208 protein-coding genes, 1 tRNA gene and 1 pseudogene (1 of these 210 cut by a window edge) are annotated in these 230686 nt (G+C 47.7%); 126 read left to right on the top strand and 84 right to left on the bottom strand.

Features of this window, described 5'->3' with window-relative positions; translation table 11 throughout:
• Positions 1-792, bottom strand: the 5' portion of a protein-coding gene (locus tag OEZ43_13605; GenBank protein MDH5546625.1) for a hypothetical protein. Its footprint begins 444 nt before the window's first position; only the first 792 of its 1236 coding nucleotides appear in the window; its start codon is at positions 790-792; the stop codon falls past the left edge of the window.
• A gap of 204 nt (positions 793-996) precedes the next feature.
• Between OEZ43_13605 and OEZ43_13600 the strand changes: the two genes are divergently transcribed.
• Positions 997-1830 (top strand): phosphate ABC transporter substrate-binding protein, encoded by an 834-nt coding sequence (locus OEZ43_13600; protein ID MDH5546624.1) that lies wholly within the window; start codon positions 997-999, stop codon positions 1828-1830.
• Positions 1831-1833: 3 nt separating this feature from the next.
• Complete coding sequence (locus tag OEZ43_13595; GenBank protein MDH5546623.1) at positions 1834-3855, top strand: ATP-binding protein; 2022 nt, start codon at positions 1834-1836, stop codon at positions 3853-3855.
• A gap of 9 nt (positions 3856-3864) precedes the next feature.
• Here the strand turns inward: OEZ43_13595 and OEZ43_13590 are convergent, their stop codons facing one another.
• Complete coding sequence (locus OEZ43_13590) at positions 3865-5370, bottom strand: methyl-accepting chemotaxis protein (GenBank protein MDH5546622.1); 1506 nt, start codon at positions 5368-5370, stop codon at positions 3865-3867.
• Between the two features lie 133 nt (positions 5371-5503).
• On the bottom strand, positions 5504-6040 hold the full coding sequence (locus tag OEZ43_13585; GenBank protein ID MDH5546621.1) for a PadR family transcriptional regulator: 537 nt from the start codon (positions 6038-6040) through the stop codon (positions 5504-5506).
• A 238-nt stretch (positions 6041-6278) separates the two neighbouring features.
• Here OEZ43_13585 and OEZ43_13580 point away from each other — a divergent pair, with 238 nt between their 5' ends.
• The 3 genes from OEZ43_13580 to OEZ43_13570 are packed head-to-tail and all read left to right on the top strand — an operon-like array spanning position 6279 to position 9776.
• On the top strand, positions 6279-6989 hold the full coding sequence (locus OEZ43_13580; GenBank protein MDH5546620.1) for an ABC transporter ATP-binding protein: 711 nt from the start codon (positions 6279-6281) through the stop codon (positions 6987-6989).
• A complete protein-coding gene (locus OEZ43_13575) occupies positions 6989-9352 on the top strand; it encodes an ABC transporter permease (GenBank protein MDH5546619.1) in 2364 nt (787 codons plus the stop codon). The genes OEZ43_13580 and OEZ43_13575 overlap by 1 nt, the downstream gene beginning before the upstream one ends.
• Positions 9345-9776 (top strand): DUF2141 domain-containing protein, encoded by a 432-nt coding sequence (locus tag OEZ43_13570; GenBank protein ID MDH5546618.1) that lies wholly within the window; start codon positions 9345-9347, stop codon positions 9774-9776. Before OEZ43_13575 ends, OEZ43_13570 begins: the two co-directional genes overlap by 8 nt.
• Positions 9777-9893: 117 nt before the next feature.
• Here the strand turns inward: OEZ43_13570 and OEZ43_13565 are convergent, their stop codons facing one another.
• Positions 9894-10346, bottom strand: coding sequence for a thioesterase family protein (locus OEZ43_13565; GenBank protein ID MDH5546617.1), 453 nt, complete (start codon positions 10344-10346; stop codon positions 9894-9896).
• Positions 10347-10601: 255 nt separating this feature from the next.
• Between OEZ43_13565 and OEZ43_13560 the strand changes: the two genes are divergently transcribed.
• Positions 10602-11342 carry a response regulator gene (locus tag OEZ43_13560; GenBank protein MDH5546616.1) on the top strand — a complete coding sequence of 247 codons (741 nt, stop codon included), beginning with the start codon at positions 10602-10604 and terminating at the stop codon, positions 11340-11342.
• Positions 11343-11353: 11 nt separating this feature from the next.
• Here OEZ43_13560 and OEZ43_13555 read toward each other — a convergent pair whose 3' ends face one another.
• Positions 11354-11752 carry a hypothetical protein gene (locus tag OEZ43_13555; GenBank protein ID MDH5546615.1) on the bottom strand — a complete coding sequence of 133 codons (399 nt, stop codon included), beginning with the start codon at positions 11750-11752 and terminating at the stop codon, positions 11354-11356.
• A 138-nt stretch (positions 11753-11890) separates the two neighbouring features.
• Positions 11891-13309 (bottom strand): pectinacetylesterase family protein, encoded by a 1419-nt coding sequence (locus OEZ43_13550; GenBank protein ID MDH5546614.1) that lies wholly within the window; start codon positions 13307-13309, stop codon positions 11891-11893.
• Between the two features lie 834 nt (positions 13310-14143).
• Here OEZ43_13550 and OEZ43_13545 point away from each other — a divergent pair.
• Positions 14144-16063, top strand: coding sequence for a response regulator (locus OEZ43_13545; protein MDH5546613.1), 1920 nt, complete (start codon positions 14144-14146; stop codon positions 16061-16063).
• 4 nt (positions 16064-16067) lie between these two features.
• Here OEZ43_13545 and hypE read toward each other — a convergent pair whose 3' ends face one another.
• From hypE to OEZ43_13520, 5 genes are read right to left on the bottom strand one after another with little or no spacing between them, the layout of a single operon-like run.
• The gene (gene hypE, locus OEZ43_13540) at positions 16068-17054 is read right to left on the bottom strand and encodes a hydrogenase expression/formation protein HypE (GenBank protein MDH5546612.1); all 987 of its coding nucleotides are present in this window, start codon (positions 17052-17054) and stop codon (positions 16068-16070) included.
• The gene (gene hypF / locus OEZ43_13535; GenBank protein MDH5546611.1) at positions 17044-19347 is read right to left on the bottom strand and encodes a carbamoyltransferase HypF; all 2304 of its coding nucleotides are present in this window, start codon (positions 19345-19347) and stop codon (positions 17044-17046) included. Before hypF ends, hypE begins: the two co-directional genes overlap by 11 nt.
• Positions 19344-20468 (bottom strand): hydrogenase formation protein HypD, encoded by a 1125-nt coding sequence (gene hypD / locus OEZ43_13530; GenBank protein ID MDH5546610.1) that lies wholly within the window; start codon positions 20466-20468, stop codon positions 19344-19346. Before hypD ends, hypF begins: the two co-directional genes overlap by 4 nt.
• Positions 20461-20802: a hydrogenase maturation nickel metallochaperone HypA gene (locus OEZ43_13525; GenBank protein ID MDH5546609.1), complete on the bottom strand. Its 342-nt coding sequence runs from the start codon at positions 20800-20802 to the stop codon at positions 20461-20463. Before OEZ43_13525 ends, hypD begins: the two co-directional genes overlap by 8 nt.
• Positions 20795-21034, bottom strand: a complete 240-nt coding sequence (locus tag OEZ43_13520; protein MDH5546608.1) for a HypC/HybG/HupF family hydrogenase formation chaperone — start codon at positions 21032-21034, stop codon at positions 20795-20797. The genes OEZ43_13525 and OEZ43_13520 overlap by 8 nt, the downstream gene beginning before the upstream one ends.
• 179 nt (positions 21035-21213) lie before the next feature.
• Between OEZ43_13520 and OEZ43_13515 the strand changes: the two genes are divergently transcribed.
• From OEZ43_13515 to OEZ43_13445, 15 genes and pseudogenes are all read left to right on the top strand, one after another.
• Positions 21214-22320, top strand: coding sequence for a 4Fe-4S dicluster domain-containing protein (locus OEZ43_13515; protein MDH5546607.1), 1107 nt, complete (start codon positions 21214-21216; stop codon positions 22318-22320).
• A 12-nt stretch (positions 22321-22332) separates the two neighbouring features.
• Positions 22333-23169 carry an FAD/NAD(P)-binding protein gene (locus OEZ43_13510; GenBank protein ID MDH5546606.1) on the top strand — a complete coding sequence of 279 codons (837 nt, stop codon included), beginning with the start codon at positions 22333-22335 and terminating at the stop codon, positions 23167-23169.
• A gap of 14 nt (positions 23170-23183) precedes the next feature.
• Positions 23184-25139: a peptidoglycan DD-metalloendopeptidase family protein gene (locus OEZ43_13505; GenBank protein ID MDH5546605.1), complete on the top strand. Its 1956-nt coding sequence runs from the start codon at positions 23184-23186 to the stop codon at positions 25137-25139.
• A gap of 618 nt (positions 25140-25757) precedes the next feature.
• The gene (locus OEZ43_13500; protein ID MDH5546604.1) at positions 25758-27152 is read left to right on the top strand and encodes a hypothetical protein; all 1395 of its coding nucleotides are present in this window, start codon (positions 25758-25760) and stop codon (positions 27150-27152) included.
• Complete coding sequence (locus OEZ43_13495) at positions 27118-27675, top strand: hypothetical protein (GenBank protein MDH5546603.1); 558 nt, start codon at positions 27118-27120, stop codon at positions 27673-27675. Before OEZ43_13500 ends, OEZ43_13495 begins: the two co-directional genes overlap by 35 nt.
• A gap of 96 nt (positions 27676-27771) precedes the next feature.
• Positions 27772-28203: an RHS repeat-associated core domain-containing protein gene (locus OEZ43_13490; protein MDH5546602.1), complete on the top strand. Its 432-nt coding sequence runs from the start codon at positions 27772-27774 to the stop codon at positions 28201-28203.
• 4 nt (positions 28204-28207) lie between these two features.
• Positions 28208-29248, top strand: coding sequence for a hypothetical protein (locus OEZ43_13485; GenBank protein MDH5546601.1), 1041 nt, complete (start codon positions 28208-28210; stop codon positions 29246-29248).
• 117 nt (positions 29249-29365) lie between these two features.
• The gene (locus tag OEZ43_13480) at positions 29366-29593 is read left to right on the top strand and encodes a hypothetical protein (protein MDH5546600.1); all 228 of its coding nucleotides are present in this window, start codon (positions 29366-29368) and stop codon (positions 29591-29593) included.
• 15 nt (positions 29594-29608) lie between these two features.
• Positions 29609-30133 (top strand): annotated as a pseudogene (locus tag OEZ43_13475) (hypothetical protein).
• A gap of 773 nt (positions 30134-30906) precedes the next feature.
• Positions 30907-31134, top strand: coding sequence for a hypothetical protein (locus OEZ43_13470; protein ID MDH5546599.1), 228 nt, complete (start codon positions 30907-30909; stop codon positions 31132-31134).
• Positions 31124-31894 carry a nucleotidyl transferase AbiEii/AbiGii toxin family protein gene (locus tag OEZ43_13465; GenBank protein ID MDH5546598.1) on the top strand — a complete coding sequence of 257 codons (771 nt, stop codon included), beginning with the start codon at positions 31124-31126 and terminating at the stop codon, positions 31892-31894. The genes OEZ43_13470 and OEZ43_13465 overlap by 11 nt, the downstream gene beginning before the upstream one ends.
• A gap of 81 nt (positions 31895-31975) precedes the next feature.
• Positions 31976-32170, top strand: a complete 195-nt coding sequence (locus tag OEZ43_13460) for a hypothetical protein (GenBank protein MDH5546597.1) — start codon at positions 31976-31978, stop codon at positions 32168-32170.
• 416 nt (positions 32171-32586) lie between these two features.
• Entirely contained in the window at positions 32587-33372 is a 786-nt protein-coding gene (locus tag OEZ43_13455) for a sulfhydrogenase subunit delta (GenBank protein ID MDH5546596.1), read from the top strand.
• Positions 33369-34661 (top strand): Ni/Fe hydrogenase subunit alpha, encoded by a 1293-nt coding sequence (locus OEZ43_13450; protein ID MDH5546595.1) that lies wholly within the window; start codon positions 33369-33371, stop codon positions 34659-34661. The genes OEZ43_13455 and OEZ43_13450 overlap by 4 nt, the downstream gene beginning before the upstream one ends.
• A complete protein-coding gene (locus OEZ43_13445; protein ID MDH5546594.1) occupies positions 34661-35131 on the top strand; it encodes a hydrogenase maturation protease in 471 nt (156 codons plus the stop codon). Before OEZ43_13450 ends, OEZ43_13445 begins: the two co-directional genes overlap by 1 nt.
• 43 nt (positions 35132-35174) lie before the next feature.
• Here OEZ43_13445 and OEZ43_13440 read toward each other — a convergent pair whose 3' ends face one another.
• On the bottom strand, positions 35175-37196 hold the full coding sequence (locus OEZ43_13440) for a diguanylate cyclase (protein MDH5546593.1): 2022 nt from the start codon (positions 37194-37196) through the stop codon (positions 35175-35177).
• Positions 37197-37425: 229 nt separating this feature from the next.
• Between OEZ43_13440 and OEZ43_13435 the strand changes: the two genes are divergently transcribed.
• Positions 37426-37932: a peptidylprolyl isomerase gene (locus tag OEZ43_13435; GenBank protein MDH5546592.1), complete on the top strand. Its 507-nt coding sequence runs from the start codon at positions 37426-37428 to the stop codon at positions 37930-37932.
• Between the two features lie 198 nt (positions 37933-38130).
• The gene (locus OEZ43_13430) at positions 38131-38574 is read left to right on the top strand and encodes a DUF2147 domain-containing protein (GenBank protein MDH5546591.1); all 444 of its coding nucleotides are present in this window, start codon (positions 38131-38133) and stop codon (positions 38572-38574) included.
• Between the two features lie 9 nt (positions 38575-38583).
• Here the strand turns inward: OEZ43_13430 and OEZ43_13425 are convergent, their stop codons facing one another.
• The gene (locus OEZ43_13425; protein MDH5546590.1) at positions 38584-39183 is read right to left on the bottom strand and encodes a histidine phosphatase family protein; all 600 of its coding nucleotides are present in this window, start codon (positions 39181-39183) and stop codon (positions 38584-38586) included.
• A gap of 33 nt (positions 39184-39216) precedes the next feature.
• Between OEZ43_13425 and OEZ43_13420 the strand changes: the two genes are divergently transcribed.
• Positions 39217-40275, top strand: coding sequence for a quinone-dependent dihydroorotate dehydrogenase (locus OEZ43_13420; protein ID MDH5546589.1), 1059 nt, complete (start codon positions 39217-39219; stop codon positions 40273-40275).
• Positions 40276-40286: 11 nt separating this feature from the next.
• Positions 40287-41453 carry an alkaline phosphatase family protein gene (locus OEZ43_13415; protein ID MDH5546588.1) on the top strand — a complete coding sequence of 389 codons (1167 nt, stop codon included), beginning with the start codon at positions 40287-40289 and terminating at the stop codon, positions 41451-41453.
• A gap of 30 nt (positions 41454-41483) precedes the next feature.
• Here the strand turns inward: OEZ43_13415 and OEZ43_13410 are convergent, their stop codons facing one another.
• The 4 genes from OEZ43_13410 to OEZ43_13395 form a co-directional block, all read right to left on the bottom strand.
• Positions 41484-42173, bottom strand: a complete 690-nt coding sequence (locus OEZ43_13410; protein ID MDH5546587.1) for a zinc metallopeptidase — start codon at positions 42171-42173, stop codon at positions 41484-41486.
• A 48-nt stretch (positions 42174-42221) separates the two neighbouring features.
• Positions 42222-42962, bottom strand: a complete 741-nt coding sequence (locus OEZ43_13405) for a MarC family protein (GenBank protein ID MDH5546586.1) — start codon at positions 42960-42962, stop codon at positions 42222-42224.
• Positions 42914-43552, bottom strand: coding sequence for a spondin domain-containing protein (locus tag OEZ43_13400; GenBank protein ID MDH5546585.1), 639 nt, complete (start codon positions 43550-43552; stop codon positions 42914-42916). Before OEZ43_13400 ends, OEZ43_13405 begins: the two co-directional genes overlap by 49 nt.
• A 105-nt stretch (positions 43553-43657) precedes the next feature.
• Positions 43658-43957, bottom strand: coding sequence for a hypothetical protein (locus OEZ43_13395; protein ID MDH5546584.1), 300 nt, complete (start codon positions 43955-43957; stop codon positions 43658-43660).
• Between the two features lie 203 nt (positions 43958-44160).
• Here OEZ43_13395 and OEZ43_13390 point away from each other — a divergent pair, with 203 nt between their 5' ends.
• Positions 44161-46602: a PAS domain S-box protein gene (locus tag OEZ43_13390; GenBank protein ID MDH5546583.1), complete on the top strand. Its 2442-nt coding sequence runs from the start codon at positions 44161-44163 to the stop codon at positions 46600-46602.
• A 663-nt stretch (positions 46603-47265) separates the two neighbouring features.
• Here the strand turns inward: OEZ43_13390 and OEZ43_13385 are convergent.
• From OEZ43_13385 to OEZ43_13375, 3 genes are read right to left on the bottom strand one after another with little or no spacing between them, the layout of a single operon-like run.
• Positions 47266-48744 (bottom strand): HAMP domain-containing histidine kinase, encoded by a 1479-nt coding sequence (locus OEZ43_13385; GenBank protein ID MDH5546582.1) that lies wholly within the window; start codon positions 48742-48744, stop codon positions 47266-47268.
• On the bottom strand, positions 48741-49454 hold the full coding sequence (locus OEZ43_13380; protein MDH5546581.1) for a response regulator transcription factor: 714 nt from the start codon (positions 49452-49454) through the stop codon (positions 48741-48743). The genes OEZ43_13385 and OEZ43_13380 overlap by 4 nt, the downstream gene beginning before the upstream one ends.
• Positions 49455-49509: 55 nt before the next feature.
• Positions 49510-50892 carry a neutral/alkaline non-lysosomal ceramidase N-terminal domain-containing protein gene (locus OEZ43_13375; protein MDH5546580.1) on the bottom strand — a complete coding sequence of 461 codons (1383 nt, stop codon included), beginning with the start codon at positions 50890-50892 and terminating at the stop codon, positions 49510-49512.
• Between the two features lie 99 nt (positions 50893-50991).
• Between OEZ43_13375 and cobU the strand changes: the two genes are divergently transcribed.
• Positions 50992-51504: a bifunctional adenosylcobinamide kinase/adenosylcobinamide-phosphate guanylyltransferase gene (cobU, locus tag OEZ43_13370; protein ID MDH5546579.1), complete on the top strand. Its 513-nt coding sequence runs from the start codon at positions 50992-50994 to the stop codon at positions 51502-51504.
• An 8-nt stretch (positions 51505-51512) separates the two neighbouring features.
• A complete protein-coding gene (locus OEZ43_13365; GenBank protein MDH5546578.1) occupies positions 51513-52148 on the top strand; it encodes an HAD hydrolase-like protein in 636 nt (211 codons plus the stop codon).
• 2 nt (positions 52149-52150) lie between these two features.
• Here the strand turns inward: OEZ43_13365 and OEZ43_13360 are convergent, their stop codons facing one another.
• Positions 52151-52384, bottom strand: a complete 234-nt coding sequence (locus OEZ43_13360) for a DUF2892 domain-containing protein (GenBank protein ID MDH5546577.1) — start codon at positions 52382-52384, stop codon at positions 52151-52153.
• A 429-nt stretch (positions 52385-52813) separates the two neighbouring features.
• On the opposite strand from OEZ43_13360, the gene OEZ43_13355 reads away from it, so the two are divergent.
• Both OEZ43_13355 and OEZ43_13350 read left to right on the top strand, forming a co-directional pair.
• Positions 52814-54343 (top strand): SulP family inorganic anion transporter, encoded by a 1530-nt coding sequence (locus OEZ43_13355; GenBank protein ID MDH5546576.1) that lies wholly within the window; start codon positions 52814-52816, stop codon positions 54341-54343.
• Between the two features lie 304 nt (positions 54344-54647).
• The gene (locus tag OEZ43_13350) at positions 54648-55373 is read left to right on the top strand and encodes a CPBP family intramembrane metalloprotease (protein MDH5546575.1); all 726 of its coding nucleotides are present in this window, start codon (positions 54648-54650) and stop codon (positions 55371-55373) included.
• Here OEZ43_13350 and rlmKL read toward each other — a convergent pair.
• Positions 55351-57525, bottom strand: coding sequence for a bifunctional 23S rRNA (guanine(2069)-N(7))-methyltransferase RlmK/23S rRNA (guanine(2445)-N(2))-methyltransferase RlmL (rlmKL, locus tag OEZ43_13345; GenBank protein MDH5546574.1), 2175 nt, complete (start codon positions 57523-57525; stop codon positions 55351-55353). The genes OEZ43_13350 and rlmKL overlap by 23 nt on opposite strands.
• 139 nt (positions 57526-57664) lie before the next feature.
• On the opposite strand from rlmKL, the gene OEZ43_13340 reads away from it, so the two are divergent.
• The gene (locus tag OEZ43_13340) at positions 57665-59314 is read left to right on the top strand and encodes a Na/Pi symporter (protein ID MDH5546573.1); all 1650 of its coding nucleotides are present in this window, start codon (positions 57665-57667) and stop codon (positions 59312-59314) included.
• Positions 59315-59331: 17 nt separating this feature from the next.
• Positions 59332-60870 carry a gamma-glutamyltransferase gene (gene ggt, locus OEZ43_13335; GenBank protein MDH5546572.1) on the top strand — a complete coding sequence of 513 codons (1539 nt, stop codon included), beginning with the start codon at positions 59332-59334 and terminating at the stop codon, positions 60868-60870.
• Between the two features lie 10 nt (positions 60871-60880).
• Here the strand turns inward: ggt and OEZ43_13330 are convergent, their stop codons facing one another.
• From OEZ43_13330 to OEZ43_13320, 3 genes are all read right to left on the bottom strand, one after another.
• Complete coding sequence (locus tag OEZ43_13330) at positions 60881-61957, bottom strand: 3-deoxy-7-phosphoheptulonate synthase (protein MDH5546571.1); 1077 nt, start codon at positions 61955-61957, stop codon at positions 60881-60883.
• 296 nt (positions 61958-62253) lie between these two features.
• Complete coding sequence (locus tag OEZ43_13325; protein MDH5546570.1) at positions 62254-62613, bottom strand: hypothetical protein; 360 nt, start codon at positions 62611-62613, stop codon at positions 62254-62256.
• A gap of 140 nt (positions 62614-62753) precedes the next feature.
• The gene (locus OEZ43_13320) at positions 62754-63035 is read right to left on the bottom strand and encodes a hypothetical protein (protein ID MDH5546569.1); all 282 of its coding nucleotides are present in this window, start codon (positions 63033-63035) and stop codon (positions 62754-62756) included.
• A gap of 128 nt (positions 63036-63163) precedes the next feature.
• Here OEZ43_13320 and OEZ43_13315 point away from each other — a divergent pair, with 128 nt between their 5' ends.
• Positions 63164-63658: a DUF615 domain-containing protein gene (locus OEZ43_13315; GenBank protein ID MDH5546568.1), complete on the top strand. Its 495-nt coding sequence runs from the start codon at positions 63164-63166 to the stop codon at positions 63656-63658.
• Positions 63659-63664: 6 nt separating this feature from the next.
• A complete protein-coding gene (pepN, locus tag OEZ43_13310) occupies positions 63665-66319 on the top strand; it encodes an aminopeptidase N (protein MDH5546567.1) in 2655 nt (884 codons plus the stop codon).
• 23 nt (positions 66320-66342) lie between these two features.
• On the opposite strand, the gene OEZ43_13305 is transcribed toward pepN, so the two are convergent.
• Positions 66343-68826 carry an ATP-binding protein gene (locus OEZ43_13305; protein MDH5546566.1) on the bottom strand — a complete coding sequence of 828 codons (2484 nt, stop codon included), beginning with the start codon at positions 68824-68826 and terminating at the stop codon, positions 66343-66345.
• Between the two features lie 219 nt (positions 68827-69045).
• On the opposite strand from OEZ43_13305, the gene OEZ43_13300 reads away from it, so the two are divergent.
• From OEZ43_13300 to OEZ43_13250, 11 genes are all read left to right on the top strand, one after another.
• The gene (locus OEZ43_13300; GenBank protein MDH5546565.1) at positions 69046-69678 is read left to right on the top strand and encodes a uracil-DNA glycosylase; all 633 of its coding nucleotides are present in this window, start codon (positions 69046-69048) and stop codon (positions 69676-69678) included.
• An 8-nt stretch (positions 69679-69686) separates the two neighbouring features.
• On the top strand, positions 69687-71522 hold the full coding sequence (gene uvrC, locus OEZ43_13295) for an excinuclease ABC subunit UvrC (GenBank protein ID MDH5546564.1): 1836 nt from the start codon (positions 69687-69689) through the stop codon (positions 71520-71522).
• 6 nt (positions 71523-71528) lie between these two features.
• A complete protein-coding gene (gene pgsA, locus OEZ43_13290) occupies positions 71529-72083 on the top strand; it encodes a CDP-diacylglycerol--glycerol-3-phosphate 3-phosphatidyltransferase (GenBank protein MDH5546563.1) in 555 nt (184 codons plus the stop codon).
• An 8-nt stretch (positions 72084-72091) separates the two neighbouring features.
• Positions 72092-73177, top strand: coding sequence for a glycine oxidase ThiO (thiO, locus tag OEZ43_13285; GenBank protein MDH5546562.1), 1086 nt, complete (start codon positions 72092-72094; stop codon positions 73175-73177).
• A gap of 182 nt (positions 73178-73359) precedes the next feature.
• Positions 73360-73776 (top strand): transcriptional repressor, encoded by a 417-nt coding sequence (locus OEZ43_13280; GenBank protein MDH5546561.1) that lies wholly within the window; start codon positions 73360-73362, stop codon positions 73774-73776.
• 86 nt (positions 73777-73862) lie between these two features.
• Positions 73863-74234 carry a hypothetical protein gene (locus tag OEZ43_13275; protein ID MDH5546560.1) on the top strand — a complete coding sequence of 124 codons (372 nt, stop codon included), beginning with the start codon at positions 73863-73865 and terminating at the stop codon, positions 74232-74234.
• A gap of 451 nt (positions 74235-74685) precedes the next feature.
• The gene (locus OEZ43_13270) at positions 74686-75522 is read left to right on the top strand and encodes a hypothetical protein (protein ID MDH5546559.1); all 837 of its coding nucleotides are present in this window, start codon (positions 74686-74688) and stop codon (positions 75520-75522) included.
• Between the two features lie 201 nt (positions 75523-75723).
• Positions 75724-76275: a hypothetical protein gene (locus OEZ43_13265; GenBank protein ID MDH5546558.1), complete on the top strand. Its 552-nt coding sequence runs from the start codon at positions 75724-75726 to the stop codon at positions 76273-76275.
• A gap of 221 nt (positions 76276-76496) precedes the next feature.
• Entirely contained in the window at positions 76497-78485 is a 1989-nt protein-coding gene (locus OEZ43_13260) for a response regulator (protein ID MDH5546557.1), read from the top strand.
• Between the two features lie 16 nt (positions 78486-78501).
• Positions 78502-79668 (top strand): response regulator, encoded by a 1167-nt coding sequence (locus OEZ43_13255; GenBank protein ID MDH5546556.1) that lies wholly within the window; start codon positions 78502-78504, stop codon positions 79666-79668.
• 24 nt (positions 79669-79692) lie between these two features.
• Positions 79693-80058, top strand: a complete 366-nt coding sequence (locus OEZ43_13250) for a response regulator (protein ID MDH5546555.1) — start codon at positions 79693-79695, stop codon at positions 80056-80058.
• An 8-nt stretch (positions 80059-80066) separates the two neighbouring features.
• Here OEZ43_13250 and OEZ43_13245 read toward each other — a convergent pair whose 3' ends face one another.
• The 3 genes from OEZ43_13245 to OEZ43_13235 form a co-directional block, all read right to left on the bottom strand.
• Entirely contained in the window at positions 80067-81029 is a 963-nt protein-coding gene (locus OEZ43_13245; protein ID MDH5546554.1) for a hypothetical protein, read from the bottom strand.
• Between the two features lie 136 nt (positions 81030-81165).
• The gene (locus tag OEZ43_13240) at positions 81166-81708 is read right to left on the bottom strand and encodes a DUF1566 domain-containing protein (GenBank protein MDH5546553.1); all 543 of its coding nucleotides are present in this window, start codon (positions 81706-81708) and stop codon (positions 81166-81168) included.
• A 10-nt stretch (positions 81709-81718) separates the two neighbouring features.
• Complete coding sequence (locus tag OEZ43_13235) at positions 81719-83308, bottom strand: DUF1566 domain-containing protein (protein ID MDH5546552.1); 1590 nt, start codon at positions 83306-83308, stop codon at positions 81719-81721.
• Between the two features lie 436 nt (positions 83309-83744).
• Here OEZ43_13235 and OEZ43_13230 point away from each other — a divergent pair, with 436 nt between their 5' ends.
• The 4 genes from OEZ43_13230 (at position 83745) to OEZ43_13215 (ending at position 90222) form a co-directional block, all read left to right on the top strand.
• Positions 83745-84614, top strand: coding sequence for a hypothetical protein (locus OEZ43_13230; protein MDH5546551.1), 870 nt, complete (start codon positions 83745-83747; stop codon positions 84612-84614).
• Between the two features lie 92 nt (positions 84615-84706).
• Complete coding sequence (locus OEZ43_13225) at positions 84707-86794, top strand: S8 family serine peptidase (protein MDH5546550.1); 2088 nt, start codon at positions 84707-84709, stop codon at positions 86792-86794.
• A gap of 67 nt (positions 86795-86861) precedes the next feature.
• Positions 86862-89297, top strand: a complete 2436-nt coding sequence (locus tag OEZ43_13220; GenBank protein MDH5546549.1) for a S8 family serine peptidase — start codon at positions 86862-86864, stop codon at positions 89295-89297.
• 436 nt (positions 89298-89733) lie between these two features.
• A complete protein-coding gene (locus OEZ43_13215; protein ID MDH5546548.1) occupies positions 89734-90222 on the top strand; it encodes a hypothetical protein in 489 nt (162 codons plus the stop codon).
• Positions 90223-90286: 64 nt separating this feature from the next.
• On the opposite strand, the gene moeA is transcribed toward OEZ43_13215, so the two are convergent.
• The 5 genes from moeA to OEZ43_13190 form a co-directional block, all read right to left on the bottom strand.
• Positions 90287-91540: a molybdopterin molybdotransferase MoeA gene (moeA, locus tag OEZ43_13210; GenBank protein ID MDH5546547.1), complete on the bottom strand. Its 1254-nt coding sequence runs from the start codon at positions 91538-91540 to the stop codon at positions 90287-90289.
• On the bottom strand, positions 91540-92076 hold the full coding sequence (gene mobB, locus OEZ43_13205; GenBank protein MDH5546546.1) for a molybdopterin-guanine dinucleotide biosynthesis protein B: 537 nt from the start codon (positions 92074-92076) through the stop codon (positions 91540-91542). Before mobB ends, moeA begins: the two co-directional genes overlap by 1 nt.
• Entirely contained in the window at positions 92069-92722 is a 654-nt protein-coding gene (gene mobA, locus OEZ43_13200) for a molybdenum cofactor guanylyltransferase (protein ID MDH5546545.1), read from the bottom strand. Before mobA ends, mobB begins: the two co-directional genes overlap by 8 nt.
• The gene (locus OEZ43_13195; GenBank protein MDH5546544.1) at positions 92668-93147 is read right to left on the bottom strand and encodes a nucleoside deaminase; all 480 of its coding nucleotides are present in this window, start codon (positions 93145-93147) and stop codon (positions 92668-92670) included. The genes mobA and OEZ43_13195 overlap by 55 nt, the downstream gene beginning before the upstream one ends.
• Positions 93148-93210: 63 nt before the next feature.
• Complete coding sequence (locus tag OEZ43_13190; GenBank protein MDH5546543.1) at positions 93211-94509, bottom strand: MFS transporter; 1299 nt, start codon at positions 94507-94509, stop codon at positions 93211-93213.
• 216 nt (positions 94510-94725) lie between these two features.
• Here OEZ43_13190 and OEZ43_13185 point away from each other — a divergent pair, with 216 nt between their 5' ends.
• Positions 94726-95553, top strand: coding sequence for a sel1 repeat family protein (locus tag OEZ43_13185; GenBank protein ID MDH5546542.1), 828 nt, complete (start codon positions 94726-94728; stop codon positions 95551-95553).
• 100 nt (positions 95554-95653) lie between these two features.
• Here the strand turns inward: OEZ43_13185 and OEZ43_13180 are convergent, their stop codons facing one another.
• The 3 genes from OEZ43_13180 to OEZ43_13170 all read right to left on the bottom strand — a co-directional run bounded on the left by OEZ43_13180 (position 95654) and on the right by OEZ43_13170 (position 99281).
• Positions 95654-96523: a hypothetical protein gene (locus tag OEZ43_13180; GenBank protein MDH5546541.1), complete on the bottom strand. Its 870-nt coding sequence runs from the start codon at positions 96521-96523 to the stop codon at positions 95654-95656.
• Positions 96524-96594: 71 nt separating this feature from the next.
• Positions 96595-98736, bottom strand: coding sequence for an EAL domain-containing protein (locus tag OEZ43_13175; GenBank protein MDH5546540.1), 2142 nt, complete (start codon positions 98734-98736; stop codon positions 96595-96597).
• A 62-nt stretch (positions 98737-98798) separates the two neighbouring features.
• Positions 98799-99281: a YajQ family cyclic di-GMP-binding protein gene (locus OEZ43_13170; GenBank protein MDH5546539.1), complete on the bottom strand. Its 483-nt coding sequence runs from the start codon at positions 99279-99281 to the stop codon at positions 98799-98801.
• A 479-nt stretch (positions 99282-99760) separates the two neighbouring features.
• On the opposite strand from OEZ43_13170, the gene OEZ43_13165 reads away from it, so the two are divergent.
• Positions 99761-100150, top strand: a complete 390-nt coding sequence (locus OEZ43_13165) for a hypothetical protein (GenBank protein ID MDH5546538.1) — start codon at positions 99761-99763, stop codon at positions 100148-100150.
• A 50-nt stretch (positions 100151-100200) separates the two neighbouring features.
• Here the strand turns inward: OEZ43_13165 and OEZ43_13160 are convergent, their stop codons facing one another.
• The gene (locus OEZ43_13160) at positions 100201-100581 is read right to left on the bottom strand and encodes a thioredoxin family protein (GenBank protein ID MDH5546537.1); all 381 of its coding nucleotides are present in this window, start codon (positions 100579-100581) and stop codon (positions 100201-100203) included.
• Positions 100582-100707: 126 nt separating this feature from the next.
• Here OEZ43_13160 and OEZ43_13155 point away from each other — a divergent pair, with 126 nt between their 5' ends.
• The 3 genes from OEZ43_13155 to OEZ43_13145 all read left to right on the top strand — a co-directional run bounded on the left by OEZ43_13155 (position 100708) and on the right by OEZ43_13145 (position 103802).
• Positions 100708-101673 carry a TIM44-like domain-containing protein gene (locus OEZ43_13155; protein ID MDH5546536.1) on the top strand — a complete coding sequence of 322 codons (966 nt, stop codon included), beginning with the start codon at positions 100708-100710 and terminating at the stop codon, positions 101671-101673.
• Positions 101674-101747: 74 nt separating this feature from the next.
• A complete protein-coding gene (locus OEZ43_13150) occupies positions 101748-102608 on the top strand; it encodes a hemolysin III family protein (protein MDH5546535.1) in 861 nt (286 codons plus the stop codon).
• A 558-nt stretch (positions 102609-103166) separates the two neighbouring features.
• Positions 103167-103802: a PEP-CTERM sorting domain-containing protein gene (locus OEZ43_13145; protein ID MDH5546534.1), complete on the top strand. Its 636-nt coding sequence runs from the start codon at positions 103167-103169 to the stop codon at positions 103800-103802.
• 189 nt (positions 103803-103991) lie between these two features.
• On the opposite strand, the gene OEZ43_13140 is transcribed toward OEZ43_13145, so the two are convergent.
• Complete coding sequence (locus OEZ43_13140; protein ID MDH5546533.1) at positions 103992-105410, bottom strand: PLP-dependent aminotransferase family protein; 1419 nt, start codon at positions 105408-105410, stop codon at positions 103992-103994.
• A 143-nt stretch (positions 105411-105553) separates the two neighbouring features.
• On the opposite strand from OEZ43_13140, the gene OEZ43_13135 reads away from it, so the two are divergent.
• The 5 genes from OEZ43_13135 (at position 105554) to OEZ43_13115 (ending at position 110085) form a co-directional block, all read left to right on the top strand.
• The gene (locus OEZ43_13135; protein ID MDH5546532.1) at positions 105554-106339 is read left to right on the top strand and encodes a PhzF family phenazine biosynthesis protein; all 786 of its coding nucleotides are present in this window, start codon (positions 105554-105556) and stop codon (positions 106337-106339) included.
• Positions 106340-106344: 5 nt separating this feature from the next.
• Complete coding sequence (gene ilvE, locus OEZ43_13130) at positions 106345-107217, top strand: branched-chain-amino-acid transaminase (GenBank protein ID MDH5546531.1); 873 nt, start codon at positions 106345-106347, stop codon at positions 107215-107217.
• Positions 107218-107282: 65 nt separating this feature from the next.
• The gene (locus OEZ43_13125) at positions 107283-107912 is read left to right on the top strand and encodes a hypothetical protein (protein ID MDH5546530.1); all 630 of its coding nucleotides are present in this window, start codon (positions 107283-107285) and stop codon (positions 107910-107912) included.
• Positions 107913-107933: 21 nt separating this feature from the next.
• Positions 107934-109613 carry an AarF/UbiB family protein gene (locus OEZ43_13120; GenBank protein MDH5546529.1) on the top strand — a complete coding sequence of 560 codons (1680 nt, stop codon included), beginning with the start codon at positions 107934-107936 and terminating at the stop codon, positions 109611-109613.
• A 64-nt stretch (positions 109614-109677) separates the two neighbouring features.
• On the top strand, positions 109678-110085 hold the full coding sequence (locus OEZ43_13115; GenBank protein MDH5546528.1) for a hypothetical protein: 408 nt from the start codon (positions 109678-109680) through the stop codon (positions 110083-110085).
• Between the two features lie 109 nt (positions 110086-110194).
• Here the strand turns inward: OEZ43_13115 and OEZ43_13110 are convergent, their stop codons facing one another.
• Complete coding sequence (locus OEZ43_13110; protein MDH5546527.1) at positions 110195-111289, bottom strand: lipoate--protein ligase family protein; 1095 nt, start codon at positions 111287-111289, stop codon at positions 110195-110197.
• A gap of 129 nt (positions 111290-111418) precedes the next feature.
• Between OEZ43_13110 and OEZ43_13105 the strand changes: the two genes are divergently transcribed.
• The 3 genes from OEZ43_13105 (at position 111419) to OEZ43_13095 (ending at position 115475) form a co-directional block, all read left to right on the top strand.
• Positions 111419-112345 (top strand): multicopper oxidase domain-containing protein, encoded by a 927-nt coding sequence (locus OEZ43_13105; protein ID MDH5546526.1) that lies wholly within the window; start codon positions 111419-111421, stop codon positions 112343-112345.
• Positions 112346-112349: 4 nt separating this feature from the next.
• Positions 112350-113498 carry a multicopper oxidase domain-containing protein gene (locus OEZ43_13100; GenBank protein ID MDH5546525.1) on the top strand — a complete coding sequence of 383 codons (1149 nt, stop codon included), beginning with the start codon at positions 112350-112352 and terminating at the stop codon, positions 113496-113498.
• 72 nt (positions 113499-113570) lie between these two features.
• The gene (locus tag OEZ43_13095; GenBank protein MDH5546524.1) at positions 113571-115475 is read left to right on the top strand and encodes an ATP-binding cassette domain-containing protein; all 1905 of its coding nucleotides are present in this window, start codon (positions 113571-113573) and stop codon (positions 115473-115475) included.
• Between the two features lie 106 nt (positions 115476-115581).
• On the opposite strand, the gene OEZ43_13090 is transcribed toward OEZ43_13095, so the two are convergent.
• Positions 115582-116232: a hypothetical protein gene (locus tag OEZ43_13090; protein ID MDH5546523.1), complete on the bottom strand. Its 651-nt coding sequence runs from the start codon at positions 116230-116232 to the stop codon at positions 115582-115584.
• A gap of 467 nt (positions 116233-116699) precedes the next feature.
• On the opposite strand from OEZ43_13090, the gene OEZ43_13085 reads away from it, so the two are divergent.
• Together OEZ43_13085 and OEZ43_13080 are read left to right on the top strand one after the other, a co-directional pair.
• Complete coding sequence (locus OEZ43_13085) at positions 116700-117206, top strand: cell wall hydrolase (protein MDH5546522.1); 507 nt, start codon at positions 116700-116702, stop codon at positions 117204-117206.
• Between the two features lie 287 nt (positions 117207-117493).
• Positions 117494-118087 carry an HNH endonuclease gene (locus tag OEZ43_13080; GenBank protein MDH5546521.1) on the top strand — a complete coding sequence of 198 codons (594 nt, stop codon included), beginning with the start codon at positions 117494-117496 and terminating at the stop codon, positions 118085-118087.
• On the opposite strand, the gene OEZ43_13075 is transcribed toward OEZ43_13080, so the two are convergent.
• Positions 118084-118539, bottom strand: coding sequence for an NUDIX hydrolase (locus OEZ43_13075; protein MDH5546520.1), 456 nt, complete (start codon positions 118537-118539; stop codon positions 118084-118086). The genes OEZ43_13080 and OEZ43_13075 overlap by 4 nt on opposite strands.
• 158 nt (positions 118540-118697) lie before the next feature.
• Here OEZ43_13075 and OEZ43_13070 point away from each other — a divergent pair, with 158 nt between their 5' ends.
• Genes OEZ43_13070 through OEZ43_13060 form a run of 3 tightly spaced genes read left to right on the top strand, consistent with a single transcriptional unit; the run spans position 118698 to position 123257 of the window.
• Positions 118698-119768, top strand: a complete 1071-nt coding sequence (locus tag OEZ43_13070) for an efflux RND transporter periplasmic adaptor subunit (GenBank protein ID MDH5546519.1) — start codon at positions 118698-118700, stop codon at positions 119766-119768.
• A complete protein-coding gene (locus OEZ43_13065; protein ID MDH5546518.1) occupies positions 119765-122821 on the top strand; it encodes an efflux RND transporter permease subunit in 3057 nt (1018 codons plus the stop codon). The genes OEZ43_13070 and OEZ43_13065 overlap by 4 nt, the downstream gene beginning before the upstream one ends.
• A 16-nt stretch (positions 122822-122837) precedes the next feature.
• Complete coding sequence (locus OEZ43_13060) at positions 122838-123257, top strand: acyl-CoA thioesterase (GenBank protein MDH5546517.1); 420 nt, start codon at positions 122838-122840, stop codon at positions 123255-123257.
• On the opposite strand, the gene OEZ43_13055 is transcribed toward OEZ43_13060, so the two are convergent.
• Positions 123226-123876, bottom strand: a complete 651-nt coding sequence (locus OEZ43_13055) for a 2OG-Fe(II) oxygenase (GenBank protein MDH5546516.1) — start codon at positions 123874-123876, stop codon at positions 123226-123228. The two genes, OEZ43_13060 and OEZ43_13055, sit on opposite strands and share 32 nt — an antisense overlap.
• A gap of 181 nt (positions 123877-124057) precedes the next feature.
• On the opposite strand from OEZ43_13055, the gene OEZ43_13050 reads away from it, so the two are divergent.
• From OEZ43_13050 to OEZ43_13035, 4 genes are all read left to right on the top strand, one after another.
• Positions 124058-125158: a GNAT family N-acetyltransferase/peptidase C39 family protein gene (locus OEZ43_13050; protein MDH5546515.1), complete on the top strand. Its 1101-nt coding sequence runs from the start codon at positions 124058-124060 to the stop codon at positions 125156-125158.
• 10 nt (positions 125159-125168) lie between these two features.
• Positions 125169-126668, top strand: coding sequence for a RimK family protein (locus tag OEZ43_13045; protein MDH5546514.1), 1500 nt, complete (start codon positions 125169-125171; stop codon positions 126666-126668).
• Between the two features lie 233 nt (positions 126669-126901).
• Positions 126902-127570, top strand: coding sequence for a Crp/Fnr family transcriptional regulator (locus OEZ43_13040; GenBank protein ID MDH5546513.1), 669 nt, complete (start codon positions 126902-126904; stop codon positions 127568-127570).
• Positions 127571-127653: 83 nt separating this feature from the next.
• Complete coding sequence (locus tag OEZ43_13035; protein ID MDH5546512.1) at positions 127654-128013, top strand: DUF2892 domain-containing protein; 360 nt, start codon at positions 127654-127656, stop codon at positions 128011-128013.
• A 42-nt stretch (positions 128014-128055) separates the two neighbouring features.
• Here the strand turns inward: OEZ43_13035 and OEZ43_13030 are convergent, their stop codons facing one another.
• Entirely contained in the window at positions 128056-129912 is a 1857-nt protein-coding gene (locus OEZ43_13030) for a protein adenylyltransferase SelO family protein (protein ID MDH5546511.1), read from the bottom strand.
• A 190-nt stretch (positions 129913-130102) separates the two neighbouring features.
• Between OEZ43_13030 and OEZ43_13025 the strand changes: the two genes are divergently transcribed.
• Entirely contained in the window at positions 130103-130723 is a 621-nt protein-coding gene (locus tag OEZ43_13025) for a PilZ domain-containing protein (protein MDH5546510.1), read from the top strand.
• A gap of 238 nt (positions 130724-130961) precedes the next feature.
• On the opposite strand, the gene OEZ43_13020 is transcribed toward OEZ43_13025, so the two are convergent.
• On the bottom strand, positions 130962-133973 hold the full coding sequence (locus OEZ43_13020) for a response regulator (protein ID MDH5546509.1): 3012 nt from the start codon (positions 133971-133973) through the stop codon (positions 130962-130964).
• Between the two features lie 330 nt (positions 133974-134303).
• Here OEZ43_13020 and OEZ43_13015 point away from each other — a divergent pair, with 330 nt between their 5' ends.
• Both OEZ43_13015 and OEZ43_13010 read left to right on the top strand, forming a co-directional pair.
• Positions 134304-135722 (top strand): hypothetical protein, encoded by a 1419-nt coding sequence (locus tag OEZ43_13015; protein ID MDH5546508.1) that lies wholly within the window; start codon positions 134304-134306, stop codon positions 135720-135722.
• Positions 135723-135808: 86 nt separating this feature from the next.
• Positions 135809-136180 (top strand): SirB2 family protein, encoded by a 372-nt coding sequence (locus OEZ43_13010; protein MDH5546507.1) that lies wholly within the window; start codon positions 135809-135811, stop codon positions 136178-136180.
• Between the two features lie 20 nt (positions 136181-136200).
• On the opposite strand, the gene OEZ43_13005 is transcribed toward OEZ43_13010, so the two are convergent.
• The 3 genes from OEZ43_13005 to OEZ43_12995 are packed head-to-tail and all read right to left on the bottom strand — an operon-like array spanning position 136201 to position 141934.
• Complete coding sequence (locus OEZ43_13005; protein MDH5546506.1) at positions 136201-137637, bottom strand: efflux transporter outer membrane subunit; 1437 nt, start codon at positions 137635-137637, stop codon at positions 136201-136203.
• Positions 137627-140812, bottom strand: a complete 3186-nt coding sequence (locus OEZ43_13000; GenBank protein MDH5546505.1) for an efflux RND transporter permease subunit — start codon at positions 140810-140812, stop codon at positions 137627-137629. Before OEZ43_13000 ends, OEZ43_13005 begins: the two co-directional genes overlap by 11 nt.
• A gap of 30 nt (positions 140813-140842) precedes the next feature.
• On the bottom strand, positions 140843-141934 hold the full coding sequence (locus OEZ43_12995; protein ID MDH5546504.1) for an efflux RND transporter periplasmic adaptor subunit: 1092 nt from the start codon (positions 141932-141934) through the stop codon (positions 140843-140845).
• 898 nt (positions 141935-142832) lie between these two features.
• On the opposite strand from OEZ43_12995, the gene OEZ43_12990 reads away from it, so the two are divergent.
• The gene (locus OEZ43_12990) at positions 142833-144290 is read left to right on the top strand and encodes an AAA family ATPase (protein MDH5546503.1); all 1458 of its coding nucleotides are present in this window, start codon (positions 142833-142835) and stop codon (positions 144288-144290) included.
• Positions 144291-144501: 211 nt separating this feature from the next.
• On the opposite strand, the gene OEZ43_12985 is transcribed toward OEZ43_12990, so the two are convergent.
• Positions 144502-144578 (bottom strand) — tRNA-Arg (locus tag OEZ43_12985).
• Between the two features lie 217 nt (positions 144579-144795).
• Here OEZ43_12985 and OEZ43_12980 point away from each other — a divergent pair.
• The 22 genes from OEZ43_12980 to OEZ43_12875 all read left to right on the top strand — a co-directional run bounded on the left by OEZ43_12980 (position 144796) and on the right by OEZ43_12875 (position 165910).
• Positions 144796-146232 (top strand): hypothetical protein, encoded by a 1437-nt coding sequence (locus OEZ43_12980; protein ID MDH5546502.1) that lies wholly within the window; start codon positions 144796-144798, stop codon positions 146230-146232.
• 117 nt (positions 146233-146349) lie between these two features.
• The gene (locus tag OEZ43_12975; protein ID MDH5546501.1) at positions 146350-147417 is read left to right on the top strand and encodes a response regulator; all 1068 of its coding nucleotides are present in this window, start codon (positions 146350-146352) and stop codon (positions 147415-147417) included.
• 216 nt (positions 147418-147633) lie between these two features.
• Positions 147634-148143 (top strand): flagellar basal body-associated FliL family protein, encoded by a 510-nt coding sequence (locus tag OEZ43_12970; GenBank protein ID MDH5546500.1) that lies wholly within the window; start codon positions 147634-147636, stop codon positions 148141-148143.
• 7 nt (positions 148144-148150) lie between these two features.
• Positions 148151-149149 (top strand): flagellar motor switch protein FliM, encoded by a 999-nt coding sequence (fliM, locus tag OEZ43_12965; GenBank protein MDH5546499.1) that lies wholly within the window; start codon positions 148151-148153, stop codon positions 149147-149149.
• 9 nt (positions 149150-149158) lie between these two features.
• On the top strand, positions 149159-149575 hold the full coding sequence (gene fliN / locus OEZ43_12960) for a flagellar motor switch protein FliN (protein ID MDH5546498.1): 417 nt from the start codon (positions 149159-149161) through the stop codon (positions 149573-149575).
• Positions 149576-149577: 2 nt separating this feature from the next.
• Positions 149578-150027, top strand: coding sequence for a flagellar biosynthetic protein FliO (gene fliO / locus OEZ43_12955; protein MDH5546497.1), 450 nt, complete (start codon positions 149578-149580; stop codon positions 150025-150027).
• A complete protein-coding gene (gene fliP, locus OEZ43_12950) occupies positions 150027-150764 on the top strand; it encodes a flagellar type III secretion system pore protein FliP (protein MDH5546496.1) in 738 nt (245 codons plus the stop codon). The genes fliO and fliP overlap by 1 nt, the downstream gene beginning before the upstream one ends.
• 12 nt (positions 150765-150776) lie before the next feature.
• Positions 150777-151046, top strand: a complete 270-nt coding sequence (gene fliQ, locus OEZ43_12945; protein ID MDH5546495.1) for a flagellar biosynthesis protein FliQ — start codon at positions 150777-150779, stop codon at positions 151044-151046.
• 3 nt (positions 151047-151049) lie between these two features.
• Entirely contained in the window at positions 151050-151826 is a 777-nt protein-coding gene (fliR, locus tag OEZ43_12940; protein ID MDH5546494.1) for a flagellar biosynthetic protein FliR, read from the top strand.
• Between the two features lie 23 nt (positions 151827-151849).
• Positions 151850-152986, top strand: a complete 1137-nt coding sequence (flhB, locus tag OEZ43_12935) for a flagellar biosynthesis protein FlhB (protein ID MDH5546493.1) — start codon at positions 151850-151852, stop codon at positions 152984-152986.
• Positions 152987-153053: 67 nt separating this feature from the next.
• Positions 153054-155108: a flagellar biosynthesis protein FlhA gene (gene flhA / locus OEZ43_12930; GenBank protein MDH5546492.1), complete on the top strand. Its 2055-nt coding sequence runs from the start codon at positions 153054-153056 to the stop codon at positions 155106-155108.
• A 38-nt stretch (positions 155109-155146) separates the two neighbouring features.
• A complete protein-coding gene (gene flhF / locus OEZ43_12925; GenBank protein MDH5546491.1) occupies positions 155147-156583 on the top strand; it encodes a flagellar biosynthesis protein FlhF in 1437 nt (478 codons plus the stop codon).
• A gap of 22 nt (positions 156584-156605) precedes the next feature.
• Positions 156606-157454 (top strand): MinD/ParA family protein, encoded by an 849-nt coding sequence (locus tag OEZ43_12920; protein MDH5546490.1) that lies wholly within the window; start codon positions 156606-156608, stop codon positions 157452-157454.
• Positions 157451-158185, top strand: coding sequence for an RNA polymerase sigma factor FliA (locus tag OEZ43_12915; GenBank protein ID MDH5546489.1), 735 nt, complete (start codon positions 157451-157453; stop codon positions 158183-158185). The genes OEZ43_12920 and OEZ43_12915 overlap by 4 nt, the downstream gene beginning before the upstream one ends.
• Positions 158186-158381: 196 nt before the next feature.
• Positions 158382-158786: a chemotaxis response regulator CheY gene (gene cheY, locus OEZ43_12910; GenBank protein ID MDH5546488.1), complete on the top strand. Its 405-nt coding sequence runs from the start codon at positions 158382-158384 to the stop codon at positions 158784-158786.
• A gap of 17 nt (positions 158787-158803) precedes the next feature.
• On the top strand, positions 158804-159538 hold the full coding sequence (locus OEZ43_12905) for a protein phosphatase CheZ (protein ID MDH5546487.1): 735 nt from the start codon (positions 158804-158806) through the stop codon (positions 159536-159538).
• Between the two features lie 9 nt (positions 159539-159547).
• Positions 159548-161761 (top strand): chemotaxis protein CheA, encoded by a 2214-nt coding sequence (locus tag OEZ43_12900; protein ID MDH5546486.1) that lies wholly within the window; start codon positions 159548-159550, stop codon positions 161759-161761.
• A 10-nt stretch (positions 161762-161771) separates the two neighbouring features.
• Positions 161772-162899, top strand: coding sequence for a chemotaxis response regulator protein-glutamate methylesterase (locus OEZ43_12895; GenBank protein MDH5546485.1), 1128 nt, complete (start codon positions 161772-161774; stop codon positions 162897-162899).
• A gap of 155 nt (positions 162900-163054) precedes the next feature.
• A complete protein-coding gene (locus tag OEZ43_12890) occupies positions 163055-163849 on the top strand; it encodes a ParA family protein (protein MDH5546484.1) in 795 nt (264 codons plus the stop codon).
• Positions 163846-164868, top strand: coding sequence for a chemotaxis protein CheW (locus tag OEZ43_12885; GenBank protein ID MDH5546483.1), 1023 nt, complete (start codon positions 163846-163848; stop codon positions 164866-164868). The genes OEZ43_12890 and OEZ43_12885 overlap by 4 nt, the downstream gene beginning before the upstream one ends.
• 85 nt (positions 164869-164953) lie before the next feature.
• Positions 164954-165430 carry a chemotaxis protein CheW gene (locus OEZ43_12880; protein MDH5546482.1) on the top strand — a complete coding sequence of 159 codons (477 nt, stop codon included), beginning with the start codon at positions 164954-164956 and terminating at the stop codon, positions 165428-165430.
• Between the two features lie 54 nt (positions 165431-165484).
• Positions 165485-165910 (top strand): DUF2802 domain-containing protein, encoded by a 426-nt coding sequence (locus OEZ43_12875; GenBank protein MDH5546481.1) that lies wholly within the window; start codon positions 165485-165487, stop codon positions 165908-165910.
• A 31-nt stretch (positions 165911-165941) separates the two neighbouring features.
• On the opposite strand, the gene OEZ43_12870 is transcribed toward OEZ43_12875, so the two are convergent.
• From OEZ43_12870 to OEZ43_12825, 10 genes are all read right to left on the bottom strand, one after another.
• A complete protein-coding gene (locus tag OEZ43_12870; GenBank protein MDH5546480.1) occupies positions 165942-166394 on the bottom strand; it encodes a CBS domain-containing protein in 453 nt (150 codons plus the stop codon).
• A 113-nt stretch (positions 166395-166507) separates the two neighbouring features.
• On the bottom strand, positions 166508-166768 hold the full coding sequence (locus OEZ43_12865; protein ID MDH5546479.1) for a hypothetical protein: 261 nt from the start codon (positions 166766-166768) through the stop codon (positions 166508-166510).
• A gap of 157 nt (positions 166769-166925) precedes the next feature.
• Positions 166926-168938 carry an asparagine synthase (glutamine-hydrolyzing) gene (asnB, locus tag OEZ43_12860; GenBank protein MDH5546478.1) on the bottom strand — a complete coding sequence of 671 codons (2013 nt, stop codon included), beginning with the start codon at positions 168936-168938 and terminating at the stop codon, positions 166926-166928.
• A gap of 16 nt (positions 168939-168954) precedes the next feature.
• Positions 168955-170010, bottom strand: a complete 1056-nt coding sequence (locus OEZ43_12855; protein MDH5546477.1) for an aspartate carbamoyltransferase — start codon at positions 170008-170010, stop codon at positions 168955-168957.
• A 112-nt stretch (positions 170011-170122) separates the two neighbouring features.
• Positions 170123-171565, bottom strand: coding sequence for a sodium:solute symporter family protein (locus tag OEZ43_12850; GenBank protein ID MDH5546476.1), 1443 nt, complete (start codon positions 171563-171565; stop codon positions 170123-170125).
• Positions 171562-172287 carry a cysteine hydrolase gene (locus OEZ43_12845; protein ID MDH5546475.1) on the bottom strand — a complete coding sequence of 242 codons (726 nt, stop codon included), beginning with the start codon at positions 172285-172287 and terminating at the stop codon, positions 171562-171564. Before OEZ43_12845 ends, OEZ43_12850 begins: the two co-directional genes overlap by 4 nt.
• Positions 172288-172290: 3 nt before the next feature.
• Positions 172291-173526, bottom strand: a complete 1236-nt coding sequence (locus OEZ43_12840; protein ID MDH5546474.1) for a Zn-dependent hydrolase — start codon at positions 173524-173526, stop codon at positions 172291-172293.
• Between the two features lie 11 nt (positions 173527-173537).
• Complete coding sequence (locus OEZ43_12835; GenBank protein ID MDH5546473.1) at positions 173538-174002, bottom strand: hypothetical protein; 465 nt, start codon at positions 174000-174002, stop codon at positions 173538-173540.
• 78 nt (positions 174003-174080) lie between these two features.
• Positions 174081-175313 (bottom strand): sodium:proton antiporter, encoded by a 1233-nt coding sequence (locus tag OEZ43_12830; protein ID MDH5546472.1) that lies wholly within the window; start codon positions 175311-175313, stop codon positions 174081-174083.
• A gap of 127 nt (positions 175314-175440) precedes the next feature.
• Positions 175441-176637, bottom strand: coding sequence for an ammonium transporter (locus OEZ43_12825; protein ID MDH5546471.1), 1197 nt, complete (start codon positions 176635-176637; stop codon positions 175441-175443).
• 237 nt (positions 176638-176874) lie between these two features.
• Between OEZ43_12825 and OEZ43_12820 the strand changes: the two genes are divergently transcribed.
• The 8 genes from OEZ43_12820 (at position 176875) to OEZ43_12785 (ending at position 187782) form a co-directional block, all read left to right on the top strand.
• Positions 176875-178197 (top strand): hypothetical protein, encoded by a 1323-nt coding sequence (locus tag OEZ43_12820; GenBank protein ID MDH5546470.1) that lies wholly within the window; start codon positions 176875-176877, stop codon positions 178195-178197.
• A 228-nt stretch (positions 178198-178425) separates the two neighbouring features.
• On the top strand, positions 178426-179460 hold the full coding sequence (locus tag OEZ43_12815) for a caspase family protein (GenBank protein ID MDH5546469.1): 1035 nt from the start codon (positions 178426-178428) through the stop codon (positions 179458-179460).
• A gap of 71 nt (positions 179461-179531) precedes the next feature.
• Positions 179532-180227: a hypothetical protein gene (locus OEZ43_12810; GenBank protein ID MDH5546468.1), complete on the top strand. Its 696-nt coding sequence runs from the start codon at positions 179532-179534 to the stop codon at positions 180225-180227.
• A 27-nt stretch (positions 180228-180254) separates the two neighbouring features.
• The gene (locus OEZ43_12805) at positions 180255-182810 is read left to right on the top strand and encodes an HYR domain-containing protein (protein ID MDH5546467.1); all 2556 of its coding nucleotides are present in this window, start codon (positions 180255-180257) and stop codon (positions 182808-182810) included.
• A 347-nt stretch (positions 182811-183157) separates the two neighbouring features.
• A complete protein-coding gene (locus tag OEZ43_12800) occupies positions 183158-184018 on the top strand; it encodes an OmpA family protein (GenBank protein ID MDH5546466.1) in 861 nt (286 codons plus the stop codon).
• Between the two features lie 26 nt (positions 184019-184044).
• Positions 184045-185856, top strand: coding sequence for a caspase family protein (locus tag OEZ43_12795; protein MDH5546465.1), 1812 nt, complete (start codon positions 184045-184047; stop codon positions 185854-185856).
• A 62-nt stretch (positions 185857-185918) separates the two neighbouring features.
• Positions 185919-186797: a hypothetical protein gene (locus OEZ43_12790; GenBank protein ID MDH5546464.1), complete on the top strand. Its 879-nt coding sequence runs from the start codon at positions 185919-185921 to the stop codon at positions 186795-186797.
• 91 nt (positions 186798-186888) lie between these two features.
• On the top strand, positions 186889-187782 hold the full coding sequence (locus tag OEZ43_12785) for a hypothetical protein (protein MDH5546463.1): 894 nt from the start codon (positions 186889-186891) through the stop codon (positions 187780-187782).
• An 8-nt stretch (positions 187783-187790) separates the two neighbouring features.
• On the opposite strand, the gene OEZ43_12780 is transcribed toward OEZ43_12785, so the two are convergent.
• Together OEZ43_12780 and OEZ43_12775 are read right to left on the bottom strand one after the other, a co-directional pair.
• The gene (locus tag OEZ43_12780) at positions 187791-188711 is read right to left on the bottom strand and encodes a peptidoglycan-binding protein (GenBank protein MDH5546462.1); all 921 of its coding nucleotides are present in this window, start codon (positions 188709-188711) and stop codon (positions 187791-187793) included.
• A gap of 62 nt (positions 188712-188773) precedes the next feature.
• Positions 188774-190036, bottom strand: a complete 1263-nt coding sequence (locus tag OEZ43_12775) for a YncE family protein (protein ID MDH5546461.1) — start codon at positions 190034-190036, stop codon at positions 188774-188776.
• Positions 190037-190111: 75 nt separating this feature from the next.
• Here OEZ43_12775 and OEZ43_12770 point away from each other — a divergent pair, with 75 nt between their 5' ends.
• The 3 genes from OEZ43_12770 to OEZ43_12760 all read left to right on the top strand — a co-directional run bounded on the left by OEZ43_12770 (position 190112) and on the right by OEZ43_12760 (position 194991).
• A complete protein-coding gene (locus OEZ43_12770; GenBank protein ID MDH5546460.1) occupies positions 190112-192991 on the top strand; it encodes a hypothetical protein in 2880 nt (959 codons plus the stop codon).
• Positions 192991-193605 (top strand): CBS domain-containing protein, encoded by a 615-nt coding sequence (locus OEZ43_12765; protein MDH5546459.1) that lies wholly within the window; start codon positions 192991-192993, stop codon positions 193603-193605. The genes OEZ43_12770 and OEZ43_12765 overlap by 1 nt, the downstream gene beginning before the upstream one ends.
• 171 nt (positions 193606-193776) lie before the next feature.
• A complete protein-coding gene (locus OEZ43_12760; protein MDH5546458.1) occupies positions 193777-194991 on the top strand; it encodes a hypothetical protein in 1215 nt (404 codons plus the stop codon).
• A 55-nt stretch (positions 194992-195046) separates the two neighbouring features.
• Here the strand turns inward: OEZ43_12760 and OEZ43_12755 are convergent, their stop codons facing one another.
• Positions 195047-195439: a hypothetical protein gene (locus OEZ43_12755; protein MDH5546457.1), complete on the bottom strand. Its 393-nt coding sequence runs from the start codon at positions 195437-195439 to the stop codon at positions 195047-195049.
• Between the two features lie 359 nt (positions 195440-195798).
• On the opposite strand from OEZ43_12755, the gene OEZ43_12750 reads away from it, so the two are divergent.
• The gene (locus OEZ43_12750) at positions 195799-196140 is read left to right on the top strand and encodes a hypothetical protein (protein MDH5546456.1); all 342 of its coding nucleotides are present in this window, start codon (positions 195799-195801) and stop codon (positions 196138-196140) included.
• On the opposite strand, the gene OEZ43_12745 is transcribed toward OEZ43_12750, so the two are convergent.
• Positions 196137-196859 (bottom strand): hypothetical protein, encoded by a 723-nt coding sequence (locus OEZ43_12745; protein MDH5546455.1) that lies wholly within the window; start codon positions 196857-196859, stop codon positions 196137-196139. The two genes, OEZ43_12750 and OEZ43_12745, sit on opposite strands and share 4 nt — an antisense overlap.
• A 185-nt stretch (positions 196860-197044) precedes the next feature.
• Between OEZ43_12745 and OEZ43_12740 the strand changes: the two genes are divergently transcribed.
• The gene (locus tag OEZ43_12740) at positions 197045-198016 is read left to right on the top strand and encodes a glutathione S-transferase family protein (protein ID MDH5546454.1); all 972 of its coding nucleotides are present in this window, start codon (positions 197045-197047) and stop codon (positions 198014-198016) included.
• Between the two features lie 75 nt (positions 198017-198091).
• Here OEZ43_12740 and OEZ43_12735 read toward each other — a convergent pair whose 3' ends face one another.
• The 3 genes from OEZ43_12735 to OEZ43_12725 all read right to left on the bottom strand — a co-directional run bounded on the left by OEZ43_12735 (position 198092) and on the right by OEZ43_12725 (position 200285).
• On the bottom strand, positions 198092-198691 hold the full coding sequence (locus tag OEZ43_12735; GenBank protein ID MDH5546453.1) for a CBS domain-containing protein: 600 nt from the start codon (positions 198689-198691) through the stop codon (positions 198092-198094).
• A 146-nt stretch (positions 198692-198837) separates the two neighbouring features.
• Positions 198838-199752, bottom strand: a complete 915-nt coding sequence (locus tag OEZ43_12730) for a hypothetical protein (protein ID MDH5546452.1) — start codon at positions 199750-199752, stop codon at positions 198838-198840.
• 119 nt (positions 199753-199871) lie between these two features.
• Positions 199872-200285: a DUF3592 domain-containing protein gene (locus OEZ43_12725; protein MDH5546451.1), complete on the bottom strand. Its 414-nt coding sequence runs from the start codon at positions 200283-200285 to the stop codon at positions 199872-199874.
• 86 nt (positions 200286-200371) lie between these two features.
• Here OEZ43_12725 and OEZ43_12720 point away from each other — a divergent pair, with 86 nt between their 5' ends.
• On the top strand, positions 200372-200932 hold the full coding sequence (locus OEZ43_12720) for a YecA family protein (GenBank protein MDH5546450.1): 561 nt from the start codon (positions 200372-200374) through the stop codon (positions 200930-200932).
• On the opposite strand, the gene OEZ43_12715 is transcribed toward OEZ43_12720, so the two are convergent.
• The 3 genes from OEZ43_12715 to OEZ43_12705 all read right to left on the bottom strand — a co-directional run bounded on the left by OEZ43_12715 (position 200929) and on the right by OEZ43_12705 (position 205378).
• The gene (locus OEZ43_12715) at positions 200929-201708 is read right to left on the bottom strand and encodes an RNA methyltransferase (GenBank protein ID MDH5546449.1); all 780 of its coding nucleotides are present in this window, start codon (positions 201706-201708) and stop codon (positions 200929-200931) included. The genes OEZ43_12720 and OEZ43_12715 overlap by 4 nt on opposite strands.
• Before the next feature lie 42 nt (positions 201709-201750).
• On the bottom strand, positions 201751-203475 hold the full coding sequence (locus OEZ43_12710; GenBank protein ID MDH5546448.1) for a methyl-accepting chemotaxis protein: 1725 nt from the start codon (positions 203473-203475) through the stop codon (positions 201751-201753).
• A gap of 106 nt (positions 203476-203581) precedes the next feature.
• Entirely contained in the window at positions 203582-205378 is a 1797-nt protein-coding gene (locus OEZ43_12705) for an ABC transporter ATP-binding protein/permease (protein MDH5546447.1), read from the bottom strand.
• A gap of 110 nt (positions 205379-205488) precedes the next feature.
• Here OEZ43_12705 and OEZ43_12700 point away from each other — a divergent pair, with 110 nt between their 5' ends.
• The gene (locus tag OEZ43_12700; GenBank protein ID MDH5546446.1) at positions 205489-205776 is read left to right on the top strand and encodes a DUF3817 domain-containing protein; all 288 of its coding nucleotides are present in this window, start codon (positions 205489-205491) and stop codon (positions 205774-205776) included.
• Positions 205777-205795: 19 nt separating this feature from the next.
• Positions 205796-206629 carry a 23S rRNA (adenine(2030)-N(6))-methyltransferase RlmJ gene (gene rlmJ / locus OEZ43_12695; protein MDH5546445.1) on the top strand — a complete coding sequence of 278 codons (834 nt, stop codon included), beginning with the start codon at positions 205796-205798 and terminating at the stop codon, positions 206627-206629.
• Between the two features lie 63 nt (positions 206630-206692).
• Here rlmJ and OEZ43_12690 read toward each other — a convergent pair whose 3' ends face one another.
• Complete coding sequence (locus tag OEZ43_12690) at positions 206693-206986, bottom strand: TusE/DsrC/DsvC family sulfur relay protein (GenBank protein MDH5546444.1); 294 nt, start codon at positions 206984-206986, stop codon at positions 206693-206695.
• A 124-nt stretch (positions 206987-207110) separates the two neighbouring features.
• Here OEZ43_12690 and OEZ43_12685 point away from each other — a divergent pair, with 124 nt between their 5' ends.
• Positions 207111-207851, top strand: a complete 741-nt coding sequence (locus tag OEZ43_12685; GenBank protein MDH5546443.1) for an LEA type 2 family protein — start codon at positions 207111-207113, stop codon at positions 207849-207851.
• Here OEZ43_12685 and OEZ43_12680 read toward each other — a convergent pair.
• Entirely contained in the window at positions 207848-208129 is a 282-nt protein-coding gene (locus OEZ43_12680; protein ID MDH5546442.1) for a hypothetical protein, read from the bottom strand. The two genes, OEZ43_12685 and OEZ43_12680, sit on opposite strands and share 4 nt — an antisense overlap.
• Positions 208130-208288: 159 nt before the next feature.
• Positions 208289-208423, bottom strand: coding sequence for a hypothetical protein (locus OEZ43_12675; protein MDH5546441.1), 135 nt, complete (start codon positions 208421-208423; stop codon positions 208289-208291).
• A gap of 852 nt (positions 208424-209275) precedes the next feature.
• Here OEZ43_12675 and OEZ43_12670 point away from each other — a divergent pair.
• Both OEZ43_12670 and OEZ43_12665 read left to right on the top strand, forming a co-directional pair.
• Positions 209276-209827: a DUF2799 domain-containing protein gene (locus OEZ43_12670; GenBank protein ID MDH5546440.1), complete on the top strand. Its 552-nt coding sequence runs from the start codon at positions 209276-209278 to the stop codon at positions 209825-209827.
• A 68-nt stretch (positions 209828-209895) separates the two neighbouring features.
• A complete protein-coding gene (locus tag OEZ43_12665; protein ID MDH5546439.1) occupies positions 209896-210132 on the top strand; it encodes a DUF1059 domain-containing protein in 237 nt (78 codons plus the stop codon).
• A gap of 22 nt (positions 210133-210154) precedes the next feature.
• On the opposite strand, the gene OEZ43_12660 is transcribed toward OEZ43_12665, so the two are convergent.
• The 7 genes from OEZ43_12660 to OEZ43_12630 form a co-directional block, all read right to left on the bottom strand.
• Complete coding sequence (locus tag OEZ43_12660; protein ID MDH5546438.1) at positions 210155-210901, bottom strand: ceramidase; 747 nt, start codon at positions 210899-210901, stop codon at positions 210155-210157.
• Positions 210902-211022: 121 nt separating this feature from the next.
• Entirely contained in the window at positions 211023-212231 is a 1209-nt protein-coding gene (locus tag OEZ43_12655; protein ID MDH5546437.1) for a hypothetical protein, read from the bottom strand.
• 99 nt (positions 212232-212330) lie between these two features.
• Positions 212331-212681 (bottom strand): hypothetical protein, encoded by a 351-nt coding sequence (locus OEZ43_12650; GenBank protein ID MDH5546436.1) that lies wholly within the window; start codon positions 212679-212681, stop codon positions 212331-212333.
• Positions 212682-212866: 185 nt separating this feature from the next.
• Positions 212867-213325 carry an isoprenylcysteine carboxylmethyltransferase family protein gene (locus tag OEZ43_12645; protein MDH5546435.1) on the bottom strand — a complete coding sequence of 153 codons (459 nt, stop codon included), beginning with the start codon at positions 213323-213325 and terminating at the stop codon, positions 212867-212869.
• A 141-nt stretch (positions 213326-213466) separates the two neighbouring features.
• Complete coding sequence (locus tag OEZ43_12640; GenBank protein ID MDH5546434.1) at positions 213467-214246, bottom strand: NnrU family protein; 780 nt, start codon at positions 214244-214246, stop codon at positions 213467-213469.
• Between the two features lie 39 nt (positions 214247-214285).
• On the bottom strand, positions 214286-214705 hold the full coding sequence (locus tag OEZ43_12635) for a hypothetical protein (protein MDH5546433.1): 420 nt from the start codon (positions 214703-214705) through the stop codon (positions 214286-214288).
• Complete coding sequence (locus tag OEZ43_12630; protein MDH5546432.1) at positions 214686-214862, bottom strand: hypothetical protein; 177 nt, start codon at positions 214860-214862, stop codon at positions 214686-214688. The genes OEZ43_12635 and OEZ43_12630 overlap by 20 nt, the downstream gene beginning before the upstream one ends.
• Before the next feature lie 155 nt (positions 214863-215017).
• Here OEZ43_12630 and OEZ43_12625 point away from each other — a divergent pair, with 155 nt between their 5' ends.
• Positions 215018-215704 (top strand): helix-turn-helix transcriptional regulator, encoded by a 687-nt coding sequence (locus tag OEZ43_12625; GenBank protein MDH5546431.1) that lies wholly within the window; start codon positions 215018-215020, stop codon positions 215702-215704.
• A 205-nt stretch (positions 215705-215909) separates the two neighbouring features.
• Here the strand turns inward: OEZ43_12625 and OEZ43_12620 are convergent, their stop codons facing one another.
• Positions 215910-217721, bottom strand: a complete 1812-nt coding sequence (locus OEZ43_12620; protein MDH5546430.1) for a PAS domain-containing sensor histidine kinase — start codon at positions 217719-217721, stop codon at positions 215910-215912.
• A gap of 236 nt (positions 217722-217957) precedes the next feature.
• Between OEZ43_12620 and OEZ43_12615 the strand changes: the two genes are divergently transcribed.
• Positions 217958-219472, top strand: coding sequence for an ethylbenzene dehydrogenase-related protein (locus OEZ43_12615; protein MDH5546429.1), 1515 nt, complete (start codon positions 217958-217960; stop codon positions 219470-219472).
• A gap of 123 nt (positions 219473-219595) precedes the next feature.
• Positions 219596-220510, top strand: coding sequence for a hypothetical protein (locus tag OEZ43_12610; protein MDH5546428.1), 915 nt, complete (start codon positions 219596-219598; stop codon positions 220508-220510).
• Between the two features lie 164 nt (positions 220511-220674).
• On the opposite strand, the gene OEZ43_12605 is transcribed toward OEZ43_12610, so the two are convergent.
• Positions 220675-220947: a DUF1971 domain-containing protein gene (locus OEZ43_12605; protein ID MDH5546427.1), complete on the bottom strand. Its 273-nt coding sequence runs from the start codon at positions 220945-220947 to the stop codon at positions 220675-220677.
• A 15-nt stretch (positions 220948-220962) separates the two neighbouring features.
• Positions 220963-221403, bottom strand: coding sequence for a hypothetical protein (locus OEZ43_12600; GenBank protein ID MDH5546426.1), 441 nt, complete (start codon positions 221401-221403; stop codon positions 220963-220965).
• Positions 221404-221496: 93 nt separating this feature from the next.
• Between OEZ43_12600 and OEZ43_12595 the strand changes: the two genes are divergently transcribed.
• From OEZ43_12595 to OEZ43_12580, 4 genes are all read left to right on the top strand, one after another.
• Complete coding sequence (locus OEZ43_12595; protein ID MDH5546425.1) at positions 221497-222396, top strand: LysR family transcriptional regulator; 900 nt, start codon at positions 221497-221499, stop codon at positions 222394-222396.
• A gap of 148 nt (positions 222397-222544) precedes the next feature.
• On the top strand, positions 222545-222676 hold the full coding sequence (locus tag OEZ43_12590; GenBank protein MDH5546424.1) for a hypothetical protein: 132 nt from the start codon (positions 222545-222547) through the stop codon (positions 222674-222676).
• A 15-nt stretch (positions 222677-222691) separates the two neighbouring features.
• Complete coding sequence (locus tag OEZ43_12585) at positions 222692-222913, top strand: hypothetical protein (protein ID MDH5546423.1); 222 nt, start codon at positions 222692-222694, stop codon at positions 222911-222913.
• A gap of 342 nt (positions 222914-223255) precedes the next feature.
• Positions 223256-224119, top strand: coding sequence for a hypothetical protein (locus OEZ43_12580; protein MDH5546422.1), 864 nt, complete (start codon positions 223256-223258; stop codon positions 224117-224119).
• Between the two features lie 105 nt (positions 224120-224224).
• Here OEZ43_12580 and OEZ43_12575 read toward each other — a convergent pair whose 3' ends face one another.
• On the bottom strand, positions 224225-224590 hold the full coding sequence (locus tag OEZ43_12575) for a YajD family HNH nuclease (GenBank protein ID MDH5546421.1): 366 nt from the start codon (positions 224588-224590) through the stop codon (positions 224225-224227).
• Between the two features lie 315 nt (positions 224591-224905).
• Between OEZ43_12575 and OEZ43_12570 the strand changes: the two genes are divergently transcribed.
• Complete coding sequence (locus OEZ43_12570) at positions 224906-226081, top strand: SAM-dependent methyltransferase (GenBank protein ID MDH5546420.1); 1176 nt, start codon at positions 224906-224908, stop codon at positions 226079-226081.
• 480 nt (positions 226082-226561) lie between these two features.
• Positions 226562-227602 carry a GGDEF domain-containing protein gene (locus tag OEZ43_12565; protein MDH5546419.1) on the top strand — a complete coding sequence of 347 codons (1041 nt, stop codon included), beginning with the start codon at positions 226562-226564 and terminating at the stop codon, positions 227600-227602.
• Positions 227603-227713: 111 nt separating this feature from the next.
• On the opposite strand, the gene OEZ43_12560 is transcribed toward OEZ43_12565, so the two are convergent.
• Positions 227714-230599, bottom strand: a complete 2886-nt coding sequence (locus OEZ43_12560) for a right-handed parallel beta-helix repeat-containing protein (protein MDH5546418.1) — start codon at positions 230597-230599, stop codon at positions 227714-227716.
• Positions 230600-230686 lie beyond the last annotated feature (87 nt).

Here is a 230686-nt window from a genome sequence, read left to right as displayed (position 1 = left end):
CATGGCAAAGCTGCCAACGGTATTGTCATCAAGCGTACTCCAATCCATGTCGGTACCGGCGTCGACGAATTCCATCCAACGCATATCGCCATCGGCATCAATCATTTCCATTTCCGCCGAGCCGATTTCATCATCGGCGCTAAACCAGGTGGTGTCTGCGCCAGCGCTGTTAAATTGCGCCATAGCGACAACGGCACCTGTGGCGTCTAAGAGGTCCGCCATATAGTATCGAACGTCGTCATCTTCGGTAAACCAGAGAGTATCCACGCCAGGGCCACTATAACGCGCCATGTGTACGTTAATAGCGTTTATAGTGGCGTTGTAAACAACATACTCCTTGATGTCATCGTCTTCGTTAAACCAGATTGTGTCCACGCCTGGCCCGCTGTATTGAATGCGTTTGCTACGCATGCCAGTTGTCAGATCATACTCATACAGGTTGTAGCGGGCAATGGAGCCAGCGGTATAGTAGATTCGTTGTGTTAATAGCGATACTCCCGAAGTAAGCGTTGTGACTCGACCTTGTACGCGCGCGCGTTTATTGATGCGTGCGACATTGAGATCGTATTCACCTTTAGGATCGTTGAATACCACGCCTTTAGTACCGCTAATCGGTATGACATCCTGACGTTGATCATCTGTCAGCTCATTCAACCGAACCACCAACGGCGTCATTGGCGTGCGTACAAAACTTGCCTGCAAGGATGAATGAATTGAGTAAATAGGAAGAGGCTCACCACATGCAAACAGAATAGCGGCCACGGCAAAGCCTGCGAAAGTGCGTCCTTTCATATGTTCCCCACATTAGATCATTGTTATACCGGCGCTGCGTTGGCCTTATAACAAAAATGTAGTCGAGCAATGGTGTGAACGCAAACCAGTGAACTGCGCTGGCATAGAACTCAATCGCCTTATTCATACAAACAATATGAGATATGTAAGGTAAAACTTTGTTCGATAAGTGCCGATAGTGATTCTAAGAAATAATTTTATCGTATGATGATCATTCGCAAAAAGACCACTATTACCCTAATGTTCTGGCTAATATTTTCCATCACTTCGTTTGGGGGGGTGACGGCAAATGCCGGAGATCGCCGCATATCAGGGTCGAGCACTGTGTTGCCAATGATACAGGCGGCAGCGCGTGTCTTCGAGCAGGAAACGGGAATCGATTTTCATGTCGTTGGCGGGGGCAGTGGAAAAGGTATTCGTGACACTATTGCAGGCGAATCAAATATTGGAATGGTCTCGAGGGCGTTAACCGCGAAAGAAGAAGGGGAGTTAACGGCTTTTACTCTGGGTTATGATGGGGTGGCTGTCGTTATACATGCCAATAATCCGGTTACGCAGATTTCACGGCAAAATATAAAGGCAATTTTTACTGGAGACGCTATCGATTGGTCGCTCTTTGGTGGTCCAGTACAAAAAAGCATAGTACTTATCTCCAAGGAAAAAGGTCGATCGACGCGGGAGATATTTGATAACGCTTTTTCGATAAACTCGCTCGCGGAATCGGCGACACTGGTAGGCGCAAACGCAGAAGTACTGGCGCTGGTCGGAATTGAACCTGATGCCATTGGTTATGCGTCTATAGGAGCGATTGAGCGGGCGCAAAATGTGGGCTTGAAAGTTAAGGCCCTACCCGTCGATGGTATTGCCGCAACTTCTGAAAACGTCAAGCTACGTAAGTTTCCAGTTCTACGACAGTTAAATCTGGTGGTGAAAAAGAATCATGTCGAGGATAAAGCGGTAACACAATTTATTCGATTTATGCTGTCGCCGCGTGCACGAGATATTATCCTCAATAAAAACTATATTCCGGTGGAGTAGTCCATGCTGCCTTTTAGAGACTACAGTATCAAAACCGTCATCGATGTATCCTTTCTGTTTTTGCTATCGTATATCGCCGCTATGGGCGTCTTAGACTGGTACTCCTCGCAAGAGTTGGATTTGGCGATAGCCAATACGTTGGAAAAATCCGCGCGTGCCCAGCAAAATGTATTTGATGTTCGTGAGACAGTTAACGCAACCCAGCGCCACGCTCTGCAGGCGGCTGTGTTACGAGACGAAAATCTTTTGCTACTGGCGGCGGCCGAAGGAAATAAGTTCTATGAACTAAGTGACGAACTATTTTCTTTAATGGATGATCGCCGCGCAATCATGTTGACTACTGGAAGCGACGACGAAGGTAGTAGTCGAGCCGAAAAGAATATACGCGACATTCTATTGTTGATTCGTAATGACTACAGGGTGTATCTGAAGGAAAATCTGGCGATTGCGGCTCGCCTGTCAGAAGGCGCTAATGTAAGTGATTCAGACTTGCATCGACTCAAGTTGGGGCAGCAGGAGTTTAATGATAAGTTCGATGATCTCGTCTCTCAAATTGGTTTAGCCTATATACAGGAAGCGGAACAAATAAAGAAAAGTATCAGCGCGCCTCTATTTTTTCATTTTGCTTCATTTCTGAGTATCTTGCTTTCTACGCTAATATTAAAACGTATTTTGGATAAAAAAGTATTTAAACCGCTTTCTCGTGTACTTGCGTTTTTAGGTGGCATGGACGAGCAGGCATTTAACCGAAACAGCCGTATGGAGGAAAACCGAAAAGACGAATTCGGTAAACTGGCTTTTGCCATCAATAATATGTTGGACAACATACATAATGTTACGCTATCCAAAATTTTGATGGAACGCGCCAAAAACCGCGCGGAAGAATCAGAGAAAGCCAAATCAGTATTTCTTTCAAACATGAGTCATGAACTACGCACGCCGCTTAACGCCATATTGGGATTGAGTGAAATACTGGAAGAGGATAGTGGTCTTAGCACTGATCAACGCCAAGGTGTAAAGGATATACATCGCGCGGGACATTATCTCTTGTCGCTGATAAATGACATTTTGGATTTGTCGCGGATCGAAAACGGGCAGTTGAAAATAAAACTGCGGTCTGTTTGCGTAGATCGCGTTGTGCAGGAGAGTATCAAGCTTACCCAGGCTACGGCAAAGAAACACGGTATTACGGTGGTTAATGAGATAGCTGAACGCGATGTCTGCGTGGAAGCGGATGAGTTGAGATTAAAACAAGTGATCGTCAATCTCCTGAATAATGCCATTCGTTATAACCAGGTGGATGGGCGCGTGTACATACGTCTTACGACCAGGACAACGGGAACTGTTTCTATCGAGGTTGTTGATACTGGCGTGGGTATAGACGCGTCGTTTTTGGAAGAGATATTTAAGCCATTTGTTCAAGGTAAGAATGTGACTGACGGTGAAGGTGTGGGAATAGGCTTAAGTATTACCAGGAGTCTGGTGACGCTCATGCAGGGTGAAATCTCGGTATCCAGTGAACCCGGTAGAGGCAGTATATTCACAGTGTCTTTAAGGCGTAATGGTAGCGGTTGCGCGACTGAGGAAGGGGTAAAACCAATGAATTCGGAAAGTGAGTCTCCAGGAAAACTAGCCGGAAGAGAATGCAAGGTTCTTTACGTTGAGGACAATGCTGTCAACACCCTTATTGTTAAGAAAGCGCTATCTATTTTTAGTGGCATATCGTTTCACTCAGTGATGAGCCCCAGTCAGGCCGCTGCGTGGCTGGAGAACAATTCCGTCGATCTGTTGTTATTGGATCTCAATTTGCCTGAGATGAGTGGATACGAGTTACACGAAATGCTTATAGAAAAGGGCTTGCTCTCGGATAAAGTTCCGGTGATTGCAGTTAGCGCCAATGCCCTGCCATCCGATGTAGAAAAAAGCCGGCAGGCCGGGTTCTATTTACACATCAGTAAGCCACTTCAAATCAAGGAATTCCGCGAAACCATTGCTTCGGTGCTTGCTCTCGATTCAAACCGCTAGCAAGCCATCCTAATTGCTCAGACGGAAGTACGAAAGAATGGTGGATAGTTCGATTGCCTGTGAATTTAACATACCTGAGCTAGCTGCCAATTGTTCTGATGCGCTTGCTGTCGCCTGTGCGACTTTGTCGAGATCTGTTATTACATCTGAGACCTGATTGACACCGGAAGATTGCTCTTTAGAAGAAGCGGTTATCTCGCGCACAAGCGTGGCAGTTTCTTCTATGGCGGGGACGATTTTCGCGAGCAGTGTTCCTGCTTCGGATGCAATTTGCACGCTGCTTACCGTCAGTTCCGTTATTTCTTGCGCTGCATGTTGGCTGCGTTCGGCGAGTTTGCGTACTTCATCAGCGACCACGGCGAAACCCTTACCATGGTCACCTGCGCGAGCGGCTTCTATGGCGGCGTTCAAGGCAAGCAAATTGGTTTTGTAAGCGATGTCTTGAATGAGGTCGATTTTTTCAGCTATAACGTTCATCGCCTCTGATGTTCTAGCAACAGCATCCCCACCTGCTTTGGCCTCGGTTGCCACGGTAGAGGCGACTTCATCCGTGCGTTTGGCGTTATCCGAGTTGGCATTGATAGATGCTGCCATTTGTGTGAGCGTCGCACCGGTTTCCTCCAGGCTGGCGGCCTGACGTGAAGCGGCAGAGCTCAGTTCTCCAGAGGTATCTTTACCCTGGGCGGCGCAGTCGGCAATTCTTTCAGCCGTCTCATTTACGCGCAGCATGACGTCTTGTATTTTTTCGATGAATCCGTTCATTGCGACAGAAACATCGCCGAGTTCGTTTTTCCCAAAGTCTGGTAGTCGCCGCGTTAAATCACCATCGCCTTCACGCAGCTCAATCGTCGCGTCGAGCATGGTTTTTAAAGGTGTCGTAACGCTACGGGTAATCACGCCAGCAATTACAAGGCAAAACAACACGGCGAAGGTACCGAGTAAATATTGTAGTGTTTCGAGTCTGTTTGCGGAGGATAAAGAATCTTCCAGTACCCCGTGGGCGGCCTGCATTTGTGCTGATTTGAGAGTTATGGCTTTTTCTGTCAGGCGCTCGGAAGTCACGTCAAAATCTTCCATTACCACATTGCCGGCTTCTATACCTTTAGTCAAATATGCTTCGGCCATGCGTATACCCGTTTTATAAAAGGCATCAAAGGCCGTATCTAGTTGATTAAGATTTTCCAACGCGACTTTATCTTTGTGCGATTCAAACAGCGCACGAAATTTTTCAATTCCCTTTTTAACGTTGTCCGCGGCTTCTTCGGCGTCCTTATATCCGTCGGGATTGTGTGTAGCGGACACGTCCGTCAGCCACTGCTGGACTTGAACAATATTTATCGCGATATCATCGGCGACCAAGGCATAGGGAAACTGTTCAGTTATGATCTGCTCGACGGAATCTGTTACGTGGTTGCTCGCTTGGAGTGTAATACCGATAGAAATGATAAAGATTAGGGCGAGAACACTAAACCCTATCATCAAGCGCTTGCCCACCGTTAAGTTTGACATATTCATGGTGTTATTCCCGACTAAAACATTTGTTTTGTACGTCTATATATAGAAGGGATAGCGAGATGCGGTGTGGAAACTTTAGTGAGTTCGGGCGTTGGGTGTAATAAATATGGGAATCAGTCGCAACAATTTACAATTAGCGCGTATTTTTATGTGAATAGTCCTCAACTGCTTCATCAATCCATTGTTTTAGCGCACCGATTGTCATGGTGTATTGTTTTACGATTTGTCTTGGTCCAAACGGCAGAAAACTTCTGACTTCTTCGTCGTGTTTGCTAACCCAGAGATATGCCTCGTGTAGTTGTTCCTGAAGTGTTCGTAAGGAATTGAGCGCATCTTCTTCTTTTAACTGATCGATATTCCACAATACCGTATTAAAGTCGAGATAAAAGGGTTTGAAGTTCGCAGCGAAATGCTTCATCAGTTCGGAAAAATATTGCTCCCCCTTGGCATTAACCGCATAAACCACCTTATCGGGCACGCCTTCGCTACGAATGGTCTGACCATCCAGGTATCCGCCCTCAGCCAGACGTCGGCAACTTTTGAAGACCGCCGGTTCGCTTATTTTGAGTACGCGATGCACCTCTTTTTCACGGATGAAGCGCACCACTTCATAGGCGTTTTGCGCTTCTCTGAGCAAAATGCCCAGCACAATCAAATCAATAGTAGACATAAGTAGTTGTTTATCCGCGTGTTATATCAGCTGTCTAAATTTGTCGCATGGCCGTTGTCGGGACAGAACCCGGAGCATTATAGGCATGCTACATAAAATTTTCCCCTCAAGGTTTACTAACTATACGCGATAACACTATACTGTATAGCAGCTATACGGTATAGCGGAGGCCTGCTCTGGATCTGTAGGCTCTGCCCACCATAACGACTGAAACGATATCCCTATCCAGGAGGCAGCAATGAAAAAACTGATTCAACTACAACAGGTATCCCGTTGGTATGACGCCGCTGCGGGACGATTTCATGCCTTGCGGGAGATCTCGCTGGAGATCGGCGCAGGTGAATTTGTAGCCATCGTTGGGCGCTCTGGGAGCGGCAAATCGACGCTGTTGAACATGTTTACTGGTATTGATCATCCGTCCGAGGGCGTGGTGAAGGTCAATAGCGGTGATATACACCGCATGAATGAGAGCCAACTGGCGGCCTGGCGGGGGAGTAATATTGGGATCGTGTTTCAATTCTTCCAACTCATTCCTACCCTGACGATTGCCGAGAATCTGGCCCTGGCAATGGAGTTTGTTAATGTGATTCCAAAAAGCCAACGTGCAGCGCGTATCACGCAATTATTGACGCGGGTTGGGATTGCGCAGCACGCACAAAAGCTTCCGGCAGCATTGTCTGGTGGTGAGCAGCAACGTGCGGCAATAGCTCGCGCACTCGCCAATAATTCTCCTGTTCTCGTCGCCGACGAACCGACGGGCAATCTCGACAGTACGACGGCGAATGACATTATGTCGTTATTTGAAACGCTGGTGAATGAGGGCAAGACCGTCATTGTGGTAACCCATGAACAGTCGTCGCTGGACAGGTTTTCGCGTGTTGTTCGCCTACACGATGGTCAGGTGACGGAAGACCTGAAGCAGGAGTATGGCTTAAAGGAGGTCGGCTAATGAATATGTTATTAAAAAAAGCGATTAGCGATATTCGTTATGAGCCTGGGCGATTCGCACTGGTGGTATTTGCACTGGTGATCGGAATTTGGGGCGTAGGTGCAATTCTGGTTTCCTATACGGTGCTATCGCAGGACATGCCGAAAAATTTCCTGGAGACGGCACCGCCACATGTTGTTCTCGTTTCAGATGATTTCGTAGCGGGTGACGCGTCGTGGGTGAATGCGCTTTCCTATGTTGACGCCGCCGAGTTTCGCGAATACTCAGTGCACCGCATTGAGATACAACCGGATTTATGGGTGCCGCTGAGACTATATGGACTGTATGACTTTTCTCATACCGCTCTTGCCCATGTTTACCACCAGGAAGGCGAGCAAATACCCGCAGCGGGAAGCATGTTGATCGAACGCAATGGCCGGCTGATTTCCAATATCAAAGTGGGGTCTGCGCCGAGAGTACGAATGAATAACTCGACGCATGAGATTGCCGTCAGCGGCATCGCCTTCGATCCCGCTCAGCCACCTGCTACGCAGGATCATTTTATCTTTGGCTATATGCATAGCGACACCTATCGTCAGTTTACCGGAGAGTCGCCATATCAACGTATGATAGTGCGCTTTCGTAATGTTGGTTCGAAAGACGATGTCGCAGTTGCCGTAACGCAGTTGCGCGAAGCAATGGCGCGACAGGGCAAGAAGTTACGCATCGTATCAACGCCAAATTTCAATGCCCACCCACATCAATGGCAGCTCGATAGTTTGTTGTTGTTACAGGGCAGTATCGGTTTTCTGGCCTTTGTGATGGCGGCGGTGTTGGTGTCGCAATTGATGGCCTCGCTATTGTCTAAGCAATTGCGACAGATTGCAGTGTTAAAGGCGATCGGTGGCCGACGTTCTCAGGTGTTTGTGATTTATCTGTTAATGGTTGTGTCATTAGGTGTGTTGTCTGGCGCTATCGGCATTCCACTGGCGATTGCGTCAGGATATGGTCTGGCCTATGGCACGGCGTTGCAATTGAATTTCGAGATACTGACAACCCAATTACCGTTTGAGGTCTATCTGGTTTTGATCGCTGCGGCTCTGTTATTGCCGCTGCTCTTTTCTCTATCGACGATTATTCGTGGTACTGCGATGTCAGTGAAGCAAGGTATCGGAGAATATGGTCTGGATGCTTCCATGCAAAAAATCAGAAGTGCGTCGTCTATCACATCGTACTTACCTGGTAGCATCGTGTTTGCGGTTCGCAATAGCATGCGCAGAAAGAGCCGATTAATTGTCACCTTAGTGAGCATGGCGTTTGGCGTGGCGATGTTTGATGCCGGGTTCAATGTTCGACATTCGCTATTTGAAATGTTGCAACAGACTAGCGATAGCATGCGCTACGACGTCAAACTGGTACTCAAGGCACCGGTAAGTCGCGAAAAATTATTGCCGCTGTTTGAAGATGTTGAAGGCGTCAAACGTATCGAAGCCTGGAGTGGCGGAAAGGGCGTTTTGCAGTCCGAGATATTCACGGCCGGAAATGGCATTGGTATTACCGCATTGCCGTTTGATACTCAATTGCGCCGACCGGATATGCTACAGGGTAGATGGTTGAGCGGCGCTGCGCAGGAACTGGTGATGAATACCCAGGCATGGAAGGATTACGGTTTCCCGGACATGGACACGCAGTTGAGTCTTGGTATTGGCGGAAAAACGATTTCGCTGACCTTAGTCGGTCTGGTAGAAGAATTCGATACCACCAAGTTTTATATAGACCAACAACAATACGATGCGATGTTCAATCCTGAGCATCTCGTCAATAGCTTGATGTTTGCCGCGCAAGATCGTCGCTATGCGAGCGTGATACAGCTCAAGACTGCGATAGAAAAAATCGTTGCCGACTCTGCACTGCCGGTGCTCGATGTGGAGTCGCAGCAGCAACGGGTCAAGATACTCTACGATCACCTCAATATTATATTGATGAGCTTTGTAGTGTTCGCCTTAATGGTGTTGAGCGTAAGTGCCTTAGGCATGGCATCGGTAATGGGGATTAACGTGCTGGAACGCACCCGTGAGATAGGTGTGTTACGCGCCATCGGCGCAACACCTGGACATATTTATCGACTCTTTGTAAGCGAAGGTATGTTGCTGGGAATGATTGGAGTGGCTTTGGGATTGATATTGTCCTGGCCCCTGAGTCAATTGGGTGCGCGATTCTGGGGTGATCTCATCATGGGCGGCGCAGACCTTCCCTTGAGTATCAGTCCTGCCGGGGTAGCGATAACCGTCGTGACGACGGTGTTTTTCTGCTGGTTCGCCAGTCATCTGCCATCACGTAACGCGATTCGCATTTCTACACGTGAGGCCCTGGCATATGAATAAATTACTCGCTTGGTGTTTTCTGTTACTGGTGTCGTCCAATATTTCCGCGGCGGAAATACGCATTCGTGTTTCCGGCATCGACGGAGAGCAAGGAAAGGTGAGAGTGGCCTTGTTTCACGAAGCTGAAAAAACACACTTTCCCAAGCAAATCGACAAGATCAGTATTCGGACGGAGGCGTCTATACAGGAGAATCATGCGGATCTGCTGCTAACAGATATTCCGCCGGGAAGATACGCAGCGTTTGTCTTTCATGATCGTAACAATAACGAAATTATGGATCACAGCTGGATCGGTTTTCCCGAGGAGAGTTTTGGTTTTATACGCAACTACCAGGTCAGGATAATACCACCGGATTTTGAAGACGTGATGTTTACCCTTGGTGAAGAGACAGTTCAGTTTGACGTGATGCTGCAATCGTTTTAAATACAAAGTTATGGCGTTCAATAATTAGAAAGCGCCTATGGCGATATTGCCATGGGCACTTAGATCTTTGTGTTGTTTACTTATGCAGACAATTTGGTGCCTGACGTACGGCAAAGGTCAAGGTTTCTTTTCATCTTCTTCATAGGCGAAATCGCCGGTTTTGGGTAGGTCTTTCAACGCGGCAAGAAATTCCTCGGGAAGGCCGACGATTTTGCGTTTTTGAATGTCGATCCAGGCGCCGTCTACGCTGATTGTTGCGGCCAAATTGCCGTCTTCGCGCGTAATCTCATGCACAAATGTCCACCGTGAACCGTCGTGGCGAGAGCGCTTGAGCATGACATTGACCGAGATTTTTTCACTCATGCCGAGTTCGCGTTTGAACACGGCTTCCTCGCGAAAAAGAATGGGGCCGATATGAAGCTTTGACAAAGTATCGACATCCATACCTATTGCTTCCAGGATCTGTACACGCAAATGTGCGGCGTAATCGTAATAAGCCGAATGACGCATATGTCGATTGGCGTCAATGTCGGCCCAACGTACTTCAAAAGTTGTTTTAAACTCTTGCATATACTGACCTCGCTGGTGAAAGAAAAGATTTAAATTAACATATCGGCGTATGCAATCACAGTTAGCGAACGGATAGTCGCTATTTTGAGGCATGTTAAGCCTGTGAGTGTCAACCGACTCATAGACAAAAATAGTGCAAGTCTCATCACAGTTCCTTTTTGGTGCTATAGCCAAAAAGAACTAATTCCGCAACAATAACAATCTAATTAGCTCAGAAATATAAGATTAATTCCAGAGTGGGATCGAGAGGCTACTATGTACGATACGATGACAGCACTTGTGGTGGATGATGCTGGTGCTATACGAAAATATATCGCGAAACTTCTAAATACCCAAATGGGGTTTTCGAATGTATTGCAAGAAGGGTCGGCAGCCGCGGCGCTTAACGTTTTGCAAAACCGTCAGAAAGTGGATTTGATATTGTGCGATTGGGAAATGCCGTCTGTTTCGGGTTTTGCCTTTTTGACGCAGCTTAAACAGCATGAACAATTCAAAGACATCCCCTTTATTATGGTGACGACGCGTAATGACAAACAGTCGATTATGATGGCGATACAGGCGGGGGTTAGTGAGTATCTGATCAAACCCTTTAACGGCCAGACGCTGGAGACCAAGCTATCAAAGATTTTTACCAATGTCGAAAGGCGTGGCGCTGAACGCCTGGTGGTTACGGAAAAGACTGAGGTTATGATTAACTTTAAAGGTATTAGTTATACCGGCGAATTTATGGATATCTCTGAAAATGGCTGCCAGTTGAAAAGTAATGTGTTTAAAAATGGCGGCACAATATATGATCAGGCCAGCATATCATTCAGTATGGATAACCAAAAAATTGTATTGCGTGGAAAACTTATTCGGCAAGAAGTACACAGAGATGGCACTTCGATAAAAGCGGCCTTTCTCTTTCAACCGGTAGAGCATCAAGTAAAGGTTCTGCTAAAGCAGTTTATTGAGCGTTTTAAGATTGAGCAACCAGACAATAGCCAGTGGCACTGACCGACGTTATGTCAAACAGTCGTTTCGTCAAACGCAATCTGTTGTTGTAGCCAGGCGGCTGCGGCGACAAATTCTCTGAAGACGCCGATTTTTAGCCCTCTTCCATCGCATAATGTGGAAAACATACGTGACTGGCCGAATTCGGTATCTTGTGGTGCTACAATGGCGATTGTGTGTGGTCCTCGTTGTTGTTTGTGGTCGCGCACATACTCGAAGAGTCTGAAAATATCGTCCTGGAAATATTCAGACTCGATATCTACAAACTCCCAGGCGACATGGGATAACTGACGATACCTCTCATCTGTCCATAGTTCCTTTAGCATCGACGTCAAGTCGTCTGGCTGAATTGTTCCACTGATACTCAACAGACTAAAAGAAAAGTTTGGAACCGTTTCCAAAACGTAGCGCATTCCGGGATGTCCCATTTTGCCATGTGAAGCGCAAGCATAACACAGCGGCTAAGTCTTGCCGCACGAGTACACAAATGTTTACGAGTGAAAAAAGCCCTCAACAGGTGTTGAGGGCTGGTCGTGTAAAATCAGAAGCGACTAGCTGCCAAAGGATTTGACCAGGCAGGCGTTTACCATGTCCTGGTCTACTCGAATATTACCAGTCTCGTCGATGTAAACTGGCGGTTTGCAGTCGGCACCATCACAAGATTCAGACTGCCAGGCGTTGCCGCGATTACTGATCATGTTTTTGATCCAGTCATTGAGTGGAGTAAGTCCGGTAGTCTGGCTATAAAACTCATCTGTGAAGCGTAGCGCGGTGTGTACGCAGCCGGGCGTGATGTGAAAGCGATAGTTTGCTGCCGCGGATGTGGCGCCTGCGCCCGCTTGCATACGTAGATTCCACTCACCAGCAGTTTGCGCATTGACATTGAACCAGCCATAGAACCCATTATTGGGAACCGTGTATTCACTCTTCATGATGTTGTAGAACAGGATCTGTACGGCATCCCAGGCAGTGGTGAATTGCGCGAACCGGTCTCGTGGATACTGCATCGCTATAGCGGTGTTGATAGTGACGATAAATAAGTCTGGGTCACCAAACGTTGCCGCCTCAAAAGCAGGTAGCCAATTGGGAAAGTTGGCGCGTGCCTGCCATGGGGAGATATCGCTTTGAAAGACATCCTGGATGAATTTGTCGAGTATGACGCCATTGCCACCATCAGACAAAAGATGGGCACGCGAATTTGGCAGTAATTGCTTCAGATACGGAAATGCCAACAGCGCACCGTAGGCGCCTGCGCTTGAACCGGCTACGGTAAGCTTAACGGATTCATCAAGTGAATTTAGCAGGCTTGTTTTCATCCATTCTCTGACGGCGAGAAAGTTATCAAAGCCACGATGTTCGATTACCATGTCTCCAATAGGAAGAGTAACAGGCGTTCCGTCTGCTTGTAGCAGCGTGAGACTGGTGTTTTTATATATTGCGGTATTTGATCCCCAGAAAATGTCCCCCGTGCAAAACGGAACGAATATGATGCTATGATTTTTGAAGGGATTGTCGTTACGAGAAAAATCAAAAATACCACCAAGGTTTTCAGGACTGCTAGATTCCACCAGCTTGCCTAAAAAAGAAGAAGGGACTTTTCCACCAGTCAGGCCGGGTAGCAGAGAACTGGCACAGGTTTCTTCGTTCCAGCATGCACCGCCGCCATCGAAATATACCAAGGTTTCTTCAGAACTTCCCGGACGATAATAAAATGCGTAGGTTTTGTCGGATGGTGTAATGATCGGACCACTGGGCCCGAAACCAGTGACTTCAAGCGCGCCGGAACAGCTGGGCGTAATCAGTCGTTCATTTCCGTTACCGTCAACAACGTGCATTTCAGTGTCGGGAATAATTTTTTGCCATTGACCGAGTTGCGCAGGTCCAGAATTTTGGTGCCGATCAGCATGCGCCAGTATAGGCGCGGCAAAAAAAACAAGAAGTAGTGTTGCAAAAAAACGACGAAAATACATATTTTCTCCTTTTTAAAACGTTGGTCCATCATGAAGCGTAGCGCGATCACAATAGCATTTTGTCGCAGTGGAGAGAAGATAAAATCATTTACTGACATAAGAAATGTCGTAAGGTGGTATTACCAGGATCGGATAGTGAACAAAAAAAATTTTATTAAGCGTAGATATGGATTTATCTATAGATAGGAAAGTGGTTTTTTATATGGTGTTGTCAAGTAGACGGATAGTCGAAAAGGCGAGCAATTGATCTTATGTAAAAATTGAATAAAGGAAAAATTACGCATGTACTGTTGCGGCGATATCTCTATTTGTCACAGGAATTGATTTTCGATGGAAAATGAAATTCCAGGCTCAACTGTGATCGTTTATCTTGCTCTCATGTATCGTGTCTATGGTTGGTTTTCGCGCAGCGAAATTGATGGCGTCAAGTCGCTACGGAATTACATGCCGTTATCTGTTAATGCTTCTGGTAGGAAATGCTGATATGGAATGTTGCAGAAAAATATCGAAGATAAGAACAGATGACTATTTTTTTACTCTGTTACACGAAAAGAAGAGGAGGCCAGTGCTACCCGGTGTTCGGTATCCATTATTCTTGTCTGGAATACAATTTCAAAGAAACTGTCTATCGAATTGTAAAAATATATAGACTAGTTGTTTCCCGTTAGTGGCAATGCCGTAAAGATGTGCGCAATGCGTACAGTTTTCACCAGAATTCCACAGATTGGAAGCATCTTAAGTAGAAAATCAACTCAACTATTTGGATAGTTGTCTCGTTATATATAGAAGCGCGAATATCATGAATTTGCGGAAACAAATTATGGGTAATCTTGATTGAAAACACTGATAGTCGATAGGGTAAAACTGTTTCAGGAAATCATAGCCGGTGTGCTGAGCGATTCCGGAATTGAACACCAGTTTGCCTCTACGGGAAAGGCCGCATTGTCTATGTTGGATAAGGAGGAGTATCAGTGTATTTGCGTGTCTTTGTATCTCGACGATTTTAATGGCATAGAATTATGTAAAATGATACGTCTGAATAAGACTTATCGTTATACCCCTATTGTGCTGCTGACTACAGAGTCTCATCCCAGTATCATAGCCGAAGCGATCAAGTCTGGTATAACAGACATTTTCTCCAAAGATAATATTCACCAACTGGTCAATTTTATCGATCGATTCACACAGTACAATAAGCCTTTGGACGGAAGAGTACTGTATGTGGAAGACCAGAGGTCTTTAAGAGAATTTGTAACCAATATATTTCAGCAAAGAGCGTTGCAGGTCGATGCCTTTGACAATGCAGACGATGCCTGGGAAGCCTTTTTAAAAAATCATTATCATCTGGTGGTGTCAGATCTTGTTCTGGAAGGCGAAACCAGCGGCGTGTTGCTAATAAACAAAATACGTCGTCTGGACGGTGCAAAAGGCGACACGCCTATACTGGCGATGACAGGTTTCGATGAAAGCTCTAGACGCATCAGTCTTTACCATATGGGAATTACTGACTATGTTGCAAAACCCATAATCGAAGAAGAACTCATCATACGCGTGAAAAATCTAATTACGAATCAAAAAGCCTTGGAGCAGGAAATGGAATACCGGGAGGTGATGTCTTCTCAGGACTCCATGCGTCGGGCGATGAAGATGGAAGCGCTGGGGAAAATGACCGGTGGGATTGCCCATGACTATAATAACGTTTTGGGTATTATTTCCGGCTTTGCTGAATTGCTTTCATATGAATTGCAGGACCAGCCGGAGTTGTTGAGTAATGTACAACAAATTCAAAGTGCCAGCAGAAACGCCGCGGCCTTGACCAACAAATTGCTTGCGTTTACTCGTCGTGACAGAGCAGGCGATTCTATACTCAATTTGAATTCTATTATTTCAGATATATTGCCGATGCTGCAGAAGACGCTCACCGCCAGTATACAATTGCAGACGACTCTGGACGCCACCTTGTGGACGGTTGCCGCCGACCACTATGAACTGGAAAATGCCATCATCAATATGTGTATCAATGCCAAACACGCCATGGAATCCAACGGCACATTGACGCTTGCAACGCATAATCTCGATTTGAATCTTGAGGCATCGGAGAAAGTAGGATTGCCGCCAGGACAATATGTTCGTCTAACTGTCAGGGATACCGGTATAGGCATGGATGAGGATACCTTGAAACATGTATTCGATCCGTTCTTTTCTACCAAGGGAGAATCCGGAACCGGTCTCGGTTTGACACAGGTTTACGGTTTCGTACAGCGTTCTAATGGGGCGATTTCCGCAAAAAGTAAACGGGGAAAAGGCACGATCATTGATCTTTATTTCCCACGCTGTGATGCACTGGCAGAGGGTGCAGGAAAAGACAGCAACGAAGAGCAAATCCACGATGGACATGGCAGGAGCGTGTTAGTCGTCGATGATGAGAGCGCCTTGCGCATGCTTACCCAGCAGATTCTTATACAAGGTGGTTACAAGGCGGAGGCGGTATCTAATGCCGAAGAAGCGCTGGCCTTACTGGAGAAGAAACCCTTCGATGTGATGGTGAGCGATATCATTATGCCTGGCATGAATGGGTTTGATCTTGCCGATGCCGCACGTCAAAAATACCCCAAGATGCAAATCATTTTGGCAAGCGGTTACGATAGGGAAGTCAAGAATGTGGAAAAACGCCGTGAATCCTATCAGTATCGACTGCAAAAACCAGTGAGCAAGGCCAAACTATTGTCGACGATACAAACGGCCTTAAAATAAGGGCTCAGCAAATTCTCGGCAAAGGCTCTCCTTCCAATTCCGGTACGATGCGTTGTCCCCCCAGTGATGTCTCGAGTAATACCTGAGACGACCGATCCTCAATCACACCTATTTCGCAAATGTCTTCGCTGATCTGTTTCAATTGCGCGAGGTCCGTCTCCGGCCCACACACAAACAATACCCGTCCCTCGCAGGCAAGTTGATACGGGTCATAACCGAGTATCTCGCACATAGTTCTAACCTGGTCCTGCACTGGAATCGCGTTTTCTTTCAGGCGTACGCCAAGGCCAGTGGAGTTTACAATTTCATGACACACGCCAGCGAGACCACCGCGTGTTGGATCGCGCATAAACTTCAATGTTTCGATACTCAACAGTTTTTCAACCAGTGGTTTTACGCAGCTGCAATCCGACTCAAGGTCACCGTGTAAACCAAACTCCTGGCGCGCAAGCATAACCGCTGTTCCATGATCCCCAACAGTCCCGGAAATAAAAACGCTGTCTCCTGTCCGTATGCGTTGCAAGGAAAGATCGGCGCGTTGCATAACGCCTATACCGGTGGTGGCAATGTAAATCCCTGCAGCATTTCCTCTAGGTAATACTTTGGTGTCACCGGCAACAATACGTACCTGATTGTCGCGAGCGGTTTGTCCCATGCTGGTGGCGATACTGGTGAGTGAACTGATCGGATAGCCTTCTTCGATAAAAAAATTCACCGTGAGATAAGCGGGTATAGCGCCGCTGACCAGCAAATCGTTCAAGGTTCCACACACCGCCAGCTTGCCGATATCTCCACCTGGAAAAAAAATCGGATCAACGGTAAAGCCATCGGTACTGATGACGGCGTGTCCTCGCAAATCCAGGGCGACGGCGTCTTTTGTGGTATCGAGGGTTTTGACGCCAAACGCGGGTGCAAAAACGTTCTGTATAAGTTCCTGCATTAAACGCCCGCCATTTCCGTGGGCAAGGCTAATTGTGTTGTTATTCGTCATTTGTCCGTCCTTTGAGTTTTGCCTGATACTGCGCGGCATATTCCGTTACTTGTCCTAATGAAAGACCGGCGTCATTTGCCGGAATGTGTCGAGAGGTATAGACCTCAAGATTGAGATCCAGCAAACGGTTGCTGACATTCTCACGTAGTATGCGATTTTGAAAAACACCGCCGGTCAGGCCGACGCTTTCAAACACAAAATTCTGTGCCAGTCGTCGCGTGACTTCGGCAATACTCGCCGCCAGAGAGTTATGAAACACGCTGGCGCGATAATAGGGATTTTCTTCTTGATCGAGTAACAATGGCACCAATGGGCGCCAGTCGATTTCAAGTATCTGGTCTTGTGTAACAACAAGCGGTAACCGCAAGGCGTCCGTAATCGAGGGGTTACTCATGGCCTCAAGCATCATCGGCGCCTGGCCGTCGTAACTGCTGGAACTCAAAAGATCGAGCGCCGCAGCCGCGCCATCGAACAGCCTGCCCATGGAAGACGTCGTTGGACTGTTGATACGTTGCGTCCACATGCGACGAACGATATCGCGGGTATCATTGTTTGGGGAGTAGGTGATATCGCTATGCCAGGCCATGCTTGCCGCGCAACGCCAGACATCTTTGATGGCCTGTTGACCACCGGGCAAGCGCAATGGTTTTATGCGGCAAACGCGCTTCCAGTTTCCCGCTTTTCCATAAAAGGCTTCACCGCCCCAAAGCTCACCGTTTTCACCGTAGCCGGTACCGTCCCAGGTAAATACCAGCAGGGGTTCCTGAATCTTGTGTTCAAGCGTCAGTGCCGACGCATGGGCGTGGTGGTGCAACACGGTTTCAAAGGGCAGGCCTTTTTTCTTGAGCCACTGATGCGCAGTGTAAAGAGGATGCGCATCGCACAGGAAAAGTCGCGCGCTGACGCCGTACAATCGTTGCAAACGTGTCGCGCAATGCAAGGCATTACGCCAACCGTCCAGGTCTGACATGCCACCGAGGTGTTGACTGTTGACGGCGTGATTGTCCCAGGCCAGGGTAATGGTGTTTTTACTTTCACCCCCTAGTGCGATTACGGGTACCGGCAGGCGATGCGGGAGCGTGTAGTGTGTGGGGCTGGTCGCGCGACCGCGGCGTATGAAAAAACGGGTGAAGACATTGCCGACCAGAATACTGTCGTCGAGACCGTGTTGCAGCGTCAAATCATGATGAATAAACGCATCAGTCACAGTGCTGAGTCGCTGTTTTGCCAATTCTTCGTCGGCGATGATGGGTTCACCGCGACGGTTGCCCGAGGTTGCAACAATTGGTCGACCAAAAGTGCGTAGCAATAAATGTTCGAATGCGGTTGACGGCAGAAATATGCCCAGATGGCGCATGCCCGGCGCAATATTGTTCGCCAGTTTGCTATTCGGTTTGCGCGCGAGCAAAACCGCTGGTCGTGCATTAGTCATGAGTAAATGGCTGTCTTCTTCATCCGCCCACACATGATGATGCACTGTCTTTAGCTCATGGTCTTGCGGCAACATCAAGGCAAAGGGTTTGTGTGGTCGATTTTTAAAACGCCTGAGGCGTTCGATTGCGCCAGTATTTTCCGCATCACAACACAGGCGATAACCGCCCATTCCCTTGATCGCAATAATTCCACCCTGGATCAATATGCGATTGCAGGTGGCAACGATGTCGTCAACAGATTCGGCCAACAGGATGCTATGTGACAAGGTAATATGTGGACCGCATTTAGGACAGGCAATATTTTGTGCATGAAAACGCCGGCTCTTAGGGTCGTGATATTCCTGCTCGCATTGTTCGCAGGGTTGAAAATGTCGGTAACTGGTATTGGCGCGATCAATGGGAAAGCGCTCCAGTATGGCGTAACGCGGACCACATTCGGTGCAACTGATGAGGGGGTAGCGATAACGTCTGTCGTCAGGATCATTGAACTCATCCAGACATGCAGTGCAGACTGCGTAGTCCTGAATATCGGCGTCTATATTGATGCTGTTACGGCTGGCGCTAATACAAAAGTTTTGGTAGTGAACGGGCCGTTTTTCTTCGAGATGTTCTATGCGCGAAATCTTCGCCAAAGCCGGTAGACGTTTTTTCAACTCGGCGATAAATAGCGGTAATTTTTCCGGAGCGCATTGCAAAAGTATGCGCACAGCCGAACCGTGGTTATAGACTTCGCCCTGTAATCCCATCTCCATGGCAACGCGTGCAACAAAGGGACGAAACCCCACGCCTTGTACGCGGCCGTGAATTTTGATGACGTAGGTCAGATGTAACTCTGTTGCAAAATCGGCAACGCTGCTCATGACAGTCCAACCTCAAGGGGACGGTGTTGCGCTGCCTGCCACCAGATGTGACAGGCGCCCTCGCTGGATACCATGCATGGACCCGCAGGAGATTCCGGCGTACACGTCGCACCATAGAGTTTGCACTGATGGGGAAGTATCGATCCCATGACCACTTTGCCGCATGCGCAGGCGCGCGGCATGTCGTGCTTACCCGTTTCCTCCAGCGCCTGTGCGTACACCGATGCATAATAGTCATGCGTGTCGAGATTTTTGAATTCGGGTTTTAAACGGAAACCGGAATTTTCCACCCGGCCGATGCCGCGCCAGCGTGATCCGTCGATGTCAAAAAAGCGCTCGATGGTTGCTATAGCAAAAGGATTACCTTCAGCTCTGGCTACGCCACGGTAACAATTTTCGACATGAAAATCTGCGCTGTGGTGTTGCTGCGTAATGGCGTTTATTGCGCTGAGCACACTGAGCTGGTCGAAGCCAGCCACAGCGCATGGTTTTCGGTACTGTTCGCTGACAAAACGCCATTCATCCGTACCCATAATCGTCGCCACGTGACCGGGCGCAATCAAGGCGTCTATGTTATTGGTCGTGGATTGCAATAGATGTTGCACTATCGGCGCGGTTCTTTTTGCTGACACTAAAAGACGGACGTTCGCGGGCAGACCCTGCGCCAGCATGGCGGCCACTGGCGCCAGCGTGGTTTCAAAGCCGACAACGAAGAATACAATATTCTGCTCTGGGTGTTGTTCTGCCAGGGATAACACATCCAGCGGCGAAGCGATGGGTATAACCCGTCCTCCGTGTTGACGCGCTGATTCGAGGCTATAGATCTCGTCGGTTGAGCCGTTCATCGAGCGTAGTGGTACACGCAACATATCGCCAAAACTGGTAACGATCGTATCTTTCAGAAAGGAAAGTTGAACGGCAAAACGGATGTCTTCTTCCGGGCAAACACATACCGGGCAACCGGGACCGGGAATCAGTTGCACATGCGCAGGCAGCAGATAGCGCAGCCCGGCAAGGCTGATGCTGCGTTCATGCCCACCGCAGACGTTCATAATGCGTAGCGGCGGAATATTACTGGCGCGTATCTGTCTCAGATAATCGCGCGGGCCAGGTTTATTCAAATTCCAGTTCCTTGAGTGTCATATCCGTTCCACTTTCCAGGACGGTCCGCGAACTCCCGCAGTGTGGACAACTCAGTTCAGTATCTGTAACGGTGATGTACTGTTGGCAGTCCGCGCAACGAAACCCCGTGGGCACTCGTGTAATGTGTAAACCAACGCCTTCATAAGGCGTACCCTGCGTTGCGAGAGGGAAAAGTTCCTGTAGCTCGTCGACATCGATACGAGCCAGGTCACCAACCTCCAGGGTAATGCGTGTCAGTCGTTTGTCTTTATGATGCGTCGTGATTTTGCTGACTTCGCGCAGAATACGTCGACACGTCGACATCTCATGCATGTTTATTCTTCTCCAGTCGTTCCATCGCCTGAAAAATCTCCAGCCGGGCGCTTGCATCCTCGTGGGAGATTTTTTGTATGGCGTAACCGACGTGGACCAATACATAGTCGCCGATAGCGAGTGTCTGCCCCTGTAATAAGAATACGTCAACATTTCGCGAAATGCCGCCGCGTTCGCAGCGCGCGGTGTGTTCGCATAACGAGACTATTCGCATGGGTATGCCGAGGCACATGTTAAACGGACTCGCCGGTTAGTGAGTACACAAGCCTACCCAGTGACAATACAGAACTCAAGCGGTCTTTTTGACAAAAAACGCTACCGAAATAGCGCAGCGACATTGCACTTGTTTTATTAAAGTGTCTACTCAGCATACAATGGCCCTACACCGCCATAGGGAAGCGAGTCACTACCATGGACTTTCGCTATCTGCCTCGTCAGGATTTGCAATTACTCATCGACGCGCTGCGACAACAGGCGTACCGCTTGCTTGGGCCTGTGGTACGACAAAACGCCATCGTGTATGACGTGATTGAATCCGTCGCTGAATTGCCGGTGGGTATTCAGGACGAGCAGTCGCCCGGTAGTTATCGCTTACACCAAGTCGATTCTCCACGTAACTTTGCCTGGGCTAATAGCCCGCAGGCCTTAAAGCCCTTGAGCTTTGCGCCGCGTGAATCGCTGTGGTCAGCAAGACGAGACGAGCACGGCGTATTGTCTTTTGAGCCCTGTCTGCCCGAACCAGAACAAATTGCTGTTATTGGCATACGCGCCTGTGATCTCGCCGCCCTCGATTTGCAAGACCGACATTTTCTGCAACAAAACGCTGATCCTGCCTATGAACGTCGTCGAGAATCTCTGTTTTTGATTGCGGTGAATTGCAGTCATCCGGCGGCTACGTGTTTTTGCAGCCATAGCGGCGACGGCCCAAGTGTAAAAACTGGCTATGACCTGGTCATGACCGAGCTCGACGATGGTTATTTAATCGCCAGCGGCAGTCTGCGCGGCAAACTGTTGCTGGAAGAGTTTTCCTGGGCCGTGGCAAGTGCAGAACAACGACGCGAAGCGGAACTCCAAGCGCAGGCTTCAATTGAACAAATGCAGGCCCAAGCAGCGCCGGATTTGTCTGCCACTGATGTCCTGACGTCACGCCTTGAACACCCTCGCTGGGAGGAGGTCGCCGCCCGTTGTCTGGCCTGCGGCAATTGCACGGCGGTGTGTCCCAGTTGTTTTTGTCATCGCGAGATCGACGAAACCGAATTAGGCAGTCCAACCACTACTCACCTGCGCGAATGGGACAGTTGTTTTGGTCAAGGGCATAGTTATATCCACGGCCTGACGGTGCGTAGCGAAACCCGCTTGCGTTATCGACAATGGTTGACGCACAAATTTGCCACCTGGAAAGAACAGTATGGGCGCATCGGTTGTACCGGTTGCGGGCGTTGCATTAGCTGGTGTCCGGTCGGAATCGATGTGCGTGAGGAACTCGCGGCTTTGTGTGAGGACGCTGCCCATGTATAAGAGGTGGCCGTGATGCACAACCCCTACCTGCCACAAACGGTAAGCGTCGTCGAACGCGTCCAGGAAACCCCGACGATCTTTACCTTGCGCCTGCGTTTTGAAGACAAGAATCGACAACGGGATTATCGTTTCGAGCCGGGGCAATTCAATATGCTGTATTTGCATGGCGTAGGCGAAGTGGCGACATCGATAGTTTCCGATCCAGCAGAGGAAGAAACCGTCGACCACACCATACGTGCTGTTGGACGCGTAACCAAGGGGCTGGCGAAACTAAAACCGGGCGATCAAATTGGCCTGCGCGGTCCGTATGGCAGAGGTTGGCCCTTGCGTGAAGCGCTAGGTAAAGACGTGATTCTGGTGACGGGCGGTTTGGGATGCGCACCAGTGGTTTCGGTGATACGTTACGTCACCCGTCGCCGCGACATGTTTGGACGCCTGATCATTATGCAAGGTGTGAAACGCGCCGATGATTTGATCTGGCGCGAACAATACGACCACTGGGCAAGCCTGCACGAAACCCAGGTCATCCTCGCCGCCAGTGAAGAAACCAGCGCCGATTGGCCATGGCATACCGGACATGTAACAAATCTGATTGGTCAGGCGATATTCAACCCACGCAATGCCATTGCCATGATGTGTGGCCCCGAGCCGATGATGCACGCCGCCATCGAACCGTTACTACGTGAAGGTTTGGACGAACAAGACATCTGGCTCAGCATGGAGCGCAACATGCAATGCGCCGTCGGCCTATGCGGGCATTGCCAATATGGCGCTTCGTTTATTTGCAAGCAAGGACCGGTGTTTCCGTATGCAGAGATTCGGTCTTTGTTTGGGGTTAAGGGGTATTAATAAGACTTTCGTCTATGGCAAAGTTGAAAAACAAATGCCATGAATACAGTTACGACGAAAACGGTAATCTGGCCTCCATCGTTCCACCAGGCAGAGAAGCGCATCTGTTTAACTACAACGGCGTCAATCTGGAAACCGAATACACCCCACCACAAGTCGTTGCCGGGGTTAACTATACGCGTTATTTCTATAACCGTGACCAGGATCTCACCCAAGTCGTCCGTCCCGATGGCCAGAGCATCGACTTCATCTACGACAACGGCGGCCGTCTAACAACGTTGGACACGCCAACGGAACAGACCACGTATGACTACAATCCCATGACCGGCCAGCTGCGCGGTGTTTCTAACGCCGCGACCACACTCGGCTATCAGTACGACGGCATGCTACCAACAGAAACCTCATGGTCTGGCGATATCAACGGTACAGTCGCCTTCTCATATGACAATAATTTCTGGGTAAATGCCATCACCGTCAACAACGACGCCATCGGCTACGCCTACGACAACGACGGCCTACTCACCCAAGCCGGTGATTTGGTACTCGATCGCGACCTCAGCAGTAGCGTACTCCTCGGCACGGTATTAGGTTCTGTTACAACTGACCAAACCTATAACAACTTCGCCGAGCTCGACAGCTTCACCGCCAAGGCCGCAGGTAGTGTAATCTATCAAACCCAATTCACCCGTGATGTACTGGGACGTATTGTCGAGAAAACCGAAACCATCAACGGCACCACGCATCACTATGTCTACGACTACGACCTCGCCGGTCGTCTGGTCAACGTCACCAAGGACAATACCTCTGTGGCCCAATACCTCTATGATGACAATGGCAACCGCATTGGTGGTTTTAACCTTCAGGGGATGATTAACGCCAGTTACGATGCACAGGATCGTCTAACCCAATACGGCACTACACAGTACGACTACACCGCCAACGGTGAGTTACTGGCCAAGTGTTCCGGTACGTCCACTGTCGCTAGCTACGACTACGATGTGCTGGGTAATCTCCGTGCTGCCACACTGGCCGATGGTACTAACATCCACTACGTCATCGACGCCAATAACCGTCGTGTGGGTAAGAAGGTCAATGGTGCGCTGGTACAGGGTTTTCTTTATCAAGACCAACTCAACCCCATCGCCGAACTCGATGCCAACGGCAATGTTGTTGCAAGGTTTGTCTATGGTTCCAAACCCAATGTACCGGATTACATGATTAAGAACGGAAGCACCTATCGACTTCTCTCTGACCATCTGGGTAGCCCTATCCTGGTCATTGATGTACAGACCAACACCATCGCCCAACAAATGGCCTATGATGAATTCGGGAATGTGATTCAGGACAGCAACCCAGGGTTTCAGCCGTTTGGTTTTGCCGGTGGGATTTATGATCAACACACCCAACTCACGCGCTTTGGTGCGCGCGATTATGATGCACAGAGTGGCCGTTGGACGTCCAAAGACCCGATTCGGTTTCAGGGTGGGGATACGAATTTGTATGGGTATGTGTTGGGGGATTCGGTTAATTTTTTTGATCCGATAGGCTTGACAACACTCCCAGCGTCTGGACCAATAACATCGCGATATGGTCAAAGACAAAATCCAACAGGAAATGGAATGGAGGCACACACTGGAGTCGATTTTGCTAATCCAGTGAATGGTGCAGTTGTCGCTAGTGATTCTGGCTATGTCTATAGGATAAGGCAGGGGGCAAATGGACTAGCGAATTCAGTAACTATTCAACATGCTGACGGTTCCGCCGCATCGTATTCACATGTTGCTTGTAAACTTTCTGTTGGAGAAGCAGTATCGGAAGGTCAACAAATTGGCGTAACGGATTTAAGCGGAAGAAGCACTGGCGGTCATCTACACTATGAATTTTTCCAGCCTGGTCGACGTGTAGACCCATTCGATCACTTTCGAAACGCCTCACCATATCCGTCATCTTCAAAGCGTGATGGTCCTTAGTGACAAAGGCCACAAACATGAATATAAAATTGGGTTGCATTTTTTTTCTATTATTCGCTAAGTCACTAAGTGCTAGCGGCTCCAATTCCATTGAACAATTACAGGAAGTAAAGAAAATCGTATCCAATTTTTTGCATTCAGTTGAAATAAAGGATTATGCAAAAGTTGGTGATTATTTTTCTAATGACGGCGTTATAGATTCGGATACACGTATAGATTTTGATAATATTAGAGGCGACATATATAACGAGAACAGTTACATTCACCAGAGTTTATTTCGGAAGCCTAGTCATAAAGACATAGAGCTGTGTATCACTAAGCTACAAAATAAATTTTCTGTTTCTCTATATTCGTTTTTAGAAAAATACCGAGGAAACTATCAGATACAGATATCCGAAAACGATCTTTTTAGCGGATACTACGACATCTACTTAAAACCCGATCATATTGGAAAAACACATGGGCAATGTAAATTCGAGACACCGATATTTACTGTACGATATGCAGGCGGAAAAATAGGCATATCTCACTATTCTTTTTAGTCTTACCGCTTCACCTAGCTACAATCCCATCGGCTACGCCTACGACAACGACGGCCTACTCACCCAAGCCGGTGATTTGGTACTCGATCGCGACCTCAGCAGTAGCGTACTCCTCGGCACGGTATTAGGTTCTGTTACAACTGACCAAACCTATAACAACTTCGCCGAGCTCGACAGCTTCACTGCCAAGGCCGCAGGTAGTGTAATCTATCAAACCCAATTCACCCGTGATGTGCTGGGGCGTATTGTCGAGAAAACCGAAACCATCAACGGCACCACACATCACTATGTCTACGACTACGACCTCGCCGGTCGTCTGGTCAACGTCACCAAGGACAACACCTCTGTTGCCCAATACCTCTATGATGACAATGGCAACCGCATTGGTGGTTTTAACCTTCAGGGGACGATTAACGCCAGCTACGATGCACAGGATCGTTTAACCCAATACGGCACTACACAGTACGACTACACCGCCAACGGTGAGTTGCTGGCCAAGCGTTCCGGTACGTCCACTGTCGCTAGCTACGACTACGATGTGCTGGGTAATCTCCGTGCTGCCACACTGGCCGATGGTACTAACATCCACTACATCATCGACGCCAATAACCGTCGTGTGGGCAAGAAGGTCAATGGTGCGCTGGTACAGGGTTTTCTTTATCAAGACCAACTCAACCCCATCGGCGAACTCGATGCCAACGGCAATGTTGTTGCAAGGTTTGTCTATGGTTCCAAACCCAATGTACCGGATTACATGATCAAGAACGGAAGCACCTATCGACTTCTCTCAGACCATCTGGGTAGCCCTATCCTGGTGATTGATGTACAGACCAACACCATCGCCCAACAAATGGCCTATGATGAATTCGGGAATGTGATTCAGGACAGCAACCCAGGGTTTCAGCCGTTTGGATTTGCCGGTGGTATTTATGATCAACACACAAGGCTCACGCGCTTTGGTGCGCGCGATTATGATGCACAGAGTGGCCGTTGGACGGCCAAAGACCCGATTCGGTTTCAGGGTGGGGATGCGAATTTGTATGGGTATGTGTTGGGGGATGGATTGAACTTACTTGATCCAACTGGAAAAATAAAAATAAAAGAAGGCCCAAACGGCGCAGACATTTCAGGCCTAAATTATCGCTTAAACATGACTTTTCCCTACATTGATTCTGCAATAAGGCAGAATTCCAATCAATACGAAGGTGTTATTACCTCTGGGACAGATGGAATTCACATGCCTGGGTCTCTTCACTACAGTGGATACGCTGTTGATGTAAGAGGTAATAACTTTTCCACGAAACAACTACACAATATTGGCAGCGATCTTAGAAGGCTCTTAGGGTCTGACTACGATGTAATTGTCGAAACTTATCCAACGAGCCCATACAAAAACCATATTCATATTGAATATCAACCAAAAGTTAGTCCTATATATGAAAATATTCAACCACTACAGTGTCCAAATTAAGCTAGCAATTGCTGCTTTAGGAATGGTTTTCACACTTATATGGGCGGAAGTTGCGTATTCCGGTGACAAATTTGTCGAAGACAAATGGCGATTTCCTAGTGAGCAAGACATTAAATGGGATTGGCTAGAATACAAGAATATTTTGCCAGAACCATACCACGCTGCAGGGGATTTTAATGGTGATGGAAAAGTAGATGATGCATGGATACTCATCGACAAGGAAAATGAAAATTATTGGAGTCTGATCGTGTTTCTATCAACAGACGGAGACAAAAAGCGCCTAGTAAAACTTGAGGAATCCAATGCAAAGGTGCCAGCTCAAGCGTATGGTATTGTCGTAAAGCCCCCAGGCAGTTACAAGGTTGCTTGCGAAAAAGGACACGTCAGCCTAAACAATTGTAAAAATGGAAATATTTTGACTAAAAATACAAGTATAAATCTTTTCAGATTTGAGTCATCAAGTAGCATTTTCTTTTGGGAGGAAAAGTCTGCATCGTTTCTCAGATTCTGGGAAAGCGACTAGTTCGCTAAATTGCTTATACAATAGACACGGATTCTAAGAGAAAATGTACAGACCAACACCATCGCCCAACAAATGGCCTATGATGAATTCGGGAATGTGATTCAGGACAGCAACCCAGGGTTTCAGCCGTTTGGTTTTGCCGGTGGTATTTATGACCAACACACCCAACTCACGCGCTTTGGTGCACGCGATTATGATTCACAAAGTGGCCGTTGGACGTCCAAAGACCCGATTCGGTTTCAGGGTGGGGATACGAATTTGTATGGGTATGTCTTTGGAGATCCGATTAATTTTCTGGATAGCTCGGGACTGATTAAACAATGCCCGACTGAGAAAAACGAGTCCGAAATATCGAAAGGAATAGATGACAAACTAAAGAATCTATTTAGAGATGTCACTAAATCGACTACGCCAAATAACTATTACGAAAAAGTCGAAGAAGAAGCAAGAAAGAAGAATCCAAAAGGCCTTATTTGTTGTGGCATCCGTGGGCAAGCAGACCATGTAATACGTACGAACAATGGTTAACAAAATGAGCATAAGAAGAAAGTATTTTATTGTATCTCTTATTTTAATGGTGAATCGTGGGGCGGTAGCAGACTCAGGTGAGTTTCAAGAATTGCCGTATACCAAAATACAAAAGCAGAACCCTATCGAACTCATGGTATGCGCCGCGGATAATCCTCAATTTAAAGTGCTCAGCGATAAAGACTTGCAAACAATTCTATTCTTTGCAAAAAAGCACACTAAGACTTATTTGGGCATGGACGTTGACTTTAAGTTACAAAGTAGGAATTCGATAAAAGAAGTTTTCGACTTATCGGCAAGAAGGGCAATCGAATTCTTTCGTCCTTACATTTTTCACTGGAAAGTTGGATCGATAGAGACTGATTCTCTAAAGAAGTTTATCAAAGAGTCCCTATTCACAGATGAAAAATATGTCGTTGAAATGAAAAAATTCACCGTCGGTTTTTTGTTAGAAGACAAGGGCGACTTCAGCGATCAGTTAGTCAATACCGCATTGATGCGACTCTTTTATTGGCGAACAGCAAAAGATAAGGGCGGAAATTTATATGTAAACGAAGGCAATCTCAATGAGTGGCTCATGTGGCAAGCATTGGGTTATGGAAACAACACCTGCGACATTATCATAACCAATCAACTCGTTGTCAGTGCAGAATATGCACCTACGGACGTACATACACTAATACGCGGCGGAATCAGTGTAGGAAGTACGTTCTATGGGAAAAACACACATTCGAAGAAATTCGCCTTCTTGAGCACATTCCCTTTCTTCGAGTCCCACGAATATTTGTCATATCTTCGAGGAGATGAAGTATACACCCACCAAGAAGCACTCGAACTATCAGGCACATATCTTGTTCATGAATTAGGCCACATGTTACTGCATCTCGGACACCCGTTAAACCACCATGAATGTGTTATGAACCCTGTCACAATGTTAGAGTTCAAAAACTGGGCTACCGGTCTAGACGCAAGCGAGTGCAAAATTGGCAGTAGTAAATATATGACTCCAGGAACCCAAAAAATATTTTACTTTCGAAACTTGTGACGATTCTCCATATCGCCAATTACTATACTATCGTTTAACAACTTCGCCGAACTCGATGCCAACGGCAATGTTGTTGCAAGGTTTGTCTATGGTTCCAAACCCAATGTGCCGGACTACATGATTAAGAATGGAAGCACCTATCGTATTCTCTCAGACCATCTGGGTAGCCCTATCCTGGTGATTGATGTACAGATCAACACCATCGCCCAACAAATGGCCTATGATGAATTCGGGAATGTGATTCAGGACAGCAACCCAGGGTTTCAGCCGTTTGGTTTTGCCGGTGGTATTTATGACCAACACACCCAACTCACGCGCTTTGGTGCGCGCGATTATGATGCATAGAGTGGCCGTTGGACGTCCAAAGACCCGATTCGGTTTCAGGGTGGGGATACGAATTTGTATGGGTATGTTTTCGCAAATCCTGTGAACTATAAAGACGCAAATGGAATGTTCATTCCGCAATTGATCGGATTCGCTGCAGGTTTAGGTTTTGAGGGATACAACCAATACCAGGCAGGAACTTTTGATTTGGGAAGACTCGCAATGGCGGGGGCGACTGGCATTATCGGAGGTTTTGGTTCAACTGCAATTCGAGCTTTTGGTTTCGGTGCGATAGCTGGCGCAGCAAACAACACATACCAGCAACTTGACAGTTATGCGAAAGGTTGCCGCGGCGATTTCAATTTCTCGCAAGTACTACGCAGTGCGGGTCTCGGAGGAGCTGGCGGGTTATTTGGTTTAGGTGCAGGGGTAATCGGAAAAAATACGCTTAGACCGACAAATATGATTGGCCGTGACATAAACGAACGCATTTCATCGAATTACGGAGCACAAGGTTCAGCAATAGGTGCCGCCGGAGGAGCGACGATTGCAAATCAATAATTGGTTTGACCTAATATTGTACACAACCTATTCGATAGGAATAATTTTCGTTTTGATTCCTATGGGATTGAATTTAACGTTTAATAGTTTTAGATATATGTACAAAAACGGGCTTAGAAAATTCCCGAAGACCCAGAATAGGCGCATATTCGGCAATGGTCCACTTGAGATGCTATTTATTGGAGCTATTTCAATAAGCTTGTCGATTTGGTACTTATTTGTAGATAGGGGCGGGAATTTTCAGCTTTATATTAAAGAGGTCAGCGCATTTTTTTAGCTAGCCAATTTTCGCTGAGATACCAACATCCACTACATCATCGACGCCAATAACCATCGAGTGGGCAAGAAGATCAATGGTTCGCTAGTACAAGGTTTTTATACGATGTGCATGGATGCACAAGTGTCGCGAGCGCAGGACGCGCAAGAGCGACTCGAGACCAACTCAACCCCATCGCCGAACTCGACGTCAACGGCAATGTTGTTGCAAGGTTCGTCTATGGCCTCCTGTGTCAGGATAGTTGTCGCCTAGTTTGAACAAGAAGCTCAGAGTGGAGGCGGAACGAGTTATTCATTATAGTGCAGAACGAAAAGTAGCGGTTCTGAAGAAGTTGCTCCCTCCTTATAATCAGACGGTAGCAGAGGAAAACAACATATTGAACTTGATCGTTCGTTTTTCTATACTAATCAAGCAGAAAGGTTCCCCACGGATTAGATAACACTCCAAGGTAACTGTGCAGACCATTTTGCGCCACAAGAGAATATTGAGATTGATTATGGGTACTGACGCACAACTCCCGCCAACACCAGAACAGCTACCCTTCCTGAATGCTATTTGTTGGCAAACAGCGGACGTTTTTCACTTTACACCGGAAGAGATGTTGAATAGATACGAACGTGGCTGGAACTACCGAGACGTCTTTGGCGAACCGGAGGGTGCGGAGAAGGATTTTATTAAACAATTAGCGGCTGCATTCGGCTCCTGGATTAACCTTGAAATTTAATCACCCACACCATCAAAAGATTCAAAAGATTTTGCTCTCTTTAAATCCTGCGCTGTTTGAAGATACCAAAGCATACTTCGGCGGAGGCACCCTGCTCTCACTCCGATTTAACGAATATCGATGGAGCAAAGACATCGATTTTTTATGCACTGTCGGAGAAGGTTACAAGTTACTGCGGGAACTCGTAGACGACAGTGCATATGACGGTTTGTTTTTAAAAACTGATGGACTCGAATTTCCTCGCGATATAAGCACCCACCAATCCGGCATTCGATTTCCGGTCAAGGTCGATGACACTATTATCAAGTTTGAGATTGTTTTGGAAGGCAGAATTTCGCTAGGATCGCCAGAGTACCTGGACTGGTGCTTACTACCGTGTCTAAATTTGGTCGATACGTTTACCGAGAAGCTGTTGGCGAATGCCGATCGCTGGAATGACACATCGGTAGAAGCAAGAGATTTGATTGACTTGTGTGTGCTTAGAGGGCAACACAACATTCCTCAAGAATCCATTCACAAGGCAAATGCGGCCTATGAAGTTGAAAAGTCTTTAAAGCGTGCAATTAAATCATTTCAAAACAATCCAGAATTCAGAGATCGGTGTTTTACCTCGCTGCAAATAGCAGATCGCATGCAAATTCTTGAAGGCCTGGACCTACTCGCGAAAGACTTAGGCATGGCTTCGACCAAACGCACAATCGAAGAGGCACACCCCGAGCACGAAGTTTATCTCCGACACGATCATAACGACGAAAAATAAGGCCACAGATTAGAACAATGCCAATGATCGTCGTGTCGGTAAGAAATTGAATGATGCGCCGGTACAGGGTTTTTGTACGATGTGCATGGATGCATAAGTGTCGCGAGCGCAGGACGCGCAAGAGCGACCCAAGACCAACTCAACCCCATCGCCGAACTCGACGCCAACGGCAATGTTGTTACCCGGTTTGTCTATGGTTCCAAACCCCATGTACCGGATTACATGATTAAGAACGGAAGCGGCTATCGCATCCTTTCATCCCTTCTAACTGGTTAACATACGCATTATAGCCTCTTTCAATTTGGTGAAATTGTGGTTGACCTCATCAGCCTTGGCGGGTGTGTAGGGCTTGAATTGAATTACACATTATTCTTTAATTAAATATGCTATCGCATTGAATAGATTTGAAAATAGCGAGATATTCAATAAGCGAAAAGTGATATCCTTAATAATAATTCCTCCATAGAATAGGCAAGACGCACGGTATCGCTACAAACTCGTGTTTTGGTAGTAAAACTATCCGCACATACACGCTATATTGCGGAGTAAATTCCGGTCGGGTTGTTTTGATGGCAGGAAGTTGGGCCAGTTTAACTAGAACCTTTGTCTATTGAGGCTATACTTCGTGTTAACTGCGCATAAACCGAGGTTTTATCTTGGGTGCGTGGAAATAGATTCTCACAACCAAGGACATAAACGTGGCCCGTCCCGTTATCGCCGTACACAAATTCTCCTCCTGCGATGGATGTCAGCTCGCATTTCTGAATCTGGGCGAGGCATTGTTGACGCTGACCGAATTAGTCGATATCCGTCACTTTGTCGAGGCGGGGATGGTCGATGAAGAGTCGCAGGTCGATATCGCGTTTATTGAGGGTAGTGTTTCCACGGAACAGGAATTACAACGCGTGAAAAAAATACGCGCCAATAGCCACTATGTGATTGCTATCGGCGCCTGTGCCACCAGTGGTGGCATACAGGCATTGCGCAATATGAATGATACTCAGGCATGGGTGGAAGGTATTTACGCGAAACCGGAATATATTTCGACCTTGGATACGGTCACACCGATAGCGCAACACATACGCGTGGATTTTGAATTGTGGGGATGCCCGGTTTCAAGTGAACAGATCGTGGCCACGGTCAATGCCTTGTTAATGGGCGTAACACCGCAAGACAATACCGAAAAAGTGTGCATGGAGTGTAAGCGTGCGCAAAACGTCTGTATCCTGGTGACGTCGCAAACCCCTTGTCTTGGACCGGTGACGCGTGCCGGTTGTGGTGCGATTTGCCCGCAGTTTTCGCGCAATTGCTATGGCTGTTACGGGCCGTCTGTCGATAACAATACGACGTCGTTGTCGAATCGCTTTGCTGGATTTGGTTTACTCCCGGATGATATCGCCCGCCGTTTTGCGATGTTTAATAATAACGCGCCGGTGTTTCGCAATGCTGCGATCAGCGTACTGGAGCCTAAGACGTGAGTGATAAAAAAATCCGTATCAAAGTGCCAGCGCTCACCCGTGTCGAGGGTGAAGGTTCGCTTGATCTACACATCGACGACGGCAAGATCACCAAACTGCGATTGAATATCTTCGAACCGCCACGTCTTTTCGAAAAATTTCTCGAAGGCCGTCACTATTCAGAAGTACCGGATATCGTGGCGCGTATCTGCGGTATTTGTCCGGTGGCTTATCAGATGAGCGCAGTAACAGCGCTGGAATCATTGTTCGAAGTCGATCCTGGCCCATGGGTTAAGGCGATGCGGCGCTTGTTTTATTGCGGGGAATGGATAGAGAGTCATGCACTACATATCCATTTGTTAGCCGCGCCGGATTTTCTTGGCTACGAAAGCGCACCGGCGATGGCCCAGGATTATCCGGAGCAAGTGCGTCGCGGAATTCGTTTGCAACACGCGGGCAATGCGATTCTAAAACTATTGGGTGGGCGTTCCGTGCATCCCGTGGGTGTGCGCGTGGGTGGTTTTCATGCCGCGCCTGCATTGAAAGACGTAGAACAGTTATTGCAGCAATTGCGAACCGCGCTTGTCGAGGCGCAGGCATTGTTACGGTGGGTGGCGAACTTACCTATGCCGGATAACGTTCAAAACTTTTTACAGGTCGCAACGGCTTCGGCACAGGAATATCCAATGATAGGCGACGCCATCGTGACAAGTAATGGCGACACACTAGACATGGATGCCTTCGAGCAAAACTTTCAGGAAAGCCATGAGCCACACTCGACTGCTTTGTTTTGTCGTTTTCAAGACCAGGCCTATCTGGTCGGGCCATTGGCGAGAGTGAATTTACATCGACAATACTTTTCATCAGAACTACAACAGGCAATAACCGACACCGGTATCACGTTTCCCAGCAATAATATGTATCACAGCATTATTGCGCGTGCAGTAGAGATACAATTCGCTTTAATGGAGGCGATACAGATACTTGAGTCATACCAGGTACCAGCCAGTCCGTTTGTCGAGGTGGAAACCAGGGCAGGCGTAGGCTATGGTGGTAGTGAAGCGCCGAGAGGTTTGCTTTGGCATCGGTACGAAGTGGACGACGCGGGCTTAATAGTCAATGCGCGCATAGTGCCACCGACGAGTCAGAATCAGGCGCGTATAGAAGAAGATTTGCATTTTTCCATTGCACATTTTGGGTTGGATAAAGGCGAGGAAGAATTACGCCGACATGCGGAGCAAGTAATACGCAACTACGATCCCTGTATTTCATGTGCTACTCATTTTCTCGATTTGAGGATACACAAGTAATGAAAACATTGATTGTAGGGCTGGGTTCGCCCCACGGTGACGATAGGGTGGGGTGGCAGGTAATCGACGTGCTGGCAGAAAGCGGTTTCGCATTAGAGAATCGTCGACTCTTTCGTAGTAATGCCACAGCGATGGATTGGATTGCCGAGATTAAAGACAGTCAACAGATTGTATTTGTTGATGGCGTTAAAGGGCGTGGCAAGATTGGTGAAGTGGTAGTGCTTACGGAAGACGAGTTACCAAACGAAAATCTGGCTGGATCGAGTCATGCGATTTCGTTTGCAGAAAGCGTGGCATTGATGAGAAAGTTATTCAGTTTAAGCATTCCTATACATTTCGTCGGTGTGGAAATAGGCGACTCGATACCCTTTAGTGGTGTATCGGTGGACGTTGCCCAGGCTATACCGAGTATGGTGTCTGCTGTCGAAAAACTCTCTAAGGGAGCGTCCTACGATTACCAAAATATTTAGAATAGCTGATGGCAATGCAGTGCCAGCGCTACGTCCTGATTGGTTAGCTTGCCTTACGCAAGGCTTTGTCGAGGGATCTTGCCTCTGTGTATCGGTCGCGCCCATCCGACTTGGATTTATATAAAGCTTTATCAGCGGCAGAAAAGAGTTCGTTACTTGTTTTACCATCTTCAGGGTAAAGCGCAATTCCGCAGGAAATCGTCTGTTGTTCTATTCGAGTGCCGTGTTTCTCAACTGTAATTTCACGTACGGCCTGAAGGATAGACTCTACCCTCTTAATTGACAAAGAACGATCGAGACCTGGCATTACCAGTATGAACTCTTCACCACCATAGCGCCCCGGAATGTCTGATTTTCGGCAGTGCTTATTGAGTATTTCGCTGACCTCTTTCAGCATCAAATCACCGATGTCGTGACCAAAAGTGTCATTTATTTGTTTGAAGTGGTCCACGTCAAACATTAAGACTGCGATCGGGTCCTTGTTGCGCTCAGCACGATATAATTCTCTCTCAATTGATGCTTCAATGTATCGACGATTGTATAGTCCCGTTAGTGGATCTTTAACCGATTGCTCTTTCAAAGAATCGCGCAGTTTGAGGTTAGCCAATGCCATCGCCAATTGCCGTGCTACACCCTCGCATAATTCAATACGATTTTGATTGACGACTTCGTCGTGCTGGGTATTAAACCCCGAAATAGACAGTATTCCGAAGGAGTCTCCTTGCGCCTGTATTGGAATACACACGCTAGGTTTACTCGGGTTCTTTACGTGTAGGCAAAGCAACGCGGCCTGGTCCAAGAGGTTATAGTGAGTCCTTCCGCGTCTGGCAGCAATACAATCATCATGATCGAGGATAGGATCGATATTATCCTGTGAGCCCCAATATTCCATCATTAACAAACCATCGTTTGAGCGATTGTTGGCGTAGATAAAACCCATGGATTGAGGGAAAAGCTGTTTAAGCATATTCCGAGTCACTGCATACGCCTCCGAGTAACTCCTGCACACCTGAAGATAGTCGTCTAGGTCTCGGACGATACTTATTTCACGCGTACGCTCTTCCATTTCGTTGACTGTGACCTCCAGTTTTTGGTTAGCCATCAGGAGGTCTCGCTGCGCTTTCTTGCGTTGTTCCGTCTGATTAAGCGCCTGAATTATGCTTCCGCAAGTGGTTAAAATTGGGCTGAGAAATGAAACAATGCTTTGATCATAACCAAAGCGTCTATTGGCGAGCCCAAGAATACCCACCATGATGTTTCCCTGTTTTATTGGTACGCCAAGATATGTCTTGATGTTCATATGTCCCTCAGGTGTATCGCCGCTGCGATTGTCTTTTTTTGCGTCGTTGCTGATCACAGTCTCGCCGGTGAGCATCGTATGCCCAAACAAGTTTTCGGTATTGTGGAACATTAGTTTACCTGCGGCGCTTTTTCGGTACAGTTCGCGACTGTCTTCATCCCAGGAAATATCAGAAATCGCAAGCGTCTTCATCACAGGCTTGTCATTGCCGTCTGAAAATACCTGCCCGATAAAACCTATGTCGCTTTCGGTCACTTCAAGAATTTTGCTTAGCAGGGTTTCAAATACGATAGCTGGTTTTACATCTTGGATAAACTGGGATTGTGCCTCCGTAATACTGTTAAGCAACTTGTTGGTATTGTCTGATTGTTGACGTATTAACTCGCGTATGCTGACATCACGGGTAATGCCTACAAAGAATTTTTCACTGTCTTTTTCGACCATTCCTATGGCGAGTTCGATATCCATTTCCTCACCGGATTTTTTTCGTGCTTTGACTAGTCGGCCAATACCGATTATTTGTGCGTCACCGGTTTTCAGGTAGTTGTTAATATATTGGTTGTGCAGTTTGTGGTTGGTACCTTCCATTAGAATGTTGACATTCTGTCCTAATACTTCGTCAGGTGTGTAACCAAACATAGCCTCCGCCGCTTTATTAAAAGAGCGAATTATTCCCTTCCTATCGATAGTGATAATGCCATCAACGACGTTGTCGAGAATTGCTTGTGTAATGTCGGGTGTTACTTGTGACTTTTTGTTCGGCATATTCTATTTTCCTGCATTAGTATTTGTAACGACTAAAATTATGGGGGCTATAACAGACTTTCAGGTATTTTATGTTTGTTTACATTGTGGCAAGGTGGCGAGCATTCATAGAGAGGAAATCGGCGCTTTACACCGTCACCGATAGGTCTATAATTCCAGTTTTTTTGATGTGTTTTAGCTGGTGCGAAAGCGTTTAGCGCATTAGCCATGAATCTATAAGGGCTAGGAAATGAGTAAAATCAGAATGAATACCAGTATGGGGTCAATTGTGATCGAACTGGACAATGAAAAGGCGCCTGCTACTTGTGAAAATTTTGAGCAATATGTGCGAGATGGGCACTATGATGGCACTATTTTCCATCGCATTATCAATGGTTTTATGATCCAGGGTGGCGGTTTCGAGCCTGGTATGCAGCAGAAAAAAACTCGTGACCCAATCAAGAACGAAGCCAATAACGGTCTTGGCAATGACAACGGTACGATCGCTATGGCGAGAACCATGGACCCGCATTCCGCTTCGGCGCAATTCTTTATCAATGTCAAAGACAATGATTTTTTGAATTTCCGTTCTGAAACGCGTGATGGTTGGGGCTATGCCGTATTTGGCAGAGTCGTCGACGGCATGGATGTGGTAAACGAAATTAAGACTGTCGCCACCACGTCACGTATGGGACATCAAGATGTGCCGGCAGAGGATGTTCTTATCGAAAAAGCAGAGATGCTGGACGGTGAATAAATAGCCTTCTCTGTTGCTATCTCGTGAGCGATAGCAGAGTTGAAAATTCGCGATACCTGTTTTGGTTTGCAAGCCCGGCGCGTGTTTTTTTTCTGCTCTCACTCACCTGTTAGCGTATTGAAGTCAGGCTTATTTAGTGTCGTTCGTCATGACGAAATTAGTGGTTCTTTTCCTGACAAGGATTTTTAGGGGAATTCGATGATCAAATACCTGGTTTTGATAATAGGCGTGTTTTACATGCCGACGATTTTCGCGCAAGGCGCTGACGATGTGATTGGTGAGTGGTCGACGCCGGAAGAAAAATCGCGTATCGAAATATATAAATGTGGAGACCGTTTTTGCGGCAAGATAGTCTGGTTGAAAAAACCGAATTTTGAAAGCGACCATGAACGCGCGGGACAAGCAAAGACGGATTTGAAAAATCCCGACCCAACGCAACATGACAAGCCCTTGATCGGATTGCAGATCATGAAAGGGTTTGCATATGAGGGAGACAGGGTGTGGGAAGACGGTGAAATCTACGACCCTGAAAATGGCAAAACCTATTCGTGTAAAATGACCTTGGAAAATGATCGCGTCTTGAATGTTCGGGGCTATATCGGCATATCGCTTATCGGCAGAACAACGGTGTGGACACGATAGAAAACTGAATTAGTCCTCCAGTTTTCTGTTCAGAAATAACAGGCTGGCGCCATACTTTCCATGCTGTATACGTGTGATGCCGCCATTGTCGATCTGGATGTTATATAGTCCTCTCGGCGCAGCACATACCGTATGCGCGACGATGGCGCGTATGACGCCTGCATGGGCAACGATCAAACTATGTTTTCCTGAGGTTTTGGCGACGACATCATCATAGGCGCGACATACCCGGGAAATAAAACTGTCGAGATTTTCCGCGCCCTGGGGGCGGGCGTTTACTGGGTCTTGATAAAAGGCGTTGTAGGCTTCGCCGAATTCCGTTTTCACTTCCTGCCTGGTTTTGCCTTCCCAACTGCCAAATCCGATTTCTTTCAGATCTTCAACGACCACGGTATAGAGCTGCTGTTTTTGCGCCAGTGCCTCGGCAAAGTCCCGGCAGCGTTGCATGGGAGAGCTGATGATATGTTGCCATTGTTGGCGCTTACCAACGGCCGACCACATTTGTTGCCAGCCCTTTTCACTTAAGGGGTCATCAATGTTGTGACCACGGTAACGACTGCCGCCGACGGGCTCGCCATGACGGATGAGATCGATGATGGTTTCCTGCATTACGTTTCCCACATACGGTTTTGGGCGCTTAAAATGCTATACTCGCCTCTTTCCGTCAAGTTCAGGTGTGTTGTGTATTCGATTGTTCGTCCCGTGCTTTTCCGTATGGACGCGGAAAAGGCTCACCATTTCACGTTAAAAAGTTTGAAGTTCGCCTACGAAATCGGACTTCAGGGCGTACTGGCAAAATCCCGCGTGGAAGATCCGATAGAAGTCATGGGGATTGCTTTTCCCAATCGTGTTGGTCTGGCGGCGGGACTGGATAAGAATGCAGAGTATCTCGATGCCCTGGCGAGTCTTGGCTTTGGCTTTGTCGAAATGGGCACGGTCACGCCACGTCCTCAACCGGGCAATCCCAGGCCGCGTATGTTTCGTCTACCCGAGGCGCAGGCCATCATCAATCGTATGGGATTTAATAACAAGGGTGTCGATTACCTGCTGCAACAAGTCAAACGGGCCTCTTATCATGGCGTCCTGGGTATCAATATCGGAAAAAACTTTGATACGCCGATTGAAAAAGCGGTAGACGACTACTTGATTTGTTTACGTAAAGTCTATGCGCAGGCGAGCTATATCGTGGTGAATATTTCGTCGCCAAATACCAAGAATCTACGCCAGCTCCAACAGGCGGAGGAAATGGGTGGACTGCTTAGTGCATTGAAAAGTGAGCAGCGCGAGTTGAGTAAAACTCACGGCAAGTATATTCCGATTGCGATCAAAATCGCGCCTGATCTGACAGATGCGGAGGTTACCGCGATCGCGCAGTTTTTGATAGATAATGAAATAGATGGTGTAATAGCGACCAATACCACGATCGACAAACACAGCGTAGATGCGCTAGAACATGGCAGGGAACAAGGTGGCCTGAGTGGTGCGCCTGTGCGAGAAAAGTCGACTCATGTGATTAAGGTCTTGAACAAAACCCTGCAAGGTCGGTTGCCGATTATTGGCGTCGGTGGCATTTTGTCGGGCGAGGATGCCAGGGAGAAAATACAAGCGGGTGCGAGCCTGGTGCAGGTGTACTCAGGAATGATTTATCGCGGACCCGATCTAATACACGAAGCCGCAAGCACGCTTGCTTCAATGAAATAAGCAGACAGCGAATGAAAAACGTATTGCCAGATTATAGCGCCGGAAGCCTGGTCAATCTTATATCGTCCTTGCGCGTCGCTATGGGTGGAAAGATTGATCATTATCCAACGGCGTCTTTGCTGGCACCCCACGAGATCGAAGGCTACGACAATATTGTTTTCATGCTGTTGGATGGGCTTGGTTACAATAGCCTACGCCGACATGGCGATCAGAGTTTTATTAACAAACATTGTATAGGCAGTCTGACTTCCGTTTTTCCTTCCACCACATCTACAGCGATTTCCACGGTGAATACCGGAACGGCGGCGCAACAACACACGGCGACGGGTTGGTTTGTGTACTGGCGGGAGCTTGCTACCGTGGCGGCTTTGCTACCTTTCAAACCGCGCATCGGTGGCGAGGTGTTTAGTCGTCAGAACATTACTATCAATCAATTGATGGGCGCGCAGCCTTTCTATTCCGAATTGAAACGCGATAGTTACGTGATCAACCATAATTACATCGTTGATTCAGATTACAGCGTGGGCATGACGCGCGGCGCAAAACGTAAAGGGTATGCCAGTCTTCAGGAGTTCTATTCCGAAATCGAACAGACGATTACCGCGGACAAGGATAAGAAATATATCTTTGCCTATTGGCCGGAGTTCGACGGTTTGTGTCATACCTATGGTGTTTACCATCAAAACACCCATAAACATTTCAATGACCTCGATCAAGGACTGGAACAACTGGCGACTCGCTTAGCGGGTAGCAATACACTCATTGTCGTTACCGCCGATCACGGCTTGATAGACACCGCGCCCGAATACGTCATACGCATCGAAGACTATCCGGAAATCGCACAGTGTTTACGTATACCGTTATGTGGTGAACCCCGCGCCTGTTATTGCTATGTAAAACCAGAGGCGATGTCGATGTTTGCCGATCTGTGCGAAACCCAGCTCGGACAATATTGTGATTGCGTGTCCGCGCAACAATTGATTGATGACGGATACTTTGGCTTGGGTGAGGCCAATGCATTGCTCAAAGAACGCGTAGGCGATTTCGTGTTGTTATTGAAAGGCAATTACGTCATCAAAGATCGTTTGCTGTCCGAAAAGCCTTTTACGCAAATTGGCGTGCATGGCGGTCTGAGCGAAGACGAGATGTTAATACCGCTCGTCGTTGTGAAGTGCTAGCGCTTATATCGGGGCAGGTTCAAACCGTCGCTAACCACGACGTCTCAACACCGCAATCCAGCGAGCAAGATTTAGAATTCCCGCCAGAGATTGCGCTACATAGGTATAGGCCGCAGCCTTGAGTATGCGCCGAACGGCCGCTTCATGAGGCGCTTGGATATAATTCCCTTCTTTCAATACCGGCAAGGCCTTATTGAAACTGGCGTCGAGTTCCACGGGCAATGTAATCAAATGCACCAGCACTGCCAGGCCGATACTGATAAATCCCACCACAAACATTACCAGCCCGGTTGATGGTGCACGGGTGGCGGCTGTAATAAACGGTATCGCAATCATAAACAGTGAACCGAAGCGTTCGGCGGCATTGGCCAGCATGACCAATCGTGTTCGCGTTTTCAATAGCGGGCTGTTTTGTTTGTGCTGTATGGCGTGTCCGACTTCGTGAGCGGCCACGGAAATGGCGGTCAGGGAACGACCCTGGAAATTCGCTGGTGACAGTCGGACGGTTTTTGTCGATGGATCATAGTGATCGCCACGTTCAGTGGTTTCCAGTTTGACATCAGTCATATCAAATCTGTCCAGCAGGTGGCGCGCAAGCTCGCCGCCTGTGCCAGGCATATTCGCAATATTCTTGCTATAACGGGCAAAAGTGCGTTTGGCCCACATTTGCGGGCCGAAGATGACAGCGATGAAGATGATGGCTAACAGAATAAAATGCACGTAACTCGAAACCTTGCACGACTGCTTAGTGGGCGTTGCAGTATAAGACTATATAGGAGACGCGGCAAACAGGCTGCCTTTGATGCCGTCAACAATGTATTGCACCGCCAGCGCCGACAGTAAAACACCGAGCAGACGGCTGATAACATTGGCGCCGGTTTCGCCCAGGCGTTTCATAATAGCTGTAGAAAAGCGTAGTGCGTAATACGTCATGATTAATACCACGATTAACACCCCGAGTATGATCCAGTAGGATTCAGGCCGACTGTTTTCACGCAACATTAACACCAGCGTGGTCATTGATCCCGGTCCGGCGATCAGAGGAATTGCCAGGGGGAAAACGGAAATGTCTTCTCTTTCGTGCGCCTCTACTTCTTCCGTATGGGTTGTTGAGCGCAGCCCGGATTGTCTGGCGAACACCATATCAATAGACAACATGAACAGTAGAAAACCGCCGGCAATACGAAAAGCGTCCAGACCAATCCCGAGCCAGCCGAGTAACTGGCTACCCGCAATCGTAAATACAATGAGTATCCCGGCTGAAATCAATACCCCTTGACGCGCCATTTTCAGGCGGTACTGGTCGTTTGCGCCGACGGTGAGGCTGGCGAATATCGGTGCCAGGCCGACAGGGTCAATGACGACGACAAGCACTACGAGAACACTGAGTATCTGGTCTAGCATAAAAAAAGGGGAAGCCTGAATGACTTCCCCTTTAGACGCATGAAGCGTGCCGCCGTTCAGTCGTCCATCTTGTCGATGTGAACCGTAGCGAAAGAACCACGCCAATCGTTTTCCGCAGGTACCAAATCGCCTACGCCGTGTACGCCGTTGTGATAGCTGACCATACCTTCACCGGAAGCCGTGCGTTGATTGCTACCATTGCCGCAAGGTGGACCTGGAATGTAATCGCAATCCTCGTTGTTCATCTCGGTACCGGCATCAATCACCGCCATCATATTGTGCGCGCTACGAGTGCCGCTGACGACAGCCAGCGCATCGTTACTACCGGCCAGCATAGTACTGACGCTAAAGCGTGCACGACGTGGTGCCATGATTTCGATGTCGAGCGATTGTCCCGGCAGAATTACGCCAGCGCCGACAGCACTGGAGTAAACCATACCGTTCGCTTCGGCTTCGGACTTAAGCATCGATGGATCGCCTGTCTCAGCCTGAATACCTAGTCCTTCACTTGCTGCCTGGCCAACGTGATACAAATGGAAGCCACGCTTGTGAGCGACGACGAGAGGTGGTGTAAGAATTTGATGAAGACTGCCGTTGGTAACGGTTATCTTGAACGTTTCCATGTCGTCACCTGCTTGCGCCGCATTGGCGATCAGGCCGAAACTTAAAGCTAAAGCTAAGATGGATTTTGTCATAGTACCCTCCGAATTGATTGGTTTGTTTGCCATCAAGCGGAGGTACTATGACAAGCATTCGTCACAGGCTTGTCACCTGTTTATCACAAATGTATCGCGAAACCTTTAGTGCATGGTGAAGAACTGATCCATTTGGAGCTGGCTGAACAGGGCGCGCATATCCTGGTTGCATCCCAGTAGTTCGATTTTGTCGCTACTCCAGCCAAAGGCGGCTTTTAACGCGATAATCGTTCCTAGCATATCGGAGTTCATGTCGTCGAGAGCTGACATATCGAACACAATATGGCAGTTGTCATCGTTTTCAACCAGTTCCTTAGCGATAAGATAAAACTCTTCCTGGTTGACGCTATCTTCAAAAACCAATTCCAGGCGTTTGTTTTCCTTATCCAATCGGTAGTTGTGCATGTGGTGCTCCTCGTGGCATTCAAAGCGTACTGAGGTTTTCGTCCGATGTTTCTTATCTAACAGTGTTTGTGTGTATATCTTTGTATCTGCGGCGCGATAAGCATATTCAAAAAACTGATTGTAAAAATTGGTAAAACGGAAAATAAATTGCAAATACTTTCTGATAGCACAAAGAAATCGGAATAAAGTTAAGGAATATACTTGTGTACTCAGAAGGATTGCTGGAAAACAAGACAAGATGTGAGCAGGATAGGCAGCTATTTGCCAGTTACCCGCTCCCCGCGCTTGTTGCCTTATTACTTGCAATAGTCTTATTGCTGGTAATCTCCAGCGAAGTACCCAAATCTCTACTGTTTGCCTGGTCCGTTTTGTTCGTGCTGGTGATGATTTATCGCACGATAGTTTACGCCCGTTATAGTGCAAGTAATGCCGATAGTGAGTACGAACCTGCGTGGCGTTTTCGTTTTGGCTTAGGGGCTATATTGCTCGGTATATGCTGGGCTTTGGCGTCGATTGTTTTTATACAATACCTGTCTATTACCACCTTGTCAGTAATGATAATTTTGATTGCCGGTGTCGCATCCGGGTCTGTTGTCAGTCTGGCATATGTGATACCGATTATGCGTATCTATCTCGCCTTGGTTCTTATACCGGTAGTCGTCATGATGGCGATGCACGATACGACGCTTTCCATTATCTCAGTTTTGGCGGTGTTTTTTCTAATCACCTTACATGTTGGCGGTACGCGTCTGAATGAGGCGTTTACCAAAAACATCAGAATGAAGTATTCCGGCGAAAAAGAACTCGAAAATCGAGAACGTTCTGACAGGCGAGTGAAGCTATTGATAGACAGTTCTCCCCTGGCTACGATTGAATGGGATGAACGCATGCGCATAACCAGTTGGAATCGAGCCGCTCAGCAGTTGTTTGGTTACAGCTTGGATACTGTACTTGAGTCAGATTTAGTACGTCTGGTGTCCGGAGACAGTCGCGAAGTACTCAAACATTTTGCCTATGAACTGTTATACAAAGATAAAAGTGCGCACAGCACTATTCATCTGGCCAGTATGAAAAGCGACGGCACTTACTTTACCAGCGAATGGACTGCGTCGGTGCTCTCGCGTGGTGACGAGAAGCTACAATTCGCTGCGCAAATTCGTGACGCCAGCGAAATAAAACAACGTGAAAACGAACTCGAAAATAGCGTAAAACAACACGCGCACATCCTGTCAAACCTACCTGTAGTCTTATATAGCCGTCGTGCAGTTGGCGACTATTGTCCCACTTTCATTAGCGCTAATGTAGGAAAACTGCTTGGATATGACGCACGCGAATTTATCAGCGATGCGAAATTTTGGCAGGACAAGATACATCCTGAGGATCGCGACCGTGTGTGGTCGGATGTAATAAAACTTTATAACTATGGAAAACACATTCAGGAATACCGATTTTTACAAGGTAACGGTCAGTTCATCTGGCTAAGAGATGAGTTAAACCTGGTGCTGGATGACGCGGGAAATCCCCATGAGATAATAGGATCACTGGCAAATGTTGACTACGAGAAAAAGACTCAACTTGTCAATGAAAGATTCAAAAAGATTCTGGATATGATGCTCGAAGGTGTTTTTGTTTTCGACGTGAATTCATTGCAGTGTATTTACGTAAATCGTGGAGCCGCGTTGCAGTCGGGATATAGTGAGGCGGATTTGCGTCGAATGTCTCCGGTCGATTTATTGCCAGACATTACCGAAGAATCTTACCGACAACTTATTGAACCCATTAGTGGACGTCAGGGAAGAGTGGTGAGTCTCGAAGCGGAATTACGTCATCGTGACGGTCACTTTATCGCTGTTGAAATCCAGACACAATACATTGAGCTTGAAGATGAAACTCCCCACTATGTTGCAATATTCCGCGATATACAGGAAAGACAGAAGGTGGATGTGATGAAAAATCAACTGGTGTCGACAATTTCCCATGAACTCAGAACGCCGCTGACTTCTATACTTGGCGCACTGGGGTTGTTGCGTATAGAGTGTGATGAAGCAGTCGATGTCAAAAATGAAGTTAGTCGTTTGATCGATATTGCATACAATAATAGTAAGCGTTTGGTAGCTATAGTCGAGGATGTGATAGATATCGATAAAGCAGCGCATGGTATGTTGATCGTGGAGAATACACCACAGTCCATCATGCCTGTGATCAGAGATGCTATTAAGCAAAATACCTATCTTTCTTCTCACTACGATATCCATTTGCAGTTGGGTCAGGCATGTGATGAGAAGATAGGCGTGGAAGTCGATGCATTGAGATTGATACAGGTCATTTCAAATCTCTTGTCCAATGCAGCTAAATTCTCGCCTGCCAAGGGCGCAGTAAAATTGTCGGTAGTGGCGCAACCGACTGAAGTCAACATTTCAGTATGTGACGAAGGGGTTGGAATTCCAGATGAACTCGCAGATGATATATTCGAGAGGTTTTATCAAGTAGACAGTTCGACTACGCGTAAACATAACGGCGCGGGACTGGGGTTGGCATTGTGTAAGAATCTCGTGGAAAAAATGCGAGGTAAAATCGGTTTTCATTCTAACAAACCCAACAAAGGCGTCACCTTTTTTGTAACGCTGCCACGGCTGGATACATAAAAAAAGGTGCCGCAAGGGCACCTTGTAAGAAGGCTCTATGTAAGTGCAGTTGCTTAACTTGTCGATCTGAGTCCGTTTCTATTCAGTAAAGAAAACCGTTGCTATGCGCATTCAATGCTTGTGGTTCTCATCACGAGGCATGGCTAGTAATGGTTTTCCTATCTACCAGCCACATCAGGTATAGCAAATACTATGATTAGCATAGTGGAAATGTGGACGCATTTGAAAGTGTTTTACCGTGTTCTGTGAACAGGGTCACGGTGGTTTTGCCAATTGGTTCTGGATTTCCTTCTTGGGTGTGGATTATCCGTTTGCTAACGATCTTGGGATTCGTGATATGAATGCAGACCCGCTGCATTAGGCGTGTTTATTCTAGACAGGAAAAAATAAGGGCACCTATTCGGTGCCCTCTAATGAGAACTTGCTGTGGTCAGCAGTCCCCGTCCCCTAAAAGTGTATAAATTTACATCGATATGCCGTCGAGTAGATTGCCAAGTCCATTTGCATAAGTCATCACATACGGTAAAGACTGTATCGTAAAAACCCCGGCTTTGAGAAGTGTGTTGCAAGGGAAGTGTGATGCTATTCACATACTTTTTGTGAACAATGAATGTCGGATTTGCCAGTCCCGGAAATCCTATCTAAGCCGCTGTTAGGTAAGGCCTAGTGAATCGGATGTAAGGGCAAGGGAAAGGCAAATTGCGTCCCCTGATTGATATGGCTGGTTACGCGAACATCACTCTGATGAAGCTGCAAAATGCGCTTGGTGATGGCCAGACCAAGGCCTGTGCCTGATTCCGTATCATCGCGGCTTTTATTTGCGCGATAGAATCGTTCAAAGATATGCGGTATGTCCTTTTCATCGATGCCCGGGCCATTGTCTGCAATACTGATGAATAACTGCCCATCTTTTTGTTCCAGTTCTAGACTGACTTCACCTCCGCGCTGGGTGTACTTTATGGCATTGTCCAGAAGGTTTTCGATAACCCGTTCGATCAAGGCAATATCGGCCTGAACAAAGGGAATCTGCTCGGGTATGCTCGTGTGCAAACTGATCTGTTTTTCACTGGCGAGGTACTGAAATTTCTGCACCACATCGTAGGCCAGTTCCGACATGGAAAAGGGCTCGTAGTGTAGACGATTTGAGCCACTTTCCAGTATGGATAATTCAAACAATTCAGATATCAGACGCCCCAGACGTTGACTGTGTCGGAAAGCGACATCGACGTAGTGTTTACGCTCGTCTGTGTTGAGTGAGTCGCCTTTGATACTTAGCGTTTCCAGATAACCCTGTAACGAAGACAGGGGTGTGCGCAAATCATGTGACACATTGGCGATCAGTTCGCGGCGCATGGTGTCTTCATGTTGCAGTTGTTTAACCTGTTGAATAATGCGCTCCGACATCTCACGAAAGGTGCGGCCGAGTTCGTCGATTTCATCACCAGGGCGGCCATCGAAACGTTTATCCATTATCAAGTGTTGTTGAAAATCACTCTTTTTAAATTGTTGCATGAGTTGTGAAAGATTGCGTACGCGGCGTGTGATAAAGCGAAAGGTAAACAGGCCCGCTATAAACGCGATCAGAATCGCGCTTACGATGGCGGCAATGGCCATACGCGAGACATAGCTCGACTGCAACATACTGATGACGGAATCATAGATTTCGCCGCCAAGCACAACATATAAATATCCCTGTAGCTGACTGCCATCATAAATAGGCGCAGCGGAAAAGGCCTTCTTGCGCTCGACTCCACGCGGATCATCACCGAGTATGGGAAGCTCGTCTCCGGATAGATAATGGTGTATGACACCCGTATCTATGGCATCCAGTTTGACATGGCCTGGCGGCGCGGAATAGGCGAGTATGTCGCCGTTGACTGAAACCAGGTAAACCTCTATCGCAGGATTGACCAGCATCAGCCCCATAAAGACTTTATTCCAGTCTTTTTCGTTGACCTGCGTGTTTTCGAACAGACGTGTTTCCTTGACCAGATTCTGCGCAAGATCATAATGCAGGCGTTGATTGAGTTCCTGCAAAAATACCGGTGTGGTAAGCGCACTGATGGTGACCAGCGTCAGACCGAGAAACAACATCACTCCCAGTAGAACCAGGGAAAGTTTTTTGTAAAGCGTATTACTCATGCAACAGCCTGTAAATCGCGATTGAACTTATAACCAACACCCCACACCGTTAGAATAAACTCCGGGTGGGTGGGATCTTGTTCGATCTTACTGCGTAGGCGGTTGATGTGCGAGTTGACGGTATGCTCATAGCCATCGTGTCCATAGCCCCAAACGCTATCGAGTAGCTGTGCGCGGGTGTAGACGCGGCCGGGTTGCGCAGCGAACTGCACTAATAGATCGAATTCTTTGGCCGTCAGATCGATATAGCGACCGCGTACTTCAACGACCCGATCGGCAAGATCAATCCGCATATCTTTGTACTGAATCAACTGGGATTCGGATTCCTGCTCGCGGTGAAAATTTTCCATGCGTCGAAACATGGCTTTTACCCGCGCGATTAATTCGCGTATGGAAAAAGGTTTGGTGAGATAGTCGTCGGCACCTACTTCCAGGCCGAGCACGCGGTCCAGTTCGCTACTGCGCGCGGTCAACATCAGAATGGGCGTATAGATATTCTTGCCACGCAATTGTTTGCAGATTTCGATGCCGTCGAGACCGGGCAGCATCAGGTCGAGTATGATGAGTTCATATTCACCCTGTATGGCCAATTCCAGGCCCTCGCGCCCGTTACCGGTGTGGCGTACATCGCAGCCCAGATCTCTGAGGTGCATGGTCAAGAGGTTAGATATATCGGTATTGTCTTCGATGACGAGAATTTGCCGTGACATTGCGTGTCCTCCAGTCAGTCTGAACATATGCTAGCGCTGTAATTTCACAAAAGGATCACGGAATAGAGGCGTTTGCCCTAAATTTGTTACACATCGCCCTGGCCAGATCGTTGAAATAATCTCCTGTCCAGCGGCCAAAAAAATTGACGTCCCGGGTGGTGTAGTGGGGGATATCCATATCGGCGGATGGGGAGACATATCCAATATAATCCCCGTTAAAGGACAGTGGGAAGGGCATGCAGCCTTGCTGTGGAAGACTGGCCTCCAGTTCAGCGGCAAGTCCTCCAGCGTAATCAGCGGGGAAGGAAAGCAATAATACCTTGTCCAGGTTTAAGGCATGGATGTAAGTGTTGTCAGGGTGAAGTAGCGCCTGACTCAGAATTGGACTGACTCTGAGGTGTTTGCCTAATTGCAGGTGCAGACTATTCAACCTTACCGGCAGTAGCAAACTATCGACAGTTCCATTTGACCAGCGTGTGCCTGTCTGGCTGGAGATGGTTGAGTGTATTTGCTGCGCCAGGGTTTGCGCGTAGCGTTGTGCGTCTCTGACCTGGCCCTCGACGCCGGACTCCTGCCCGGAAATCTGTGCCGACGTTGCGCCAGGCGCGCTCGATGCGAACATGACCGGGATATTCAATTGTTGTGAGAGATGCATCGTCAGGCGGCCAGGATAGTCGCCATCGAGTTGGTGATTATCGCGACCCAATAGGGTCGGATGTGCGCCAAAACCGATGAGCATGCCGCGACGGTTTCCCTGGCCATCGAGCAGGCTCAATACATGTATCGTTTCATAGGCTGTGACGCTGGCCTTCTTCGATTGCAGGCCGTGACGCGTCAAAGGTGTTTCGGTCTGTGGCGCGATGCGATGATATTCCAATTGCACAGGCGCAAGGTTTTGTCGGCTTGCCAAAACCGCGGCGCTTATTTTACTTAGCAATGTTTCAGTTGCATCTGCATCATAGTCGCCAAGCGTGAATTCGAGTAGCCATGAGTCCTCGTATGCGCCCGGTCCCGAATGGGTGTGGCTGGCGCTAAAGAATAATTGTTCTCGTGGAATGGCCGTACGCGCGCTGACCTGTTCTACCAACAATGGCAAGGGCAGCAGAATTTCTGCATTGATAATCGTAACCGTTTTGTGTTGATTGGATAGTGTGAGTGCACTGGCTTTAAGCGGTGTTCGAATCTCCCGTGTGAGCTTGGGTTTGCGCGCTGCAAAACCGCCTAATGAAAATTCGCCTTCTGGGGTGATGTCTACTTGTGCAATATTGCCTGTCAACGCCCCATCTGATTTGTCGACAGCTAGTTGTTGGAGAGAATTCAGGGTGTGTTGATAGTATTCGCCTTCGACATAGGGTGGATCATTAATTGGCCACGGCCCAATGAAGATGACAAATAGAACAATAATGCCTGTTAACCAGGTCAGGCCGCGTTTTTTCATGCCTGCTCGATAATGTTGAACCTGTTGCGCATGATAACAGATTTGCGCTGACGCCTATTAACAGAGTCCCTATAATGTGTGAATTTTGAGAGTAAACCTATGCATTTGATCCTCGGCGGTATGCGATCAGGTAAATCCGCTTATGCGCAGCAATGCGCTTTGCAAAGCGGGCGGACGCCAGTCTATATAGCGACGGCGCAAGGTCTGGATGAAGAAATGCAGGCACGCATAGCGCGACATCAACAGGATCGCGGTGCGGACTGGCAATTAATCGAAGAGCCGCTACATCTCGCCGATGCGCTTCAGCGCAGCGACAAGGTTGAAAACTGCATAGTAGTGGACTGTCTCACACTATGGATGACGAATCTGCTTATGCAGGAAGAACAGGGGAATTGCATTCTTGAAAGGGAAGTCGCGCATTTGTTTGAGGTCTTGCCGCAAATGCGTAGTGACATCCTTTTTGTGTCTAACGAAGTCGGATTTGGTGTCATGCCTATGGGTGAATTGACACGAAAGTTCTGCGACGAAATCGGTTTTCTGCACCAAGGTCTGGCGACGGTCAGCCAACAGGTAAGTTTGTTGGTGGCAGGCATTCCGGTCAAAATTAAATAGTGACTTCGATGCCATCCATACCAACAGCCGTGTTTGATTTTGATGGTACGCTGGCCAATTCAATGGCGGTGGGTCTGGATGTCTATAACGTCATCGCACGCAGGTCCGGTTTTCCAACTCTGGATCAGACAGGCTTTCAAACCATTCGACAATTGTCTGTGCCGGAAATTCTCTCATACCTGGGCGTGCCACGATGGCGGCTGCCTTGTTTTATTCTTCAAGGGCGTCGTTTAATGCATAGACGTAGCGCTGAAATTCAACCGTATCCCGGTGTGCGCGATCTTATCAATCGACTGTTGGAAAATGATATCCGTGTTGCGGTATTGACTGCGAATTCCCGTGCCATTGTGCAACAGTTTTTTCAGCGACACGAGATGAAGATGCCGGATTTCGTCGATTCGACGCGATGGCGAAAAGGCAAACATCAATTTTTGCGTGAACGGGAAAAGGAAAACAGACGCTTGATCTATGTCACCGATGAGGCCAGAGATATTGTATTGGCGCAACGGGCGAGCGTCCCGGTCGTGGCGGTGGACTGGGGTTTCAATACGCGTGAGCGTTTGTTAAAAGCGCGACCGGACCGACTCGTTTCTGACACCGAACAATTAAACACCGCCATCATTGAATTGCTAAAACCGGAATAAGCTCAATGAAAGATGTGGTAGTCGGAGAAGCGTTCGCGCACCACATTGATCAAGGCGTAAAACGGATCCCACGCCATAATCCCGGTAAATAAAGGATATGTCGATGCCAGTGTCAGGCCTGCAAACCATTTAGCGGTCAATGGCAAAGCGAAGGCAAACACCATCGTCATTGCACCAAGAAAAACGCGTGTCATGCGATCCAGATTGGAAACGCAAGGTTTCTTTACTCGAGCCATAGGCAACTCTCCTCAACCAAAAGGTCATACTCCCCTGGGCTTGGATGAGTCAGATACCCACTCGTTTAGTCTTCTCGTGAGTGCGAGGCTTGAGCAATCGTTTTACAAAAATCGTCTTGCATTAATTGCAATGGCTACGCTCGTACTTCATTAGACTACCGATACTGAGGATATCTGGCGCAACACCTACATCCTCATTAGAAAACATTTCCCGGCCCTGGTTCACTCAGTGCAAGGGGTAGACCATGCCTGTCTTCTTGTCCTTCCCAGCGATTCAGCAGCTTGCATAAAACAATGGAATAAAAAAAATCGGCATGTGTCGGACTTTTGACAAGGTTGGCGTGAGTTGCTACCATTCGCGCCCTTTGTTCGTGTAAAGGGCAGGTGAAGCTGTTCTTTACAATCAATAGGATAGGATTTAATTCATCAATGTTTGATATCAATAGTGCTGTTAATCGTTCTATAAAGAATGATTTACTCTCCGGATTAACGGTTGCCCTTGCCCTGGTTCCTGAAGCTGTCGCCTTTGCCTTTGTCGCCGGTGTGCATCCGCTGGTGGGATTGTATGCGGCTTTTATGGTTGGGCTTATTACTGCAACGATAGGTGGTCGACCGGGAATGATCTCAGGCGCGACCGGCGCACTTGCGGTTGTGATGGTGGATTTGGTGGCAAGCCATGGCGTGGAGTATTTGTTTGCTGCCGTAGTGCTGATGGGACTGATACAAATCAGTATGGGCGTATTGAGGCTGGGTAAGTTTATTCGTCTGGTGCCTTATCCCGTAATGCTCGGATTTGTTAACGGGTTGGCAATCGTGATTTTTCTCGCGCAATTGCAGCACTTTCAAGTCAAGGATGAAACTGGCGGCGTGAGCTGGATGTCCGGTGATGCACTGTGGATGTTGCTAGGCTTGATCGTTCTTACCATGTCGATAATTCATTTTCTGCCACGTTTAACCAAAGCTATTCCTTCTTCCCTGGCAGCAATTATTGTCGTTAGCGCATTAGTGATATTTTTTAATCTTGATACTCGCACGGTTGGCGAGATGGCTTCGATAGCTGGTGGATTGCCAGAGTTTCACATTCCAATGGTGCCACTGAGTCTGGAAACGCTGTGGATCATACTGCCTTATTCCGTCATTCTCGCCCTGGTTGGTTTGATCGAATCGTTATTGACCATGACGTTAATTGACGAGATTACTGAAACACGCGGCCGCGGTAACAAGGAGTGTATTGGTCAAGGTACCGCCAATGTTGTTACCGGTTTTTTTGGTGGCATGGGTGGTTGCGCGATGATTGGTCAAAGCATGATTAATGTTAACTCCGGCGGCCGAGGCCGATTGTCAGGAATTTCTGCGGCGATATTCCTGCTGATTTTTATTGTATTTGCTTCCAGTCTCATTGAAATGATACCGATCGCCGCCCTTATCGGCGTCATGTTCATCGTCGTCCTGGGAACTTTTGAGTGGTCCAGTTTTCGAATACTCGGCAAGGTGCCGCGATCTGATGCATTTGTATTGATACTGGTTTCAGGTGTAACCGTTGCAACCGATCTTGCAATCGCCGTCGTTGTCGGCGTGATAGTTTCAGCACTGGTATTTGCGTGGGAACAAGCCAAGCGCATCGAGGTCCAAACATACATGGACGCAAATGGATCGAAGATTTATTTATTGCGCGGACCATTATTTTTTGGATCGATCCATAATTTTCGCGAGCTCTTCGATCCACAACGAGATCCGGATGATGTGGTAATCGATTTCCAGAATTCGCGCGTTTATGACCATTCCGCGCTGGAGGCAATTGATGCATTGGCCTTGCGCTACGTGAATGAAGGTAAGAAGCTGCATCTGCGGCATTTGAGTCAGGAATGCAAAGTTCTGATGGAAAACGCAGGTGATTTGGTAGAAGTCAATGTGCTGGAAGATCCCAGCTACAAAGTCGCCACCAATAAACTGGCCTAGGCATCAGCCACGTAAATCATCTAGCGGGCGATAGCGGCGTTAAAAACGTTACGACGTGTGAATAGCGCTTAATTAGCTGATGACTTAAATAGAAATTAGATTTTTCCCTCCTCTCTTAGTGGGAACGCCCCGCCTCTTCCTCCTGAGGTGGGGCACTTTATCCCGGCGGACATGTGGCTCCAAGCGCTGGGGCAAACACTGGCCACGTAAAAGCCACAAAAAATTTCCTGGCTAACCAGGCTTCCTGCACCCAGCATCACCGATGTGTGTTATTGTCTCTTTGAATTACTATCATCACGCATCTATGACTATTCTTGATCACTTGTTTATATTGTTCTTCGCTATTGGCGTGCCGATGATGACGTATAAATCTTATCCGATGATCAAGGCCGAACTTCAGAAGAACTCACCGGGCATACGTGAACAGTTGTACAAATCTGCCAGTATTCAACAGTGGATTGTGGTCTCGTTCCTATTGGGACTGTATAGCTATAACGAACGTGATTTGACTGCTATGGGACTCTCGCCCGTGTCGGACACAGCGGGCACATGGTTTGGTTTTGCCCTGGTTATCGCTTACGTGAGTTTCTCGGTGTTTATTTTACAGAATGCGCGAGCGGGTGGAGCATGGAATATCAGGTTGCGACGCTGGATTTCCGACATGCCTGGCGCCGAGGTGGGGCCGACCAATGATCGCGAAATGCAATGGTTTGTGTGGGTGTCACTCACGGCAGGTATCTGTGAGGAGCTTATCTATCGTGGTTACATGATGTGGTATTTCACCAGCATGAGCGATCCGTGGATTGCATTGCTTATCACATCGGTTTTATTCGGCTTGAATCATGTCTATCAAGGTGTCCAGGGTGTGCTGCGAACAGCGGCTGCCGGCGCGGTTCTGGCGTATGTATTTTTGCTCACCGACTCCTTGCTGATACCGATGTTACTTCATGCGGTTGTTGACTTTTATAGTGGTAAAATGATTTTGCACGTGCGGCAAACAACAAGCGTCAACCAGAGGCGTGAGTTATAAACCAGCAATGATGGATTTTCTGATCACGCTCAAAATCTTTTGGAATACTTGGTCGCGTCATGTTCTTGGTTGAGTACGCCGATAAGGCATCGCTATCGAGTTTGAAATTGCGTAGATTGTTGGAAAATATAAGTAGGCCTTTCGGACGCAGCAGGCGCATGCAATTTTTTATCAGTTCAACGTGATCGCGTTGAATGTCCAGAACGTCTTTCATGCGCTTGGAATTGGAAAAGCTGGGCGGATCAAGGAATATTAAATCATAGACCGGATAGGGCGCCTGTTTTTTCAACCAGTCGATGCAATCCGCCTGGATAAACTGGTGCGAGTCACTAAGCTCGAAGCCATTGAGTTGAAAATTGCGTATTGCCCAGTCCAGATAGGTTCTCGACATATCGACAGTTGTCGTCGAGCGTGCGCCACCGGCTGCAGCATAAACTGTCGCGCTACCGGTATAGGCGAATAGATTGAGAAAGTCTGCGTTAGCACTGTTTTCCTCTACCCACGACCTCGCCAGTCGGTGATCGAGAAAAAGCCCGGTATCGAGAAAATCTTCGAGATTGACCAGGAAACGGTGATTGTTTTCGCTTACCGTGTAAAAAGGACTGTCTTGCGATTGTTTCTCGTATTGCTGCGTGCCTTTTTGCTGACGACGTCGCTTAAAAAACAATTCGTCTTCGCTGATGCCAAACTCTTCACGTACAACGCTAAGCGCTTCTCTTACCCGTTGTCGCGCCGCCTGTTCGTCTATCGTTTTCGGCGCTTCGTATTCCTGAACATGGATACGCAGCTTGTCGCTTTCGTAAATGTCAATTGCCATTGCGTATTCGGGAATGTCGGCATCATAAAGGCGATAGCAACTGATATTGTGCTGGCGCAACCATTTTGCCAGGTGTTTTTGATTCTTAACCAGGCGATTGCGTAGCATTTGCGCATTTTCGCTAAACTGCGAGGCGTCCAGAAGTTTGGGAAGTCGACGCGGAGTAATAAAGTTTGTTGGATTGATATCCATTAACAGCAGCTTGCATTTAAGCGGGCCGTTGTAAAAGCTGTATTGTTTATTGGCGTGGATATCCAGCATTTTTCCGAGATCGGGATTCGCAGTGAAAATACCGGCCTTCCAGTTCACAAACTGCGAGCGCAATTGCCGTCCGATAGCGCGATATAGGCTGCCCAGGTTTTCCAGTTCACCAATACGCACACCGTAGGGAGGATTGATGCACACCAGTCCTTCTTTTATTTTTTTGTTTACATTGATCTGTTCCAGTTCCTGTTTTTCCAGGTGTATGTACGCACCCAGACCCGCATTCTCGATATTGTCCTGTGCGGCGAGATAGGCTTTATAGGATTGGTCAAAGCCAATAATTCTGGGAATTTGTTGTAGCCCGACATCTCGGCGTTCTTCGGCCTCGTGTAAGAGTTTCTCCCAGACAGAGGTATCAAAACGCTTCCAAAACTGAAAACCAAAACGCTTTTTTTGTAAGCCGGGCGCAACATCACCTGCCATCAAGGCAGCTTCGATTAACAGCGTTCCAGAGCCGCACATGAAGTCACAAAAGGCACCACCACTTTTGGCGATAGCAGGCCAGCCCGCGCGAACCAGAATGGCGGCGGCGAGATTTTCCTTTAATGGTGCGCTACCGCCGTGTATGCGATAGCCACGTTGATGCAGGCTTCCGCCGGACAGATCCAGCGCAATTTGCACTTGATCGCGATGAATATAAACATTCACGCGAATATCGGCTTCTTTGATATCGATATTCGGGCGTTCCCCACAGCGATCGCGCATCTGGTCAACGATAGCGTCTTTGACCTGAAGTGCCACAAAGTGGCTGTTGTTGAATTTGGATCGACTGACATTGGCGTCGATGGCGAGCGTGCAGGTGTGGTCGAAATGAGATAACCAATCGATAGCATTCACGCCATCGTATAAGGCTTTTTCGTTGTCCGCTGCAAAGTTTGCCAGTGGCATCAAAATACGGTTGGCCAGGCGTGACCATAAACAGGCACGATAGGCTTGTTCCAGCGTTGCTTTAAATCGCACGCTGCCTGGAGATGTCTTACAGTCGGAGATGCCCAAGGTGTTTAGTTCATCGGCGACCAGTGTTTCAAGATCTCGGGAAGAGGTGGCAAAAAATTCAAATTGTTCAGACATGGGGAGGCAACGATGGAAATTGTCGGGGCATTATAGTGGAAAGCCGGGCCGGGGTATATCTTCCGGGGACTGATGTTCATTCTATCGTCTGTTTGCTTGAGGCATAATGTGTGGGTAACCCATAACCGGACCCGTGAACGTGTTGTTTCTTCTTGGACAAGTGCTTGGTGGCATAGGTTTGTTTCTGCTGGCGATCAAGCTGATCACCGATGGCCTGTCTATCGCCGCGGGTAACTCCTTGCGGAATTTCCTGGCCAAGGCTACTCGCACACCGATGCGCGGCATACTTTCCGGTGCATTGATTACCAGTATCGTTCAGTCTTCCAGCGCAGTCACCGTCGCCATCATCGGTTTTGTGAACGCAGGCATATTGACGCTTTATCAGGCGATGGGCGTGGTATTTGGGGCCAATATCGGTACGACCATGACCGGCTGGCTGGTCAGCATGATAGGGCTGAACTTTAAATTAGCCCTCTGGGCCTTGCCCCTGGTGGGTATCGGTATGCTTGCGCAGTTGTTTATGGAGTCCTCTCGCATCAAGGCGATTGGCGAGGTCTTAACCGGTTTTGGTCTGTTTTTTATAGGCATTGAAGTACTGAAGAATGCCTTCGCCGGTCTGTCGCAATCCATCGAACTGGCGACGGTCTTTCCGGACAATACTTCTGGCCTGTTTCTCTACATGGCGATGGGATTCGTAATTACTGTCCTGACCCAGTCGTCTTCTGCCGCAGTGGCAATGATTCTCACCGCGGTTTCTTCCGGTGCGCTGGGCTTTGATGCCGCCGCTGCTATGGTTATCGGTGCAAATGTTGGCACTACTTCGACGGCAGCGTTAGCGGTTATTGGCGCGACACCCAATGCCAAGCGTGTCGCCCTGGCGCATATTATTTTTAATGTGTTTACCGGTGTCGTTGCATTGGTGTTATTGCCTTTGGTGTTGTGGCTGGTTGCGGCAGTTGGCAGCTTGATAGGTTTGGAACAGACAGCCGTTGTTTCGCTTGCTTTGTTTCATACCGTATTCAATATACTCGGAGTCGTATTGATGTGGCCTCTAAGTGCACGCCTGACGACTTTTTTAAAGCATCGCTTTACCAGTGTGGCCGAGCACGAAATAGAGGCCTTACATCTGGATGCAACGACATTGGGGACGCCAACCCTGGCAGTGAATGCGGTATGGCAGGAATTGTCTCGCGTCCAGAATTTTGTATTACATCTTGGCCAACAGGTATTGTTGGTACCCGTGCCGTCTCGTAAGGCAGTGCACGAGCTGGAAGATACTACGGAAAATATTTTGACCCGGGTGCGTGATTTTACTGTACAGCTTTATTCCAGAAACCTGAGCAAGGAAACGGCAAATCAACTACCCGGGCTTATGCGTGTGAGTCAGTATTTCCACACAGCGACTGTACACGCCACCTTTTTGCGTGAGCATCATAGCTGGCAGGTTAAACTACTCCATACGGCTTTAAAAGAAGATGCCGAATCCTATCTGTTTTTGTGTCGCAATATATTGAAGTCCATGCAGTCACCGGATGCAGAAGACAATATGGCAAGCTTTCCCGCGCGTATCGTTGAGGCGGAAGAGCGTTATCAGGCTTTGAAGCAACAGGTGTTGTCGGCGGGTACATCACAACAGGTAGAAGTGCAGGATATGGTTGATATTCTGGAATTGCTTAGCCATGTGAGGGCGATGATGCAACAATTGGCAAAGGCGATAATGATGCTTTCAGATCAGAAGCAGGCTTTGGAGTATAAAGTCGATGTTGTTCCGGTAAATCAGGCGTTGTAAATGAGATTGAGAAATACATGAAACATCACGGTGCCATAGGCGCTGGCCATATTGAAACAGTGCGTGCGGCAGAAGAAATTCTACGCGACGGAGGAAACGCTTTCGATGCAGTTATAGCCGCGCAATTTGCCGCCTGCGTAGTCGAACCCGTGCTGTGTTCACTGGGTGGTGGTGGTTATCTGATATTTCGCGATAGCAAAGGCCGTCATGGCGTGTATGATTTTTTTGTGCAAACACCTCGTCAAAAACCCAAGCTGGACGAACTGGATTTTTATCCTATACAGGCCGACTTTGGAACGGCAACGCAGGAATTTCATATCGGACGAGCCTCGATTGCCACGCCAGGAACCGTGCGTGGCATGTTTGAGATTCATCGCGATCTGGCAAGTATGCCGATGTCGCGATTGGTGGAACCCGCTATCCGTCTTGCCAAAAACGGGATAAACCTGAATGCCTTTCAAGCCTATATCCTCGACATAGTGAAACCGATTTATCAGGTTTCATCGGAGACGCGTGAGATTTTTACACGTCAGGATGAGGCGGCGCGAATGAAAGGCGAAGGTGACAGCTATCGAATGACAGGGTTTGCCGATGTGCTCGATGCGTTGGCCCACGAAGGGGATGCGCTTTTTTATCGCGGAGAAATCGCCGCGGCAATCTGTCATGTTACCCGTGAAGGTGGTTGTCTTGATTCCGAAGACTTGAAGCAGTACACGGTGGAGAAACGTCGCGCCCTGCAAAGCGCCTATGGTAATCATCGATTGCTGACCAATCCCTTGCCCTCGTCTGGTGGCACCTTGATACACTTTGCGTTGCAGTTATTGCATGAAGTTCAGATCGGTCAATATCGACATGGTTCCTATGCATATCTGCGCATGTTGGCCAATGTTATGGATGCTACCTCACGAGCGAGAGTTATGGCGAGTCAGAATCCAAACGGCCTTGCATCATTACTTGATCCGGAGCAACTCAAGACATTTGTTAAAACGCTCAAAGGGCGCGCTCAGGCCCTTCGCGGCACAACACACATCAGCATAGTAGATGCCAAGGGTAATGCTGCCGCCATGACGCTAAGCAATGGCGAGGGCTGCGGCCATATGTTGCCTGGTATGCAAATCATGCTAAACAATATGTTGGGTGAAGAGGATCTCAATCCACAAGGTTTTCATCACTGGCAGACCGATCAGCGTATGACGTCGATGATGGCGCCATCTTTATTGTTGGATAGAGATGGCGGCGTAACCGCCCTGGGTTCAGGCGGCTCGAACCGGCTGCGCACAGCGGTCTTGCAGACGTTAATCAATCTCGTGGATTTCGGCATGCACCTGGAGGAAGCGGTTCAGCTGCCACGTATTCACCTTGAACAGGATGTACTGAATATCGAGGGTGGATTGCGTGAAGATGTGGTGAATGCGCTGGTAGATGATTTTCCACAACACGTTTTGTGGCCAGAACATAATTTGTTTTTTGGTGGTGTGCACGCGGTCAGGTTTGATCGGACCGGTTTGTCGGCTGCGGGTGATCCTCGTCGAGGAGGATGCACCTCGTTGTTGTAATTAGTGTCGTCTATTTAATACGATTGGGCAGGACGTCGCGCAATTTATCCGCCGCGCTACGTAAACACTTTTCCGTTGTCTCCCAGTCGATACAGGCATCGGTGACTGATACACCGTACTTCAGATCGGCGAGATTTTCAGGGATGTTTTGATTTCCCCAATGGATATTGCTTTCCAGCATTAGCGCGACAATAGACTTATTGCCTTCGACTATCTGGTTGACACAATCATCTGCGACCAATGGCTGATTCGCCGGATCTTTGTTGGAATTACCATGGCTGCAATCTATGGTGATGTTGAGCGGTAACAGATTGGCCGCTTCGAGCTCTTTTTCACATTGTTTGATGCTGACGGAATCGTAGTTGTGCGTTCCGCCACCGCCACGCAAGACCACATGACCGTATTGATTGCCACGGGTGTGAAATACGGCGCACTGACCTTCCTGGTTAATACCTAGAAAATGGTGACCACGTGATGCCGAATGCAGGGCATTAATGGCGACGCTAAGACTGCCATCGGTGCCATTTTTAAAACCTACGGGAGTGGAAAGGCCGCTGGCCATTTCGCGATGGGTTTGAGATTCCGTAGTTCGGGCGCCAATCGCCGTCCAGGTAATCAGGTCCGACAAATACTGAGGCGAAATAGGATCCAGAGCCTCAGTCGCGGTAGGTAGGCCTAATTCGGCAATATCGAGTAAGAGTTTTCTAGCGGTGTGCAGGCCTTGCTCGATATGGAATGAGTCATCCATCTGAGGATCGTTGATCAGACCTTTCCAGCCAACAGTGGTACGCGGTTTTTCGAAGTAGACGCGCATCACTATATATATAGTGTCTTTTAATTCGTCGGCGAGTTTCTTCAAACGGCGGGCATAGTCCATAGCTGCGTCGGTGTCATGGATAGAGCAGGGACCAACAACAACAAAAATACGATGGTCTTTGTGATCCAAAATGTCGCGCAAAACTTCGCGTCCCGCCAAAACAGTGTTTTCTGCCGCGGCCGATAGGGGCAGAGCATCCTTAACCTCTTTCGGCGTTGGCAACAGTTGTTGAGAGACAACGTTGATATTGGTGAGTGCTTGTTCAGACATCCCGGCTTTATATTTATCGCTTGAAAAGGGCAGGTATTATAAACGTTTTTATGGCGAAGTGGAGAGGAAACAGGCGAATTTCCCGGTGCTGGAGTTTATCGGGGAATTGAAGGCTTTTACTGGATTTCAAAAAAAGATGGCTAGCTTATGAGGTATAACCCTGACAAATAGTCGGCTTTACTGGTCTAGACGGGAGCACAACCCCCCTCCCAGAGTCGAAATACAACCTCGACTAGCGGCTCAACCGTCTATATGTGACTAAAGCAAAGGCTATTTGCCAGGGTTTTGACCTTACCTTATTTGGTCGCTACAGCAGGCCACTTGCCTTTCACCTGCTGAACAGCACGTGAGGCATGACCTATAGTGTGAATGTGGATGACGATTTCACGGAACTTGTCTCCTTCAAATTCCCATTCGCGTGCTGCGCGAACCACGCAATCCAAACGAACGTCACCACACTGTTGCTCCTGGTCGATTGGCGAGTCCAGTGCTTTTTCTACTGCGGATTTGATTTCTTTGAGTTGCTTGCCTTCCAGTTTCAAATGTCCCAGCCACTCGGCAGAATTGAGATTGATGGTGTTGGCACTAGCCTGCGCGGCAATTGCCAGAGTAGCGAGTGTTGCGATTGCCAGACTGGCGATGAACTTACGAACCATTGTTTCCCCCTTGGTTAATTCAGATGTGCGGACAGGTTTCCCTTGTTATGATCTTAATTCTTGAGTGTTCCGTTTTTGGTGGTGGGCTATATTCCACATCAGTCGGGCTTAGACGTCAACAGTACATTCAAATTTTTTTGTTAATGACTTTCATCCGCTTCCATGTTCGACGTTTTCTTTTCCAGCGACAGTGTCGCCGTTTCGATATTATGCGATTTGCATTGCGGGCATGATTTTTTCGATGGTTTCGAAATTATCCAGACCAGGTAGGCAAGGGCGAGTATAATCAGCGGCAGAAAAAAAGCCGACAACAGTATCATGGCAATGAAAATGAGAAATAATTGCGAACTGTTTGATCTGGCTTCTCCCTGAAAGCCGCAATCCTTGCATTGAATGCCTTGTATGGTTTCGGCTTGCTGCATGATGTCTCCAAAATGGGTATATAATTCAGCCAACTATGCTCTAAGGTTTATTTGTCCATTGAGCAGTTTGACAGCGAGCGCTAAGTATATACCTAAGTAGGAGGCAGACTCAAAAGGCTGTTACGTAAATGACGGAAGATAACGACGAATTAGTAAGTAAAAGCCAACTCAAGCGCGAGGCCCATGCCATACGCGAGATGGGTGAACGATTGGTGGCGATGCCCGAGAAGGTGTTAGTCGAGCTGGGTCTGCCTGACAATATACTTGAGGCTGTGCGCGAGGCGCGAAGTATACGGTCGTATGCAGCAAAAAAACGACAGTTTCAATACCTGGGGAAGTTGTTGCGCGGCATAGATGTTGAACCGATTGCTCAGGAACTGGCGCGCTATGATGATCGGCATCACCAAAATGTCGAAGCGTTTCACGAGATCGAACACTGGCGAGACCGGTTGCTCGGCGAATCTGGTGGAGCCTTGGAGGAGCTAATATCACAATATCCTGATATTGATGTCCAGCATCTAAGGCAATTGATTCGGAATAACCAGCGGGAGCGCGCGGCGAACAAGCCACCCAAGTCGGCACGTGCCATTTTTCAATATTTAAAGCAAATCATTATTGGATAGCGACAGATGAAAACCACGGATTCGCCACGCATCACCTATCTTAAAGACTACCAACCGTCCAATTTCCTGATCGATCACGTGCAACTGACATTTGAATTGGGTGAGGAACAGACGAGGGTTACGGCCTTGAGTCACGTCAAGCGCAATCCCCTCTATCAGGGCACTGACACGAGTTTGTTTTTATATGGAACCGAATTGCAACTGGCGCAGATTTCGATCAATGGTGACGAATTAGCTGAAAGTGGGTATTCACAAAACGCTGAAGGAATCACGCTCAATAGCGTACCGGAAGAATTTCATTTACAGATTGCAACGCTGATTGAGCCTCAGAACAACACCACTCTCGAAGGTTTATATAAATCCAGTGGTATGTTTTGCACCCAATGTGAGGCCGAAGGGTTTCGCCGCATTACGTATTTTCTCGACAGACCGGATGTGATGGCGTTTTACACCACCACAGTAATTGCCGATCGCGAAAAGTATCCCGTATTACTATCCAATGGCAATCGAGTGGACGAAGGGGTGTTTGATGATGGTCGTCATTGGGTGAAATGGCATGACCCCTACCGTAAACCCAGTTATCTGTTCGCTCTGGTTGCTGGCGATTTGCTGCACCAGGAAGATACCTTTGTTACCCGCTCCGGCCGCGAAGTGGTTTTACAGATCTTTGTTGAGAAGGCAAATATAGACAAAACCGCCCACGCGATGTTGGCACTGAAGAAGGCCATGAAATGGGATGAAGAGGTATTTGGTCTGCAATATGATCTGGATATTTACATGATCGTCGCGGTGAATGACTTCAATATGGGCGCGATGGAAAACAAGGGACTAAATATTTTCAATTCCTCTTGCGTGTTGGCGCGTTCCGACACGGCCACGGATGCAGATTTTGAAAATATCGAAGCCATTATCGCACATGAATATTTTCACAACTGGACGGGAAATCGCGTCACTTGCCGCGATTGGTTTCAGTTGAGTTTGAAAGAAGGATTGACAGTTTTTCGCGACGAGGAATTTACCTCCGATGTTATGTCGCGTCCGGTGAAACGTATTGCGGATGTGAACGTATTGCGCACAGCACAATTTCCACAAGACGCCGGGCCCATGGCCCATCCGGTACGACCGGACTCTTTTATCGACATTAGTAACTTCTACACTGTGACCGTGTATAACAAGGGCGCCGAAGTCGTGCGCATGATGCATACCTTGATAGGCAAAGAGAACTTTCGCAAGGGTATGGATTTATATTTTCAGCGACACGATGGACAGGCCGTCACTTGCGATGATTTTGCTCAGGCCATGCAGGACGCCAGCGGAGTCGATCTAAGCCAGTTTAAGCATTGGTATAGCCAGGCTGGAACGCCAGTAGTGAATGTCGAGCGTGAATATGATGCCGTTAAACAGGAGTATGTTTTGCGTTTTACGCAGGCTTGTCCTGCAACGCCGGGACAGTCGAAAAAGGAACCGTTTCATATTCCGGTCGCCGTCGGTTTGCTCGATCATGAGGGTAACGATTTAGCCCTCCATGCCAGTTCAGGTGCGACTGTCATTGAAGGCAAGCAAATACTGGAGTTAAAGAACAGTAGTGAGGAGTTTCGATTTACTCAAATCAAACGCGAGCCTGTACCGTCACTGCTGCGTGGTTTTTCGGCGCCGGTAAAACTGGAATTCGATTATAGCGACGATGAATTGATGTTTCTGATGGCCAATGACAACGATGAATTCAATCGTTGGGAAGCTGGACAACGCCTGGCCGTGCGTATCATCAATGGATTGATCGGTGATCTTAGTGTGGGCAAAACGCTGTCATTGCGTGATGATCTTGTTCAGGCTTTTCGCAAGGTGTTGTTAAACGAACAACTGGACAAATCATTGGTGTCACAGGCGCTGATGCTACCAAATGAAATCTATCTGGCAGAGATGCAAAGCGTTGTCGACCCTGCCGCTATTCACCGGGCACGTGAATTCGTGGCAAATCGTTTAGCTTCAGCATTGCGCGAGGATTGGCAGAAGACGTATCAGTCAAATCGACTGGAAGGTGATTATGTTTTCAACGCGGAAAACGTTGCTGCTCGTCAACTGAAAAATACGGCACTAGCCTACCTGGTTCGTCTCAATGATGCAGATACCAGAGCATTGGCAGTACATCAATTCGATAATGCGAATAATATGACGGACGAATTGGCAGCGATGGGCGCGTTGGCCAATATCGCCTGTGGGGAACGGCTTGAGGTGTTACAGCGTTTCTACGACAAGTGGCAATACGATCCACTGGTTGTAGATAAATGGTTTGCTGTTCAATCACGAGCTGACCAACCCGATGCCATTGCTCAGATCAAGTCGCTCGTACAGCATCCGGCTTTTGAAATCCGCAATCCAAACAAAGTTCGTTCCGTTATTGGCGGATTTGCCTTTGGAAACCCGGTGCATTTTCACGATGTTTCCGGTGAAGGCTATCATTTTGTCGCGGATGCCGTCCTTGAGTTGGCCAAATTGAATCCACAAATGTCTGCGCGCATTGCAACTGCCTTCAGTCAGTGGCGTCGATTCGATACTCAGCGAGCGGATATGATGCGTGCGCAATTGACTCGAATTGAGCAAGCCGCGGGACTGCCGAAAGATGTGTACGAAATTGTGGCAAAAACTCTCGGGGATGTTTGATACGCAACCGGCTCTGGTAAGTGTCAGGCAGTAACCGTATCTTTGCTTTCCATAGTTGTATTTTGAGAATGGCTAATGGGGAATCGTAAGGTAACCGTAGTGCTGTGGCCAGGTGTACTGACGATGTCTATTTCTCCGTTATGTTGATTCATGATTTGCTTTATGATTGGCATGCCCAGACCGACACCGAAAGATTTGGTGGAATATAGCGGTTCGAATATCTGATCCAATACGTCCTGTGACATCCCGATTCCGTTGTCTTCGACGGATATCTCAATGTAATGACTATTTTGACGAGTGCTAATTCGAAGACGGCACTTGTCGTGTATTGGCGATGCCCGGCTGTCATTGAGCATGGCGTGGCAAGCATTTTCAATAATATTGATAATGGCGCGTCTGGCCTTATTTGAGTCAATTCTTATCGAGACCTCATTGAGTCCGAGCTCGAGGTCAACCATAATGCCGGGATGTATAGTTTGTTCTTTTACGACTTCTTTTAGCCATTCATCAATTTGGATATTTGAAAAATAGAGATTAGAGGTTCGAGCAAAATCGAGCAATTCATCAATAATGTGATCACAGCGCGTTATGTTTCGATCAATGCGCTCCAGAACTTTGGCTACACTTTCATCCTCGGTTTCTGCGAATTTTCGCTTCAGGATGTAAACCGCCGGTCTGATCGCCGCTAGCGGATTGCGCATTTCGTGACTCACGGTTGCCGTCAATTGTCCAAGAGTGGCGAGTCTTTCCCTGCGTATAAGTTCTGTCTGTGCATTCTCTAGTTCCTGCGTGCGTTCTTTAACCAATTGTTCCAGGTGTTTCTGAATATTCTTTTCGCTGGCGATGTTTTCCACGCTAGACCAGATAAAGCGCTCTCCATCACGGTATAAAATCATGCCGACAAGCCGGACCGGAACCAGATGCCCATTCTTGTGTCGGTACTCTTTTTCATATGGGCCGTATCGCCCCGTTTGATTAAGTGAATTAAGTTGCTGTTGTTCCATCAGGGCATATTTTTCTGGGGTGATGTCCCAGTAGCTTAGTTCGCTACACTCTTCGGTGGTGTAGCCAATAATGTTGGCATAGGCAGAATTTACTTCGATAAGATCACCCCGCATATTGGTGAGTGCGAGTCCTATCGGTGACAATTCAAAAAGCGCGCGGTTGTTTTGTGCCTCACGGGTCTCTTTTTCCAAAGCCTTTTTCAGTAAATTCTGGCTTGATTCAAGTTGTCTGGTTCGTTCTTGGACAACCTGGATCATATGATTAAACGCCGCAGCGAAATGTCCGAGTTCGTCCTTGCGTGAGTCGTCAAGTTTTGAGTCGTAGTCACCTCGAGAGACGCGTCCGATAGTGGTGAGAAATGAAGAAAAAGGCAAAGCAACTTTTCTACGTATAACTGAATAAAAAATCAAAAGCTCAAGCGCCAGCGAGAGTATCCCGGCAATAAGTATAAAGCTTGCCGTATCATATGCCGCACCATTAACCAAATTACGCGGATATACAGTTACGAAATGCCAGTCAGGGCCTTCATAGCGAGCTACAGCAAGATAGGCGTCTAACCCAGGATCGTCGATTATCATGGAGCTGCTCTGGTGATTTTTTACTGCCTCGAAGATATTCTTCAGGACGGGATTATTCATGTCCTGAATTAACTTCGGTTGTTGGTTGGTTTGAACGTGCGTTAACAGTTCGGGATGAGCAATCATGCGCCCGTCGTCGCGAAAAATAATATTGTAAGAACCTTCGAGGTTCACATTTAACGTGCGACTGATTAACTCATTCAACGTGACGTCATTACCAATGGTTGCTATGTGCTTTCCATTGTAATCAATTGGCGTCTCGATAGATGTCATCCAGCTCTTGCTGCCAAGGTCATAAAATAATCCCGTCCAGACCATTTTTCGATTCGGATTATGCTGTGTGTCAGCGATCCAAACATATTCTTGGGTAGTCATGTCAAAATCGGCGGGCAGATCGTGAGCCCAGTTAGGGAATTCGGGCCAGTATCCAATTAATACATTATTGGGCGTCGTGAAATATAGATTTTGAAAGAGATGATGCCAGACAGAACCATATTGTAGGCTAGCGTCGTAGAAAATTGTGGCCAAATGTTTTAGGTCGTTGTCGATAACAACGTCGCGACCCATGTAAGCAAAAGGCAGATGTTCTTCGGATTCACCAGTTTTCCGGTTTCGGGTCGTACCATCAGGCAGTTTTTCAAAGAGTTGATCAAAGCGAATTAAATGCTCTGGATTGGACTGCTCGCCAAGTTTTTTCAATATTGAAGTTCTCATGCTGCGGTGGTTCTCCTCCGCCAGCATGAAAATTTCACTATCGTTTTGCGCCCTTTCCTGGACATACCGTTCGAGATAATCCAGCGTTTGTTGTGAATACAAATCGGTAACATGGATATAGGTCAGACCCGTGATGAATATAATGAGCACGGAGACTCGTACAGCGATACTGCTGAGCGTGCTTTTTGCCAGTGTTTGTGCTTGTTTCATCAGTGGAGGTTCATAGGCAGCGATGGAATTAATGATTGCCGTTTGTAGTAGCAGGCATGTTATCAGGAAAATCGGTGTCAGAGGACAGGAATATAAGCTACTATTGGCACACAAAAAACGGTGAAAATGACGTGTTTTTGATAGTCAGACTTTTTATTATTCAATCCTGCTCAGTGTATGTTGAGTGATATACTGCGCCATCAATTTCGGGATGTATAAATGTACCAATTTGAAGCGAACTGTCAGCGTTGTCCTCGCTTAGCCAACTTTCTCAAAGAAGTGAAGTCGGAGAAGCCTGATTATTTTGCTGCGCCCGTACCCGCCTTTGGTGATCAAAAAGCCCGTTTGTTAATTGTTGGTCTTGCACCGGGCATGCATGGCGCGAATCGAACCGGGCGGCCGTTTACCGGCGACTTTGCCGGGATCCTGCTTTACCAGACACTTTATGATTTTGGGTTTTCCAATCGCGCTGAATCTGTTTCGGCCGATGATGGGCTGAAATTGCGAAATTGCCGCATTACCAATGCGGTCAAATGCCTGCCGCCACAGAATAAACCTACGGGGGAGGAGATCAATATCTGCAATCCCTTTCTCGCTTCTGAGTTACAGTCGATGAGTCCAGGCTCTGTCATACTCGCCCTGGGCAGTATTGCGCATAATGCGGTATTGAAAGCCTTGGGAGAGAAATTGTCGTCTTATAAATTTGCGCACAATGCCAAACACAAACTCGAGAATGAGTTAACATTGCTCGATTCATACCACTGTTCACGATACAACACCCAAACAAAGCGTCTGACAGAAGCGATGTTTCGCAAGGTGTTTCAATCGGCGCAGCGTTTGTTGGAGAAATAGGTTGGGCCATGTCGGAAGACGTGTTTGACTATAAGTCATTTCTCACCAGTCTGACTCAACAGCCTGGTGTTTATCGCATGATCAACGACAGAGATGAAGTCATTTATGTCGGCAAGGCCAAGAATTTAAAAAAACGAGTATCAAGCTATTTCACCAAATCAGATCAGTCTATAAAAACACGGGTAATGGTGGCACAGATCCACCGTATCGAAGTCACTATTACGCACACCGAAAACGAGGCATTGATACTTGAGAGTAATCTCATTAAATCCCTACGCCCTCAGTACAATGTTTTGTACCGCGATGATAAAAGTTATCCCTATATTTATCTTTCCACCGAGCAAGACTTTCCACGGCTGAGTTATTATCGCGGCGCACGCCGGGAAAAAGGGCGATTTTTCGGACCGTTTCCTGGGGCAGGTGCAGCCAAAGAGAGTTTGAATCTGTTGCAGAAACTTTTCGCTGTGCGTCAATGTGAAGACAGTTTTTTTCGTAACCGTTCGCGGCCATGTCTGCAGTATCAGATAAAACGCTGTAGTGCCCCATGTGTAAATCTGGTGAGCAAGGAAGACTACGCACAACAGGTACGGCATACGGAAATGTTTCTTGAAGGAAAAAACGATGACGTGATTAATGAACTGGTGCGTGCCATGGAGAATGCTTCGCAACAGTTGGCCTTTGAAAAAGCAGCAATGCTGCGTGATCAGATTATGGCACTGCGCAAAGTTCAGGAGCGGCAGTATATTACCGGCGAAGGACAGAGTGATGTCGATGTGATCGCGACGATGATGGACAAGGGGATCGCCTGCGTGACTGTTTTTTTTATCCGGGGCGGCAACAGCCTGGGCAGCAAATCTTTTTTTCCTGTGCATTCGCAACACAGCAATACGGCGGAATTGCTTTCTGCTTTTATTGCACAGTATTACATCGGTCGTCAGGGTGGGCGTTATGTTCCGAATGAAATTATCTGCAATGAGATGCCTGCCGATCGTGATTGGCTAGAGGCGGTTTTGAGTGAACAGTTAGGCCGCAAACTGCGTATACGTGACAAAGTCCGGGGTGAACGGGCGCGTTGGTTGAAACTGGCAGAAATCAACGTACAGAGTTCGCTTCAGGCCAGGCTTGCCGACAAGGCAAATATGTTACAGCGCTTTGAGCAATTACAGGATAGTTTGTCGTTGGATGAATTGCCGCAACGTATCGAGTGTTTTGATATCAGCCATACGATGGGCGAGGAGACGGTGGCCTCGTGTGTGGTATTTGACACCAACGGACCACTGAAGTCGGACTATCGTCGCTTTAATATCACCGACATTACGCCTGGCGATGACTATGCGGCCATGCGCCAGGCCTTATCGCGACGCTATAAACGGGTGCGGGAATCAGAGGGTAAACTGCCGGATATTTTGTTGATCGATGGGGCCAAGGGGCAGTTGGCCCAGGCGGAGGAAGTCATGGAAGAATTAGGGATTGATTCAGTGATGATGATAGGCGTGGCCAAAGGAGTGGAGAGGCGTCCCGGATTGGAGACGCTGTGGTTGTCGGGAAATCCCCAGCCGTTTATACTGCCGGGCAATTCGCCGGCGCTACACCTGATTCAACACGTGCGTGATGAAGCGCATCGGTTTGCGATACAGGGGCACCGGGCGCGTAGAGCCAAAAAACGCCAGCAGTCTCCACTGGAGGAAATCCCCGGGCTTGGACCTAAACGGCGTCAGGAGTTGCTGAAACAGTTTGGTGGCCTGCAGGGTATTGCCCGTGCTGGCGTTGAAGATTTATCACTTGTAAAAGGAGTGAGCAAGGATCTTGCACAGAAGATCTACGATGTGTTTCACTCGGAATAGTTGTTAATGAGTATACCTACGTTTCTGACCTGGCTACGTGTCGCCCTCATCCCAGTACTGGTGGTGTGCTTTTACTTGCCATTTTCCTGGGCAAATGAAGTGACTTGCTTTGTTTTCGTATTAGCGGCGATCACTGACTGGGCAGACGGTTATCTGGCACGTAAGTGGGATCAGACCTCACGTTTTGGTGCTTTTCTTGATCCGGTTGCGGATAAAATCATGGTAGCGGTTGCGCTGTTGCTGCTGGTGGAATTTAACCCGACGCCGGTTTTTACTATTGCCGCAGCTATTATCATTGGTCGTGAGATTACGATTTCAGCCTTGCGTGAGTGGATGGCGGAAATCGGTGAGCGTGCTCAGGTTGCGGTTTCGACATTGGGCAAGGTGAAAACAGCATTGCAAATGGCGGCGATCAGTCTCCTGGTATATCGTGAGCCCATCTTTGAATTTCCTGTCTTCGAGGTCGGTGTAGTGCTGCTTTATGTTGCCGCGGCGCTGACCATCTGGTCGATGCTGTTATATCTGAAGGCCGCCATTCCAGCTTTCAAACAAGCAGATTAAATTTCGTTTTGAAAACACAAACCGCTGATGTTGCAATCATAGGTGGCGGACTCATCGGCCTTCTTACGGCAAGAGAGTTAGCGCTTGCGGGCAAGCGTGTTTGTATTCTGGAAAGTGGACAGTGTGGAAAAGAATCCTCATGGGCGGGCGGAGGTATTCTGTCCCCGCTTTATCCCTGGCGGTATTCTGAGGCCGTTAATCAATTGGCCAAGTGGAGTCAGCCATTCTACCGAGAACTGTCTCAACAACTTCATTCGGAAACCGGTATCGATCCGGAATGGACGTTAAGTGGAATTTTGCTCCTCGATATGGATGAGCGGGAACAGGCCTATCAATGGGCAACAAGCTATTCGACAGCGATTGAAACCGTAACTGACGGAATCAGGAATCTCGAACCCGGTCTTAATCCGTCATATGACTCGGCACTGTGGTTTCCAGATCTGGCGCAGGTACGCAACCCGCGCCTGGTTGCAGCTTTAATTGCCTATGTAAAAAAACTGGGCGTGCAGATTTTTGAGTCTCATGCAGTCAAGTCTTTCACTCATCACGAAGTCAGGATAGTTGCTGCGGAAACTGACGCGGGATCGATTACCGCCGAGGATTTTGTCATTGCATCTGGCGCATGGTCGGCACAATTAATCTCCGATCTGGGTATTCGCCCGGCAGTGAGGCCTATAAAAGGCCAGATGTTGTTATACCAAACTGAGCCTGGAAGCGTGTCACATATGGTGATGCGAAAAGGGCGTTATGTGATTCCACGTCGAGATGGTCGGGTGTTGGTTGGTAGCACCCTGGAAGATGTTGGTTTCGATAAACAGACAACTGAGGATGCACGAGAGTCTTTAAAAACCGATGCGGAAAATCTCATTCCGATGTTGAAAACAGCCAAAATAGAAAAGCATTGGGCTGGCCTGCGTCCCGGAACACAGGATGGAATACCTTATATATGTAAACACCCCCAATACCAGAACTGCTATCTCAACACCGGTCATTTTCGCAATGGTGTAGTCCTCGGGCCTGCGTCGGCGCGGCATCTGGCGACGTTGCTTCTCGGGGAAACACCTCTGTTCGAACCATATTTATACCAATTATAGGTATTAAAATCGCTCTAGTTTCAATTAATTATAAAAATTGTAAAAAAATGTTCATTATTCCACTCAAGAAAACATAGGTTTTAGCCGATGTTTTAGACATAATAAAGTGTTGTTGGAGTGGAGGAACAGGTTGAAGCAGTAAGTCAAATAAAAACTGAACTTATGGTAGGGCATAGACCATGATGAACGAAGCAAGAAGTAAATCAGAAGTAATCGATGTATTGCGTAAACATCGAATTTCACCCACTCAGCAACGCGTGGAAATTGCGCAGATACTGTTGGCCAAACATCAACACCTCTCTGCGGAACAGGTTTTGGCGCAGGTCAATGTAGAAAGAGCTAAGGTTTCAAAAGCCACGGTTTACAATACTCTCGGTCTGTTCGCACGTAAAGGGCTGGTTCGTGAACTCGTAATTGATCCAACCAAGATTTTTTACGATTCCAATACAGACAGTCATCATCATTTTTACAATGTTGATACCGGCGAACTGGTTGATATCTCGAAAGACAATATTAGCGTAGGCGAGTTACCTACATTACCGTTAGGAACAGCCGCGGATGGCATTGAAGTCGTAGTTCGACTTCGCCAGGCAAGCTAAAAAATCTATAAGCGGGTGCTTGTCACCCGCTTCTTTCTTCTGTATTAATAAATCTCTCCCAAAATTCTCCAGGACAACGCGATACCGTGCCTATTATTCAGGACGTTAATTTTCACATTATCCGTGACAGCTACCCCAGTGGTTCGATTTGTCAGATTAGCTATCGCTACGAGCTATTGCTCAGCGTGGATGAATATCGGCTGGCAAACGAAATTGGGGTTTGGGTTGAGTTATGGGGAAAGGAAACACTGCACAACAAGTCTCTGGGAAGCGCAGGTTACGACGCGCACACCGTAGATGCCAAAGCCAGAATTGAAGCAAGTCGAACCTTTACCGTACCTTGCAAGATACTCGACGAAGAAATCGGCTATGATGAAATCTTTTTACGTCTTTGCGTCAATTCCAAGCTTGGTTCAACTGTTTGTAAAGATACTGACATCATCCGCGAACACTTTTAGCACGACATTGCTCAATTCGTATTGCCAGGAAGAGTAAAAGTTTCCAACTGGTTCATTTAGTGCTTTCTAAATAGATCATATGTTTTGGTTATGCACCTATTTTGGTGCTCTGCAGACTCAGACCTTGTGTCTGGGCGTATGCTTTATCCCGTGTCGAATTGAAAGAACTCTTTTTGAGCTTGTGGCTTGAATTCAGTTTTTGCGGATAATGTGGCTGTTGTGGAAAGTATTTCTATTCCATTCGATTGTTTGTGTCAGATGCATACTCTACTCAAGCAGGTTTTCGATATTACCCGTAGACAAAGATTTATTCGACCGCTGTAAAAGTTGAGTGTGGCGTTTTGGTATTGATTAGGTATTTTGAGTAATACATGACACAACTTGCGTGGAAAAAATTCGACGTCTATATTTCTATATGAACTGTAAGTCTTTCCTTGCAAAGGATGGGAATGTGAAGACCATAGAACCTCGTAGAATTGCCGTAGCAGATACCTTGTTTTGGCTGAAGGAGGCGTTAGAACTTATCAGTCGTCGTTTACTCGTTTTCATTGGTTCAGTCACCTTGTTTGTTGTTTCGGTGTATGTCGCGATACGAGCCGTCGTTCCTCTTATACCCGAAAGTCCATCATTGTTAATCCTGAGTATATTTCTAATATTTTGCGCCTTTTCTTTGTTTGTTATTCTGACAGATCTTATCGTCCTGGCCTTTTTATCGGACAACTCCTTGGCGGCGGACCCCGGCGAGAGATTACGTACGGTGTTGCCGGAACAGAAAAAATTATTACGTCTAGCATTAATGGCATTATTGGTTGGAGCCTCTATCTGGGTGACTTTTCTATATGTTCACCCGAGTCGGGATTTATATCAGGCCTGCGATAAAGTTTTGTCCAGCATCTTACTGGATAAGGACAATCCCATTTCCTTTATCTTTAAACTCACCGCGACAGTGTTGTATTTCCTGATCCTGGCACTGGTAGGATTGAGAACCTTTTTCAGTATTCCGCTGATTGTTTTTCATGATCTGAATTACGTTGAGGCACAGGCTTTGAGTCAGCGCGCAATCTACATCAATATTCAGGCAATCAGTATGGCCCTGGTAACCTGGATATTGATGTTCATGGTCTCCATGAGCGTCGTACCGATTGCAAGCGCGGTGCTTTTTCCCCTGTTTGGCGCCTATGTTTACGTCGCTTATCGACATGTTTTCCTAGGGCAAAAGGAAAATAAACCCGCAAAGGAACTCAGCAAAAAAGTAGCGCTGGAGTCAGCCGTTTATACCGACAGATAGACATTGAACTTAATGAATAGGTTTACCGGTAAAGCTTATTCGTCCACGCACCAGTCAATTCTTACCAAATGTTAACTTTTTGTTTTGGTGCATATTAATCCACAATTAATCTGCCAGCCCTAGCCTTTGATTCGGACACATCTGCATCTGGTCGACTAGGGGCGGTATTTTTTAAAAAACTACAAACGTGAGGGAAGGGTTATGGGGATTTCATTAAAGAAAACAATGCTGGCTATCGGCCTCGGCCTAGCCGTTTCGACACAAGCACAGGCGCTGGACACTGTGTTATATACCAAACTGGCAAACGACACCATCCAGGAAGCCAATTCGGGATTTGTTGCCAACATTACACATCTCATCAAAGTACAAGAACAATTAGTAGAACTGGGCAAGAAAGGTGCTCATGACTACATACAACGTCACCCGGAGCATAAAGATATCTTGGGGACTGTTGTTGATAATGCAGACAATATGATGAACATGAGTCTGGATGAGATCGAAGATCAATGGCACATGGGCAAGTTCATGAAAAGCAAAGGCCACGATCTGGAAAAGCTGGATCACTTCGGTGAGTTGTTCAGTCTGATGGACGCAATTATTCACCCGGCGACGTCTTATATTGCGCTAAAAGAGTATAAGCGTACCCGTAAATCTGAACATCTTGCGCGCGCTTCTGCTGAACTTATCGAGGTTGTGGAGCATGTTGCGCACATCGGACATGAAGGCGGCGGTACGCAATTCTCCAGTAATTAAGTTTTATCTTTTTCATTTCATATAGGGTCGGCAGCCGAAAGGTTGGCCGACCTTTTTATTTGGCCCTTCCATGCCAATTTTTCAATCATTAACAAGAAAATACGTGATTTCGCCATTGTAGTTTTCTGGCGTCTTGCCGATATCTGTTGAACAAGTATAGAAGTGGATTATTCCGCGACATGTGTGATGTCATATAGCATATTGAATTTATTGAAAAATTAATGAACCTAGCAGATTGGAAGAACGAGATTGTACGGTCCCCTGGCTATGCGTGGCTGGCAGATGACAACTATGTCGTGATCGCCGTGTCCGCGGACCTGGAAAAGCTACTAGGTATAAACAATCTCGCTCCGGATCAGAGTGACATCTTTGGTCAGGCGAACCAAAACAGCTGGACCCTGGCGTTGGCCCAGGCCGAGTCTAAGGGGCACTCGGTCCTCGAGGTGGATTTGTCAGCGGACAAAGAAAACAAACAATATCTGAATTTCGACATTTTTCAGAAACGCGATAGCGAGCAGGTGTTTTACATAGGCCGTGGTCTAGATGTTACGACTTACAAAATGCGTGAGAAGGTTGCTGCCAGTACTGTGCGTAAGTTGGAAGATCGCCTGGAAAGCAGTGTAAGAGATTTGGCGCTTGCCAGAGATAGAGCCATGGCCGCCAGTCGTGCGCGTAGTGGGTTTCTGGCAAACATGAGTCATGAACTACGCACGCCTTTGAATGCAATTATTGGATATAGCGAAATACTGCAAGAAGATTTGCTCGGAAATGAGCAATGCGAAACGGATCTGAAACGCATCCACAATGCCGGGAAGCACCTGCTATCGTTGATCAACGATATTCTCGATTTGTCAAAAATTGAAGCGGGAAAGATGGGTTTGAGTCTGGAGTATTTTCAGATCGACGCCATGCTGAATGAGGTGGTCGACACTATACGTCGTTTAGCCCAATCGAATGAAATTCAACTGGATCTCGTGCTGGATGAAAATCTAGGCGTTGCACTGTCTGACGTAACAAAGGTACGGCAGATTCTGTTAAACCTGATAAGTAACTCGATCAAGCATTCCAATGCCGACAAGATAGTACTGCGTGCCAGCCGCGAAAAGAGTCTTAATCGCGACTCCATTGTTTTTGTTGTCGAGGACAACGGTCCTGGAATGTCATCGGAAGAACAAAAGCAGATTTTTGAAGAGTTTTTTCGGGAAGAAAATGATGCTTCAAAAAAACTGGCGGGCGCAAGTCTGGGTTTGGTTTTGTGTCAGCGCTTTGCGCAAATTCTCGGCGGCAGTCTGGATGTACAGAGTGAGGAAGGTAAAGGGGCGCGATATATTGTCACGATACCGGTTAACTCTGCGAAGCTACATACCAATCAGATCGGTATGGAACTTAGCCTTGGTCCCAAAGTTGATCCTAAGAATGTTCGTTTTTCGGGAAACAACCCGGGGGTTGAGCGTCGCAAAGTCATAAGCAAAATTCTGGTGATCGATGACGATCCCTCGGTAAGAGATTTGATGGAACGCTATCTGACGCGTGAAGGTTTCGATGTCAAAGCAGTTGCCAGTGGTCAGGAAGGAATTTCTATCCTGTCATCATACAAGCCGCATATCATCACGTTAGATGTTTTGATGCCGGTTATGGACGGCTGGACCGTTTTGTCAGAACTCAAACGTAACCCGGAAACGCAAAATATACCGGTGATTATGGTCTCGATGATGGATGAGCTGGATCTTAGCTTCGCACTAGGTGCCGCAGACTATCTCATTAAGCCCATACAAAAAGACGTTTTGATGGAAACCGTGGTTAAACATCTGCGGGGCGGTAGCGAAAGCAAGGTTTTGGTCGTCGACGACAAGCCTGAAAATCGAAGCATTATTGCACGAACCCTGTCCGTACAGGGAATACGAATACTCGAAGCGGCAAATGGGTTGGAAGCATTGGATACCCTGGAGAAAGAGACGCCGGATCTCATTTTGCTGGACTTGTTAATGCCGGAGATGGATGGCTTTCGTTTCAGTGAGGAAGTCAGTCGACACCCGAAATGGAAAGATATTCCCATTGTTGTGTTGACCTCCAAGGATCTTAGCGCGGATGAGATCAAGCGATTAAGTGGAAAGGTGGAAAAGGTATACGAACGCCGAGATATGGACCTCGAGAGTTTCCTGTTTGATATTCAAAGCATGGTAGCGCGCAAGCTGCGCAAACAGGAATGAGGCTGAGATACAGAATATGAATAGCCAGAACGAACAATTTGAGCCGAAAATGGAGGCGATCTACACAGATCCGACTGAGCGGGAAGCGCTCATTATGGTTGTTGAGGACAATGAGAACAACCGTGATTTGTTGACGCGTCGTATTCAACGACAAGGCCATAAAGTCGTTGTGGCAGAAAATGGTCGAATCGCTTTGGACAAATTGCGTGAACAAACCGTGGACATGATTCTGCTGGATTTGATGATGCCAGAAATGGATGGATACCAGGTTCTTGAGCATTTGAAAAAAGATGAAAATTTAAAGAGTATTCCTGTTGTGGTAATTACGGCGTTGAGCGATATGGAAACCACGGTAAAATGTATCGAGCTCGGCGCTGAAGACTATTTGCCTAAACCATTTAACCCGACGCTATTAAAGGCGCGCGTTAACGCCTGTTTACACAAGAAATGGCTGCACGACAGGGAACTGCAATATCGTGAGTTCATTGAAGATGTAAACAAGCAACTGGGTGAGCGAGTACGTACTCAGGTTAAGCAGATTACTTCAACTCAAATGGCGACCATATTCGCTATGTCGAAGCTGGCGGAGTCGCGAGATCCGGAGACGGGAACGCATCTGGAACGTATGCGAGAGTATTGCAAGGTTATTTCCGAACATTTATCGAGTCTTGAGAAATTCAAAGGAATCGTTGATAGGCCGTTTATCGATAATATCTATGCCGCGAGTCCTCTGCACGACATAGGGAAAGTGGGAATAAGCGACGATGTATTGCTGAAAAATGGTCCGCTAACAGAAGATGACTGGCGAATTATGCGTAAGCACCCGATTATAGGCGCAGATACCTTGCGCGCTGTTGATCGCCAGCACCCGGGGAATGAGTTTATTAAAACAGGTATCGCTATTGCGGAGTTTCATCATGAAAAATGGGATGGTTCAGGCTATCCGTACGGTACTCGTGGTGACGATATACCGTTAGAAGCGCGTATCCTGGCATTAGGCGACGTGTATGACGCTTTAACCTCAAAGCGTTGTTACAAGGAAGCATTTAGTCATGAAAAATCGAAAGGGATTATCGTAGATTCCAACGGCTCGCATTTTGATCCGGCCGTGGTTGAAGCGTTTCTAAATATTGAAGATGAGTTCAAGCGTATTCGAAGTTTTTATGCGGATGATGAAGAGTAATACAGTGAATGGAGAGATCAGAATATGCCACATATTTTGTTAGTTGAGGACAATGAAATGAACCGGGATATGCTGCAACGGCGTCTTGAACGACGTGGTTTTTCCGTAGCCATAGCTGTGAACGGCGTCGAAGGCGTTGACATGGCCAGCAGCGAAAATCCAGATCTAATACTGATGGACATGAGTCTACCGGAAATGGATGGTTGGGAAGCGACCCGCAAGATAAAGGCAAATTCCAGCGTTGCCGCAATTCCAGTGATTGCGTTAACCGCCCACGCGATGTCTGGTGATCGTGAAAAAGCGCTTGAAGCAGGTTGTGATGATTATGAAACCAAGCCGATCGATTTCGCGCGATTGATGGAAAAAATTGAAAAATTTACCACGGTGTAGAGTTTTATTCAGAATTTTGGCTGCTCGCCAAAAGGGGCAGTCTGCCAGTTAATGGGGGCTGTCTGCGATATCGAACGCGTGGCGATACCTGCACTGGAGTCGGATAAATTGTCATAGGCCTGGTAAGAAAATGATGAACCGCCGCTCATCATTCCGCCACCACCACCGCCACCACCCATCATTCCTCCGGACTGGCATCCTTCACAAACCTGTCCTATCCAAATTACCTGTATCTCATCTCCAACACGCCAAGACACAGTACCACCTTGTGGGCCACTGCCATCCATCATGCCCCCCATACCTCCTGATCTCGGGAGAGAAGCGGAACCAGGGGAAGTAACGAAGTTTCCGGAGGTTTTACGCGTGACGAAGACGTGCTTGTCCTGACCAGTTGTCGTGACGCCGTCACCACCGATGAGCGTTGAATTCGTTACTTCCTGGCGAATATCGAGGTAATAGCCGGTGACATTTTCGTTTGCATCTTGCGAACTTTCAAATGTGAAACTGTCGATGTAGCCGACCTTGGTGATGCTGTGGTCCTCGAGTGTCTGGTGTATTTGAATGTCTGACCCTGCCCCGGAATTGCTCGCCCAGCCGGTATTTAATACGGAGACGCTATTTATGGTGGTTGTGCCGGGGATGCTCAATACCTGTCGGGTTGAAATTCCGCCCTCTTGGCTATTGCCCTTAACAAAGCTTTCGCTTGTGAGTTGTGTGCCGTCTTTTTGTTGATCGTAGATGATGGTTTGATAGTAGCGTTGACCAGAAGAGTCTATTAGCGTCCGTTGCATCATGCCTTGGTCGCTGATGGTGTTCTGGCAACTCGATCCGCCGGGGCATGAAGACGTAATACTACCCTGGTTTACAGACCAAGCGTCGAAGGGAACAGGTGGCCCTGCAGCAATCAGCGGAAAAGGCGATAGCAGAAAAATTGCCGAAATTGCTGACGCGACTCCACGCCAAACAGCCATAAAAAACCTATCGTGGAATATAGACCTGGTGGCTTGTTATCGTCCGATAGCGGGATTTTTTCAGAGATGGGTTAACAAGAATGCGAACGAGTGGTACGGGTCTTTAGCGTGAGTAAATATTGTCTAAAGAGACTACCTAGAAACCGTCCCTAACGAGTAGTAAATAATTTGGATCGTCCATCGTGTGGTGTTGTAAGGAGCCGTGTCCGAGTTCTATCAACCAGGCCGATTGAACCGGCGAGGTTATCGAAATATTGGTTTGCAAGGGTGTTGATGTCCACAGTCCACTTCTGAGCGACGAAGGCGCTTCCGGGAATAATTCGGGGTTTAATGGGGGGCTCATGCATTGGTAGTCGACTATGGTCAGTATCTCTTTGACATTAGGGAGGCGCCAGTTCCCATTTAACGACGCCGCTGCATTGAGAGCCTGTTTCCAGTCGAGCTTGATCGGATTGCCCTGGCACCGTTGAAGTGACTCGTTCCAGGTCTGACCGTAAAAACAACGTTGCCAAGTTAAACTTGAAGCGATGTCAGTGATGACACCCTGATTGATGGAAAAGTTTGTTGGAGAAATGCTTTGTGGCGTGGTGTCGAGCGCGCAAATCTGTGCGCTGGCTGGCGCAACGAATAGCGACAGCGCCAGAAAGAGAGAAATGAATTTGTAGTAACTATGTTTCATCAAATTAGGTTCAGTAATGAGTTACGGCGCGAATAAACGCGGTCTTGTCTTTAAACAGGCCCACAACAAACATACGCCCTTTTCCATATGAATCGGGTGTCTTACCCATAAAGACTGCCCATGCCTCGAGTGAAAAATTGGCCTTTGGGTTAGATGTCCAATAATATCCGGGTTGTTTTCCCAGGAAGATGGATTCATCGAACATGACTGCATCTTTTGACAAATCAGTGAGTGGAGAGAAACGCATAATAGAAACCAACTCATGAATCTTGGGCAGACGCCAGTCGGTGGAGCCACATAGACCATTTCCATAGTAGCGATCATTTTTATTAAGAAATTCGATATACGCACTGGTATTGCAGGTGTCTAACGATCCACCACAACTCGAACTGTTGCCCTCGAAACCCATTTGCCCTCCGTTAGCATTGATCAAGGGGTTGTACCAGGAATATAAAAATTTGGCACTGCGTTGTGACGCATCTGGGGCCGATGCTTTTACTTCCCACATCAGGCCAGTGTTGAGATCTTTCACGCAGGCGGCGAGGTTGGGGTCTTGGGTGGGGAAGCCGGCTTCGTCGACAAACTGCATGTTCATAGGCGTGTTTGATTCGCCATCCTGGCCGGGAAAGTCAGTTGTTGTCGAGCAACCCACATTGTAATTCGTGTAGTTTGCGCAAGTCGTCACCTGGGTGTCGTTAATGCCACCAATGGCATCATCATCTAGTATGGTGATTGTTACTGAGGATAAACCTGTTGATCCAAGAAATGCGATATGATTCAGGGGATCCAGCAGGGAAACAAAAAACGTCTCATTTTCTTCTTTCAAGGCATCGTCTTTAATGTATAAGTTGTATTCAAACGTACGGGAAGTACCGCCATTTTGCGCTGGATAGATGATGGTTTGCGGGACTTCGAAGTCGCTACCAGGTGTAGCAAAGCCAACACTGGGGTAGGTCACTAAAATGGGAATTTCCACATCCTGACTGGCCAGCTTCAATGGCATAGTTAGCGTTAACTTTACTACCCCGACACTTTCACGCACGGTAATCAGGTTTCCAGTTTCAGGGGCAATCTGGACGACAGGCGCGTCATCGTCATCGATTATGATGATTTTGAGTGGAGGTGCGTCCAACACAACCTGTGGACCTCGGCCATCGGCAAATTCGGGTAACTGAAAATCGACGGTGAATTGTTCATTGATTTCGTCAATGTCGTCATTTTGTATATTGACGCTAAAGTCAGCAAAGTCACTTCCCTCGGGAATGGTTTCTACCGATGCGCCAGTGTCGCGGCCAGTGTTATTGATAAAAAAGTCGTTTTGTCGCGTTGCCGTGCCATCGGTAATTCGAAAGCGGAATGGAATATCTTCAGTGGCAATTTGCGACAGCTTCGCTCTAAAACTGATGGTTGGGCGAGATTCGGGTACGTTAAGATCGGGGTTGGATAGCGAAGTGATGGTAAGAATCGGCAGGCCCGCCGTCGAGGGGTTTGCAGTTGGGTTGGATTTATCTGAAGGCCCGGTGGCCGGGTTATGAAAGCATGCGCTCAGGGGTAATAGCACACAACATGCAATCAGTGTCGTGAAATTTCGTAATTTCATTCCCGATCCCGTTTCCCCAACGCCAAAATCCCTGGAAGCATACATTACTAATTATTATCCAGACCTTTTCTATACTGAATTTTATCGTATTTCGCCTTAGGCGTGGTCTGAAAGTTCTCTCGTTTTCCTCTATGATTCTCCTGGCAAGCGAGAGTGCAGAGATATCAGCGAGGCGGATGTTTTTATCAATGAGGGCAGCGCTTTTGCCATTAGCCGACTTACTCAGAGGATACTGAGTGCTCTGACCGCTGAAACGACCGCTTGTTTCATTCTTGTCAATGCCGGAAGGCATGGGGACGGCATTTAATGTGCATAAGCTTTGCAAATTAATGTTTGGAAACAGTTTTTGAGAACCAGTTCATTCACATTTTTGAAAGCTTGACTATAATGACTGCAAAAGCGGTAACGGAAAGACGACATCAGGAGTGATTAATCGATGAGACAGGTAATTCGAGTTTTTAGTGCGGTGGCATTGCTGGCGGGGAGTACCCAAATACATGCGTCAATTGTAGACGATGTAGTTGGTCCTGGCGTAACAGTGATCAATGATAATTTCAGTTCCTTAGCCGGTGATATCGCGCCAGCATTTACATACAAGTCAAACTCTCCAGCGGCCTCTGCAGCAGATGGGATTTTGCCTGTCGGGCTTGACGCCGGCCTGGAAGTTTCGGCGACGCAGTTGCCAACAGGATCATTTTTGAATGGTTTACTTCCATCGTGGATGCAGGGTATGGCCTATCTCCCATTTCCTAAACTTCACGCGCACGTTGGTGTAGATATTCCATTTGTTCCGTTGATTCCGGCAGTTGATATCGGTGTATCCTATCTATCGTTGCCAAACACAATTTCGCATTTGGGCGGTGAATTAAAAGTGAATATCGCCAGCGGTAATGTGTTATTACCTGCGGTTGCTGTGCGCGGTGTGTTCAGCAATTTTGCGGGGTCATATGGTGGGACAGATTTGGCGAAAATGTCTTCATATGGTGCAGAGCTCGCAATCTCCAAGGGCTTTGGTATTGGTTTGAAGGTGACACCATTTGCGGGTCTTGGTTTTCACCGTTATACAGCTTCGTCAGATATGACACTCCAATATTTGGTCGATCAAAATGTTTCACAAACTATCCGGGACACGTTTGCTGCTCAGTTTCCTAATCTGAATGATAAAATTATCAAAGATGTATCGGGGAATCTGTTCAAGTGGTTCATCGGCGCCAATCTGCAAATCTTCCTGATCAATGTAGCAGTGGAGATGGATCAGACGGGTGGCGTGCTGACCTATACTGGAAAACTTGGCGTTCGATTCTAAGACTGGAACGATTTTAATTTTTGAACACAAGCCCCGGATCCTGTCTATCCGGGGCTTTGTCATATTTCATGGGGAATTTTCCTGAATTCTCTGTGTCCAAAACCGACAATATCCGCAATAATAAGCTCATCATGCCTGTCCTGTTTCTAACTGTAATACTCATTCTTTTTGGATTGCCCTCCCTGGTGGTGGCAGGTTCAGTTCAACAATATGTTCCCGGCGAGTTACTGGTGCAGTACAAAACAGGTATCACCGCGAAACAAAAATCGCGTCTGCGTCAGGATAAGCGAATACAAGTCAAAGGCCGTTTTCAATTACTACCACTAGAACAGTGGCAGCTTCCTCCTGATCTCTCAGTAGAACAAACCATCGAATCGCTGCGCGCCGATCCCAATGTACTCTTTGCTGAGCCGAATTACAGACGCTACCCGCGTGCGGTTCCCGCTGAGGGTTTGGGTGTTTATGACAGTCAAAAAGCGCCCCTCGTACAGGCAGGGGTTGAACAACTATGGGATATCGTGAAGGGCGAAAGCGGTAACGTGATAGTCGCTGTAATAGATGATGCGATTAATATTCATCACGAAGATTTGAGTGGAAATATGGTCTCTCCTTGGGACTTTGTCGAGAACGATGCGGATCCCTCACCAGCGGACACATGTAAAGACCCAGATACAGGAAAAATATATTCTGAAGCTCACGGCACCTCTGTGACAGGCGTGGTGGGTGCGCAAACCAACAACGGTATTGGTATTGCGGGTGCGGCTTGGAATGTGAAAGTCATACCGATACGCATCGGTTGTTTATATGACACGGCGGCTGAGATCCAAGCGGTGGAATACGCTATCAGTAAAGGCGCTAGCATTATCAATCTCAGCTACGGCGGTCCAATGTATTCGATTGCCGAAGAAAATATCTTGCAGGCCATCCAGGACCAGAATGTCCTGGTCATTACCGCGGCAGGTAATGATCCTGTTAGCAATGATAAGGTACCGGACTATCCATCGGGTTTGGATCTGCCCAATATCGTTTCCGTCGCATTTTCAGACACCGCGGGTGAGCTTTCCCACGAAGCGCAATTTGGACAAACGACCGTGGATTTTGCAGCCCCTGGTCAAGGTTGGGTGACGACTAGTGCCACGGGTAGTTATGACTCAAGCAAATATGGATCTTCCTTCGCGGCGCCTTTGGTCAGTGGTATTGCTGCGCTGCTAAAAACGGCATATCCGCTCGCAGGCTTTCGCCAATTACGGGGGGCAATGTTGTCTTCCGTTACGCCATTGGTCGCAAAAGGTCGTACGGCGACGGATGGTAAAATTAATGCGGTACAGGCCTACGCAAATATGGAAAGCCTGGACCCTGTGATTGTCATTAACAAAATCGTCGTCGATGACAGCCTATATGGAAACGGTAATTCAGTTGTTGATAAGGAGGAAACCTTTCAACTGCGAATAACGTTAGAAAATGTTTGGAATTCCGCTGATATTGTCGTCGCCACGCTTTCGTCTCCGCTAATGATTTATAGTCGGGAAGTGACCATCAGCCCTTTTAACGAGGGAGAAACGCAGGAACTGGTTTTCAAAGTGGATTCATTACAGTTCGAGGCGGACTCTTTCACAGAGCTTCCTTTTGTACTCACTGTGAATTGGGCCAAAGACACCTTGCGCGGTGATTATACGCGACAGTTTAATCTGGACTGGGGCGTGTTGACCCCTGATGTAAAGGTCAACGGCGAATTACTACGAGAAGGAATGCATCTTGACGCCATACACTACTACACCATCGACGTCCCTAGTGGCAGGGATAATTTAAAAGTGACACTCAAACGCACGGATACACGCACCAGTGTCGATGTGAATCTTTTGGTGGCGAAGAGTACCTACCCGGGCTTCTACTACACCGATTTAGGGCTGGCGGGCGCAACCGACGTTGGCGTGAAATATTCCGGTGTTTACGGTAATGATGAAATAAATATACGTAACCCTGGGAATGCGACCTACTATATAGCCGTGTTAGCGCCAAGAGAACAAGCAGACAATAACGTGAAATATTCCCTCACCGCCAGTTTTGCTTCCGGCACTCGTTCAGGAGGTTGTACACTCGCTGGCGGACGTTTTGATCCATTGTTGTGGTTAATGGTTTTTGCGGCGATGGTTTATCTACGCAGAGCTTATGCGGCATAATTAAGGCCTGGATCAGGCGCAAACAAGTAAACTGCGTCTGAAAATTCTTGGTCAGATTATGCGAGACATGCGACGGAAACTGTTAATCACATCGTTGATTTGCGTGTGCGCAAGCGTAGCCTCTACGCAACTACATCAGTCTGAGCCACAATATCCTCTTTTTTCCACGCAGGCGCAGCTCATTCCTCGAGACCCGCTATATACCCATCAACGTGACGTATTGTCTCAAATTGGATTGGAAGCGGCCTGGGACGTTTCTACAGGTGATGAAACCATTATCGTCGCCGTCATCGATGACGCGATTGATATTTTCCATTCTGATCTGGTGGGTAATCTGGTCGAAGGATTCGATTTTGTAGACGGAGACAGCAATCCTTCACCCGACTCCGCAGATAGATGCAACCCACCGGCATCACACGGTACTGCGATGGCAGGAATAATTGGTGCTGTGGGCAACAATAACAAAGGCATGAGCGGTATCGCCTGGAACGTAAAAATTATGCCCTTGCGAATTGGTTGTTCTTATTCGTCGAGTCTTGAGGCACAGGCAATCAATTATGCACTGAGTCATGGCGCGGATATCATCAATATGAGTTATGGCGGTGCCACATTTCCCTTACATGATGCGAGTTACCTTTCTCAGCTTGCCAACGCCAATGCACTCTTTATTGCAGCCGCCGGAAATTTTCACAGCAGTAACGACATTCTCCCCATGTACCCTGCAGATTTGGATATGCAGAACATGTTGAGTGTGGCAGCAGTTGATCAACGCGGGCGTTTAACTTCCTGGTCGCAGTATGGCGCCACGCATGTCGATATAGGGGCTCCTGGCGAAGACATTTTTGCAATTGATCTCGACAATGATAGCTACTCCGCAATCTCGGGAACCTCTGCAGCCACAGCTGTAACCAGTGGCGTTGCCGCGCTAATAAAGTCAGTAGATTTGCTGGATGGTGTGGAGGATTTACAGCCTGTCGATATGCGTGCGTTGATCATGTCAACCGTCAGTCCTGTATCTGATAGTTTCCCTCGCCTGGCGAGCGGTGGAAATCTACATGCGTATACGGCGATGCAGGCAATCAATCAGCGCAAACCTGTGTTGGTGATCAAATCGTGGAGATGGAAACAGGAAAGTCTGCGCGTTAACGGTGTTCCAGACTCGGGAGAGACCGGGGTGATTGAGCTATTGATAGAAAATATCGGAGAAAGCGCTACAAATATCGAGGTAGATATTGCCTCCAAAGGTGAAATTCTGAAGCCGGTGAACTCCAGCGGATTCATTTCACGAATTGATAAAGGCGTAAGTGCATCTGTTGAGATTCCCGCCGAGGCAACAATCTTTAGTGGACATCGGGCCACTACTCTTAATGTGGATATGACGGCATTGTATGCGGGAGGGGTCGTTGACTATCGTCGAGGGCTTCCTTTGCAGTCCGGCATACTCAATGAGCGTGTCTTTATTTCCTCACAACTCAGACAAAATCCGCAGGATGAGATGAAGTATTTTCAAGCTAATTCGGGAACTGATTCAGACAGTATCGTATTTGAGCTTGCCTATCCGCCTCAAAAAGGAAAAATTGGCCTCGCAATCTCGAAAAATGACCGACCGAGCGTGAAATATAATGCGGTTAACGACGGAAATTTTACCGTTAGAGGGGCTGATCGTGTGAAAGCGTCTGGTGCAGGGGTGGAGCGCGTGGGGTTTCCCGTTTCAACGCCGGAGAATTTCCATATCGCCGTATTTGATATGCAGCCAAGCGCCGAAGTTGCCCAAACGCCAATCGAATTTGATCTGAGAGTTTGTCACTTATCTGCAAATGAACCCAATTCTGCGCCAAATGTAAACGCGGGAGCAGATATGGAGATAAAAGCAGGCAGTACGATTTCGCTTAAAGGCCTTGCAGACGATCCAGATGGAGACATTCGCCTTCTTTGGTGGGATGCAAATACGCTCAGTGATGTCACTATCACCGATAGCAGGAGTGTAAATTCAACCGCCCAGTTTCCAGTTGCGGGGCTGTTTGAACTGACGCTACATGCATCCGACAACGCATGTGCTTATGCGGAAGATACGATGGTGGTCTTCGTTAAAGACGATAATCAAATGGCTTCGGGTCTTGGGATTACACCGCCTAACTACAACGTGACAGTCGGTGGAGTGGTCGAGACGAATATACAGGGACAGATTAATGGACAGGGTGTTCGAAGTCTGTCGATGATATATGCCCCCCCAGGTGTTACATTCGATAGTGAGACACGTCGTTTAACTTGGAGTAATGCAGGTCCACCTGGGGACCATAAAATTCGATTCTCAGGTACATCGTCAGAGTCGCCAGTTGCGCTTTATGGTGAAATGACCATCTCTGTGTATGATCGCACTACGTCGCGATCAGGGGTTGGTGGATGCAGCGTGGGCAATGGCGAGAATATTGACCCGTTTTTGATCCTTCTTGTGCTGTTTCCAGCTGTTCAATTCTTAAGAAAAGCCCGTATACGCGCATAGCGTGATCGAATTGTTACTTCGAAAGCCAAAAACAGCTCTTCAAAACTCATATTGTGTTTCCAGAATGTAAACAAATTCGTATTCTGTGCATCCTTTCAACAGTGCCGAGCTCGAGACTAAAAAAAGTTTGAGAGTGACTTCTCCTTTGGGCAAAGTGCGACACAAAAAAGTTTGTGTCGGTGAGTTTGAGCAGGCAAAAGGGGAAAGATTTTTTGTACGCGAGATGGCTTGATGGAGAAAAATTTGATGTGGGAGGACATGTTTTTCAAAAAAAGTGAAAAAAAAATCATTTTTTTTGAAAAAAAACTGCAAATTCTAGAAAAAATACTAAACTATTTAGCAGTTATGACGAAAATTAACTCAAGATGTTTGCATCTTAAACTTTTTTTTGTGATTATATGTCAACCGTTGGGGACCCTAAAAGGAGTAAGTAGATATGGCAAAGAAGAGAGCTGGTAAGAAAAAGGCCGCTTCCAAAAAAGCGGTTTCACGTAAGAAGGTAGCTTCTAAGAAGAAGGTAGCTTCTAAAAAGGTGGCTTCTAAGAAGGTAGCTTCTAAGAAAGCAGCTTCTGCAAAGAAGAAGGCAGCTTCTGTAAAGAAGAAGGCTGCGGCTTCTGCTAAGAAGAAAGCGGCTTCTGCTAAGAAGAAAGCTGCTGCTGTCAAGAAGAAGGCGGCTTTAGCTAAGAAGCGTGCTGCTGCGGCCAAGCGTCGTGAGGCAGCTGCCAAGCGTAAGGAACTGATGAAGGCCAAGAAGGCCAAAGCAGCAAAAGTAGCGGCCAAGAAGAAGGCTATGGCTGCTTTTGAGAAGAAATGGGAAGCTGCATGGGCGAAGAAGGAAAAGAAATCTGCGTCCAAGCGTAAGAAGACTACGCGTCGTCGTAAAGCTTCTAAGGCGACCGTTTCGTCTATTGCTGCTGCAGCATAATCCAGATTTTTTTGGATATAAAAAGGCCGCTATCAGCGGCCTTTTTATTTATACGCGAAAAAAGTCAGACCAAACCTTCAAAAGGTTGTATATCGACCCATTCCCCCGCTTTGATACCACCTGATTCCAATGGTAATACGATAAAGCAATTCGCCAGGCTCATAGAGTTGAGTATATGTGAACCCTGATTTCCCGTACTTTTCACCTGCCACTCTCCCTGGGCAGTTTGAAACAAAATGCCTCGTTGATAATCCTTTCGACCAGGTCTTTTCTTCAGATTTTCAGAGCTGCGTACTTTGATAGTTAGCGGTGGGCTAGGAGGTATCCCCATTAGCTTTAGTAGACCGGGTTTAACAAATTGATAGAAAGTGACCATAGCGGAGACTGGATTACCGGGTAGACCAAAAAAATAACTACCTTGTAATTGACCAAAGGTGAGTGGTTTGCCTGGTTTCATCGCAATTTTCCAGAAATGAACATCCCCCATTTCCTCGAGTAGCATTTTGACGAAGTCCGCTTCACCAACAGATACGCCCCCGCTGGTGATTACCGCATCGGCATTTTTCGATGCGATCTCATAGGCGCTACGAATCTCTGCTTTGTTATCAGGAATGATTCCCATATCGATCATCTCGACGCCGAGCCGATAGAGCATGCCGAATAACGTATAACGATTGCTATCGTAAATTTGTCCCTTGTCCAGCGGCTCACCAATCGACTTGAGTTCATCACCGGTCGAAAAAAAGGCGACACGTACTTTGCGTTTTACCCGTACCTCAGCGATCCCCAGTGATGCAAGCAAACCGATGTCGGCGGGGCGTAGTAGCGTACCGCTGAGCAAGGCAGGTTGTCCCATCGAAAGGTCTTCACCTGCATGTCGAACGTTCTCCCCTGCACGAAGCACGTCGCTCACATTGATGAAATCTCCATTGACCTGCGCATGCTCTTGCATGACGACTGAATCAGCGCCACTGGGCACAGGTGCCCCAGTCATGATACGAATACATTCACCGGAGCCGATCGCTCCTTCAAAAGGGTGACCGGCGAAGGCCTTGCCAACAACTTTTAGCGATGTGCCGTCGTTGCCTTGCAGATCTTGCGAGCGTATCGCGTATCCGTCCATGGCCGAGTTGGTATAGGCGGGCACGTTGATTGGGGAAAGCACATCTTGATCGAGTACACGCCCAAGTGATTCACGCAAAAACAATCTGACATGGCCCTCCAATGGACGAATACGATCAAGTATGCGTTGCAAGGCCAGGTCGGCATCCAATGAGCTTGGGTCATACTCATCCGCGCAAGAAGGTTGTTTGTCCATTACGGGCTCTCCTTCAATTTTAAGAATTGGTTGCAAACAAATTCGGCAATTATTTCCGGATTGTTCAAATCGAGTATGGGTAACGGGGTCTCAATGGCGATGGTGTCGTCACTGGCCACCGCAATTATCGTGTCGTCTTCGGGAAATAAGAGTGGTTTTCCCAGGGAAGGGCGATGCAGTTCGATTCGGGGGAATGGAACGTGTTTAAAACCCTCTACAAGAATTAGATCAAGTTCGTCCTGTGAAAGGTGTAATAACAATTGATCAAGATCGGGATCGCTTTGATTATGGAAATGTTCGTGTACCAACGCCCAACGGTTTGAAGACGCCACCAGGGTTTCTTTGGCCCCTGCCTGACGCAGACGATAACTGTCCTTGCCCTCTTTATCGATATCGAACTGATGGTGGGCATGTTTGATTACGCCAATACGCACACCTTGTTGTCCGAGTTGGGGAATAATTTTTTCGAGTAATGTCGTTTTGCCAGTTCCACTAAATGCGACAAAACCGCAGATAGGAATTTTTGCGTTACTCAACACGAGACAACTCCTGCCGTGCGGTCGCTAAATCTTCAGGGGTATTGATATTGAAAAATGCATCAGGTTTGTCACTGAAGTCCACCAGCGTGGGTTGTTGCCTATGTACCCATTCCATCACTTTACGCTGTCCGGCGACTACGCTTTCACCGAGTTTCGTGGCGAGCTTGCGCCTGAACAACATGGTCAACACTTGTTCGCGCCGACCGTCAAACGCGATACAGAAACCAGAATGGTTTTGGGATGACATACGTGAAACGAGATCAATGGGCAGAAATGGCGTATCACAGGGAACAACAACGACTGTGTCATGTTGCAAATGCTCAATACAACTTGCGATGCCGGAAAGCGGCCCTTGGTCTTCCCCAAGTTTGTCAGGGTAAACAGCTAATCCAAAGGCCCGATACTGATCGAGTTCAACATTTGCGCTGATCACAATTTGTTGAACCTGGGGTTGCAGTCTATCGATGACATATTGCAGCAGCGGTTTTCCGTTAAGTTTCAACAAAGCCTTTTGGCAATTTCCCAGGCGTCTTGCTTTACCTCCTGCGAGTATGATCGCCGACACCGGCAAAGGTGTATCAATAGGCATTAATACGTCTGACCACGGGTATTCTGCGACCACTGCTGGAGTAGTTCCAGACATTCATCACGCATAAAATCCGCATGAATTTCCACGCTACTGCCACCACGTGTTTTCATTTCATGATTGGATACGGATAACTCGTTAAAGCCAAGATTTTGCACATCCTGAATGGTAGTGCCATAAACAATAGTATCGATACGTGCCCAGTGGATTGCGCTGAAACACATGGGGCAGGGTTCAGTGGTGGAATAAATGGCACATCCACTCAAATCATAATCGCCCAGTTTTTTTGCTGCCATACGTATCGCGTTCACCTCCGCGTGACACGTTGGGTCATTGTCAGCCAGTACGGTGTTGTGCGCGACGGCAAGAATGTTTCCATCTTTGACAATACATGCACCGAAGGGACCGCCCCCTTCATCACTAAGGTGTTTCAGCGCGTCTCCAATTGCGGCCTGCATGGGGGATTTTTCTGCTTTAAACATAGTTGACCGATGTTCCAAACCTGAATTTTTTGGATTGTATCTCAATCAGTGCCTCAAGGCATGTTATTGCGCGAGATCACTGCTTCGGGCGGCGATCTTACCGCGTGTCTCGTCTACGCTGAGTAGCGTAACAATACCCACAATGAAAAATATTGCGGTGGAAAGTAACGCATAGCGGTGATTGCCGTGGCTAAGACTGGCGATCAGTCCATATACAAGCGGCCCAACTACGGCAGACAATTTTGTGGCCAGGCCCCACAACCCAAAAAATTCACCGCTACGTGAGGGAGGAGAGAATATGCCAACAAGGGCACGTCCAGCGCTTTGGCTAGCGCCCAGGGCTAATCCTACGAGATTCCCAACCAGCCAAAACGTGGCTCGACTTTCAGTAAAAAACGCCAGTACCAGCGCGGCAATCCAAATCAATAAGGTGAAGATTAGTGTTGGACGAGATCCAATAGCGTCCTGTACTCGTCCAAAAAGAAATGCACCCGCGGCGGCAGTGACATTCACGACCAATATCAACACCATGTTGTCCGCAGTGGAAAATTTCATGACTTCCTGGGCGTATACAGCGGCGAGCACAACCACGGTTTGTATGCCGCAGTGGTAGATAAACACGGTGGCCAGAAATCGAAATAGATCCCGATAGTGGCGGGCATGTTGAAAGGTTACCCATAGCCTTTGGAAACCACTGCGTATGGCGTGACCGGCGGCGTGGTTTTGGACCTGCTTTGTTTCTTTCAGCCATAGAAAGGTGGGAATGCTTGCCAGGGCAAATGCGATTGCCACTATTAACATAGTCACCGGGACATAGGATTCTGCTGAGGCCTGCTGGGCCTGTGCATGGGTTACGTAAGCCAGACAGATACCGAGTATCAGTAGTCCCCCGAGATAGCCTACCGTCCAGCCAAAGGCTGAGGTTCTTCCCATATTTTCGGGCGTACTGATATCGGGTAGAAACGCAGCAATGAGGTTTTCACCGCTGTGAAACATGATCGTAGCGGCAACAACGAGGATGGACGCGATCATGACGTCATTCGCCCCGGTGAGCGCGAGGCTGGCAGTAAATATTACGCAGCCGCTAGTTGTTATCAGAAGAAATCTCTTCTTACAGGCGCTGTGATCGGCTATGGCCCCTATTAATGGGGCGGTGATTAAAACCAGCAGATTGGCCAGGGCAATATTCATCGTCCACAAGAAAGTGGCATCACCATTTCCCAGGTCTGCTGCAATCACACCCACAAAATAGGTACTGTATACCGCGGTGAGAACAACGGTCGCATAGCCTGAATTGGCAAAGTCATACATCGCCCAGCCAAGGACTTCGCGTGTAGGGAGTGCAACTCGTTTATCTGACAAGATTTTTCCTTTATTGGCCACGGATTGGAGTGGAAAAGTCTAGCATGTCTTATCGGTTGTCAGCTCCGACAGGTTAAGCCAATCCTCAGAAAATGTTCATTTTTTCAGTTAACTACAGCGGTGGGAGAAATTTTTAAGGAGGGAAAAATAAATCGACACTACTATGGCTCAACCTGAAACGTTCCAGTAACGCTGGTCGCAAACGAAGAGGTATCCATGATGTCAGATAAAACCGTTCAAAAATCCACCAGCCTCGTTGTTTTCATCATAACAGCGACATTAATGATTTTTCTTTCCATGGCATTCATGTCCTCCAGCTATGCGGCATCCTCGTTTGATCAGAATGACAGCAACAGTATTTTTTTCGACCCCTTGTATAAATTAGCGAAAGATGGCGATGCCCGTGCGCAGTTCGTCCTCGCACGCAAATTCAAGGACGGAGACGGTGTGCGTAGAAGCTATACCCAGGCTATCTACTGGTATAAGAAAGCCGTCGAACTGGATTTTGGTCCGGCGATGATTGATCTTGGTCAGATGTATACCAATGGCCACGGTGTTGAAGTGAATTTTAAAGAAGCGGTGAAGCTATTCTCCGCTGCGGCTGACCAGGGCATGGTTACCGCTGCCTTTAATCTGGGCAATATGTATCGCTTGGGACATGGCGTGAAGATCGATATGCCGAAAGCAGTCGAATACTATCTTAAAGCGGCGGAAAAAGGTTTCCTGAAAGCGCAATACAATCTGGCACTGATGTATCTGTATGGTCAGGGCGTAAAACCGGACGAGAAGCAGGTCGCTCATTGGTATACCAAGGCTGCTGAACAAGGTTACGCTCCTGCACAATTCTATCTTGCCAACATGTATGAAGAAGGACGTGGCGTAGAGAAAAACCTGATTGACGCATATCGCTGGTATGCGCTGGCTGCAGAAGGTGGTGAAAGCAACGCTTATGAATCTCTGCAGTTACTATCCATGAACATGAAAGCGGATGAACTCGCTGAAGCGAAAAAACGTGTAAGCGAAAACAACGTGGCGGCTCAATAAGACATTGAGCGCCGGATCAACAGAATTTTAGAGGGGTGGTCGGGTCCGCGGTTGCAAAGTGACGGGAACAGTCATGCAACCCAGCACACGGGGTTTCTAGTCAGAATTGTCCGACTGGAAAACCCCGTGTCCTCATTTCCTGCTTTGCCTGATAAGCCGTCTCTGTCATCAGTAACTCATATTCCCAGCTATATTGTTTTGAAGGATCAACTTCGGCGCGAAGTTTCAACTGGTGCCAAGGCCTATCAGCATAGACTCGAACTATACGGTTTTCCTCGATACTGCCGGTTAAATCGGGCCAGATTTCCTTTAACAAATCTCTTTGACGCGTCACAGTCCACTCGTCGACCAGACGATAATTTTCACTAAGACGTTCTCCGAAGGCACCTTCCACACCTGTTTGCGTTTGCGCGTTGTCTTCATCTTTGTGTTGTGTGTATATATAGATGACTAATTTTGGTCGTAGGCGAAGTATATCGTCAGTAATATCGTTACCCGATGGCATCCAGTTGGAGAAAACCACATCGACTGGAAAATCTACGTCGGCAATCGTGCCATTGCGCAACTCGTATTGTTCTTCGTCAAAAAAATTCTCGATTTGATTTGGTTTGGCGCCGGGATCTCGGTATCCAATGACGCGGATATTTTCCCTGGCTAATAGACTACCGGTGAAGCCATTGCGTGCATGGACATCAAGCATAATAGGAACCGGACTAACCGCTCTTGTATAAGCTGCCAGGGTCGCCATTTCCCACTGCAATGGATAATAATGATTGACTGTCGGGCCGTGGGTTTGTGGGTCGCGATCGCCATTACTGAAGATGAGATAGTGCAATGGCAAATTCTTGATACGCTGCTCGAATTTCAGCGATTCATCCCAGGCCGGGTGATCTTTCTCCTGGAACCCAATAATGCGGTTAAACATTGTTTGGGTGAAGGCCTCCATATCTTGCAGGATTTCGTAATTCATTGTTTTCCCATGTGGCTGGATTTAAAGACCGCGGATTATACCGCAATAAGCGGAATCGTGCTCTTGAGGTCTCAGGCGTGCCCATGGGCCAGCATTTCGGGCCATAGAACCCATTGCTTGAAATGGGCTTGATGTTTCCGGTTTTGACGCAGCCAGGGTATGACCTTACTCGCTTCCATAGGATGGGATATCAGAAACCCCTGGGCAAGATCACATCCTCGATCGCGAAGAAAATACATTTGCTCATCTTTCTCCACACCCTCCGCAATGACATTAAGCCCAAGGCTCTTGCCGAGACCGACTATCGCCTCGGCGATTGTGGCGCTGTCATTACCTTCGCCTATGTCCTGAACAAAGGATTGATCGATTTTCAGGGTATTCAGTGGAAACTGTTTGAGGTAACTCAAAGAGGAATAACCGGTGCCAAAGTCGTCGATGGAAAGATGCACGCCCAGTCGATGCAGCCGTCTTAATGTCTCGGCAGCCTGCTCAACATTATGCGCCAGAAAGCTCTCGGTAACCTCAAGCTCAAGCATATGTGCAGGCAACTGCGTCTCACGTAAGGCATCAGCGACATGCACAACGAAATCCTTGTCGACAAACTGATACATGGACAGATTGACGGCAACGCGGGTCTGTAATCCCGCATCGGCCCATTTTTTGGCTTCACGACAAGCCTCGCGTAAAACATATTGGCCGATCTGGATAATCATACCGGTCTCTTCCGCGTAAGGAATAAAGGTTTCCGGCTGTATCATGCCTCTCTCAGGATGTTTCCAGCGCAATAATGCTTCCAATCCGATGACGGCCTGAGAATGCAAGTCAATTTGCGGCTGGTAGTGTAATTCAAATTCATTACGTTCCATGGCGTGACGTAAATTATTTTCCAGCAACAATAATTCATACGCTTTGGCATTCATGTCAGCAGTATAGAACTGAAAACCATTACGCCCGGTTTCTTTGGAACGGTACATCGCGGTATCCGCGTTTTTCAACAGCGAGCGCATATCATCGGCATCATCAGGAAAAATCGTTATACCAATACTTGGCGTGACCACAACTTCATGGCCATCCAGACGGAAAGGCGCCTGCATTAATTCGAGGATTTTCTCCGCGACTATCGCGGCATCATCAGAATCTTTTACGCCTTCCAGTATAACGGTAAATTCGTCACCGCCTAAACGGGCAATCGTGTCACCCTCACGCGCGTGTTGTTTCAAGCGACGCGCTACGCCCCTGAGTAATTGATCACCAGCATGATGGCCAAGACTGTCGTTAATGGTTTTAAAACGATCCAGATCGAGAAACATTAGCGCGACTTTTCCGCTATTGCGTTGTGCGCGGGCAATTGCACGACGAAGCCGATCACGGAACAATGCTCGATTGGGCAAACCGGTAAGTGAATCGTAATTGGCCAGGTACAATAGCCGCTCCTCACTTTCCTTGCGTTCAGTGATATCACGCGACACGGCGATGATTTCTGCTATATCACCCGTATGTGGGTCCATGGTTGCCTTGGTGCGGGTTTCCATCCATACATAGTGTCCATCATTGTGTTTGACGCGATAACAAATTGTTTCATTTCCAGAGTCTGACAAAAGTCGAGGGATGATACGGCGCTTGGACTTTTGGTCATTGGGATGAAAAAGTTCGAAAACCACGCGTCCAATGATTTCATCTGGCCGGTAGCCGAGAACTTTTGTTGTCGCCGGTGAGGCATAACGACATACGCCGTCATTGGTATATTTGGTGATAAGGTCGGTGGAATGTTCTGCAAGCAATAAATAATGTCGTTGCATTTCCTTTAGCGCGCGTTCCATTTCCAGGTTGGAAGTAATATCCAGGCACGTTACCGTAATGTGATCTATTCTGTTTAGTTTGCGAATGGGGCTAAACCAAAGACGAAGTTGATTGCCATTCGCTTCGAAAGTACCAGTTACTTCGTCTCCCAGCATAGCCTGACGAATGAGATCGCCCATGGATGTGAAGGATTGATGCAATAGACAGAGATTTTCGCCAAGCATTTCATCGGTATCAAAACCGAGAATGTCTCGAGAGTTTCCATCTATATAGGTGACCTGTCCAAGTTCATTCAGTGTTAGCAAAACTGATGGAGTGTGCTTAACGATGGTTTTGATAAAGTGGCCGTAATTAGCCCGGTGAGTGACGGTTTCGTTACTGAACTCGGCAATCAGCATATCCTCAGCGCTCATTCGCAAATCCTGACAAATTGTTAGTAGTTGTTTTCCGCTTGCGCGCAAATCAAAACGCGCATTCAATCTCTGAAGTTTACATATTGCAACGGTATGCCAAGATTGGATTCGCGCAATAATGCAATGATCTGTTGCAGATCATCACGATTTTTTCCAGTGACGCGCACCTGTTCTCCCTGAATCGCAGCCTGTACCTTTACTTTTGATTCTTTGACGAGCTTGGTGATTTTTTTGGCCAATTCTTTGTCGATACCCTGGCGAACAACGACTTCTCGTTTGACGCTAGTACCTGCAGTCTCTATCTTGCCTGGTTCCAGGCTGCTGATATCAAGACCGCGTTTGGCCATTTTGTTATGTAGGACGCTAATGATTTGGTCGAGCTGAAAGTCTGACTCACCAACTATGGTAATAGTATTGTCTTTTTGTTCGATCGCTGCGCTAGTACCTTTGAAGTCGAATCGATTGGCTATTTCTCTTTGGGTCTGATCGACAGAGTTACTTAACTCATGTGCATTGACTTCGGACACTACATCAAAGGAAGGCAATGTTGACTCCTGTTTGATTCTACGTTTCTGTTAAACCTGTTTGTTTCTGTTTAACCGCCACGTGTTACAGCGCTCGACGGGCGGTATACCTTAAACGACATGTTAATTTGCTGCAAGTTAAATTGTACGAAAAAGGTGAAAAAAAATTTCACGTTTATTTGCTTATTAGCGAGCGTTTCCGCGGCCTGTGATTTGCAATAGTCGTCATTTTTTTCTTTTTTGACGAAGTAAATATACGCTCGCTTTGCGCCAGCTGTACCTTCGAAACTGGCTCTGTGCAGGTGTCATTTTATGGTGATTCACTAGACGGATTTCGGGCGTAGCTGACAAGCTTCGCGTTGCAAAGTCGACACTATTCCGAGTGATGAAGATGGTCTTTATTTTTACTGGGGGAGGAGATGATGATGCGGCACTTTTTATAGCTATCGTTACAAGTGTCTTTGCTATACTCTCGATTCTGTTTGATCGGAAGAGACACTATGAAAAAATCGTTATCCATAATATTGTTAATGTTATTGTCGGGGGGAGTATCAGCCGAAATCAATACTGGTATAGGTCATCCTATTAAAGGCGGAAGCAGTGCGCCACCTCCACCATCAGCGCCCAAGAATCATGAGATGTTTAGTCCACCGGCGGCAGCGACGGCGCAGGGAAAAGTGTTACAGTCTATCGACGGTGCCGGCTATACCTATCTGGAACTCGAAGCGGGTGGAAAACAATTCTGGATAGCGGGCACTCAGGTTGAGGCAAAAAAAGGCGATACCGTGAGCTACGATGAAAATGTCGTGATGGAGAATTTCTTCAGCAAGACGCTCAATCGTTCCTTTGACCGTATTGTGTTTGCGTCTCACGTCAAGGTCGTCAAGTAAGCGGGAACTCATTCCCGTTCAGACGCACGCAAAGATTCAGTTCTGCCGTCTCAGGGCATCTCCTGAGGCGGTTGCGACAATGCACGATTCAGACATTCCTGCAAATTACCCAGGTGGGCCTCGCACTGGACCTCACCATAATAGTCCCCATCTCGGTAAACATAGATGGCCGGAAGATGGAATATCTCGTGTTCTTCCGCCAAGCCTGGGTCTAGTTCGACATCAACATCGAACAGGCGAATGTTGCGATTTTGTTGTTGGAATTCGAGTAGCAATTTACGCCAGTAGGCACAAGAGCTACAGCTCTTCTTCCAGAACAATATCACGCTAGTTCCTGGCGCCTCGCTTAGGATGTGATGGAAGGTGAATTGATCAAGAGGCTTGTAGCCCTTGTGATAATCACCAAGTTTAATAATTTTTGAAGAAGTCATATGCCGTCGCAGTTTAGGGGAATTGGCCAATATTCTCAATTCAGTCTTTCGTTTTTGTGTTGAATGTTTAAAATGTGGCCCAATTATCTAATGGAATTCTTAACTCACAAGGTTATCGAGGAAAATATGCGATTTATTGTAGCGGCGTTAATTGTAATGGTTGTTGGTCTGGGTGCTGGAATGGATAACGCCGAGGCGAAGCGCCTTGGAGGCGGTTTATCCTTTGGCGGTAAAAAGTCATTTAACCAGCCTTTTAAACGGCAGGCCCCGGCTACGCCAGCCAAGAAAGCGACGGATAACGGTGCTGGTGCCGGTGCAGCGACTGCCGCAGGTGCAGCGGGTGCGGGCCGAGCAGGGTTAATGGGTGCTCTGGGTGGTCTTGCCATGGGCGGTTTATTGGGTGCGCTATTTTTTGGCGGTGCCTTCGAGAACATCAATTTTCTCGACATTCTCATATTTGGCTTGATTGCCTTTGTATTGTTCAAACTACTGGCTGGGCGTCGTCGTAGCATGGAGCCTCAGCCTGCAGGTGGGGCACCACTACCAGATGCTGACTGGGGTCAAAAGGCTGAACGAACAACTCAGCAGCGTCAGGCGACGACGTCCCCGGGTTTTGACACTGATCTGATGTTCAAAGACAAGCAAAACACCACCGCGCCACAGGAAATTCCCCAAAACTTTATTGGTAGCAATACGGTCTTACCTAAAGACATCAATAGTCAGGAATTCCTTGATGGTGCAAAGCGCGCCTTCTCTATGCTGCAGGAAGCCTGGGATAGCGGCGAACTTGCGGATATACGTGGTTTGACCACGGATCAGGTATTCGGTGAGATACAGGATCAATTTATGCAGCGCTCCGGAGAGAATCGGACTGAGATATTGGAAGCGACAGCGGAGATTGTCGCCTTCGAGGAGACCGATAGCGAACAGCAGATCGCCGTGCTTTTCAACGTGAATATGCGCGAACTGGATGCCTTCAGTGGTATGGACGCGGAGGCGCATTGGGTGCAGGAAGTTTGGCACTTTGTGAAACAAAAGAACAGTTTTGCACCAACCTGGTTTCTCGATGGTATACAGCAGGTGGAAGCGTAACAAAGCAAAAAAGCTTTTAAAAAACGCCCCGTCTGTCGGGGCGTTTTTTTTTCAGGCTGATAAGGAGAGTCGTGTTGGATACGATTCCTATTCCGGGATTTAGTGAACCGTTTAGCAGTATCACGCATCTGCTTGCCGCCGGCTTGTCCTTTGTGGGTTTTTTCTTTCTCGCCTATAAGGGGTGGGGTAACCGGGTCCGTCTGTTTGCGATCTCGGTCTATTCTTTTTCCCTGGTATTTCTGTTTTCCATGAGTGGTGTCTACCATTTATTGGAACCGGGTTTTACGCCTCACGCGGTGCTTCAACAATTGGATCATGCGGCGATCTGGACATTGATAGCGGGAACGTTTACACCGCTACACATGATTCTTTTTCGAGGTAGTTGGCGCTGGGGAGTGTTAATGCTCATATGGACTATCGCGATAACTGGCCTGGTATTGGAAGCGGTATTTTTCGAAGAAGTGTCCGCATGGATGAGCTTGAGTTTTTATCTCGGTTTGGGCTGGTTCGGCGTGCTTACCAGTTACCATTTTCGTCGTACCTTTGGTGATCGTAGCATTCGCTATTTGTGGTTAGGCGGCGCCTGTTATTCCGCCGGTGGATTACTCGATTTTCTCGGCTGGCCGGTGCTGGTCAAAGGAGTCATTGGCGGTCACGATATTTTCCACATCTTTGTCATCGCTGGCGCCTTTTATCATTGGTTGTTTGTATATAAATGGGCGCACTATCCGACGCGCAATCATGTCAATTTCGAGGTTAGTGTTTTCCCTGATGGTACGCATGTGGCCCATGCCGTAGGTGAAAACATTCACATCGAAGCCAAATCAATAGTGCAACTGAAAAAACAGATACGTGAGCGCGTAAATGAAATCTTCCACCCGGATATGCGTCCGGAATCCATACGATTGAAGTTTACCAGTGAAGAGTATTTGTAGTTCGTCTATATGGTCGAATCTATGTGAGGCCGACGTGGGCACAAAGAAGCGCGATTTCGCGACTCGAAAAGTGGATTTGAGGATGTTTGGAGGCCTATGTTTGAGCGAGTGCAGCGAGCGAGTTTAGGCCGACTATCCTCAAATCCGCTTTGAGGTTTAGTCGCGCATGAGCGCATCTTTGTGCCTACGTCAGCAAGCAATCTTGCAAATACCAGCATCGGCTAGTACTTATTCCAACGGCCTTTAATGTCGCGATATTCGAGCCTTGTGCTTTTTGGCTTGCATGACGTGGAATACATACTCAAACAATCAGTCAGTCCCCGAAAATCTACAGGCTTATCTTTTGACTTTCTTGAAAGCAAAGAGAAATGAAATCCTATCTGCCAGGTGACCAGTTGTTAGTTCATATAAAACCACTATTATATTGTCGAAATACTTTACAAGTCTTCTTGTTATAGATTGTTTATACTTTATAGCTAATTGTTATTTATAGAAATATTAATATGGCATTAAATGTGCTTACGCTGGCGAGCATAACAAGTTTGAGAGAGGGCTGTGATGAAAGTTATTAGTTTTATTGTTTTTCTATTGTTGGTTCCGTTTACGGCTTCGGCAACGGTAATGAGTTTTACGGACACCCATGATCCGGATCCGGACATATGGTTTTCAGCGGGATCAAACTACAACTATTCTCATGACATCAATGATTCCGGTTTCACTTCGTCCACCGATGAAATCTTGTCCATTTTGTTAGAGATTGATGTGGTAGATGACGGTGACTACGATTACGATACGTATACTTCCTATACCTATACAACTTGGTGCGGTAGGCATAGTATTTTTGGTAGCTACCACTGTCACTATGCAACTGGAAGTTACATTTCGAGTTATGGGCAACCAGAGTATTTAACTGTAAGTGCAGACGGTACTGTTTTTGGCAGCGCAGAGATCGATTACAATCCTTTAGGATTTACAATTGACCCGAGTGATATGCAATTAGATGGAATTTTAGATTTGAATCTTACCGTTACGTCTGGTGACCTGATATTCCGTGCTTCAAACCTTCTGGTTGAAGTAAATCGAACTGAAGACGCTATGGTTACTGCGGCTGCTGTGCCTGTACCCGCGCCTGCAACTGTTGCACTGTTGGGTTTAGGTTTGTTGGGACTGTTTGTTTCGCGCAGAAGAGTTTAATACTCTTTGCTTTTCTAAAAGCAAGCGAATCCAAAAGACTCACGTTAATGACAAAATACCCGTATCACGAGATGCGGGTATTTTTTTGCGCTCAATATTGATCGCATATTCGGCTGGTGATGTAGATTTGCACCATAATTAATAGGTGGTAAGAGTCTTTGGGGCAGTTTGCGAAATTATACGCCTCGTTCACTTCGCCAGTTTATTTGCAAGTTTCCCCAGCAACAAAACCGCCAGTTCCGTATCGCGATTCCATGGCTGTGCGCAATTCAAACGAATAAAGTTACGATATTTCTGTTTGGCCGAAAAGATAATACCCGGCGCAATACTAACACCATGCTCCATGGCCTGCTGGTAGAGAACGACCGAGTCGCACTCACCGGGAAGTTCTACCCACAACACAAATCCGCCAGCGGGTTGAGTCAAACGCGTCCCCTCAGGAAAAAATTCGATAATCGCACGGGAAAACTGTTGTACCAGTTGCGCATAACGTTGGCGTACCTGACGCAGATGTTTGTCATATCCACCTCGCGAAAGAAAATCGGCCAGGGCCAGTTGCGGTAATCCAGGAGAGGCGAGACTGGAAATATATTTCTGGTATTCGATTTGTTCCTGAAATCGACCAGGCGCAATCCAGCCCACGCGCAAGCCGGGTGAAATCGTCTTTGAAAAAGAAGCACAATATAAAACGTCGCCATAGTTGTCGTAGTGTTTTGCTGCCAGGGGGCGAGACTGGTCAAATGCCAGGTCGCCGTAGACATCGTCTTCTATCAGCGGAATTGTATGTTTGGATAAAAGCTGTACCAGTTGTTTCTTGCTTTCATCCGACAGACAGTGCCCAAGCGGATTGCTGAAGTTGCTAACAACAATACATGCCTTTAGCGGCCACTGTTCTATCGCCAATTGTAATGCAGACAGACTAATGCCGCTTTGTGGGTCTGTCGGAATTTCCAATGCCTTGAGTCCTAGTGATTCGATAACCTGGAGCAAACCATAAAAACTCGGGGACTCGATTGCCACGATATCCCCCGGTTTGCTTACGGCTCTCAAACACAGCATCAAGGCTTCCTGGCAACCGCTGGTGATGACGAGTTCATCCGGCGCGATTTGGCAGCCTGCGTAAGTCATGCGTCGCGAGATTTGTCGACGTAGTTCAAGGCTGCCCGGGGGAAACATATAGCGCGCATCGCACTGGGGATATTGTTTGGCTACTTTGATGAATGACTGATTGACTGCGCGCGTGGGTAGAAATTGCGCGTTTGGTACCGCCGCGCCTAATTGCACGATTCCTGTTTGATGGGTGACCTGACTGAGTTTCATCGCCAGGTTTTGTCCGGTGATGATAGTCGGGCGTTTAGAGGGTTTGGGCAGTAGCGGTGGACTCGGTGTCTGCCAGCTTTGAACGCGAACAAAGAAACCAGAGCGAGGACGTGCCTCAATATAACCACGGCTTTCCAGGACTTGTTGTGCTTGGACAGCGGTGGAAACGCTTACACCAAATTGCTGCGCGAGCTTGCGTACGCCTGGCAGGCGTTCTCCCGCTTCAAAAACGCCCTGGTCAATATGCTGGGCCAGGGCATCGGCCATTTGTTCATAGCGTGTCGACATCGTCAGTACAGTTAGGATTCGTCTATTCGGTACAGTTGATGGATACTTTAAACTGTATCGGTTATAAAGTCACTGATCTGGAACTGTACTGATTCGTTGTCTGTGGCTACACTTGCTCAATTCAGTGGCGGAGTGACGTGAGCATGTCTTCAATCTTTCAGGTAAACGCATTTACCCATGGCCGGTTTAGCGGGAATCCCGCTGCGGTTGTGTTGTTGCGTGAGCAAGCCGAACCTGTGTGGATGCAGAAGTTGGCGCAGCAGATGAATTTGTCGGAAACCGCGTTTGTCACGGTGCCTGCGAAAGGGACGGAGGTGTTTGACTTGTGTTGGTTCACTCCCGAGACAGAAGTGGATTTGTGCGGCCATGCAACCCTGGCCAGTGCCAGTGTGTTGTGGTCGGAAGGCGTCGTTCCTGACGGGCAAACTATCCGCTTTCAAACCCGTAGCGGTGTATTGCTCGCCCGTAATTTCGAAAACGAGATTGTGCTGACTTTTCCGACTGACCCGATTCAATCTATCGACGATTTCCCAGGACTGGAAGACGCCCTCGGTTGTGCGCCGATATTTGTCGGCAAGGGCAAAGACGATTTGGTTGTGGTTGTCGATAGCGCGGAAACAGTGCGTGGTCTCCAGCCCGATTTTGTGCGTCTGGCAGCATTGCCAATCCGTGGTGTGGCGGTAAGCGCTGTGAGTGATACACCGGAATACGATTTTATCTCGCGTTTTTTTGCCCCGGCGGTTGGAATTGATGAAGACCCTGCCACAGGTTCGGTTCACTGCGCCCTAGTTGATTACTGGAGTAAGCATTTGCAAAAAGATTCGCTCGTCGCCTTTCAGGCATCAGCGCGAGGGGCACGACTGTCACTGCATGAGTTAAATAACGCCATTGAAATCGGTGGCAAAGCAGGATTGGGGTTTCAAAGGTGAATTATATGTCTAATAGCGTATTGCCACTGTGTTGGATAGAAAGCGAAATCGTGCCTGCATCCGAAGCAAAAATCGGTGTTCTCGATCACGGCTTGTTATATGGTGATGGCGTATTTGAAGGAATCCGTTTTTATAACAAGAAACTCTTTTATTGGCCGGCGCATTTGCGTCGCTTGCGTGATTCAGCGAATGCAATCTGTCTTGAGTTGCCGTTGAATGATGCCGAGTTGGAAACCTTGCTGTTGGACCTGATTGAGGCCTATGCTGGAGACAGCGGTTATATTCGTCTGGTGGTCACAAGAGGAATTGGCTCGCTAGGCATCTCACCAGTGTCTTGTAAACGCCCAGGCTTGTTCGCCATCGTAGATCAACTGAGCATGATTACAACGGAACAACGTAGCCAAGGTATACGTGTGATTACTGCCTCGACGCGTCGTCTACCCCTGGATGGTTTGAGTCCGCAAATCAAAAGCCTCAATTATTTGAATCACATTCTTGCCAGGATAGAGGCGCAGAATGCCAATGCTCAAGAGGCTATTGTTTTGAATGCCCAGGGTAAGGTAACCGAAGGAACAACAGACAATGTATTTATCGTTCGTGACGGTGTGTTATTAACGCCGCCTGTTAACGATGGTGCGTTGGCTGGTATCACGCGGCAGATCATTATGGAACTGGCCGCCGAGATGCAGATCGAAAATCGCGAACAGAGTATGTCTACTTATGATATCTATACTGCCGACGAATGCTTTCTGACAGGAACCGGTGCGGAACTCATCCCGGTTAGGGAAGTGGACGGACGAAGCATAAGACACTGTCCAGGACCGGTGTTTCAACAAATGTCCGAGGCTTTTAATACACTGATTGCGAAGAGTGTCTAAGCCTTGGTTTTTTCATAGCCGTATTTGTGGCATGCTGGAAGAAATGGTATCGAAGGAGAATCGGCATGTCAGACGAAAACATCCAGCAAACACAAGACGCGGCACGTGAAGCGGTTGAAAAAGATGTGGATATTCAACAGACCGTTCGGGACATTACCTTAAAGGCGTTAACCGAACGCCAGTTGGATAAGGAAGGAATTAAGGCCGTTATCGGTGCGGTCACTACCGGCGTTACTCAGGGGGTAGAGGCCAATAAGGACAAAATGAATACCAGTTTCAAACAGGCCTTGTCGGGCATGGATGAAGCGGTGGCAAAATCTGCCCAGGCAGCCAAACTGGCCGCCACCGAAGCAATGGGTAAAGTGAGCGATTTTGCCGACCACGAATTCAAGGAAACCTTATCCCAGTTGGAGAACCTCGAAGACCTTTTCATTGATACCGTCAACGCCGCTGCCCAGCAGGCGGGAAAACTTGCTAACGAATCATTCCGCGATCTTACTTCGCATCTGAAAAACTCCGGTAGTGATGCCGGGCGTCAGGCCAAGGAAGCAGCGGAGCAACTACGTCAGCAACTCACTACCGCTGGTAAAGAAGGAATGGAAGCGGCGATGAAGGCAGGCAAACAAGCGGGGAATCAAATCGCGCAAATCGCTAGCGGCATACTCGCGGGTATGGCCGACGCATTGAAGAAGTAAGTAGGCGTTTACTCATCCACTATGTTGAAGGAAACGCTGAGCGCGGCACGTGACTTGGGACGATTACATGAAATCGCCACCATACTCATTCGTTGGGGCTTTGGCGATGTGGTCAATCGTCTCGGCGTGGCGCGCATACTCGAACGAGCGGGCAAAGTACTGCATTGGAAAGACATGCAGACTATACGCGAGTTAACCCCGCCACAGCGTTTGCGTCATGCCATGGAAGAGTTGGGACCGACCTTCATCAAACTTGGCCAGGTCCTCTCGACTCGCATGGATTTGTTTGCACCGGAGTGGATCGAGGCGTTTGAAGCCATGCAGGATGATGTGCCTGCATTGCCGTATGACTCGGTCGTTTCCCATATGCAACAGGCCTTGGGAGATGATCCAGAAAAGATATTCCGTTCTATAGAAAAAGAGGCGATTGCAGCTGCCTCTATTGCGCAAGTCTATCGCGCCGTCACCCATGACGGTGACAATGTCATCGTAAAGCTGCGCCGACCAAATATCGTCGAGCGCGTCGATAAGGACCTTCGCCTACTCCAACGTCTCGCCGAAATTGCCGCCAACAATATTGACGAGATCAAACGATTTCAGCCGTTGGATATCGTGCATCAGTTTGGTCAGTCGCTCAGGCGCGAACTCAATCTGGAAACCGAGTGTCGCTTCGCCGAAAGAATCTCGGCTAATCTGAGCGACGAAAAACATATCGTCATCCCTCGTGTCTACTGGCAGTGGACGAGTGAGACGCTGAATGTACAGGAATACATAGACGGTGTGCGCGGCACCAATCAGGGCAGACTGGATGAACTGGCATACAACAAAAAGTTGATCGCCAAGTATGGCGCCGATGCGGTGTTAAAAATGGTGATACGTGATGGTCTGTTTCACGCCGATCCACATTTAGGCAATATGATTTGTCTGCCCGATCAGCGCATCGCCTTGATCGACTTCGGCATGGTCGGGCGTCTAAGCGACCAGCGTCGTGAAGAAGTCACCGATCTACTTTTTGCATTGGTAAAAAAAGACCCACAAGGTGTCTTGGAGGTGGTGCTACTTTGGAATCCGGATACCAGCATCAACGAAACACGGCTTTTTGCTGATATCGATGATTTTCTCGATACCTATCATGGCCTGGATCTCAAAGAACTGCGCTTTACGGATTTATTGACTGATCTGGTGCGCATTATTCGCACCAATGAATTGCGTATGCCGCCTGATCTAACCTTACTCATTAAAGCGTTTATAACGCTTGAGGGCGTTGGAAAACGTCTCGATCCGGATTTCAATATCGTTAGTGAGGCAACGCCGTTTATTACACAAATTATTCACCGACGTTATCGCCCAGATGTGGTAGCAAAAAAAGGGTTTGAACAAACGGCGCAGTTCATTGAAAATGTCGCTGATCTGCCGAAAGAAGCAAAGGATTTGTTACGCTCGATCAAGCGTGGCGGATTGCAACTCAATATCGATATGACACGGCTCGACCACTTCGGACATCAAGTTGATCGTGCGGCGAGTCGATTGACTATTGGTATCGTCATTGCGGCATTGATAATAGGAACTTCTATTGTTACTGCAACTCAGCCGGAAACAACAGTTTTGGGCTTGCCCGTCTGGGGCATTATTGGTTTTATCACGGCGGCGCTCGGAGGCGTCTGGTTACTGATCTCTATCTGGCGCGGAAGCCGGGATTGAGTAGAGATCCTGGTATTATCCGAAACAGATGATACCGAGGCATCATCTTAGTCAGGAGATAGACGTGAATCTTGAACAGGCCGCAAGCACCTTATCAAATTCGTTAAGTCGAATACTGGATTTTCGGCGTGATGATCGTTTCTTGGTTGTGCTGGGCGAATTCAAAATCGAGGAAAAGCACAAGGCGAGAGCTATACTCGAAACTTATCTGCCAGAGATCTGGGACGAGGAAAATTTGCACAGCGCCCCCCAGTCTATTGACAACATTACCAGCGCCTTTGGTGGGATCAATGCCGGACAGGAATTACTGACCGCGACTTTTCCAGGTGAAGGAATACTATTTTGTGCCTGGTGGCCTTGGCGCAACGGGCAGGTTGTTTCACTCCGAATAGGCGTTATAAACCGCAATGCCGAAGAGACATTGACTGACGCGGGTTTGTCGGATGTGATGGCATGGTTTGGTGTAGCATAAACAGGTCATCGCCATTTTCTGGCTACAACGAAGACTGGCTGTCAATTTAGTAAGTCCATTTTGCGCACTTTCCTAAATCGAAGTGTATGCCAACCACCCACAAGGGTGTTTAGTTCCGTGGATGTTGGGTGCCAGATAGTATCGCGTTACACAAGTCCTCGGCACATATTCTGTCACCCTGTAATTCAAACGAAAAGGTAATCTCTTGCAGCATATTGAGTAAGGCTTCTTTTTCCAATGGGGAGCCGATCAATTGCTGACATAATGAATTCAGCGTTTCGGTCTGTTTTTTGTTCTCAATTCCATCGCTGTCCGTATCGAAGATTGACAGTGCGACGATTCTCATATCTTGTTCTAACAACAATACCGATAGTTGTCCAAAGTCGGTTTTAAATGAAGTTTCGGTAAGATAGCGTTGCGCCGAAATCTTGATTCCCGATGGAACCAGTCGTCGTCCGGATTCGTATAACCATTCCGGATCAGATAGCTCCTTCTCGGATTGTGTAATGAATTCGAGTTCCCTAGCCGTTGGTTTATCGATTCGAACCGTAAGATTCAAGCACTGCTCAACCTCCAGCAAAAATCTGTTGATCAGTTCGTCCCGCGTGGGTGGATTGTCGAGTTCCTTTTTTAGCGTGCTTATGTATTCGTCGAGAAACAGTTTCAGGCTCGAGCGAAATTGCCGTGAGGGGTTTTTTACTGCGTCACTCATTATTGTAGAGTCAAAATCAAACATGAAACTACCGGCCATTACAATGGCATTATTGATGGTGGCGCCGCCTGTACCACCAATTTTTCGCTGACCGACCTGAATATCATTGACAGGCTCAAAGCGCGCATTAACACCGAAATTGCGGTAAGTATTCACTACCGGCTCGATGAATATAGGGTAGATATCGACGGGACGCGTCGGCGCTTTGTTGCGAGGATAAATAAATTGGTAAAACAACTGGTGTCGATCCAGATAAACCGTACCCCCACCTATCTGTCGCCGAAGAACCGGCAAGTGGTTACGCTGGCAATAGGCCTCGTCGATCTCCAGTCTGATATCCTGGTGCATACCTACGCACATATAGGGTTCATTTGGGTTGGCCAGACATAATATGGGTTCATCGTCTGGAGCCATCGCCTCCGCAAGTCCATGATAAATCGCCTGTGAACGGAGTGACGAGACGTATCCAAAGTCGATAAAACGTATTTTCATCGTGGGTTCACTGTGATTTCTTTAGCATTTTAATCACAATTGCATCCGATGTCCGCCAGTCCATGAGAACAAAAAGCATAATTACTAGAAATCGTTATCTATTTCGCAAATCTAGCAGGGGTTAGGGTCTTGCACCGACGCAGTATTATAAAAGCAGGTTTGCTCTCATCTGCCAGCGTATCTATTCCAGGGTTATTGAGCTGGCCTAAGCGTGCTCGCGCGGCCAATGTGCAATATGACGTGGTGGCGGAACGAGTAGTCCGAGTCCCGGTTGCCGGTCTGAAACAGGTCATTGCATTTTGGCAGTTTACCGATCAGAACACAGGTAGCCCTCTTGCTATAGAGGCTTTGAGTGGAGATCTCGTCACGATTAATCTCACTAATACCCTGGCGGTGTCGGTAAGTCTGGAAATCCCCGGCTTGTTAAATAATGCAACAGTGTGCGAGCCAGGCCAGTCCCAAGTCTATTCGTTTAGCGCGCCCGTACAGCCGGGAAGCTATCTGTATTTTGATGCCATAAATGACACGCTTGGGCGCGCCATGGGCCTTTCAGGTTCCGTTGTGGTTCGTGCACAGGATGGTTCAAATACGTTTTTTGAAGGTCTACCACCTTTTCAACGAGAGCATGTTTTGCTGATGCAGGAAATAGACTCACGCTTGAATGATGCGGTGGATTCGGGATTATCGTATGACTTTCTCAACTATGAGCCGGATTACTTCTTCGTCAACAGATTGCTGTATCTGGGCGGAGAAGGCGTAAAGCTAACATTGGGCCTGGGTGAGAATGTTGCGATACGGTTCATCAACGCTGGTTTGATTTACTATCCGATGCACTTTCATGGTTACCACGTCAGTATTGTTTCGCGTAACCGTTCGCAGGTAAGCGATATCATTGAAAAAGACACTGTGTCTGTTCGGCCGGGGGAAGTTGTGGACACATTGCTCGCCGTCGGCCAGCAGGCTGGGTTGTATCCCTTGCATTCGCACTATGTTCCCGCCGTCACGAATAATGGTGTGTATCCCGGTGGTGGTTTGATTATGATGAACGCGAGTTAATGGTATGAGTGACGAGGAAGCGAAACAACATATCACACGCCGTGAGTTGCTCGGACTTACTGCGCTTGTTAGTACTGTCAGTGCATGCAGTGAGTGGCTTCCATCGGGCGAAACAAATCATTTGCAAAATAACACTCGTGCTCTTCGTGGCCAAGCACAAATCAATGCAAACGAGATCAATATACAGGCGAATATTGCGCCGCGTTTTCAGTCACTAACCCCAGGTAGTAATAACACTATCTCCCTGCGCGCAACCAATATGGATCCACCGCCGGTATCCATGAGTGATGGCGCTCAGCTTGTTGTGTGGAGTTTTAATACCACCATGAGTGGTGGATTCAATGGAGACAGAGTTTTTCCCGCACCATTGCTGGAAGTTGTCGAAGGGCAACTGGTCTCATTGGTGTTATTTAGCGCGGCGCCACACACCATACATTTACACGGGCTTGATGTAGATCAGGCCAACGATGGCGTACCGACGACTTCAGGCTATGTGTCTGGTGCGATGCCGTTCCCTATGCCCGGCACGCCATTTGGCTCAACTAGATTTCCGTCACCGTTTGCCTATGTGTTTACCGCACCTCAGGCAGGAACCTATATGTATCACTGCCATGTCGATACAGTTCTGCATATGGAAATGGGTATGAGTGGAGGCATTATCGTTCGTCCACCTGATGGAGACTTGAAAAGCATCTGGAGTGGAGGCCCGCAATTCGATCGTGAGTTCGTCTGGCATCTGCATACCGTGGATAGTACCTGGCATCAGTTTCGGGCAAGCAATCGAAACAATACCGTCCGCTATCGCCCGGATTATTTTCTCATCAATGGCAAAGAAGGCGCGCCTCTTATGGATGATCCCGTCAGCGCAATTCACGCATTTACCGATGAACGTGTTCTGGTGCGTCTTATCAATGTCGGTTATCTGCCTGCCAGTATCAATTTCGGTGATATTAACTTTGAGGTGGTTTCCTCCGATGGTCGTCCCCTTGGGCGGACGATAGTCAGTAATGAGTTTGTGGTCGCTCCCGGTGAACGTTACGATGTGTTGTTTACCATGCCTCCGGCGTTTAATGCCATCGCGAAAGTAGACTATTTCAATATCATGGGAACACGCATACTTGGTACGGCGTTGACCTCGATGATGAGTGTTTGATCTGGAGCCATAGGGATATTTGCTGGAATCTGGCATAATGCCGCTCTTTCCCGAACATACTGAACTCCAATTATGCTGGTCCGACTCAATAATGCCTCTTTAGCCTTTGGCCATCATCCCTTGCTCGATAAAGCGGAACTCACCCTGGAGTCTGCCGAAAGAGTGTGTTTGATCGGACGTAACGGCACCGGGAAATCTACTCTGATGAAGGTGATTGCGGGCGAAATCCAGTTGGATGATGGAGAGCTGTGGTGCAAGCCAGGCGTGCGCATTGCCCGCTTGCAGCAAGATGTCCCTCGCGACGATACACGCAAGGTATTTGATGTAATTGTCGAAGGCCTGGGTGACCTGGCGCAACTAGTCAGTGATTATCAGAAAATTACCCATCAGCTCGAAACATCAAGCGATGAAAAGTTGATGGAAAAACTTTCTCGCTTGCAGCACGAATTGGAAGCGAGAGATGGCTGGACGATACAGCAGCGTGTCGACGCCGTGGTTTCAAAGCTGGAACTACCGGTTAATAAGTCCATGAACGAACTATCCGGCGGATGGATACGCCGTACCTTGCTGGGACAGGCGCTGGCCTGTCAGCCTGACCTGTTATTACTCGACGAACCTACCAATCACCTGGATATCGAGGCAATTCAATGGCTCGAACAATTTCTCGTGCAGCAAAACATTGGCTTGTTATTTGTTACCCACGATCGCACCTTTTTACGCCGTCTGGCGACACGCATCATCGAACTGGATCGTGGGCATCTGACCTCCTGGCCCGGCGACTACGATAATTTTCTGCGCCGCAAAGAGGAACGACTTGCTGCAGAAGAAAACGAGAACCAACGTTTTGACAAAAAGCTCGCCCAGGAAGAGGTATGGATACGCCAGGGTATAAAGGCCAGACGTACGCGCAATGAAGGACGAGTGCGTCGCCTAAAGGCTCTACGTGAAGAGCGTGCGCGCAGACGTGACGTGCAAGGTAGTGTCTTCATGGGACTGGACAGCGGAGGAAGTAGCGGCAAGATAGTATTCGAAGTCGAAGACATAAACTATGCCTGGGAAGGCGAACCCTTGATTGAGCATTTTTCCACGCGAATCATGCGAGGTGATCGTATCGGTTTGATCGGCCCCAATGGTTGCGGCAAGAGCTCTCTATTGAAACTCCTGCTCAAGAAAACGGAACCCAATAGCGGCGAAGTAACGCAGGGTACAAATCTCACCGTGGCCTATTTCGACCAGCAACGTACCTTGCTCGATCCTAAGCGCACCGTAATTGAGAACGTTGGTGACGGCAAAGACTTTATCACGGTACAGGGACGTTCTCGTCACGTAATAAGTTACTTAAAAGATTTTCTGTTCGATCCTGAGCGTCTGAACTCGCCGGTTAGTACCCTTTCCGGTGGTGAATCCAATCGTCTAATGTTGGCAAAATTATTTACTCAACCGGCGAATGTGCTGGTGCTCGATGAGCCAACCAACGATCTGGATATGGATACTCTTGATTTACTAGAAGATCTGTTGAGTGAGTACGAGGGTACGCTCATCGTCGTCAGTCATGATCGTGATTTTCTCGACAATATTGTTACCTCGACGATTGTTTTTCACGGGCATGGTCGAGTGCAGGAATACGTCGGAGGATGGAGTGACTACGAACGACAGTCTTCCGCGCAAAAGAAACCTCTGCGTGACGATCCCCCCGCTGTTGAGCGAACACCTACGCCTGCCAGGCAAACTAAATCAGAAAGCAAACCGGCCAAGCTTAGCTATAAAGAACAACGCGAACTCGATGCCTTGCCTGGGCTAATTGAGTCGCTGGAAGCTGAACAGCTGAAATTGCAGCAGGCGAGTACCGATCCGTCCTTCTATCAGCAAAACCAACAGGCGGTGGCGGCGCAGCTATCCCGGCTGGAGGAGATCAGTGCCGAGCTGGAACGAGCGATTGAACGATGGGGTTTGCTGGAAGAACGCCAATCATCCTAGGTAGTCTGTGAACAAACCTGACTTGTGTAAGTGTCTCTGAAACGAGTTCGCCAAAAGTGTTCGTTTACTCGCTCGATTCTGTTTTGCTGGCGTGATGCAGGCAAACTCATTCGGGGGGTGCCGGGCTAGTCGAAGTTAAACGTTCGGACTCCTGCGCAGACAGGTATTTCCACGGAAGCGGGATTAAGCCAGGGACAAGTTCTCGGTATCGTCGGTAAGTATCGCCGAATTCGCAAATCAGTTTATTCTCTTCCAGGCGAGAACCGATCACAAAATAGATAGAAACGACAATGGCCGTGGTCAGTATGCCAACATTCATATCCTGGATCCAAATTAGTCCCAGAGCCAGTGAATACCAGGGATGCCGTACATAACGGTGCCAGTTACTAACCCGAAATTCCGCTGAAGTGGCCTTGTTTCGGTTAAAGGCGGCGTCCAGGCCGCTAAAATCCATGCCCCGGTAAAGACTTAGGCTCCACAGGAATAAAACGACAATGACTGCGGAAAACACCATCTGCAGGTATTTCCATGCCCCGGTCCACTGCCAAATCGCTTCCCAGTTACCTTTATGGAGAATAATTACCACTGGAATCAGCAATATGACAGCTAAGCTGTTATATACCAACCGGTACCAGCGTCTGCTAGACGGAAAACCTCTTCTGATTTTCTGTTTGAACCAGAAGGAAGCTAATAGCGAATGGATGAGAAAATAGCCCATCCAGGCCAGAATTAGTCCGTACATTGAAAAAAGTTGCATTTTTTACAAAAAAAATCCTAAGTCGCTGAATGTGTAAGCATAACGATAAGTAGTCAGATTATATGACTAATGTCGGAAGGATTTACAGCCAAATAAACACTTTCTTAATCAGTTGCTTATATGCCTAAAAAAACATGGAAAAACATAGGGATAAATTCCCGAGCCGAGCACTTTAATGACATAGGGAGATTAATCTAATAAAATCAGCACGCTGTCGTGACGGGGCGACAATTCATACAAAATAACTAGGAACGGAAACCAATTGAGGGGATCACGCGTAAGCGCCGGGATTCTTTACAATTTTACTAGTGACCATTTCGATTGCTTTAGAAAACAGTCGTATCTTTTTGTTATTTATATTAAAAAACATGTGGCACGAGTAGTGCAGATATGCATGAAAACATAATATTGCATTAATGAATGGCAATTAAAGTGACATGACTCGTGAATATGTGGGTGAATAAAAAATGTTAGTTCAATTACGACAAACCATTGCTTTGCTGATATTGATGGCGACCACCACCACCAGTATGGCTTCGCAAGCCAGTGATACTGAACAACCACACGAAGGCCGTGAACTCCGTTGTCTGGCACAAAATGTTTATTTTGAAGCCCGTGGTGAGCCAACGGCTGGACAGCTTGCTGTTGCTATGGTGACCATGAATCGCGTGTATTCAGAACAGTATCCAGACACCATATGTAAGGTTGTGTGGCAGCGTCGCCAGTTCAGCTGGACGCATGATGGAAAACCAGATACTCCAGACGATCGTAAATCCTGGCGTATGGCAAAACAAATTGCTGAATTTGTGTACAAAAAATATCAGGACCACCATCTTCGCACTAAAGGCGCGGTGGATTTGACCAAAGGGGCACTTTATTACTATGCGCCGAAGTTGGCCAATCCACACTGGGCACCTCTGAAAGAGGTTACTACTCAAATTGGTAGTCACGTCTTTCTGAAAAGCCGTTCATAAAAATTAATAAAAACCCCTTGGAGTTCAACTCCAAAAAAAAGCCGCTGATGAGCGGCTTTTTTTATGCATATCCAAAAGTGATTGTAGATTCTGGTGTAAAAGGCCAGGAACGGAGCAATACTTAGTAGGCAAGAGACCGGGTAAAAAAGCGCTTGTCCGGTAATCCCGGTTTGTGACACAGTTCGTAATCTCTAAGTTTTACCGTTGTCTAGCTTCTATACTAGGTTTCAGTTTTCCACTGAGGTGGCCGATAAATTATAAAAGGGCCAAAGGATAGGATGTGTATGATGTTCGGGATAACAGGTCCATCAATTTTGCGACTCGATGTGTCCGGGTATCCGGTAGGCTGGATTCCCTGGCAGGATGCAGTTTGTCTTTACGTCAAAGAATTGGTTGCATGGGAAACCGGCGAAACAGAGTTCACAATACTCGGCGGGTATTCTCGCCTTTCTGGTCTACGCTCCTCAATTTCGATTAATTCCATTATCGCTGTTCGTAATTCCCGTTTTCATCACGGACATCATAACCATATTCCCCATTTAACTAACCGCGAATTATTTCGTCGCGATCGCAACATGTGTATGTATTGCGGGCAGACGTATACAGATGGGGATCTGACACGTGACCACGTGGTGCCTCGATCACAAGGTGGGATCGACTGGTGGACAAATGTCGTAGCGGCGTGTCGACGTTGCAATACCGCGAAAGGTGGACGGACACCGGAAGAGGCGCGTCAACCGCTTTTAGCAATACCTTTCGTACCGAATCCAGCCGAATATTTGGCGTTGAAGAATCGTCGCATCCTGGCGGATCAGATGGAATTTTTAAAGCGGCAGTTTCATCACGACTGTTTGATGGATCTCGCACCTGCGTCATTTTAGCTTGTGACAGTCGTAATGATGTCCAGGGGTACGCGTATTCCTCTCTGATATTCTTCGATGCATAACATTAGTTGTGGACTTCGGTGTTGTGCCCCGCGTTTTTGTAACTCTTCTTTGGTATACCAGTTTGCGGCAACAATCCCATCATCCAGGGGTTGGTTTGCATTGTAGTCCGATATTTCCCCGCAAAAGGCAAATCGTAAATAGGTGTCACCACTTCGTGGATGACGCCAGTGATAAATTCCGATAATTGCTTCAGGTGAAAACAGCCAGCCTGTTTCTTCACGTGTTTCCCGAATAACTGCTTCAATGAGAGTTTCACCGTCCTCCCAGTGTCCCGCCGGTTGATTCAGCACAATTTTGCCGTCAATCTCTTCTTCCACGATAAGAAATTTATTCTCGCGCTCGATTACAGCGGCAACGGTGACGCGTGGTTTCCATTGTTCTGACATAAGTGTTATTCCAGTAAAATATTTGGCATATAAAGTAGCGCATGCTAGCGCAAAGTGCTTGGAAATCTACCGCTGCTGTCAACTTTATGAACAATGTGACATCATAGGCGGTCTGTATAAAAAGCGAATTATTATCACAACTCAGGTTTAGGTCCCACGTGAAAATCAGAATTCTATTGCTGCTTGCGCTTTCAAGTGTGATTCCCTTCAGCAGTATTGCCGCAGATAAAGAAAAAAGAGGTCCAAGGCCGGCACCTGTTGTGGTTGCCGCCGCCGTTGAACAATTGCTGGCACCAACGATATTGGTACCGGGAACCGTAATCAGTCGGCAGGAAGCCGAGCTGCCGGCCGAAGTGGCAGGCAAGCTCAATTGGGTGGCCGAGGTGGGGACTCGGGTGCACAAAGGCGAGCCCGTGGCCAAGCTTGATTTAACCCTGCAGGAATTGCGGGCAAAAGAGAATGCTGCCAGCCTGAAACGTGAGGAGGCAAGACTCGCCTTTATCGAACGCGAGCTGACGCGATTACAGGCGTTAATAGGCAGCGGTCACGCGACGCAGAACGATCTGGAAAAGCGACTTATGGAGCGTGATGTGGCCGGAAGTGAGGTAAGCCTGATGTCTGCCAAGGTGAAGCTCGATAACGAGACCTTGGCTCGCTTTGTCATCCGCGCCCCTTTTGATGGAGTGGTGGCCACACGTTACCGCCGTAACGGAGAATGGATAGGCAATGGCGACAAGGTTGTAACACTGTCCAATCCGGATGCGCTTGAGATTGTGGTGAGGGTATCGGAAAAAACCGTAGTCAATATTGTGCAGGGCCAGTATCTACAGATGCATAGGGGTGAAACGCCCACCACAGGGCGTGTGAAAGCCCTGGTACCGGTTGGTGAGCGACAGTCACTTCTTTATGACGTGCGTCTGGAGGTGAGTGATGCTTCAGGTTGGTTGGCAGGTCAGACCGTCAGAGTGTCAATGCCAGTAGGTACGCCGCGCATGGTTACGGCAGTGCCACGGGATGCCCTGGTGATGCGGCGCAGTGGGATTTCGATTTATCGCGTTGGTGAAGAAGATAAGGCCGAGCGTGTAGAGGTTCAGACAGGTATTGCCAGCGGCGATCTTATTGAAGTCATTGGCGCAGTGAAAGCCGGTGATAGTGTAGTCATACGTGGCAGTGAGCGATTGCGGCCCGGTCAAACACTTTCCATTCAGACTGGTGGCGATCCCTCGTGAATCTGACCAAAATTTCGCTAGGAAATCCGGTGGCTGTGATGGTCGGGGTCATTCTGGCTATCTTGTTCGGGTTTATCAGTTTGTCCCGTTCGCCCGTGCAGTTAACCCCTGAGGTAGAGAAACCCGAAATCACGATTCGTACCGCATGGCGTTCAGCCGCGCCGGAAGAAATCGAATCGGAAATCGTCGAACCGCAGGAAAAGGTTTTGCGCGGGCTCCCTGGCATGACCGATATGGTGTCCAAGGCCCAGCGCGGCACAGGTGAGATCACCATGACCTTCATGGTGGGCATGGATATGCAGCGCGGTCTACTCGAAGTTCTCAACCGTCTCAACCGTGTTCCCTTCTACCCCGAAGATGCCGAAGAGCCGACCATACATAGCGTCGGTGGCAATTCCCGTGCGATTGCCTGGTTCATACTCAAACCTCTGCCGGGAAACGATCGCCACATTTCCAGTTATCACGACTTCGCTGAAGAGGTTATTCAAACTCGATTTGAACAGGTGCCAGGCGTAGCGCAATCAGAAGTGCGCGGCGGGCGCGAACGTGAAGTACGAATTTCCTTTGATCCCTATAAAACAGCGACCCTGGGCGTGCAATTGCCTCGAGTTGCGAGGCTGGCCGGTGCGAGTAAGGACACCTCGGCCGGTGAGGTCGATGTCGGCAAGCGGCGTTATACATTGCGCTTTGCAGGTAAATACGATGTTGAACAAATCGGCGATATGGTGCTGGAGTGGCGTGAGGGCAATCCCATACGCTTACGCGACGTCGCCGACATTGATGTGCGTCTGGTAGATCGCACCGGCTTTGTAATCCAGAATGGCGACGTGGCCATGGCAATTAATGCCCATCGCGAAACCGGTGTTAATGTGCTTGATGTCATGCAAGGCTTGCGCGATGCGGCAGAAGAGTTACGTCAGGGACCACTGAAACGCGCCAGGCTGAGTTTCGAGCAGGTTTACGACGAAACCACGTATATCGATCGTTCGATTGAATTAGTGACCAGTAATCTGGTCATGGGCATATTGCTCGCTGTGGGTGTGTTGTGGTGGTTTTTGCGCAAGTTTCGCGCAACACTGATTGTGGCCGTTGCGATTCCGGTTTCTATCGTTAGTACGTTTATTCTGCTGGATGCCTTTGGGCGTACGATTAATGTTATTTCCCTGGCAGGTATGGCCTTCGCGGTGGGAATGGTACTCGATGCGGCTATTGTGGTGCTGGAAAATATCGTCCGGCTTCGAGAGGAGGGCGAGGATGCACCAACCGCTGCCCTGCATGGGACCTCCCAGGTGTGGGGTGCGCTTTTGGCATCTACTGCGACGACGGTTGCCATATTTTTACCTGTGGTATTCCTTGAAGAAGAGTCGGGGCAATTATTCGCTGATTTGGCGGTAACGATTGCGGTTGCAATCTGTTTTTCACTACTAGCGGCAATCACCGTATTACCCACGGCGGCGCAACAGTGGTTGGCCAGAACCGAACTTAATGACATACACGCTCATTGGTGGAAGTCTGCCACAGCCAAAGTTATGTTCCTCACTGATACTTCAACGCGACGTGGTCTGTGGATAGCCACGTTAATTATTTTGCCATCTGTTCTTGCCTGGGCATTGTTGCCGAAAGCCGATTACTTACCACAAGGCAATCGCAATCTGGTCTTTGCTTTTATTCTTCCTCCGCCAGGCATTAACGTCGACACTCTCGAAAAAGAGATGGGCATGGTGGTGGCCAAGCGTATGCAGCCCTATGTCGATGGTGAAAAAGATCTCAAGGTGAAGAACTATTTCTTTGTGGTATTCGGTGGCGGCGCATTTATGGGTGTGCGCGCGGAAGATCCGTCGCGTACGGATGAGCTGGTGCCGCTGGTGAACAAATTGATAGGTGGTTTCCCGGATACCCTGGCCTTTGCCAAACGGTCTTCACTATTCGGTGGTTTCGGTGGCGGGCGTACAATCGATATTGATATACAGGGAAGTAATCTTGAATCTTTATTGATGGCGGCACAAAAAGGCTTTGGTGAGGTCACTGAAGTTTTGCCTGGATCGTCTGTACGACCGTTTCCGGGACTGGATCTGGCGAATCCTGAACTACGCCTGGTACCTGACGAAAGGCGCGTCGCCGAAGTTGGGTGGACACGCGGCGACATCGGTGGAGTTATACGCGCACTCGGTAGTGGAATGTATGTCGGTGATTATTTTGATGGTGAACAACGCCTCGATGTCATATTGCGCGCGCAGGAATGGCGCACGCCAGAAGATCTGGCAGCGATTCCCTTGTCTACGCCAAATGCCGGTGTCGTACCTTTAGGAGAGTTGATCAATGTTGTTCGAACAGCCGGGCCGGAAGAGATTCGTCGTATCAATCGGCGTCGTACGATCACGTTACAGGTAACACCACCGGATAACGTATCGTTGGAAGAGGCGATTGAAGTCTTGCGTGAAAAAGTGGAGCCGCAGCTGGTTGAACTCTTGCCGGAAGATGGCGATGTGCGTTACTCCGGTACAGCGGACAAACTCGAAGTGGCCTTGTCGAGCATGCTGGGCAGTTTTGCGTTAGCCATTGTGATTCTTTATTTGTTGATCAGCGCCTTGTTTAGATCGTTTCTCGATAGTCTGCTTGTGTTGTTAACCATACCGCTGGCAACCATCGGTGGAATCATTGCGTTGAGCATCATGAACCTCTTCAGTTTCCAGCCCATGGATTTGTTGACCATGATTGGCTTTGTTATTTTACTCGGCCTGGTGGTGAATAATGCCATCCTGCTGGTTCATCAGACGCGTGAGGCAGAGCGTGAAGGAATGTCTCGACGCGAAGCGGTAGAGCAGTCGGTACGCTTGCGTTTACGTCCAATATTGATGACGACCTTAACCAGCATTTTCGGCATGTTGCCGCTGTTGCTGGTGCCTGGAGCGGGCGCAGAGTTGTACCGCGGTCTTGCGGTCGTCATTGTTGGTGGCATGTCTCTGAGTACGGTATTTACCTTGATACTGTTGCCGAGTCTGTTGCGCCTGCGAGAACAGACGCCGATACAGGGCACTTCGATTTATCGATAGCGAAAAAAGGAAGAAAATGGAATACGCATACAAGCTGGATTTCAAAGTGCGCGACTACGAATGCGACATACAAGGCGTAGTCAACAACAGTGTGTATCAAAACTATTTAGAACATGCGCGTCATGAGTTTCTATTAGACCGGGGTATCGACTTCGCCGAACTGGCGATGAAAAATATCAATCTGGTGGTCGTGCGCGCAGAGCTGGATTATCGTTTACCACTGCGTAGTGGCGAGAAGTTCTGGGTGGGTCTTAATCTGCAGCGCGCCTCGAAAGTGCGTTTCGAATTTCTGCAAGACATTTATCGCGCCGCTGATGACAAGTTAATTCTGAACGCCAAAGTAACTGGTACATCGCTCAATGAGCGGGGGCGACCCTTTGTGCCGGAAATGTTGGAAGCGTTGTTTACTCAGGTCCCAGCAGAGATGGCTCCCTGACTCGCATCCAGCCGGTAAGACTATAGCGGTCTCTGCGGGCAGGAAGGACTTCGTGATAAAAGATTTCGCTCAGGAATACCACTAATCTGCCAGCGGTAGGGTTGATAGTTTCAATAACGGTATGTCCACCCTGGTCATACAGCAGTAGCTCACCTCCGTCATCCTTACACCAGTTCTCATTCAGATAGAGGATAAGGCTAACCTTCCGACAATTACTGCCTCTGAAGGCGTCCAGGTGTTTTTTGTAGAATGCGCCCGGAGCGTAGTGAGCGAAGTGGCACTCGAACGTTTGCAATCCCAGAAACAGGGTGCGGTTTAGGTGTGTACGTAAACCCTCCGTCCAGTCTAAATACGTCTTGGGGGCGAGGTCATTTTCGTTTACCCAGCAAATCTCGTCACTGCGTATGGCAGAGTTTTGTTGCAGCTCATCGATGCGCCCAATTCCTGCTTTTTTGAAGTAAGACACGTCCAGGTTCTGCGCGTGGTGCGTCAGCTGTTTGATAATAGAGGTATCAAATAATTGGTCAAGTATGAGATAGCCTTCAACTGACAGTGCCCCTTCTATAGCGTCGAATTGGCTTTGTATTGGGGGTTGCTGGGAGGATATAGCAGTACTCACGACGACTCATATTCTTTCGATTAGCGGTCCGCATTGTCTTCCACAAATAATATTTCGGATATATACTAATCGTGATCGTTTTGATTAATATTATTAATTGAATATTTTAAATTCTCGCTCGTCTTAGTACGCGACTGTTCCTACAATGCGCGTCTTTCATATCCCAGGAAGCTGAACTCAAATGTTACGAAGTGCAAGCCCCAATGATCTCGATGGTTTAGTGCGCCTGGAAAACCGCTGTTTCGAAACCGATCGTCTGTCGCGACGCAATTTCCGCTATCTCCTGACGAAAGGTAATGATGTGACCCTGGTGGTCGAGCAGGACGGCATGCTTATCGCCTATATCATGGTGTTGTTTAATACAGGCACGTCGCTCGCCCGAATTTACTCTTTTGCCGTCGATCCTGGGTTTCAAGGAAAGGGCATCGGCACGCAATTACTCGAGGCAGCTGAAGCAGCCGCCCTGGAGAATAATTGCATAGCCTTGCGTCTTGAAATCAGGAAAGACAATGTAAAGGGGATTAAGCTCTATCATCGGTTTGGGTTTAAGGAATTCGGCGAACACCACGATTACTACGAGGATCATATGGACGCTGTTCGCATGGAAAAAAATATCGCTCCGCACATTAGACCGGCGATTGAGCGAGTACCTTTTTATCCCCAGTCACTTGAATTCACCTGTGGGCCTGCCTGTCTGTTGATGGCGATGAAGTCGCTTGACAATGGTGTCGAGTTAAATCGTAAAAGCGAAATACAGTTATGGCGCGAATCGACAACGGTATTTATGACCTCAGGTCACGGTGGATGTGATCCGTATGGCTTGGCACTGGCCGCGCATCGACGGGACTTTGACGTGGAAATCTATGTCAACGAGGAAGGTGCCTTGTTTATGAATTCAGTGCGCAGCCAGGAAAAGAAAGAAGTTATGCGTCTGGTTCAGGAAGATTTTATCGACCAGATCAAAAAATCGCGTATTAGCCTGCGAGTCGATAGTTTGAGTTTGCAGGAGCTACAGGACAAGTTTGAAAAAGGTGGCATCCCGGTTGTGCTAATAAGTTCTTACCGCATCTATCGGGAAAAATTTCCACATTGGGTGGTTGTCACCGGTTTTGATGAGAATTTCATTTTTGTACACGATCCCTATATCGATTACGAATGTAATAAATCCGCAATCGATTGCATGAACATGCCAATTCCCCTGCGTGATTTCGAACGCATGGCCCGTTACGGCAAGTCAGGGTTGAAGGCAATGTTAATTTTAAACAAACAGGATAAAGGTTAACGAAGACGATATGTCTGAACACATTGTAATTGTTGAGAGTAAGAAAGACTGGAAAGAAAACTATCCCGATTTACGGGTGGTGTTAGCAAGAGACTATTTGGGGCAGGCGGAGTTTCTTAAGAAGCGGCAGTTCAAAGTGGTGAATCTGTGCCGTGGATCAAGTTATCTTAGTACTGGCTACTACTGTTCTCTTTTAGCGGAGGCAAGGAATCATAATGTTATTCCGACAGTTCGGACCATGATGGATCTGAATAGTAAGGCTATATATAGTCTGAATATGGAAGACTTCGATGAGGCATTGCAGAAAAGCCTTTCCAAGTTGTCTGAGGCAAAAGATACTTATGTGCTGAATATCATTTTTGGAACCTGTCAGGAACCCATACTTCAGGAACTGTCGCGTAATATTTATGACCAGTTTCGATCACCGCTTCTGCGGGTGGAGCTGAAACAAAAAGGTAAGTGGTTTATATCCAGCATTCGTTCCGTACATCTGAACAGCCTTGATGAAAAGTTGCAGGCCTTTTTTGTGCAGGCCTTCAACGCCTATCTCTCTAAGCGCTGGCGTTCACCGAAATCCAAGAGTTATGCCCGTTACGATATTGCCATTCTGCATAATCCGGAAGAAAAGTTGCCGCCGTCGAATAAAAAGGCACTGGACAAATTTATCCGAACGGGTAAGCGCATGGACATCAACGTCGAATTGATTACCAAAAGGGATTATTCAAAACTGGGTGAATATGATGCCTTGTTTATTCGGGAAACAACTGAGATAGAGCACCATACGTATCGCTTTGCGAAAAAGGCTGAGTCTGAGGGTATACCTGTTATCGATAGTGGAGATTCTATACTGCGTTGTACGAACAAAGTCTATTTGACCGAGCTGTTGACGGCGAACAATATTCCAATTCCGCAGACACATATCATTCAAAAGGGTCGAGTACGCTACGAAAGCTACGCACCGTCTCTACCTCTCGTGGTAAAGATTCCCGATGGGGCATTTTCACGTGGAGTTTTCAAAGCGGAAAATGTGCAGCAACTAAAAGAAATTTGCGAACGCCTTTTTAAAGAATCTGATCTGTTATTGGCGCAAGAGTTTCTCTATACCCCCTATGATTGGCGCATCGGAATTCTCAATCGCCAACCCCTGTATGCCTGCCAGTATTTTATGTCGCGCAAGCATTGGCAGATCGTAAAGCACAAGCAGGACGGAAAAATGGACGAGGGCGAAGCTCGTACATGGAAGATTGAGGAAGTTCCCAAAGCGGTAATAGATATTGCACTAAAGGCGTCAAATCTAATCGGCGATGGTCTATACGGCGTGGATCTCAAACAGACTGATAAAGGCGTTGTGGTGATTGAAGTCAATGATAACCCCAACATTGATTGTGGTGTTGAAGATAAGGTTATCGGAGATCACTTATACGAGGCGATACTTGGAGAACTTGTACAACGGATCGAACAACGCGGTAAGCGCCAACTTCCGTCAAGCGCGCATAATACAAAGGGGTAAAAAACGGAGTTTATCGCAATAAAAAAAATTAGTGAGTTAAAACGGTTGGTTATATTGTGACCACCGAAACTCCGGCTATACTTGATTTATAAACACGGATATTCCAGATAATCCTTTCAAAATAATACGAGATTCTCATGGGGAGTATATCTCGTAGTCCATGATACCGCAGAGGTATCACCTTTATATGTTGATCGGTCCCAAATGAAAACACTCATGTGAGAGGTGGTTATATGGCCACGCAATCTGTGTCTGCTATTGCTTGTCCTTTTGACGACAAAAGTTGCATTGCTGCAATTTCCAAAGTTGAACATCTATGTAAAAAGATTGTTTTCAAACCAGGAGAGGTCGTTTGTCGACGCGGTGAGTATGCGAGAAGTTTACCCATTGTTATAGACGGTGAATTGAGTGTAAAGCGGTATTCGCGCAACGGTGCCGAAATCGTATTAGATTCAGTTGTCGCTGGAGAGTGTTGTTTTGTTAGTGGTTCGAGTCTATTGGCGTCGACTCCTTGTATGGCAGACGTAACTGCGGAAGTGCGTACATTGGTGTGGAGTCTGCCCAAGCCAGCCTTCTTGATGGTGCTTTCGCGATCAGAGGAATTCAGTAGCTATGTTTTCAGATGTCTTGAGCTAGGAATGTCCCAGGTTGCAGATTTAATCGAAAATATTTCCAGTGTTCCAGTCGAACAACGACTTTCACAATTATTGCTGCAGTTGTGTGACAGTCATTTAGAAGTGCGTAAACGTCACAGCGAGTTGGCTGCGAAATTGGGAACTGCGCGCGAAGTGGTTAGCCGCACACTGAAAACTATGGAACACAGAAATGTCGTTGAACTGAGACGATGTTGCATAAGTTTGCGCAATGTTGACGAGTTAAAATCACTTGCTCATGCAGTTTAAATTGTGACTATGTCACATACCTTGATGTAGTCAGTTGAAATAATAAAAATGCCAACAGCGAGGCAACACTAAGGAGGTGGATTATGGAGAAGCAACGTGATTATTTTGTGGAACAAAATATCGGTGTGATAGAGCGGTGTTTACGTGTAGTTTTGGGATTTGCTATGTTAGGTTATCCGTATTACCTGATTATTCAGCCTGGTGCGACGGTTGAAATGTGGCAAAGTGTGTTAATGGTGCTGTCTGTTTACCCTTGCATAACTGGGATTCTTGGTTGTGATCCCATGTACACCATGTTCAAGGTGCGCACCTGCAGTGTCAACGGGAGGAATCAGTGTGGAAGTTTTCCTTATCAGATCGATGCGCTACTCGGACGAGATCCAAAGCCGGAAAATCATCTTGAGCATACTTTGTTGCATTCTGATCATGTTAAACATGCTTAGCTAAATGCGAAAAAGCCCGAACTTCGGTTCGGGCTTTTTTTATCAGATGCCACTTCTGTTTTGTTTTATTGTCCTAAATAGCCATCGAAATATTTGCTGCATATTTTTACCTTTTGGAGCTTGTAACACCCTGTCATCTGCTCGTCTATCTGGGTCAAGTACCTGATCAGATATAAATTGTTCGATAAGCAGTGTGCGCTGTTGAAAGTTTAGGGGAAGACTGGTTCGCGTAAGCCTTTCCGAGATATGGATTAAGGCATCGCCGGTAATTTTTTCATAGCGATTAATTAGTGCGCTGCGTTCAAATAATTGAAAAATTACACTTTCTTTGTTCATCCCAACAATATCCGCACAACGATCGGCTAGTTTCAGATAGGTATTCTGAAAGCGATTGATACGATTTGTATCTTTACGAAACTTGGCAAGGAGTCGGTCGCTGGCGTATGTGGAGGACATGACGTCAACAAATTTCTCGGCTGGAAATCGCACGCCTTTCTTTATGAGGTACTTTGGTAGCTCGCGAAGCATGTCACGCATGCAGAAAATAGCATCTCGCATAATGCCGTCGGCGACCTTGTAGGGTTTCCCCGGCGCAACGGCCTTTTCATAATATCGCACCTGTGTGCGAAACTGTCGGACAAGGGTAAGTCCTTGTTCATCGGCAAGTAGTTTTTGCCGCTGTTCCGGCGTGTATCCTATGCGAAAGAGCAGATGTGAGAGAAAAGTTTTTTCAAAGCATTGGTCAAATCGCTCCAAGATGTCGTGTGACTTGTATTCACCTAAAGGCTTTTGTATGCCGGTTTGGACAAAATCAACGATCTGGGCAAAGGTTTGCACGATGCTACGAGCCTTATTGCGTTGCTGGGTGATATTCGTCGACCACTTATCCACGTCTTCATAGCGGTATTCGTGATGAAAGAGGCCAAACTGTCGAATCGTACCGTAGTCGATGATTCCGCCGTCGGTGAGAATATTGTCGCCATCCCAGTCCAGCCAGCAAAAGATATATTCGCCTTCGTAGAGAGCGGTAGCACGCGCGAAATTGTCGCAGACATAGTTGAGAAAGTCTGTATAAGATGAGGCCGGCAAGCGTTTAGGCTCGAGTGCGCCATTGTATATCTCACGTTCGACATAGTAGTCGAGCATGTTTTGCAACGACTCTCGATCGCCGCGCTTCATAAAACCGAAAAAATGGGCAGGGCGCAGGAGATTTTTTGACGCACGGATATTGATTGAAGTCCCGCCGGGGAAACGGATAATGGCCAGAGTGCGTTCGGTAGGGATGCCGTTTTGATGCAGAATGTCGCTCATGATGGCGCCACTTAACCCCTCAGATGTGCGTGCTAGCCCGCAACCATAAGACACATTCTTGTCGCCGGTTTTAAAGAACTTCTTTTCGATTGCTGTTGCAGGGCTCAGACGTGTAGCACCCGTACCGCAGCTGGATATATCCCAGATCGCATTTGGCCCCTTGACCGTGCCATTCCAGATGCTGCGACCGTCACCCGAAGTCAGTCCAGTCTTGTTCGGATGCTGTAACTGCAGGTAGCGGGTCGCCATATACTGGTGAGGTTTGACCGTATCTTTGTCTATCGGCGTGTTATTCAGGACGTCGAATTCGTTAATAATTTGTAAGGAAAATGTCTCCAGGATGGCCTCGTTTAAGGCGACGTCGAGTTTGCCGTCATGATGCTTGGGGATCAGGCCCATCTCACGGGCGAGTTCAAAATTGAAATAGTAGACCTCGCCATTCGGGCGATAACGCGCGGAATAACCCACATAGCTGGCCGGTACGGTGTGCTTTAGTGGGTGTTCACCGTTTATCTTCCCAAATTTGGGGTATTGCTGTGATGTGCCGGATGCCGCACCTGCGCGCTTTCTGGCTTTAATTTGACTCATATCATCGCTATCGGACTGATTCTGCCCATACTTTACAAATTTTGACTAAAAACCAGTGATAACTATCTGAAAACAAAAGAAACTATTTAGATTAATAAAAACAGTAGCTTGGCGACCCCCATTTGGGTCTAAAAAACATGCACAAATATTGCTTATGTTTGTGTGACCGTGATCTTCAGGAGCCATTGGAATGCAAAGAATCGATGATGATAACCGGCGTAGCTATTATCGCTTGCAGGATCGCGTCTATATCGAGTTTGCGCCTATTTCCAGTGACGAGGCAAAGAAAATACTCGACAGTCGCAAGGCGATGTCGCCTCGCACCGATGAAGACAGCATGTATTTAGACTCACTCAATCGTCAGATGGGAAGTCTGATGACCTTAATTCGTAGCGAAAGCAACGCCGTGTCTCAATATCTGGACGTATTGAATAAAAAAGTGGATTTCATTGCAGGAATTATTTTCTTTGAACGTTTCAGGAGTGTGCACTCCGACACGAAAACTGTACGTACAAATACCGTAGATATAAGCGAAGGCGGTCTGAGTTTCAATTCCAAAGTGACATACAAAAATGGAATCTATTTCAAAATGAAAATCATTGCCATTAGCGCCAGGGTTGGAATTGAAACAGTGGCAAAAGTGGTTAGCTCCGTGCCAAAGAAACGTAAGAGCCTGGATTACTTTCGCATCGGTGTTCAGTTTCCCCAACTTCCCGAAGAGGATAGGCGTGCGCTTACCCGTTACATAATGGAAAGACAACGTGAATCTATCCGCGGTCTTTCCGATCTGGATGATTGGGATGAAGCTTAAGATAGGAATCTTTTGTACCGATATGTTTTACAGAGTGTGAATAGGAATACGCGTCGCCTTGCCGACTTACCAGGGAAGTGGCAGGGTGTTTTGTCCACGCCCTGAGAAAGGAGGTGATCCAATGTCTAACCGATGTATGTATCGAACTTCCGGAGGAACTTGTTGACGCCGGGTTTTGAAAGGAAGTACGTGCGCATCAACAACAGAGCCCCATTGTCATTCAATGGGGCTTTTTTCATTATCCGGTTTTAGACTGCCCGTTTTTTCCCAATGTATTGCCTAAGTGCGTTTCAATACATCTTGAGAGTTCCTCAGGCTTGAAGGGTTTGGCTATGTAATCATCCATGCCTGCCTTCATACAACGATCACGATCGCCCTGCATGGCATTGGCGGTCATGGCGATAATGATATTGTGTCGATTACCTTCTTGCCGACGTATAGCGCGCGTTGCTTCAATACCATCCATCACGGGCATCTGGATATCCATCAAGATTAAATCATAGTCAATCTTGGAAACGGCTTGTACCGCTTCCTGTCCATTCTGTGCGATATCAGCCTTGTAACCGAGTGCTTTGAGAATTCCCATAGCGACGCGTTGGTTGATATTATGGTCTTCAACCAGAAGAATTTTGAGCGAACTGATGGGCGTTTCGACTACGGTTTCACTGATTGGGAGAGCTTCGTTCACTACGGCCTTTTTGGGGTTTATGGAAAGTGAGACGATAGTATTGTAAAGCAAGGACTGTTTTACTGGCTTGGTAAGAACAATGTCGACTCCCAAGGCCTTGGCTTTACTCGCGACGTCTCCAGCTGTTACAGAGGTAAGCATAAACACCTTTGGCGTATTCTTACCCAACTCCGTGTGCATCTTTTCATAAACTTGCAAGCCGTCTATTTCAGGCATCATCATGTCTAGAAGCACAAGGTCATATCCATTTCCGGAATCGGCAGCAGCGAGAATTTTTTCCTGGGCCTGTTTGCCGTCTTCCGCGATGTCATGTTTTATGCCCCATTCTCGTAGCTGGTGACTGTAGATAACCCGGTTTGTTTCGTTATCATCTACTATGATTGCCCGGATTTTCTTGAAGTCATAGTTGCAATCGTTGGTTTCGTGCTCCATCTCTGGTTTTCCTAGTTGTACGTTAAACCAGAACGTGCTGCCGACATCTGGAAATGATCTTACCGCAATATCTCCACCCATGAGTTGTATGAGATGGCGGGAAATGGACAGACCCAATCCCGTACCGCCGAACTTGCGCGTGGTCGAGCTGTCGGCCTGTTGAAAGGTCTCAAATATCTTTTTCTGTCCTGCTTCTGAGATGCCAATCCCGGTATCAGCTATTTCAAATCGAACACTAAATTTTCCGTCTTTTTTAGCGTCTAGGCTAACGCGAACCACAACTTCCCCCGCGTGAGTAAATTTAATCGCGTTACCAATGAGATTCGTTAATACCTGGCGTAGTCGGCCAGGATCTCCATTTAACCAATGTGGTGTGTTCTTTGAAATGCTATGTATGATTTCCAAACCTTTGCGGTGGGCAGATTCAGCAAGCAGTGTTACCACATCTTCCACAATATCCACCAGATCAAAATCCGTACTATCAAGTTCAAGTTTTCCGGCTTCTATTTTAGAGAAATCGAGAATGTCATTAATAACCACAAGTAGCGATTCGGCTGAACGAAAGGCAGTATCGGAGAAATCTCGTTGGTCCTTATCCAGCTTAGTGCTGCGCAATAGCTGTAACATACCTAGAACGCCGTTCATGGGTGTGCGGATTTCATGACTCATGTTGGCGAGAAATTCCGATTTGGATTTGTTAGCTGAGCGCGCACTGAATAGTGCTTGTTGGAGTTGGTCTGTCCGTTCGAGAACTTTGGCCTCGAGCTCGTCGGTAACCTTTTGCAATTGTTCTTCTGCTTTGCGCCGTTCAATGTTTTCATCGCGCAGACGGTCAATAACCGGGTTAAACGTAGCCAGTAGATACCATGTGCCAAAAAGCATCGCGACAATAGCGCCAACAAGAGAAAATATGACAGCACTGATAAACGGGGATCTGATTGCGTCCATGGGGATTCGGGAAACCATGCCGATATTCGTATTCTCGAAAAAATTGAATGCAATGAGAAACTCTTCACCTGTCGAAATGTCGTGACCGATAATGTTTCCTGATCGTCTGTTTAGCGCCAGCAGATAAGGAGATCGTTTATCAAGTGATGCAATTGCTATGGACTTATTGTTGTTGTGATTCCCATGTATGAAAAACAACTGGTCGTTACGCAACCTGAAAATTTCAACGTTTGCAGAATATACGTCATGTAATTGATGTTCGTGATTGTTAAATAGAGTGCGCAGGGCATCATCGGACTGATTGTCTTTTGTGCTTAGAAGAGATGCATCCAAATGTGTGATATTTTCTATTAGTTTGGCTTCGAATTCGAGTACTTCGCTGGCGTGTTGACGTGCGTTGATATAAGCCGCAGAATATAAAAAGCCTGCGCTGATGCTGGTTGTGACGATGGCAATAATCGCCATGATTGTAAAAAGAATGGCTAAACGCAGGCCCTTTTTTTCAGTTTTGTGATGACGAGAAATAAACATTGATGCGAGAGTTGTCGTAGCAATTGCAACAAATATGAGTAGCACAAAAAACCGATTATCCATATTCGTCTGATATTGGTTGGCTTGCATATCGGAAACCGATGCATCCATTCCGAGCATACTGAGTTGATGAGCAGCAAAAGTAGTCAGGCAAAGCAGAATGGCGCTTGACGCGCCTCTAAAACTGACGCTGTTTTGCCAACGCGCACGCGCATAACGAAACCAGATAAGCGTTAGTACGCACAAAACCAATATGGCAATGACAGATGCTGCGATCATGGTAGGCTTATAAGTGAATACTATGGCAGTTTCCATTGCGGCCAAAATTATGTAGTGCACACTACAAATTGCGAGTGTAAGAACCAAAGCGGCTTTAATCGCGTGACTTATCTTTTGATCACTTTGATTTAGGAGATCAATGACATAAATGCATGCCACTGAGGCGATAGACAACGCCGTTATCGAAATCGGAATATTGTACGAAAGGCTGTATTCGTACTCAAAAGCCAGCATCGAAATGAGATGTGCGCTCCAGATACCCGTACCCAGAGTAAAACCGCTGACCATCAACCAGAGCTTGTAATCTGTTGTCGAGCGCTTATGTGTGTCAGCAATCTCGAATGCGGCATAGGCTGAAATTGCTACCAACACGATAGATATAAACTCCGCCGTGTGATTATGGAAATAGCTTAGGGAATGCAGCATTAGGTCAATATATCTCAAGTTAACTGTGATGAGAGGTTAGCGTGTCATCGCCAATGGGAATTGAGTATGGCGCAATTGCGCTGCTAAAGGCGCAATGTTTCAACTCGTATTGTATGTCCACAATTATTTGAAATAATGAGAGTTTTTCCTCTACGTATGGCTATGTAAAATTTTGTTCCTTGCTGGCTGAAATACATTACGGTACTCGATGCTTTAATTAGAGGATGTGACGTCGATATAGATAACACTTGTTGACTATTGGTTTGGTGAATATTTATGCGACGGGCCTTAGAGATAAAGCATGTATTAGTTATGGTAATAGTGTTTTCTGGAATGACTTTGCTTAGCGGCTGTCCATTCCAGGAGTTGCTTGATAGTCAGAGCCCGGATGAGGAATATGTGAATCCGGATGCGCCTGACGCGCCGGAATTGACGATGAAGCTGCCGGGAACACTTTCAAGTGTTGTTATTTCAAAAGAGGAACAACAGACGGCGCAAAAAGTCCGTTCAAGAGTTGTTGACCAACCCAATTGCGAACAGTATCTAGACCAAAACGCCAATCCTATGGTTGATGGCTATAGCCTGACAAAATACCTGGTCGGTTTGTCACAATCGCAGAGCTGTTTGGCTGACTTCTTAATCTACCACGTATTAAAAAGTTCGCCATACACTATTGGTCAGGGACTCATTACGGTTCCGTATAATCCAGCAGATCCCGATGCGCCTACCCATGTTCAGGTAGAACAATCCGAAAACTCCTTTCAAGTATGGCTTTTTTTCGCGCAACAGCGAGACGCGCTGGATCAAGCGGTGGATAAGTTAATGTATCTCACCTGGACAACAGTGGGAACCGATACCAACGGACAGTTTTTGTGGTTGAGATTGGCACAGGGGACAACAGATAGTCAGGCGCCCAGTGATTTGCGTGTCGATTTTGAGCGTCATGCGGAGAGTGAACGCAATCAAATCTATTTGTCGTTTGGCGATGCAAGCGCCACCGGGTTTGAAGGGTTTCGAATAGATGTGAGTCGTAGCGGTATTGAAACCGCAGCTAGCTATTCGGCGCAAGGCTATATGCAGTTTGCTGTACAGCCGGCAGAAAACCTGCCGCTGGAGACAGAAACGTTTGAGCTTCCGTATCTGGCTTTGAAAGCAGTGCTCAGCGCTGATGGTTCAGGTGCTGCTTATTGGCGTTTGGGCAACTTCGGCTCGCATTTGGAAAATCCGGCGGCTGATATTCACGTTGGGTCGTATTCCACTGACTTGCACAGCACCAGTTACTTTGACGAGTTAGGACAAATTACGTGGATAACACGCGGGATACGCCAGGCTAGCTACGTTAATACGTCAGGAAACAATATACGTCGCAATGTCAGCGCTATACTCACCTGTCTGGAAAACGCTTCTGCTAGTGATACAGATCCATGCGGTGGGATGGGCCCAGGTATGAATTTACCGGGATATTTTACTGACGTGTGCGCAGATGCAGACGGCGCCGATTGTACAGTATTTTTGCAACGCTTTTATGATCGCGGGGACTATGATCCGTTTCTCGGAAAGGTGACCAATGGCGACCCTGCCGCAGAACCGGACGATCAACGCAATGTAGATCTTGCTGCCCTGACGGTACTTGAGACCCGATTTCCCGACGGTGTGCTGGCCGCCGAGGTATTTGTCGCCCCGAATGCACCATAATCCGATACGCAAAGTCAGTACAGCAACTGGTTGGCGGTGCCAGTATTGTTTGTTTAAGATAGCCAGGGTGCAAACAGGGAGTGTTTATGATTAAGACGATACACGTCACCACGGTACTGGTGACTTTAGCTTTGTTTCTGTTCAGGGGGGGATGGTACTACGCCCGCTATCGCATGCCTCTGCCAAAACCGCTTCGCATCTTGCCTCACCTGAATGACACGGTATTAACGATTACCGGAATCACGATGGCTGTCTCATACGGAATTAACCCATTCGTCGAAACCTGGTTTCTCGCCAAATTGATAGCCTTATTTGCCTATATCGGCCTGGGTATGTATGCCTTCCGTAACAAACGTCTACAAGGCAAACATCTGTGGGCCTGGGTGATAGCTTTGTTGGTGTTCTTTTACATCATTGGCGTGGTGAGAACACACCAGCTGATACCTGGTGTGTATTGATCCGAAAAAAGGCGGTGGCACTAGTGCCATCCGCCTCCAAGGGCTCTGTATAAATCGACGGCACCGACGATTTGTTTTTGTTTGATTTCGATGAGTTCCATCTTGGCTTCCAGCGCCTCACGTTGCGTGAGTAGAATCTCCAGATAATCCGCACGCGCAGATTGGAAGAGCTTGTTAACGAGATCAATTGAGTGACCCAGCGCTTCCACCTGTTTGCGTTTTAGCACATACTGATTTTCCAGATTATCGATGTTCGAAATCTTGTTGGCGACTTCCGTGAACGCTGTGATTACGGTTTGTTCGTACTCGTATGCCGCCTTGATTTGGTTGGCATTGGCATTTTTGTATTTTGCGATTATCGCATTACGGTTTAACAGTGGTGCCATTACCTCGCCAACCGCATTCATTGTTAGAGATGCAGGGTTAGCGAACAAATATTGAGTACGGAAAGCCTCGAATCCAATTCCTGCCTTAATCTCAAACGACGGATAAAATTCAGCTCTTGCGACCTCAATACTGAGTTCGGCTGCCTTTAATTCCAATTCAGCCTTACGGATATCAGGTCGATTGGCCACCAGTTGCGATGGAATACCTTCCTGTATCATCTTTGGATGATAATCGAGAAAACCACCAGACGAGCGATGTATCGGTTGTGGAACGCGTCCGAGCAATACGTTGATTTCGTTTTCGGTCTCAACGATTTTCTGCATGATTTCATAAATCGTTGCCTGGTTCTTGGCAACTTCACCCTCATAGCGGGTAAGCGCCAGGAGATCTTCACGACCGTATTTGATCAACTGCTTGACGACATCGATACCTTTCATCTGCAACTGTATGTTCTGCTCAATGTTGACCAGCATATTGTCCAGGGCAACAAGCTCATAGTAGGCATGGGCGACTTCGGACACCAAATGGGTAATCACAAAGTTTCTGCCTTCTTTGGACGCCATATACTCGAACGCGGCAGCTTGAGTTGAGTTTCTCAGCTTTTTCCAGACGTCGATTTCCCAAGAGGCAAACAAGCCGACGCCGTAGTTCTGCAAGTATTTTGGAAATTCTTCACCTTCAACAATTTCCAGAACATGTTCGGCCGCACCATTGCGGGTGAACTCCGCCGCTTTATCCACATCTGCGCCCGCGCCGGCACTCAAGAAAGGTAGGTACTCGCCACGACGTTCCTGCACTTCTGCTTCGGCACTGCGGATCCTTTGCTGAACGATATTGAGTTCTTTATTATTGGCAATCGCGACTTCGATCAATGCCAATAAATTCGGGTCATCGAAGAACTCGTTCCAATTGACGCTCGCTGAGTTGGCCGTATCTTTCACCCCCGTGATGTACTCAGCCGGTAGTGGAGCATCCGGGTCTTTCTGCGTCATGTTCGGTATCGAACAGGCCTGGGCAAGTAGGGACAAACATCCCACTGCGAATATTTTTATTGAACTACTATTTTTCATGGTCATGCTTGCTATGTTGATAGTGCTCGGTTAAAGGTTCATGATCTTCGTATTTTATTAGGTCTTTGCCCTCGATCATTTTCGCAAAGATGTAGTACAGGCCGGGGATGATAATTACACCGCCGATAGTACCAATCAGCATACCCCCCAAAGAGGACGTACCGATGGTTCTGTTACCTACCGCACCAGCTCCGGTAGCGATAACCAAGGGGATAAGACCGGCGATAAAGGCAAAGGAAGTCATCAATATAGGACGGAATCGAACCTTGGCGCTTTCAATCGCAGCATCGGCAATAGACATGCCTTTTTCCTGCATCTGGACCGCGTATTCCACTATCAGCACCGCATTCTTACCGAGTAGACCGACGAGCATGATCAGGCCGACCTGGGCATAGACATCATTGGCCAGGCCTAATACTTTGAGTAAGAAGAACGATCCAAATACGCCTGCTGGAAGAGACAGGATAACGACCAGTGGCAACATGAAGCTCTCATACTGTGCCGCCAATACCATGTACACGAATATCAGTACCACGATGAAAATGACAACAGCTTCGTTACCACGACGTTCCTCGTCATAAGTCAGTGCTTCCCAGCCTACATCAAAGCCTTTTGGCAACACTTCTGCGGCAACTTCTTTGATTGCCTTGATCGATTCGTCAGAAGTGTACCCAGGGGCGGGAACGGCACGAATGACTGCTGAGTTATACAGGTTGTAACGCATCAGCTCATTCGGGCCTTGACGCTTTTCCAGCGTCATGAAAGAAGAATAAGGCACCATTTCCCCTTCTTCATTCTTCACGTAATAGTTAAGAACATCTGTAGGGTAGCGACGAAACTCCGGAGCGCCCTGGGTGTAGACCTTGTAGAAGTTATTAAAGCGTATAAAGCCTTGTTCGTAGGTACTTCCAACTAGAATACCCAGGTTATCCATTGCGGCCTTGATCGACACACCTTTCTGCATTGCAAGTTCGTTGTCGATTTTAATTTCATATTGTGGATAGTTGGCTGCGTAGAAAGTAAATAGACCTTTTAACTCTGGACGCTTACGCAATCCGGTCATGAAATCCTGGTTCAACTTGTCAAATTCGAAGTAATCAACATCCCCGCCCTTATCCAACAGACGGAAGGCCAGGCCAGAAGACGCACCATAGCCAGGTACCGCGGGAGGCTCGAAGAATTCAACAATGGCTTCACCGATTTCGGCATGTGCCTTTTCTTCCAACTCAAGCATGATCTCGTGCACTGAATGCTTGCGGTCAGACCAATGTTTCAGGTTGATGATGCAGGTACCGGCATTGGAACCGCGACCTTCTGTCATAACCTCGTAACCAGCTAGTGCAGAAACAGACTGTATACCATCGATATTCTTTGCCATAGCCTGTAATCTGCGTACGACCTTATTAGTCATTTCCAGTGTGGAACCTGGTGGTGTTTGGACAATGGCGTAAATCATGCCCTGGTCTTCACCAGGGATAAATCCTGACGGTAGAATTTTGTTAACCGCAACTACGCCAAATGCGAAGCCGCCTACGAGGATGAAGGTAATGAGTCTTCTGACCACAATGACATTAAGTATCGCAACATAGCGGCCAGTCACTTTTTCAAACCAGCGGTTAAAGGCATCGATAAACATGCTGATAGGCGTTTTTCTTTTCTTTTGTCCATGCGTGTTTTTCAGCAACATAGCGCACAGTACCGGCGTCAGTGTCAGGGCTACAAAACCCGAGATAACAATCGATGAGGCCATGGTAATCGCAAACTGTCGATAGAACACACCGACTGGACCGGACATAAATACTAGTGGTACGAATACCGCGGTCATAACCAATGTGATGGCGATGATAGCACCACCGATTTCACCTAATACCTGTTGTGTTGCTTGGTATGGCGTAACGGTGTGGGATGTCTCCATCTTGGCGTGTACGGCCTCGACCACAACGATAGCGTTGTCAACAACGATACCGATAGCGAGAACCAGAGCGAAAAGCGTAATCAGGTTAATCGAAAGCCCAAACAGTTGCATACAGGCAAACGCACCGATAAGTGATACCGGAACCGCTAAAATTGGTATCAACGTAGATCGCCAGTCGCCAAGGAATACGAATACCACCAGTGCCACCAGGATGAAGGCTTCCACCAGGGTGTGTATTACTTTTTCGATTGAGGCATCCAGGAAAGTGGAAACGTCATAATTTATTTCGTATTCCATACCGCTTGGGAACAGTGGCGCGAGTTCAATCATTTTTTCTTTTACACGCGCGATTACTTCACTCGCGTTACTACCGTAGTTCTGCTTGAGTACGATGGCGGCGGAAGGGAATCCATCTTTGTTTGAATAGATGTCGTAGAATTCACTGTTTAGGGAAACTTGCGCAATATCCTTCAGACGAAGAATTTCCCCTTCCGAATCGGCGCGGATAATGATGTCTTCGTATTGTTCCGGTTTGTTATAACGCCCGGCGTAGATCAAGGTATATTCTTTGGACTGGGCTGCTAAACCGGATGCAACCCCGAGGCGCCCGGGTGAGCCGATAATGCTTTGGTTGTCTATTGCCTCCATAACCTCTTCGGTGGAGACGCTATAGGCACGCATTCTATCTGGGTTTAACCAGATGCGCATGGCGTATTGGCGGCTACCCAGTATCTTTGCCTGGGCAATACCGTTGATACGCTGGATTTCGGGAATGACGTTTACATTAGCGTAGTTGTAGAGAAATTTTTCGTCCGCATGTTTGTCTTTACTGTACATATTGATGTACATCAACATACTCGGTTGAACACGCTCGACGATAACACCTTCCAATTGTACGAGCTGTGGTAATCGGCTCATGACGGTGTCTAGCCTGGTTTTGACGTTAATCATCGCCTGGCTCGGGTCGACCCCTAAGTCGAATAGAACCTGTATCATCGCCTCACCGGCACTGGTGGCATCCGAGATGATGTAACGCATGCCGGGAACACCGTTGATAGCGCGTTCGATTGTGATGAGCGTCGAGCGTACCAAAACGTCGGCGCTGGAGCCTGGATAGGCAATGAAAAGCGTGACACGTGGAGGAGCGATATCCGGGAACTGTGAAATCGGTAGCGACTTCAGCGACAACACCCCTACGAATACGATGGCCAGCGATAAAATGATCGCCATAACAGGCCGCTTCAAGAATATCTGAAACATATAATTAACCTACGTCTTGGTTATTCTGAATTATTCCGCGTACAGGTTCAGACCTTCGAGAACGCGCTCAGCAGATACAAAACTGGGTTCGATTTTCATCCCTTTGTGAACCTTGCGATGACCTTCCAATAAAACCCGGTCCGCTTCGGTCAAACCCTCTTTGATGATAAATACGTGGGGTAGCTCTGCGCCTACGGTCACCAGTCTTTGTTCTAGTTCGTTGCTGGCATTGACTACATACACATAGGTTTTGTCGAGAACGGCAAACGTCGCCTTTTGAGGAATGACGATGGCGTCCAGATAAGGTGTCGACATCAATACGTTACCTGTCTGTCCATGTCGGAGTATGCTCTGTGGATTTTCAAAAGTTGCGCGGAATTCGATGTTTCCGGTCTTGTTATCAAAGTCGGCTACGATGGTTTCGATTACGCCGTCTCTATCATAAATCGAGCCATTGGCCAGTTTGAGTTTTACCTTGACCGTTGACTGCTTGGTTTTGCCTGACGCGTAATCGAGATACTCAGCTTCATGTAGATTGAAGTAGACCCACATTTTACTGATATCGGAAAGTGTCGTCAGCATGCCGTTTTCTTCGACCAGGCTGCCATTCCTGACTTCCAAACGGTCGACAAAGCCATCAAATGGTGCGCTAACTTCGGTCCAGTTTAGGTGGGTTTGCGCCATGGTGACTTCAGCGTTGGCCTTATCGAGATTTGCCTTAGCCAGGGCAAGCTCATTTTGAGAAACGATGTTCTGGTCAGCCAGGGCTTTGGTATTTTGGAATTCTATCTGAAGCGCATTGGCTTCAGCAGTGGCCTTGGCCAGTTCGGCTAGCTGGTGGTTCTGAACCAGCTTGAACATAGGCTGGCCTTCACGCACCTTTTGCCCTTCATCGACAAAAATGCTTTCGATATACCCTCTTTCCATCGCTAACATTTCAATACGGCGTATAGCGCGCACCTGGCCTACGTATTCTTTGGTGATGGAAAGGTCCTTACGTAAAGGGTTGGTGACCTGCAATGTTGGCGTTCCACCATGGGCGGAATGCTCTGTGTGATCGCAACCGCTAAATAGAATTGAGAGTAGAGTTACACCCAGGAAGACTTTGTTTGCTACTTTCATAATACCCACTTCATCCACAAGGAAAACTGATTATCGTTGTTGTGTGTTTTGATACTTAACCAGGTTCTCTTCAGCGGTGCCGCCAACTCAAATATTCGGTATGGCTGGGCTTCGCGCTAACAGAACCCGTTTTTTATCGCATTTAAATTACTGAACTCTTAAAGATCAAATCAAATTTCTCATACTTCTGCCAATGATTACAAAAATTTAAGCGGATCTTAATCGTCAAAGCAACGATTGGAACAGTGCGCGCAGGAATATACCGGAGAACTAGGGCTGCATGCGAGGCCTGTTGTAACCGAGTGTCGAATTTTTGTCTTTGATCGTATGTGCGGAAGGATTACTGGCAAGAGCAATCCTTTGCCTGTAATCGGCAAGGTACACTGACCACATATTTGATAACGTACATTACGATTACGCAATGTATAGACAAAACGGGTGCATTATGTATTAGAATGTCTTAAAAGAAAAAGCTTAAAGACATGATGTGTCGTCTTTGTGTAACAACGCGGGACATTGGGGAACAATCGAAAATAAAACATACACGATTGTTGTGCGGGGGGAAGTAGGACAGATTCATCGAGGCTTAGCCTGGCGTGTGGTTGTCAGACGTACTCAGTGGATTCATGTCGTCAATTATCAATATCTCCTCTTGTTTCTCAATATGTCCGCAGTGACTTCATCGATTCATGGTTTTGTTATATTTGGGTACCGTAGTAGTAGCGTTTTTGCGGATTAATCTGTTGTTAAGATGTCCCAAATAGGATGATGTGCGACTTCACCTAAATAAATTACGGGGTCGCACGCGACGGAAGAAAAATGAACAATCGATGGAACGAAAATAATCGCTATTCATCTCGATAGCGCGACTTTCAATATAACAAGCAGAACGTGAACCGTGTATAAACAATACTATAACCTGATAGAGCGGCCTTTCGGCCTGGAGCCAGATCCAAGATTTCTATGCAATTCTGTGCCTTTTGACAGGGCGTTGATTCAGATGCGCGCAGGTCTTGAGCAGCCTGACGGAGTGTTGATTTTGACTGGTGAGGAAGGCATGGGTAAAACCACGCTGATAACTCATTTGCTTGGTCAACAGAACAAAGACACCATTGTTGCTTTTGTTCGAAACCCACAACAAAAAGTCGGCGACTTTTTGCTTGAAATACTGGCGGCCCTGGATCTTCCCATTACAGAGCAGCAGCCGAAAGAATTGTTTAATGTTTTGCACCGGTTTGTGCTTGAGCATGCAAAATCAAACAAGAAAGTCCTGTTAGCTATTGATAACGCAGAGACTATGTCGCAAAACTGCATTGAGCTGATCCGTCTTTTATCGTCGCTGCGCCTAAACGAAAAAGGGCTATTGCAAGTCGTATTGGTTGGCAATAGCGAATTGGATGCAAAGTTATCTTCTGCACAAAATGAAGCCTTTAGACAACAGGTATTGATGTCTTGCTCCCTGCAGCCACTGCAACTGCTGGACATGCCTGATTACATTATTCATCGTTTGAAAGTTGTAGGCTGGGCCGGCGATCCAGCATTTGATGATGATGCCTATGTGGCGCTTCATCAATTGACGGGTGGTATTCCAAAAATCATAAATCAATACTGTGATCAGTTGTTGAAATATGGAATGTCTCGCCAGATACATCGATTTAATCGTCGCGATATAGAAAAATTGCGTTCGACAGCAGTTGATCAAACGGAAACTCGCGAGCCAGAGTTGTCCAGTCAAGATGAATTTCGCAAGAAGCTTGACTCTGTTTTTGATGACGCAATTCCTTTACGTCCAGAGCTTGGAAAGGCGGCGTCAGTTCGTCATTCGGACGGTGAAAAAGACAACGAAAAATTTAATTTCGGTACTCCTGCAAAAGGTATCGGCCATCTGTTTGGAAAACAAACCATGACACTTGCAGGAGTTGCGGCGCTGGTTGCAGCACTTTCTTTTTTCGCTTTTGAAAAAATGTCTGAGAAGCCAGTAGACTCAGGAATGACTAGCAGCATAGCCCACGGTGAAGCGACGAGTATTGTCTCACACGAGGCAACACAAAGTGTTTCGCATGGGGCACCTACTCATAATGTATCGCATAGCAACACTGCTTCGCATAGTTCGACTGATTCTGGCGCCGATGGTCATAGCTCTGGTAGTGAGCCTATTTACACGCTGGATGAAATACCTGCTGAAGCCAGATCTAGAGAGGGTGGGTCGCATTTACTTGATATCCGCCAATTGCTCGAAAATCTGCATGATTCGAATTCAGGTATTAAGCCTCGTTTGAGCAACGATGTCGCTTCAGAAGGTGGCGGAGAATACTCCGATAGCCAAGCTCCTGAGCTTGCTTCTAACCACGATTAATCTTGTTCTGAATCGTAAAAAAACCGGGCCAATATGGCCCGGTTTTTTTTATCTCTTAATTTTTTGCCAATCCCTTAGGGTGTTGGCTGCGGAAAGGCTTGCACTCGCGCTGCTCGCTACTCGAACGGACTGATTGAGTGGTCGGACGTTCGAATCTACGGGTCGTAAACGCAAACAGGGCCCCCGTTGTGGAGGCCCTGTATTGCTTGTGTGGCGCCCCAGAGACGATTCGAACGTCCGACCTGCCCCTTAGGAGGGGGCTGCTCTATCCTACTGAGCTACCGGGGCTGTATAGCGCAAGATAGTAACAAATTCCCTCAATATCACACAAGTTATCAGCAAATTTCATAAAATATTGGTCGATTTGCCAGTGGAGTCTGGCTGTACTGAGTCTATAGTTTTGAGGGATTCTTTGCCTTTCGTTTGTTAAAGTTAGCTTAAATTGTTAAAGGAAATTCACAATCTGGACGATAGTCGGGGGTAGAGTGATAGAGAATGTAAAATTATGCGATTCCTGACACGTTTACGATTTCTGACAAAAATGTTTACCTTGTTGGTAATGAGTTCACCGGCTTTTGCACTAAGTCTAGGCGACGTGCATGTGAAGTCTGAATTTGGCCAGGCACTGGAGGCGGAGATTGATATTCCGTCCTATACCCCGCAGGAGTTAGAGGGGTTGGTGGTCAAACTCGCCGACAAGACGGTATTCGATGAATCCAAGGTTGAGTTGAATAGCAACCTGCGGGATCTCAGGTTCGAGGTCAGGCCTGGAAAGAACGGCAAAGCGCCGGTCGTACATGTCAGCAGTAAATCCGGCATTCAAGAGCTGGCTTTTCACTTTTTTGTAGAGGCCAACTGGACTGGTGGGCGCTTGGTACGAGGATACGATGTATTACTTATGCCTGCTCAAGAGTCCGATCAAAGCGTTTCCGGCACAGTTACTACTATTTCGCCGATGCAGCAAGTTACTGTTAATTCAGTAAAAGTTGCCAATAATCCACAGAATTCCTCAGCCGTGCCTATGGTTGCGGTGGCCTCTAAAGTTGAGACCAAAGTTAATACACAGTCCAAGCTGAGCTACGGACCTGTCAAGCGTGGTGAGATCGTTGGTTTCATCGCACGTAGAATGGTTCCAAGTCGTGATTTCACCTTGCAACAGGTGATGGCTGCTATATATAAACAGAATCCACACGCGTTTGCAGAGAGCAATATCAATCAATTATTGCCTGGGGTGTCACTGAAGCTCGCCAGTGAAGATTCGATTGCCGAGACCGCTCATATGGACGCGGTGAATCTGATTGCCAAGCAGGAAAGGGCTTGGAGTCAAGGTCCTAGAGCTAATCTAACTTCCAATACGGACGTGGCGACGAGTCTGTTCAAGATTGAGGGCGCAAGTGATGTTGCTATGGAGCAATCCGCGCCAGGTAATTCAGACACGCTTGCTTTCGACGAAGAGTCTGCAATTAAGCCTGAAGAATTAGAATTGATGCGCCAGGAGTTGAATGACTCCTTAGCAACGGCCACCGCTTTAAAGAAGGAAAACGAGGACTTAAGAGCAAGGATCGAGCTTCTGGAGGAACTTGTTGCGGAAAGAATGACGCTGGTTGTGCCCGAGGCTCCTATTGCCAATCCTGAACCGGTCGCACTCAATGAAAAGACCAGTATCATAGGCAAATCATCCACCGAGACGACTCGTGATGATCTTCTGTCCTTTGGAAATGATGAGTTTTCCTTCAGCAATCTGGAAAACATAGATTATAGCGAGAGTTTTGGCGCCATTCTGGTACTCCTAGGTGTACTGATTATGGGGCTGCTTTACTCAACGCAACGCCGTAGAGAAATTAGAACAGATCGACTGGTCAACCAGAATAGTGGTGGGTTTATGGACGTGTTCAAAAGACGCTTCCCTACTAAAGTAGATCCCGTAACTGCAAGATTATAAACCGATATAAATTAATCGAATGGAGAGGAGCTAATTGCTGGCATTTTGAACGATATGAAGTAGAATCCTTGGGAAGATCCAGCGGTAGCCAACCAGGACGGTATCAAATTTAACTAAATGATCACCGAGATTCTTAAAAATGCCAGCATTCTGGTCGTCGATGACCAGCCAGCCAACGTAAAGCTTTTGGAAAAAAGCCTGGAGCTGGATGGTTTTCTCCACATAACAGCGACTACTGATCCCGCCCAGGCCATATCTCTCTTCAAAGTACATCGCCACGACCTGGTATTGCTAGATCTCAATATGCCCGAGATCGATGGCTTTATGGTAATGGCTGCCATGAAGGAATTCATTGATAATCAGGAAGATTTTTTGCCAGTCATTGTGCTTACAGCACAAACCGATCGGGTTTCTCGCCTGCGAGCCCTGGAAGCAGGCGCCCGCGACTATCTCACCAAACCATTTGACCGCACCGAGCTCAGCACGCGAATTCGTAATATGTTGGAAGTTCGTGTTTTGCACAATCAAATTCGTGATCAGAATCGCTCATTAGAAGAAAAAGTGCGGGAACGGACGCAGGAGTTGGAGTCAACGCGTTTGGAAATAATTAAACGCCTGGGACGCGCTGCGGAATATCGTGATAATGAAACCGGTCTGCACATAATTCGCATGAGTAGAATCGCGAGTTTGCTGGCGCGAGCCGCGGGTCTGGACCGAGATCAGTGTGAGTTGGTGTTAAATGCCAGCCCAATGCACGATGTTGGGAAAATTGGAATTCCGGACAAGATCCTGCTTAAACCCGGCAAATTAGACGCAGATGAATGGGAAATTATGAAAACTCATGTTTCTATCGGACGAGAGATATTGTCAGGACATGAGTCAGGCTTGCTAAACCTGGCCGCTGACATCGCCTATACCCATCATGAAAAATGGGACGGCTCGGGTTACCCGCAGGGCTTGAAGGGGGAGGAGATACCCCTGATTGGCCGAATTGTGGCGTTGGCGGACGTGTTTGATGCGCTCACTTCGGAACGTCCTTATAAAAAGGCCTGGACAGTAGAAGACGCCACAAATTTTGTATACCGGGAGAGTGGCCACCATTTCGATCCAGAGATAGTTGAGCTGTTTAAAGAAAACATCGAAGGTATACTCGAGATTCGCAACACCTATGCTGAACCTGTCTAAGGTTTTGTTTTTTTGACATAAAAAATTTCTCCCGAGTTTATGCCGCAGCCATTGATTCGGCGCAAATCTAGTGGAAAGATGAAGTCAAATCTCTGTCACTGCGCCTGTTGGCCCGCTAAAGTCTTTGATATTTAAATAAAATCCTTTTCTTGAATCGCTGGCACCCCTCTTGCTTTTATCCCGTTTGATCTCATCCACTCGTTAAGGTTACGGAATATGGCTGAAGAAGCGACGAATACGCCACAAGCGTCGTCCGGCTCACCAATGAAACTGGTGATGGCAATGATTATTGGGGCAGTGCTCCTGGTCGCCGTCAGCATGGGGGGCGTGTTCTTTCTGGTGAAGTCACTGGGTATGGGTGGCAGTGGTGGACATGCTGAGCCTCAAGGTAAGAACGCGGAAGGACCGGCGATTTACTTTCCACTAGATCCAGCCTTTGTTGTCAATTTCAAGGAACGTGGTCGCACGCGCTTTCTACAGGTCGAAATTCAAGTGATGTCTCGTGATCCGGAAGCATTGAAAGAATTAACAAATCACGCGCCTATCATCCGCAATAATTTATTGTTGTTATTCAGTTCGCAAGAAGCAGAAACGCTCTATACGTCGGAAGGCAAAGAGAAAATGCGAACGGCGGCGCTTAGCGAAATAAACAGATTGATTGAAGAAGAAACAGGCAAAGCGAATGCGCTGGAAGCCTTGTATTTCACCAGCTTTGTAACGCAGTAGGTGCGCAATGTCAGGCCCTGATATTTTATCCCAAGACGAAATTGATGCCCTGTTACACGGCGTATCTAGTGGGAATATTGAATCGGAAACCGGGACAGGGCTTGATGACGAATTAACAACCTACGACTTCGCTAGCCAGGACCGCATCGTTCGCGGTCGTATGCCCACGCTTGAGATGATTAATGAGCGTTTTGGGCGATTTTTCCGGGTGAGTTTATTTAGCAAACTGCGTCGTTCTGCGGAAATATCTGTAAACGGCGTGCAGATGATGAAGTTTGCCGAATATGTACATAGTCTGTTTGTACCCACCAGCCTGAATATGATCAAGATGAGCCCATTACGCGGTACAGGGCTATTCGTTTTCGATCCCAAATTAGTTTACATCATGGTTGATAACTACTTTGGTGGTGAAGGGCGTTTTCATACCAAGATTGAAGGACGTGAATTTACACCTGTTGAACTACGTATTGTTGAGAATATTTTATATCGCGCGTTTAACGATTTGAAAGAGGCGTGGGCACCGGTACTAGAGGTGGATTTTGAATTTCTCAGTGCTGAGGTAAATCCCCATTTCGCCAATATCGTAAGCCCAAGTGAAGTCGTCGTGGTCAGTTCTTTCAATATTGAACTGGAAGGCGGCGGCGGTGAAATGCATATCTGTCTTCCATATTTAATGCTTGAGCCGATTCGAGAACTGCTCGATGCCGGTGTCTTGAGTGACCACGTGGAAATGGATGAGCGTTGGTCACAGGCGCTAAAGGAAGAAATTATGGACGCCAAGTTAATGCTGTCTTCTATTCTGTCTGAAACAGAGTTGACGTTGAGACAGGTGAGAGATCTTGAGGTTGGCGATGTCATCTCTATCGAGGTGCCAAAAACTACCAGTATTCGAGCGGCAGGCGTACCTGTTTTTCGCGCTGAAGTTGGCGTTGCGAAAGGAAAGAAGGCGCTGCGTATTGTGGCGCCGATTAAGAGTCCCGGGTCTCACCGGGCAAGTGAGCAATAGGAGAAGCTTATGGCTGAGCCGAATGAACCGGGTGATGATGATCCGTGGGCCGATGCGCTGGCGGAACAGGCTGATGCCGAAGGTGGCGGTTCTGCGAATGAGTTGCTGGGCGGTGGTGGTTCTGCGCCTATAGGTTTTGACGGAATCGGCGATGATGACAGAGATGCTGTCGATCTCGACATGATACTTGATATTCCGGTCACTATTTCGATGGAAATCGGCCGCACGCAAATCAGTATTCGAAATCTTTTGAAGTTAAACCAAGGGTCTGTTGTTGAACTCGATCGTCTTGCGGGTGAACCGTTGGACGTACTCGTAAACGGTACCTTGATTGCCCATGGCGAGGTTGTTGTGGTCAATGAGAAATTTGGTATCCGTCTCACAGATGTTATCACCGCAATGGAGCGCATCCAGAAACTAACCTGAACATGAAAAAATCTACTCTTTTGATAACGATCTTCTGCCTGTTGATCGTGTTCCCGGTATTGGGTTTGGCAGAAGAGGGCCCTATGCGTGCCAGTGAAATGTCGAGCGCATCTGCGATGGATGTCAGCGGCAGTATGCTAAAGGTGACGATTGGTCTTTTATTTGTTGTTTTCGCCATTTTTGGTAGCGCCTGGTTTCTGCGTCGATTCGGTAATGTATCGACAGTATCTAGTCAATCTTTAAGAATTATTGGCGGATTAAATATCGGAAGTCGTGAAAAAGTTTTGCTTTTGCAAGTAGGTGAACAACAAGTACTGGTAGGCGTTACTTCTTCATCGATACAAACACTACATGTATTGGAAAATCCAGTGTCTGTTGCTGGCGTCGATACGACAGGCGAAAGTTTTTCGACCAAACTCAACCAGGCAATTAAACAATGGAAGGCAAAGTGATGGCATTGCGTATTCTGATCTTGTTGCTGTTGATTCCTGGCATTAGTCTGGCGGCGGATCCCGGTATTCCTGCGATGTCGGTTACGACAAATCCCAACGGTTCACAGACCTATACCCTGACCTTGCAAATAGTCGCTTTGATGACCTTGATCACACTGCTGCCTGCAGGTCTGATGATGCTGACTGCCTTTACGCGTATTGTTATTGTGCTTTCCATTTTGCGTCAGGCAATCGGCTTGATGCAGGCGCCATCAAGTCAGGTCATGATTGGTCTCGCCTTGTTTTTGACCTTCTTTATTATGGCGCCCGTTTTTGAAAAGATATACGCAGATGCTCTTTCTCCCTATATGGAAGAAAAGATTGAGATTGATGTTGCCTTCGCCAAAGCGCAACAGCCGATTAGAGAATTTATGATTGGCCAGACACGGGAATCTGACCTTGAAATGTTTATGAAGATTTCAGGTCATCCACCATTAGAGTCTGCAGAGCAAATTCCTTTTCGTCTGTTGATTCCTTCGTTTATTACCAGTGAACTCAAAACCGCCTTCACTATGGGATTTTTGATTTATGTTCCATTTCTGGTTATTGACTTAGTCGTTGCCAGCGTGCTCATGGCTATGGGTATGATGATGTTGTCACCAATGATGATCGCGCTGCCGTTTAAAATTATGTTGTTTGTTTTGGTCGATGGATGGTCTCTGATTATGGGGACGCTCGCGTCGAGTTTCTATGTATAAGGAGACAAGGCCATGACGCCGGAGATGGTACTTGATGTGTTTCGACACACGCTTGAAATTATAGTTATACTGGTGTCTATCATATTGCTACCTGCACTCGCAGTCGGTTTGCTAGTGAGTATGTTTCAGGCAGCGACCTCGATCAACGAAATGACGCTCTCTTTTATTCCAAAATTACTCGTTACTCTGGCGACACTGATGCTTGCCGGGCCGTATATGTTGTCATTGATGCTGGCCTACCTGGAAAGGACGTTTACCGACATTCCCTATTTACTGGGTTGATGTATGTTGTTTACCAGCGAGGAAATCGGTGGTCTTCTTGGTAGCTACTTCTGGCCGTTTGTGCGCATCGCTGCGATGGTTACCGCAATGCCCGCATTCAGTTCCAACTTTATTCCGGTCAGGGCGCGACTGGCCATTGCGTTGGGAATCACCGTTATCGTCGCACCGATCATTCCTGCCGTTCCACAAATCGATACGCTTAGCATTCAAGGTGCCTTACTAATCCTCCATCAAATTCTGATCGGCGTCGTGATGGGATTTATTTTTCATTTGGTATTTGCGGTATTTGTAATCGGCGGACAGGTGATTGCCATGCAAATGGGACTCGGTTTTTCCACCATGGTGGATCCCATTAATGGATCTCAGACGCCGGTACTGGCGATGTTTTTTGTATTGATGGTTACACTGATTTTTCTGGGACTTGATGGACACCTGGCCTTGATCGGTGTTGTTTCGGATAGTTTCTTTTCGTTACCAATCGCCGCCTCGGGTATAGAAGTCGCAGGATATTGGGAATTGGCGAATTGGGGTACGAAAATGTTTTCTGGTGCAGTGCTTGTCGCATTACCTGCGATTACTGCCTTATTACTGGTAAACATGGCGATGGGTGTAATGGGTCGTGCCGCGCCGCAGCTAAACATATTTGCCGTCGGTTTTTCGGTCACGATTACCGGTGGGTTTTACATTTTAATGATGACTCTACCCGTGGTATTGGCGCAGTTTGAAATTATTTCAACGGATGCTTTTACGGCGGTTAAGGGTTTGGTCAATCAACACTAGATTTTCACTGACAGTATAACGCAATGGCAGAAAACGCAGACGGTCAAGAAAAATCAGAAGACCCCACGGGGCGACGAATTGAGCAGGCCCGCCAGAAGGGTCAGGTTCCGCGTTCGCGCGAATTTAATACTTTTTTCATGATGATTGCGTCGGCGGCGACGCTGATGTTGCTCGGTGATGAGTTGATACGGGATTTAATGGCGATACTAATTGATAGCCTTAGCCCGGAACGCATTAAAGTATTTGATGACCGATACATGAGTTTGGTGTTTCAGGAACAAATACTCGAAGGTCTGTGGGCGATAGTACCTTTCTTTGCAGTAATGATTGCAGTAGCGTTTATATCTTCGCTGTCAATTGGCGGTTGGAACTTTAGTTTGCAGGCCATGCAGCCCAAGTTCAGTAAGATGAATCCCATTTCCGGAATCAAACGAATATTCGGCGTAAAAGGCCTGATTGAATTATTGAAGGCGATAGGAAAAGTGACGCTGGTTGGCGCTGCCGCGGTTGCTTTGTTGTATTGGCAGGCAAACGATATCTTGTCAGTCGGTTATCAATCGCTCAGGCCAGCATTGAAAACCATCGGTGAAGATCTTACCTGGTTTTTTTTGATTTTGTCGTCGGTGTTAATTGTTATTGCAGCGATCGATGCGCCGTTTCAGTTGTGGGATAACAAAAAGCAATTGATGATGACCAAGGAAGAGGTCAAGCAGGAACACAAACAGACTGAGGGTAGTCCCGAAACCAAGTCACGTATCCGCCAGGTACAGTTTGAAATGCATAGACGTCGCATGATGGCTGAAGTACCCACGGCCGACGTCGTCATTACTAACCCGACGCATTTTGCGGTTGCCTTGAAATATGATGACAAACGGGGTGGGGCGCCTATTGTCGTCGCTAAAGGCGCAGACTTGATTGCGGCGCAAATTCGCGAAATCGCACGCGCCAATAGTGTGCCGTTATTGTCTTCTCCTGCGTTAGCACGGGCAATTTATTACAGCACAGAAGTCAGCGAAGAAATTCCATCCGGCCTGTATGTGGCTGTGGCCAAGGTTCTCGCTTATATATTCGATTTACGTCGTCGACCTGGTACAGATTTTTCAAAGCCTATAACACTCGAAGACGTTCCTATTCCCGATGATTTACGTCGCGACCACTAATATGAGCTGGACAAGGTAGAAACAAGGCGTGGCAACTCTCCAGGAAAACCAACAAAAAGCAGCACAGATCTTTCAGATTCTGAGTCGTAGCGGTTTAGGCGTTCCTGCGGCGCTGGTGGTTATACTGGCGATGCTGGTGTTACCGTTACCGCCATTTTTGCTAGACATGTTGTTTACGTTCAGTATTTCACTCTCATTAGTTGTTCTGCTCGCCTCGGTATATGTCAATCGACCTTTGGAGTTTTCGGTTTTTCCAACCGTGCTGCTCTTCGCGACCTTAATGCGTCTCGCACTCAATATTGCTTCGACGCGGGTGGTGTTGTTGGAAGGACATACCGGGACCGGTGCGGCTGGCCAGGTAATCGAAGCCTTTGGTGAATTCGTTATCGGCGGCAACTACGCTGTCGGTTTTGTTGTATTTGCCATTCTTGTGATTATCAATTTCGTCGTGGTCACCAAAGGTGGTGGCCGTATCTCAGAAGTCAGCGCACGCTTCACCTTGGATTCGATGCCGGGTAAACAAATGGCCATCGATGCGGATTTGAATGCGGGACTGATCACCCAGGAGCAGGCGCAAGAGCGCCGCGACGAAATCGTACGTGAGGCCGATTTTTACGGTTCGATGGATGGTGCGAGTAAATTCGTGCGCGGCGATGCCGTCGCCGGCATCATGATACTGTTTATCAATATCGTCGGTGGATTGATCATAGGCATGTTGCAACATGGCTTGCCGTTTGATGAGGCCGCCAAGAACTATACCTTGCTGACTATCGGTGATGGACTGGTTGCACAGATTCCATCGCTACTACTTTCTACGGCCGCTGCAATCATTGTTACGCGTGTGTCATCCGAGCAGGAATTGGGTGGGCAGATGGTATCGCAGCTGTTTCGTTCGCCTCGCACTCTGGCCATCACCGCCGGCATCATGGGCACCATGGGTGTTATTCCCGGCATGCCAAATGTTGCATTTCTTACGCTAGCACTACTCGCCGGCGCGGGTTCCTGGTGGCAACTCCGTCAGGAACCGCAGGTAGAAGAAGCCCCTGTGCCGATGGAAACCGAGAAACAGGCCCAGCAGCCCAAGGAGTTGAGTTGGGATGATGTGATACCGGTAGACCTCATTGGTTTGGAAGTGGGTTATCGCTTGATTCCCCTGGTCGATAAAAGCCAGGGTGGTGAGTTGATGGCGCGAATCAAGGGTGTGCGCAAAAAATTATCCCAAGAGTTGGGCTTTCTCATTCCGCCAGTACACATTCGTGACAATCTTGAACTCAACCCGAACACCTATCGCATCACCTTACATGGCGTACCCGTCGGTCAAGCCGACATCTATCCGGACCGGGACATGGCCATCAATCCAGGGCAGGTTTTTGGCAAGCTACAGGGGGTTCCAGGTAAGGACCCGGCCTTTGGATTGGATGCCGTTTGGATAGAGCGCGGACAAAGAGATCATGCACAAACGCTAGGCTATACGGTGGTTGATGCCAGCACGGTAGTGGCCACTCATCTGTCCCAGGTGTTACAGGGCCATGCCCATGAATTGTTGGGACGAGAAGAGGCTCAACAGCTACTGGACAATCTGGGTAGAACCGCGCCGAAGCTGGTGGAAGAGCTGGTTCCCAATACTTTATCACTCGGTGCAATGCTTAAAGTGCTGCAAAATCTCCTTATGGAACAAATACCTATCAGAGATATCCGCACTATCGCCGAAACTTTGGCGGATGCGGCGACAACTAGTCAGGACACAGACTATCTGACCGCATCCGTCAGACAGGCGCTAAGTCGTTCAATTCTCCAGCATATCAATGGTCTGGAGGAAGAGTTGCCGGTGATTACGCTTGACCCATCACTGGAACAGTTATTGCTCCAGACGGTTCAGGCCTCCGGTAGTCATGAAGCGGGTTTTGAACCGGGGCTGGCTGAGAAGATGAACAGTTCCCTTTTAGACGCGGCCCAGCGTCAGGAGATGGCGGGCCAACCGGCGGTACTGCTGGTTGCACCGCAGCTCAGAGCCTTACTGGCGCGATTCGCCAGACGTTCAATCTCAAATCTGCATGTCCTGTCTTATAACGAAGTACCGGACAACAAACAGATAAAAGTTGTGGCGACGGTTGGTAAGTGAGAGACCGTGTATATATGAAAAGACTGAGGAAGTTGTAGATGAAGTTGAAGCGCTTTAATGCACCGGACATACGCACCGCCATCAATATGGTGAGCGCGGAGCTTGGCGCGGATGCAGTCATCATATCCAATCGTAGTCTTAGTAACGGTGTCGAAGTGATTGCCGCAATAGATTACGACGAATCTATTTTCGATTCACAGAATACCGATGCCATTATCGAACGCGAACTCGCGCGTAGCGAAAAACGCGAGGCAGAATTAAATACCTATTCCAGCGCGCCGACGGCGACCACTGAACCACTTCCTGGTTATGACAAACTGCCCACCGAGGATCGCTACAATTTTTCTTCAGCGTCGAAGAAAAGACAGAAATCGGAATCCAGAAACGAGACTGGACAGGTTTCGCAGGAATGGCTGGAAAAATTTAAAGACACCGTTGAAGAGCGTTTCGGCGGACAGTCCACGCCGGATAGAACGGTAAAAAAGCCTGTCGCGAAAAAGCCGGTAGCTGAAACAAGTGCGCCGAGCAAAACGACAGATAAGGATCTCGGGAAACTCTGGACAGAATTACAGGACATTAAAGGTTTATTGCAAAACCAGCTTTCCAGTCTCGCCTGGAACGAACTCAGCAAACGCATGCCGAAAAAGGCCAAGTTGTTACGCCATTTGTATGAGTTGGGATTGAGTCCCGCAACAGCAAGACGGTTGGCAGATCGCGTGCAATATGAGGCGACTTTCGAAATCATCTGGCGTAACGCGATGAAGCTACTCTCGGCAAACATTCCTACAGTCGAAGATGACATTGTGCAAAACGGTGGTGTGTTTGCGCTGGTCGGACCTACTGGTGTTGGAAAGACGACTACGATAGCGAAAATGGCTGCACGATATGCCTTGTCTCACGGAACGAAAGGCATTGCGCTTATTACGACGGATAATTATCGTGTCGGCGCGCAAGAGCAACTGCGCACGTTTGGGCGAATTTTGGGTACACCCGTACGAATTGCATCAGATGTGCAGGAATTGAAAAAAACTCTCAAAAGTCTTTATGACAAGCAACTCATATTGATCGATACCGCTGGCATGTCGCAACGCGACCTGCGTTTGACCGAGCAGTTCGCGATGTTAAATGAAGGCTCGAATTCAATTAAAACGTTGTTGGTGGTTTCGGCCTCAACGCAAATTCAGGCGCTTGACGAGACCATCACGTCGTTCAAGAAAGCGGTACTTGAAGCCTGTATTATTACCAAACTGGATGAAAGCTTGAGCATCGGCGGTGTGTTGTCGACCGTTATGCATCACCAACTACCTGTCAGTTATATCAGTGATGGTCAACGCGTGCCTGAAGATCTACATCGTGCGCGTGGCGTTGAATTGGTAAAGCGCGCAGTTTCCCTGTTAAACAGCAAGCATCAAAAAGCCGACGACGATGTATTACAGATGGCATTTGGGGAGATTGTGAGCGATGACCTGGCATAAGTTTCAGGACCAGGCGGCGGGATTGCGCCAGATGCGAAAGCACAAACCGGTACGCGTCATCGCAGTTGCGAGCGGTAAAGGTGGCGTGGGTAAATCGAATGTATCGATAAATCTGGCGCTGGCCTTTCAATCCATGGGACGCGAGGTCATGTTACTCGATGCAGATCTCGGTATGGCCAATGTGGACGTCTTGCTGGGTTTGCACAGCCCTTACAATCTGCAACATGTGATTAGCGGTGAACGCAGTTTGTCGGAAATTATTGTTACAGGGCCACTGGGATTGAAAGTGGTGCCAGCATCATCGGGAACCAAGGCGATGGCGGAGCTGGATGAAATCCAGTCTGTCGGTTTGATTCGGGCATTTAGTGAATTGCATGATCGCATCGACACGCTTGTCATCGACACGGCCGCTGGAATTTCCTCGTCAGTTGTCAGCTTTTGTCGCGCGGCACAGGAAGTTCTTGTCGTAGTCTGCGATGAACCGGCATCGATTACCGATGCCTATGCATTAATTAAATTGCTAAGCCGTGAATACGGTGTTCAACGGTTTCATGTTTTGGCGAATATGGTTAATAGCGTACAGGAAGGGCGGGAGTTGTACGAAAAATTGCTGAAAGTCTCTCAACGTTTTCTCGATGTTACCCTGAAGTATTTTGGTGTTATGCCCTTTGATCCCTTGCTCAGAAAGGCGATACAGCGGCAAAAACCGGTGGTGGAAGCTTATCCAAGATCAAAATCTGCGATTGCATTCAAGAATCTCGCACAGAAAGCCGATAAGTGGCCTATGCCTGTCGTGGCATCAGGACATCTCGAATTTTTTATTGAACGTTTGATACAAGCGAGTCGGATTCCAGTGGAGGCCTCACTATGAGCGGAGTCGCTACCTATAAACAAGTTACCGGTCAACCTAGCGATAGCGAAACCGTTGCCAAGTATGCGCCTTTAGTAAAGCGAATAGCTTATCATCTTATTAGTCGTTTACCCCCAAGCGTACAACCAGATGATTTAATACAAGCTGGTATGATCGGCTTGTTGGAAGCATCACGTAACTATGATTCAACACAGGGCGCGAGTTTTGAAACCTATGCGGGAATTCGCATACGTGGCGCAATGTTGGATGAGATACGTCGTAGCGATTGGGCGCCTCGTTCAGTGCATAAAAAGGCTCGCGTGGTCGCAGATGCGATACGAGTCATCGAAAACGAAACCGGACGTGATGCGCGTGACCATGAAGTAGCGAAATTACTGAATGTTTCTATTGATGAATATCATCAGATACTGCAAGCGGCCAGTGGTTATCGCGTCATGAGTTTTGATGACATAACGCCGGGCGAGGAATCGCTAGCAGATTCGCTAAGTGATGATATCGGTACGCCGTTGGATGGACTTCAACGGGATGACTTTAAACGCTATCTTGCAGATGCTATTGCAAGTCTGCCGGAGCGTGAACGACTCGTTATGGCCCTTTACTATGACGAAGAACTCAATCTGCGTGAAATCGGTAATGTTTTAGGGGTTAGTGAATCCCGTGTCTGTCAAATCCACAGCCAGGCTGTGATCCGTCTTCAATCCCGCATGGCCAATTGGGATAACGAAGAGTAAGCGATTTTAGACTGATGGTCTCCCAATTCCTGTGTTTTCCGGTTTTGGAAAAACACGGGCACATTAATATTTCTGCGAAACACCCCACTGTGCATGACAAACGAAGATTGTTTGTTTTTTTCCAACTTCCTGTAAGACAAGTATTAAATATTTAACAATTATGTGTCGATACAAGTGAAGGAAGCTTAGATTAGGTCTGGAGGTTACCTTGGATAAGAATATGAAAATCCTCATTGTGGATGACTTTTCTACGATGCGACGGATTATCAAAAATCTGCTCAGGGATCTGGGGTTTAACAATACCCAGGAGGCGGATGATGGATCGACTGCATTGCCCATGCTGAAATCAGGAAAATTTGATTTTCTGGTAACTGACTGGAATATGCCGGGTATGACCGGTATTGAACTGTTGAAAAATGTTCGATCTGATCCAGAGCTAGCGCATTTGCCTGTCCTTATGGTAACTGCTGAGCAAAAGCGGGAACAAATCGTCGAGGCTGCTCAGGCCGGCGTCAACGGCTATATAGTCAAACCTTTCACTGCAACAACCCTGAAGGAAAAAATAGATAAGATTTTTGAACGGGTAAATGCGAGCAAGTAAGGGAAGAGGCACCAGGAATGAGTGAAAAGCCAGAAGACAGCGAATTACTTGCCATCGCCCGCGATCTCGTTGCTCAGTTAGAGGAAGGCAATAACGAGAAGGTGGATGCATGCATCGCGCAACTGACAGATCTAAGAGAGTCCCACTTGTTCCGCGAATTGGGAAAACTGACTCGCGAATTTCACGAAGCACTAAACAGCTTCAGATACGATGAACGAATTAACAGTCTTGCGCAGGAGGAGATACCTGATGCAAGAGAACGTTTGAGCTACGTTATAACCAAAACCGATGAAGCCGCGCACCGCACCTTGAATGCAATCGAAGCGGTGACGCCTGTATGTGATGCGCTGTCAGATACTATTGGCAGTTTCGGAAAAACTTGGGAGAAGTTTACGCATCGCGAGCTCAATCCCGCACAGTTTCGGGATTTGAGTCGTAACCTGCAGGCCTTTTTTGTCAGCGCCGGTAATGATATGGATATGGTCAAGAACAATCTAAACGATGTACTCATGGCCCAGGATTTCCAGGATATCACCGGACAGATTATAAAGCGGGTTATCAAGCTGGTGTCAGAAGTCGAAAGCAGTCTGGTCGAGCTGATCAAGCTAGGTGGAAGCAGTATCAAACGTGAGAGTGAAGGAAGTGTGAACACCGGTGGTCTTGACGGGCCGCAGGTGCCAGGCATGGAAGGCGACAACGTGGTTTCAGGGCAGAACGAGGTTGATGATTTATTGTCAAGTTTCGGTTTCTAGGAATGAATGATGTCATTTGAAGACGAAGAACTATTACAGGACTTTTTAGTTGAGGCTGGCGAGATTCTCGAAAAGCTGCAGGAGCAGCTTGTCGATCTTGAGCAGAGCCCGACTGATACAGACCTGCTCAATGCAGTTTTTCGTGGTTTCCATACGATAAAGGGCGGCGCAAGCTTTCTTAGTCTGACGTCGCTCGTTGAAGTTTGTCACGTTGCCGAAGATGTGTTTAATCTGTTACGCAATGGTGAAAAGTCCGTAACAGCACATCTCATGGATGTGATGTTGCGCGTGCTTGATAGTCTGAACGCCATGTTCGAAAGTCTGCACCAGCGCGTTGAACCTGATGCTGCAGATCCTGAACTGATCGTACAGTTAAAGGCGCTGTTGAAAGATGACGGGTCTGCTGAAACTGCGCAAGCGCCTCCCGTAGCACCCGCCCCCGTTGTTGAACAAGCTCCTGCAAGCAAAACGCCTGCACCGACACCCGATGGCGATTTTAGCGACGAGGAATTCGCGCAACTGATGAATGCGTTGGATGAGGACACCGCTAGCCAGGCTAGCGCTGATGCAGCAGCACCTCCAGCTGCGCCAGAATCCGATGAGATTACCGAAGAGGAATTCGATCGCCTGCTCGATGAGCTGCATGGCCAGGGGCAGTTTAAAGCCAGTGGTGAAGCGGCAGTACCAAGTACCAGTGACGATATTTCTGAAGACGAATTTGAAAGCTTGCTGGATGATTTGCACGGAAAAGGAAAGTTCGGCATGGTCGAGGGAGCGCCGGGCGAAGTCGCCGCCGCTCCAGCAAAGCCTGTTTCCAGCGAAGAAATTTCGGAAGACGAATTTGAAGATTTACTCGATGAATTACATGGCAAGGGACAATTTAGTGGAGCTCATGCCGAAGCAGTAGCCGCGCCTGCAGCGCGAAGTCCTGCAGCATCTTCTGCTGTCACAGCGCCTCCAACCAAATCTGCACCGGCGCCAACAAAACCCGCTGAAAGCGCTGCGAAACCCGCGGCGGGAAAGGCAGCGAAAGATGCCGCGCCACAGGGTGAAAGTACAGTACGCGTTGATACCAAACGACTCGACGACATCATGAACATGGTTGGTGAGTTAGTATTGGCGCGTAATCGTCTGGTTACCTTGCAGAGTACGCTGAATCAAGGTAACGAAGAATTCTCGCAAGCGATAGCCAATCTGGATCTCGTCACCGCCGATTTGCAAACGTCTGTAATGAAGACGCGCATGCAGCCGATCAAAAAGGTTTTTGGTCGTTTTCCTCGCGTGGTCCGAGATCTTGCGCGCAGCCTTAAAAAGGAAGTCAATCTGGAGCTGCGTGGTGAAGACACCGATCTGGATAAAAACCTGGTGGAAGCGTTGGCTGATCCGCTGGTTCACCTGGTGCGCAACGCCGTTGATCACGGAATCGAAGAGCCAGAGACACGCGAGAGAAACGGTAAACCGCGCGCTGGTACGGTCATACTATCGGCAGAGCAAGAGGGTGATCACATTCTGTTAACCATACAGGATGATGGTGCCGGGATGGATCCCAATCGCCTTCGTCAGAAAGCGGTTGAAAAAGGTCTGATGGATGAAGAAGCGGCAGCGAGGATGGATAACAGGGATGCCTATAATTTAATTTTTGCGCCGGGATTTTCGACCAAAGATGAAATTTCTGATATCTCTGGTCGCGGCGTGGGCATGGATGTCGTCAAAACACGCATCGTACAGCTCAATGGTTCTGTGGATATTGATTCTGCACTGGGACACGGTACTCGCTTGAGTATCAAAGTGCCCTTGACCCTGGCGATTATGCCAACGCTGATGGTAATGCTCGGAACGCAAATCTTTGCATTGCCATTAGTCAGCGTCAGCGAAATTTTCAATCTTGATCTTTCAAACACCAACATCGTCGATGGCCAGAAAGTGATTATGTTGCGTAACAGGCCGTTGCCGATTTACTTCTTGAGTGATTGGCTTGAAAAAGATGGAAAATTGAAAGCGCATCCAAACAATGGACACGTCGTTGTGGTCGCGATTGGCGATCAACGCGCGGGTTTTGTGGTTGAAACCTTGGTTGGCCAGGAAGAAGTGGTTATAAAACCCTTAGGCGCAATGTTGCATGGCACCAAAGGATTGTCCGGCGCGACTATCACCGGTGACGGTCGTATTGCCTTGATACTAGACGTCCCCAGTTTGATGAAAGCCTATGTAAGGCGAGCGTGAGGAGAACAGTATGCCCGTACGGGTTTTAGTCGTTGATGACTCCAGCTTCTTTCGACGACAGATCAGCAATATACTCAATGAACATCCGCAGATTGAAGTTATAGACACTGCTGAAGACGGCAATGAGGCCGTAGAAAAAGTCATAAAGCTTAAGCCGGATGTCATTACCATGGACGTCGAAATGCCAAACCTCAACGGCATAGACGCGACGCGCAAAATTATGAGTTCCTGTCCCAGCCGAATTTTGATGTTTTCATCACTTACGATGGAAGGCGCGCGTGCAACTCTCGCCGCGCTTGAGGCGGGAGCCATCGATTTTCTTCCCAAACGTTTCGAAGACATTACGCGCAATAAAGACGAAGCGAAAAAAATGCTGTGTGAAAGAATTATCAGCATTGCCAAGGGTGCAGTGATTCAGCCAGTTAGTCCTCCACCTGTACCGTGGGAGAAGAAACGGGAAAGGCCCAAGGCGGCGGTCACAGAAACAAAACCGAGAGCGCCTGAACCTAAACCTGCACCTGTTGCGCAACCAGAGCGTCGCGAGTCGGTTCGACACAGAAAAACCGGAAAGCAATATTCCGTGTTGGCCATTGGAACATCCACTGGAGGGCCAGCTGCCTTGCAAGAGGTTTTATCCAAATTGCCTCAGGATTTTCATGTACCGGTATTGTTGGTCCAACACATGCCGGGAACGTTTACCCCTGCTTTTGCTCAACGACTCGATGAGATATGCCAAATCCATGTTAAAGAAGCACAAGACGGCGATATGTTAAAACCGGGTGTTGCCTATCTCGCACCCGGTGGAAAACAGATGATCGTCAAAAAACGTGGTTCTGAAGCGACTATCAAACTGGGAGAGGGAGACATGCATTCTACCTATAAGCCGAGTGTTGATATTACCTTCGAGTCAGTTGCCGATGCGTTTGGCGGCGATGTTTTAGCATTGGTGTTGACCGGCATGGGCGCTGATGGACGGGAAGGCGCCAAAAAATTGAAGAAACTAGGTGCCACAATCTGGGTACAGGACGAGGTCAGCTGCGTGGTTTACGGTATGCCTGCTGCGGTTAAAGAAGCTGGCATCGTTGATAAGGTGCTTGCGCTAGGTGTTGTTGGCGATACGCTTGTTCAGGAAATTTGATCGAAAGCAAACGATTACCTCGAATCTACCGTTGTGAACATGTACTCACCTTCTATATAGACCGTTTCTTTAGGCCTCTCATGACAAACACTGGCATTTCATATGCATTGTTGAGTGTATTTCCGATGTATGAATGATTTTCCGAAGGTATTGCGATGAAAGTCTGGGCAGTAGCGAATCAAAAAGGCGGCGTTGGTAAGACAACCACGGTGGTCAATCTCGCCGGTCCACTGGCAGTAGTGGGGCGTAGTGTCTTGTTACTTGACCTGGATCCTCACGGTTCATTGACCTCTTATTTTGGTTTAAACCCCGATACCATCGAACACAGTGTGTACGGATTGTTTGGTGATGATCCAACGGAACAGGATAAAGTCATAGTCAAAACACCGGTCGAGAATCTCGACTTGATTCCCGCTTCTTCCGCGATGGCAACCCTGGACAGACAATTAGGCGTACAGGCTGGGAAAGGTCTGGTTGTTTCCCAAGTGTTGAAAACATTTAGTGATCGCTATGATTATGTGTTGATGGACTGTCCGCCTGTGTTGGGCATACTCATGGTGAATGCGCTTGCCGCATGTCAACGACTGATAATTCCTGTGCAGACAGAATATCTCGCCCTGAAAGGCCTGGAACGTATTGTTAATACCCTGGATATGGTTAGTAAGTCGCGTCAGGACAAATTGCCCTATCTGATCGTGCCGACCATGTTCGACGCGCGTACGCGCGCTTCTAATGACAGCCTGGAAATTTTACAACACCAGTTTCCAAATGAGTTGTGGGATGGATTTATTCCAGTCGATACCCGCTTCCGCGATGCCAGTGCGCAACATATGCCGCTGACATTGAGCTTTCCAAAAGCGCGTGGCGCGATAGCGTACCGAAAGCTTTTGCAGACACTTCTTAAATCTGAGGTACGACAAACACCTCATCGTTGGGCCAATGCATCATGAGTAGCAATACTAAAGAAAAGAAATTAAGTGCGCAGTCCGACGCTGTAATGGATTATTTAAACGTATTGTTGCAGGAAACCCAGGCCGACGAATCGATTAGTGCCGCACGCGCTGCGGAAAATATCGCAGGACTGGTTGGCGCCGGGCGCAACCATCAAGTGGAAGAAAGTGCGGAGTTGTCTGCATCGCCTCAACACCTCGGCATACCGGAAGCTGTAGCACATGACTTAGAAATGCATGAGGCACAAAGCGATGAAAGCGATCTTCTCGAATCCGAGCAACTTGAAATCGAGAACGATGATATCGACGGCTACCGTTTTTCAGACGATGAAGTAGAAGACAACGACAATGAGGATGATCGCTCCACCGTGGAATACCGCGATTGTTCTGATGATCCGGAAGTGATCGCTGAGGCTGAAAAAATGCTGTCCTACGCGATTACGCGTGATGATGAGCTCGACGATACACCACTGGCCAAACTTAGACGTGCAGGAGTCATCGAGGCGAAATCGCCGGTTACAGCACCGAAGCCGATTATATTCGAGACCACTCAACAGATCATACCCAACTATGCCAGCGACCGATTTTCAATGATGCGTTTTCGCGTGGCGCAAATGCAGTTGATGATTTCAGTGACAGAGCTTGAAAACATCGACAAACCAAACAGAGAGCTTACGCCTGTTGCCGGTGCCGCACCCTGGATATTTGAATACAACCGACCTGGCAAGGGACGCGCTTTGGTTGTTGATGGCAGTAGACTATTTATTCCCCAGAGCATGCATGCCTTGCGTGTTGCCGCCACAGAACAGTTTATTATCTGGCTCAAAGGCGTCGCGGTTGGAATATTATGCGACGAAGTTCAGGATATGGTCGAGATCAACCAGCGCCAGGTCACATGGCGTGGTAGCAAAGAGGAGTCCCCGTGGATGGCGGGTAATGTGCGTTCGATGCGCACGTTTTTACTCGATGGCCAGGGTTTGTTGGAAATGATGGGACAGCAGCTTGAAATACCACGTTAACGCCTGGTGTTTTAGAGCGAGTACTCCAGACTAGTATTGTTGTATTAATTTTTCATTCAATTTCATTGCACGACGGGAAATGCATATGGCTGTTGAAACCAAAACGAAAGAAGATCCTACCCAACGTTGGGTAACCTTTCACCTGGCTACGGAGACGTATGGTATTGCCGTAACACAGGTTCGCGAGGTATTACGCCTGACCGAGATTGCACCGGTGCCTGGCGCGCCAGACTACGTGCTCGGCATCATCAATCTACGCGGCAACGTCGTGACTGTAATGGATGCGCGTAAACGATTTCGTTTGCCGCCAACTGAAACGACAGATTCCTCTCGAATTGTGATTATCGATGTGGATGGGCAGGAAGTTGGAATGCTAGTCGACAGTGTTGCTGAAGTTGTCGATATCCCCCAGTCGCAGGTTGAGGCGGCACCCAATGTTGGAAGCGAAGATGCCTCGCGTTTTATACAGGGCGTGACCAGCATGGACGGGAAGCTATTAATCCTCGTCGATCTGAATCGACTTTTTAATAATGAAGAACTACAGGACATGACGGGTTTTTGATAAACGGCGTGTCCCGTCTCTTTGTCTATATCAGGCAAGTTATAGTGATCATGTATGTTATACGAATTTAACCCAATTCTTTTAGGTCTGGCGGCGGTCGCCATACTGGCGCTTTCAAATATGGCGATTACCGCCATCTTTCTCAAACGTCTTGCTGAGGAGAAAATGAAAAACGCTGAAATTTATAAGCGTATGAATGAGCTTTCCTGGGATGTGAAGGGTTTGTACGATTCTTCCAAGGGTGTGGGCAAGCGCTTGCAACTGATAGAACGTCGTATGTCCAAGCTGGAGGAGGCGCAGGATCAACTGACCTTGAAAGACCCTTCCTATCAGACCTATCAACATGCCATACGGATGATACGCGATGGCGCAACCGTTGAATCAGTTTCCGAGACCAGCGGTCTGAGTAAAGGTGAAATTGAATTGCTCAGCCTGTTGCAAAAAATCCATGAAGATGAGCCGCTACAACAAACCGTTTGATCTCTCCTCGAACCTACGCCGCAAACATACGCTAATTCAGGGATTGGTTCGCCTGTCCTTCATGCGGATGACTCAACATTGTCGATAAATCCTTACCACTTTCAGCAGGAATATTCACCAGGTCGTTTAGTGAAACTACGCCAAGCAAGACGTCGTTTTTATCCACGACGGGCAGGCGGTGTATGCCATCGGCGCGCATGCGCTCGATGATAGTGCTGGAGTCCTCAAAGTCATAGGCGAGCAATATATTGAAACTCATGACATCCCGCACGCTGATTTCGCGTAGGTCGACTTCTTCATCGGCAAGTTCGGCAGTGATGTCATGGTCGGTAAGCGTGCCGATGGGTATGTTACCCATCTCCGATCGACGTACCACAATGACCTCATGGATATGGGCATCATTCATCCGTTGGCTAGCTTCCGCTACAGAGGTTTCAACCTCCACGACCTGGTATTGCTGACGACAGAGTGCTCCAATTTTCACGGCTAGGCTTCCTCCTAATTTCTGCACAGAGTATAGCGCCAGATGGATTCTTTTCGCTAGGCATTAAAAAACCCCGCAAGGCGGGGTTTTGTGCAAAACCGGTCGACAACCGCTTACTCGCCACTACTGCTATTGTCTACGCCAACTGGCCAAACTGCGGTCATGCCTTGCGTGCATTTGTTGATGTAGTCGGCATCGGCTTTAATGCCTTCTTCGGCGCGTTGTTTTGACCAAGCTTCACATTGTTCTTTATAGGCCGCCTGGACTTCGGCGGCTGACTCGTTTTCACCCTTTAACGGCCAGTTCTTCATGGTTTCTTCTGCCATTACGGCACTGGATAGAAACAAGCCCAAAAAAAGTGGGATGTAGCGCATATAACTCTCCTGAAAAAGAAGTACGAACGATCTCGTACAGCGCTAATATCTGCTTTTTTTTAAAAAATAAAAGTGAAATAAGGTGATCGAGTCTATCAGAAAATATCATGCCTGAATGACTGAGCAGCTTCGTTTTGCACACGGTCAAAGCCTTTCTTCACACGCGCCAGCCTAACTGTTCCGCCTTCTGTTTCGCCAGCCTCGGAATGTCGTCGGCTACCAGTCGACGATGCATGATTTGCACGCTAAGCATATGATTAATGACAGCATCCAGTTGCACCTGGGTCGCAGCAGGCGTGTCAGCACTTTCGTGCAGGGAGAACAGGGAGGCGACGCCATCGGCATTGAGTAAGCCGGCATCTTCGATAGACGAAGGCGAAAGAAAGTCATCGGCCAGGGCCTTCATGGCCTGCCATTTCCTGGGATCGGTATGCGCTGGCGGGGCCATAAAAGCAAACTTCTCACGCTCATAAAGTACTTTTGGTAACAGTCCTTTCATGGCCTCGCGCAATACGTATTTTTCTGTACGCCCACGGATGCGCATGGAAGGTGGAATCGCACAGGCAAACTCCGCCAGGTGGTGATCGAGAAAGGCCGGGCGCGCCTCCATGGAGTTAGCCATGTCGACACGGTCACCACCCCAGGTCAGGATCTGGCCTTCTAACTGAGTCTTGATCCAAACGTATTGCGCCTTGTCCAGTGGATGTCGGCCGTCAATCATATCGGCATCGAGATTTGCTGCCAGGCTGTCGCCGGGACGATAGTCGCTCATCGACTGAGAACGATCGGGATGCATAAGTCCCAGGGCATGCCTGGAGCTATTCAGCCAGGGTTGCAGGCAACTAGGGGTGAAGCCGACTAACTTATCCAATGCCGGGTCGCGATACTCTTCGTCGGCGAGCATGGCGCCCGTGAACAGCTTATTACTTTCCCCGAGCATTTGTTCCCAGCTAGCACGCTCGCTTTGGGACAGGTGATCGAGTCCGTATAAAAACATATCGCGCCGAAAGGCGGGATAGCCGGAGAAGAGTTCATCGGAACCTTCGCCGGTGACGACGACACGGTATCCGGACTTGTTTACGTACTCGCTCATCAGCAGTTTGGCAACGCCAAGCGTGTTGTAGATGGAACGCTCGGTATGCCAGATGGTGCGTTCCAGATTGTCGTAAAGATGATCTGCCTTGAGCATCATGATGTCGTGATCGGCGCCAACGGTTTGCGCCATCTCCTGGGCTATGGCCGTCTCATCATATTCGGCATCGTCGAAACCGATCGTAAAGGCCTTTACCGGTGATTGCTGACTGGCAGAAGACAGGCCGAGTATGGAACACGAATCGATACCGCCTGAAAGATAACAGGCAACAGGAACATCTGCCTCCAGACGCAGTTGGACGGCTTCCAGCAATTGTTGGCGCACACCTTCGATATAAAACTCATCGTCTTCGACCTGCGCGCGCTCGTCCATGGTCGGAAAATCCATGTCCCAGTATTTGCGTTCTTCGATCTTGAGTTTTCCATGACGGCGCTCAACGATGAGCATGTGTCCGGGACGTACCTGTTGTATGCCTTCAAACGGCGTACTGCCAGGAACAATGGTTTGCATGAGTTGATGATAGAGGCCTTGTGTATCGATCTTGCGTGACACTTCGGGATGGGCAAACAGGACTTTCAATTCCGACCCGAATACCAGCGTGTCTCCGGCCTGAGTCCAATACAGCGGTTTAATCCCGAAACGATCTCGCACCAGCATCAGGCGGTCTTGACGCTTATCGAACAAGGCAAATGCAAATTCGCCGCGCAGGTGTTTGAGCATTTCTTCCAGACCCAATTCAGGGTAAAGGTGTAAGACCATTTCGGAATCGCTCTTGCTACTGTAGCGCGCGCCGCGCGATGTCATGTCGGCACGTATGCGCTTGTAGTCGTAGAACTCGCCGTTGTGGGTAAGCAGCAGATTGTTGTCATGCGAAAAAAACGGCTGACGCGCGCGATTCTCATCCAGGTCGATTATCGACAGACGCGCATGACTGAAACCGACGCCTTTGTTGTCGACAATTTTGTAACCGAAGCCGTCAGGTCCGCGATGATATTGGATGGCTGCCATCGCGACCAGGGTTTGTGCATCTACAGGTTTGGATAGTTCGGCATGAAAAATTCCGGCGATACCGCACATAGTGACTACCTTTTGTTTACCAGTTGTTTTGTACCAGACAGGTGAGCAGGGCCATGCGTATAAACACAGCGCTACGCGCCTGCGCGAAATACCAGTTGTGTGAGGTGTTATCGAGGCTGGTATCTAATTCCTGTCCTCGTGCCAGGGGGTGCATCACAATGGCGTCGCTCTTTAGCGGAGAACGGTTGTTGAGCGTGTATTGGCTACCGTATTCCTTGTAGCCATCACCGACCCAGGCAATTGCATTGATATAAACGACGTCAAGATGGGGTAATACATCGTCCAGTGTTTCGGAGACACGAATACGAAGTCCCAGTTCTTCCAGATCCTCGCGTTGATTCTCAGAAAACAGTTGTTCTTCTGCGGAAATGATAAGGACTTCTTTGAGATTGTCAGCAATCAGTCCGAGTAAATATAACAAGCTGCGTACGGTACGCATGGTCGATGGTACGCCGACTATGCCAATACGTACCTTCGCGGTTTCCGCCATTTGCGTATCTATCAGTTCTGGTCGCCACTTGAGTAAGGTATAGATATCCGCCAGTGCCTGGGTCGGGTGTTCGTCCGTTCCATTACCAGCATTTACAATGGGAATCCTGAGCGCCTTTAACATTTCGTAAACCGCTTCGTTCTGACATTCGCGTAATACCACCAGATCGCCATAGTTGTTTAGCATTTCGGCGACATCGGAAAGCGTTTCACCTTTGGCAATACCGGTGGTCGCAGGATCGGTAATCGACATAATGTCACCGCCCAAACGATGCCAGGCGCTTTCAAAGGAAAGACGTGTGCGCGTGCTGGGTTCATAAAAGGCGCTGATTAAAATTTTGCCCACCAGTGGTCGTCGAGTCTGTTGTGGAACGGCTTCGTGTTTGGCGGCCAGTCGACACAGTTGCGCGATTTGCGCCCGATTAAATTGACGCGCCGATACCACAGAATGATTTGCCAGTTCGAGCAAGGGGACGGGGTCTTCAGGTATGTGTTTTAGTAAGGCAAGAGGACGCTCGATACCCTCCGTGGTATCTTTTTCAGGTAGCGCGTCCTTAAGCAGGGGATTAATCTGGGTTACCATTGTTCCCTCCTGAGCATGTCACGAATAAATAAGAAAATTAAAACCAAAGGTGTTGTCGCAGTAGTTACCAATGCCGTGACAACCAGAACGGATAGAAAACCAACGCTGGCGCTCACGTTGTTTTCTCCTGTTGGGTTTGTTGCAAGTGCTGCCAGTCAAAACTCTCAGGCCACAGGCGCGTACTGGCTAACACAATGAGCATGGACGCCGCCGCGCCGACGAGGGCTGCAACATAAAAACCGATCGCAAAATAACAATACAAACCGATAGCGGTGCCGAGAACCATTGCCGCAGTGGCGCCATGTCGATTTGCGCTTTTCCAATAAAGTCCGGCAACAATCGGCCAGATGGTGCTGGCGACAAATGCGCCGGTAAAATACAGCAGTTCTGCCAATGTCGTCAGGCGCGGCAAACACAACAACCAGGTAATGACGCCAAGCGCGATGATGATGATCTTTGCCGCCTTGCGTAATTGCTCATTGCTTGCATGGGGGCGAAAATGGCCGCGATAGATATCCTGGGTGATGAGATCACTGGTTGCTGCCAGTAGTGAATCGAGGCTGGAAGCGAGGGCCGAAAACACGATCACAAAAACCAATACTGCGCCAACGCCCCCCAATAGTTTTGCGGCGACTAGCGGGCCGACCATGTCTGCGGCAGGCACGTTCAAGCCGAGCGCAGGTGTTGCCAGGGCGACAAAACCGGCGACAACGGGAATCGGTAGCCACATCACACCGGCGATGACATAGGCACGAAAACCGACTCCCTGTCGAAAGGCGAAGGCGCGGCTCCACCACACGTTGGAATGAAAAATTTCGCCGACGCCAAACAAAAGATTATTGAATAGAAACATGACCGCGGCTGGCATCAGCAGATTCAAAAGTTGAGGACGTTCCTGCTGTACGCCTTTGTGTATGGCATCGAAACCGACTTTATCAATTGCCAGCCAGGCGAGTATGGCGACACCGATAACAATCAAAAGCGTTTGAATAAAGTCCGTACCGATAACGGCGCGCAGGCCACCGAGCAAGGTGTAAAGCACGCACACGCTGAGTATTACGGTCATGCCGTATTCGTAAGGTATGCCAGTGAGTGCATTGATCAATACGCCGCCGGCCATGCCCAGACTGATTAACCAGCCGAAGCCATAAAAAAGCGAAATTGCCAGAAACACGCGCCAGGTGGTCACGCCATAACGCAGGCGTATGAAGTCGCCACTGGTATAGGCATTCGGCATTAAAATTCGAATACGTTTAGCCAGAGGAGCGAATAGAAACAAACCAATCGCGCCGAGTGAATAACCAATCATGCCCCACATACCAAGTTGTAAGGCCAACTGCGGCGCAGCCATGGTGGTGTTGCTTGTTACCCATGTCGCCATCGCAGTAGCAACACCCAGGGATAGGCCGACATTACGCCCGGCAAGCATAAAGTCATCAAGCTGTCGCGTATTGCGTCCCCAGAACCAACCGAGCGTTACCCACACGACGCTGAAAATGGCGAGTATCATCCAGCCAGTCGATGCGTCGAGTATGTAACCGTTGCCTTCGTTCATTTATCAACGACCTTGTTGATTTCGGCAAGTGCCTCTTGCGTATTCATTACGCGTGCATAGCGATCTCTTACCGTTGTGATGGTGGCATTCTGAAGTTCGGGCGTTACCGTGGCGCAGGCATCTTCAATAAGAGTGACATAAAATCCGCGGTCGCAGGCATCGCGTACCGCCGTTGAGACACATTCATTGGTGTATACGCCGACAATGAACAATCCGGTAATTTCCATATTGCGCAATAGATACTCAATATTGGTGGAGTTAAAAACGCCGCTGGCGGTTTTATTGATGACGATCTCATCGCCGACGGGTGCGATTTCCGGTAGGAACTCCGCTTCCTTCGACCCCGGCGCAGCGTGCAGGCCGAGGCGTTTGTGTCCAGGTCCGCGATCGCGTCCATCCTGTGTCATCGATTGAATACGCGTGTGTATGACTTCCAGTTTGTGTTGGCGAAAACAATCCTGAAGCTTGCGTACATTGGGTAAAACCAGTGTACTCAAACGGTCAAAGTAATAGTCCTGAGCTTCTTTGGGAACAGAGCTTTTTTCCAGATCGGCAAATACGCCATGCCCTGGCGCGGCGTCGAGAAACTGAATATCAATAACCAATAACGCGGTGTGGTGCTCTGCCAGAGATACTTTGACTTCCGGGTTTTCGACTATCGACTCGCGATAGCTTTCCTCTAATGGATCGATGTCGGCAAATTGATTTTCTTTTTCATTCATACATTAATTACTCGCTAGCTGATAAAGCGTGTTGATTAAGACATTGGCGCCAATTTCAATATCTTCCCAATTTGTCCACTCGGCGGGGGAATGACTGCGACCGTCCTTGCTTGGCACAAAGATCATTCCGGCGCGCGTGATTTGCGCAAGTATTTGCGTGTCGTGGGCGGCGCCGCTATGCATATGCAGGCTTGAAACATTAAGCGCCCTGGCGCTTTGATGAACGGTTTGCACGATGCCTGGGTCGCATTTCACCGGCGGCAGTTCGCTGAGTATCTCGAATTCAAACATCAGATCACGTCGCCTCGCGATAGCCGATATAGAACGACGAAACGCGCCGCCAAGATCTTTTAATTGCTGAGCGTCGGTGTCACGCACTTCGAGGGTGAATTCAACAACGCCGGGTACGACATTGGCCGCGCCGGGAAAAAGTGAAACCCGCCCAATCGTCGCGACACTGCGCTGGCTGCCATACTCTTCGAGGATGCGATTGAGTTGCGTGGCTATCTCGGCCAGTCCCTGAAACGCATCTTGTCGCATAGACATTGGCGTGGTGCCGGCGTGATTAGCGGCACCCTTAAGCGTGACATTCCATTTGAACAACCCGGCGATTGCATCGACAACACCAATACTGATGTTTTGACTATCCAGCACTGGGCCTTGCTCGATATGCAGTTCGACAAAGGCATGAATGCTTTTGGGATTACGTCGCGCCTGCAATGCATCTGTGGCATTGAGTCCGTGAGAGGCCATAGCGTCAGTGATGGCGACGTTTCCGAGATCGACGGCGTTGTAGATACTCTCGGGAGTCAGTTGCCCGCAAAAAGCCTGCGAGCCGAACATGCCTCCGAATCGGCCTTCTTCATCACTGAAGGCGATACATTCAAGAGGATATTTCAGAGCGATATTATTTTCTTTCAGTGTTCGCAGGCATTCGAGTCCGGTTACCACGCCTAAAGCACCATCAAGATGACCGGCGCCCGGAATCGTGTCGATGTGCGAACCGGTGATAACACTCGGTGTGTCTTCGTTCCAGTTATATCGTGCATGCAGATTCGCCGCGCCGTCCTGGTAAAAATCCAGTCCGGCGGCAAGTATTTTTGCCTTTAACCAGGCGCGCCCTGCCATATCGCCATCACTAAAGGCCATGCGATACAATCCTTTGTCGTCATCACTTCTGCCGATCGAGGCGAGTTCTTCAATGTCTTTTTGCAGGCGTGAAAAATTGATTTTGTGCAAGGGTTTTCCTTTTAACGCGCTGATTTATTGCCGCGATAGATGACAAACAGAGTGGAAAGAAATATGAAGAGTCCAATCGAGAAAAATAGAAATGCATCGCCCAGACTGTGGTGGCGGACTTGTACTTTGACAACGTCACTCCACTGCGTATTGTCTTCCAGTCGCACGCGATAGAAATAATCACCATCGGATTTTCCGCTGATGACACGCGCACGATCGGATCCCTGATACCGCGTAAACGGAGTTTGGAAACTTTCTTCCTGAGATTCCTGCAGTATAAAAGAGGGGTTTTTTGCGTGATTTGCCTGCCATTGAAGTCTGTAATAACCGGCAGTGGCGATAGATGCGTCTACCGAGAGCTCAGGGGTATCCGTCGCAAATCCTCTGTCCGGATTCAGGAAAGCAAACAAACCAATACAGCAAAAAAAGAATAAGCGATAACGCAGCACATGCCGCGCTACCCTTTGAATAGTCATTTGTAGAACAATAATTTCTCTCGCAAATGTGCATAAAAGGATAGCAGACAGAGATATTATTGCAAGGCGAGTGCTTTTTTAAGACTGCGTGGAGCGAATGAGCTTGCCGACAGTGAGTCCTTGCACCAATATGGAAAACACTACCACTACATAGGTGATTGCGAGTATTTCGTCACGCGCAGCACCGGCAGGTAATGACAATGCAAGCGCAACGGAGATGCCGCCGCGTAGTCCGCCCCAGGTGAGTATCTTCACCGCACCTGGGCTAAACGAACGTTTACGTCGCATGATACTGACTAAACCGGCCACGCTGATAAATCTTGCGCACAGCGTCAGCGGAATCAATATCGCACCGGCAATGAGAAACGATGAGTTGTATTCTATCGCGAGTATTTCGATACCGATCAATAGAAATAATATCGCGTTAAGCACTTCATCGATGAGATGCCAGGATTGATCGACATGTTCGCGCGTGTGTTCAGACATGGCAAACATGCGTCCATGATTGCCGATAAACAATCCGGCGATAACCATGGCGAGCGGTCCGGATACGTGTATGAGTGTTGCCAGCGCATATCCGCCCATTACCAGCGCAAGTGTTAACATCACTTCGAGCTGATAATTGTCGACGCTCTTTAGCAGTCGGAATCCAACATAACCCAATGCCAGCCCGAGTACGATGCCACCGATGGCCTCTTCTGCGAACAATAACGCGATGCCTCCCGCGCTGATATCATGTCCACCACTGGCGATACCGAGTAGCACGAGAAACACCACTACAGCAATGCCATCATTAAATAGCGATTCACCGGCAATCTTGATTTCCAGTGTTTTTGGCGCGCCAGCGGACTTGAGTATACCCATTACGGCGATAGGATCGGTGGGGGAAATCAGCGCACCGAATAACAAACAATAAATAAAGGGCAACTCTACACCTAGAAATCCGAGCACATACCATGCTCCTGCGCCAATGATAAACGTGCTGAGGATAACGCCAACACTGGCTAGCAACAGGATTGCACCTTTTTGCTTGAGTAAATCGTCGATGTTGACGTGTAATGCGCCCGCGAATAACAGAAAACTCAACATGCCCTGCATGAGAGTGGTATTGAAATCGATGCTGCGCACCATGTTTTGTGTATCACCAAGTATTTTCACGCCCATCGCGTCGAGTGCAATCACACCCAGGGAAACAAGTAGTGCTATAACCATGATGCCGATCGTGGTGGGAAATCCGATATAACGATAATTGACGTAGTTAAACAGCGCAGAAAGCGTGATTAATACGGCGATGGCGTTCAAGATTTCCATGCGGCGGCCTCTCTGTACGGTGAATTGCGTTAGCGGAAGATATTAACAGATTAGAGCAGGATTGGAGGAAGGAAGAAACGACACACGGCGCCGAAGCGCCGTGTGTACAGGAAAAGAAGGTTTACGTTTATTTGTCGTAATTGGGCTCGGCTGAAATCTTGTGAATACTCAGATCAGCGCCGTTGTATTCCTCTTCCTGAGTCAGGCGTATGCCAACACTGCTTTTGAGTAGTCCATACACCAGAAAACCCGCAGCCGCCGCGAACACCACGCCAACTGTCGTTCCAATCAGCTGTGACGTAAAGCTTACGCCGCCCATGCCACCCAGGGCCTGTTGGCCAAAGATACCCGCAGCTACACCGCCCCACAATCCACATAGTCCATGCAGCGGCCATACACCGAGCACGTCATCAATCTTCCATTTGTTTTGTGCCAGGGTGAAGGTAACAACAAATAATGCGCCACCAACCAGACCAATTGCCAGCGCACCCATGGGATGTACAATGTCAGAACCGGCACAAATCGCAACGAGTCCAGCGAGTGGCCCGTTGTGCACAAAGCCCGGGTCGTTTTTGCCGAATACCAGCGCGGCGAGTATGCCGCCGACCATGGCCATGAGTGAATTCACAGCGACCAGACCGCTGACACCGGCGACGCTTTGGGCAGACATGACATTAAAACCGAACCAGCCAACGGTGAGTATCCACGCACCAAGCGCGAGAAACGGAATGCTAGAAGGTGGATGCGCAGTAACCATACCATCTTTACGATAACGACCATAGCGCGCACCCAGCATGACGACAGCGCCCAGCGCAACCCAGCCGCCAACGGCATGGACGACTACAGACCCGGCGAAGTCATGAAAGCTGGCACCGAAGCTGGATTCCAACCAACTCTGGAAACCATAGTTACCATTCCAGATCATGCCCTCAAATGTTGGATAGACGAAGGCAACGACAATCGCGGTCGCTGCAAGTTGCGGATAGAAGCGCGCACGCTCGGCGATACCGCCGGATACGATTGCCGGAATCGCTGCAGCGAAGGTGAGCAAGAAGAAGAACTTCACCAGGTCATAGCCGTTTTTTGCGGAAATGCTTTCGGCCCCTGCAAAAAAGTTGATACCGTATGCGATGCTATAGCCAACAAAGAAATAGAGTATGGTGGAAACCGCGAAATCGACAATGATTTTGACCAGGGCATTGACCTGGTTTTTCTTGCGTACCGTGCCGACTTCTAAAAACGCGAATCCAGCGTGCATGGCCAGTACCATCACGGCGCCCATGAGCAAAAAGACGACGTCGCTGCCCGATTGTAGTGCTTCCATTATGACTCCTCTCATTTCATTCATCGTTATGGGCGCAGGCAATACAGGAATTATGCCTCTTCAAAAAGCTTTGTTAAAACAAGGAGTAAGCCTCAGTGTTCGGCATCAGATCGCACCAATATGGTGCGCATGTTTGCGTTCTTGTGCTTTGTTGCTGCATCGTGGTGCATTTAGGCGTGATGGTGATTTTCATGGCGCATAGTTTTGGAAAAGCCGGGTTAGCGAGAGGGCGGTAAGTTGATTGAACCACACCGGGCGCTTATGCGCGTTACCGTTTATGTGCTGAGCTTTCTGTTTATCGGGCTGCCCGTGCTGGGATTGTCCTTTCTGCTGTTGATCCATTCTGGTACAGCCCTGGTTGCCGATACGGGCAAGCCACTTTCCCATGAGAATGTAAAACGCATCAAAAAAATCATCGAACACAATTTGCCTCGCGGCGCGCGTCAACGACATTTCAAGCTGGTGGAGTTGCGCGAGGATGAGCTAAATCTGGCAGCCAGATATGGCCTGAGGCGTGTGATACCGGGAAACGTAGTTTTAAAACTGGAGTATCAGCACATCGGCATACGCGCGACCCTGCTTTCGCCGCTCACTATATTCGGTGCCTATATCAATCTAGAGGGCGACGTTCGAGTTGATGACTTGATGACTGTAGAAATCACACATCTTAAAGTGGGTAAGCTGGACGTTCCGGCGTGGCTGCTGAAACATGTTTTGGACTATACCCATCGCTATACTGCCCAACGATATGAAGAATATCGCGCGGCCTTGTCATCACTTCGAAACCTGCGTGTCAGACCGGATAAAATCGTGTTGACCTACGAATGGCAGCCAGAACTGTTTCGACGTTTGCAGGATCGGGGACAGGATTTGTTAATCTCTCCAGCGTTACGCGCACGCGTAATTGCTCATTCCAATGAATTGGCCAAAATTACGCGCGCGCAGCGCAGCAAGAAGATCAGTGTTACCGCGTTGATACAGCCGATGTTCGTCTTCGCTCTGCAACGTTCACTAAAAAACAATCTTGCCGTAGAGGAAAACAAGGCCTTATTGCTTGCCCTATCCGTTTACGCACAAGGTTTTTATTTGAAACGATACCTGCCGCCTAAGAAGGACGAGCGCATTGTCCTTCCCGCATATCATCGCTATTTGTTATCTGAACGCCACGATTTGTATCAACACTATTTCGTTTCCGCGGGGCTGACCGTAGCGGCGGGTATGGGCTTGGCGGACGCAATTGGGGTGGCCAAAGAAATTTCTGACTCCATGGGGGGATCGGGTTTTTCATTTGCAGATCTGATTGCTGATCGTAGCGGCGTCAGCTTTGCTGAACTTGCTACACGAGATGAAAAAAGTGCACTGGCTGTGCAACAGTTTATGGCCAATGAGAACCTTGCAGAAAAGGATTTTATGCCGGCGATTACAGATTTGCCTGAGGGGCTAAACGAAAAGACATTTAAGCAACGTTATAAAAATGTGGGGAGTGTGGAGTATCAGCAGTTACAAAATATTATTGAAGAGCGAATCAGAGAGACGCGGATATTTAGAGGACTAAACTAGCGCGAAAGTGACGTGTCAATATTCGCTTTCTCGTTAAGAGAGACGGGCATAAAGCGTAAAATTCGCTATGGCATATGCCTACCTATTCCTAAACTAAGAATGTATACTTTCCAGCTGCGGGCATTTCCCTGTGGCATCACAGCGAATCGAGAATATGTAGTCTTTTCGCCGCCTGTTGGGTGTGCGAATTGATCAAAAAATAGCCAAGTGGCAGGGATGAATAGTATTGTGAGGAAGCTTCTTAACTTATACCTTACTGCAACTATTACTATAGTCGCTTCAATACTCACGCCATTTTCGGTTTGCGCAAGCGATGTCTTCGCTGACCCGAGTGCAAAATCTGACACCGACACCAAAAACGTTAAGCGAGGGCTTGCCCGTAACTCCACTACGGATACTATCGTCGCGGGTAGATTTCGCGCCCTGATCATCGGTAATAACGAGTATCAGGATAAAGAACAGGTGTGGGGTAAGTTATATACGGCCATACCAGGGGCGATCGAGCTGGCGAATGTCCTGAAGAATGACTATGGGTTTTCTGATGTGCGCGTGGTCAAGAACGCCGCCTACCGCGAAATCATCCAGGCCTTGACCGACTTAATAGAAACCTCGCGTTTTGGCGACAATGTGCTGATCTATTTTGCTGGTCACGGCTATAAGAACGAAAAAACTGGTGAGGCCTACTGGGTTCCCGTTGATGCAGAGGGCTGGGATGATTCCTTGTTTGTGAGCAATGCACGCATCAAGGAAAAAGTCGCCGCGCTCAGCGATATCACTCAACATGTGTTGCTTATCTCCGACTCCTGTTTTAGTGGAACACTTACTCGCAGCGCGGGTAGCGAAAAAACGGGTCGAAGCTATTCGACTCGCTACATCGAAAAACTGAATCGACGCAAGAGTGTTTATGTGCTCGCTGCCGGTGGCGATGAATACGTCGACGACAGTTATCGTAATTCTGGCCACTCGCCGTTTACCTATTTTCTGCTACAGGAATTGAAAGATAATTCCAAACGCTATTTTCCTATTTCCGAACTTAGTAGCGATGTCCGGGTTCGTGTGGGTGATGCAGTCAAACAAACGCCGCAGCGAGGTGTGCTTCAAGGGGCGCGACATGAAGGGGGCGAATTTGTATTCGTGAAGTTTGCTATCAATATTGCAATTGATGGAGAAAAGATCGAGGTAGAAATTACCCAGCCACAACGGAACACGGAAGAACTTGATGAAGTGCATAAGCCGTTGTACACGCCCTTGGTCAGTATGTAAGGGTTAAGACGATGGTACAAAAAAGAACAACGACGCTTTTCAAAAAATCTCTCAGGAAAATGCTAATTTTTATGTTGAGTGTGTATGCGTTTTCAGTCTCGTCTGCCTTCGGTAGCGAGGAAACTCGCATCACTTCCGCATTAAAATACTGGTCTATGCAGACGAATGTATCGTCGCAACAATATCTGAGTGAAGTATATCAAACTGCGCACTTTCCTGGATTAACAATTGCTGTTAGCCAAGGGGAATGGTTTGGCGGAATCAATCTGAGTGGTGGTGATGTCCACTCTTCTGTTGTCGGGCTTGATATCAAAACGCAAACCGCCGATGTGGATCTCTATCTGGGCTACTATTTCGGTAAGCGTATTGCGGCATTTGTTGACGCAAAGTTTCTTTCGACAAAAACAGAACTTATGGATACCGGTTTTTTTACCGCCAACACCAATTCAAATATCGGACAGATAGATGTCGGAGTGGGGGGAGGGATTAGCGCCTATCAACCCCTTGCAACGAGTCTGTTGTCTTATCAAAACCTGGGACTATTACTGATCGATAGCGAAGTTTCCGATGGCTCACAAAGTTCAGCACACAAAGGGGTAAATCTGACAGGTGAGATTGGCCTTGCCTGGTTACCTCAGCTTGCCCCTGATTGGCGATTTTCTGCGGGCTACAAATATCGACAAAATGTTTTGCTCGGTAGCCTTTCTGGTTCTGCAATTAGCGAACATGGGTTGATCGCCGGGTTGAGTTATACGGTAGGACTATAGCCTGTGTTCCAACGCGTGCGAAATGTTGTGACTAATTCCCTGCTTCTCGTTTTCTCAGTTTTGCTACTGTCTGCCTGTGGTATCGGTGGTACGGAAACCAAATCCATATTCGTTTCAGTCGATGTTGAAAATCTTGACGGTGAACTCATCCTCATTAATAAGGGTAAAGTTACCCTGCGCAAGCTGGGACTGGAATTTAATGACAGTTTGATCGTCGATGAGGACGGACGATATACCTTTCAGACACCGTTGAATGTGGGAAGTCATTACACCGTTGCAATCGATGAAAGTTCGGATATTCAGCATTGTGAGTTGAATAATTCGACCGGCAGAGTGGTAGATGACAGCGAAATTGTTATAGACATTGATTGCGCAGAAAAGCGAGAGTTTCATGCGCCAGCAGATGTAACGATGGAGGCGAGTGCTGAGTTTACCAAGGTGCTGCTGGGGACGACGAATGGTTCTGGATTTGACGAAGCAAGTACCGTCATACTCAATGATGCGCCGGGCCAGGGGTTTCCTTTAGGCCAGACCGAGGTAATCTGGGTTATTCGAGATGCGGATCATAGTATGAGTGATACCCAACTTGTCACCATCATAGATACCACTCCGCCAGTATTTATTACCCCCGATCCGATTGTGCAGCACACATCAGCCGATAGTTATACTTTTGAAACACTAAGTCCGCCCGTGGTGGAAGAGCTTTTTCCAGATCGAATCGAATTGAACGCAAGCCTGCCAATGACGATAGGCATCGGCTCAACGACAGTGTTGTGGACGGCGTATGACAGTAGCGGAAACTCTGCCAGTGTTGAGCAGGCCATTAGCGTCTTGAAAAATCAGGCCGATCCACAGCCTGTTGACCAATCGTATACCATTAGTGCGAGTCTTTTCGGTATCACCGGCGGCGAAATATCGATGCAACTAAATCAGTTTACTCCGCTTACGGTGACTGCGGCACAATTGCAGGTTAATTCCCTGATTAGTTTTCCTAACACTCTGCTGGCCGGGGATAGTTTTCAGCTTAGCGTTAGCAATCCGCCGGTTGGGCAGAGATGCTCGGTGACCGGTGGCGTAGGTGTCGTTAGCGGCGATGTAAACAATATCCAGGTGTTTTGTTTTGCGCAGATAACACCAGTGGTGGAGTCGGGTAGCGGCAAGGCAACGCTATCATGGAATGCCGCTGGCGCTCAGTCCTATTCAATTTATCTCTCAAGTAATCCAGATTTCAATTATAAGTTTTATCCGGATTTTACAGACGCAAGACTGTTTCCGTCGGTGACTTCTCCAGCAGTGATCACTCCGCTGGACAATGGGCAACGCTACTACGCAGTTGTCGTCGCCACATTTAGTGGTGGACATGAAATCGCATCAGACCCTGTCGAAGTGTTTCCAAATCGTTCATCAATAGAACAAATCGGTACGTCGGATGGACTCGACTGGGGAATAGGCATGACGATGTCAAACGCCAGCGATTTATTGATCACTGGTAATAGCTCCGGAAACTTTGCGGGCACTAGCAGCCATATCGGCAGTCAGGACATTGTGCTGGTGAATATTAATCCCAACGGTGTCGAACAATGGCGGCAACAAAGTGGATCTATTGGTGAGGAATACGGTCGCTCCATCGCCGTGGATTTGCTGGGTGACATCCTGGTTAGCGGTGAAACCGGTGGAGACTTTGGTGGTGCAATAGCAGGCGACGGAGACTTTGATCAGTTTTACGCAAAATACGATGCCACCGGCGTATTGATGTGGGCGTTTTCTCCAGGCCGAGGTAGGGCCACATCAATAAAGGTTGATTCAGGCAATAACATTATTGTTGGCGGCTGGCGAAACGAAACAGCACAGCTATGTTCTGTGTTGAAGGCGGACGAAACCGGTGCGGAGATCTGGTCGCGTACGATAGGCTCGGCCTCGACCAAATGCAATGATGTCGTGGTCGCCGCGGATGATTCGATTTACGCGATAGGCTCGACAGCATCAGAACTAACGGGCCCAGGTAGTAATAGTGGCGACTGGGATTATTTTGTCGCCAGGTACACGCCAGAAGGCGATAGAACGCAATTAGTACAACTGGGTACGCTTAGTACCGATTATGCGTATGCAATGACGCTCGACCAGAATGGGGAACTCATTATTACGGGGATGACGGGCGGATTGATCGGTGACAATTTGACTAAGAACACATTCGGCCGCGCCGATGTTTTTGTGATTAAACTCGACAGTAACTTGAACAAGATATGGTCCTACCAAATCGATGCGGGCGCCTGGACGCAGGGGCACGATGTTGTCGTAAGCTCTGTTGGCGAGATATATGTTACCGGGTCAACAGAGGGCACCGTATCGAACGAATCAAATGCGCATGCCGGTTTACAAGACATATTTCTCATCAAGCTATCACCCGAAGGCTCGCTGATATGGAGCAAGCAATACGGGACTGGTGCCAGCGATGTTGGCAATGCCTTGTTGCTTGACGAAGAGCAGGGACTGGTTTTTTTGACCGGTTTTACTTACGGTAACTTGGGTGATCAGGCGCTGGGCGGCGATGCTGATATGGTTTTGATTACTGAGCCTATGTAGTGGCGATGATATATCCGGACTGGCTTGGGCCAGCGTGGGGAGGATTTGTCGCGCATGAGCACTTCTTTGTCCCCACGCTGACCTTGCGTTTTCGAACAAAGGCATAGCAGGGCTTAGGTTGAGATATAATATTATATTTATCGGATAATAATATGTAATAAAAGGAATAATTGATCGTGTAGTTTGCCGGGCTTGCATGGTTTTCATGTCCCTGAAGGCGCCTGGCCCCAATTTTTTGATACCCCTCGTTGTTTATAAAAACAAACTGTCCCTCTAAAATAGCGCAAGCAAGAAAATTGAGGTTTTGCGGTCCTGAAACCGGCCTGTTCAAAATACTGGAGATGAGAATGTGTTGTTGGAAGAGTGTCTATGCAGCCGTCATGTTAATCACCACAATAAACATTGCATACGCGGACGATTGTGACAAAGGCGAGTCATTGTTTGAGCAAGCAAGCGCTGCGACGAAGCGCGGGCAGTTAGATGATGCAGAAAATCTTCTGAAACAGTCGGTGTCGGTGTGTAATCGTTTCGATAGCTGGTTCTTGTTGGGCAGAGTACAGCAGAATCAGGAAAGCTACACCAGCGCCGCGGCATCGTTTAAAGACGCTAAGAAATATGCATCGAATAACGATGAAGTCGTACTGGCCATGTCGCGCTACGCCGAGTCACTGGCACAACAAGGGCAGATCAGCGTGCCTTTGTCCATATTGCGTAAAGCGACCAATATGCTGCCCAATCCGCCAAAGTGGATACCTGAGTTGATGTTGGAACTCGATAAAAAGCGCGTGGAACAACCGCTCACCGTCGCGCAAGTCAAACGTGGCTTGCAGGGGCGTTCCGCCGTTTTACTGGACAGCGATATCAAACCCTCTATCGATATTGCGATAAATTTTGTTTTCAATAGCACTGAGGTTTCTGACGACACGGCGAAGAATGTCAGTGTATTGGCCGAAGCACTTGCAGATAGTGAGTTCAATGGAGAAACGGCGGTCATTGTTGGTCACGCGGATACGCGCGGGGAGGAAATGCCTAATTTGATTTTGTCGGAAAAACGCGCGCGCGCCATCGCCGACGCCATCATTGCGATGCGGCCAGAGCTAGACGGGCGGATACTGACTAGAGGGCTTGGAGAAACGCGCCCACTTTACCGTGGTGACGATGCAGGGCTTCAAAAATTGAATCGTCGCATTGAAGTCTATATGGAGTAAGTTACCTAAAGGACGGGTGAGAGAGGATGTTAAGGAATAAAACAAAACGCCGTATCGCCATCGTGTGTGCATGTCTGGGAATGCTCTATACCGGCAATGCCATAGCCGAAAAACATGCGTTATTGATTGGCGTTGGCGCGTATCCCACCCGCGCGTTAACCGGGCCGGTGAATGATGTCAACGCGGTTCAAAAAGTATTGATCAAGAAATGGGGTTTCGATCCAGACAAAATAGATGTTGTGCTTGATAAAGAAGGCACGCATGACAACATCATCAGAAAAATTTCCCAGTTACATAGTAAAACCAAAAAAGGCGATAGCATATTTATCTACATGAGTGGTCACGGAACGAGTGCCCATGACAGTGGTATTCAAGATGTATTAAGCGATAATACCAAGGGGCTCGAACGGGTTCTGCCGACGACATCCGGGGCGTTTATTCCAGTAGACGTGTTTAGCGCCGGAAATCGTGAAGAAATCGTGGACAGGCTCATAGTTGGCAAACGTGATTTGCGCCCTTTGTTTACCGCATTAGACGAAAGTGGGCGCGATGTGTTTGTGGTTATCGATGCCTGTTTTTCCGGGAATACCGTGCGCAGTCGCTATAAAGTCGCGAATACGGAATTTCGGAGTATGAATATTTCGGAAGTCATGAGTTACAAAGGGTTGACCGATGATTTGGATTGGTTGGCACAAAGAAAGAAACCGGAAACGACGCAGCAGGCAGAGCCCGAACAAGCCGATCCTTATCCATACAAGAATATCTATTATCTGTCCGCTGCCGGTGAAGACGAGCGAGCACTCGATATTCCCCCAAAACTACTTCCAGTCTATCCGACTGTTGACGGTAAGCCACACGGCGCGTTTACCGATTCTTTGTTACGCATACTGCACGGAGAAATCAATGCCGACCTGGATCAGGACGGACGGATAACCTATGGTGAGTTAAAAACCTCGGTCAGAAACCTGATGCGAATTCGTGGATTTGAACACACGCCGCAGGCGCTTCCGTCGCTGGCAGAGGACAAAGGTAATCTTGCCTATAGAGAATTGTTCAGTACGCGATCCACTGGCGAACAGGTTTCTGCACGCGTGACGAAACAAAAAGTTCAGTCACCGCGAGTTAAGACCGTCGATATCGGACAGACGCCAAATATTGTTTATCAAAGAAAATTCCCGGTATATCTCGACAGCAGTCTCGACCCTAAGCTGCGCAAGATTCTCGGCGAGATAACTGATATTGCAATCAGTAGCGACGCGTATCAATTGGAGATAAGGCAAACGCCGAGTCATGTATTGTTGTTAAGTAATGCCGGTGATTTGATTGCCAAAGTGAAAAATGGAAATCCTGCGGCGATTAAAGACGCGGTTATCAATCAGGCCACGGCAGATCTTCTGGTTCACGGGGATTTTTCGCAATCGTTTGAAGTCGAACTGGATATGTTACAACGTGGGCGCGGTTCCACTGCGGTATTAGGCGAGGAGATCGGGTTTTCTATACGAACCAATATGGATGCCTACGTTCTTTTGCTCAATATCGATCCCGCGGGCCTGGTGTCGGTGATATATCCCTATCTTGCGACCGAACTCAATTCCGTCGCCGCCTTCGAAGCCTTGCAGTTGGATAGAATATCCGAGGTGCGTCCTCCTTTTGGACGGGATTATGTCATCGCCTATGCCTTTGGCCGGAATAGTGAGTTGTATGAAGGTCTGCGCGGAAAAAGTTTCTATCTGGGTTCGGAGGAATTCAAGAAACTTTTTCAGCTGCTAAATGCCGAGGAGATTCCGGCAGCCAGGGCATCGCTACAGTTAGTAACTGCCGACGGGGTAGCTAAATAGTAAAACCTGTAGTCTGTGCTAATATTCGTGCGGGTGTGGGATGCAAACATTGCGCGTAAGACATGGACTGGAAAAATATCATCTTTGGGCCGCAATGGCTGGACAAGTTAGACCAGTTAGCTGTTCGTCGTTTTGGCGAAGGAGGGCTCGCGCAGGAAGCCAGCAGCTATGTGCTGGAGAAACTGAGTGAGGATGACTGGTCTGTGCTTTCTTCCTTTCAAGGTAATTGTCAACCCGAGACCTTTCTTCATACTCTTGCGAAGAATTATCTGGAAGAGTTTTCCCGCAAACGCTTTGGACGTATGCGTCCTCCAAAATGGCTTAGTGACCAGGGCGACTTTTGGATCAAGATATGGAAAATGCTCTGTCTTGAACGGATGGAAATTCCCGTGTTAGTGGATAGCCTGCTTTTTCGTGACATGCGTGAAGAAAGCGTCATCCGACATGCGATAAAGACGATCAAGGCGCAACTACCGTGGTGTGGTCACAGCAATAAGGAATTTGCGGCAGCCTCGCTCGATGGGGAATATAAGGATTCGTCTGACGATCTGATTGCAGACTATCGTACGCCCGACGATCATGTTACCAGTGCCTTTTACAGGCAAATGCTCATGCTCATGAGTCTTATTCTGAATGACAACCCTGACCCGGCCAAGCGGGTTGATGGTTTAGTGTTTGAAGATGACCATATTGTTGAAACAGCATTGCTCTCAAAGTTAAAACGTATGAGGCAGGAACTCGAACTCTCCGATCTGGAGCGTGTAATTTTGAAAATGGTTTATCAAGATGGCATAAAGCGTAAAACCGTCGCGCAAGCCCTTGGACTGGCAGAGTATATGCCTGGACGCATTATACAAAAGGCACTGGATAGAATTCATGCTGCATTTATAGATGCCGGAATTTCCTTCGAAGGAATTTCGGAATTAACGAATAAGAAGTGAACAAATTCATTTTTTTGTTCAATTTTGTATTTCTGTCCTACTAATACTTAAAGCATGGGAACGATACAAGCACTAAGGAAAGATGGTCTGAATGTCTGACAAAAAAGAAAATGCGCTAGCCTATGTGGGGATTCAGCTTGGTGGTGCTAAGGCGGCGGCGGTCGGTCACATGCCGAGCGATGAAGATCTCATCATGCTGTTTTATGGACGACTTGATGAAACCCGCAAAGCGCAGGTATTGTCACATATCGCGAATGCAGCGGATGTTTACGAGCGCTGGATACATTGTGTCGAGGTCAATTCCCTTTTTGATGAACGTCGGGACTCGGTGAAACATGACCCCGTTTCGACGCAGGCGCACAGGCACGGATGGGCTCAACAATTTAAAGAGCTTCTCTTTGGACGGAGAACCTGGTTTATCGGAGGCGGTTTCGCAGCGACATTTGTAGTCCTTATGTCAGTCACATTAGTCGTCATAAATCGAGACGTGTCACACAGTGTAAGTATCGACTTGATCTATCAGGAACACGGCGTATCGCTGACTCAGCAATGGGCTGTCAAGCCGCGCACGCCACATCCCACTACACAATCAACTTCACGTTCGTTTTTTGTCAAGAAGAGCAGAGTGAGAGTGCTGCTTGAAACCGGTTTTGGCAAAGGGATCGATTCACTGGGAGAAAAAGCGTTTTCTGAATTGGGCATTTCGAAAAGCAGTTTGGCGGATACCCTTAGCCAATCAACAGAGGAAGGCTATATCATCGAACTTGGTAGACTGGCCGCCATATCGAGCATGCAGTGTGAGGTGCAGAATAAACAGCTGGTGTCTGAGAAATTATCTGCAATTGCATCGAATCTTCTGGACGACATCAAAACAACCAACACGCCCGAAATCGCAAGCTTGAAAGATGCAATCGCCCGAGGCGATAGCGCGAACGAACAATTATGTCATTTCAGCGATGCGTTGATCGAGATTATTTCGAAGTAAAGAAAATCCTAGCCTATTACCAAATCACTCTGCCCCATCAAATTATAGAAACTTGGCCCGGGGGTTAAGTCCTGTGAGGCGAAGTAACGAAAACAATCATTAAACCACTTCACATACCGATCGGCGTGTTCGCCACTGCCGAGTGGGTATTGGCGCATCTTCCAGCGATTGTTTGTGCCCTTGTTGTAATAAATGCCGCCGGCATTATATGCGCAGGCGACTTTGGGTGGATCGAAGTGCGTGGCTTTGCGTTGGCGTGCGATATAGGCCGTGCCGGCTTTGATCGCGTTCTCAGGCACAAGCAACCAGTCGCGATCAATGCTGTCATCACGCAGTGAGAGACGCGCAGTTGAGATCAATGTCTGCATCAAACCGGGCGACACGCGATGCGGCGTTTCCTGGTCAGAGACATATCCTGGCTCGATACGCACGGCGTTTGGATCACCTCGCGTTTCGGTGCATATCGTCGCCATGATGAGTTCAACCGGCACGCCAAAATCTTCCGCATGTCTTTCGATGGCACTGCCCCAGCTCTCCCAGATGCGGGCGATCGTCAGTGGTTCGCCTCCCGTTGTTTCCGGCATATTGTGATCGATCAAAATACCATTGTCGGCCAATTGCCAGACAACACTGTCGCGAAAACCGTGGGGTTTAATCAGATCAGCCTTGAGCTGTGTGAGTAACTGGAATGAGGGCGGCAGATAACTCTTAAATAAGGCCTTCCAGGTGAACTGGCCAACAACGCCGTCTTCTATGAGATTGTTGGCTTTCTGGAAGGCGCGAACCGCTTTGTCGGTTCGTTCGCCGTAAACGCCATCGGCACCACTGACAGTGGTATAGCCAAGAAAGATCAACCTTTTTTGAAGCGCGGTAACATCATCTCCGGTCAACACCGGTTCCTGCAGAGACAGATTGCGAGTCAAATCCACTGCGACACTCCTTGTGAGTATACTCACCTAATCATAGTAGAGAAATTCGCGGATGGTAGAGTTTACGCCCCGTAAAAACGACCATCCCAATAGTTGAAAGCGGTTTCCTGCGCACCTGTTTGTCCGACGGAGACCGTGTCGAGAACGTCATCGGTATTGCCATCGAGTATTGATACTGTCCCTTCGCTGGGATTCGGCACGAACACATACGGTGTTTGCTTGTTGTGCTTCAGGAATGCTATCGAACGCCGTCCGCAATCCGCCTGACCAACCTTTACTTCCTTCAGTAAAGTCAAAACGGGTAGCGCACTGCTGTCATAAATGTATAAAGTGTCGTAGATGAGATTGTCTTTTTGCGTCCCTTTTCCGGTAGCCGCTGTTGTGACATAGAGTTTTTTCCCGTCTGGCGTAAAGCGATAACAACTGGGATAGATATCCTGGAGATCAAGAACCGTCTCCATCTTTTGTGTCTGCGCATCGAGTACGCACAGTCTGCCTATGACATGATCAGGATTGGATTTACGATCGGCGCCCTTGCCAATCAGATACCGTCCACAGGGTGACAATAACAGATTGCTGCTGAGCTCCATGTCGATCAATGCCTCAACCTCGTGGGTAACCGGATCGACCACATTGATATTGGCGTAACCGTTGTTGAGGCAATAGATCTTACGCGTCAACGGCGAAAACGCCATGCCGTGGGGAAAGGCATTATTAGGCACATCGGTAGCGCTGTCTTTTTCCCGGTTCGGCTGGCACAGATTAATGGTTTCGATAATATTGAGATAGTTGTCGCTGGTCGGATCATTGTCGATGACACTGAGTATGCCGTCGAGCAGGCTGGAGACGAAAACTTTTTTGGGTAACTGAGGGTGATTGACAGCGGTGACGACATGGTGACCACGCCCCAGGCAGATCAGTTTTAACAACGAGGTCTCATTTCCCTCGCCACGCATGGCAATGACAGAGGCCCCACCATCGCTGCAATTTAGTGGGTCGGCACCATTGTTTTTATCGCCATCAATGGTACACCACATGACGTTCTGCTCAGTATCTGGATAATAGTAGATACCAAAGGCATCTTCTGGTACGTGTAAACTAAGACTGATTTTCTTGCTCACCGCATCCATCATTATGGCTTCGCCACTGTCGGTGCTGCTGAGATAGACCGGACGTTTTTCGTGGGACAGGCCTGAGGCGGCGGTTTGCGCCATTTTTTGTACTGTGAACTGACCGTCACGACAATGGATGAGCGCAACAGACCCACGATCTCCGTAATCCTGAAAACACGCCAGAGACCAGTGTTGCACGTCAGTGACTGCCATAAAGTACATCCTCATGATTGGTTGCGGTGGCGGACTATTATATAGTTTAGGCCCAACGTGTACAAAGGAGCGTTTGTGGCTACGCATAATCATCTGTCTGGTCGTATCACCGGGCAAAAAATAGATATAATAAAGCCGGTACTGATGTTGATCTTGCTGTGCTGCATATCAGTCGACGCTCGGGCGACGGCATTTTCCGGGCCGACAATTCCCTGGTATACCATCGAAAGTGAACATTTCATCACCCACTACCATAAGGGTATAGAGCATCTTGCCCCACGAGCAGTGGCGATTGCCGAAGCGGCTCATGCAGAATTGAGTGAGCGCCTTACCTGGATGCCTGGTTCCCAGACCCATATGGTTTTGATCGATCGCATCGACATGAGTAATGGCGCTGCAACGCCACTGCCGCGCAATACCATGTATATTTTCGTGTCACCACCTGATGATATCGACAGTCTTGAAGATCACGGGGGCTGGTTGGAAACGGTGATCTTTCACGAATACACCCATATTTTGCATCTGGACATGGCCAAGGGGGTTCCTCGTTTTCTGCGAGTACTCGTAGGTCGCAACCCGCTCCTGTATTACTTTGTGTTTCCGCAATGGGCCACGCCCCATTGGATGAAGGAAGGTCTGGCCACCTATGTGGAAACCGACGATACGCGCGGGATCGGACGAGGGCAGAGCAGTTATTTCGAGATGATGATGCGTACCGAGGTCATCAACGGCATCCAGCCCATACGTAAGGCAAATCAGATTTACTCCACCTGGCCCGGTGGGACAGTGCCATATCTATACGGTGTGTATTTTCACCGTTTTCTTGCCGAAACCTATGGCGAGGACAAGATGCGGCAATGGTTGCATGAACACAGCGATAACTTTCTTCCCTTTTTCGTGAATTACACGGCCTTGCAAGTGTTTGACAAGAACCTGCACGAGTTATGGAAAGCGTTTGAAGTTTACTTACACAAAAAGTTTGACAGCGATATCGAAAGACTGGAATCGCAGCAGCGTAGCGGTGAACGACTTACACATCGCGCCTACAGAACAAGTAATCCGCGTATTGCTGCTTCGGGCGAGTTGTATTTTGTGAGTAGCGACGGTGTTAACCGAAATACTATTTATAAGCGCGAACCGTCAGGCAAAGAATCAATCGTTGTAGAAGTCAATCATTCAGCGCGTTTTGATTATCATGCCGAGTCGGGAATTGCAGTGGTGATGCCGGAAACAAATCAGAATGTCGAGATGTTTTATGATCTCTATTTATTAGCACCTCAGTCCAAATCACTCAAACGACTCACTTCCCAAGGTCGTTTTCACTTTGTAGCCTGGCACCCCAATGGCGAACAGCTTTTGCTGGCTCAATCCGAGGCGGATCGCAATCGATTAATGCTGGCAGATAAATCCGGAAATATCGTGAAAACCTTGTGGGAGTCTCCCGCTAATGTTGTGGTGAGTTCTCCAACGTGGACGCCCGATGGTAAGCACATTATCGCGTCAGTGTGGGAGCCGGAAAGTGGATGGAATCTACAGCAATACTCACTCGATACCGGCAAGTGGCAATTACTGACACGTGGTCCCGAAATTGAAAATCACCCCTTTGTGTCGGAAGACGGTCGCTATGTTTTTTTTACGATGGAAAATGAGGGCGTCTACGATATCCATCGCCTTGATCGGGAAAGCGGCGAGATACGTCGTATTACGCAAGTCATTAGCGGTGCCTTCAATCCCCAGGTAAGAAACGATCAACTGTTCTATACCGGCTATCACATCGATGGATTTGATCTTTACCAAATGAAGATCAGTCCAGAATCTGCGGTGGTAACAAGGCCATCAACAGCCGTGTTGTCATCTGGTACAGGCAGGACGTTTAGAGATATTCCCGGATTGCAGGAGCGTAGCTATTCCGGTCTGCGATACATGACGCCTACGGCATGGGGGTGGGCAATAGGGTATGGCGGCGATGCGGGGTTCATCGGCGGTATCTCTTTATTGGGCTCAGATCCCTTAGATCATCACAATTACTTCACCAGAGTTTTTTATAACGGCAATCCAGAACAGATTTCGTTTTATCTTGGATACATCAACAATCGCTGGACACCGCAAATCAATCTGGATGGCGGGCGCGAAATTGGAATTGCAAACGATACGACTAAAGATCTTTATGATGATCGCTTTGCGGGGATGTCGCTGTTATTGCCCTGGAGCAAAATACGTCAAGGTGCGTATTTCACTTTGCGTGGAGAGGTTCAGGAAAACCACATCCTGTCTTCATCGACGCAAGAAATGTTAACCAAGGATAGGCTCTATCTTGGTGGCCTTGGCGTGGGTTATAAAAATCACTTTCGTCCACGTTTGTCTATCAGTCCTGAAGATGGCCGGGAAATCGAATTTGCCTTGGAAACACACCGCTATGAGAGCGGGGAACAAGGCAATCTGGCGCGCGGCATTTGGAGTGAATACATCAATTTGAAACGGAATCGCGTACTCGCACTTCGCGGTATTGGCGTGGCGGGATTTGATCAGGCAGATCGTTCGCTACTCGGGGGCAAATCGCTACAGGCTCAGTCGATACAGTCTGGTTGGGGGGGGCGCTCATTTCCCATGCGTGCCTATCCGGAAGCACAGATTAACGCGCGTAAAATACTCTTCGCCGGTGCTGAATTACGTGTTCCGCTGGGGCGTTTGGAGCGTGGCTTAATGGCCCCGCCTATCGGTATCAATTATTTGTCCATGGCGTTTTACGCTGAAGCCGGATGGGGTAAAGATCACATTTCGGGAGTGAGAGATATACTTTCTATGACAGACTGGTATCGCGGAGTTGGGGCAGAGATGCGTATTAATACGATCTCCTTTTACTACATGCCTTTGAATATACATATTGGTCTGGCGAAGGCGATGGACGGTGATAAACGATCACGTGGATATTTAACATTGACGAGTGATTTCTAATGGCGTTTTCTATCATAGGTCCGGGCATCCGCGATGAGATTAAACTCGACAATCTCTTTAAAGAGAAAATCATCGAACCGGTAAACGGCACGGTGCCTATACGTCACGTAGAAAAAAGCGTACCGGTCGAAGAGCGTCTGCATTACGGTCGTGACCGACTTCGTTATGCCTATGAAGAAGGTAGCGGCGCGAAACCTTATAAAGAACTGGTCGCGGAACAGCTCATGAGTAGTCCGGTGATGACCTTGTCGTTAAAGACGACGATACCTGATGCGTGGAAATTTTTTCGTGAACATCGTTTTCGACATGTGCCGGTGGTGGACGATACCGGGCATTTGCAGGGTATCGTGTCCGATCGGGATTTGTTGTCGGTATTGGAGAAATACATGCCGACAGGGGGGATGCATGCAGCCGGGGCCCTAGACAGCATCATGCAAACACGGGTACTCACGGCGACGACGAATACGGTTATCTCCCAGATAGCGGCCGTTTTCTTTCGGCAGCGTATTGGCGCGATGCCGATTATGCGCGATGACGTACTGGTCGGCATTATCACGCGCAGCGATATTCTTGGCGCGGTTGTTTACTCATCTCAAGTTGAAAGCTGGGCCTGAATTATTCATCCTGCCGCTTTTGTAGTTTTCCGGATTTTCCTAAGCTTTTGAATTTCAGGCGTGTATTCAATACATGAAGGAATTCATGGTTGATCTTGCAGGCATTCATTACTAAAGTAGTCATATATAAAAGAAAAATAACTATACCAATAAACTATGTGGGGAAATTTCATGAAAAGAATCGCACTCTACGCTGTGCCGGTTTTCCTGTTTATTGCGTGCGCAGAGCCTTTACCGACAATAACTGACAGAACCACGGGTGTGGTAAACCAGCGCCCAGTCATCATATTGCCCGGCGAGCTTGGCGGTGGTGAGTCCCAATCCATCATTACACTCGATGATCAGACACGAGTGTCATTAACCGATAGCCGGGGCGAATTTGATCAGTCTGCCATACGCGCCAATCGACAGATTCGATCACGCACTACCGCCGCAGTTAGTGCCTCGGGTACCAGCAGGATTAAGGAACGCATCTTCTATCAGGCAGGGCTGGTCACCAGCTATAAGCTGTATGACTATGATGCGTCAGGCATAAGAACACGGCGGACCACTTTCGATGCCCCCGGCGCAGATGGTGTCTGGTTTACGCCTGACGATGATGTGTTGAATTACACCTCATTTGTAGTCGCCAATAATCCGCTGGGTGCGCAAGCGGTGGTGTATTCGACCCCGGGTGCGGATACGATCTGGTTTACGGCAGATGATACCGTGACACTGTATGTTGCCGATGTCGTCGACGCCACAGGCGCAGCCGTGGCGACAGCCCATTACAATGCTCCCGGGCTAGATGGTGTCTGGTTTACTGCCGATGATGATGTCATGTCGGTATCCGCGGATACGGTACTGGCTGATGGCAGCGAGCAATGGGTGTTATATCGTGGTCCTGGACCGGACATGGACTGGGCGACGCTGGGGGATAATGTCATTGGTCATTTCTCTTTGGTTAGTCACAATGCCGCAGGCCAGGCCGACAAACATGTTTTCTTTATCAATCCTGGGTTGGATTTGTTGCCCAACACACCAGATGACGTCGTCGGCTATTATCATAATTACGTCTACAATGATGTAGGAAATCTGACCAACAGCTTGTTCTTTAGCAACCCGGGCCTGGATATGATTTGGTTTAATGCGGATGATGTTGCGGAAAGCTGTGGCATCACGCAATTTAACGCAGACAATACGCCGAGCATTTCTACCAATGCCAGTGTTGGCGCAGACAACACCTGTTTCACTGCGGATGATGTGATCACCGGTTATCACACCCATACCTATGACGCGACTGCGCATATGACGGAAACGAATGTGTATAACGATGCGGGTGCGGATTTGCAGTGGTATACAGAGGATGACGTATTATCACGCCGCAATACGTATATACCGAACTAAAAGAAAAACCCCGAATGCGTGAGCATTCGGGGTTTTGTATACTTGCGGGCTTTTATTAGCGTAGTTCGCCGACTTTCTCCAATTCCTTTTCCCAGAAACGTGCTTTTTTAGTGTCTTTTTTCAGTCCGAACCAGCCTTCGCGATAACCAACTGCCAGATATTCCTGAGCAACAAGGTTTCCACCTTGAGCCGCTTTTTCATATAGAACGACGGCTGTTTTCTCATCAGGCGTACCGTTGACCAATCCACCGTGATACATCATACCCAACATAAATTGCGCTGTTGCATCACCTTTTTGCGCAAGCGTTTCCCACTGTAGCGCGGCCTGTTGGTATTCATGATTTTCAGCTGCCTGAAAACCGTCGATGAATCCCTCTTGAGCATTAGCGGCACCAGTAAAGATTAAAGAGGCGGATAGCATCGCACCAATTAATATATGTTTTTTCATGTTTTCTCCACTCCGTTGTACTTAAAGCAGACAAATGCTGCATACCCATGTTTTCGGGCGAGGGTGGCGGACTTTGATAGGTGGAGATGAAAAATTCTGTGTACTGCTTGGCAATTCCAATATCCAGAGGGAGAAAATACTTGACTAACGAATAGGGGTACAGTGGCTCATGTAGTAACTTATTGATAATAAAGGGTTGAAATTGAAATCGCGTGAAAATTTCCGGTTTTATTGCGCTAAGACATTACGAGCTTGTCATTAACCCCGCTTTTAACATTTGTTTACTCGAGTCAGCGCATAGGCATCCGATGAACTAGCTGACAGTTGAAAAGTAAACGCCGTTATCGGGGAGCGTAACCATGATTTTAATGTTTCATATTCAGCATGATCTTCTGGGAGCTGATGGAAAATGGCATATCGAAAAATTTTGTCGCTATTTTTCACGCTATATCAGTCAGGAAAGACGATATGCGGGATTGAGTATATTTGCTTCTCCTAGATGTAAGGGTGACCCAGAGTTTATGTATCTCGACCCTAAGGAGCAATTCTCCTGCACCAACAATAATGTTGAGGAATTGCACCTGCCAAATGGCCTGTCGCGGGCAACCGTGGAAAATGAACTACGTGACCTGGTTTTATTCTATGTCCAGGTATTTATGGATGAGCACGTTGATATTGAGCCGCAACGCAACGTTGCCTAATGCGAGTCACGCCCTTTGGCGGGAAAGAGTCGCTGAATCTCCTCCAGCGACTCTTCTGGAGACACTGAAAACAGTTTGGCCAGCAGGTCTAATACCACCAAAGCACTCAGCGTTGCTGATTGGTTCTTATAGCTGATTACGCGTTTAGCAAGTGATTGGTTGACCCTTTCAAGATCGTTATACAACTTCGTAATATCGTCTAGTACATGGGACATATCGCCCTTGTTGGCGAAGAATTCCTGGACGAAATAGGTGCCCAATACGCGAAAGTAGGATTCTGCGGGTGTCGCAAGGGGTAGATGAAAGCGGGCCATGGGTTTGAAGAAATTAAAATGTGGGCATTCACTTGTTGCCAATAGCAGGCCCAGGAGGGCGCCCAATCCATTCTGAACACTGGCATATGCGGTAATTCTCCGCTGAGCCGTGCGGCACTCCAGATAAACCTCATCGGTAGGTCTCGAATCTGCCCAGTCGTCGATGATGGCGCTGAGCGTCAATGCCGCCGGACAGTGTCGGTGTGTTTCAGTGGTAAGCGGGCAATGGCGACATTGATTATGTTCGAGCGAGGTCCAGCTCTCATGTTCGGGGTTGATACTTACCCCTTTTCGAAGCAGGGAATTGCCGTCGATTTCGATTATATAGCTGACGGATTGTCCATTTTCTTTGGCAAATTTGTAGCGAATAACATGATCGCTACCGCTAATTTTTTCCGAATCCATGACATTAGCTCTAATTTGAGGGGGACTGTTACTATATCGGGTCAAGTCTTGCTCGATTGAGTGAAAAATTTGCGATCTATAGCAAATACTGTGCGTTTTGCGAGGTGTCAACAAATCACCGTCATAGCGTGGGCATTTGTGTTAGGGTTTTACAGGTATGCAAATAAAGCGAGAGACAGTTTGATATGGCAGTAGGGCAAATTTTAATAGACGGAAATTGGCAGGATGTTGACGAAGATTTAAAGAAAACACGCGGCAGATTTTTGCGTATGGATAGTCTGTTTCGGCACTGGATACGCGCAGATGGAAGTTCGCCATTCACGCCGGAATCCGGGCGTTATCATCTTTACGTTTCGCTGGCCTGTCCGTGGGCGCATCGTACCCTGATATACCGCGCCTTGAAAAAATTACAAGAGGTCATCAGCGTGTCGGTAGTTGACCCGTTTATGGGTGAGCGAAGCTGGCACTTTGGTGATTGCGAGGGATGCACCCCAGACCACCTTTATCAGGCAAAAAATCTCTATGAGATCTATTTGAAGTCTGATGCACAATACAGTGGTTATGTGACGGTACCGGTATTATGGGACAAACATACGCAGCAGATCGTCAACAACGAGTCTTCGGAAATCATCCGAATGTTGAACACGGAATTCAATACGCTGACAGCAGTGCAGACCGATTTTTATCCACCGCATCTGCGCGATACGATTGATACAATAAATTCACGCGTCTATAACGATGTGAACAATGGCGTGTACAAGACAGGATTCGCACGCACTCAGGAAGCCTATGAAGAAGCCTTCGATGTGTTGTTCAGTGCTTTAGACTGGCTTGAAGAAATCTTATCTCGTCAGCGTTATCTCTGTGGAGAACAACTAAGCGAAGCAGACATCCGATTGTTTCCGACTTTAGTGAGATTTGATGCCGTGTATGTCGGACATTTCAAGTGCAATAGAAAACGTCTGGTGGATTATCCTAATCTTTGGAATTACACCCGAGATATTTACCAAATACCGGAAATCGGTGACACCGTGAATCTGCAGCATATCAAGGAACACTATTACCGCAGTCACGCTCAGATCAATCCGAGTCTTATTGTTCCCAAAGGCCCGGACATTGATTTCGACGCGCCTCATGAGCGGAATACATTTGCATAACGCAAACACATCGCGGATACAGTTGTTACTGTATCCGCGATGTGAGGATATTGCTATATATGGTGTATTGAAAGATTAACTGGCCAGTAAGGCCCGTTCGAGTTCAGCAAAATTCTGCGCACGACGCAGGTTTTCGATTTCAAAACCCAGCTGTCTCTCGACTTGCGTGCTGGAAATAATGCCGCGTATGAGTTGATGACTGGAATCATCGAGAGTTTCATAAACCAGAATATGTTGTCGCTTGGCGCGTCGCAGTGTTTCCACGACATCACCAACATTAGACTTGAGTAAATCGCGCATGGAAATAGCTTCAAGTTTTTCGCGTCGCGTCATGATGTCCTGCACCAGGATATCGGTATAGTTTCCACCGTGTTCCTGTAAATATGCCAGTGGTTTTTCTCCGAGTATATCGACAGCGGTAATCAAACCAGCAAGATTACCTGACAAATCGATTACGAATAGCAAACGAACGCCGCATATCATCATTTTCTCATTGGCCTGTTCGATGGTGGCCGCAGGATTTATTGTAAAAGCACTAATCTGTTCGAGGTCCGTCATCACTGCGAGACCCGGATCATCCAGCATAACGCTGTTGGGTATCATATGTGTCGGACGGTATAAGGAAGCGCTGTTTGAAAGGATGTTGTTGTTTATTGCCTTGAAGTGATTCGGCATACTCATTCTCCCCACGAAATGATTGGACATAGTTAGCAATAGCTGCTTATTTCAATATAGTAGACAGATTTCCTAGATGCCAGCTAGGAATTTAATTTTTTTTTCGTCTATTAAATTCAATTAATTATTTATATTTTGAGTCTAAATTATTCCATTTCGACGCGTGAGTTTGACTTCATCGGCTTGTTGCCGAGTATCTTGTTCAGGATTTTTTGGTCCTCGCTTTCACGGGCCGGTGGCGACGCCGGACTGGATGTGTTCGTTATCGTTGTCGTCTGTCTTATGACAGGCTTAAATGAAAGTCGTACTACAAGACCATCGAGTATGGAGAACAGTACATCGATGCTATAGCCTGCAATAAATCCTATAGTGACTTCGGTGAGTTTGACGCCAGTGTCGGTAACGCCACCGGAACTGTATAACATGACTAGCACTCCGCCGCTCAGAGTGCCGAGGACTAAACGATTGCGATGTTCCGGTAATCGGCGTGGATCAAAAGAACGCAGGCGTAACTTTTGCTCAGTAATACGTAACAAACGCACTGATGCGCCAAATGCGCCGTAGGCAAATGGCGCGATACTTAATGCCACCCAATAAAAAATAGACATCAGCGCAAAATTGCTACCCATATCTTGCGCCCATTGCGCGCTGTAAAATTCGAAGGTGTATTGAAACAGGCTAATGCCCATAATCAAGGCGAGCACGCCGAATGCGGTGATCCACATATTGCGGGCATGCTTACCTGCCTCGGTCAACATGTAGTCTTTTCCAAACGTACTCTCTGTCGCGCGAAGACTGATTGCTGTGACCGGTTTCAATTGCAGCGTCAGATCGTGGTAATAGAGTTGTAGCAGCGTGATGTCATCGCTATCAATGTCATCGCCATCGACAATTTTTCTGTTCCAGATGCGATAGAGTTCGGAGAGCTTGATATGTGCTTGCAGGTTGCCGGTTTCAGCGGCATAAACTGCCATGCGCATCACGTCGTAAATGAGTTCTTTTACATCCCCCAGATAGGGACCGCCATGCGACAGACGAGGAATAGCTGATTCTTCTTCCATAAAGATTACCTACGATAAGTAAACGAAACAAATTCCGTCTCCCCGTATTATTGTAGGTATTACATGAAAAGTAGCAGCACATGGCCAGGCGATGCAAGTGCAAAAATGCGCAGTGTTTGTTACTGGAGAAGCATTACAATGCCAAGAAGCATAGCGCCTGTGCCAGAAGCAAAGATCAGCCAGCCATCTTTGGGGCCTTTCGCCTGTAATCGAACCTGAGATGGATGGTCGGGGTCGTAATAAACCGTTATGTGATTACCGGGCTCGGCTTTTGTCAAATCGTGACCTACCGGTATCTCGAGCGTGTCTTCATAAGAATCGGTATTTACGAGGTATCTGAACGTCAATTCAGGATTGAGATCCTTGCTGCCGGAAATCCGTTGCACAATGGCATCGACGGCCAGCCAATCCGGCTGTAGCTGGGAGCGCTGCATGGAAATCCACGCGCGTACGGCAATCACAAGTCCTGCCAGTGAAAATAAAAAAAGTATGATGGTGTATGGACTAAACATGGTGACGATAGTATAACGCACTTATAATAAGTGCCTAGCAGGCTATAACCGCATTATTTCGCTAATTCGCGAGTTTCTTTGATTAATTACAGCCGGGAAATATTGATATGAGTTCAGAGTATGTCACGCCACTGAGTGACGATGAGATCGTTGAACTGGATAACTTTTTATTGTCCGGAGACGAAGAAGAAGATGAGCGTCTGTCTGTCGATGAGGCTCACGGATACATCACTGCCCTGGTTGTCAGCGCCGATGCTACCCTGTTTGATGAGGGTTGGATGCAAGGTATATGGGGTGATCCGGCGTTTCATGACGACGATGAGAAAGAACGTATGGTTTCCCTGCTATGGCGCATGCGTAACGATATAAACAATGAATTGTCCTCCGGGGAGGTTTTTGAGCCCCTGATAGTCGAGGAAGAAGAGGACGGTGAACTTCTGGAGACCCATGAGGGCTGGTGTTACGGCTTTATGCTGGCGGTGAGTTCCCACCAACACTTATGGGAAGACCTGCCTCGCAATGAACAGGAATTGTTAATGCCCATCGCCCGTCTCGCCATGTTGGCGTCCGATGAGGACGCGGATATCGATGACGAGGAATACTCCCAACTGGTCGAATTGGTGCCTGGCGCCGTTGGTGGTCTATACGCCTTCTGGCGTAAACACTAAGGTCTCGCCTTCGTTTGTCTTACCCGTTCAAATAAACATACCGCCGCTGCGGCGGCCACGTTCAACGACTCTATTTTTCCTGGCATGGGAATCAGAACGTGCTCGTTGATATGTTTGAGCAATTCGGGTGTCAATCCGGTGCCTTCATTGCCAAAGACGAAGGCAATATCGCCTCCCAGCACTGTGTCGTACAGAGATTTTTGCGCGGACAGGCTGGTTGCCAACACCCTGTCTGATCGTATGGCCAATGGAATCAGATCATGCTTTTCATAGATGGGGACATTGAAATGAGCGCCCATACCCGCGCGTAACGCCTTGGGCGACCAGGCTTCGGCGCACCCTTTAGATAGATAGATCCCATCGACGGCCGCCGCCGCTGCTGTGCGTATTATGCTGCCGAGATTTCCCGGGTCTTGAATATTCTCCAGTAGCACAATGAAACCCTGCGCGTGTTTTGCCGGGACGGGCACGGGATAGATACCGACGATGCCGCTGGGCGTCTCGACTCGAGATATCTCGCGAAAAAGTGCCGAGGTCAGCACCACTTTCGGACAATCGACTGTCTGCAGGTATTGTTGAAATTCTTGTTTGTCCTGCTGCGCCTGATCGAGAATGATAAGGTCCGGTTTACCGCCGGTTTCATAAAGCGCCTGCAATAAATGTATACCGTCAAGCAAGGTGCGTCCCTGTTTGCGGCGTTCACGGGTGGAACAGGCGAGCTTTTTCCAGTTCTTGAAATTGGCATTGTCGCTGGATTGTATGAGTTTCGTTTCCATGGCCGCTTGTGCAGAGATAAAGCGGGATTATAGCAGTGCTGCCTATAAGCGGAAGAACTTAACGATGGAAGTGAGCTTGTCAGATTCAGAGTTTAATGAATTTGAGGCGGCGCTGAGTTTGTCCGAGGCTTGCGCATTGGTGTGCGCTACCTGTTCCAGTTGGTGTATAGAGGTGCTAACCAGATTCGCGCTCTTACGTTGTTCAGTCGATGCGTGATAAATTTGCTTGACCAGATGCGCCGTGCGTTCAATATTGGGTGTGATTTCCTTCAGCAGCTTGCCTGCGTGCTCAGAAATATTCACGCTATTGCTTGCTGAGTCGGCGATTTCACGTGCGAGTTGCTGACTGCGTCCGGCGAGCTTGCGAACCTCTTCGGCGACAACAGAAAATCCTCTGCCGTGTTCGTTGGCGCGAGCGGCCTCAATAGAGGCGTTCAAGGCCAGAATATTTGTCTTGTATGCAATTTCTTCGACTTGTGAAACCTGTCGCGCGATCTCACGCATGGCCTCTACGGTTTGCGTTACAGCCGCTTCCCCTTGCGCGGTTTGCTGTGCGGCTTCTTGCGCAAGTTTATTAGTATTTTCTGCATTGTCGGATGTGAGATTGATCAACTCGGAAATGGCGTCGATTGATGTCGTGGTCTGTTCCACGGAGTCGCGCAATTCATTTGATGAGGTATTGAGGGTGTTTACTATGGTGTCCACTTCTCTTGAGACTTTAGTTACCGACTCCGTATTGTTCTGTATCTCTTCCACTTGGTTTTTTAGAGAATCCATTAGCTGATTCAGTGAATCACCCAGAATTTGCAACTCTAGCAACTTGGTTTGCGTAATGCTGACGCTGAGATCACCCTGAGCACAGGATTGCAGTGCACGTGTGAACGTACCTAGTGGCGTAAACAGCAGACGACTCAGAAAAATCTGCGCGAGTACCACTGCAATCAAAATAATGATGACGAAACTGGTCAGCATCATTAGATTGGTGTTGTCGATGCTTTGATAAAGATTGCTCATATCTTCAAGCATGGTCAAGGTCATTACCTGCTCGTTTAACTGGTTTTGCAAGTCAAAACTCACCGGTAAGGTAGCGTGGGCTTTTTCTTCATCCCACGATTCCGACTGAAACAACACCGTGTCGCCGGATGTAATCATAAGAGGTGCGCGTAGCTTTTGTTCCAAAGTTTGGAGAATGCTCACGGGGTTTAATACCACTTCGAGATAGCCCATCAGACGCAGGCCGCCGATAGGTACCAGCATCGAATAGTGAGCCTCCTGGCCGGAATTCCATAAGGCATGTACAGACTTCAACCTGTCCGCACCAGTGCGGCCTTGCGCTTGCGTGCGCAGTAGCGGAGGCATCTCTCTGGAAAGTGCCAGGCTTCCTTCCGTGCTTTTCATTACTAGTTTGAGATCGGTGTCAAAGACACGCATTGATTGTAGTTGCAGGCGATTGCGCAAGATGACTGATTGAGAAAACTGATCGTCTAAATGTTCTATTGCTTCATCGCGTAGCGAAACGTCATTTTGTATAGCGGATTTCAGTACAGGGTCGCGTTGCGCAGTCGAACCAATTTCCGCAGCATATTCTTCCAGCTTTTCGAGCATGCCCTGAGAGGAAACGTCGAGTATTCTTTGTAGGGTTTCTTTTTGAGATTTCAGGGCGCTTGACTTAAAAGTGCCCCCGGCTATAACAGCTAATGCAATGCTGGCCAGACCGAGCATGATAACGATAGCGTACACCAGTTGTTTGATAGAGATCTGTTTCATTCACTATTTTATTGCGTTATAGAAACGATAATGCCTCCGAGGCAGTTAATGTTTCGGCAAAAAAATACTTTTCTTAACGTAAACTTTGATAAAAAATAAGGGAATATTAGACCGACTGGTCATTCTTTTTGAGTTGCAGACGCCACATCGATGCGTAGTGTTTGTTTAGCGCTAACAGTTGTTCGTGGGTGCCGCTTTCCAGTACACGTCCTTGCTCCAAAACCAATATCTGATCGGCATCGACTATCGTCGAAAGACGATGGGCAATAACCAGCGTGGTGTGGTTTTGAGCGACACTGCGCAGCGCATCCAGGATCTGGCTTTCGGAGTGTGAATCCAATGCGGATGTGGCTTCGTCAAAGATAAGAATTCTAGGGTTTTTAAGTATCACGCGCGCAATCGCCACGCGTTGTTTCTCGCCGCCGGAAAGTTTCAAACCGCGTTCGCCGACAAGCGTGTCATAGCCATTGGGTAGCTGTGAAATGAAGTCATGCAGGTTGGCCATTTTTGCCGCGCGCAGCACATCGTCGCGCGTTGCCGCAGTATTGGCATATTGCAGGTTGTAAAAAATGCTTTCATTAAACAACACGGTATCTTGCGGTACGATACCGATGTGTTGGCGAAGGCTATGTTGGGTTACATCGACGATATTCTGTTCATCGATTGTGATGCGACCACCACTGAGATCGTAAAAGCGGTATAACAATCTCGCGATCGTTGATTTACCCGCGCCACTTGCGCCGACGATAGCCAGCTTTTGTCCCGGCCGGATATGGAAACTGACATCATGCAAAATTGGCCGCTCGACTTGATAGGAGAAATTCACATGTTCAAATCGGATATCGCCTTTGCTCACCTGGAGGTTTTGCGCATTCGGTGCATCGACAATCTCCGGCTTTTGGTCCAGTAACTTAACCAGGTTGTCCATATCGGTGAGTGAGTAACGAATCTGTCTGTAGATAATGCCAAGAAAACCCAATGGTATGAAAAGTTGTAACAGGAATGCATTAACAAGAACCAGGTCACCAATACTCATGCGACTGTTTACGACTTCGTTTGAAGCAAAAAACATCACCACGGTCACGCCGATCGCAATAATGGCGTTTTGCCCGAAATTGAGTAGCGACATGGAGGATTGCGTTTTAACGCCTAAATCTTCCCATTGCTCCAATTCGGTATCGGTGCGGCGTTTTTCCAGATCCTCGTTATTGAAATATTTGACCGTCTCATAATTTATCAGGCTGTCGATAGCAATATTGTTGGCGTTAGACTCGTGTTTATTCATATTCTGGCGGTAGGACATGCGCCAGTTCATCACCATCAGGGTAAACACCACATACACGGCGATACTGCTAAAGATGACGATAGTAAAGATCACGTCATAATGGCTGAGCATATATGACGCGACCAGCACAAATTCAACGCCAACCGGGATTATGCTAAACGTGAAATAATTCAGTAAGGAACTCAAACTGGTGGCGCCGCGTTGCAGGTCGCGACTGATCGCGCCGGTTTTACGTTCGAGATGAAAGCGCAATGCCAGTTCGTGCAAATGCCCGAGTGTGCGTATTGTCAAACGACGCATTGCGCGATAGCGCACGCGCGTAAACAAGACATCGCGTAATTCGTTGAACAGTGAACTGGCAATGCGCAAGGCGCCGTATGCCAAAAGCAGCGCTACGGGAAGTACCAGCAGATCCGAACGATCGAGATTCAGCGAATCGACAACATCTTTTAATATGACCGGCACGCCTACATTGGCGACTTTCGCCAGGATGAGACACACAAGCGCCAGCAATACGCGCCCTTTGTACTCCCACAAGTATGGCATGAGTGCGCGGATATTATGCCAATCACTGCGGTTGGCGCTGGGTGCCTCGGTATAGTGTATGTGGCCTGACATAAAACTCGAGTCTGTCGGATAGAAGCCTATAGTACCGGAAAACCGCTGCAGGTGGCAGGCTTCTGCCGTGCTTGATATACTGCCCGACCTTCGCTGAGGAGTAAGTAATTATGAGAGATTCCGTTAAGGCTCTAAGGGTAATGGCTATTGTCGAGGGTGTTTCCCTGCTGACCTTATTATTTGTGGCGATGCCGTTAAAATATTATGCCGATATGCCACAGGCGGTAACAACTGTCGGTTGGATACATGGCATCTTGTTCATGGTATTTGTGTTTCTCGCGAGTAAGACTAGCCAGCGCAAGGGATGGTCAGAAGGTTTTCTGTTTCAACTGGTGTTGTCGTCGATGATCCCATTCGGGATGGTTGTTATGGATCGCCGTATTCGGGCGCGTATCTAATTCTGAGAGAGTACGGTGCTTGTTAAGTTATCGTCATGCCTTTCATGCAGGCAATTTTGCCGATGTGCTTAAGCACATTGTGCTGATTGAGATCCTTGAGTATCTGTTAAAAAAAGATAAGCCATTTCATTTTATCGATACCCATGCAGGGGCCGGTCTATATGATTTGCGTTCCGGGCAGGCAAACAAAACCGCGGAATATCTTGATGGCATCGCCAGACTTACGCCTGCGGAGTGGCCGGAATTGTCGTCACTGTTTGATGTGGTGTCCGCATTTAACCCAGACGGTGGATTAAATAGTTATCCGGGTTCCCCGTTAATCGCGCAATACTTCCTGCGTGACTGCGATCGCGAATGGTTATTCGAATGGCACCCGTCAGACTATGTGTTACTACAGGCGCAGATCCGTCAGGACAAACGCATACGTGCCCAAAACGAAGACGGATTTGTCGGCATGCTTTCTCTGTTACCACCGATTACCCGCCGTGGCCTCGTGCTTATCGACCCACCCTATGAGGTCAAATCCGATTATGCGCAGGTTTTCGAAAGCCTGGATAAGGCTTATCGTAAATTTTCTACAGGTATATACGCGCTTTGGTATCCCGTCGTCGATCGCAAACGGATCGAGGATTTAATGCAGCGTTTTTCGACTAGCGCGATCCGAAATATACAGGTGTTTGAACTAGCCGTGTCGCCCGATAGTGATGAACGAGGGATGACAGGGGCCGGCATGCTGGTGATTAATCCGCCGTGGACGCTGATGAATCACATGCAACAGATCTTGCCGAGATTGGCTAAGCTCTTCGGGTCAACGGGGAGTTTTTACAAAGCAGAACAGCTGGTGCCCGAATAAACGGTGATCGGTTAATCTGAGCGAGAAAACAAGAGGCGGGAACGCCGCCTCTGTCTTTATAGCTTAAACACAGCCCGTCGGTTTAGGCAGGCCGCCGTATTTAGTGATAGGTTTCATCGGGCCGGTGAGCCACAGATCGAACAACACCTTTTTGTCTTCACCGATGAATTTGGCGAATTTGCGTATCGGAGGTACGGTGCTGTATTCCTCATAAAATTCGCGTGCTTTTATTATATGATCCCACTTGGCCTCGTCCAGCTCTATGCCATCCGCCTCGGCCATCGCTCGGCCGATTTCTGGAGTCCAGGCATTCATATCGGTCAAATACCCGTCTCCGTCTCTATCAGGTAGCGTCATTTTAGTACTCCTAACCATCAACAGTAATTACAGGCAATACCATAGTAAAATACTCGGGTTAGGTCAAGTGTTCCTGGCGACGTTTTTGCAGCCAATCGGGGAAATTTTCCGGTATTTAACGAATATGCGAAAAATAGCTATTTTGTTTGCCATCGCCTTTTTAGGGCAGGCCTGTACCTTCATGAAAATGCTTGAGCATGGGACGCTAGTCGACCCGGAATTGAATTACCGTGATTTCGAAATTCGAGACCTTGGTCTGGAGCGAATCGGGGTTGACCTGCTATTCGATGCCTATAATCCTGGGGAAACTGAAATCGATACATTTCAAGCGGATTACAAGTTTTTCCTGAAAGACCAACTTGTTGTTCAAGGCGACGAGATTCCTGTAGTTTTGTTACCCCAAACCACGACAGTGCTGACAGTGCCCGTGGACATCAGCTATGCCGATCTCTATTCAACCGCTTCAACCCTGTTTGGTGAGATGCGTCAGGGAAAGCGCAAGGTCAGTGGTCTTGTGAATGTAAAGATTGCCGGTGAGTATTTGATTTACGCAGGTTTCGGTAAAAGATTTACCAAGCCCTATTATTACGAGATCGAGCTAGGTATGGATATACCACTGCCAGAGGTAAGCATTGAAAAAGTTAGCAAGGGTTTGAAGAAACAAGTGAATGAACTCTTGAGCTTTGAACTGTTTGAACAACCCAAGCAAGAAGTCGAAACCAGCAAACCAAAAGAAGAAGCGGAGATAACGATCAGTACGGTGCGTATTGTTTCAATGAAGCAGACTCGAGAGGGTCAATACGAGTTGCTGTTTCAACCCCTTGATCCTTTCGAGCCTGATTATTCGTCGCTGGACGACTATTAGCTGACTAGACGCAGCAGTTCTTCCGCATTTTCTGTTTGCGCTAACGCTTCGCGGATTTTGTTAAAGGCAGACGCGGCCAACTCAGGATTTCCAGCATAAGTGCTCAAGCGTAACTTGTTCCAGCCCGCGGCTTTTACAAGTTTGTTTTTGAATGCCGTGCCTTCCACGCCGCCCCCACCGATGAGTATCAATTTGCTCTCAATTTCCTGATGAGGTAAACGCTCAGTGGTGATTTTGGAGAAGTCTTCAGGGTTTATAACCGCTAGTTGCATGCTCATTATTGCCTCGCCGATATTCTGTTATTAACTGGGTCTAAGAATTATTCGGCGTTAAAGACAGGATCTTTATATGGAAAAAGCGGGGAAAATTTGGGGGTAGTGGCTGAATTAAAAAGCCGGTTCGTGTTTCGAACCGGCTTGGTAAGCATTCAATGTGTACTAACCACTCAAATGCAGAGACAATACATTGCTAAATATGTAGATAATTAAAAGTGTTAAAACGATGGCTGAACCGACAACAAAACGGTTGATAAAGCGTTTGTCCTTCTCAAAGCGTTCCTGAGTCATGTCCATGTCTGCGATCCCTTCCTGAATGAAGAATTACCCTATCAACATATAGAAGGCAAAGCCTGAAAAAGGAAAGTAAATTTGTCTATCGGCCCGACCAATATTTTTTTATAAGCACTCTAAGCCAGATATCATAAGCCAATAATGGAGGCTTTCATTCCATTTTGGATTGTTTTGTTCAGAATATCCCGAGAGCTAGTTTCCATATTGTCATAATGTACGATGTATACCTTGGGATTTTTAGCGGAATTGACAACGGATCTTACTCCCGTTATTGAATTTATATCCTTAGAAAACTTGTTACGTTCTCTCTTTTGCATATTTTCTTTTAGATAGATCAGAATATCAGCATAAAACGTTGCCATTCTATTTCCTCTCGTTATCAATCCAGTTGAGTCCAAAGCGTATTTCTAAATGTAGTTACATCTAACGGATAATCGGTTGGATACTTGCGGCAAAACCCTGTGATGGGTTTCTCACTGTGAGTTGTTGCCAGAGTTTGATTCTAATAATCGGTAAATCAACCTAGTTCAAATAGATGGACGACAGGTTTGAACTAGTACATTGGTAGGTTAAAGTTGTATTGATCGCAATCTATACCTTTCAATAAATAGGTATTAGCTTTTTCATAAATCGATTATGCATCTAGTGAATTTTCGTATTTAATTAATGGCCCGATAGAAAAATTATTGGTATTGGATTCTGTTAGTGAAGGGGCAGGTGTTAAGTCTGGCGAAGGGTGATCCCACTATATGTGACTTTGAGTCAGCTGTTGTTCATTTCACTTTGATTACTTTTTTATCCTTGTTGAGGTTTTGCTTTGGTCGATTCCTGGTTAAAAGTTTAAGCGAGAAAAAAATGCACAAAACGCGATTAAACCCTAAAGTAGTTGTTTTTATTTTGTCAGCGACCCTGGCCAGCAGTTGCACTTTGATGACAGAAAGAGAATGTAAGAATGCCAATTGGTATAGTGTGGGAATGAAAGACGGTATGGATGGCGCTGGTCTCTCACGCAGTCTGAACTACGTAGAGGTTTGCGGAAAGCATCAAGTTTCCGTCGATGTGAATGAATACGAAAGAGGCTATAAGTTTGGGCTGATGAGTTTCTGTACCGACGATAAGGCACGTAGAGCCGGTGAAGCAGGTCGTACTTACAACTTCGAGATCTGTGATGGGGAAGTCAAAGACCTTATAGCCAGAGCCTACCTGGAAGGCAAAATCAACAGACACAAAAGAAATTTCAATGAAATTCATGCACAGCAACAGGTGGTGATGACAAAAGTTCGTGAACTGGAAAAGGAATTGATGTATACAAAATTCCAGAACCCCATGCTGAAGATGAAATTTGATGAGTTGCTCAAGGCGATCAAAAGCCAATCGAATAACATTGATCGAGATCATGGCTTTTAAGTTTGGTCGAGTGTATCGGGCGTGTATACTGAAAATTTTACGCGTACATAACTATTTCAGGAGGAAATATGAAGTCTATGACATGCAAGCAACTTGGTGGTGCCTGTGACAAGGTGTTTCAAGCGGAAACTTTTGAACAACTCGCCGAATTGAGCAAACGACATGGCATGGAGATGTATCAACAGCAGGACACGGATCATTTAAAGGCCATGCAGGAGATACAGGCACTCATGCAGAATCCAGCGGCAATGCAAGAGTGGTTCGAAAGCAAACGGAAACAGTTTGATGCCCTGCCTGAAGACTGATTCGGGAATGATAGCGATTGCATTAGCGTGTCGTTGCGGCCCGTAACAAGGCAATGGCGGTAAACGCAGATACAAGGTGCTTGATTGAATGACCGCTTAGAAAAAGAATGTTCATGATGGCGGCATCTGCGCTCTCGGCGATTTTCGCGATTGCATACAAGCCAACCACTCCCCACAGATAACGGCTTCGAGGCAGGCTTCTGCCAAACAGTATCAGCATTAACGGAACCAATACCATGGGAAGAAATTGAATTAACCCATAAAATCTCAGATCGCCACGCCCCATGCTCTCCGTGTAATCCCAATACAGCACCGAGGCGGCACCTATGATGAGCAACGGCAGGAACAATAATTTTCCCCAAGGCTTGTCGATACAGGTGAAAATCACATAAGTAAAAAACGACATGAACGCAATCGTCATAGGTAAACGGTCCCAGACGAGCGTGTTGTTATCAGGTTCCAGGTGATAATAGCCAGAACCAAAACCTGTTAGCATCAGGCCGACGAAAAAGAGTGTTACTGGTAAGACGTCGCGCTGAAATATAGCGCCTTTGTTGCTACTTGAAAGTTCTCTTAACGCATATGCGCCCAGAATGATATACAGCAGATTGGAGGCGACATTCAGGAAATTAGCCATTCCGAAATAAGTGCGCTGGTCTGCAAACTGATGGTACTCAGGCCACTGCGGTATTGGCGGGATAAAAAAAGTCGCTATGATTGCCACGGCACTAATGATTAGCAGCAATACGATGCGCTGAGACTTGTCCATAGTTTACGATAGGTCCATCATGTCGACTATTGCAAATAATAACACCTAAAAGTGATTTCTTTGCAACAACTGCCTGCAAACCTGTGCAATACCAGAATACTGGTGTAGTTCTCTCCGTGATTTACTGGCGAATCAAATAGCTCGGTTCTTTCGCCGCACCATAGAGAGCGATACCTTCGCCCACCACCGAATGTCTATAGCTGAATACGTCGTCTATGCCGGGTTTACGCATAAGCAGTCGAGTGCCTCTGACCTCCCAGCTTCCGCCGGCAGTATCCTGGTTGCCACCTAAATACGAGACCGAATTTCCACCCGCTATGCGCCAGCGACGGGTAAGTTCACCATTTGGGTGTAAGCTAAGCGTCGAACGTGAGCCGACGCTCATCGGATCCATTCCACGGCTGTTACTATATGAATGTCGTACTAAGAAAACACCGTGCATGTCTCGCGGAAACCTCGGTGAGGTAAACACCATGCTGTCTATGATAGCGCTTAAGTGTGATTTTGCTTTAATCGCAGTCCCCTTGCTTGCGATAATGAAAAATATCGATATCTCATCTTTATTCAAAATACCGGTGAGGACTTCGCCTTCTCCTTCTACGTTTTGCCTACAAATTGCAGCGGGAGATTGCCCGACGGTGTCAGGCTCAACACAGGAAGACTTCGACTCGTCTATAATTTTTTTGAGTGTTTTGAGAGGATCGATGACGCTCAAAGCAGTTTTGATGGATATGATATTGCTGGAGCCGTCGTTGATGACAATGACATCATCTTCAGCGTTGTATTCATATTTCCAGTGCTGGGGTATCGCCATACTAGCAATGACGCCGGTCGTGTTGATTGCTTTGCCATTGATGAGCGATTTCTTGCGTGAATGTTCTCGTGACCGTTGAGGTGTGCCGGCCATCGATGTATTTTCATGTTCATGAGGGGATTCTGCGCGTTGTCTAGTCACACTGGCCTGTGACACCGGCACAGGTAAACCAAAGAACGGATCCGGTCTCATGAAGACCAAATCCAATGACTGCTGATCTCCCTGTTCCACGCGTAGCGTCATGTTCTCCCAGGACGGATTGGTACTGTGTATGGTGAATAATCCTGTTCCTTCTGCTTCGACTTCACCTACAAGCGTCAGTTTTTCACCGCTGTCACTGCGCAGCTCTCCGCTCAGGCGGTTTTGTTTTTGCGCTAGTTTTAAGACGATCTTGTCGCCATCAACAAGGCCGACATAGTTTCCATTTAGGTGGTCGGCGAGCACTGAGCCGGATAGAAATACCAGCCCAAGCAATAACAGAAATATGGAATGGCGGAGTCTGTTCAGATTTTGCATGAGGCTTCCCTGGGTTATTCGTGTCTTGTCCAGTTTAGGTAACGATAACGGTGATTTTTCGCAAGTATTGTTAAGCAATTCACTATTACCGGTTTGTTGCTAGCGATAGTTGGCCGGAACAACCATCGTTCGTTCCAGTTTCTCCATCAGAAAAATACCGCCGCCGATGTATATGGCTAAATATAAGAGGGTGGCGAGAATATTTAGTGTCCAGTGAAACGTCGGTATTTCGATATCAAACAGGCTGAATGAGAGTATCGTTAGTATTGCCGTCGTAAAAAGATAGAGTGGAATAAGAATATTCGCATAAGGATACTGTTTTATCTGCGTAAGCTGTGTGTGGCATGAGGAACGATTTGCATCGTCAAACGATGTCAGGCTTGTGTCTTCATACGTTGATATGCGACTCTGGCCGTAATCAGTCAAGAGTTTGGTGATGATGTTTGTCATGATTTTGCTCCTATGGAGAACTTTATTCGATGAGTAAAACTAGCACAAAAGGAGTTGCGACTCGTGTGAACTGATTCATAGGCCAGAATTTGGAGAGTTGTTGAAGTTTCCTACGCCCGACCTGTTAGGGATACATTACTATATTGTCCACATGTTTTCGTCGCACCAAGCAGTAGGAAGGAGATTTATAGCCAACGTCGCACACGTTTCCGATATTGTCGATACTCTTCGCCAAATAAATCCTCCAGTGCGTTTTCTTCGGGCTGAATCTGTAGGTAATTCATAGCAAGCACAAACAGAGGAAGAAAAACAAGCGCCACGATATTTGCGACGACAATCGCTACCGCTATTAGAAACAGTAGAAATCCGACATACATTGGGTTTCGGCTATAGGCATAGATCCCAGTCATCACCAGACTGCTGGAGTTCCCCGGTGTCATTGGATTGACTGTCGTCCCGGCACGGCGGAACTGTATTCCACCTGTGGCGATTAGGATAAGCCCAAGCGTGAATACAGCTAGCGCGAATTGCCAACTGCCTTCAAAGTTCAGGTTATTCTCCGGGAACAATAATGTGCAGCCATACATCAGGGCACTAAAAATTATCACGTATACGATGGGAAGAGTTTTGATGCGCAACGACACTGTCTTTCAATCCTGCGTGTTAGTTGTATGAATATCGATTGACTGCAATGGTAATATAGGCCCCTCAGTTTTCCAAATCAGTTTACATGACCACGAAAAAATGAAAGGGCAGTCCGGTATTTCACCGGCTGCCCTCGTTCGTCAATATAGTCCGGGGACAAATGTCGCGATTTCCTTTTTGTATTTTCTGTAGGTGTCGCCAAAGTTGCGGATTAGATCTCGTTCTTCGAAAAAGATACCGAGCGCAATATACAGGGTTAACATGCCAGCCAGTACGAAATGAGTAATAGACATCACCGGCACCGCCCACATGCCAATCAAAAAGCCCAACATCATTGGATGACGACTGTAGCGATACATAAACTTGCGAGTAAACGACAGGCTCGTATAAGGCTTATTTTTAAGAAACAGATAGACTTGTCTCAGACCCATTAGCTCAAAATGATTGGTGACAAATGTTGCTATAAACAGATAAGCCCAGCCCAGGGCATAAAGCGACCAAAGGGCATATTGAGCAAATGTATTGTCAATACTCCAGACTGTTCCTGGAAGAGTTTGCCAAAAGTACAAAGTAGTGGCGACGACTATGCCGGTGCTCAGCATATAGGTAGCGCGTTCGGCGGCAGCTGGAATATGTTTTACCAACCACTGCTTGAATCCCTGGCGCGCCATTACACTGTGTTGCAGAGCAAACAATGTGATAAGAAACGTATCGACAATGATGGCAAGGCCGGTAGATCCGGCTTCTATACCACTCAGACCAACAGGTGCCAGCCCACCCATGGCCAGAATTATCCACAGTAGTGCAGCGACTCCGGCGGTGTATGCAAACACGCCATAACTGAAGACCGCAATACGTTTAAATAGACCTTGATTCTCAGCTGCAAATCCTGCTGCTTCAATATTGATAGCTTGTGACATGATGTTTCTCCTAAATTCGATGAATGATGTAATTCGAGATCAGGCCGCCGAGGGCAGACCGTGTAAGATGTTTCCGCGTACCGGCCGCGTAAGAAACGCATTTAGTACAAAGCGCCAGTTCAAATCCTGCGTACGATTAATGGGTAAGAGCATTAACATGCGTGCCATGATGCAATAGCCAAACACTACCCGCGCGACAGTGCCAATAGCTGGAATCCACAACACCCAGAAGAATCCCTCAGGCATGGCAGAAAGCAAAACGCTGAGGTAACCGAGCCGGATCTGTACGGTAAAGCTGCTCAGGCTTCTATCGCGAATAGCAAAGTGCAACAATTGCCACACGCCGATAGCCAATGCCGCGTTATAGGCCAGTGGCTCAATCGTGACAGCAAACCACAGACAGATGCTGGACGCCAGCCAGTACCACCATGCGACATCTTTATAGTCCAGCATTAGCATGACGCACCTCCCAAGCTGCGTTGTTATAGACGCTGTTGTTTGACAGTGGTCGAGTGCCGTGTAAGAACCAACTCACTGTATACAGGGCGCGTTCTCGAGAACTGTCCGGCGTTGTGGTAGCTTGTCTTTTCGTATCCTGAATGTTTGAAGCTTTCATGTTTTCCTCCTGTTGATGAAATGTGGTTTTGGCGGTTATGCCGCCGACAGGTAAAAGTCTAGGGGAACCAGGCTGGAGGAAATATTCACGATCATGTAGCATCTAACTACACTTTATGTAGTAAGCAGCTACAACCTGTGGAGAAAGGTGTTTTTATGGAATATGGACAGTTTTGTCCGATCGCCAAGGCCTCGGAAATCATCGGTGAAAAATGGACGATACTCATCATTCGCGAGCTGTTGATGGGGGCAACGCGGTTTAATGTGTTTCAACGAGGGCTCGGGCAGATTTCTCCTACGCTATTGTCCAAGCGCTTGCAGTTTCTGGTAGATCAGGGCCTGGCGGTAAAGAAAAAAATTCCGGGTCAACAGGGATATGAGTACTTCCCAACAGCGTCATGCAAGGAATTACTGCCGGTAATTAAGGCCCTGGGTGACTGGGGGATGTGTTGGGCCAGAAGCTATATCACCAAAGACGATTATGATGTCGAATTGCTTATGCTTTATTTACAACGCAGTATCCAACCCGAGCGTCTTCCCGGTAATGAAACTGTCATACGATTTAAGTTCACAGACCTCAAAGACCTTTCTGACTGGTGGCTAATCGCGCATGAAGATGCTGTTGACGTCTGTGTGAAAGACCCCGGTAAGGAATCAGAAATCTATTTCACCTGTACCGTCAAAACCATGATCGATATCTGGATGGGAGATTTGCCTTACCGCAAGGCAATTAGCAACGGTGATTTGAAAATAGTTGGCCCCAAGGCCCTGACAAAAAACATTTTTAGCTGGATGAATCCGAGCGTTTTTGCAGATTTACCTCCAGCCGAAGCGATACAATAGTCGCTTTCGAAAAATGTCGTTGAAGTGGTAGTCAAACATCAGTACCAGTAACGCCCAATCGTCATTTTAAATTTGCCCTTATAGTTTGAGTTTTGAAACAGATATGCCGATGTCTGAGAAGTCGCAGTCTTGCTGAGTGGGAATGTATAGCCGAATGCTGTGGTCAGGTTGGTACCAGCGCTACTGCCTCACGTGATCGTATTGATCAGTGTTGGAGTACCGGAATTCTGAAGACAAACTCAGCACCACCCCACTCGGATTCCTGGCACCAGATGTGTCCGTGATGGGCATGAATAAGCTTACGACAAATCGCCAGGCCTAGACCCGTGCCACCGATTTCTTCTGTATGTTCTCCGGCTTGGGTAAACTTCTCAAATATTTGTTCTCTTTTTTCCGGTGGTACGCCTTGTCCCTGATCGGCCACGCTGACTTCAATCGCGTTTAGCTTCGTATCCATAATCGAGTCGACATCGCGTATTTTTATGCGAATTTCCTTGTGCTCCTTGGAAAATTTTATGGCGTTACTCAGTAGATTGATAAGCACTTGTGACAGCCTCGTCGAATCGGCCTCGGTTATTCCGGTTTTGGCGGTATATTCTGTCGACAGAGTAATGTGTCTGGCCTTTAGAAGTGCTCGCTGTTCCTCTACACAATCGTCTACGATGTCTTTAACGCAAACCTGTTCAAGTTTGAGTTGGAGTTTATTGGCTTCGAGTTTGGCAAAGTCCAGTAAGTCGTCAAGCAATGTTTTTAGTCTATTACCGCTTTTTTGTATGTTTTCGAAGTATTTTTCTAGCTTCTCCTGATCTAGAGGAGTGGTTTTATCCGTCTTAGCCTTGCCTAGTTGTGCGAAGGCCAGTATGCCGTGCATGGGCGTGCGTAGTTCGTGGCTGACGTTGTTCAGGAATTCGGACTTAGCACGGTTTGCTTCTTGCGATTTTTCAATTAAGTGCAGCAATTGTTTTTCTTTTTCCTTCTTCTCGGTCAAGTCACGAATAATTGCGGAGAAAAGTCGTTCACCCTCGATAAGATTGACTTCACTTACCGATATCTCGATAGGGAAGTGTTGGCCGTTTTTACGTTCGGCCGTGAGCTCTATAGTCCTGTCGACGACTTTTCGCTCACCGGTATCATGGTACGTTTGCATAAATTTATCATGTCTGTCTCTATACGACTCTGGCATGATTAGTTTTACATTTTTTCCGATAATTTCATCCGCGGCATATCCAAACATTTTGGAAGCGGCATTGTTGAAAGATATGACTTTACCTTTTCTGTCGATTGTGATGATGGCATCTACAGCCAGGTTGAGTATTGTGCTTAACTTGGCCTCATTTGCCCTGGCGCGAAGCGTTTCTCGCTCCAGGTTTTTTGCCCACAAACGTGTTTCAGAAGTAAAAGCAAAATACACAGGCAAACCAAAAACGAGAAACAGGACAGAAAATCCTACGGTGAAAAACAATTCGATACGAAGACGCTCATCAACATATGCTGTTGGGATATCTGCGCCGACGATGAACTTCGTCCCGTCTTTTGAAAAAACCGGAATAAACACGCTACGAAAACTCCCCCAGTGATCCTGCGTGTCGTGAAAGAATGGCTGCTCTGCCTCGAACGATTGATAGATATGCGCTTGCGCCTCTTCGTAGAGATAGAAGTAATAGCCGCCACCATTGAGTTCCTGGGTATCCTCATCTGTTCCATTGCCAGCAGTAAAATAGACCTTGTCGTTTTGTTTAATCATGGAGTAGACATAGTAGACGTCGTTAACTTTTACGTATTCATTCATCCGCAAAAGCAGTTCCCTGTCCTGCTCTTTCGATAGATCAGATTTACGCATGTTTTTGTGGTGTAAGTCTTCGGGGATGATATAGAGCAGATTTCTCGCGGCATTCACCAGACGCAAATCCAGGGCGGCCATTAAATCATTTTTTTCCGTTTGGTAATTGTGTACAGAAAAACCGACTACCCAAGCCACATATAGTGAAAAAGCCACGAAAAATCGATTTAACTTCATAAAAGTGTCTGGAAAGAGACCTTTAGTTGATGGTTTCTTAATCGACCGTCCAAGGGGAATATATACCCCAATAAATCAGTAGGCTCGACGAAAAATGGCGCTCAATATCCTGATATTATTTATGTATATTACGGAAATTAGAATGACATAGAAATTTAAGAGTTTAGGCGAAAAGACGCTACAAAAAACAATATTAGAAATTTAAAATACCGACAATTTTGAGGCTGTGTAACATTATGAAAACACGAAATAATATTTTATCTGCAGTAGTCTTAACAACAGTGTTGTCTGGTTGCGGTGAACCGGTACCTATAAAAACCAGTACCGATAACACGAGTAATCTGACTAAACCGCCGCTGCTTGGGCTGGATTCGACCAAGTCCCTGACCTTACCTGTCTCTGTGCAGGCGGCATTTAACGACGACACCATGTTTTTTCAGGTGACCTGGCAGGGAGATAGGGGCGACGCTCATGATTATCTCCACTACACTAATGGCCAGTGGCAAAGAGAGGGTTTTCATCGTCGTGAGTCACAAAGCTCAATCGACAATGATGCACGGCGTGGCAGGACAAATGCCACTTCGACTATCTGGGAATCAAGAGTGACTTTTTTTATCGACGATCCTACGGGCCCAAATGCGGTTCAGGGATTTGAGAAATTCGGCTGTTTTCTGGTTTGTCACGACGATAGTCGCTTCATGCCTGAATGGGATGCGACGTCTGATTTGACCATGTATTTGCCCGACGAGCGACCGGGCAAACTGGATTTGTGGCATCACCGTTTAGGTCGTGCGAATCCCATCGGCTGGAGTGATGACCAATATGTCACAACCAAATCGCCGTCCGAGCCGTTGGCGGGAGGTCGTCATGGTGATAGTGGCACTAGCCCCTATCAGACGAATGAGCTTGTCAACGGCAGTCCGACATACGTGCTTGATCCGGCCACGACGGGTGGCTTGTATGCGTTTAAGTTTGGCGAAGTGTTTAGCAGCCCGTATCGCTTTTTCATGGCTCCGGGAACGACGAATGCGCAATTTATTGCGCCGTCTGGTGTGGCTAGTTCAGTTGATTTTGCTACGGTCGGTAGCAGCTATATTCCGCAGGAAGGCGACGCTGTTCCTCGTAGACGTCTGCGTACACCTACGGGTAGCCGCGGCGATATCAGCGCGATAAACACCACCTTTACGCCTACCAGTGCCGATGGCTTAACGGGAATTGTTCGGTCAAATGTGCAACGTGCATTGCAGACCATGAATGACGATGACACTCAGTTAGCACAAGGAGGCGTCTACAATATCGCCTTTGCGATTAACATAGGATTCATCACCGTTCGTGATCACTATGTTAGTTTTCCCATGAAGATATCGCTCGGCAGTAGTCAGGCCGATATACAGGCTACGTATTTTGCTGGATCAGGCAAGACTACGCCGCCCAATTTCAGTGATACCAGTACTTATCCTGTTAAGCAGTTCAATGTATTCCTGCCGGGCATCACCAGCTATGAGTTTCTGACGGGACAAAATACCAGTAAGACATATATAGATCCGCAAACCAGCGCAAGTATAGGTCAGGTTCACGGTGGTACATCCGGGCTGACAGCGCAAGGCCTGGGTTGTCCTGATTGTCATACAGTGACATCAACAGATTTCTATGACACTACTATCCGCAACGGCTTTTTCGCCGGGACCATGGCAAATCTCGTATCGAGACGTGGCGGTGTTCACACGCCGACACCGTTACCTCCATTGTAAAAATATTTTGTTTAGTCGAAACTGCACACTGGCAAGTTAGCCAGTGTGCAACTATATCTATTGCATCAGGTTGCTGAATCGCATTAGGTGTCAACGAGGTCTTACAGTTTTGAGGAGAGAGGCATGACTCGCAATGGTTTTTTGGTGTGTGTGGTATTTTATCTAGCGATAGCAAGTGGATTGGCAATCGCCGAATCAAGGGTACAACCATTTGTGCTTGCAAGCGAAGAAGGTAGCGACTTGGGTGCTGCCCTTTCCAATACAAAAGACAAACTCACCCAGGCGCAGTTTACGGTGCTTGGATCATATAGCCCGTATGGCAACTCACAAGTCATCGCATTTACCAGTGAGCAACTCAAACAGCGCAGTCTGAAAAGCGAGCGTGGTGGATATGGCGCGGTGATGCGGGCGTCGGCAACCGTGGTCGACGGTAAGGTGCAAATTGCCTACACCAACCCCATCTATTGGTCGAGCGCCTATCGTCTGAAAGAGGACAATGCAGACGTCTATGAAAAGCTAAAGACTGTGCTTGGCTTTACCAGGGAATTCGGTTCTGGTGATAAAGTGCTGACTGCCGCAGATATGCGTAAATATCATTACACCATGATGATGGAATACTTCGATGATCCAAGTGAGTTGAACGATTTTGACAACCATGACGAAGCGGTCAAGGCGGTTGCCGGAAATCTGCAAGCCAAAAAAGGCGGCGCGAGCGAAGTGTATCGTCTGAGCCTGGGCATGGATAGCAGTGGACAGGAGATGACGGTATTCGGTGTCGGTCTTGGCGCAGAAAATTGCAGCGGTGATCAATACATCATGTCGCGCATCGACAAGGACAACCCACGCAGTACGGCCCATTTACCCTATGAACTCATGGTGTACGGAAACGAAGTCGAGGCCCTGTATGCACGATTTCGTATTGCGGTAAGTTGGCCCCATCTGCCGATGATGCAAAGCGATACTGGCGCGACATTTTTCAGCATTATGTGCGCGCCGGGTGAGATTGAAGATGCGCTTGAAGCGGTGGCGGGGAAGTAGCATTCATTCAGGGCAAAGCACAAACCTGTCGAATTAACAGACAGTGTTCGAACATTTTTCTGTTGACCCGGTTCCCTGCGCAAACCAATGTGTTTGCGCAGGGCGGTCATATAGGGATATAGGATCAGAATTGAGTGGGTGATAAACAATTCTCGCAATCGTATCTATTTCCAGAACTCCACATAAAAGTTGACGTCCTCAAGCGCTCGGATTTGATGCATTCGACTGGGTGGAACGACGCCTGGGCGGTCCGCACTTAAGACCTCAATCTTGCCATCGTCAAGAAACTCAAGAACCAGTTTTCCTTTTAGGATATTAATCACACCCCATACCCCAGATTTGAGATTGTGATCTTTTAATAGACCAGCGGGAATACTGTTACGATCAAATACGTCTGTTTTACGAAAGGCTGTTACGTCTATTGGTAGCGTGTTCATATAAATACTCCTGCATTATTTAAAGCGAAAGACCCGATGGCAATCGACACATGACTTCAACATGGCGTTGACCTGCTCAAGCGTATTGTTCGGTTCACCAAAGTCCCTGGCATCTCGTGCGATAACATCCATTGCCTCATGAACGCCGCGCCCCATTTGACGAAAGGTCATAGGCAGTTGCTTGCCAATTTGTGGTGGCGTAGCCTGCATGGCTGCCATGCCCATAGGTGTCGCTGTACTTACTACGCTATTCATATCTTTGCGCAGTGCAGCGTCCATAATGGTCTGTACGGATTCGAGCAGGTGTCGCATCTCTGCAAGCACAAACGCCTTGGCCTCCGGATCCAGTTCTATCGGCGTTCGCATATCCGCCGAGGTATCTTGTGCGCGAACCAGGCTGGCATTGCTTAGTAAGGCGAGGAAAACAGTTGTAACGACAAAAATGCGTGTGTTCATGGCTTTCTCCATTCAGTTGCGTCTGGCTTATTATCGCCTATTGGCTATAATTCCATAATTGCAAATATTGGGAATATCTGTTTCATAAATGGGATGATAGATACTAACGCATTGATTTACTATGCCTATGTGGTCGAGGAAGGTTCGTTTCAGGCGGCCGCGAATCGGCTTGGGATTCCGAAATCCACGCTCAGCCGGCAGATCAGCGCCCTGGAATCCGCACTTAAAGTGCAGTTGTTGCATCGCACTACCCGGCATTTATCGGTCACCGAGGCAGGCGAACAATTGCTTCCTTCCTGTCAGCGTCTGGCAGAAGAACAGCGACTCATTCAGGATTTATCGCAGGATATTTCGTCACAGCCTCGCGGGACTATCCGCATTACGGCTCCGGTTACAGCCGGGCGTATTTTTCTGTCGCGTTGGTTAGCTGAGTTTTGCGTGCAATTTCCCGAAATCGTACTCGATGTCAATTTAAGTGATGAAGAACAAAACATGGCGGCGCAGGGTTTTGATGTCGCGATACGCGTGGGGTACTTGAGAGATTCGACGCTGGTCAGTCGCCCGCTCGCAACGACGCCAAGAATTGTGTGTGCCAGCCCGGAATTATTACAGCAACATCGAATAGAAAGCGTTTCAGATCTCTGCAACATACCCGCAATTGTGTATTCGCGCAGTCTTTCTAATTACAACTGGAAATTACAAAACAAAGGCAACACTGTTGATGTGCCGATAACAGCAAGACTTATCCTCAATGATATGACGTCTGTGCTCGAAGCGGTGTCGTATGCTGCCGGTATTGCCCTGGTCCCGGCAATGGTTGCCAATGTTTATATTCAAAACGGTCGTTTGCAGCGTGTGTTACCTGAGTATCAGGGAGAAGAGGCACCCTTTCATTTGATTTACCTACGGCGGGAAAACTTGCCCAATAAAACACGTTTGCTTATCGAACACATTCTTCAGCGCGCGAAACAAGAACGGGAGCTATTTCAGTAGCGGAGTGGTGCGGGTAAGTTCTGTACTTGTCTGAACGGAAGTTAGTTTTTTGCCGAAAACACGTTGTGACAATACCACTTCTTTTCTATCTAGATAGCACTTTTGTCGTGTGTTGTATTGAAGCATCGATAGTTGAAAGGTGTTCAATATGCGCAGCGTGTGGATCCTGATGTGGTCGTGGGACGCGGGGTTTACCGCAAAAATTCGCCACGCCGATATTGCCTTGAAGCAAGGTGCAGTGGAAAGTAGTTTTCCTGATCTTGGATTTGTGCCTTTATGACATCTCGCTGGTGAAATGCGTTTCAATAAACAGTGGCACATACAAAGCGACATAGATGCGATAGGTTCAAAGTATGGACACGCCATCGATTTTGGTATGTTTGTTCAATATCGCCTGCACAAGAACTGGACTATGGGGGTAGGGTATCGCACCGTCGAAGGTGGAGCGGATGTTGATGTGGTCTACAATTTTGCCTGGTTGCATTATGCGGGTTTGCGCTTGCAAGCCAACTACTAATCTTGCCGTATTGAGTCGCGTGAGGGGACAGACCACTGTTTTCGGATAAGACCAGGATGCTTTGACAGTAGAATTATCAAATATATTCCGCAGATATATGTCGCGCAGCTTGCACGCGCAATTTAACTTAGCGAACTGAGCGGCTTACAACTGCTGTGCTAGATGAGTTATCGATTGAAAACGTTTAGTCATGCCTAATCGGAGTTGCATATAAGGAATCACTGTTTGACTTGTTAAACCTCGATCAGGGACAATTCCTACGCACATAAAATCAAGAATAGGGATCTCGTCACGCTATCCCACTTTATGTCGTTGCATATGTTTTCCATAAGAGAGGGATTGATGTCGCACCTTAGCAAATCTATCGCATACAAGTCTGCCATACTTGGCTTGTCTATTTTCGCCATACCAGTGGTACATGCCTTTCCGCTGGTAGAAGGTTCTACTTTTTTGGACTTAAACCAGTTTTCGGTGAGCGATACAGGAACCGCAGCTATATTGAATACCGCTGCAGGTGGTTTCGACGTTGATGTTGCAGATCCTACCGAGTTTAGCGGCGACACGACACCAACTATCACCAGCACATTAGGGGCAGTCACTGGTCGTTCCAGTTCTTTGCCAACCTGGGACGCAGGTTTTTTGTGGGATGAGAACAATCAAATGGGGACGGATATCTATCTTTCCCAGTTAAGCCAGGGTGGTGGAGCGACTGCATATGTGAGCTGGACAGTGGAAGTCAATGGAACCGGTGTCTTGTCTGCAATGATTGACTATGCAATTGACCTGAATGTCGTCAACGATACTGATGGCGTATATGCCGAAGGTTTGTCGGAGGTAATATTACAGATTAGCGACGGGACAGGCGGCGTGGTGGATGATATTGCTCGTATGGGTAACTACTATTACAGCAGCGGCGTGCTTCCTGACGATGCGCCGAACGGTCAGTTATACACTGAGTGGGCATACGATACCTGCGAAACCCAAATTATCGGAACCAATCCCGATGGCACGTTAATGACTTCCGTAAACTGTAATCCCATGCAACTCATGATTAGCGTGAATGCCGCGAATTTTGCGACGATAAATGATCGTCCGGGATATATTGCAAATGTTACTCCCGGAACTACACCAACGCCGGTTCCTGCGCCAGGTACGTTATACCTTCTCGCTGGTGGCGCGTTGATGTTGCTGCGACGTCAGTCTTGATGATTCCTCTAGACTAGCGTTGCTTTCAATTGATTTAATTCGTGTCACTGAAAATAATTAACAGTATTTTGTGCTGCATATTAATACGCGCAATGCAAAATACCGTTATTCCTTGCCTTTAAGCATATCCTTCAGTTTGTCGAAGGGATTGTGTGTTGCGGCTGATGTGCTCTTCTTTGTAGTTGCTGTCGCGCCATTCTGTGCTTCCAGCTGCCGTTGATGCTCGTTGTCATGACAATAAACGCACAATAATTCCCAGTTGCTTCCATCGGGTGGGTTATTGTCGTGATTGTGGTCTCGGTGATGTACGGTGAGTTCGTGCAGATTTGCGCGATGGAATTCCCGCGTGCAGCGACCGCAGATGTGCGGAAACATCTTCAGAGCTTGTTCCCGATAACCTTGTTCGCGTTTCTCACGATCGCGTCGGGCCTGTTCAACAATTTTGTCCAGTTTGTTGTCGGTTGATTTCATATCGACAGCGGCAGGGGTTGGCAAACCCCGTCCTTCTCCTGATCAGTCCAAATGAGATTTTGAGCAGGATTCTTAAACCGTTTTGATTTAAAAAGCAAATATTTCTTATTTTCTCGCGAACAATGTGTACTCCCCGATTTCTGAGCTGAATTGCACTTTATTCTCAATAGAAATCCGGCGCGGGTAAGTGCTTGCTCCAGACTTTCAGTAGTCAGCGAGTAGATTCTCGGAACACTGCCCTATGACTACCTACGGGCTCTGGTAGGGCAGGAAAGCTGGTTTATAATAGCGATTCCGATTTAGAGAAAGTCCCAATTGAAAACACGTCTTCTTGATCTGGATGACTTTTTGATTCGCCATGCGGAGTTGTGGCGACCTCAGCCGTATCGGGAGATGCGTCCCGTGTGGTGTGAATACTATCCAGATCTTAGCGCATATTTGCTCGGTCTTGACGATGATACACTCACGCGCCTGGGACAAGATTCTACTGCTTTGCTTTCTCAGGTGACGCGCTATATTCCTGAATTGGCTAAACTCACCGTGTTGTGTGCTATACCCAGGTCCGCAGTTTCAGTTAACGAATTGAACGAAGCACAGTTTGGATGGGAAGTCCCAGGACGAAAAAAACGTCAAATCGAACGTTTCAGCCATGCGCTAACAAACACAGGGACGACACTGCTCGAGTGGTGTGGTGGCAAAGGCCACCTCGGGCGCACTCTTGGAAAACTGTGGCAACAGCGTGTAGAGACTGTTGAATGGAATCAGGTCTTGTGCGAAGAGGGACAACGATTGTCTGCCCGCGCGGGTGTGGAGCAGATTTTTCATGTCGAGGATGCGCTTGATAGTCGCACGCTCAAGCACCTTAACGGTAAACACGTTCTTGCATTACATGCATGTGGTGATCTGCATCGCCAACTGATACATGGCGCACAATCAGCGACGACCAAAGCACTGGACATCGCCCCTTGTTGCTACCATCTTGGTCGTCATGATAGCTATATAGCTTTTAACAAAGATCTGGCATTAAAACTCAGTCGTGACGATATGCGCCTCGCTGTTACCGGCAGCGAAACTGCGCCACATGCGCAACTCGTATTGCGCGACAAGGAAATGGCCTGGAAACTGGGATACGAGATGTTGCGCAGGCAACAGTATCCCGATGTGGCATTTCAAAATATTCGACCTATTGATAAACCGTGGCTAAAACTGTCATTTGAAGCGTTCTGTGAAAAACTGGCACAGCGCGAGGGCGATGAGTTGGCTGGGGATACCGATTGGCAAGCGATAGAAAAACTGGCCTGGCAGCGGCAAGGCGAAGTCATGCGACTGAGCCTGCTGCGGCAACTATTTAGACGTGCGATCGAATTGTGGATGGTGTTCGATATGGCGACTTTTCTTGAATCCAAAGGATACAAGGTGAATGTTTCGGAGTTTTGTACAAGCGAAATTACGCCCAGGAATATTCTGGTGTCGGCACACGTGAATGACTAACACTAATTGAAGTTGATCTTCTATGTCGTACTGGTTTTGTAAAACGCGACTTAGTCAACAGGGAGTGACATCGATAGTCTTCACGAGGATAGACAATAAATGCATCCACCACAATTACCGTAGTATTTTCAACAAGCGTCTTCGCCAACTTGATCGGAGAGATTGTTGAAACGCTTGGAACAATCACAGTTCGATCCTTTCCATTCTTCCTGCTTCCCTACTCAAAACGTTGCATTTGAAAATTTACTATTCACTTTTTAACAAAATTGATCTTACGTATATTCAAGAATTACGTCTCTGAACACGTTATAAGAAAGGTAAACAGGCCTTCGGATTTTGATTGAATATCACTGGGTTTGTAAAAGATTGTGTCTGTCGTCCATAGTTTGTGTAGTTTTTTCCCAAACAACAGTGCCGACGGACAATATTTTTCCGCGGACCAATTCCGTATCCCGCGTAGATAACACTGAAGTATACAATATGCAGGCTAGGATACTCGACAATATTATCGATATGACTTCGCAGCGCGATGTCGACATGCTGAATCGTTCATTTGTAAATATCCTTATCGATCTCACTTCTGTTTCCTCTGTTTCACTATTGAATTTTGCGCGCAACGGTAAGTACCACATAGCGGAAGAACTTGAACGGGTAGAGGCGAGATCTGGCGAGGGTAATTGCCTGATTTGGTCTGACCGAAAGAAACCAGTAAAGACTGATAGCGCAATACAGCAATGTGCAAAAACGGTTAAGCCTGTGAATATGTCAATTGAGGGTGGTCGCTATAGATTGATCTACCCGATTTTTCGTGAAGGTAGTGTGCTAGGGATTATATCGTTAGTCAGTGAGAGAAACTTATCCAAATACCATGTGATTATCGAGAGACTTACCAATATTTACAATAATTTTATGGTGGTTATGGATAAGAGTGAGAGAGATAAGCTAACCGGGTTGTTGAACCGTCGTAGCTTTGATCACAAACTAAAACGCTTACTGCAACTTCAGGAAATCAACCAGAAAAAAGAAGTTGAAGATGATTGTGAAGGAAATCTTCGCCAGTTACATGATAATTCCAGTGCCTGGCTGGTTATCCTGGATATCGATCATTTCAAGCGGGTTAACGATCAATTTGGTCACATGTATGGTGACGAAGTGATTTTGACATTGTCACAACAAATGAAGAAGTGTTTTCGGTCATCCGATTTACTATTTCGGTTTGGTGGAGAAGAGTTCATCGTCGTGCTTGCTCCTATACCAATGGAAACAGCGGCGAACGTACTCAACCGTTTTCGCAATACCATGGAGACGTATTCATTCCCTATGGTGGGTACAGTGACCGTAAGCATTGGCTACGCTAAAATTACCGAGCAAGACTACCCTCCGATCATACTGGAACGAGCCGACAAGGCACTTTACTACGCAAAAGAGAACGGACGAAATTCAGTCTACAATTTTGAGACTCTGGTCAAGGAAGGTAGTATCGTAGCTGATGTTGAAACCGGTGAAATCGATATATTTTAGAGACTCGTTATGCTGCTGGAAATCCGATTATTATCACATCTCTTTCGTTTATAGAGATCAAACGAATGAGGTTTAGCGCAATATCAAATGATCTGTCGTCAAACCATCGTCCTAGTTTCCATTGGTACTATATTTCATCAGACTGACATTGTTTACACCACCAACAGACACAAGGCCATGCGAAACGATTTCGCCATGCCCCTGGTAACTGGCGATGTTCGGGGTGTAAAGGCAGACTTCGTCTGACTCGCACAAACCGTTGTCGTTGCCGCTACCGTCATTGGAAATTTCCACAGCATTTCGTAGAAACGTTGTTGTCGACGTGTTCGACCACTGGTGCACGGCAGTGCCTATGGCTGGAGAAGGAAGATCAAGTGAGGCGCGTAACACGCTGTCGCTTTGCAGCAATCGCCAGTCTCGTATTTGGCAAGTTAGGCCTGACACACAAGGACCCTGATTAATGCCCCAGGTACGATATTCATGCTCAAAGTTCAGCCAGTCGTTAATGCCGGAGAAGTCAATTTCACCATCGACGTGTGGAGAATAGTTTTCAGTATCTGTAGTAACCATTGCGGTGAAAGAAGAAGTCAGGACAATACCGGTAGTCGAGTTAAAGTCGGAACTGCCCGTCGCGACGCAGAGCCCTTCGTGGGTGGCATCGTCAGCTATTGTGTCGTCTTGTAGATCGCCGCTGCTCGATTCCGCATCTACGAGACAGTCATACCCAACCCCTACGGTGTCGTTGTTCCCGAACTTGAGTTCACCTGTAAAATAGTTACCTTGCGCATTGGTTTGCAGCTCTACGCCAGCAAGTCCATTATGCGCTGTGGCGAAATTCGATAAGGTGTTGTTCTGTGACCAGACCAGTAACGCACCCTGTTCACCGTTATTGTTTATAGCCACATTGCCAATGACATTGTTATGTGAGTAATCCAGGTCCAATCCGGTTAAGACGTTGTTCGCCAGTGTCGCATTACTGATAACGTTGTTGTCTGCGCTGTTAAGGCGTAATCCCCGATTGTTGTTTACCGAGGTTATATTCGAAACCAAGCTGTTGGATAGCTGGCTAAGCTGAACGCCAGCATTAGAGTTATTGGCCGACATCACGTTGTCTAATATGATGCCCGAGCCGCTAGTAATTGTTACTCCCCGCTTGTTTCCAAAAGATTGCACATCAGTTATTCTCACGCCTGACGAGTCATTGACATGTACTCCGTGAGTCCCGTTGCCGATCGACTGGACTCGAGAGAGTGTATTGAAGTTTGAGCCGAAGACCAGGGAAATTCCGTGATCGATTTGACTGTTGCTTACGAGCACGTCAGATAGTGTGTTGTTGGTGGAGCTATCAATTCGAACGCCGAAGTCCAGGCTTTTGTCGACGGTGATGTTGCTAAATGTGCTGAAGTCAACCTTGTAAATAGACAGCCCATTTTGGCCACTATTGGCAACATAAATATTGTTTAGCGAATTGTCTGATGAGTTTTCGATGCGGATTCCATTGTTATCGTTGTCAAATACGAATAGGTTGCTGACGGTATTTCCGCTAGACGCTGTTTCAATCTTGAGACCATTTCCACTAGCGCTATTGATTAGCTGCGCGAGTGACAATACATTGTCGGTTGACCGACGTAGCAGTATCCCTTGATAAGAATTATTATCTGCCGTCACAAAGGAAAGATGGTTACTACTTGAGTCAACGATAAAAATACCGGTGTCCTGATTTAACGTATTGGTGCCATTCGCCTCTAAATTCCTCAGTACAGAAAATTTAGTGAAAGACAGCGACACAGCGACGCGGTTCCCTGGGGCATTAATTATTCCTTCTAACCATAGAAAGTTCCGCGAATCAGCGAGTAGTGTGTTAGAGCTGTTACCTGCTCCGGTCAGCGATACGTCTGGTTGAACAACAAGCGCGATCTTGTTTGCTGTTATGTTGTAATTGGCAAGCGGGTCGGTGGTGACTACATACACGGCTCCTTCTGCCGCCAATTCACCACCATCATTGTCTTCCACGATGGGGTTGCTATACCACTTGCTTGAGGTCGTTGTGAAAAGTGTATTTCCCGCAAGTTTTACAGTGACAGCGTTGGGCTTCCATTCAAGTGTGGCAAAGTCGATCATTTCGGAAAGAAAGAATTGTCGTGCGATGTTGTAACTATTGCCAGAGACAAAGATGTCGCTGTCAAGACTAAGTTCCGTTTCGCTGTCAACACTCACGACTGTACTCAAGTCAAAGCTGCTGACATTGATGACTATATCGCCGCTGCGCACGCCGTCAGTTATAAAGTGTGCAGTTGTATCAATGAGTTTGTTTGTCGCTTCGCTGCTACTCGCTCCTTGCATAAAGGTGCTCGAGCGCAGCCCGCTGGAGATCATACGTACCGGGTTACTGGAGTCGTCACAGAACCAGTCAAAGACACCAAGCGCGTCGCTTGCGCTAAGTCCAGCGCAGCTAGTGTAGCCGGTGATCTCGACTGAGCGTTTTTCGCCGCCGTGCAGGCAGCTAGAATACGCACCACCCTCGCTGCCATCACAGGCTGTTGCAGGATCGGCGGCACGCACGTAGTCATTCCAATTAGGTGCAGCTGAAAACAACGCGGCCACATCGGGTACCGGAGTACTGACAGTGATGTCTAGGACCAATGAAGTGTTACCGGTATTGCCGGCGCTATCGGTGGCGGTGGCTGTCAGGTTATGCGCGCCTAAAGCTATCGCAATAGTGGTCAGGCTCCAGTTACCACTCGCATTCGTAGTAGCGGTACCGATTAATGTAGAGCCGTCGCTATTATAGAGACGTATTACGCTGCCTGCTTCTGCTGTACCCTGGATCTGAGGCGTATCGGTGTTGACAGTTGAGCCTGTGCTTGGACTGGTGATTACCGGTGCCGCAGGTGCTGTGAAATCAATAAAAACCTTGATTGATGGTGACGAGGTACTAGTGTTCGCCGCCGCATCCGTGGCCTTTGCTGTCAACGTATGCTCACCGTAACCGTTCATTTCGTGACGTCCTTCTTTAAATAGTACTCCCCATTTAGAATTCCCTCATCGTTTCACAACGGCCATGAGGATATTATGAGCAACACC

It is taken from the genome of Gammaproteobacteria bacterium, assembly GCA_029881255.1.
Lineage (GTDB): Bacteria > Pseudomonadota > Gammaproteobacteria > S012-40 > S012-40 > JAOUMY01.
The sequence above is the reverse complement of the archived record's forward strand: the minus strand, read 5'-3'. Positions and strand labels throughout refer to the sequence as shown.

Coding starts and splice junctions, on each gene's coding strand:
- OEZ43_13600 (MDH5546624.1), top strand. CDS start 997: ATGATGATCATTCGCAAAAAGACCACTATTACCCTAATGTTCTGGCTA.
- OEZ43_13595 (MDH5546623.1), top strand. CDS start 1,834: ATGCTGCCTTTTAGAGACTACAGTATCAAAACCGTCATCGATGTATCC.
- OEZ43_13590 (MDH5546622.1), bottom strand. CDS start 5,370: ATGAATATGTCAAACTTAACGGTGGGCAAGCGCTTGATGATAGGGTTT.
- OEZ43_13585 (MDH5546621.1), bottom strand. CDS start 6,040: ATGTCTACTATTGATTTGATTGTGCTGGGCATTTTGCTCAGAGAAGCG.
- OEZ43_13580 (MDH5546620.1), top strand. CDS start 6,279: ATGAAAAAACTGATTCAACTACAACAGGTATCCCGTTGGTATGACGCC.
- OEZ43_13575 (MDH5546619.1), top strand. CDS start 6,989: ATGAATATGTTATTAAAAAAAGCGATTAGCGATATTCGTTATGAGCCT.
- OEZ43_13570 (MDH5546618.1), top strand. CDS start 9,345: ATGAATAAATTACTCGCTTGGTGTTTTCTGTTACTGGTGTCGTCCAAT.
- OEZ43_13565 (MDH5546617.1), bottom strand. CDS start 10,346: ATGCAAGAGTTTAAAACAACTTTTGAAGTACGTTGGGCCGACATTGAC.
- OEZ43_13560 (MDH5546616.1), top strand. CDS start 10,602: ATGTACGATACGATGACAGCACTTGTGGTGGATGATGCTGGTGCTATA.
- OEZ43_13555 (MDH5546615.1), bottom strand. CDS start 11,752: ATGCGCTACGTTTTGGAAACGGTTCCAAACTTTTCTTTTAGTCTGTTG.
- OEZ43_13550 (MDH5546614.1), bottom strand. CDS start 13,309: ATGTATTTTCGTCGTTTTTTTGCAACACTACTTCTTGTTTTTTTTGCC.
- hypE (MDH5546612.1), bottom strand. CDS start 17,054: ATGACGAATAACAACACAATTAGCCTTGCCCACGGAAATGGCGGGCGT.
- hypF (MDH5546611.1), bottom strand. CDS start 19,347: ATGAGCAGCGTTGCCGATTTTGCAACAGAGTTACATCTGACCTACGTC.
- OEZ43_13525 (MDH5546609.1), bottom strand. CDS start 20,802: ATGCATGAGATGTCGACGTGTCGACGTATTCTGCGCGAAGTCAGCAAA.
- OEZ43_13520 (MDH5546608.1), bottom strand. CDS start 21,034: ATGTGCCTCGGCATACCCATGCGAATAGTCTCGTTATGCGAACACACC.
- OEZ43_13515 (MDH5546607.1), top strand. CDS start 21,214: ATGGACTTTCGCTATCTGCCTCGTCAGGATTTGCAATTACTCATCGAC.
- OEZ43_13510 (MDH5546606.1), top strand. CDS start 22,333: ATGCACAACCCCTACCTGCCACAAACGGTAAGCGTCGTCGAACGCGTC.
- OEZ43_13505 (MDH5546605.1), top strand. CDS start 23,184: ATGGCAAAGTTGAAAAACAAATGCCATGAATACAGTTACGACGAAAAC.
- OEZ43_13495 (MDH5546603.1), top strand. CDS start 27,118: ATGAAAATATTCAACCACTACAGTGTCCAAATTAAGCTAGCAATTGCT.
- OEZ43_13485 (MDH5546601.1), top strand. CDS start 28,208: ATGAGCATAAGAAGAAAGTATTTTATTGTATCTCTTATTTTAATGGTG.
- OEZ43_13480 (MDH5546600.1), top strand. CDS start 29,366: ATGATTAAGAATGGAAGCACCTATCGTATTCTCTCAGACCATCTGGGT.
- OEZ43_13470 (MDH5546599.1), top strand. CDS start 30,907: ATGGGTACTGACGCACAACTCCCGCCAACACCAGAACAGCTACCCTTC.
- OEZ43_13445 (MDH5546594.1), top strand. CDS start 34,661: ATGAAAACATTGATTGTAGGGCTGGGTTCGCCCCACGGTGACGATAGG.
- OEZ43_13440 (MDH5546593.1), bottom strand. CDS start 37,196: ATGCCGAACAAAAAGTCACAAGTAACACCCGACATTACACAAGCAATT.
- OEZ43_13435 (MDH5546592.1), top strand. CDS start 37,426: ATGAGTAAAATCAGAATGAATACCAGTATGGGGTCAATTGTGATCGAA.
- OEZ43_13430 (MDH5546591.1), top strand. CDS start 38,131: ATGATCAAATACCTGGTTTTGATAATAGGCGTGTTTTACATGCCGACG.
- OEZ43_13425 (MDH5546590.1), bottom strand. CDS start 39,183: ATGCAGGAAACCATCATCGATCTCATCCGTCATGGCGAGCCCGTCGGC.
- OEZ43_13420 (MDH5546589.1), top strand. CDS start 39,217: ATGCTATACTCGCCTCTTTCCGTCAAGTTCAGGTGTGTTGTGTATTCG.
- OEZ43_13415 (MDH5546588.1), top strand. CDS start 40,287: ATGAAAAACGTATTGCCAGATTATAGCGCCGGAAGCCTGGTCAATCTT.
- OEZ43_13400 (MDH5546585.1), bottom strand. CDS start 43,552: ATGACAAAATCCATCTTAGCTTTAGCTTTAAGTTTCGGCCTGATCGCC.
- OEZ43_13395 (MDH5546584.1), bottom strand. CDS start 43,957: ATGCACAACTACCGATTGGATAAGGAAAACAAACGCCTGGAATTGGTT.
- OEZ43_13385 (MDH5546582.1), bottom strand. CDS start 48,744: ATGAGTAATACGCTTTACAAAAAACTTTCCCTGGTTCTACTGGGAGTG.
- OEZ43_13380 (MDH5546581.1), bottom strand. CDS start 49,454: ATGTCACGGCAAATTCTCGTCATCGAAGACAATACCGATATATCTAAC.
- OEZ43_13375 (MDH5546580.1), bottom strand. CDS start 50,892: ATGAAAAAACGCGGCCTGACCTGGTTAACAGGCATTATTGTTCTATTT.
- cobU (MDH5546579.1), top strand. CDS start 50,992: ATGCATTTGATCCTCGGCGGTATGCGATCAGGTAAATCCGCTTATGCG.
- OEZ43_13365 (MDH5546578.1), top strand. CDS start 51,513: ATGCCATCCATACCAACAGCCGTGTTTGATTTTGATGGTACGCTGGCC.
- OEZ43_13360 (MDH5546577.1), bottom strand. CDS start 52,384: ATGGCTCGAGTAAAGAAACCTTGCGTTTCCAATCTGGATCGCATGACA.
- OEZ43_13355 (MDH5546576.1), top strand. CDS start 52,814: ATGTTTGATATCAATAGTGCTGTTAATCGTTCTATAAAGAATGATTTA.
- OEZ43_13350 (MDH5546575.1), top strand. CDS start 54,648: ATGACTATTCTTGATCACTTGTTTATATTGTTCTTCGCTATTGGCGTG.
- rlmKL (MDH5546574.1), bottom strand. CDS start 57,525: ATGTCTGAACAATTTGAATTTTTTGCCACCTCTTCCCGAGATCTTGAA.
- ggt (MDH5546572.1), top strand. CDS start 59,332: ATGAAACATCACGGTGCCATAGGCGCTGGCCATATTGAAACAGTGCGT.
- OEZ43_13330 (MDH5546571.1), bottom strand. CDS start 61,957: ATGTCTGAACAAGCACTCACCAATATCAACGTTGTCTCTCAACAACTG.
- OEZ43_13325 (MDH5546570.1), bottom strand. CDS start 62,613: ATGGTTCGTAAGTTCATCGCCAGTCTGGCAATCGCAACACTCGCTACT.
- OEZ43_13320 (MDH5546569.1), bottom strand. CDS start 63,035: ATGCAGCAAGCCGAAACCATACAAGGCATTCAATGCAAGGATTGCGGC.
- OEZ43_13315 (MDH5546568.1), top strand. CDS start 63,164: ATGACGGAAGATAACGACGAATTAGTAAGTAAAAGCCAACTCAAGCGC.
- pepN (MDH5546567.1), top strand. CDS start 63,665: ATGAAAACCACGGATTCGCCACGCATCACCTATCTTAAAGACTACCAA.
- OEZ43_13305 (MDH5546566.1), bottom strand. CDS start 68,826: ATGAAACAAGCACAAACACTGGCAAAAAGCACGCTCAGCAGTATCGCT.
- OEZ43_13300 (MDH5546565.1), top strand. CDS start 69,046: ATGTACCAATTTGAAGCGAACTGTCAGCGTTGTCCTCGCTTAGCCAAC.
- uvrC (MDH5546564.1), top strand. CDS start 69,687: ATGTCGGAAGACGTGTTTGACTATAAGTCATTTCTCACCAGTCTGACT.
- pgsA (MDH5546563.1), top strand. CDS start 71,529: ATGAGTATACCTACGTTTCTGACCTGGCTACGTGTCGCCCTCATCCCA.
- OEZ43_13280 (MDH5546561.1), top strand. CDS start 73,360: ATGAACGAAGCAAGAAGTAAATCAGAAGTAATCGATGTATTGCGTAAA.
- OEZ43_13265 (MDH5546558.1), top strand. CDS start 75,724: ATGGGGATTTCATTAAAGAAAACAATGCTGGCTATCGGCCTCGGCCTA.
- OEZ43_13260 (MDH5546557.1), top strand. CDS start 76,497: ATGAACCTAGCAGATTGGAAGAACGAGATTGTACGGTCCCCTGGCTAT.
- OEZ43_13255 (MDH5546556.1), top strand. CDS start 78,502: ATGAATAGCCAGAACGAACAATTTGAGCCGAAAATGGAGGCGATCTAC.
- OEZ43_13250 (MDH5546555.1), top strand. CDS start 79,693: ATGCCACATATTTTGTTAGTTGAGGACAATGAAATGAACCGGGATATG.
- OEZ43_13245 (MDH5546554.1), bottom strand. CDS start 81,029: ATGGCTGTTTGGCGTGGAGTCGCGTCAGCAATTTCGGCAATTTTTCTG.
- OEZ43_13240 (MDH5546553.1), bottom strand. CDS start 81,708: ATGAAACATAGTTACTACAAATTCATTTCTCTCTTTCTGGCGCTGTCG.
- OEZ43_13235 (MDH5546552.1), bottom strand. CDS start 83,308: ATGAAATTACGAAATTTCACGACACTGATTGCATGTTGTGTGCTATTA.
- OEZ43_13230 (MDH5546551.1), top strand. CDS start 83,745: ATGAGACAGGTAATTCGAGTTTTTAGTGCGGTGGCATTGCTGGCGGGG.
- OEZ43_13220 (MDH5546549.1), top strand. CDS start 86,862: ATGCGACGGAAACTGTTAATCACATCGTTGATTTGCGTGTGCGCAAGC.
- OEZ43_13215 (MDH5546548.1), top strand. CDS start 89,734: ATGGCAAAGAAGAGAGCTGGTAAGAAAAAGGCCGCTTCCAAAAAAGCG.
- moeA (MDH5546547.1), bottom strand. CDS start 91,540: ATGGACAAACAACCTTCTTGCGCGGATGAGTATGACCCAAGCTCATTG.
- mobA (MDH5546545.1), bottom strand. CDS start 92,722: ATGTCTGGAACTACTCCAGCAGTGGTCGCAGAATACCCGTGGTCAGAC.
- OEZ43_13195 (MDH5546544.1), bottom strand. CDS start 93,147: ATGTTTAAAGCAGAAAAATCCCCCATGCAGGCCGCAATTGGAGACGCG.
- OEZ43_13185 (MDH5546542.1), top strand. CDS start 94,726: ATGATGTCAGATAAAACCGTTCAAAAATCCACCAGCCTCGTTGTTTTC.
- OEZ43_13180 (MDH5546541.1), bottom strand. CDS start 96,523: ATGAATTACGAAATCCTGCAAGATATGGAGGCCTTCACCCAAACAATG.
- OEZ43_13175 (MDH5546540.1), bottom strand. CDS start 98,736: ATGAGCGCTGAGGATATGCTGATTGCCGAGTTCAGTAACGAAACCGTC.
- OEZ43_13165 (MDH5546538.1), top strand. CDS start 99,761: ATGAAAAAATCGTTATCCATAATATTGTTAATGTTATTGTCGGGGGGA.
- OEZ43_13160 (MDH5546537.1), bottom strand. CDS start 100,581: ATGACTTCTTCAAAAATTATTAAACTTGGTGATTATCACAAGGGCTAC.
- OEZ43_13155 (MDH5546536.1), top strand. CDS start 100,708: ATGCGATTTATTGTAGCGGCGTTAATTGTAATGGTTGTTGGTCTGGGT.
- OEZ43_13145 (MDH5546534.1), top strand. CDS start 103,167: ATGAAAGTTATTAGTTTTATTGTTTTTCTATTGTTGGTTCCGTTTACG.
- OEZ43_13140 (MDH5546533.1), bottom strand. CDS start 105,410: ATGTCGACACGCTATGAACAAATGGCCGATGCCCTGGCCCAGCATATT.
- OEZ43_13135 (MDH5546532.1), top strand. CDS start 105,554: ATGTCTTCAATCTTTCAGGTAAACGCATTTACCCATGGCCGGTTTAGC.
- ilvE (MDH5546531.1), top strand. CDS start 106,345: ATGTCTAATAGCGTATTGCCACTGTGTTGGATAGAAAGCGAAATCGTG.
- OEZ43_13125 (MDH5546530.1), top strand. CDS start 107,283: ATGTCAGACGAAAACATCCAGCAAACACAAGACGCGGCACGTGAAGCG.
- OEZ43_13120 (MDH5546529.1), top strand. CDS start 107,934: ATGTTGAAGGAAACGCTGAGCGCGGCACGTGACTTGGGACGATTACAT.
- OEZ43_13110 (MDH5546527.1), bottom strand. CDS start 111,289: ATGAAAATACGTTTTATCGACTTTGGATACGTCTCGTCACTCCGTTCA.
- OEZ43_13100 (MDH5546525.1), top strand. CDS start 112,350: ATGAGTGACGAGGAAGCGAAACAACATATCACACGCCGTGAGTTGCTC.
- OEZ43_13095 (MDH5546524.1), top strand. CDS start 113,571: ATGCTGGTCCGACTCAATAATGCCTCTTTAGCCTTTGGCCATCATCCC.
- OEZ43_13090 (MDH5546523.1), bottom strand. CDS start 116,232: ATGCAACTTTTTTCAATGTACGGACTAATTCTGGCCTGGATGGGCTAT.
- OEZ43_13085 (MDH5546522.1), top strand. CDS start 116,700: ATGTTAGTTCAATTACGACAAACCATTGCTTTGCTGATATTGATGGCG.
- OEZ43_13080 (MDH5546521.1), top strand. CDS start 117,494: ATGTTCGGGATAACAGGTCCATCAATTTTGCGACTCGATGTGTCCGGG.
- OEZ43_13075 (MDH5546520.1), bottom strand. CDS start 118,539: ATGTCAGAACAATGGAAACCACGCGTCACCGTTGCCGCTGTAATCGAG.
- OEZ43_13060 (MDH5546517.1), top strand. CDS start 122,838: ATGGAATACGCATACAAGCTGGATTTCAAAGTGCGCGACTACGAATGC.
- OEZ43_13050 (MDH5546515.1), top strand. CDS start 124,058: ATGTTACGAAGTGCAAGCCCCAATGATCTCGATGGTTTAGTGCGCCTG.
- OEZ43_13045 (MDH5546514.1), top strand. CDS start 125,169: ATGTCTGAACACATTGTAATTGTTGAGAGTAAGAAAGACTGGAAAGAA.
- OEZ43_13040 (MDH5546513.1), top strand. CDS start 126,902: ATGGCCACGCAATCTGTGTCTGCTATTGCTTGTCCTTTTGACGACAAA.
- OEZ43_13035 (MDH5546512.1), top strand. CDS start 127,654: ATGGAGAAGCAACGTGATTATTTTGTGGAACAAAATATCGGTGTGATA.
- OEZ43_13030 (MDH5546511.1), bottom strand. CDS start 129,912: ATGAGTCAAATTAAAGCCAGAAAGCGCGCAGGTGCGGCATCCGGCACA.
- OEZ43_13025 (MDH5546510.1), top strand. CDS start 130,103: ATGCAAAGAATCGATGATGATAACCGGCGTAGCTATTATCGCTTGCAG.
- OEZ43_13015 (MDH5546508.1), top strand. CDS start 134,304: ATGCGACGGGCCTTAGAGATAAAGCATGTATTAGTTATGGTAATAGTG.
- OEZ43_13010 (MDH5546507.1), top strand. CDS start 135,809: ATGATTAAGACGATACACGTCACCACGGTACTGGTGACTTTAGCTTTG.
- OEZ43_13005 (MDH5546506.1), bottom strand. CDS start 137,637: ATGAAAAATAGTAGTTCAATAAAAATATTCGCAGTGGGATGTTTGTCC.
- OEZ43_13000 (MDH5546505.1), bottom strand. CDS start 140,812: ATGTTTCAGATATTCTTGAAGCGGCCTGTTATGGCGATCATTTTATCG.
- OEZ43_12995 (MDH5546504.1), bottom strand. CDS start 141,934: ATGAAAGTAGCAAACAAAGTCTTCCTGGGTGTAACTCTACTCTCAATT.
- OEZ43_12980 (MDH5546502.1), top strand. CDS start 144,796: ATGCGATTCCTGACACGTTTACGATTTCTGACAAAAATGTTTACCTTG.
- OEZ43_12975 (MDH5546501.1), top strand. CDS start 146,350: ATGATCACCGAGATTCTTAAAAATGCCAGCATTCTGGTCGTCGATGAC.
- OEZ43_12970 (MDH5546500.1), top strand. CDS start 147,634: ATGGCTGAAGAAGCGACGAATACGCCACAAGCGTCGTCCGGCTCACCA.
- fliM (MDH5546499.1), top strand. CDS start 148,151: ATGTCAGGCCCTGATATTTTATCCCAAGACGAAATTGATGCCCTGTTA.
- fliN (MDH5546498.1), top strand. CDS start 149,159: ATGGCTGAGCCGAATGAACCGGGTGATGATGATCCGTGGGCCGATGCG.
- fliO (MDH5546497.1), top strand. CDS start 149,578: ATGAAAAAATCTACTCTTTTGATAACGATCTTCTGCCTGTTGATCGTG.
- fliP (MDH5546496.1), top strand. CDS start 150,027: ATGGCATTGCGTATTCTGATCTTGTTGCTGTTGATTCCTGGCATTAGT.
- fliQ (MDH5546495.1), top strand. CDS start 150,777: ATGACGCCGGAGATGGTACTTGATGTGTTTCGACACACGCTTGAAATT.
- fliR (MDH5546494.1), top strand. CDS start 151,050: ATGTTGTTTACCAGCGAGGAAATCGGTGGTCTTCTTGGTAGCTACTTC.
- flhB (MDH5546493.1), top strand. CDS start 151,850: ATGGCAGAAAACGCAGACGGTCAAGAAAAATCAGAAGACCCCACGGGG.
- flhF (MDH5546491.1), top strand. CDS start 155,147: ATGAAGTTGAAGCGCTTTAATGCACCGGACATACGCACCGCCATCAAT.
- OEZ43_12915 (MDH5546489.1), top strand. CDS start 157,451: ATGAGCGGAGTCGCTACCTATAAACAAGTTACCGGTCAACCTAGCGAT.
- OEZ43_12905 (MDH5546487.1), top strand. CDS start 158,804: ATGAGTGAAAAGCCAGAAGACAGCGAATTACTTGCCATCGCCCGCGAT.
- OEZ43_12900 (MDH5546486.1), top strand. CDS start 159,548: ATGTCATTTGAAGACGAAGAACTATTACAGGACTTTTTAGTTGAGGCT.
- OEZ43_12895 (MDH5546485.1), top strand. CDS start 161,772: ATGCCCGTACGGGTTTTAGTCGTTGATGACTCCAGCTTCTTTCGACGA.
- OEZ43_12890 (MDH5546484.1), top strand. CDS start 163,055: ATGAAAGTCTGGGCAGTAGCGAATCAAAAAGGCGGCGTTGGTAAGACA.
- OEZ43_12885 (MDH5546483.1), top strand. CDS start 163,846: ATGAGTAGCAATACTAAAGAAAAGAAATTAAGTGCGCAGTCCGACGCT.
- OEZ43_12880 (MDH5546482.1), top strand. CDS start 164,954: ATGGCTGTTGAAACCAAAACGAAAGAAGATCCTACCCAACGTTGGGTA.
- OEZ43_12875 (MDH5546481.1), top strand. CDS start 165,485: ATGTTATACGAATTTAACCCAATTCTTTTAGGTCTGGCGGCGGTCGCC.
- OEZ43_12865 (MDH5546479.1), bottom strand. CDS start 166,768: ATGCGCTACATCCCACTTTTTTTGGGCTTGTTTCTATCCAGTGCCGTA.
- asnB (MDH5546478.1), bottom strand. CDS start 168,938: ATGTGCGGTATCGCCGGAATTTTTCATGCCGAACTATCCAAACCTGTA.
- OEZ43_12855 (MDH5546477.1), bottom strand. CDS start 170,010: ATGGTAACCCAGATTAATCCCCTGCTTAAGGACGCGCTACCTGAAAAA.
- OEZ43_12850 (MDH5546476.1), bottom strand. CDS start 171,565: ATGAACGAAGGCAACGGTTACATACTCGACGCATCGACTGGCTGGATG.
- OEZ43_12845 (MDH5546475.1), bottom strand. CDS start 172,287: ATGAATGAAAAAGAAAATCAATTTGCCGACATCGATCCATTAGAGGAA.
- OEZ43_12835 (MDH5546473.1), bottom strand. CDS start 174,002: ATGACTATTCAAAGGGTAGCGCGGCATGTGCTGCGTTATCGCTTATTC.
- OEZ43_12830 (MDH5546472.1), bottom strand. CDS start 175,313: ATGGAAATCTTGAACGCCATCGCCGTATTAATCACGCTTTCTGCGCTG.
- OEZ43_12825 (MDH5546471.1), bottom strand. CDS start 176,637: ATGGAAGCACTACAATCGGGCAGCGACGTCGTCTTTTTGCTCATGGGC.
- OEZ43_12810 (MDH5546468.1), top strand. CDS start 179,532: ATGTTGAGTGTGTATGCGTTTTCAGTCTCGTCTGCCTTCGGTAGCGAG.
- OEZ43_12800 (MDH5546466.1), top strand. CDS start 183,158: ATGTGTTGTTGGAAGAGTGTCTATGCAGCCGTCATGTTAATCACCACA.
- OEZ43_12795 (MDH5546465.1), top strand. CDS start 184,045: ATGTTAAGGAATAAAACAAAACGCCGTATCGCCATCGTGTGTGCATGT.
- OEZ43_12790 (MDH5546464.1), top strand. CDS start 185,919: ATGGACTGGAAAAATATCATCTTTGGGCCGCAATGGCTGGACAAGTTA.
- OEZ43_12785 (MDH5546463.1), top strand. CDS start 186,889: ATGTCTGACAAAAAAGAAAATGCGCTAGCCTATGTGGGGATTCAGCTT.
- OEZ43_12775 (MDH5546461.1), bottom strand. CDS start 190,036: ATGGCAGTCACTGACGTGCAACACTGGTCTCTGGCGTGTTTTCAGGAT.
- OEZ43_12765 (MDH5546459.1), top strand. CDS start 192,991: ATGGCGTTTTCTATCATAGGTCCGGGCATCCGCGATGAGATTAAACTC.
- OEZ43_12760 (MDH5546458.1), top strand. CDS start 193,777: ATGAAAAGAATCGCACTCTACGCTGTGCCGGTTTTCCTGTTTATTGCG.
- OEZ43_12755 (MDH5546457.1), bottom strand. CDS start 195,439: ATGAAAAAACATATATTAATTGGTGCGATGCTATCCGCCTCTTTAATC.
- OEZ43_12750 (MDH5546456.1), top strand. CDS start 195,799: ATGATTTTAATGTTTCATATTCAGCATGATCTTCTGGGAGCTGATGGA.
- OEZ43_12745 (MDH5546455.1), bottom strand. CDS start 196,859: ATGGATTCGGAAAAAATTAGCGGTAGCGATCATGTTATTCGCTACAAA.
- OEZ43_12740 (MDH5546454.1), top strand. CDS start 197,045: ATGGCAGTAGGGCAAATTTTAATAGACGGAAATTGGCAGGATGTTGAC.
- OEZ43_12735 (MDH5546453.1), bottom strand. CDS start 198,691: ATGCCGAATCACTTCAAGGCAATAAACAACAACATCCTTTCAAACAGC.
- OEZ43_12730 (MDH5546452.1), bottom strand. CDS start 199,752: ATGGAAGAAGAATCAGCTATTCCTCGTCTGTCGCATGGCGGTCCCTAT.
- OEZ43_12720 (MDH5546450.1), top strand. CDS start 200,372: ATGAGTTCAGAGTATGTCACGCCACTGAGTGACGATGAGATCGTTGAA.
- OEZ43_12715 (MDH5546449.1), bottom strand. CDS start 201,708: ATGGAAACGAAACTCATACAATCCAGCGACAATGCCAATTTCAAGAAC.
- OEZ43_12710 (MDH5546448.1), bottom strand. CDS start 203,475: ATGAAACAGATCTCTATCAAACAACTGGTGTACGCTATCGTTATCATG.
- OEZ43_12705 (MDH5546447.1), bottom strand. CDS start 205,378: ATGTCAGGCCACATACACTATACCGAGGCACCCAGCGCCAACCGCAGT.
- OEZ43_12700 (MDH5546446.1), top strand. CDS start 205,489: ATGAGAGATTCCGTTAAGGCTCTAAGGGTAATGGCTATTGTCGAGGGT.
- OEZ43_12690 (MDH5546444.1), bottom strand. CDS start 206,986: ATGACGCTACCTGATAGAGACGGAGACGGGTATTTGACCGATATGAAT.
- OEZ43_12685 (MDH5546443.1), top strand. CDS start 207,111: ATGCGAAAAATAGCTATTTTGTTTGCCATCGCCTTTTTAGGGCAGGCC.
- OEZ43_12680 (MDH5546442.1), bottom strand. CDS start 208,129: ATGAGCATGCAACTAGCGGTTATAAACCCTGAAGACTTCTCCAAAATC.
- OEZ43_12675 (MDH5546441.1), bottom strand. CDS start 208,423: ATGGACATGACTCAGGAACGCTTTGAGAAGGACAAACGCTTTATCAAC.
- OEZ43_12670 (MDH5546440.1), top strand. CDS start 209,276: ATGCACAAAACGCGATTAAACCCTAAAGTAGTTGTTTTTATTTTGTCA.
- OEZ43_12665 (MDH5546439.1), top strand. CDS start 209,896: ATGAAGTCTATGACATGCAAGCAACTTGGTGGTGCCTGTGACAAGGTG.
- OEZ43_12660 (MDH5546438.1), bottom strand. CDS start 210,901: ATGGACAAGTCTCAGCGCATCGTATTGCTGCTAATCATTAGTGCCGTG.
- OEZ43_12655 (MDH5546437.1), bottom strand. CDS start 212,231: ATGCAAAATCTGAACAGACTCCGCCATTCCATATTTCTGTTATTGCTT.
- OEZ43_12650 (MDH5546436.1), bottom strand. CDS start 212,681: ATGACAAACATCATCACCAAACTCTTGACTGATTACGGCCAGAGTCGC.
- OEZ43_12640 (MDH5546434.1), bottom strand. CDS start 214,246: ATGTCACAAGCTATCAATATTGAAGCAGCAGGATTTGCAGCTGAGAAT.
- OEZ43_12635 (MDH5546433.1), bottom strand. CDS start 214,705: ATGCTAATGCTGGACTATAAAGATGTCGCATGGTGGTACTGGCTGGCG.
- OEZ43_12630 (MDH5546432.1), bottom strand. CDS start 214,862: ATGAAAGCTTCAAACATTCAGGATACGAAAAGACAAGCTACCACAACG.
- OEZ43_12625 (MDH5546431.1), top strand. CDS start 215,018: ATGGAATATGGACAGTTTTGTCCGATCGCCAAGGCCTCGGAAATCATC.
- OEZ43_12620 (MDH5546430.1), bottom strand. CDS start 217,721: ATGAAGTTAAATCGATTTTTCGTGGCTTTTTCACTATATGTGGCTTGG.
- OEZ43_12615 (MDH5546429.1), top strand. CDS start 217,958: ATGAAAACACGAAATAATATTTTATCTGCAGTAGTCTTAACAACAGTG.
- OEZ43_12610 (MDH5546428.1), top strand. CDS start 219,596: ATGACTCGCAATGGTTTTTTGGTGTGTGTGGTATTTTATCTAGCGATA.
- OEZ43_12605 (MDH5546427.1), bottom strand. CDS start 220,947: ATGAACACGCTACCAATAGACGTAACAGCCTTTCGTAAAACAGACGTA.
- OEZ43_12600 (MDH5546426.1), bottom strand. CDS start 221,403: ATGAACACACGCATTTTTGTCGTTACAACTGTTTTCCTCGCCTTACTA.
- OEZ43_12595 (MDH5546425.1), top strand. CDS start 221,497: ATGATAGATACTAACGCATTGATTTACTATGCCTATGTGGTCGAGGAA.
- OEZ43_12590 (MDH5546424.1), top strand. CDS start 222,545: ATGCGCAGCGTGTGGATCCTGATGTGGTCGTGGGACGCGGGGTTTACC.
- OEZ43_12585 (MDH5546423.1), top strand. CDS start 222,692: ATGCGTTTCAATAAACAGTGGCACATACAAAGCGACATAGATGCGATA.
- OEZ43_12580 (MDH5546422.1), top strand. CDS start 223,256: ATGTCGCACCTTAGCAAATCTATCGCATACAAGTCTGCCATACTTGGC.
- OEZ43_12575 (MDH5546421.1), bottom strand. CDS start 224,590: ATGAAATCAACCGACAACAAACTGGACAAAATTGTTGAACAGGCCCGA.
- OEZ43_12565 (MDH5546419.1), top strand. CDS start 226,562: ATGCAGGCTAGGATACTCGACAATATTATCGATATGACTTCGCAGCGC.
- OEZ43_12560 (MDH5546418.1), bottom strand. CDS start 230,599: ATGAACGGTTACGGTGAGCATACGTTGACAGCAAAGGCCACGGATGCG.